Here is a 230,686-nt window from a genome sequence, read left to right as displayed (position 1 = left end):
CCATGGCCTATGCGGGATTAGAGTCTGGCGATCCTATCGTGCTCGACAACATCAAAAAAGCGATGAAGCCTGAACATGCCATTGAAGGCATGGCAATGGCTAAAGAAGCAGGCATTAAAGTACTTGCTTCGTTCATTTTCGGTTTAGGGGGCAGGTATCGCTCAACTGAGCATATTAAAGCCACCACAGATATTTTAAATATCATGCAACCAGAAGAAATCGCGCCCATGGCAATTGCGATTCAACCTGGTACTGAACTTGAAATGCAAGTACATCGCGGCGAATTTGTTATGCCAAGTCCATTACAGGTGCTTGAGGAAGAAAAGTATTTATTGGAAAACCTTGCGGATTTTGATTGTTATTACTGGGGTGACCATGGCAATAATATCTCGCCAATGCGCGGCATGTTGCCACAAGCAAGAGTGCCATTTCAGGATAGAATTGAGCACGAAATTGCTACCAACCCAGTGACTAAACAAGAAATCATTCAGACATTTTCTTGGTAAAAAATTTAGGGAAAATGGAACGGTATTAGGTCAATCGTTAATGCTATATGGATGAGTATTAGATAACAAAAGTGTTGGCTCTACTCGATTCAACACTTTGCTCGGAAATAAACGGGAATCTGTGCTTACCTTATCTAAGTTAACCGAGCAAAGGCATCAGCCTAAGTAAATTATTATTGAGCTAGCACTACTGAAATTGTGTCATTTATATGTTGAATTAGCTGTGAATCTCTATGAGTGCGTAAAAACACACTACTGATATCAAGGTATAAAAGCTCATCTCTTATTGTCGGAAGCGGCAAAGAAGATAGCTCAGGATAAAGCCGCTGAATCAAGTCACTTCCAATCATGATAGCTTGAGAATGAACCAATTGTTCACAAGCTGTTTTTAAATTGTCAGTTTTCAATTTGATAGAGGGGGTAATGCCCCGTTTAAGATACTCTATTGAAGTGATATCAGCATGTTCGTTCATTCCCATCACTAACAACTGGACGAGAGGGTATTGTGCCAAGTTATGCCAATCACTCCCAGCCTCTAACACTGCTAAAGGGTGGGTTTTATGACACATAATTCTATTTTCTATCCGCCGAAGTTTTGCGGTATAGCATTGAGATGCAAAAGGATAAGTTGAAAAGTGCAGGCCAAAGTTGATATCACCTCTGGCCATTTTTACATTTGTCTGATTATCCCAACACTCTAACTGAAAGCTTGCACATGGAAATTTGGCCATCAATGCTTGAGAAATGTCAGTACCAAAAATTTCTAGTAAAAAAGTATTCACAGCTATGGTGATTTTACCTTTGTACTCTTTATGGTTAAACCGAGTTCGATGAAAAATAACCTGCTCTAATGGAACAAGCATTGCTTCTGACGCAAGCGCTAACTCATAAGCAAATTCTGATGGTTCAATACCATGCGGCTGACGTATAAATAAGTTTTCGCCGAATTCTTCACGTAACTTATTCAGCGCTCGACTGACACTAGTGGAGGAAATGCTAAGTTGCTCAGCTGTTTTTTGAGCATTTTTAGTTTTAACTAACACCTGCAAAATACGTAATAGATTCAAGTCTAATTTGTCTAAATCAACATTCATATTCACTTTCCGATTTATTCAATTAATTTATTAAGTTACTGAGTCAGAAAAACGATATATAGATTGTAGCAAATGAATAACCATCACTTTAGTCATGGTTATTTTAACTAATTGAGCATTAATTGAATAAATGAATCATTTAGCAGTCGTTAACCGAGATTCTGACACCCATTGAGGTGTTAGACCTTCTGTTGGTTTGTCATCATATGTCGGCTGTTTGTCAGTCGCTGGGGACTGAGGTGACCAAGCCAGTAAATCAGTTCTAGCCATCCGTGTTACTACCTGCTCTTTGGTCACATTGATGACCATTAAATCTTGGGCAATAACAACGGGGCCTGAGTACGTTTCAGCCATCCCTTCAAATGCAGAATCAATAGTATCCTCATTGGTAAAGAAATGAGTACCAACCCCAAGCACTGGAGCTGCAAGTGCAAATATTTCACCTAACTCATTAGCTGAAGTATGCTTATGTACGATATTTTCAGCAACCTCAATTGGCATAGCATTTTTTTCTGAAAAAGTGGCTGCATCAATAAATAACTCATGGATAAAAACATCTACACCTTTTGCCATGTTGGCTTCATGAGTCGTAGGCTCGCTATCCCCTGTAAAAGCCATTGATAAGCCATTCCACTCTAAACGGTATCCCACTGCGCCCTGTAAAATATGATCAACTGGAAAGGCATAAATTTTCACATCATTTTTAGCATAAATCAGCTGACGAGGTTGTTCAGGACTAAATTGGGCATAATCAAACTCATGTGCCTTAATTTGCATACCTTCTCGGGCTGCAATGCCTGTTTTACTTAATACATGCCAAGCTGCAGCTTTCTCCACGTGCGTAATAAAAGCTTTCACACCTAGCTCAGGAGTATAGCCAGACGAGCCCCAAACTTGTAAAGGTGTGTTTCTTCCCCACCCCATAGAATCCCATAAATTAAAAATCCCCCCAACATGATCTAAATGAAGATGGGTAACAAAAACTTTATCTAATTCAGAATGAGGGATACCTAAACTCCAAAGTGCTGGCACTGTGCCACCGCCAATGTCGAATATAAAATTATCACCATTGCCCAGCTCCACTAGCCAACTCGTTGAAGCTTGGCCAAGTCGCACTGGCGGGTTTCCTGAACCTATTGTTGTAATCCTCATTTCATCAGCATGAATATTCTCTTCACCTGCAATAAAGTGCTCCGCATAAACTCTATGCTCACCTTCCATCTTGGCAATAACATCATGCTTGGTTAGCGGCTTACCACATAAAGGAACAGGGTAACCAGACTTCGTATAAGTGCACTCTCTAGGGAACTTATAATCTAGCGGTTGTGCCATTAAAGGTAACGGTAAGGCTAAAATGAGTACAAGCATTAGCAGCAGTTCAAAAAACGAACTGCGCATAGTCGAGTAAAGTGTTGAGATTTGTCTCATTGGTGACTCCAATTAATGTTTAACCATCCCTGTTTACTTGAATTTACTTCTAAATAAGATGGGAGGAATATTAATTGAATATCTTTAAAATAATATGGAAATCAGATCACCAGATTTGCACTATCACTTTTAGTAATGTAATTATTATTAACTATGTAATGTAGGCTGTGCCTAAGGTAGAAGGTAGAAGAATACTATTTTATCAAATCAATGGCAGCCAAAGTATTATCTGTAATTTGCATTTAGTTGATAATATCTCAGCATCCTATTTAGGATGTTTTAGCAGTATCTCGGTACTCCTTCACATTGTCAGCATAACCTACATGACACTCATGAACATCATCTTCAGTTGCACAACTTACAGCTGTACTTCCAAACATGATTATCCCGCCAATTGAAAATATGATGTTTTTAAACAATTCGTTTTTCATAATAGCTTTAGCCCAATCAGGTTCATCAAAAAGTAAATGGGCCCCATAAAGAGACTCAATTAATGCCCTGCATAAGTATCAAAGAGTAGACAACGAATGAAAGAGGACAATAAAGCTAATTAAACCCCAGCTGTGCGTTAATCCATAGTGACTTTACACTCCTTTAAAGTCATTCATATTCTGTCATAACTTACTCAGTTATGAACACGCTAGCATCATAGACAATCCGATGTAACACTGAGACAAATATCACTAAAAGAAGCAATTATGAAAGCTGAGTGACTTGCTGAATGTTAAAGGTTTCACAGTCATTAAAACGTGTGAATTGCGTCAATTGGGTGTCGAGTGCGGTCATAAAATCACTGGTATCAGTTATCCAAGCTTCAATATATAAATGGACAACATTCAATGTCGAGGTCTTTCTATCTGCTTTGCAGTCTGCCCTAGCGACCAACCTTTCACCCCATAAAATAGGTAAACAAAAATAGCCGAACTGGCGTTTTGTGGCGGGGACATAGCATTCAAGCAAGTAGTCAAAATCAAATATCGCATTGGCGCGTTTACGTTGGATCAATAAGTTATCGAACGGCGACAGTATTTTCAGTTGTTGCTTATTCACTCTGCGGTTTAGTAATGCCAAAACATCATGGCAAGCATAATACTCCACGCCGCTAATCATCACTTTATCAATCTCACCTGACTGGTAAAGCTCATCGATAGCAGCACGAGCATGGGCTTTAACGTGCTTGAGTAAATAGATGATTTCCGCCAGAGTGCCAAAGCCTTGAGCACGTAAAAATCGTAGCACTAAAAACCGGCCATGTTCCTGCGCCGAAGGCACGCTAATATCAAGGTTTTCAGGTAATACTCGCTGGGTTAAATCATAGACTTTATGAAAATTTCGCCGCTCGGTAATCATTAAATCACCTTGCATGTATAAGTTTTCTAGCGCCTGTTTTGTTGGACTGGCTCCCCAACCATTACTTTTTAAGTTTTTGGAAACAAAATCTTTTGCCATCAGCGGCCCTTCCGCCTCAATTCGGCTCATGACCTCTGCCATTAATGGTAAACTTTTACTAAACCAATGCTGCTGCTCCCCAGCTTTTAAAGCATTCTTTCTTGGTAAGCTAAAACGATAATCTTGCATCGGTAAATAAGCCGCAGCATGCGACCAATACTCAAAGACTTTTTTATCTGCGATAAGCGTATCGATATGATCGAGTTGATAATCGGGATTACGAGTCCAAAGCGTGTGATGATGCGCCCTTTGTACCACCGAAATTGTATCGATTTGCACATAACCTAAACGCTCTATCACGGCCAAAGAAGCTGAGTTAGCGGTTTTCTTTGAGGGTTTAACCGGAAAACCTTGAGACAGTAAAACTAACTTTCTAGCTTGAGTCGGGCTTAACGTTAAATTAGCTCTATCAGTCATATGGCATTACTCGAAGTTGTAGCTAAAAATAAAGATACATTCATGGCCATGCTTTAACCCCAATAAGGCTTCTGGCCAAATTGCTCAGCGAAATAATCAATAAAAGCTCTGACTTTTGGTGCTAATAAACGTGAGCTTGGGTATACAGCCCAAATAGCGGTATTCGACACTAATGGGTAATCAGCAAGTATCTGTACTAACTCGCCACGTTTAAGGTGTTGATGCACACACCAAGTTGAGCTCATTGTAATCCCCATGCCATTAACGCAGGCATCTCTCACTGCCTCGCCATTATCAGCTCGAATATTGCCACTTGGTTTAATGCTTACCTGACCGTTAGGAGTATCAAACACCCAAGTATCAATACCAGTGAGATTTAAACATTGATGTGCTGCTAATGCTTCAGGGGTTGTCGGCTCGCCACACTTCGCAAGATACTCAGGCGATGCACAAATAATGCGGTTATCGGTAGCCAGCTTTCTAGTCACTAGGCTTGAGTCATTCAGCGAAGCGTCTCGAATCGCAATATCAAAGCCACCTTCTACTAAATCTAATATCGAATCACTTAAGCGCAAATCAAGGGTTAAATCAGGGTACTGTTTCACAAATCCTTTTAATGCAGGCATTAAATGCATTCTGCCAAATGATGCAGGAGCGTTGACTCTAAGTGTGCCTCTTGGAGTGATACTGCCAACCCCAACAGAGGCTTTAGCCGCTTCAAAAGTGGCAATCACTTCTTCAGCATGAGGGAGAAAGTCTTGCCCTTCTTCGGTCAGTGACACTTTGCGTGTCGTGCGGTGAATAAGCCTAACGCCTAAAGTGTCTTCAAGCTTATTAATATGAGCGCTGGCCACTGCTGGCGATAAATCTAATGCTTTACCTGCTTGGCTAATATTGCTGGTTGTCGCCACACGGATAAATAATTTCAAGTGTTCGATATTCATTTTAAGCTCTATTTATAACTAATAAGCTCATTTAGCCAGCAATTATCAACAAAATCTATATAGCCACCATATATAGCCACAATAAAATGGGCTTACCTTTACGTTAATTGGCAATTTTTAGCTTGTTGATAGTCAGATTAAATAGCCACAAAAAGCCGCTATCTATCTAAAAACATGACGGATATCTCCTTTTGAAACTTTAAAATAAAATTGTTACGCGGATCGCATTTTTATTTTTAAACTCCTGATAAATTCCAGCTTAAGCATACACTAATGTAGTGTCATTTTTACCAATACTAAATGCTTGTAGTTTGGTCTCTATGTTTAATATTGATTGTCTTTCTTGAACATCATTAACGGCCTTAAAGGTATCGCTAAAGCAAGAAATGACGATTCGATAATGAGGATATTTTATGGCTGAAATTATTGATCTTGTACTCATGGACGCTGAAGTTGAAGCGCTTGAGAAACCATCTAACCAAAAAGCAAAAGAAGATATGCTACACAGACGCGAGGTGAAAAGACGCCTTGAGGATTACCTTGAAGCGCAGCAACTCAAGCGTGACATGGGTGGCGATGACTTTTTTGCTTAATTCCATAGCAGTATAACCTGCTAACGATTTTCATCTTTCATGCATAAGCGTACATCTCCCACTATGCTTTCCGTGCATCATTAAGCTCAGCTAAATTCATCAAAACTGAGCTTAATGAACCATAAAAACTGCAAACATTAACACTGTCAGAGTCACTTCAATTTCATTTTATTGCTTTCACTGCTAGCTATATAAGTCGTCATTTAATACCTGAACATAATGATTTCACGATTAAAGGTTTCTCAATTTCCGCCCCCAAAATGAATCTGGACGGAAACTGATTTAACTATTCCTCGATAGCCACCTTAACAATTCATTAGTTAGCTTTGTCTAAGGTAAAGTCTAATCTCACTTGTTGATTACGTTGGATTACGCCCTGACCTTTTACGGTTTTAGGCTTGTACTTCCAATTATTTATCGCTTGAAGTGCTGCACGATTAAAGGTTCTTTTAGGTTGAGCTTCCAACACCTGAGCATTAATGACCGCACCGCTACTGCTGATATCAAACATCACTATCACATAACCTTCTTTACCATCGCTCGCTGCATTCATCGGGTACTGCGGTGACACTTGCACAACAGGCATGGCATCACCTTCATTAAACCCTGGTTTAAATTTCTCTTGAATGGGTGGCGTCATTTCAGGGGAGATATCAGTAAAAGTTGTCACTGATTTTTCACTTTGGGTCGTCACCGAATCATGTTTAACAATTGGCGGGACTTTATTAGGTTTAAGTCTGATTTTTTTAATGGGCTTTGATGGCTCCGCAGGTCTCTCAAAAAAATCGATGATTGGCGTGGGTTTTACTTCATCAACAAACACGGCATCACTTTTTACCAACTGAGCCATAAACACAAATAATCCAAGTGTAATAAAGCCGCCAACAAGCATAATTGTCATATGCCCAACCAAACGAGATGAAGCAATACAATAAAAAAAGTTAACCGTATTAGTGTGGATTGCTGAGCGAGTTTGAAAGTAATTTTGATCTGAGGTCATAGACATTCCTTGTGTGATTTATTGTTAATACAGACAACTAAGCTGCCTTTTAACCTGTAGTAGCCTATTGAACACATCGCCAAATATTTTGTTACATTTAGCCAAAAGCCTTTTAAAAACACATAAATAAAACACAAAACTAACAAAACAAAAACACAGAAAGCGCTTTCTAATTAACATTCGCGTTAAACACTAATCTTCAACACTTGCATCTAATTCAAATCAATTTCTGATTCAGTTTGGATTAATCACTTAGTATTAGGCTTATTTAATCAATGTATGTATCAAGATTTGCTAACAATTATAAGATTGACCTTTTTTACTAAGTCTTAGAATATGGATTCGATTTTATATTTGTGCTCTTTAAAAAGAGTGGGTGAAAATCCAGTGGTATTGAAAATTACTGATAATTAAGATTACTGATAATTAAGATTACTGATAATTAAGATTACTGATAATTGATAGTACTGGTAATTAACACAACAAAGTTAAAAGCATAATAATAAGAGTGCACAGAATCATAGAAGAAGCTCATAAAGCAGATTGCTGATTAAGCGTTGTATTTTCTAAAGCAACAACTCAATAAAAATAAGATAAATAGCATTATAAAAACAAAAATGAACCTCATTTTTTGTAAGGAAGCAGACCACAATGAAAAAAACACTAATCGCGATTGCGTTAGCCTCAACTTTTTTGAGTGCTTGCGGCAGTTCAGATGTCAAAGTTAACGACACGACTAAAGCTGAAGCACCAGCAGCTAAAGCAGTTTCCACTCATGCTGAGTTAGGCGATTTCGGCGTAGATTTAACCGCTCGAAATGAAGCCGTAAAACCTGGCGATGACTTCTTTATGTATGCCAGCGGCACATGGTATGACAATTTTGAAATGCCAGCAGATAAAACCCGTTACGGCGCTTTCACCGCATTAGGTGAGCGCAGTGAACAACAAGTTAAAGAGATTATTGATGACATTGCCAGCCGCAGCGACCTGAACGCTGAAGAGCAACTAATTGCCGACTTTTACCAGTCTTACATGGACACGGACACCATCAATAAATTGGGTATCACCCCAATTCAAGGCACTTTAGATACCATTACCGCGGTTAAAAACACTGATGACCTAACCAAGGTGTTTGGTAACGCGTGGCTCACCGACGCTGAATCGCCTATTTCTGGCGGCATGTGGTTTAACCGTTTAGATCCAAACCAATATGAATTGTCTATTGGCGCTGGCGGTTTAGGCTTACCAGATCGTTCATACTACCTAGAAGACAGCGAACGTTTTGTAAAAATTCGCACCGCTTATGTAAGCCACATTGCTGAAATGCTCGCTTTTGCAGGCATCAAAGATGGCCAAGCACGCGCTGAAGCAATACTAGCGTTAGAGACTAAAATCGCTGAAGGTCAATGGCCGCGTGAAAAGCGCCGTAACCGTGATTTAACCCTAAATCAGGTTAAACGTGCAGACTTAAACAATGAGTACCCTAACTTCAACTGGGACTTATTCTTTGAGCAATCTGGTTACCAAATCCCACAACTTAATGTGTCTCAACCAGAGCCTATCAAAGCAATGATTGAGCTAGTGAACAACGAGCCGTTGAATGTGTGGCAAGACTACCTCACCTTCCATACCGTCAGTAATAACGCTGGCTTACTATCTGAAGATATTTACAACGCCAGTTTTGCTTTTTATGGCAAAGAACTGAGCGGCCAAGAAGAGCCAAAGCCTCGTTGGAAACGTGCCGTAGCCGAAATGTCTGGTACCCAATCTCTAGGCTTTGCTATTGGTAAAGTGTATGTAGCGCGTTACTTCCCTGAATCATCAAAACAGCAAATGGCTGACTTAGTCGAAAACCTTCGTACTGCGTTAGGTCAACGTATTGATGGTCTTGATTGGATGGGAGATGAAACTAAGGTCAATGCCCACGCTAAACTTGCAGCATTCACCCCTAAAATCGGTTACCCAGATGTATGGCAAGAATTTGATGGCTTAGCGTTAAGCAATAAAGATTTACTGAGTAATATCAAAAATCTGCGTCAGTACTTCCATGCTGATAGCGTGGCAAAAGAGTTGAAGAAAACTGACCGTAACCGTTGGGGCATGACGCCACAATTTGTCAACGCATACTACAATAGCTCGTTCAACGAAATTGTATTCCCAGCAGCTATTTTACAGCCACCGTTTTTCGATCCAAATGCTGATCCTGCTGTGAACTATGGCGGCATTGGCGCAGTGATTGGCCATGAAATGGGCCACGGCTTTGATGACCAAGGCTCTAAATCAGATGCTAATGGTATTCAACGTAACTGGTGGACAGATAGCGATCGCGCTGCATTTGAAGCAAAAGCCGATATGCTTGCAGATCAATACAGCAAGTACGAGCCATTACCTGACAACTTCGTAAATGGCCGTAACAGCTTAGGCGAAAACATTGGTGATGTGGGTGGCCTGTCAATGGCTTACCATGCTTATCAATTAAGCTTAAATGGTAAAGAAGCACCGATTATTGATGGCCTAACGGGCGATCAACGTTTCTTCTTAGCTTGGGCACAAGTGTGGAAAGAAAAACGCACCGAGCAAAGCATGTTAAGTCAGCTTCGTGCAGGTACTCATGCACCAGGAAGATACCGCGCACTTGCACCACGTAACCACGATGCTTGGTACAAAGCGTTTGATGTAAAACCAGGTGACAAGCTTTACTTGCCAGAAGATCAACGCGTTCGTATTTGGTAAGCCTTATTTGGTAAGCAGTATATTGGGGTTTAACACTCAATAAAAAAGCCAGTCAATCGACTGGCTTTTTACATTGTTTAAATCAAAACAGAATAAATTACTTTGAAAGGTCAACCACAATACGGCCACGAACCTGACCAGCCATCAACTCATTTGCCGTCTCTATCACTTCATTTAAGCCAATATCTGCAGAAATATCATCAAACATGTGTGGTTCAATAATCTCAGCTAAGCGTTGCCACGCCTCAAGTCTGTCTTCCAGTGGACGCATGACACTGTCGATTCCCGCAAGCGTTACACCGCGTAAAATAAATGGCATGACAGAAGAAGGAAAATCCATCCCTTGGGCCAAGCCACAAGCCGCTACTGTGCCGCCATATCGTGTGCTGGCGCAGATATTCGCTAAGGTGTGACTACCTACAGAGTCAATTGCTCCAGCCCAACGTTCTCTGGCTAATGGTCGACCTGGTTCTGACAAGGTATTACGGTCAATCACCTCACTTGCGCCTAATTTTTCAAGGTAAGCTGATTGATCAGCTCGGCCAGTTGATGCCACAACCTTGTAGCCAAGTTTGGCTAAAATGGCGATCGCAAAACTGCCGACACCGCCATTAGCGCCTGTCACCAAAATTTCACCTTTATCAGGAGTGACACCATTTTTCTCCAGTGCAATAACACTCAACATTGCCGTGTAACCTGCTGTGCCAATGGCCATGGCTTGTCGAGGTGTAAACGCTTTTGGTAACGGAATTAACCAATCACTTTTTAAACGCGCTTGCTCTGCTAAACCACCACAATGCACTTCACCAACGCCAAAACCATTTAACAGAACATGTTCACCAACGTTAAATTTATCACTGTCAGAGTGCTCTACCACTCCGACTAAATCGATCCCTGGCACCATTGGGAACTGCCTAACGACAGGACCTTTCCCGGTAATAGCCAACGCATCTTTATAATTAATCGTGCTATATAGCACCTTCACACTCACATCACCCTCGGGCAATACACTCTCATCAATTGCTTTTACTTCTGCGCGATAACCTTGGTCATCTTTTTCAATCAATAAACCATTAAACATGGTGTCTCCTTAATATAGACCGAGTGTCTATAAATAATTAAAAAATTTTATCGAGGTAATCCAGCGATAAAAAATTCGAGGTAATTCTGTAAAGGTTGAGTACTTTGAACCAGCTTAGCTCGGCTCACTGCGCCTTCCCAGCCAACCCAAAACTGCTCTGCTAAAAGCTCACAATTTGCTGTTGCTGCTAACTCACCTTGAGCTTTGGCTGCATTAAGGCAAATCGCTAATCTATGTTGCCAATCTAAAAATATGTCTATCAATTGCTGTCTAAAACTATCGGGCAATAAATCCACTTCTTGGCCTAAGTTACCCACTAAACAACCACGCTTAAACTCATAGCGCACCATGCCTGTTTTAGCACTTTCAACAAACTGACCAATTCGGTCTAATGGTGGATAACTGTCATCAAGTAAATGCTTATCAAGCTTGTAAGCAAAGTAAGTGGCGTAGTTTTCAATAACTGCCTGACCAAATACTTCTTTACTTGAAAAGTAATAATAGAAAGAGCCTTTCGGTACGCCGACTTTCTTTAATATCTGATCGATCCCAGATGAAGCAAAGCCATTTTCAGTGAGTTGTTCAAGACCACTGCGGATCAATTCTGCACGGGTATCTTGTGACTCTCTGGCGATCTTTGGCGGCCTACCACGTCGTGGCTTGGTCGTATTTATGCTGGTATTTTTAGTTATGGATTCTGTCATACAACAATAATAGACCGATCGTCTATTAAATTACAACAAACAATGCGATCTTTGAATTTAGTCTGCGGATCTGATCTCATTTTTCAAAGTTCTACATCCCGTATTAACCTCAACAATACACTTCAATCATCTTCATTCGATTCGAAATTGTTGATGCTAATGTTTGCACTAGCATGAGACGACAATGCACCAAGTTGAATCAAAAATGCACAATAAACGCGCTTAAACCATCTAACATCATTCTAAAGAGCGACATATCTCGCACCTCAATGGTTCACCGAACTCACTGTTACCACAGTATTTTTAATTTTATGCACCAATATCGCACTAGCTAATTCTAACATTATTCCAACATAGGAATAGTTCTTGCTTTGTTAAGTCTATGAATTTTAATAAGAGAACGGCTTTGGGGAGCTTAAATGAATAATATTAGTGACGCAGTTGGAGTCATTGCACAAAGTGCTGACACTGTATTTATCTTACTTGGTGCAATCATGGTGCTCGCCATGCACGCAGGGTTTGCATTTTTAGAAGTTGGTACGGTGAGACATAAAAACCAAGTGAACGCCTTAGTAAAAATCTTAACTGATTTTGCTTTTTCAGCTGTTGCCTATTTCGTAATTGGTTATCAGATTGCCTATGGCAGCCACTTCTTTGTTAGTGCAGATACCTTAGCTGCTAACAATGGTTATGACTTAGTGAAGTTTTTCTTCTTACTGACCTTTGCTGCTGCAATTCCAGCGATTGTCTCAGGCGGTATTGCTGAGCGTGGTAGTTTTCGCCCATTCTTATTTGCCTCAGCACTGATTGTGGCATTTGTTTACCCGCTATTTGAAGGGATGATTTGGAACGGCAATTATGGATTTCAGTCTTGGTTAGATAGCACATTTGGCGCAGAGTTTCATGATTTTGCCGGCTCAGTGGTTGTGCACGGCATGGGGGGATGGCTCGCTTTAGTGGCCGTTTACTTCTTAGGTGTCCGTGGTGGCCGTAAACCGGGCGTCGCCTTTGCACCTTCAAATATTCCTTTCTTAGCATTGGGTTCATGGATTTTAATCGTCGGCTGGTTTGGCTTTAATGTCATGTCAGCGCAAACCTTAGACGGTATTAGCGGCTTAGTGGCTCTAAACAGTTTAATGGCCATGGTTGGCGGCACGATTATCGCCTTGATTGTTGGTAAAAATGATCCAGGGTTTATCCATAATGGTCCACTCGCTGGGCTTGTTGCTGTATGTGCAGGTTCAGACTTAATGCATCCTGTGGGCGCATTTGTGGTTGGCGGCGTTGCAGGTGGATTATTTGTATTTGTATTCACTAAGCTTCAGCGCAGCACTAAAATTGATGATGTGTTAGGGGTTTGGCCTTTGCACGGATTATGCGGTGTGTGGGGCGGTATTGCTGCGGGTATTTTTGGCCAACAAAGTCTTGGTGGTCTTGGTGGTGTAAGCTTTATGTCGCAACTTGTTGGCTCATTAGTAGGCGTACTTTTTGCCATTGTTGGCGGTGTGATTGTTTACGGAATAGTCCATAAAATATCCAGCCTACGTTTAAGCCAAGAAGATGAATACATGGGCGCTGATTTAGCGATTCATAAAATTGGTTCGACTAACGCAGATAAATAACTCTATATTTTACTAGATACTAAAAACTAAAAAGCTCAAGCTATTGCTTGAGCTTTTTTACTTTATTTAAAGTTATATTTTGAAAGCTGCAGCTTATAAAGTTGTAATCACATCCGCTTCTGGTAAGCGTGCTTTTGGTAAGCCGTGGTTATAATCTTCACCGTCTTTATGATAGCCAATGGCAAGTGCAAATTCACACACATGGCCTTCAAGCTCATCTTTAAAGATGTCACCTAAAAGAGCAGGATCAACACCTTCCATCGGCGTAGAATCAATACCTAAACGCGCCAATACATGCAATGTATTACCAATAGCGATATAAGTTTGCGCTTTAGTCCAGTTACCATTAAAGCCTTTTTCATCAGTATTTAGCTCAGCAAATCCATAAGCTCCATCTAGCATGTTGTTATACATTTCAGCAGGCAGATGACCCGATGCCACTTCAGCATCAACCACTTTTCTATAAGCGTCTTTGGTATAGAAAGGGTTATGGGCAAATAAAATAATATGTGAAGCTTCTAAGGCATGCGGTTGGTTAAACTGATGCATGTTAGCAAATGAGTCATGGAAACGTTGTTTGGCAGCATCGCTCTCAAGCACTATAAATTTCCAAGGCTGTGAGTTAATTGAAGATGCAGATAAACGGATAGCTTCTTTCAATACCGACATATCTTCATCCGAGATACGTTTTGATGAATCGTATTTTTTAGCAGTGTAACGGCTATTTAAATCTTTAATGATTGGATGAGACATGATGAATTTCCTCGTTGAACAATGTCGATGGGTGAATAATAGGGATTAAGGCTAAAGAGAAAAAGAGTGAATAACTCCAATCATTATGGATAAATTTGTCCGTAATAGAATTAAGATGATCCCTCTGTATAATTTCAATAGAACAAACTTAATTAGATATGCTTCAATCTGAGTAAAAAAAACCGGACACTAAGTCCGGTTAAAAATTGCATCCGTGCATTGGTTATAAAATGCAATTAAGCATGTGCTGTTTTAAGCCAGCACAAAGTGTCAGCAAACAGAGATAACCAATAGTAAAATCCGCTATTTGAGCTCAGTAGTTCGATATTAAGGCAGCTTGCTTCCCCATGGGTGGCCTGTCTCACCTTTCTTGTAACCGTATTGGTAAAGAGCTTTCATGTATTCTGGGTCAAACATATTTTTACTGCTACTCGGGGCATTAAACTCTGATTCGACATAAGTAAAACCTAAATTTAATTGCTGTTGCTCACTGAAATACAGCATTTTGTATAAGTCACCACGGCTTTGTAATACGGTTAGGCTTTTTAAGCTTCGAGTCAGTAATGCAATGCCTTTATCTGGCATGGCTTCATATGGCATTGCGAGCATGCCATTTCTGATCACATGGATATTAGGCTTTTCAGTTAGGCCTAAACTTTGGCTGACTTTGTGGTAATCGGTATTCATCGGTTCGAAAAACATTTGCGCAGCCATGCCGCCATCCACATGCAACTCTTCATATTGCTCACCTTTATAATCCACCTTAATAAATTGTGGTGGAAATACCCCAGGGATAGAAGAGCTGGCCACCAACACTTGTTGAATTAACTCAACTTTATTACTCATATCGCTATTGGCAATACTGCCTATGTTCCATACGGTTAACTTTTCAGAATCAAATTGAGTTGTCCCAACAAATAGTCTTCTTCCAGAGCGATGTTCGCTAGCAATTTTCTCAATCATCTCAGCTGTATAAACGCTGGCAATAAACTCATACATTTTACCGCCATCAGTAAAAGCATCTTTAAAAACAGTATTGAGAAAATTACGTTTACCTATGATTGCCTTGTCATTAATACCTAACATAACGTGTTTTAAATGAGTCAGTTCGTCACCGCCGATAAAAGCAAACGGTGCGATTAATGCCCCAGCACTGACACCTGTGATAATGCTGTAATCTTCTAAACTACCATTATCATTAAGGCCATTAAGTACACCCGCACCAAAGGCACCTTTTGCACCGCCACCAGACAAAACCAGCACGTTCAACGCATCACCTTTAACGGTTAGCGGCGTGGTTTGTGTCGCTTCTGAAAATAAAAAGTCCGTACTTTCATCTGCCCAGAACCTAAATGGGTCTTCAGCAACTTGATACTCTTGCCCTACAGAAGCGTCTTTATGGATTGATTCGGTCACTCGATTATCTAGGGTATGTACAGAACTACACGCAGTAACTGATAACAGCAATATTAGGTATGCCGCTTTTTGCTTTATACATTTCATATATAACTCATTTCTCTGTTTATTAGATAGTCACGCTACCTAAAGTATCGTCAGAGCAATTAAATAAGTGCGGCCTGACAGCTAATTACGTCACTGTTTAACCCTGTTAAACCGTGCCTATATGTTTCATTGGCGCAAATTATAGGCAAAGAGTTCCTATTGTTTTACTCGCATTTGCAGGATCAAATCCTACTTATAATCAATCACCTCTTCTCACTAAATGCATGAAAAATAAACCGAGGGTTTCATCCTTCAAATGCGATTAACAAAATTTAATCCCCTTCCCTAAAATGCCCGCCATCGACATCCTTCATCAATACCAAAAGAGTCAGCGACAACAAAGATCGCAACCTTGAAGTGCGGTTTGCATGAAGTTCACAGCTAGACAAGGTGATTTAGCTGACACTAAAAATTGCTCAATACTCATAGATTTGAGGTTGGGCGTTGCAGGTATAACATGAATTTTAATAGCAATAGTTCCTCCTTAAATAAGACGTCGGGCTTAACAACAAGTTTGATATCTATCGCCTTGCTTTTTTCGGCCAACGCTGCCGCGGTTGAAGAAACAACAGAAAGAGAAGTGAGAGGCAAAGCCATTTTCGCTAAATACGGGATTTCAGATGATTTGCCTAAGCTGGGTTTGAGTTCATTAATGCAAGGACAGCATTTGGTTGAGCATGTAACTCGCTCAATTACTGTAGGTGATACTACGCGCCATTCAGAAGTGTTTTTAGTTCAAAAAACCGATGAAAAAGGCAACATTGACCTGCGCATCAAATACGACCCAGCCAAGGTTGACGAAGACGAAGATGTGATCTCAGAAATTGAGAACAACACCAAAATTGAATACCGCTTGCGTAATTATGCCCAAAGTTATGACGCAAGTTCGGTAGAAGCCACTGAGCTTGAAAATGGCCAGGTTGAAGTTGCCTTTAACTATTCTAAATATGGTTTACCGCAAGATATTGCTTACTTCCGTTTTATGCGCGTTAAATTATTGGTTGAAGATGGTAGGCCATTACAAATGGTGATCAAGAACAATAGACCATTCACCTTAGGCAACTATCGTATGGAAAAATATCGTCAAACAGTTGATTTTGACACTTTAAACAATGGTGACGCAGCCATTAAAAGCAAGGTGATCAAAATTGAAGGTTTCGATAAAAAGCAGCAAGCAGTGAGCTTACATACCACAGTTAATCCAGTGGCTTTTTATGATGGCACCGTGGACGGGGAAATCCTTGATGAGAAGCGTCTCTCTCAAGTGTCAGATCCACGTTACCGCGAAGAAAGTGTCAAATTAGACCGCGTATTCCCATTGATGTCAGACATGGTTCGCCAACAAGGGATTGATGTGCCACTGCCTTTTGGCCTTTCAATGGCATACCGCAATCAAGACATGAACTTTGGTTTCACCGATTTCGATATCATGGGGGTTAATTTAAACGATATTTTTGACCCTTTGGCATCTGTAGCGCAAGTGAATGCTGAAACCATGACTCTTCGTGGTGAGGTTAACATTTTACCGTTTTGGAATGTGTTCGGTCACTACGGAAAATTAAGTGTTGATGCCACAGTTGACGCTGAATCAACAGGGGCTATTGGTATTGAACTTCAAGATAAACTCAATAATAAACTACCGGGGTTAGGTAACTTATTTTGTGACGAACTGAGTGCCTTATGTGCTACCGGCTCCTTAAATGTGCCACTGCATTTAGAGTATGAAATAGCAGGTATAGGTACCACATTATCCGTGGGATATAGAGAGTTTTTTGCTTCTGTTACTGGTTCTTATACAAAAACTAAAATGAAAGGTGCCAGTAAATGGGGGGACGGAATTCTAACTGTGCAGCCTATGTTGGGTTATCAGTTAGCCGATTACCGTGCGCAAATTTTCGTTGGTGCAGAGTACCAAGCTTTAAACCCTTACATGGATGGCACTATTGAAGGGGTTAGCATCGGTGGCGAAGAATTTTACTACAATGTCGGAGTCGGTGTGACTAAGTGGGCATATCTAGTTGGTTTTAATAAACAAATAGGTAAAAACTACAACATCAGCGCTCTGTATAGTAAAGGTGAAACCCGCAACTCGTTTACCCTTAACTTTGGCTATCACTTCTAAGACTGTAACAGTCTGATATCCATTACAAAATCAATCAGCATCACTAAACAGAGGGTTTAATCCTACATAAGGGATTAACCCCAATTATGCTGAACAATTAATATACACCGAAACCAACAAACACAGCGAAGCATCAGCTTTAAAATTAACAATAACACGCCCCATGGCGAAATTGATGCTGCGCTTAAAAATGACATTACGATGTGCTCAAACGCTTGGCAAAACTTTGCTATCAGCAGCTAGAGACTCATCGTTAAAAACAGGACTCGATTATGACTTTATTTAAGCACTCACTGATTGCTATTTCTGTTTCACTGACTCTTGCCGCATGTGGTAGCAGTGATGAATCTAGTAGCACTAAGCCAGAAGAGCCACCAGCATTACAACCACTTCCGACTGAAACCATTAATGCCAACATTGGCGGTACAAACATCACTGCGTTAAAAGAATCTCATGTGATTACCGCTGAAGATGGCGAGCAATCTCTGTCAGCTATTGAATCTTTTAAAGGCATAACCTTTGCCACAGCAGAGCGTTTTCAGCACAGTACTGTGACTGAGTTAGCCGCTGATATTGATGCCACTGAATTTGGTTTTGCTTGCCCGCAGCTAAAAACGACAACTCAAGCACAAGCTGAAGATTGCCTTAACCTTAATATTTGGCGACCAGCAGATTTAACAGGTGAAGAATCATTACCTGTCTATGTCTTCATTCACGGTGGTGATTTCGAATACGGCGCAAACTCAGAGCCATTAATTCATGGCGATACTGTGGTTGCCCAAGGTGCTGTAGAAAATAATCAGTTTATTGCGGTCACCATTAACTACCGTTTAGGCATGCTAGGTAGCTATTGGCAGGACAAAGGCGGCGAAGATAGCCTTGGCGGCAACTTTGGCCTTGGCGATCAAAAACGCGCCCTTGAATGGGTAAACCAAAATATTGGTAATTTTGGCGGTGCAGCTGACAATGTCACCTTGGTCGGTCAAGGCGCTGGCGCTATGTCTGTGGGTATATTGCAACAAGAAGCCACTGAAGAGCCGATAGCTGGTGAGTACTTTAGACGCGCAATCATGCAAAGTAATCCATATGGATTTGACTATCGCACTTACAGCCAAGCAAAAAGCTTTGCTAGCAAAATTGAAGACACACAAGCTGACATGCCAGAGCTCAGTGAACTTAATATTGCCAACATGCCAGTTGAGCAGTTAATGGAGTTGCAAGCAAAAGTGAACTCGCCATTAGGCCGTATTGGTGATTGGACCGGCCTTAGCTGTGTCGATCTTGATAACCTCGTAGGCAGTGGTTTGTGTTTAACCAGTAAAATATCTGGCGAAGCATCACCTATGGCTAACCTTATGCCATTCGCGCCTTATGTTGAATACTATAAACCAACTTTTGGCTCTGCAATCGAAGGACACCACTTAACTGAGCAACCTGCATTAAGTCACTTTACTGTGCCTACAGTGGTTGGCGTAAACAGTGAAGAATCCAACACCCTTGCTATGCTACCAAGCTTAACGTTTTTAATTGGTGGTTTACTATCTGATCCTGAAGAAGGTGAAGAGTTATCACCTGAGGCCATTATCGAATGGTTAAGCCATGAAGAAAACCAAGCACTGGCTCAGCAAAAGTTATCTAGCATGAATGCTGATGATGTACGCGCAGAACTAGATCTTGGCGACATCACAGCATATAGCGCCATTACGACTTTCTTCTATGGCTTAGGCAATGGTGACTTAACTAGCGGACTACTTGGCCTTACTGACTACTACCCTAACTCTGAAGGCGACTTAAGCGGCGGATTAGCAAACAGAAGTCAATTTAACATGATGCTAAATGACACCTTATTCAGTGGGCCTGCTCGTATTCAAGCCCGTGATGCACAGGCAAATAACGTTGAAGCAACCTTTTACCACTTTGGCTACCAACCAAGCTTTAACGTGTGGACATACAACACTGATGGTCCTGAAGGAAATGTTGATATTGGCGATATCATTAAGTCAGTTAGCTGTATTTTCGGCGCCTGTAACGCATCAGAGCTGCCATTTGTTTTCAACAAAGCGCTAAAACTTGATGGTGAAACCGTTTCACCAAGTAAAAAAGATACTGCGTTAATGGAAAAAATGTCTCGCCTTTGGTTTAGCGACGAACTGTTTGAGCAATACCAATACACAGTTGATGGTGATGGCGTTTTAGTCTTCGACAAAGACGGTAATGAATCTTACGTGGAAGGCTGGGATCAACAGACTCAACAAGGCCTTGACCCTGCACTACGTAAAGGACGTTTAACTGGCCTTGAAAACCTTGACTTGATTAGTCCATATATCAACTAATCAACCAATATAGCCAACATTAATTCATAAAAGGCCAGCCTTGCTGGCCTTTTTATCACTCAAATTCTATCAATCAATAGTTATCAATTAATTTACTCAGCATGTCAGCAAGTACCTCACAGGTACTTGGGCTAAGTCATGCCTCAAATTGCGATAACAATACAACGAGATAACGACAATGAATTGCTTAACTCGATTCCGACAATTCCCTTTATGGGCTGTACTTATTACGCTAGTAAGTTTAGTGGGCTGCGCATCACCGAATCCAAGCGTGCCAGAAAACTTTGAAGCCAATGCAAAATCGCGTCAATACCAAGCGAAGGCCTACTTAATCCCTGCCGCTAATGAAGCTTTTGCTCGCAGAATTGAGCTAGTGCAACAGGCACAATCTAGCATCGATATGACCTACTTCTCATGGAATGGTGACACATTAGGTTTAACCCTATTAAACGAGCTGTACCTTGCTGCAGAGCGCGGCGTTAAAGTCAGACTGACCTTAGATGACTTATTGGTCTTTAACGAGAAATGGCTTGCTGATATTGATAGTCACCCCAACATTGAAATTAAAATTTTTAACCCGTTTAACTCACGTAAATCTGGTTGGATTGGCCGCGTTATAGACTTTCAGATGCATCAAAAGAACCTAGATAATCGTTTACATGAAAAGTATTTCAACGTGGACCACCAGCAGATGATTTTAGGCGGGCGAAATATTGGTGATGAATATTTTGGCTACAGTAAAAGCGCCAACTTTTTCGACCTTGATGTGCTGTTTCAAGGTGAAGTCATTGCCGCATTTGCCGACAACTATGATAAGCAGTGGCAGTCACCTTATGTCGTGGCGGTAGCTGAGTTAATTAATGTTAAGCCAACAACTGAGATGGTCGAATTTCATAAGGCACTTAAAAAGAATCAGCAAAAACATAAATCCATTGTAGCTGACATTGACCGAACGACAGCCAGCTTAACGCCGCCAAGTTTTATTGATGTCACTGTGACACCTATTTTTGACTCACTCAAAAAAATGGATGATAACTTGCCATATTTTAGAGCTCGTGCTGAACAAGCAATGAAACAGCAGCTTGCACAAACCCAGCAAGCAACGATTTCATCGCCCTATATGGTGCCAACTAATGGCCATTTTGATGTCATTGAGCAGCTGACAGCACAAGGTGCTGAAGTGCGCGTTGTTACAAACTCATCGGCTTCGAATGACTCGCTATTTATTCCTGCTTACTACCAAAAGCACCGTCAAACCTTATTGGATTTAGGCGTTGATATTTATGAGTATAAAGATAAGGCTAAAAACGAAGACCACCTGTATCATGCCGATACTTATTATCACAATAAAACGCTGATTTTAGATAATAAAGTGTCGTATGTCGGTTCATCTAACTTTGACCCACGCTCCGATTTTTTAAATGTCGAATTTGGTTTATTTGTCGACAGCGAAGCATTTGCTGCAAAGTTAAATGATTACCTGTTCAGTCAAAAACAAGCATTATATTGGCATGTGACCCAACAAGATGGACAAATAGAGTGGCGTTCAAAAGATGAAGTCCACCTTTCTAACCCCAATTATGGTGGCTGGCATAGTTTACCCGACTGGCTATTTAGGCAAATGGATGGTGAGTCCGAACTATAATATTGATGATATTAGCGTCTGTTAAACAGGCGCTTTTTTGTGCACAATAGTTTGTTATAGTAGCTTGTTGTAATAGTTTGTTGTAATGGCTTTTGGTAACAGCAGGAATACCACTTAAACACAGTGGTGATATTGTATTAGCTGCTTTGATGAGATGAGCCATTGAGCCATTGAGCCATTGAGCCATTGAGCCATTGAGCCAGTATATTGAATGAGCTCATTGAATTAGCTCATTGAATGAGTCACTGATTTAGCCCATGAATTCGTTGATAGAAAGCAAGGAGAAAGCTATTCATGCAGGTTCTATATCGATTTGCACTGATCATTGCGGTCATATTATTTAAGGTAGTATTTACCACCGTCTTTACAACAGCATTAACGACTCATAATGCTTACTCTGCCAACATAGAACCACAATTTAGCTGGCCTAATCATTATCAAGCAGCGGTGAGTTTATCCTATGATGACGCGTTAATGAGTCAGCTAGAATATGCTATCCCAGCCCTTGATAAATACAACTTTAAAGCCTCTTTTTATCTTACCTTGGCAAACCCAGGTACTGAAGCAGGACTTCAGCAGTGGCGAGCGATTGCTGCAAATGGTCATGAGTTAGGTAACCACACATTGTTCCATGCATGCAGTATAAAAGTCGACGATCGTGAATGGGTCGCACCGCACAATAACCTCGACAGCAAAACCGTGTTACAACTGCAGCAAGAAGTCATGACCGCCAACACATTTTTACGCGCCATAGACCAACAAACCCAGCGCACTTTTACTCCGCCCTGTGGTGATTTTATTACAGCTGATGGCAATTATATTGATGCTATCCGTAATAACTTTGTCGCGATAAAAGGCTACAACCCACAATACCCTCCCAAATTTGATTTACTGCTCATGCCTGACAATGTCGACGGCCAAACGTTAATTGATTTTGTAGGGATGGCGAAAGCCCAAGGCGGTGTCGCCAATATTTTATTTCATGGTATTGAAGGGGATTACTTAAGTGTCAGCAATCAAGCCCATAATGAATTATTGCAATACTTAGCAGACAATCAAGACACCCTTTGGGTCGATACCTATCTAAATATTATGCAGCATGTGCAACAACAATTTGCCACTGCGCCCGTTACAGTCAATTAAGAACTCCCTCCAATTAAACAAATCAGTTACCAAAGCTATTTCAATTTTAAGCTAGCATCTAATGACTCATGAAGATTAAATACTAGCTTAACCCTTTATCAAAAATCGCAAGCTGGGTTTGCCTGGATGGTTTCAGATGCTATTTGCCCTAGTAATTGTTGAGTAGACTCATCAACTGCAATATCAAGGATATAGGGTAATAAATCAGCCGATTGCCCTGTTATCACCTCATAAAACACTAGCGCAGTTAAAAAGCTCCCCGTTTGAGATGCATGATTACCATCACTATTATGTAGTTCCAAGCTTGGATCCGTCATCAGTACCTTATCCCAAGCCAGCCCTACTGGCGCTACACAGGCTTTTTCCACAGCAGCAATACTAGTGTGCAAATGATGAACTTGTTTAGCCTCATCCGGCCTGCCCTTCTGTGGATGCTCAGGAAATAATATCGGTGTAATTTGAGCCTGTTTTGCTGTCGCTATCCACATTCTGGTATCAGTTGTCGGATAATCTATCGTGCCAGATTGGGAATATTTTTGCCCTTGTAAAATAATGTGAGTCCATGCTTTAGAAGCGATTAAATCTAATCTTCGTTGTCGACTGCTATCATCATCTAAAAAGCCACCACTTCCATTTACTGTTTCAACTTGAGCATCACTCTTGCCAACTTCTATAAGCTTAGTAAGCAAACTTGGCAGAGTGGAAACATGACTATTGCCAAACAAGAGCACTTGAAAGTCACTGACGTCTTGATTTTGAGGTACTGGTAGATTACTTGAAAGACCTTGCTCAGCAGTTGCTAAAATAGTTTGTTCTTCAACTGAATCAGAACTGCCGCCACATGCGGTTAAGCAGGCTAATAACCCAATAAGGCTGACTTTAATAAAATGTCTTGAGACCATAATTCCTCCCTGAAATACTTTTATAGATTGGTTATTAATCAAAAATTTGTGAATGAATTCGTTAAAATTTTACTATCATTAACAGCTTTATTTGGGATTATCCAATTACATTAGCAAAAAGGCATAAACATTTTTGTCTTAGTTGGAAATCAAGATCCTGAGTCGTATTGCTTTGTGGTCAACTAACAACTTCCATTGCTCTTAAATAAGCCAAGAAGAAATTCTTATCAGTTTCTTGTCGTACCTAATCTCAATCAGAGGAAAAATAACAACGCCCTCGATTGAGGGCGTTTTTATTATGATTTAGATGGCATTTTAGTGACATCTGAAATGGGTCGTTTTGAAAGTTTAATATAGAGAAATAGCGATAAGAAAATCACACTACCACCAATCAGCTTTTGCGGCTCAAGGGTTTCCCCAAGTACTGAAAAACTTAATATCATGGTCCAAATCGGCTCTAAAATCATAATTAAGGCCGCCGTTTCCATGTTCACTGAATACTGTCCTAATGTTTGCAGTAAGTAGCGCATGGAAGTAGCAAATACAGTGGATATAACAAACCACAGTAAAATATGGCCATTAAGTTCAAAACTCGCTTGCTCGGTAATAAGCACATAAATAGCACTCACAAGTCCCACGATAAACAGCTGTAAACAAATAGAATCTAATGGTTTAATCTTAGCGCTAATGCGTTTATTTAACACAAAATGAACCGATAACAATGCAGATGCGAATAAGAAATACCATTGGCTTTCATCAATTTGCCAGCCATTGGTTAGCGTAAGCAGCATCATGCCGACAATACTCATTGGTAAAGCAAACCAAAAGGCTCGGTTGGGTTTAATTTTGAATAACAACCAAGCTGTCATCGGCGCAATGATCATCGCAAGGCTCATAATAAATGCGCCTTCAGATAAGCTTTCACTAATGGTCACTGCATGCACCCATACGAGTAATGCTAAACCTAGAAAGACGCCAACACCGCAAGCTAGTAGAATTTGCTTAGCCCTAAGTCGCCATAGGCTTTTATAACAAAACGGCAGTAATACAAGACTTGCAAGCATAAAACGCGTTGCGATAAAGGTTTCACCGGGCATTTCCATTACCACGATTTTAGAGGCTATCCAGCCAAGTGCTGCCAACAAGGTGGCGATAAATAAATAAATGGCTCCGCGCATGAAACTCTCTTACCTGATTACTGCGACCTAACGACACCACACTAATGAATGTTTAATGACATATTCACCAGCACCGAAAAGCAAAATAGCAATCTCACGCTAATGAGATTGCTATTTATAAACTCTTGCCACTGTACAATAATTGCAGCTGATTTACCTAGGTACAATGTTAATAATGCGATATAGATTAAGTCGAATTAATTATCAAATATGCCTTTTGGCATATTTCTACATCCATGCCCCATATTAAAACATCTGTGCTTAACGCTTAAGTAATAGCGATTAAATAACAGTACTTAAATAACAGTGCTTAAGCTTTATATTCTGCGTAATCAGTTAAGCCTTTTTCTGCGCCACCAAATAAAGTAGCAGGATCGTGCGCCGTTAACGGGTAGCCATGCTTAATTCTGTTAGGTAAATCAGGGTTTGATACGAACGGACGACCAAAACCAATCATGTCAGCTAAGCCATCATCAATAGCATCGCCGCCCTTTTCAGCATCATACTTACCAGCATAAATTAATACGCCTTTATAAGCCTCACGAACCGCGATTCTAAATTCGATTGGAGTTTCAGGTGCATCATCCCAGTCAACTTCGGCAATGTGCAAATATACAATCTTATGAGTTTCTAATAATGCAGCCGCCGCGGTGTAAGTCTCAACAGGAGTTGCGTCAACAGTGCCATTAAGCGAAGTAAAAGGCGCTAAACGCACACCCACTTTATCAGCGCCGATAGCATCAACCATGGCTGCAACCACTTCACTTAAAAAGCGCAGGCGGTTTTCAATCGAACCACCATATTCATCACTACGGTTATTAGCTTCAGAATCAATAAACTGATTAATCAAATAACCATTAGCTGCGTGCAGTTCAATACCATCAAAACCTGCTTCAATCGCATTTAGCGCTGCTTGACGATATTCAGCAATCACAGTTTGAATATCAGCTTTAGTCATTGCACGTGGCTCAACCACATCAACAAAACCAGGCTCATCGGTGCCATTATCGATAAACACTTTCACGTTTTCAGCTTTCATTGCTGATGATGAAATCGGTTGTTCGCCACCAATATTATCAGGGTGTGTCACACGGCCCACATGCCATAGCTGAGCGAATATCACTCCGCCTTTAGCGTGAACTGCATCGGTAGTTTTCTTCCAACCAGCAATTTGCTCGGTAGAGTAGATTCCCGGTGTCCAAGCATAACCTTGACCCATTGCTGAAATTTGGGTGCCTTCGGCGACAATCAACCCAGCTTGAGCGCGTTGTGCATAGTATTCAGCCATTATGTCATTGGCTACATTACCAGGTTGTGATGCACGAGAGCGTGTCATTGGAGGCATAACGATACGGTTATTTAGGGCGTGGTCACCTAATTGTATTGTTTGAAAAAGTGAGTCTTTCATGGGAATTCCTTAAAATCGAAAACGACAAAAATAAGCTGAATGCAAAGATGATGAATTTAATCTAATTGGATTAATTCAATCTGATAATGGTCAGGATCGGTAATAAATGCGATGTGGGTTTCACCGCCCTTAACTGGACCAGGCTCACGAGTGACCTTGCCACCTAAAGCTTTGATTTTGTCGCAAGCAGCGTAAATGTCATCAACACCCAAAGCTAAATGGCCAAAGGCATTACCCATTTCGTATGTGTCAGTATCCCAGTTGTGGGTTAGCTCGATGGTGGTTCCACCTTGCTCATAACCTACAAACACTAAGGTATAGCGATAATCAGTGTTTTCATGGCGCTCTAACACGTCCATGCCCAAAACCTTAGTGTAAAACTCAATGGATGTATCAAGATCGGCCACTCTGATCATGGTGTGTAAAAACTTCATAATATACCCTCAAAACTAACGTTATTACTGCTACTATTACTAGCGAATAAGAGTATTTTACGACTTATCATTATAAAAATATAATCATTAAAAATTCTTAAAATAATAATTTTTTGTTATGAACCATGTGTTTTAAACGATGAGTAATAAAAGTCAGTAACGAAGGTAGAAAGCCTTACATATACGTTGGTTAAGCCTTTCATAGATCTACATCCTCAACACTAAATAAATTCACTGGTTTATGGATGTTCTCATATAAAAACAGCTGCATTGAAACCAATTTCAGATACTCGGTCAGCAGATTTTTAATTAATCGATGACTGCAAGTTTTTTCAACATAAATACCGCAAAAATGAAGCTTAAATATCCAAACCAGCTTTTAGTCCCAAATAAAAAAGCCAGAACAAAGTCGTTCTGGCTTTTTGAATACATCCGAGCAATACATCTGGATAATACAGCTATCTATAAGAATTGAAATACGCTAACTGCACTGGATTTTTGAGTGCTTTGGGCCTGATTTTTTGCACTTCATTAATCACTTTATCTGCTGGCCAACCATGGGCTAATAATATCAATCCAATAACCAATCCCGTTCTACCTGTTCCACCCTTACAATGCACAGCAATCGTTCCCTGCTGTTCAACTAATGCAAGAATCGTCGCTTTATGCTTTTTCCAAGCAGCCTCAAATACTTCATTTGGCGCAGCATCATCAAGGATCGGCAGTTGAATCCAGCTAATATCATTATCAGCACAAATATTAGGTAATGCCTGCGCATTGTTTGCAGCCATCTCTTTATCAAACATGGATGTTAATAACATCTGCGTGCCCGCTTGCTTTAATGTGATTAAAGAATCCACTAAAGATGCGTCTTTAGTGCCCGGGCAAGGTGTAAAAATAAGCTTGGCGCCATTGTCTAAGATCAATACATCAAATGGGTGTAATGACATATTTATTCCCCTACTGTTTGTCTTTCGGATAACTTTGAATTAAAGCTTAACAGCTTTTACATAGCGGCTATGTTTTTCTATGATCTTGATATCCAAATCCAGCTCATTAAGAGTAATTAATTTAATTTCCAATAGGGTTTGATGATGTTCCAAACTAACTGTTGGTGCTGCCTCACAGGCTGTTCACCTAAACTTGCACTGGGACCGAACTCAAATTGAGGACTAGTGAATGACCTTTGTAACTGCTCACAAATATAAATATCTTCTTGCAAAAAGTCCGCAGAACCTAAAGGATGCCTTTGATCATAACTTGAGTTTTTAGGCTTTATTTTTTTACCCCAAAAACCAGCCGAACTGACACTTTGTTTGAAATAATCAAGTGCTCCGCAGTCTTTCATTTTAGTACGAACAATGACTCTGCTTTTGGATGGCGAAATTGGGATAATATGAAAAACAGACCAAGATGACTCCAACTCTGCTAAGCCAATTCCTGGAAATAACATGGGTACCCACACACCAATGTTTTGCTGCGATGCTTGATAAACCAATGGAGAGGCAGCATTTTGAAGCAGATTGCGTTGATACTCATCAGTCAGTGGCTCCCAAAATTTAAAATGTTTACCAACAAAACCAAACTGAGCTTTTTTGTGGTTATACATATTAAGCGTGCCTGCATGGAGCTGTGCAAGATGATAATGGTCAATATAATTTTCGACTATCACCTTCCAATTAGCATTTATCTCTTCAATGACCACACTGTCTTTAAATTCAATTAACGATTCAACTTTATGAGGCCCAAGCTCTTTTTCCATTGGCCCAAACCAATCTTGCAAAGAAATTGAATTGGGATCTGGGTGCACCCAAATCATACCTCGCCACACTCCGACATTTGCTGACTTTAAACTTAAGCAGTCTTTTCGAATATCAGGGAATTCATTTCTTGCCTTTGGTAATGCTATGAGCTCACCTGATAAGTGATATGTCCAATCATGATAAGGACACGTTATCTTTTTTAAATGCTCCCCTTTTCCAGCTAATAACGCAGTCCCCCTATGGCGGCACATATTATGGTACGCAACCAAGTCTGCATTATCATCTTTGATAATAAGCAGGTTATTCAATCCAGCTTGAACTGTTAGGTAATCTCCCGGCTTTGCTAAGTCCTCCACTAACCCAGCAAACGCCCATGTATTTGAAAATATATGCTGCTGTTCAAGCGCAAAAAAATCAGGGTCAACATATGCTTCAACAGGTAGGATATTATTTGAATTCATAGTGTTCCTGCTATTAAGCAAATGACCAATCAGGATAAATAAAACAACTTGTAGCAATGACTGCCCATATCAACATGGTGAACCAGTACATACCAGGTTGAGATTCTCTTTTATATGACTCCCAGATATAAGCTTCGCCTCTGAAGAGATCGAATAACAACCACAGGATTAACGCAAAGCCTAACCAATAGGACCAAGGTAAAGTTAACCACATATAAACACTCCCGATAAATTGATTTTCACACTGACAATTTAAAGGTTATATTAAACCCTACTTAATTGTCAAGGTGACAATTAAAATCAAAATGCTATCATGATGACTTTGGTGATTACGGAGAATAGTATGGCAAGGCCGAGCATGGCAGCACAACGTCGAGAAGAAATTTTAGATGCTCTTGAAGCGTGTATTTTGGATAAAGGTATTCAAGCAACTTCTTTAGAAAATATCGCTGAAACTGCCAGTATGAAGCGCACAATTTTAAGGCATTATATCGGTAATAGAGATGATATCATCTGTGCATTAAGTGAACGTTGGACATTAAAATACTCACAACAATGGCAAGAACTACTTACTTGGCTTCCAAAATCCAATCGAGCCCTCGCCCTTGTCGATAGCCTTTTCACCACAAGAACCAAGGACATGGTTAATAACACTATCATAGGTGAAGCAATATTCTCTGAAGCCAAAAGGTTGGAGGTTATCAAAGTACATCAACAGCAAATTATGCATGAATTCATACAACATCTAATTTCCGAGTTTTCAGGGCAATACCCAGCAGTAGAACAAGAGAAAATTGAATTAATTGCATATGGCATCTATTCTAACTACCTAATGAGTGAATCCTTATTACCCCTAGGTATGTTTGAAGAAATGTACAAGCTAAAGCAATCATCTGTTCTGTTATGTGAGCAATTAGTTTCGAAATAGTTAATTTTCACATTGACAATAAATAATTAAAAAAGTAAATTGCACTGACTATTTATTGTTTAGGTGTAATTTATGAATTTGTTCAACTCAATATTAACCTCTGTATTGATTGTGGCATTAGTTTGGGGAGGTGCGTTATTTCTTAACTCAAATGCCAATGCTATCGTTCAACAAACCACTCAAAATGTTAAACCAATTGCAGCCGAATCAACTGAAACTGCTGCAGTAACTACAGCAACTACAGCAACTACAGCAACTACAGTCACCCCACTAAATTCAGATCAAAATCAAACGGCTGCGCCTCAAGAACCTGTTAAAAATACGTTTAACAATCAGCAGATCAAAATTGCCGGAATTCAGAAGAACATTGCTTTAACAAATATTCACCAGCTATGGCTGGCATTCAATGACCAATCAAAATTACATGACTCACTAAAAGTGCAACCGACCAAAGTGTACGTCTTATACTCAGGCATTACTGATAGTTTTCAGCAAGCTGATGTCACCATTGGCTATGACATCAAAGAACTCAAACAACATAGCAATCCTTTAAATATTGATATGCAACATAGCGAAGTCATCTTGCCAGCAAAATCTTATACCGCAGCACAATTGGCAACAGCTTGGGAGAAAATTGACTATAGTAAAACGGTCAACTTTGTCCTTGAAACTCACTCTTTAGATAAATCTGGCAATACAACATCGACGACGATGCTTGTTTCATACCGATAGGAGCATTCATGGAATATTTAACGCAGTTATTTACCCTTGAAGATGTTTGGGGCTTGGAAATATGGATTGATAATTGGTTTTTTGTCCTCGCCATTGGCTTATTTATTATTGAAGTGCTTCGTTATGCGGTAAAGAAACAGTTCACTAAAAACCTATTTGGGGACAGCGTAGCCAATTTTGTCACCCTCGGACTATTTGGACTGATTATTACGCTTGTTGCTGCAACTTATGCTGGTATTTTTCTATTTTCTTATGAGCACTTTAGCCTAGTGCAACTTCCTATAACGGGATGGACAATACTGTGTTGTATATTGCTGGCTGATCTTGCTTATTATTGGGAACATCGCTTTTTGCATATGAATGGCTTTGGTTGGGCAACCCATACAGTGCATCATAGCTCACCACATTTTAATATTTCAGTTGCCTACCGACATGGCCCAATGGATTGGTTTTTTCCGTTGTTTTTTTACTTGCCGTTAGTCTTTTTAGGCTTTCATCCATTTGTGATTTTTTTAGCTGAAATCATAGTGCAAGTTTTCCAAACACTACTGCACACTGAAACGGTGAAAAAATTCCCACGACCTATTGAAGCAATATTTAACACGCCATCTCATCACCGCGTGCATCACGCAACGAATAAACAATACCTAGATAAAAACTATGCAGGTATTTTGATTATTTGGGATCGAATGTTCGGCACTTTTGCTGAAGAAAAAGAACCGGTGAAATATGGCGTTTATCCTAGGATAAACACTGTAAACCCTATCAAGGTGTTCTTTTCTGGTTACGTCACACTCATCAAGCGACTATGGCATGCCCCAAGCTGGGGTTACCGTATTAACTTACTGATAAAGTCACCGACGTGGGCTTGGCAGCAGGAACAACTCAATAAGAAATAGCAGCTTTTGCATGGCTGAATGAATCATTGAGACAGTGCAATTAAAGCAATAAAAAAGCGAACCCGAAGGTTCGCTTTTTTCTTTCAGTACGAGACTTGTTATCTAATTACTTAGCAGCCAACTTACGCGCTTGATGCAGTTTCTTATAACTTTCAATCAAGCGTAAATGTGGCTCAATGCCTTCAAGGTTCATACTGGTTTTAGTTAAACCATAAAAACGAACGCTGCCATTTACGCTGCCTACTACATTGTTCATCACTTCTTCACCGAACATACGGTTAAAGTTGTGAATGTAATGCTCAAGCTGTAAATCTTCTTCTAATTCAATCTCTAATACTGCGTTAATTGCTTGATAGAACAAGCCACGTTCAACGGTATTATCATTAAACTGCAAGAAGTCACCCACCAACTCACTGGCTTCTTCATGGGCGCCTAATGCTAAGTAAATGAGAATTTTAAGCTCCATGATGGTCAGCTGACCCCAAACGGTATTTTCATCAAATACAATACCAATCATGGTGCGAATATCAGTGTAGTTATCTTGCTGACTTTCATCTAAACGATTAACTAAATCCACTAATTCTTCATCAGATAATGAATGCAGATTGAGAATGTCTTCACGGTAATCTAATGCTTTATTAGTGTTATCCCAAATCAAATCTTCTACTGGGTATACTTCTGAAAAATCAGGGACTAGCATACGACAAGCTGAAGCGCCTAACTGATTAAATTCTGCGGTATACACCTCTTTGCCAAGCGCCTCTAAAATACCAAACAAGCCATTGGCTTCTTCTTCCGATGTGCCAGAGAAATCCCATTCACAAAAATCAAAGTCTGAGTTACTGCTAAAGAAGCGCCATGAAATAACTCCTGTTGAATCAATAAAGTGCTCAACAAAGTTTTCAGGTTCGCTAACAGCCATGCTATTAAAGGTAGGCTTGGGTACATCGTTTAAGCCTTCAAAACTGCGACCTTGCAGTAACTCGGTAAGGCTTCGCTCTAATGCCACCTCAAAACTAGGGTGTGCGCCAAATGAAGCAAAAACGCCGCCCGTTTTAGGGTTCATTAAGGTCACACACATCACAGGGAATTCACCGCCTAATGAGGCATCTTTTACCACTACCGGAAAGCCTTGCTCTTCTAAGCCTTTTATCCCAGCTAAGATGCTTGGGTACTTTTCTAATACGGCCATTGGCACGTCAGGCAAGACAATTTCTTGCTCAATGATTTGACGCTTAACGGCACGCTCAAAGATTTCAGATAAGCACTGTACTTGAGCTTCTTGCAGATTATTACCTGCGCTCATGCCGTTACTTAAGAAGAGGTTTTCGATTAAGTTCGATGGGAAGTACACCGTCTCACCGTCAGAGTGACGAGTGTAAGGAATCGTACAGATACCGCGCTCAATATTGCCTGAGTTAGTATCAATCAAATGCGAGCCATTTAGCTCTTCATCTGGATTGTAAATCTCAAGGGTGTACTCGTCTAAAATGCCTTGTGGTAAAGCATCGTCTTCTTCAAGTTCAAACCACTTTTCATTCGGGTAATGAACAAACTCGCTGTTGGCGATCTCGTTGCCAAAGAACTGATCATTATAAAAAAAGTTATTGTTCAGGCGTTCAATGAACTCGCCTAATGCTGAGCATAATGCGCTTTCTTTGGTTGCGCCTTTACCATTGGTAAAACACATTGGTGACGCGGCATCACGAATATGTAGTGACCACACGTTTGGCACAATGTTACGCCACGATGAGATTTCAATTTTCATCCCAAGATCAGCAAGCATGCCAGACATGTTTTTAATGGTTTCTTCAAGCGGTAAGTCTTTACCTAGAATGTAGGTGCTTTCATCGCTATCAGGTTGACCCATTAACATCGCATTGGCATCGCTTTCGAGACTTTCAACGGTTTCGATTTTGAATTCTGGCTGAGTTTGTACGACTTTTTTAACCGTACAACGGTCTATTGAGCGCAAAATCCCAGTGCGATCTTTCTCAGAAATATCATCCGGTAATTCAACCTGAATTTGGAAGATTTGGTTATAGCGATCTTCAGGATCAACAATATTGTTTTGCGATAAGCGAATATTGTCGGTTGAGATATCACGAGCTTTACAATAAACCTTTATAAAGTAAGCCGCACACAGGGCAGACGATGCAAGGAAATAATCAAACGGACTTGGCGCCGAACCATCGCCTTTATATCTAATAGGCTGATCAGCCGTAACAGTAAAGTCGTCAAACTTAGCTTCTAGCCTTAAGTTATCGAGAAAGTTTACTTTGATTTCCATTGCTTATACCCACAGTCTTGCGCGGCCAAACGGCCTACTTTACGAATGAGGGTGAATTATCGGTGTTTTTGGTCAATTAGTCTTGGGTTAATTACAAAAAAAGCCTATTACCAGTCACGAAATAAGCCTCATCAGCTAAGTCGTCACGCATAAATGCTTAAATTAACCCAAATCAACAACAGGCTTATCAGCTTTTGCATAGGCTAATCTTGAAAGCCGATCAGTTGAGTGATAACTGTCTAACCCGGAAACTGCAACACTTTCAATTTCAGCTATATCAATAAAGCCATCCGCATTGATGATCATTTCTGGGACTAATACTTGGATTATTTCACCAATGACCATAATCGTGTTGTTAAGTTTTATTGGCGTGATTTCGCGAACTTCAAGTGACATTTTAAGTAAGCTTTCTCCAACAAATGGGGCTGCTATTCCAGCAACATACTGGGCTGTCAGTCCCACAGCATCAAACTCGGATACATCTGCGGCATAGCGAGCTGAGGTTTGATGGGCTTGCTGATATATATTCGCTGACACGTGATTTATCGTATAAACACCCGTCTGTTTTATGTTGCTGAGGGTATCTCTTGGCACTGTATCTGGGCGAATAATCATGCCCATTAACGCTGGTGATGCGCCTAAATGAAACACTGAACTCACCATTGCGAGATTTGTCACCCCTTTAGCATCTTGACTACCTACAAGGTTGGCACTTTTAAAGCCCGATAGACTGTTAATAAAATGCGCTCGGTATCGCTGCTCAAGTGCATCAAGATCAGAAGTTGAAAACTGTTTTAAAATCATCTTTTCCCCTATTTTAAATTGTATATATTCATCTTGCTCATTGGCCTGAGCTGAAAGCCGTTACCACTGTTGAGTCAAAGGCTATCAAGTTGTTCCAATAACCCTTCTGCGTGTTGCAGGATTCGAGCTCTATCAGCCTCTGGCTTTTTAAGCCAATTGCCATATACCATGCGGTTTCGAGGGTTCGCGCTAAATGCAGCTTGATGTTTGGCCATAAAATGCCAATAGAGAGAATTAAGTGGGCAGGCATCTTCTGTATCAATCGCCTTCACTTGATAGTGACAGTCTTGGCAATAATCACTCATTTTATTGATATAATTACCGCTTGCGGCGTAGGCTTTGGAGCCTACAATGCCGCCATCAGCAAATTGACTCATGCCACGAGTATTCGGCATTTCTACCCACTCGATAGCATCGATATAAATCCCTAGATACCAGTCATCAACTTGGTCAGGATTAATTCCTGCAATCAAACAAAAATTGCCAGTGACCATTAAGCGCTGAATGTGATGCGCATAAGCATAATCAAGGGACTGCTTAATGGCGTGATGCTGACAATTCATTTTGGTATCACCGTTCCAAAACCATTGCGGTAAAGCTCTTGTGGATGCCAAATGATTTAATTGGGCGTATTCAGGCATGTTAGCCCAGTAAACTCCTCTGACAAATTCACGCCAGCCAACAATTTGCCGAACAAAGCCCTCAATTTGCGCTAATGAAATATCCCCATTTGCAGCGAAAAAATATTCCAAAGCGCTATTCACCACTTGCTGCGGGCTGAGTATTTTACTGTTTAACGCAAAAGACAGCCTTGAATGATACAAAGACCATTGACGCTGAACCAATAAACTATCAGCTTTTGAGGTCATCGCATCTTGAAATTGACCGAAGCGTGGTAAGCAATATCGACAAAAGTGCTGCAACAGTTCAGTTGATTGCTGACGCGTCACAGGCCATAGCAAATCAGAGTCTAATTTGCCGATAACATTGACTTTATGGCGCTGTAATCGCTCGATAATATCACTCACATCATTAGCAAATATCAGTGGTTCGGGAATATCATCAAAATCGCATTTCTTTAGCTTTTGTCGATTCTCAGCGTCATAATTCCACTGATTACCAAGCGGCGTATTGCCCTCCATTAATAAGGAGAAGCGCTGACGCATCTTGCGATAAAAATGCTCCATTCGATGCTTTGTTGAAGGGGTAAAGTAATCTGCTAATTCAGCATCTGATAAATAGAAGTGCTCAGTTTCATAGCTTTGAGTATCAAGCTGTAAAGCGCTGCAGTAATCCGCTAACTGTTTACGCAGACGGTATTCGTCTGGAAGCTGATACTCAAGCAGTGCGATCCCAAAACGCTCGATAAGGGAATCTAACAAAGCGGGTAAATCATCAAACTCATGGGTGTCATCTAAGGTTAGGTGCAACACTTGGTGGCCAGCTTGTTGTAACGCAATAGCAAAGCTCGCCATTGCGGCAAAAAAAGCACACACTTTTTGGCCATGATGGCGAGCATAGTCGGTTTCTTGTTTAAGCTCAGCAATGACATATATGGTGTCCTTCGACTTTTCCGCATACCAAGAATGGGAAGCATTAAGCTGATCGCCAAGAATTAACCGTAATCGACTAGGATTAATCATTTTGGCTCCTGTTGCGATTACCCGCGCAGCGTTTAGAGCAGTATTTAACGTTCGCCCAGTCTCTTTGCCATTTTTTACGCCAGTTAAACGGACGCAGACAAACTAGGCAGGTTTTCTCTGCTAATACAGTTTTAACACTACTCATGAAGCTTGCCCCTCATCGACTAATGAGTTGTTAATCTGAGTCCTGTTAATCTTAGAGCTAACCTTAGAGTTCATATCATCCGCTTTAATTGGATTATTGGCGGCGACAGGCCAATCAGCGCCATCCATTGCATCAAGCGGTGATAAAAGCTGCTCTGCGACTTCAGTCCCTATACACCACTTATTAATAAACTTACTTTGAGGATCATATAGCTGCGTTTGTTTACTGAGATTAAAAGAGCGTCCACCTCTTAGGTCTACCCCAACACCTGCAATGTATTGCCAATTGCCGTAATTTGAGGCGACATCATAATCAACCAACATATATTCAAAATATGCAGCACCATAACGCCAATCAAGGCCAAGTTCATTGACTAAACAGCTAGCGGTTATTTGCCGACCTCGGTTTGACATATACCCTGTTGCATTAAGCTCTCGCATACAGGCATTAACGAGTGGATAAGGCGTATTACCTGAGCACCATTTTTTGAAGCGTTTAGGATAAAAACTCGTTAATGGCTTGGTCGCCGCACTGCCTTGAAAGCGGAATAATTGCTGCTCACGTTGCAGTGCAAGCCAATGAAAATATTCACGCCAAAGTAGCTCAAACTTAATCCAATAGGTGGAGTCATTGGCTACAAAGTTTTGTTCATATCGATTCACCGCCGCCCATATTTGTCTTGGACTGATATTGCCTTGAGCTAAATAAGCGCTAAATTTAGTCGAGTTATCAACCCCATCCAATGCGTTTCGAGTCTCTTTGTAGCAACTGGGTAAGTCAGATTGGAAATAATCGCTAACATGGGCAAGAGCTTGCAACTCTCCACCTTTGAAAGAAGTAGGCTCTGTGCTCTGACAAAAAGAAAAATCTGCGAAAGGAGTGGCTGAAGAAGTAGCTGTAGAAGTAGTTGTGGCAGTAACTGTAGAAGTAGTTGTGAAAGTCGCTCCAGGAGCAATAGCAGGAACCAATTCATCTATCCAAGTCTGACACGGCGGTGATACGGTTAAATTGGATTTCTCAAATTGCTTTCTGAAGCGTGAAAAACTTGCTAAATCAGATCCTAAGCTATCCATTTGCTCAAGGCTAAATAAACTATTACTCCATTCACTGATAAACGCGACTTGCGGTAAAGCATGCTTTAACTGAGTGAAAAATTGTCTTTCATTCCAACCCACTGATTCAGAATAACCAATCGCATCGATACGCAACTCTTCAACGAGTTGTTGCACTTCATTAAGTGGATGCCCATGACGGACAATGAGTTCATGCCCCAATGCCTGTAATTGCTCAGATAAATCAGCTATCGACTGTTCAATAAAATGCTGTCTGTGGGGGCCTAGCGACGTATGCTGACAAAACTGCGGGGTTAATAAACCTTCATCAAAGATATAAACAAATTGGACTTGAGCGCTTTTGATTTGCCCACAGTGACGCAGTAATGCCGATAGGGCTAAGTTGTCTTGTAGCCTTAAATCTTGAGTAAATAAATAGAGTGAGCGATATGCAGACATAGTGCTTTCCAGCGCAATACATAATGTCTGTTGATACGTAAAAGAAAAGAGAAAGGTTTAATCAGACGGACTTTTATCGCAGGATGCTTTTTTGACTTGTTCGAGCTTAGCTTGCTCAAGCTGGTTTTCATGCTCAACCAACAATAGAGTTAAATACATTTTTGTTGGTAAAGACAACACCATACCAACGGCGACGCAAACAGCGCTAACAATTATGCCCTTCACTCCCATCGCTTCAACGGTTTCATTAAAATTATGTAGATAAATCCCCGTTAAAATTAGCAATAAACCACAACAAATACTGCATCTTAACAGCACTATGAGTAGCGCATTATTCATTGCATCCTCCAGTCTGATATCAGATTAAAACAGCATTACTTTCTATTGTGCAATTATCATTAGCATAGCGAATATTGTCAGTAAATTAACCTAAGCCAAGATAAAGCATCAAACAAATTGACCTACATCAATTGCAGGTCAATATACCTGTCACATTATATGAATGATGAAATATCACCGACACCAGTACTCAAGCCTTATTTGCTGTTAAACATTTTCTCGCCAGACTTATCCGTGGCGGACCAAAAGTTAATATTAAATTGAGCATCATCACTTAACTCAATTCTATGCCAATACTCTGGTGGGCTAGTTGCAAATTGGCCTGCTGGAATAACCACTTTAACTTCATGGTCAGTGGCTTCTGAATCAGCAAAGCCAAAGTAAGTCACAACACCTTCCATGACACATAACTGACCAAATACACCTGCGGCAGTATTATGGTGACTGAGTAAAGCCGCTGGTACGTTTTGTTTGGTAAAAAATGGGGTTGAGCGTTGGATAGTCCAAGAGCTCGGAATTCTTTGATGACTGTTAGCAATAGGTTCATGACTGTTATCAATTCGCTCATAGCTGTTAATAGCTTGATGGCTCATATAAATCTCCTCATAAGCAAGCTTATTGATCGCCTGCACTAGTTCAGTATTAGCGTTAAGATACTTTTCTCAATAACGAAAACGCCTGCTGCACATGGTTATTCGTGACCACAAACCCTGTCATATTGTCATTTTCATCAAAGGCTTCAGCGCTGACACTTTGCTGATTAAAGTTAACCTTCCAAGCAGAGTCAGCACTAAATTGGCCACCCACTTGAATCGGATATGAAGGTGTTTTCACTTTCACCATCATTGGCGGTAATTTAAGTTCAGACTCTTGTCCTAAAAGCTGTTTAGCGAGAACATTGGCACTAAGTACTATCGGTTGTAAGTAAGCCATAACTTTGCCATTTATCTCGGCGCAATCACCTAAAGCATAAACCTGACTATCTGAGGTCATCAATTGGCTATTGACCATAATGCCGCGATTAACATCGACTCCAGCTTGCTTAGCTAACTGAGTGTTAGGTCTAAGCCCAGCAGCAGATATCACGCAATCAACTTGAAACTGTTTACCCGCTTTAGTCACCACATTCAGTTTGTGCGAGCCAGATAGATAATCTTGTAGCTGAACACTAGTAACCGCATCATTTAACGATAATCTCACCCCACCATTTAGTAACTGCTGCTCAAGTTTGAGTGCAACAAAATCGGGGGCCACATTAGCCAATATTCTGCCATTGGGTTCAACCACAATCACTTGCTTACCACTGGCTTGTAAATCCATAGCAAGCTCAATACCAATAAGTCCTCCCCCCATAATCAACACCGCATTAGCATTGTTAATCTGCTCTTGCGAGCGTTTATATTCTGCAAGGCTATTTAGCGTCAGTACCTTTCCTGCGCCATCACCTAACACTGGTGGTACAAAAGCGCTGGCGCCTGTAGCGAAAACCAATTTCGAATATGTGTATGCTTGCCCATTAACGAAAATACTTTGTGCTTGGGTATCAATGTCATCAACCCAAGTATTAGCAAATAGACTTACCTTGTATTGCTCTGAAAATGCAGCGCCTGTTTGCAGCACTAAGGCATCTGCATCTTGCTGTTTAGTGAATACATGACTTAAATCAGGCTTGTTATATTCATCACCGCTATCACCAGTAAAAACTTGAATAGCCACTTCGCTATCTTGTCTACGAATGTTTTTAATCAATTGATAGGCAGCAAAACCACTGCCTATTATGATAATTGGAGCTGTCATTATCGTGCCCTCGACCCATTAACCCATAAATACAAATAGCGAAAATTAAGCGTTATGCTCAGCAAATACATCTTTGCCTAAGTTGCATTCAGGACAGAGGAAATAATCAGGTACATCAGCCCAACGAGTGCCCGCTTCAACACCTTGATTTGGCTCACCAATCACAGGATCATAAATCCAATTACACACAGTACAGATCATGCACTGACAATCTGCAGGATGTGCTTCAGCTTGAGTATCATTTGGGCTTTGTTGGGTATTTAATTGATTGTCAGGTTCAGTCGCTGATAGTGGCTGAAGCGCCCACTGTTTAGCGATTTGACGGCCATGTTCACGGCACTCTCGCATTGCCTTGCCATCTGGTCGCCATTTTGTTTTTAAGCTTAAAGCGGTTTCAAAACCTGCATCAGTTAAGCGTGCATGAATACGGTCTACGGCGCCGCCATTCCAGCCATAACTACCAAATGCAGCGGCTTTTTTCTCTTTAAAGCGGAGGCCGGTAATCTCTTCGAGCATGCCAGCAACTTTCGGCATCATCACGTTATTCATCGTCGACGATCCCACTAATAACCCTTTCGAGCGGAAGGTATGCGATAAGATTTCATTCTTATCATGCTTTGACACATTGAAAACTTTTACCGCTACACCTGGGTCAACATCATGGATCCCTTGGGCAATGGCATCAGCCATCATGCGAGTGTTGTTTGACATTGAATCGTAGAAAATGGTGATTTTGTCTTCTTGATAATTGTCTGCCCACTCAAGATATTGGTGAATAATTTGAGTTGGGTTATCACGCCATACAATACCGTGTGAGGTAGCAATCATATCCACTGGCACATTAAAGCTTAATACTTCATGGATTTTGGCAGTCACTAAACTGCTGAACGGAGTAAGAATGTTGGCGTAGTAACGCAAGCATTGCTCTTTAAGCTCATTTTGATCCACTTCATCATTGAATAAATGCTCGTCACAGTAATGCTGACCAAAGGCATCATTACTGAATAACACCGCATCTTCGGTCATGTAGGTCATCATGCTATCAGGCCAATGCAGCATTGGCGCTTCGATAAAGATAAGTTGTTTACCGTTACCAATATCTAAACTGTCACCGGTTTTAATAGTTTTAAAGTTCCACTCTGGGTGATGGTGATGACCCACAATGGAATCGATTGCTGCTTCAGTACAGTAAATTGGTGTATTAGGAATTTTTTCCATTAACGCAGATAGCGCGCCTGAATGATCTTCTTCAGCATGGTTAATCACAATGTAGTCAATCGTGTTTAAATCAATTTCCATTGCTAAGTTTTGGATAAATTGGTGACTAAAACGATGATCGACGGTATCGATTAATACGGTTTTTTCTTCACGAATAAGATAACTGTTATAAGAGGTACCGCGGGTCATTTTATATTCTGTGCCGTGAAAATCTTGAATTTCCCAGTCACGTTGTCCGACCCAATGAATGTTGTTTTTTACCTGAATAGTCATAATCTAATACCTAGTGCTTCAAATAGTAATCGAGTTAAATAATTGGTTACTTCGTTTCTTATTTGAGTAATTGCACTAGGCGTGCCAATTATGTAACTCATTAAAAAGTAAAGAATTGGCGAATATCAGCTCAATCATCACTGTCATAATGACAAACTTTACTTTTGTCTAAATGACACTACAATTGTCATATTGACAAACTTTCAATTAACTCGCTGGACGAAAGAGTACTGCTGATGATTTCTTTAATGGTGCAATGGCAAAATATTACCCAAGACTTAAACTCAGGGCTCACAACTCCCGATAGATTCGATCGTTTACTCGCCACCATTCGCCAAGTATTAAACTGCGATGCTTCCGCACTGCTGCTATATCAAGATCAACAATTTACTCCCTTAGCCACCAACGGGTTAGCGGATGATGTACTCGGTCGCCGCTTTGTCATCGATGACCACCCTCGCCTTGAAGCCATTGCTCGCGCTGGCGATATCGTTCGATTCCCAGCTGATAGCCATCTTGCGGATCCTTATGATGGCTTAATCTCAAACCATGATGAAAAGCTGCAAGTGCATTCATGTATTGGATTACCACTGCTGATTGACGACCGCCTCATTGGTGCGATTACCATTGATGCCTTTGACCCTGGTCAGTTCGATTTACTGCGCAACGAAGATTTACGTTTTGTCAGTGCCCTTGCTGCCAGTGGCTTGCACACGGCGTTATTAATCGAACAGTTAGAAAAACAAACCAGTGTTTCAGCCATTGAAAGCCAAACTCTGACCCCTCGCAGCAACGACAAAATAGAAATGATTGGCAAGTCAACCAATATGCAAGCGCTAAAAGAGCAAATAAATGCCGTGGCCAATACCGATTTGACTGTACTTATCATGGGGGAAACCGGTGTTGGTAAAGAGCTGGTCGCCAGTGCTATTCATCAGCAATCAAACCGTGCAAGCAATCAACTAGTGTATTTAAACTGTGCTGCTTTACCTGAATCGGTAGCAGAAAGTGAGTTATTTGGTCATGTTAAAGGCGCGTTTACTGGTGCTATCAGTAACCGCAAAGGTAAGTTTGAGCAAGCCGATGGCGGCACATTGTTCCTAGATGAAATCGGCGAGCTATCACTATCGTTGCAAGCTAAATTATTGCGGGCACTGCAATACGGCGATATTCAGCGTGTGGGTGATGACCGCCACATAACCGTTAATACCCGTATCGTTGCTGCGACTAATCGCAGCATGCACGAAGAAGTTAAAGCGGGTAGATTTAGAGCCGATTTATACCATCGTTTAAGCGTCTTCCCCATCGCAGTGCCACCGCTTCGAGAACGTGAAGGTGATGTCATTCTACTGGCAGGATTCTTTGCAGAGCGCATGTGTCGTAAGCTAAATCTCAGCAATATTCGTTTAAGTGAGTCGCTGACTCAAACCTTAAAAGACTACACTTGGCCGGGTAATATTCGCGAACTTGAGCACCTAATTAGCCGCGCAGCGGTATTAGCAAAAGCAAGTAATAAGACGCCATTAACTGCTGATAATAGACAGAATATAAAGCAAATCACCCTCGACACTGAGCATATTAATTTGCAAAGCTCGAATGATAATAGCTCAAGTGCTCATGGCTCAAATGATAGTAGCTCAGGAACCGATATCTCGGCTGGCAATAACTCTGATACCAGCGCAAACATCAGCTGTCAAAACTTCAAACAGGCCACCGAAGACTTTCAAAAACAGCTAATTCAACAAAGCTACCAGCAAAATCAACAAAACTGGTCTGCCACAGCGCGCGAACTCGGCTTAGATACAGGAAACTTACATCGACTGGCCAAAAGGTTGGGAATAAAAAAATAAGACCTAATCGACTGAAAAGGTCTTATTTGATTACTGCCATTATGTAAGCTCAAGCTTTATAAACTTCCTTTTAGAAACTGAGTAGAATTAATGATGACACTCAGCCGTTTGTAACTCTTCACTTGATTCAGACTTGTTTACAGTCGATTTTCGTTCTTGGCTGACAATAAATAGCAAGCCGACAATCGGAATAATCACAGCTGCAAATGGAATTCCTGCTGCGCCATAACTGCTATCGATAACCGCTCCACCAATAATGCCACCTAATGCATTGGCTATATTAAAGGCTGAGATATTAGCTGTTGCCGCTAACTCTGGTGCTTTTGCGCCATACTTCATTACCCGCATTTGCATTGGAGGTACATTGGCAAACGACACCACACCAAACACAAACGCTGCGGCAACAAAGGCCCAAGGACTTGAAGCGACAAACCCTAATACGATTAACGATAAAATCATTGCTGCAGGCCAGATAACTAAAGCGCGGCTCAAATTCTTATCTGCAGACTTACCACCTAAAGCATTCCCTACGACTAAACCGATACCTACCAATACTAATATCCAAGTTAAAGAAGAACGGTCAAAACCAGCAACTTGTTCTGCTATTGGCGCAATGTAGCCGTAAAATGTCATAAAACCGACCCAACCCAGCGTGGTAATCGCTAAACTTGCCAATAAGTTTTTGTCTTTAAAAGCACTTAATTGGCTTTTGACACTGGTTGGCGCGGCAGAAGCTGCCTGCTGTTTAGGTTGGATAATTAACATGATAGCTATCGCAGCCAATACACCTAAGCCTGCCACCACAATAAAGGTCACGTTCCAATTAAACGTGTTACCAATATAAGCACCAGCTGGTACGCCAAGTACATTTGCTAAGGTTAAACCGGCAAACATCTGCCCTACCGCTTGGCCTTCAAACTGTTTGGCAACCATTTGGGTGGCTACCACTGCGCCAATGCCATAAAAAGGACCTTGGGTCAGCCCTGCCAACACGCGGCTTAACAACAGTACAGAATAATCATTTGAAAATGCGGTGATAAGGTTGCCAACAATAAACAGCCCCATTAGGCCTATTAGGACTTTCTTTTTATCATAACGGGCAAGCCACAAGGTCAGAATAGGTCCACCAATCACAATCGCCATTGCATATGCGGTAATGAGGTGACCAGCTTGACCATCACTAATATTCAGTGACTCAGCCACTTGAGTCAGTATGCCTGCAATCACAAATTCAGCTGTACCTATCGCAAACGCCGACAGTGTTAATACCCATACAGCAAGGGGCATTTTATTTTTTGTAGTCATCTTAATTACCTCGGTTTTAATCACTTCTAACAACAAAAATAGTCTTTGCTTAAAAACAAAACAATTGATACAAATACTAAATAAGTATTCCGTTTTTCAGAATAGTGGGCATTATGGATAAACTTGGCGACATGGACTTATTTGTTAAAGTGATAAAAAACGGTGGCTTAGCGGCTGCTGGCCGAGCCGTGGGTTTATCGCCGGCGCGAATGACTGCGCGAATGAATGGACTAGAACAACGTTATGGCACTCGATTACTTAATCGAACTACCCGCCAAGTCACCCTAACAGAAGAAGGTCGAGCCTTTTATGAAGCCTGCGAGCGGGTTTTAGCAGAAGTAGAACAAGCCGAAACTCGCTTACAAGCGGGTAAAGCAACGTTATCTGGCCCGCTTAGGATTACCGCGCCATCGGATATTGGTCAGCAACATATCAACATTGTCATTAATCAGTTTGTCGAAGACTTCCCAAGTGTTGAGCCTTACTTGTACCTGACCGATGGCATTATGAACCTCTCTGAACAAAACTTTGATTTGGCCATTCGCTATGGCGTGCTACCTGACAGTAACTTAATCTCGAAAAGGTTATTCCACAGCCATCGTGTATTGTGCGCCTCGCCCAAATACCTTGAAAAAAAAGGCGTACCTAACACGCCCGAAGATTTAAGCCATCACGATTGCCTTGCCTTAGTTAGGGTAGTTGAGCCGTTAATTACTTGGCATTTTCAACAAGGCAAAGATAACAATCAGCAAAACTTTGCCGTTGCCATAAAGCCTGCCCGTTCAACCAATGATGGCGCACAGGTAAGGCGCTGGGCAGTTGAAGGGGCTGGTATCGCGCTGAAATCATATTGCGATGTCGCAGACGATATCAAACATCAGCGTTTGGTGGTTATCTTAGATGACTATATGCAGGACTTTCATAAACACAGCTTAATAGAAGGCGCTGATTTACATCTGGTATACCCAAGTCGAAGTTACTTACCAGAGCGAGTAAAGGTGTTCATTGAACGATTAACAGCGCACTTTCAAAAACTATAAGATGATTATCGTTGAAGGCTTATTTATTCAAGCCAACAAGTTTAACGTTTTGCCATAACCTGCCATCAATAGCCGATAACCCCAGTGCAATAAGCAACATCCCAACAAAATGTATCGCCTCTAACGATTCATTTAAAAATACTGAACCCAATAAAATAGCTGAAACAGGTACCATCAAGGTCACTAAAAGCACGTTAGTCGCGCCCGCGACTTCGAGTATTTTGAAATAAAGTACATAGGCGATAGCGGTTGAAGCAATCGATAACGCAGCCATAGCAGCCCATACATGATTGCTGACGCTTGATATATCAATCGGACCATCAACCATTAATGTAATAGGCAGTAATATCAAGCTTGATGCCGTCACTTGACCCGCCGCCGTAATGACTGGGTTTACTGCCATTGTTTTAAATCGACGGCCATAAACCCCAGCAAAAGCATAGGACAGTGCAGCTCCTATCACAGCCAGCTGTGCCAACAAACTCGCTGAACCTTCGAGTGCAGGTAAACCAATCATCACAACCACACCAATAAAACCAATGGCAACACCAAACAATTTAAGCTTTGTCGGACGTTCATCTGGCAGTAAAAATCCAGCAACCATGACCGCAAAAATAGGCGTCGCCGCATTTAAAATAGCAGCAAGCCCAGATGCAATTTGAGTCTGCCCCCATACGATAAGTGCAAAAGGAATAACGTTATTGAGTAAACCCATTCCTAAACAAGCGAGCCAAATCTTAGGGCTTTTAGGTGGTCTATGACCTAAAGCAAGTGAAATCAACCATAACGTCACGGCGGCAATAGCCACACGTAATGTCACGATAGTAAGCGGTGGTAACTCGCTAACAACAACTCCAATAAAGAAGAACGATCCACCCCATAATATGGAGAGAAAAATCAACATTGCCCAGATACGTCCACTCATCGCGTTTGAAATTGTCGTCATCACTTGTCTCGGTATATTAGTGTTACTCAATCCATACTAACCACAAGTACACCGACAACACATCTTAAATTGACTTGCATTACCAATATTACGTTTGTTATTTGAATTCAGGGACGAGCATAAAGCTTCACCGATATGTAAAAATAGAGAGTAAAGCAAAAAGATTGAATAATTAGCTAGGTTTACAAGGTGGGGTTTTACTGAGTTAAATTAGCTCACTAATGCCTTAGTGAGCTAATTGAAGGCGAACTGTTGGTGCATTAAATCTTAAACTACTTACCCCAAGGATTACTTGGGTCTTGTGACGGCGCTGGTCGATTTTTATCACTACGCTTGTTTTGTGCATAGTTATCTTGCGCTCTGGGCTTGTCTTTTCCATATTGTTTTGGGCGACTGTTATTACGCTTCATTTCTTCGTAATCGGCAGTGGCTTTCTCGCGCATTTCTGCAATCAGTTCAACGGTCAACTCTTGAGGTTTGCGAGGCACAATACCGTCAGCAAAACCACGCTCACGGGGCTTTAGTTCAAACTGCGCAGCACTGCCTTTTGGCATGCTTTTAAAACGATACAGATAAAAGCTCTCTACTCGCTCGCGCGCCCATTCGGTTTTTTTAAAAACTTAAGGCAAGACTCTAAACTTGGGTTATTGTTAAAACACTCTAAACGCAGTGCTGCGTACAAAATCTTCCAATCATAAAAGTCCACTAACTCAGACACCATGGTTTCAGACTTTAAACCATGTAGCGGATTATTTTGTTGTAATTCAATCATGAGAGATCCCAGTAACCGACTATGCGGTATTGATAATGCCAATAAGAGACGTATAAGAAAGTAATAGTAGCCAACTGAATCTGTGCCTACTCATCAAAATAAGTCTTCACAAATCTAGGCTCGTTTTGCCGATTCAGGCGTTAATTATCACTAACTTCAATTTAATATACTAATGATAGCAAGCAACCGTACAGCTTAGCTATCACAAGCCTATGTTTACACTTAAAAGCTGCATATCAATTAAAGCTAATCTTTTATGTCAATTCTACTGATAGAGCATTCCATATAGGGACTAATTACGGTATAACGGCGCAATGAAAATCCCCAAACGAATCCAACCTCTGGTTGAAGAAGGCTTAGTCGACGACGTCCTGCGCCAATTAATGAGCGGCAAGGAAGCCAGTGTCTATGTAGTGCGCTGTGGCGATGATATTCGCTGCGCAAAAGTCTATAAAGATGTCGATAAGCGCAGCTTTAAACAAGCCGTTCAATATCAAGAGGGACGTAAAGTCCGCAATAGTCGCCGTGCCAGAGCCATGGAAAAAGGCTCTAAATTCGGCCGCGACCAGCAAGAAGAAGCTTGGCAAAATGCTGAGGTCGATGCGCTATATAAACTCGCTGCTGCAGGCGTTCGTGTACCTGAACCCTATGGTTGCTTTTCGGGTGTGCTACTTATGGAGCTCGTCACCGACAGTGATGGTGTTGTAGCCCCAAGACTTAACGATGTTGTCTTTTCAAAAGAAGATGCCATTCGCGATCACGCCAGTATGATTGAATATGCAAAATTAATGCTGTGTGCAGGGTTAATCCACGGTGATTTGTCTGAGTTTAACGTGCTGGTCGATGACAAAGGCCCTGTGATCATTGACCTACCACAAGCCGTTGATGCCGCAGCAAACAACAACGCTGTGTGGATGTTTGCCCGTGATGTAAACAACATGACCAACTACTACAGTCAGTTTGCCCCAGAGCTTGCAAACACCCAATATGCCAAAGAAATGTGGGCATTATTTGAAGCTGGCGAGCTTACTCCTGAATCAGTGCTAACAGGTGAATTTGCAGAAAGCGAACACATCGCCGATGTCGATTCAGTACTTGAAGAGATTAACGCTGCCCGTGAAGAAGAACAAGAAAGGCTGCAGCGCATTGTTGATGCCAATTCTGAGGAAATATAACTCATTGAGTTAAAGAGAGATGATGACTTATCTTTAACTCAATTCACCTCTTTTTTTAACCAATCGCTTTCAATAAAACTACCTATCTCAATAAAACATCTTAAAAAGGTAAAGTAACGTAAAGTAAACCTATTTGTAATACTAATAGCCCTTACCTAAGCTTATAGTTATAACGCTTTATTCCCTCATTACTTTGAGCCTTTCCCATGGGCTGCGAGCAAATGAGAAAGTTATACAGATTAAAGTCAAAATTAAATCACAACCTTTTTAATGTTAGCTAACTTGAGAGCCTCAAATATATGAAAGCAATATCACGCTATTCTGTACTATGTATGGTAGGTGCCCTTTTACTCACTTCAGCAGTAAGCACTGCTAAAGATCTAGAAATTAGTAAATCACCTACTCATCAAACAGTTAATGATTTAGAAAGTATCAGTTTCAGTAACGATTACTTTTACAATCAACAAGGTGAGTTTTTAGAAGAAAAAGCTAAAGATGCCATTATCGCCATGCTTGAATTCCATGGTTATCCGACCTTTGAAGGCATGCGTGAGAAGATATTTGTGATGGACTATAACAGCGGTCGCTTCGCTGAAGTGGGGTTATCTGGGCTAATGTACGAGAATAACCAAACCAACTTATACATGCTGTTAGATATCTTTTTATTGCCAAATCAAATGCTAGCTGAGCATTGGCATGTTGATGGCGAAACCACTGCAGCTAAGCGTGAAGGATGGTTAGTTCGTTGGGGTAAAAGCTACATTGCCGGAATTGGTGAAGATAACATGGCACAATTCCCTGAAGTAAAAATCCCTCAAATTCATATGGATGGTGAGGTTCACGCTAAAAATATAATTGAGGCGAACCCTGGTGATTTCCATAACCTTAAAGAGGTGCTTTCAAAGCATTGGCAAATGGCTGGCCCTGAGGGAGCCATTATTACTGAAGTCGCAAACTTTGCTGATGGTGCAGCAGTTAAGCGCTCAGATCCTAAAATGAACTAACAAGTTATTCAAACGGGTTAACTTCAAATTTGGCGTTAACCCACTTTATTTATCATACTAATTAAACTTCTATTTTCGCCATTAACGCTCAATTCTAGTGTAAAGCCTGTTAAAAAAATGAAAGCAGCCTTGACCTAACACATCAAATAAATATTTCTAGCCCCACACAGTTGTTAATACCAAGTAAGTGACATTGAGCAATTAGTTTGCACGTTTTTAGCTTGTTTTTATGGACTAATTCACAAAGCAACATATTAACTCGAACTCAATGACCCAAGTTATCTCTTATAGGTATTCACTCTTTTATTAAAGTCATCTCATGAGCACTATCGAATCAATTACCTTAATGCTAGCCCTTGTCTATAGCATCAGCCTACTTTATTGGAGCAAGCAAAAATGGGGCGCTGCCATTAGTGCAGGTGTACTCACTGCAGCACTTGCGACGACCCTTCATTGGCCGTTATTTGTTGGCCTAGCAGTATCCTTAGTGGTATTGCCATTATTTAATAAATTTCAGCCTGCATTAGCTCAGGGCGGCAGCATTGTTGGTGAAAGTGCCAGAGGCAGAAATAAAGCCGATGATTTGCGAGAAATGATAAGGCATTTGCTGGCGTTATCTATGCTGTTGGTAGGCGTTCAATTTGCGATAAATGCCGCCATGCTTAAATCCGGTGTTGAACCGTTATTGGTTCGCCCCGATATTGGCGATGCCTTTTTGCCGATTGCGGGCGGAATTGAATTAAAAGCGATTATTGGTTTAGGTATATGGGATCAAAACCATCCAGCCGCTGCGGTAATGTTAGTGGTAGTGGTATTAACAGGGTTATTGTGTAAACGCGCTTTTTGCGGCTGGGCTTGCCCATTAGGCTTAGCTGGAGATTACCTTTACGCCCTCAGAAAGCGTTTTATTAAACAAGAATTTGCGCCACCAGCTTGGTTAGATTGGATACTTAGAATGCTTAAATACTTGCTAATGGCGGCGCTGATTTTATTAGTCTTCACTATGCCACTTGCAAGTATTCCACATTATCTTGATGGCTATTATCATAAAGTGGCAGATTTGAAGATGGCGGTATTTTTCTTAAATCCCACTGCAATTAGCTTAGTGTGTTTTAGTATTATCCTTGGTTTAGCGGCATGGAAAAGACAAGGCTTTTGTCGTTACATTTGCCCATACGGCGCTCTGCTAGGCTTGGTGAGTTTTTTAAGTCCGTTTAAAATTCGCCGCAGCACTGAATCATGTTTAATAGAAGGCAAAGGCATGAAGTGCGACAAGTGTACCCGCGCCTGCCCTGCTAACATTATTGTTCACACTCAAACCACCATTCGTAGTGATGAATGCCAAGCCTGTATGAGCTGTATTTCAGCTTGCCCTAAAAATGAAGCCCTGCATTTCAGCACCCGCTGGGGAACTAAGATGTCAGCCAGAGGCTTAGCTGTTCTACTATTGATGCTGTTATTTATGATCCCATTGTGGGCTTATGTGGGCGGTTTCTGGCACAGTGAAACCACCACTGAGGTTCGAATGATGTTAATTCAGCACCTTAACAGTATTGGTCACTAACCTTTTATTAGTGACGTTCATTCACTTATTTAAAGCCACAAAAAATGCCGCGAACTCGAAGGTTAGCGGCATTTTTATTTACTGTAGAGTCAGGCTGACTCTAGCTCACATTATTTTTTAGCTAGAGCAGCTTCTGCTTGGCTTGCTAAGTACTCATCAAAAGTACCATGGAAGCTCACTAACTGTTTATCTTTAACATCAATAATGTGCGTAGCCAGTGATGATACAAACTCACGGTCATGGCTAACGAAAATTAACGTGCCTTCAAACAGTTTAAGGGCATTATTTAATGCTTCAATCGCTTCCATGTCCATGTGGTTAGTCGGTTCATCCATCACTAACACGTTAACGTCTTGCATCATTAACTTGCCGTATAACAGACGGTTTTTCTCACCACCTGAACAGTTTTTCGCTTTCTTGTTTGCATCGTCTTCAGTGAATAACAAACGCCCTAACATGCCACGAACCATTAAGTCGTTATGTTTAGGAGTTCGCCACTGCGACATCCAATCAAACAAAGACAAGTCATTATCAAAGTCTTTGCTGCTATCTTGTGGGCAGTAACCAATCGCGGCATTTTCTGACCACTTAATCGTGCCGTTATTGTTAGCTAATTCATTCACTAAACAACGCAGTAATGTGGTTTTACCCACACCGTTTTCACCAATAACTGCAAGCTTAGCGCCTGCTTCTAAAATTAAGTCACCGCCTTCGAATAAGCTTTCGCCATCAAAGCCATGGCCCAGTTCTTCTAATACTAACGCTTGACGATGCATTTTCTTACTTTCGTCAAAACGCAGTGATGGTGTCATACGGCTTGACGACTTCACTTCATCTAAACTGATTTTATCGAGCTTTTTAGCACGTGAACTTGCTTGTTTCGCTTTAGATGCATTAGCACCAAAACGATTAACGAAGTCTTGTAGCTCTGCCATTTCAGCACTTTTCTTGGCGTTACCCGCTAATAACTGCTCTTGAATAAGACCCGCTGCTTCAAGGAAGTATTCGTAGTTACCCGGATAAATACGCAGCTCACCGTAATCAATGTCAGCCATATGCGTACATACAGAGTTCAAGAAATGTCTATCATGTGAAATGATAATCATGGTGCATTTACGCTTGTTAAGCTCACCCGCTAACCAAGAAATGGTATGAATATCCAAGTTGTTGGTAGGTTCATCAAGTAGCAAAATATCTGGATTTGAGAATAATGCTTGAGCCAGTAATACCCTTAGCTTCCAACCCGGAGCAACTTGCTGCATCAAACCAAAGTGGAAGCTTTCTTCAATACCGGCTTCTAACAGGATTTCACCTGCACGAGACTCAGCACTGTAACCGTCCATTTCAGCAAATTCACTTTCAAGATCGGCTACTTTCATGCCGTCTTCTTCGCTCATTTCTGGTAACGAGTAAATGCGGTCACGTTCTTGCTTCACTTCCCACAATTTTGCATCGCCCATGATCACGGTATCAACAACACTGTATTGCTCGAATGCAAACTGGTCTTGGCTCAAGGTACCGACTTTTAAGCCTGGAGTAATTGAGACATTGCCTGAGCTTGGTGCTAATGCACCACTGAGGATTTTCATGAAAGTGGATTTACCACAACCATTTGCGCCAATCAGACCGTAACGGTTACCGTGACCAAATTTAGCAGAAATGTTTTCAAACAAAGGCTCAGCGCCAAACTGCATGGTGATGTTGTTTGTACTTATGATAACGGCAATCCTCGGGGTAAATAGTCGAATAAATGAGCTTTAAAAGCAGCGCGGCAGTATACAGAGTATGCAGTTTTTTAGATAGGGGAATAATCAGTAAATATGAGCACAAAAGGAGTTTTAAAATAAACTTGGATGCATAAGCGCTGCAATAACAAATATCTTAGCCACTGTACTAATTCAGTGGCTAAGTTATTGAGGTGCTGCCAAAGTTAACGGCTGACATTGTTGCGGCTTAACCTTTAACGGTTTGGGTTGAGCGGGCTTATTGTTATCCACGGCTTTTTTAGGGGCTGATTTTGCGATATAAAATTGTTGTTTCCACCAATCAATATCTTCACAGCCATCGCCAGGCTTAATGGGTTGTTGCGGCTTACAGTCGCCACTAGATTCTGGACAAGTTAGGCGAACATGCATATGCGCACTGTGCCCCCACCATGGGCGTACTTTATGCAGCCAAGTATCATTATCACTTCGTTCATTGCACAATTGCTGTTTAATCGCCCCATTAACAAAAATTCGGGCAACACGGGGATCTTGAGCCGCTGTTTTAATCATCTCTTTATGCTGAGGTTGCCATGCTGCAGTATCAATAGCGAACTCTTGGCTATCGACAACACTGAGCGCACGGGGAGACTTTAGCTCTTTGGCATTAAGCGGCTGCGCTGTTAACCTCAGCCAAATATCAACATCTAAACCAATTTGATGGCTGGTATGGCCGTAATCAAATTGACCTCCACGAGGCATCGACATATCGCCAACAAGGATTTGTTCAACGCCCTTCTTTTGCATGCTTTGAGCAAATTGCTCTACAAAACTAACTAAATATGGGTGGCCATAATAACGTTGTCGCTGCGGCCTAATGACTTGAAAACCATCACCAGATAAAGGCAAAGCTTGGCCGCCAGATAAGCAACCATTGGCATACTCCCCAATCGCTGCTGGACTGCCCTCAAAGGGTGACTTTGCATGCTCCCAAGGATTAAAACGACCTTGTGCATTTGCGCTAACCGCAATCAGTATCACGCCTACTACTAACGAAAAGTTCACTATATTGGTTCTCTTGAATAAATAGTTAACCAGAAATGCCAGCACAAGGTTTTGCGCTAGAATTCATTCCAATTAATACAAGTGTAGAGGGGAATTTCAACAAGGTTTGAATGATTCAATGAAAACGTCTAAAACAACTGAAAACTTTGATTAAAGTCAGTGAATATCTAAAACTAACTATTCGTTACCTTAAGCCTTTTACAAAGAGCTAATACAAAAAACTATTACAAAGTGCTGTTACAAAGAGCTATTACAAAAAGCTCTTTCACCGGTACTACCAAGTATCTGCTTCAAAACGCGCAGTTCTGGCTTGCGCTTCAGTGCATTGAGTCAACTGAATAAGTTCAGCCAATGTGATACTCGGGGTTTCAGTGATTAAACGAATCAGTTTTGCTTCTAAGGGTTCTAACTTATCTGCATGACCTAAGAGCGCGGTTTCAATTTTTTGAATCAAATACCTGAACTCAGTTGAGCTTAGGGGTATTTCCGCTAATTCATCTTGGCGGTGGGTTTTGAGTTGATTATTGAATGACTGCACCTTAATCGCCTCTCCCACCAAGCTCCAATTACGTGAACGGCGCACACGCTTAAGCTCGCAGCCATGCATGGTGGCAATGGCTTTGGCTTGATTAGCAGTTTCTCTACCAATACGATGAATAAGTGAAGGTAGAGCAATCGTGATTGCCTCTTTATGCATATAAAATTACGCTAACGTCCTTATGAATCGTTTTCAGTTAAATGGCGAATCAACTTAGCAGGAGTGCCGCCGTAAAGACAGTCTCAGGCTATGGAAATGCTAAATCATTTTTCTCAAATAAAAACTAAGAAAAATACTGAGCAATAAAAATGCCAGTCGATTTACATCGACTGGCATTGGCTTTAACAGTGCAAAATTTGAACGGTGATAGTGGAGAGTCTATTTTTTCAAATCACACTGAAAATCGACTTAACTTTACTTAAGCTCTACTGGCCACTCTTTATCAACACGCTTTTCTAGGAAAATTTCTTTAGATGCTTTCATCGCTTCTAAATCAAGACCTACAAGTGGTTGAACTTTAGCTTTAGTGTCGTACTTAGTTGCATCAAACTTGTAGTCTGGAGCATACTTTTTCAGTAACGCATCAGCTTCTGTAATGGCAGCATCTAAAATCGCGTTAGATTTTTCTAACAAACGAATGGCTTCAGCTGGGTTATGAGCATGGATACCATGTGACGCTGTAGCGCTATCCCAGAACCACTGTGCATTTCTAACTTTAGTCAGTAAGCTATTCATTTCACCCGCTAAAGGCGTTTTGGTTTTTAATGCAGCTTCGTAATTACCTTTTGCTTCAGCAATGCCTTTACCTGCTTCAAGACCTTTGATGCCATTAGCTGCCCAAATAGCTTGAGCTTTAAAGTGCACTTCAGTCAAACGAGGGTCTGTACCGTCAGCTTCAAAACGTAGCTTGTTGATTTCAGCTTTACGCTCATCAAGGATTTCAGTGAAATCTTCTGCTTCATGACAGCTCTGACAGCTTGATGGCAGTGTTTCTGCTTCAAAGGTCACTTTATGGTTAGAGTACTCGCCGCCTTTTGCATTTTCAGCTTTAGGCATATGACAAGTAGTACAACCAAATTCTAAATGGCTATCCATTGCATGTTCAGTACGGTCTAACATGTTTTCAAACTCAGGATGCTGAGCTTTAATCATTGGCGCACCAGATACGGCGTTAGTCCAATCTTTAAATCCACGCTGATCAAAATAAGCGAGTTGTGCTTCAGCAGCAAAACCTTCATATAAACCGTCAGTACCTTTATAACCAACAAAATCTTTATAGTCAGTATTTACGCCTGGTACCCAGTAATCCATTGGGTATTTCACTTTCTTACTGTCAGTACCGTCGAAGTAATATTCAACGTGACACTGTGCACAAGTCTGACTTGCCTGCATTGTGGCATCTTGCTTAGTAAAGTCTTTACCAATCGCTTTCATGGCGCGGTCAGTGTAAGGACGGCTTAAGCGGATTTCTTCTTTGCCTAACTCATGACAATCAGCACAGCCGATCGTGTTAGACATTTCATGGCCCCAAGTTGAGAAGGCATTATCTGAAAACTTAGCTTCACCCACTTCGTCATACATACGAGCGACATCTGGTGTTTTACATGACCAACAGCTTGCCGCCATTGCTTCACCAACGACTTTTCCGTCATGGCCTACCATAGGGTGACCTACACGTAATGTTTTAACGATATCGGTTAACGCGTAATGATGACCACGTGCACGGTTATAGTCTTTTGCAAAACCGTAACCCGCCCATGCGCTGACTAAGTTAGGGTTGCTTGCTAATAGATCATCCAGCTCACCTGATTTTGGTGTGCTTTCTTCTGTTTCGGCCCAAGTTTTATATTGTTCTGGGAAGGTTTTTTGCCAGTTTTCACTTTTATATAAATCAACTTCGCCAGCAACACTATAACCAGTAAAAGCCGTTGACATCATCACAGCGATAGCAAGTTTTCTTAATTTCATCATCATTCCTCATTAGGACTTGTTATTATTTAATCTTGATACAACATTCATCATCACCACTTATCAAACTCACTTATTAAAAATATTTAAAACAACTTCTATCAATATTTTATAATTAATAATTTCAATAAATTGAAAACAATTATTATCACAAGCTAACTAACAGAACAGGTATTTAAAGTAGTAGTGTGACCGCAACCAAAGCAAAGGTAATTACTTGTCTCACTTCAAAATTAAACCAATAAAAGGCATACCCCTTATTGGGTACATAAAGGCGAACATATTAATTAAATACCCTAAATAAAAGCTCAACATGTATAGAGTCATGTCATAGCCTGTACACAAAACATCACCAAAAACAAAGATAAATAAAAATAAATAGAATTAAAACAGCAAGATAGGTGATTAAAAAACTTTAATTAAAAATATATTCACCAAGCTTAATTCAATAACAATTGCCGCAGATACAGATCACACTAGCTCCTAAAACCGAATTAAGTTCAAATAAATAGACCTATCACCCTCATATATTTAACGTCTTTAATTACCACCTAATAGCTAAACCTTAAACCAACCTTAATCAGCAATTAAATTTAAATTTAAATAAAAACTTCAGAATGTCACTTATATAACCAAGTAATAAACTCATGCTAAATTAGTTATTTAAAATTAATATCAAGCTAATTTAGGGCTTACATTATTACAAATTTAAAAACAAATAATTAATTGTTAAATTCAGCACTATAGAAACATAACCGTTAATTAATGATAAAAAAATAAATGAGATGTTACCCTTTTACGGTTTATTAAACTTTCGCTATACCACTCATTATTCTCAAAATAAAAGTGGCTTAATAATAAATTTAAGGAAAATCAATGTTTGATGTAATGCTTTCAATTTGGCATCAAGATTTCGAAGCCTTACTTGAAACTGTAACCATTCATCACCTTATGTTGATATTGGCACTTATTCTTTTTCTAGAGTCCAGTTTTGTCTTCTTACCTCTTCCTGGTGACGGATTAGTATTGTTTGTCGGAAGTCTTGTGGGGCTGGGTGTTGTTGAGCTCCAATATGCTTTTTTACTGTTAACTTTTGCAGCTGGTTTAGGTTCTTGTATCGCTTATATGCAGGGAAAGTGGCTTTCACACCACCCTATGGTCAATAAGATTGAAAAAGGACTACCAGATAATACTCTGGAAAGAGCATCGGGCTTACTGGAAAAGTATGGCTTTTTAGCGCTATTTTTCTCACGATTTATTCCATTTGTGAGAGTACTAACACCCATGATCATGGGGATCAGGCAACTTGGTGTTAAACGCACTATATTGATGAGTTTTACCAGCGCGATGATTTGGACCACTGTCCTGTTATTTATCGGCCAATGGATAATGAATAATCCAATTTTGAGTGATTATCAAGAAACCGTAAATAAAGCCTTTTTAGTGGTGAGTCTAAGTTTAATGTTATCGGCAACCGTTGCGATGTTGGTGCGATTTTCAAGAAAGTCTAAGCAGGAAACTAACTTTACTTCTAATCAAAAATGATAAAACTAGCGCTTTAGTTAATGGCTAAAGCGCTGGCTAACCCTATCGAAACCGCGCTTAACACACCATTTTATATCAATTCTTTACTGCGTATTTGCGCCAGAATAACGTCTGTCTTTTCTCGAAACATATCCCTTAGTAAGCGCACGGTTGGGGTTATTGACTGACGGCTAGGGCAAACTAACCATAACTCGGTAGAATTCGGCTTATAATCAGGCATAAGATTAACCACATTGCCAGCCAGTAGGTCGTTAGACATATCAAGACAAGATTTAATTGCCACCCCTTTACCTGCAACGCACCAACGTCTGACGATATCAGCATCATTTGAAGCGCGATTACCTCTTAACTTAACTTTATGCTCAGTTTTACCTTGGGTTAATAGCCATTCATCTTGCAAGATATCTTGCAGCTGATAAAGCAAACCGTTGCACTCCATCAGTGCTTGAGGATCCGCAGGCGTACCGTGAGCCTCAACATATTCAGGGCTGGCACAAATCACTCTTGGCACATCACAAATTTTAAAACCGTACATAGTGGCATCATTGGGCGAGCCATATCGCAGCGCCATATCTACCGAGTCACGATAAAAGTCGATATTACTGTCACTGATACTGCTGCGCAGCCTGACATTAGGGTACAAGTCTATAAACTCATCTAACCACGGAGTAATTAAGTTTCTGCCTAAATCAGACGATAAGGCAATGCGAATTTCGCCATCAATAATGCCTGAATCTTCACGAATATTAAGCTTGGCTTGTTCCAGAGTTTTAAGCGCTTGCTCGCACTGAGGAAGATAGCGCTCACCTGCAGTCGAAAGTCTAAGGTGACGAGTAGTCCTTACAAACAACTCTGCGCCCAACGAAGCTTCAACACGTTTAACTGCAGCACTTGCTGTGGCTGTGCGCATGTCTAAATTGGTAGCGGCGGCAGTGATACTACGAAATTCAGCGACTTTTAAAATCACCTGTAAGTCTTCAAGAAGCATAATCTGGCCATGATTATTAGAAAGTGATTCTCATCATATCCAGTAATGAATAATGCACCAAACCTTATTATCAATTTATATTTGGTAATAATCTAAAATATAAGTGCTTTCATTTAATGAACAGCCAGTCAGCCGTGATAAGCCTTTTTACTAAAATATTGAATCTTTAAGTATGCAAAGAACAGAGGCTGCAACACATTTATGCCCCACAAAACGGTGAGCCATTTTGAAAAACAACGCCGTGGCGATTTTTCAACAAATATAAGCTATATCGCAAGATTCCATCGTGCACTGGCCAAAAGGTAACTACTCCAAAGATAACTGCAAAATCAACGTCGTGGCGCTTCGCCCGCACCAGACTAAAAGGGAGTGAACTGCGACTCCCTCTTAGAACACCCCGCAGCTCCGGCGAAATTTAAACAGCAAAATTTCCAACGGAGAATCATCCAGCTTTTAACTTCATTTGTAGACTGCTTCAGACTTATTCGAAAATGCTAACGCTTTCGATGGGCCTTCCATGGCCCGAAGAAAGCTAGCCTGACGTCCTGTCAGGCTCACGCTATTTTCTTCAACGCCTTCAATTCAAATTGAGTCTTTTAGCTGATTAGATTCCTGGTCTTTGTAATTTTTATTGCCACGAATATAGCCAAATCGAAGAGACAATAAACCCAGTGTAGATGCGTTCAAGACCTTCGAAAACATGGATGTTTTCGCAGAGCCCACATGGATGTGTTTACGGCGTGTCTTGGATGCATCTGCACATAAGCCTGCGGCAGGCAATGGATTAGATTGAGGTGTTGGCCTTAAGAAAATGAGTCAATTTAATTGAAGTATAAAGTTAGTGCTCGTAACTCGTTTTTGCCCCATTCCTTGTTGAGTGAGCAATTGTTAGGCATCAGATTTGTTTGTACATGTAAGTGACCGTAGAAAAACTTTAATGCTTGAAATAGACACTGAATCATTCATTTTTGAATGATTAAAATTTAATACTGTCTATTTTTGAATCTTATTTTTTCTCTTAGAATACCGTCATCAACACGCTAACACACAAATGAAGGTTTCCTATGAGCACAACACAACTTATTCTTGAGCTAAGTCTTATCGGCAGTATGTTCCTTGTCACTGGGGGATTCCTTGTTCGTAGCTACGACAAAACCGACAGTGCTGGCACGAAGTCTCAAAAAATTATGACAGGGCTGCTCGGCGCATTTATGGTGATGGCGGGAGTGGTTAAGTTTTTCGACCCATTCACCACCATGTTTACAACGCAAATTGCATTGAGTGAGTTGCCATTTCCTACTCTTTCTCGTTGGGCAGGACAATTAGGTGAAATCTTAGCTGGTTTGCTACTTCTTATCGTAATGGTCGGTAACAAGGTACTGGCAACACCTCTACGAGATAAAGCAATGCAATTATCCACACTGCTAACAACGGCAATTATGATTGTTGCGGTATATGTTCATTTACTACCAAATGTGCCAGCAGAGGTGTTACCGCTACAGTCAAAACCTCCTGTGATGACGCTTATCATTCTCGGTTTAGCGTGGTTAAATACTTATCTGTACTTTCGTAAAAAGTAGCCTTAATAACCAATAAATCAAAAACGCCAGATTAGGTTGCCTAATCTGGCGTTTTTGATTTTACTGAACCTGCATTTAAGTGGGTTGCTTCCTGTCAGAATCTATCGAAGCAAGAAACTCTGACGATTGTCCAAAGCGATTAAAAATCATATCCCTAAAAGCGACTACGCGAGTGGCAATCAGTTTTCTGTCAGTCCAAACCAAAAATGCCTTACCTTTTGGACAATCGACCTTAGGTAATACCTCTATAAGCTCTCCTCTTTCTGCTCGCTTTTCAAACGCTGCTCTTGGCATCATACAGATCCCTGCTCCAGCCAAAGTTGCATCTATATTTAAACGCAGGCTGCTTATTGAATATCTAGGTTGATATGGGATACGAATCGATTGCCCTTCTTCTTTAAGTTCCCAATACGGAAGATTATTCCCCGATAACAGTTGGTGACTCACCAAGTCTTTTGCTTGCTTTGGTTGCCCATGCTTTTCGAGATAACTTGGTGATGCAGCGATCATCAGTGGTGATTCAAATAGCTGACGCTGTATTAAGTGACTTGCATGAGGTGGACTCGTTACGATGGCAAGGTCAATCTGCTCATCAAAAAAACGTTCCGTTCCAGCACTGAACTGGATAGTTACAGATACCTCTGGATGAATCTCCATGAACTCTATGGCCATCTTTTGCAAAAAGTTATCGGCAAAGGGCTCTGGACAAGAAACTCGTATTTCACCCGTTAATGTGGGCTGACTGTTTGAGAGTTGTGTCCACTCATTATTCAACTGCATAAAGAGAGTGGCAAAGCGCTGGTAATACTCATCTCCAGCAGTTGTTAATTGAAACCGTTTTGCATTTCGGTGTACTAGCTTCTCGCCAAGTTTTTCCTCTAAGCTTGCTACGGCTCTTGATAGGGTTGGTGCAGATACGTGAGTTTTGAGGCTTGCAGATGCAAAACCACCACATTCTACAGATTGACAAAAAAGATAAAGATTAGAGATGTCTTTTGCTTTCATATTTGTTTGCCTTTGAAGATACCCCTTAGAGTTAATCATTCAAAGATGAAAGATTCAACTTCAATGTTGTCTATTTTTGATCGGAAAGAGTAGAGCTAATATAACCACATCAGTTAGCCAAGCGGAGTCAGTCATGAAAAAGTTTCCACGTAAATTCCAATACCCTCTAATGGTTTCTATGGTTCTACCAACGATGCTTTTAAGCATGCCAGCAATCATGGTTTCCAAAACACTTCCAGAAAATGGGGTATTTTTCGATGCATGGTTAATTGCTATTTCACAAATGGTGCCATTAGCACTATTAATTTTAGCCCTTGTAGCACCCACGGTCCGTCTATTTGTAACCAAGGTTCTACTTGAGCCAGAAGTAAAATAAGCAATTTTTAATCAGTTAATAATAGAAAATAGGAAAGAAAAATGAGCGCATTTAAATTTCACACAGTAGACACTGCACCCGTTAAAAGTAAGCCAATGCTCGAAGGCGCGGTTAAGCAAATGGGAGCGGTACCAGGGTTGTACGCAGTGATGGCCGAGTCTCCTGAGACGTTGAAAGCATATCAACAGCTTCACCATCTATTTACTACGACATCATTCAGCGCAGAAGAGCTTACGGTTGTGTGGCAAACCATTAACGTAGAGCACGAGTGTCAATTTTGTGTACCTGCACATACAGCAATAGCACACTCAATGAAAGTTGACCCAGCGTTAACTGAGGCGTTACGTAATGAAGAAGCGATGCCAACGGATAAACTGCAAGCGTTACACGATTTTACCTTAGCTATGGTACGCGAACGTGGCAATGTATCAGAAGAGCAAATGGACGTATTTTTTGCAGCAGGTTATGGTCAGAAACAAGTACTTGAAGTGATCCTTGGCTTGTCTCAAAAAGTGATAAGCAACTATGTAAATCACGTTGCAAAAACACCAGCAGGCCCCATGTTTGAGCAGTTTGCTTGGACCAAGAAAGCGTAATTAAACCTGTATGTTAACAATTAAATGAAACTTGGATAGCCAGTGGGAGTATGAATTATGTCTTTTAACTTTAAACAAAAGTATGGCGGTTGGGCTTTGGTAACTGGTGCGACTTCAGGCATCGGTGAGCAAATGGCTAAACAATTGGCGGAAAAAGGAATGGATGTTGTTTTAGTCGCTCGTCGTGAACAAGAGTTAAAGGACTATGCTCAAGCACTAGCATCTCAATATTCGGTCAAGACTGATGTGATTGTGGCTGACTTAGCAACGCAAGAAGGCGTTAATAAGGTAAAACAAACTCAACACGATATCGGCTTAATTGCCTTGTCTGCTGGGTTAGAAACAAACGGTGCGTTTGAAAAGCTAGATCTTAATGGAGAGCGCCGTTTGCTTGACGTTAATGTCACCTCTACCATGGAGCTGAGTCATCATTTCAGCAACGCTATGGTAGTTAGGGGCAAAGGTGCAATTTTGCTAGTTGCAAGTATGTTTGGCCAAATGGCTTCTCCATACTTCAGTACTTACGCAGGCTCTAAAGCCTTTGTTATTGGTTTTGGTCAGTCGCTCTACGGCGAGTTGAAACCTAAGGGCGTGGATGTGAGTATTCTGTCTCCAGGACTAACCGAAACGTCAATGGCAACAAGTACTGGCGTAAATTGGGGAAAAGTACCAATGGCGGCAAAAAAACCAGAAACCGTTGCGAAAGTAGCACTAGATGGCATAGGAAAACGAGTCGTGACGGTACCTGGTGTACGCAACAATATCATGGTCTTTATGAGTGACTTGACGCCACGCAAACTGATGGCATCAATGATGAAGCGACTGTTAGACAGAGCGGTCGACCCTAAACGTCTTTAAAGCTCTATTTTTTAAAGAGTGAGCATGCCTTGGTGTACTGGGTAAGGGAATTTGGCCAGCCGCATGTGGACTGATCGTATGGTTGCAATACTAGAATTAATTAGAAAAGCCAAAATGCTCTATGGGTCGTAACTCACAATTGTCCAATTTCGAGTCATAGATGTTTACGTAGACTCACTAATGCCTCTTACGTGTTGCCCGTCTATAATTCAAAAAAACAGATATCGAATAATGGTATACACATAAAAATTCAATTCGCTTTTGGATATTTTAAAACGGGTTCAGGTTGAGGTTTTCCATGAAATTGGTTGGTATATTTATAATTCATGAATTAAGTTATTGTAAATATTATTAATTATAGATGCTAATTTTGACTAGTGTTATATGATAAATACACATGTGTGTTAGCCCCAATATGAGTGCATGCTAACTATACAAACCTTATGTGTTTAAGCTTAGTGAGAGCAATTATGACTCAAGAAAAATATTTAGGCATGCGAGCCGGTGATCTTGGTAATAAAGCCTATGCAAAATATTGGAATCCTCAAATGTCCGCTATGCAGGAACAGGCTTTACGCGCTGTTGAGCATGGCCCCGAAGCTTCTGAATTAGGTTTCCCGATTGCAGAGGCCAATCAACTCCTGAAGCAAGGTTATTTGCCTTTAGAAAATGGCTATACTCGTTTGGATAATGGGCAAATTTTTGTCAGCGTATTAACAAAAATGCCAAGAGTAACAGGCAAAATGATTGACTGGTGGTTTGGTTGGCACTATTTGGAAAGCCAACGCTACAAGCTGTGGCACCCTCGTGCTCATGTACTTAATCGAGCTGAGAAAATGTTAAGTGATACTCCCAATTTATCCGATCGTGAAAAATATCTTAATAACCCTAATTTTGTCACTGAATATATTGGAAATGAATTACAAGAAATCATCATTACTTTTTCAAATGCCTCTAATTTTTTCGATGTTAGCCAGTTTAAAGATGCGAATATTGGTACTGCAATTTGTGGCTCTGTTGGACTTCAAAAACTTCCGTTAAATGCAGGACAATTGATCCATTTAATCAGAGAAACTGAAGATGGCTGCGAAATGCGAAGTCGTTTTTGGATAGGAAAACCTGAAGTTAGAGGGGCAGCCGCTAATGGCGTTGTAAATAAAGTACTAGGGTCTAAATTTGTCGCTAAACAAGTCGCGTCAATCGAAAATGGTAAGGAATTATTAGTACATTGTGCAATGGAAATGAATCACTTAGCTAGTTTTCTTCCTGATTTATATGATGACTATCATCCCAGCACATGACAAGAGCGCGGGTTCAGCTCTAAATCGTTTATACCAAAAGCTACTTTTAGAATTTAGCTTTAAAACGTTTCTGTCCAATAATGCGTTGTAGGGTCTTAACGAAGCAAACCATGATTCTTTAGCCATATAATCGCATTATCTATCCCGTCTTCTTGAGTTAGTTGCTCTGCTATTTGCAAAGCTCGCTGCTTCATATGTTTATCAGACACCATTTGCTGAATTGCCTCAGCAAGATTATCAACTGTTAGGTGCTTTTGCTTAATCGGATTAGGCCCTAATCCCAATGCGGTAACCTTTTCTCCCCAAAAAGGCTGGTCTGCAAAAAAAGGGCAAATTAACGTTGGCTTACCAGCTTTAAGCCCTGCGGCCGTTGTTCCTGCGCCGCCATGATGAACCACGGCAGCAACTTGAGGAAATAACCAATCATGGGGCACATTGTCGGTAATTAGCACCTTATTTGGAACATCTTCAAGCTTGAGCCCACCCCAACCAGTGGCAATAATAGCTCGCACATTTGCCTTAACAACGGCATCAATCACCAATCGTGCGGTTTTGGCTGGATCTTTACCTGACATGCTACCAAAACCGATATAAATAGGCGGTTTACCATCTGCGATAAAATCAGTAATGGCCTTATCTGGTGAGAAATCATTCTGCTTTTGCAGAAACCAATAACCCGTTATTGCAGCATTTGGTGGCCAATCAAGGGGGCGAGCTACGATGTACTGACTAAATCCATGTAATGCTGGGATTGACTCACCTGTATCCATCGAAAGCACACCTGCTTTGTCGCTCAGTTTCGGTAAGTTCAAAAGCGATTGTCGAAGTAAATTAAGTTGCTTTAAATAGGGTTTAAAACCCAAACTCGCTAAACGATAGCTCAAGCGATTGGTGATACCACTTATATTAGGCAAGCCTATTAAAGGAAAGTCACTGGTTTTAACTAACATAGGTTGCAGTAATGCCATGACAGCGGGCACATTAAACTTCTCGGCAATAGAGGGCGCAACAATACACTTAGGGTGATAAATTACTAGCTCAGGTGTTGATTGAATACCTGCTTTAATACTATCTAACATCAGCTGTTCATTAATTGGTTTTGCCAGTTTCATTAACCTAATTGCGGTTTTAATGCCTTTGAATAAACTTCCCAAGCTTTCAACACTGCCGCCTTCCATTAATTTGAACAGGTCATTACTAAGGTATTGATAACTAAGTCCATGCTTTGCAACGATTGATTGAAATCGTTCATGAGTACAAACATAAACCTGATGACCTTGCGCCTTTAAGCCTGCTCCTAGCGCAATAAAAGGTTCGATATCACCACGAGAGCCTATCGTTATCAGCAAAATTTTCATCTAGATTTCCTTAGGGCTTTTTTAGATTTAGCGTCATGACTACGCCTAAACAGCATGGATAACTTAAGCAAAAACAACCTCTTTCCTGTCATTCTTAAAGTGATTGTCATCACATTAGCCACATGATTGTGCTAAGCTGAACTCGACAACAACACTGTCACAATGCGCAACAATATTTAACATAGCAAGTTGATATCTAAGCAAATGTAAGAACCAATGCAAGGTATTGGTAAAACCTAGGGCAAGTATCCCTTTTATGCAGGAGGCATTAAATGCAAGATTACGTAGATCAAATCGATATAAATCAATATCTACCACTCATTATTGATGTGGGGATCAATGTATTATTAGCAGGGCTAATTTTAATCGTTGGTCTTTATATTGCTAATAAAGCCAGCTCAATCATCAATAAAATTGGCGAAAAGTACGACAAGCTCGACAATACTTTATTCCGCTTTTTAGGCAGTGTCGCCAAGTACATTATTCTCGCTTTTGTTGCTATCGCGGTATTAAACCGTTTTGGAGTTCAAACAGCTTCTATTGTGGCACTGTTGGGTGCTGCTGGTTTAGCTGTTGGTTTAGCATTACAAGGAACATTGTCTAACCTTGCTGCTGGCGTAATGCTATTGCTATTCCGCCCTTATAAAGTGGGTGATTTTATTAGTGCAGCAGATCGCTTCGGTAATGTTCAAGAGATAGACCTGTTCACGACTATTCTAAGAACCTTCGATAATCAGCATATTATTGTACCGAACAGTCAAATTTGGGGCGCGCAAATCGTTAACCATTCATTCCATGATATTCGTGGTGTAGATATGCATTTTGGTGTGGCTTACAAAGAAAACACTGATGAAGTGCGTAAGGTGATTGATGCAGTGCTAGCTGCTCATCCACATATTTTAAAAGACCCTGCACCGTTTGTTGAAGTTGAAACCTTAAACGACAGCTCAGTAGACTTCTTAGTCCGTCCGTTCTGTCATGGGGAGCACTACTTCGATATCTTGTATTCAATCCCAGAGCAAATCAAAAAAGCACTGGATGAAGCTGGTATTGAAATTCCATTCCCGCACAGAAAACTTATCATCGAAAAAGAGTAATATCTCGATTTTTGCTGAAAACAGCGAGCAAGCGCCTTTGGCCTTGCTCGTTTTACTTTTGGCAATACAAAATACACCTCATAAATATCAAATACCTTTTCAACTCCAATCATTCCTCTAAAGACATACGGGTCGAGTTTAGTGCCAATTTAGCGTTATAATCGCTACGCAAAGTAACAGACAACGATTTAGCCCACATTTAAAGAAGTAGAATTAACCCCATGACGCCAGAACGTTTAGCCCGCATCAACGAAATGCTTGATAACCGCCAAGTCGACCTTACGGTTTGCCTTGATAAGGTTCATAAAACCAATAATATCGCGGCGACAGTGCGCACCGCCGACAGTGTTGGTGTTCATCAAATTCATGCGGTGATGCCAGAAGACTCACTATGGGTTTCAGGCAATACATCATCGGGCAGTCATCGCTGGGTCAATACCGTTAAGCATGTGACTTATCAAGAAGCCTATGAGCAATTTAAAGCCCAAGGTATGCAAGTATTAGCCACCACCTTTTCTGATACTGCGGTAGATTTTCGTGAAGTGGACTACACCAAGCCAACGGTTATCGTGCTGGGGAACGAGCGAGATGGAGTTAGCCCTGAAGCGATAGCCTCAGCTGATCAACACATCATTATTCCAATGGTCGGCATGGTGCAATCATTGAACGTGTCGGTAGCAGGCGCATTAATCCTCTATGAAGCGCAACGTCAACGCCAAGAGGCTGGCCTATATAACAACAGACGTTTAGACCATGAATATTGCCAAACCAAGTTGTTTGAACAAGGCCATCCAGTTTACGCAAAAGCGTGCCGCCGTAAGAATATTCCTTACCCTGCGATAGATGAACAGGGTCAAATTGATGCGAGCCCTGATTGGTGGGATAGAATGCGCGCGCCCGATCCTGAAGCGCTAGATACTGAAGCATTAGATACTGAAGTATTAGATTCTGAAGCTTAAGGTATCGTGGTTCAAGTCTTATCCCCTTATGTTCAGCACAGCTCACTTCGAATGCAGCTTATTTTTATATGTCGATATCTCATAAAAATAAGCTGAAGATAGCCATTGTCATAAAACCCGATTTACCCAATATTGTCATTCCTTAATCTTGTCATTAACTCAGCCTTGCTGCTGTTTTCTTCCGCTTATTCAATATCAATCCCTCCAAACAAATACAATCGAATACAAAAGCTTCATCTTAAATTATGTAATTAGCTTAGGCTTTACCGTCAGTGAGTGTTTAATGGTATCTGCAATACTCACTATGCAGATCTGCTTCTCAGTTAAATCTAGAGCGTTAAATCTAGCGCGATTCAATTTAAAGCTGGCAAATTAAAATAAGAATTAAATAACTTTAAATCAATAGCATAAGGCCAAACTTTGATTAACTTTATTTATATCTGTCTTTAATCTTCCCTGTTTATATTCTCTCAAAACCTGATTTTACGATCGCTTTGATTGTGATAATGATCAAAAAAATAGCAGCACTCATTGCTAACAATACAATTGTATTGCAAAATAACAATACAGCTGTATTGCTAATATAGAGGGCGAAAATGAAATACATTTTAATATCACTTGGGATCATCAGTTTTATCATCGCAGTATTTGGATTTAATCCATGGGCCGCCAGTAAAAAGAGTTCTAAGGTGCTATCTGATACTTATACTTCGCTGGAAACAGGTACTGAACGCAAAGCCAACGGTATTTATGAAGTTAGAGCAATAACTAGAATGCCAAATGTTAGCGCTGAAATGGTGCGTTGGTGGTTTGCTGATTACCTGCAAACAACAGAGCAATATAAGAGGTGGCACCCTAAAGCACATGTTTGGATGGATTGGGAAAATAAAGTGCCTGGAGAAGTGATTGGCGCCAGTCATTTAGTCCATGAATATCTCGGCACTACATTACACAAGTTACGTATTCAGTTTGTCGATCCTAAAGAAATACTCGATGATTATGAGCCTAAAGATGATCGTTTTGTTATTTGTGCCCGTGCAGGTTTACTTGAAGAGCCACTCAATGCGACACACATGTGTCATGTCGTGCAAAATACTGAATACGGTGCCCAAATGCGTTCAGCTTTTTGGATGGGTTATGTTGAAAAACGTGATGGCAATGACACAGTAACCTCTATTGAGAGTGTATTAGGTAACACGGCATTGGCGCGTATGTTTCTCATCAGCAAACAGGACTCAATTGATTTAATGACCCATGCCATCGAAGAAATGAATGTGCTTGCAAGCTTTCTGCCCGAGCTATATCAACAAGAAGTGCTATCAAAGCAAACAGCACCCACAAAGGAAGAATCACACTCTAATCAAGCCGAGCAATAATGTTTATCGGATAAAGTCCTAGTGACAGTTACAATGACTGTCACGGTGGCAGTGGCCATATTAGTCACAACCTCTATCAACGCCGGAGATACTTAAAAGTGACTTTTGAGATAAAACACTCAATATAGAGTTAAAGCTTGCATCAAAATCTATGTATTATTCGGCTATTCACTTACTATTAAGCACAATAGCAACTTGGTTACATGTCACTCTCAAATGATAGCCAAGCCATAGCTAATTAATAGTTAGTTAAATAATAACTGAATATTAGCCGAATAATACGTTTACCGAGGTCTATTCATTTGAAACCCAATTTAGCCAACAGCGGGCGTAAAAATGCCGAGGAAGCTGAAAAAACCCGCGGACAAATACTCGCAAGTGCTTCAGAGTTGTTCTCAACCAAAGGGTTTGATGCCACATCTTTACGTGAAATAGCCAATACTGCACAAGTCACGCACAGCACAATAACCCATCACTTCGGTGCCAAAATTGATATTTGGTATGCAATAGCACATCGCAATATCGATAGTTATCGCAAGCAACTTGAAACTAAGTTAGGCCAAGCGATACATCATGAAGTGGGTACACTTTGTATTTTTAAAACTGCCGTTGAACTGTTAATCGACACCTTATTAAAGCACCCGCAATTAGTGCGTTTAATGAGTAGGGAACACGATATGGACAATGAGAGAGCATTGTTCTTAGCGGGTAAAATGAATGAGTCACACCATTTAGTATCTGGCTTGTTTGAGGCTGCGAGAGAAAATGAGCCTTGCCTGCAAAAATATGATGCTGATACCTTTTTGGTCGTGCTGCTTGGGCTTATTTCAGCGCCTGCATTATTTCCTATTTTGCAGAAAACATTAACCCAAACAAACATCAACAGTGATGACTTTAGGACTCACTATAAAGCACTGATATTATCTACATTATTTCATTAAGCCTAAACCGTTTAACAAGAGCTACCCCTTCAAAAATATAAACACCGCAGAGCCTTACGACAAACTGCGGTGTTTAATTATCTCATCTAGCTTGTGCACCCTAACCAACACGTACGCATGAATCTTCAATAATATTTAAGGCATGGTCAATCTGTGTATTCGTCACATAAGGCGCTGCGCCCAATCGTAACTGGCTGCCTCGACTATCGCACAGCACATTATTCTTGGTTAATCGCTGCACCCACTCACCCGCATGAGGTGTCGTTAGTGATAAAAAACCGCCATTGGCAGATAACTCATGTTGAGGTAAGGCAAGGCCAACTTTATCAGTTCCAATAGCCTCAATCCCTTGCCACAAGCGAGCTATTTGAGCTTGGTTAATATCTCGAAGTACCAAATCAGTTAATTTTTTCTGCTCAAAAAAATCAAATACTGCGCATGCTCGATAATGACTGGTGGGATCATATGTTGATCCCGCGAAAGCCGATTGCCCCGGACCATAGCCCACTTTTCCGGGTACTTGGTCTAGTACATCAAACTCTGCATACCAACCTGTAATGATGGGATTACCATGATAATCTGCGGGGATACGCATCATGCAATTCCCCTCGCCTGCCTGACAATATTTATAGCCACCAGCAACGATAAAAGCTGACTCTAATTGCCAAGCAGACAAATTAAACGGCACCACATTTAGCGCATGATAAGCATCCACTAAACAAGGCACATTTAGCGATTCTGCAGCTTTAGCAACAACTCCTACGTCATGAAATATCTCACTGCTATTAAAGAACACCGCTGACAGCATCACCGCATCCGTATCGGCATCAATCTTGTCGATAACTCTTTGAGCAAGCGTTTCACTTGGCACCACAGGCACGACTTCAACAGTGCAATTCAGCTCTTGTAAGCGTTGCAACTGACGTCTTAAAGAATGAAACTCACCATCTGTGGTGACAATCTTCAATGGCCTATTTTGTGAAGTTTTAAAGTATTTGAGATCAGAGATAAAGCGTAAAATCAGCTCATGAGTTGAAGACCCAAGCGCGATTTGGCCATTGGCTTCACCCATTAAATGACGATAGAAATCTCGCACTTTATCGGCCTTAGCGAGTGCAATTCCCCACTTATCATCGATATGAAGAGCGGCATCGTTATAACAATCGATAATACCTTGCTTAGCGACATTAGGCCAAGCTTGATGAGAATGGCCTGAAAGTAATATCCGTTCACCGACATTAAAGTCGCTATAGTATTGCTGTAATTGACCCGCATCATGATTATTCATTTTTATCTCTTCAAAAATACGTTTGTTATCACTTCAAAAGTGCGTTTGTTATCTCTTTAAAAGCGCGCTTATTAGCTCAGGCTTTTATCGTCTTGGTTACAGGTGCGTTCTTAGCTCGAATAACTCTGGGAAAAAGCTAATATCTAAAGACTTTTTCAAAAAATCCACTCCTGAAGAACCGCCAGTTCCCGCTTTATTACCAATAATACGTTGCACGGTATACATATGCTTAAAGCGCCACTGCTGAAAACTATCTTCTATATCCACTAGTTTTTCTGCCAGCTCATACAGCTCAAAGTGTTGATCCGCTTGCTGGTATACATTAATCCAAGCATTTAATACCGCAGGATGGCTTTGATAAGGTTGGCTGACATCTCGACTTAATACTGACTCATCGTCCAACAAGCCTTTGTGCTGCAAAACCTTGATGCTGACATCGTATAAGCTTGGCGCATGCAATAAGCTATTTAACTCTTGATAAACCGCGGGATTGCTCTTGTGCACCTCTAGCAAGTCAGCATTTTTATTGCCTAATAAAAATTCAATTTTGCGATAGCCATAAGATTGAAAGCCCGATGAGTGTCCTAATGCATCACGAAATTTAAGGTAATCGACTGGAGTCAGCGTGGCGAGAATATTCCACGACTGAGTCAGCTGATTCAAAATCTGTTTAACTCGAGAGATGACTTTAAAAGCGTGGCCAAAATCACCAGTATTTATATTATCAATCGCACACGTTAACTCATGGCCTGCAAGCTTTAACCAAAGCTCACTGGCTTGATGAATGACAATAAAAAGCATTTCGTCATGTTGATCAGACAAAGGTTGCTGCGCCGATAATATCTTCTCAAGGTTAAGATAATCGCCATAGGACATATCATCTTTAAAGTCGGTATGAATGCTCTCTTCAAGTTCTCTGAAGTTAGCTTTGGTCTCATTATTTTTGTTGTTATCAGTCTGCGGTGCAGACTTATGACCAAGTGGGCAGCCCATGTAAAACTCCTTCGTTCAGTGGCTTAAGTTACATATCGGTTTAACATCGCTGAATTTGATTAAGATTTGCGACACAAAAATAACCTATCACGTAGATTAAAAACTGGCTAACAAGGGCTATTGCTAAGCGTCAGTTTTAATTTACATTTTAGTGCAAAAACCAAGGTTACCTATGAGTAAACTATGCATAAGTTCTTATGAATAGAGGCAGTTTGAGATATAGCCTTATGTGAAAGTAGCTTTAATTGAAAGTAGCTAGTTGAGAAAGCGCTAACAGAGAACGTGTTAACTAAGAAAGTACTTTTTAGAAAGAGAAAATATGAGAGAAAGGCTTAATGGGAATGGCAAAAAAGTTGAAGACTATTGCTAATCTTCAACCTTCAACATAGTTTTACAAAAGCTTGAATGCTAAAAAATCACTTCAACTTTTCGCCCGCCAGCTGTTGGCGTGACTTCGTATCGCCAACCATATTGTCTAACTAGCTTTTCAGTTAACTCTAAGCCTAAACCAAAGCCCAAATCGTCTGTTTCGCTATGCTCGTCAGCATCATAATTTTGATTGGTAATGGACAAATGATCATTTGATTGCTCTATGACGACCTTGCCATTAAAAGTGTGCTGAAATGCATTACGAATAAGATTAGTAATGATTATTCGGTACAAGCCTTCTGACATCGTCAACTGGGTATCATCGGTACTCAAACTAACATCAACCGTTTTACCTTGTAGTAGATAATGTAATTCAGAAGCAATTTGCTCAGCTAACTCACCGACTGCAACTTCAGTGGTTGGCAATGACTTCCCTTCTTGGCGATTAAGCCATAATAAGGTTTCGGTTAAATCAGTCATGGTTAAGCCAGCTCGTTCAATTCTGTCGAGTACCGCTAATTGTTTATCTTGGGCTAGTTGCTTAGTAATCATTTTACGTAGCAATTCAGCATTGGTGCGGCTCACAGCAATAGGTGTACGCAATTCATGGCTGGCATAACCTAAAAAACGTTTCTCTCTGTCTAAGCTATCTTGCACAGAACTTAAGCTGGTTTGAACAATATCAGCCAAGGTATTAAGCTCACTGTAATGGAAGTTTGGCCTAGGCTGAGAAAGCTTCTCTTCATCCAGAGATTTAGCCCACTCTTTAAGCTTTTCAACAGGAGAAGCTATTTTTCGCAGTACCAATAACAACACAACGGCAAACAGTATCATGGCGAAAAAGGCCACCAGCAAAATATATAAAAATTGTGGCGGTTTATTATCTCGTTTTACTTTACCTTTTTTATCTAAAATGACGCCTGCGTAACGCACCTTATTACCAGCAACCACTTTCATCGCAAAAAATGCACGCTTGGGATGATCTATTATTGGAATACCTTCAATTTCTTTAATAAGCACATTAGGCTCAAGATCATCTTTATTCAGGTTCTTTTGAATAAGAAAAGGCAATGCCTCCCAACGGGTAGCCACGGTTAACTCGCCAATGGTTACAGGATTATCTCCATCTAAGGTGATTTCTGTCGCTTGTGAACGAACAAAGTTGGTCATGGCAACATCTAAGCCCGAGAAGAAATAGCTCACAGCAACTGCAGACATACCCACGATTGTGACTGTGCCAGTCAAAAACATCGCGAGTAAAAAATAGATTTTAATACTGGGTCTTATCTTCATGATATCGGGTTCCTGAATAATTACCCTGCTGACTAATTATTAACTTATGATTCAGAAATAGATTTAAGCGAAAAACCACGACCTGTAATGGTGTGGATCAGCTTATCTTGTTCCTGACTATTACCATCAACAGCCTTGCGCAAGTTAAACATATGCACTTTTAAACTATTGCTGTCTGGCTGCTCATCACCCCATACGCTTTGGATGAGTTTTTCTCTGGAAACAACATTTGGCGTATCACGCATTAAGCATTCAAGAATTTTTATGGCAGTCGGTGAAAGCTTAAGCACCTGCTCTTTTCGAGTGGCTGTTTTACTTTGTAAATTTAATGCCAAGTCAGATACCATCAACTTACTGACTTCACCGCTCCTTCTGCGTGACAGTACTTTCGCCCGTACAATCAGCTCTTCCATAGCAAACGGTTTAATCAAATAATCATCAGCACCCTTTGAAAAACCAACCAGTTTATCATCCAAGGTGTCTCGCGCCGTTAGCATCAGTATTGGTACATCAATACCTTGAGCGCGGATGCGCTCACACACTTCAAGGCCATTCATTTTAGGCAGGTTTAAATCCAGTACCACAACATCGTATTGATTGCTCTCAATCAGATTAAGCCCCACTACGCCATTGCCCGCGTGATCGCACTGAATATCTTCAAGTTCAAGGTAATCAATGACAGCGGTTGCTAGGTCAATATCATCTTCGACCAAAAGTAACTGCAAATTATCAGACATTGTATTTCCTCATTAACTCAAATTCAGTGCGTGCATTTCAGGTATTAGATTAAAGGTTTACTATTAATCCTAATAGAACACAATCTAATGGACACAGTCTAACCTAAGCAAACTAATCATTACATTTCAATATGATATTACTGAGTTTGTATGGGTTTAGCTTGGCCAAAAACCCGATGCTTTAACTTATCAATCCCGCGACCAGCATCAGCTTGAATCATCAATAATGATGGTGTTAATACCAAGGTAATCACAGTGGCAAATAAAATACCGTAACCTAAAGCCGCCGCCGCTGGGATCAAGAACTGCGCCTGCATAGATGTCTCACTTAGTAGCGGTGCAAGACCTGCAAATGTCGTAATCGAAGTTAGCAGTACTGCACGTAAGCGACCTGTACACGCTTGTTCAATCGCCTCACCAATAGGCATTTTTTTCTCGCGCACCAATTCATTAAAACGTGACACTAACAATAAACTGTCGTTCACCACTACGCCGCTTAATGCCAAGATACCGTTAAGGGATAAAATACTGATAGTTAAATCATTCCACCAGTGCCCTAAAATCGCGCCGACAATGCCAAATGGAATCGCAATCATAATGATCACTGGCTGTACGTACGATTTAAGCGGTATCGCCAGTAAGGCAAAAATCAAAATAAGCGCAAGTACAAAGGTCGATTGCATTGAATCTGTCGATTCTTTTTGTTGCTCTGCTTCACCGGTAAAGTCGATTTTAACCGTTGGGTAATCTGCACTTAATTGCGGCACCATGGTTTGTTGTAATTGCGTCACTAACTCATTTGAAGCAATAACCTCTTTATCCACAACCGCAGTAATATAAACCGCACGCTGATTGTCGATACGAGTAATTTCTGATTGTTGATAATCTGAAAACACATTCGCTACCGAAATTAGCGGCACGACAGTACCATCAGGTGTTCTAACATTGGCTGTTGTCACGTCAGCAAAGGTTTGACGGTTCTCTTCTGGGTAACGAACTCGTACTTTGACTTCATCTTTACCACGCTGAAAACGCTGTACAATATCACCACCAAAAGCTTGCAAGACTTGCTTAGCTAAATCTGCGGTATCCATGCCTAACGCACGACCCTGAGGGGTTAACTCAAAACGATATTGAGGCTCACCTAAATCCAGGTTGTCATCGATACCACTGACACCATCAATAGTCTGTAATTCTTGCTTTAGCTTGTTAGCTGCCTCAGTTAATAGCGCATCGTCATTGGCTTTTAACTCAACTTTAAAGTTATCGACCATCTCCTTCATTGCCATCACTTTAAGCTTACTAACCCCTTCCATTTGCTCTGACATCGCAGTCCATTGATTTGCAAAGTCACGGGCTGTATAAGCTGCATCACTGTCTAATTCGATAATCACTGAACCTGATTTATCCGCGCTCGCAGTTACCTGAATGCTCGTAATATCTGATTCAGCGTCATCAGCCTCACCCACGTCAGCACGTAAGGTTTTATCCAGCGCCAGTGCGTTAGCTTCAAGTGTCATTAAATTAGTTTGTGTTTGGCCGTAACTGCTGTCGTTGTACATACGAATATCTGCAACAACGGTATCGCCAGCAATTTCAGGGAAAAAGGCAACTCGCACTCCACCAGTAAATGGCATACCAATCACTAAAAGAAACAAGGCAACAAATACCATCACCACGGCATAGCGCAATTTAAGTGCTTGCTTAATGACCTTTTTGTAAATGTTATTATTGAACCAATCAAGCCCATTATCCGCAGCTTGTTGAATGGTATTCCAGAAACCTTTTTTATCATTTCGCTGAGTATTAACGTGTGCTAAATGCGCAGGCAAAATTAACTTAGACTCTACTAATGACAACAATAAACAGATGGTCACAATCATGCCAAACTGCGCATAAATTTGGCCCAACTTACCTTCAATGGCAGCAATAGACATAAAGGCAACAACTGTGGTTAACACCCCGAAAATAGTTGGTGCGGCCACTTTATGGGTACCAATAATGGTACTTCTAATGGAGTCGCCTTCTTGCTTACGAGTGGTGTAAATACTCTCACCAATCACCACCGCATCGTCGACCACAATACCCAGCGCCATGATAAAACCAAAAGTGGTCATTTCATTTAAAGTAAAGCCGGTAAAGGTATCGGTCATGAAAAACAAGGTGCCGCTGAATACAAATGGCAAACTTGCAGCCACCCAAAATGCAACACGGATATTTAAAAACAGCGCTAAAATAATAAACACTAACGCGATACCGCTTAGGGCATTTTTAGCGAGTAAAGATAAACGCTCAGTGATCAAATCACTTTTGTCGTACCAGCTTTCAATTTCAACATTTTCAGGTAATAAGTTACTGCTACGCCATTTTTCAACCACTTGTTTAGCTTGCTCGACAATGTCGACCACATCGCTGTATTCATCCATAACCACCTGAATACCCATTGAGTTTTGCTCGTTGTAACGAGATAAACTAAAAGTGTCTTCTTCAAAGGTGTCGGTAACCACTGCAATATCAGACAGTAAAATATGGCTACCATCGGCATAGGTTAATACTGATATGTTTTTAAAATCTTCAACTTCATAGGCCTGCTCAGACACCTTTAACCGCACGGTTTTATCGGCATTACGTAAGCTGGTCACAATGCTACTTGATGATTCAGCATTAATGGCATTCGATACATCTGTCAGCGTCAGTCCATAAGCTTGTAACTTAACCTCGTTGACCTCGACTGAAATCATTGGGTCTAAGGTGGCACTAATGGATAAGTCACGTATGGCACTTTGACTTAGCAAGTCAGATTTAAGCTGCTCAGCTAAATCTTGTAAGGTTTTGCGGTCAGCATCACCGTATAGTTGCACCCAAATGGCGTGCTCTTGACGACGCGCTTTGTCAATAACAGGGTTGTCAGCCTCGCTTGGCAAGTTATTGATCGCATCGACTTTGGTTTTTACATCAGTTAGCAAAGTATCTAAGTTGTAGTTACTTTCTTTTTCAATCGACACATGACTGCCTGAAGCATCGGAAGTTGAAGTAATACGCTTTACACCGGATACGGTTTCAAGGGCTTCTTCAATCTTCATTGCGATACTTTCTTCAGCGCGAATTGGGTCGCCGCTGTCATAAGTAACCGACACAGTGACTAAGTCAGGCTCTAAACTTGGGAACGCTTCTTTACGGATATCATTGAATGAAAACAGGCCGACAATGATTACGCCCATCATCAGTAGATTTGCAGCTACTGAGTTTTGGGCAAACCACGAGATAATGCCTTTTGGTAACGGTTCTTTGTCATTGATATTGCTGTTCATTACAGTTCCTCAACCGTTGGCATAACCTTCATACCAGCTTTAAAGTTGCTTAAAGGGCGTTTAACCACCTGAACTAAAGACTCATCTTGCGTAGGCGTAACATAAATTTTATTTTGACGTTCAAACAAGGTATTTGCCGTTGACTTTTGTAATAAGCCTTCGTTATCTACCGTCCAGATTTCACCTTGTTGCGAGCGTGCTGAAGACGGTAACTCCCAAAGATAATCAATCGTGACACCTTCAATGGTGGCTTGCACAAAAGTACCTGGGTAAAGCGGTGTATCTTGTTGCAGTGGGTTTTCAACGACGAGTACCAATGAACGCTGACGCGTGTCTTGTGCCACATATTGATGGGTACGCTCAACATAAGCAGTCCATTGTTGTCTGTTATCACTATCACTGCCAGCAGATGAAATGGTTGCACTCCACTGATGAGTGCTGTTATTGCTCTCATTAAGCGTCAGTTCGTCACTTTTAGCCGCATCAACATTGATTACTGCTTGAGGCAAGTTGGCCCATTGCTTATCTGATAACGGGATTTCAATCTCGATGCGATCAACGCTATACAGCATTGCCACTTCACCACCGACATTAATAAAGCTACCTAATTGCACATTACGACTGACAATCACGCCATCGAATGGAGCAGTGATATCAGTAAAGTTAAGATCTCGCTCAGCTTTTGCTAAGGTTTTTTGTGCGTTTTCTAACGCCGCTTCCGCGCTAGCAAGTTGTGGTTCTCTTAACACAAGTGGTGAACTTGGTTCTCCAGATAATCCTGAACGTTCCCATTCGCTGCGGGCTTGCTCGCCTTGACGTTGCTCTTCTAATAACTCAAGTTGCGCTGTGGCTACATCTGCTTTTGCCTGTGACACCGCTTGCTGATAACTAGTGTCATCAAGCTTAGCCAACAAATCCCCTTGTTTAACAACGCGGCCTGACTCAAAGGTTTCCGCAAGCCATTCAATGCGACCGCTAATTTCGCTGGTGTAAGTCAGTTCGAAACGTGGCTTAGTTTCACCATAGCCTGTGACTTCTGCTTGGTAAGTCGCACTTGGGGTTGGCTGAACAGCCACTTGCGAAAGTAATGATGCTGACCCAGCCTTTTTAGCTGTTTCACTTGCCCCAAGTCTGTCTGATGGTTTATCGGCATTTTGTTCCATTTGTTGTGGGGCAACTTTGGTTGAAGCAGGCCATTTACCTTTTTCAGGCCCTGGTTCCATTTGGCTGCCGTTGTAGGCAGAAACCACAAAAATTGAACCGGCAGCAGCTAAAGTGATCGCAATCGTTAAGGCATTCTTTTTTAACTTACGGGTAATGATTTGCTTCATGCTGATACTCCCAAACCTAGTGCTAGGCCTAATTCAATACGGTTCAATAATCTTTGGTATGTGGTGTTAGTTAATTTTGCTTCAATATCGTAGGATTGCTGCTGAACAGTGAGTAAATCCAATATATCGACTAAGCCTTGGCGATACTTTTGCTCGTAACTCACGATGCTACGTTGTGAACTTAAAAAGGCATCATCAAGATGAGTTTGTTGCAGTGTTAACGAGTTTTCTTGACCAATGGCATTTTCCACTTCGTTAACTGCATTAAGTAGGGTTTCTTGGTATACCCAGAAACTTTGCTCAGTGGTCAATTGAGCAATTTCTGCTTGTGACTTTAATTTACCGCCTTGAAACAACGGCGCTGACATTTGGCCTAATACGCTCCAAAGCGGGTTAGTTAATAGTGCTTCACTTGGGGTGTCAGCAATGTCGGTTAAACTTGCTGACAAGCTAAAGGAAGGCAGCATAGCTTTGTAGGCTGCATCAGTTCGTAATGACTCTGCTTCAATACTAAAGAAGGCTTGTTGTAAATCTGGGCGCCCCGACATATTTTGCACAGGCACAGCATCTAACGGATTAATGACGTGGGGGAATTCGTTAGCAGTTTCCAGCGCTGGCAGTTCATTTTCAGGTTGCCACTGACCAGTGAGTAACATTAAGCTTCGCTCACTTTGTGCCACATTTTCTTGGTACTGAGCGACGGTTGCGCGAGTTGAAGCACTGCTGCTTTTAGCATTATCCAACTCTTCTAATGAACCAAGTCCAGCTTGATAACGCTCAAGTACTAAGGTTTCGTTTTGAGCAAGTACTGCTAAACGGCGTTGCTCAATTTCCAGTAATTGTTGATTAACACTAATTTCAAGCCAGCCACGCATAATATTGGCGGCCAAAAGATTTTTTGCAGCATCGAGACTGGCTTGAGTCGCTTCGATATCTTTACTCGCAGCTGCTGAGCTATCGGCAATTTTTTGCCAAAGATCCAACTCCCAACTCACTGTGACATCAGCGCTATAGCTTTCATCACTGTCTTCAGTATTTTGAGCATCAAAACCTGCACTCACACTCGGTAAGCGATCAGCTGAAGTGACCCCTTGCTGCGCATAAGCAATTTTTAGCGCAATGATACTTTGCTGAAGGCTTGGGCTATTTTGCATTGCAGCATCAAGATAACTATTTAACGCAGGAACGCTGACTAAGTCGGTCAGCAACAAGCTGGTGGCGCTGTCTATTTCAGCAGCATTAGTCTCAGCTTTTGTTTCTTGATTGACTTGTTCTATCAACAATTCAAGAGTTTGATTGCGATTATCATTGGCCTGAGTGGCGAAGTTTGCACTGTCATTTAAAGTGCAGCCCACTAAACTTGTTAACACTAATGCAATTATGGAATATCGAAATGTCATTGATGCTCTCCCGCTAATATTGGGTAAAGCATAACGATTGAAGGGTTAAGACAGGGTTAACGCTTGTAAAGGCCACGAATACAGCTGACAAACATTGAATATTACCGACAAACTATTTAGGATCGGTTTATCGATACTCAATCAAGAATCAGCCCATGACCACCGAGCTTTACTTTATCTACGACTCACATTGCCCTTGGAGCTATGCTGCCACTCCCATAGTGAATGCTTTACAAGAAGCTTATCCAGAAATGAAGCCTCATTTGCTACATGCTGCTCACTATGCGGGTAAAGACAGCGCGGGTGAAGAGCAAATGGAAGCTGCTGCAAGAGCCAGTGGTCTTAAGTTTGGTCGAGATTATATTCGCTATGCAAATAGTCCTAAAAGCTCAATCAAAACTGCAAACTTAATGGGTTGGATGCAAAGCAAACAAGCTGACAAACAGTTACCAGTGCTTAATGCCCTGCAAAGAGCGCACTTTATTGAAGGCAATCCATTAAATACCAAGCATGATTTCATGGATATTGTGGAGCAATTTAAGCTATCGCCATCAAATAAGATTTTCAGAGATGAACTGAGTATGGACTCAGAATATGTCCTTGAAGGTATTGCTGAAATCCAACAAATGATTGGTACAGCTAACTTCCCAGCTATGGTGATGACCGTTGGCGATAACGCTATTTTTATCGACCATTCAAAATACATTAGCAGCCCACATGCTGTGGTAGATGCTGTGAAAAAAGAGATTGCTGGGTTTAAATAACCTTTATTCAATGTTTGCGAACGTTAAAAACACGGCCAACTCGAACTCACTAGGGCCGTGTTTTTTATTGAGCTGCGAATATTTATTAATTATCTCAGCTTATTCGCTAGCACTAACGATCAATGCAAATAGTCAATATAAGACTGTCGCTACAGAGCAAGCGAAAATCGGATTTAACTCATATCTAATCGATAATATTTCCCACCGACTAAACTCGTTTAATAATAGAAAAACCTTGTTTGATATCAGACAGACTTTAGCGGCTATCTGAACGTAAACTCCCCCTCAATAACTACTGTTTAGTGCTAAGTAAATGCTGAAGTACTGACAAAGATCTTTATTAAGGATCTCTAATGTAAATTAATAAAATTTTTAATATTTTTTTTATTAATTTAAATCAGCAACTTAATCATGTTTCTTGTTTAGCTCTCTGCTAATCGTTCTAGTAACCCTCTCACTATAAATACCGCATATCACTGAATATAAAATCACACACTTCGCTTTAGAGAACAATTAACACCAGAATATAGTGAATATTTATTCAATAGTGCACAACAACAAATACAGCTCTTTTAACTATCAATAAATATTCACATAAATTTTACAATTGTAACAACTAAAGATACATTGATCGCCGCAGCTCACTCAAATAGAGTTTTACGCTGCAAAAATAATAATAAACAATTTTTTACTCTGAATAACATGGAAGATAGTTATGACTAAAAACAAAGCAACAACAGTGCTAGGACTCTCAGTCCTTGCGCTTTCGATCTCTGCCAGTCTCAATGCGGCACCTGTTTTCACACCAAATGTGAATAGTAATTCACCTCAGTTAGAACAGCACAACCCTCTACCTAAGCGCTATATCGTTAAGTTCAAAAACGCTAATGCTGCAGCAGCTGGATTTTCTACCTCTGCCGCTTCTGATGCCTTTGACGATGCTCAGTACGAGCCGAGAAGTAACGAAGTGTTCTCGCATTTTCGTGCAATGAACAGCGTTTCCGCTAAAGAAATGAAACGTATCGGCCGCAGTAATAGCTACAGTGTCAAACTCGATAATAAAAACTTACAAGCGTTGAGATACCGAGCTGATGTCGATTACGTTGAAGAAGACGTCCCACGTCGATTACTGTCAGAAACCACACCATGGGGCCAAACCTATGTAGGCGCGACGGCAATCAGTGACAGCCAAGCAGGCAATCGCACCATTTGTATTATCGATTCAGGTTACGATTTAGGTCATAACGACCTTAATGCTAACAATGTCACCGGAACCAACAACTCAGGCACCAATAATTGGTATGAGCCAGGCGCTAACAATGCCCATGGTACTCACGTTGCAGGGACCATTGCCGCTATCGCCAACAACGAAGGTGTTGTCGGTGTTATGCCAAACCAAAACGCCAATATTCACGTGATTAAAGTGTTTAATGCATCTGGCTGGGGTTACTCTTCAGACCTTGTTGCTGCAGTAGATACTTGTGTCAATAACAATGCTGATGTCGTGACCATGAGTTTAGGGGGAACAGGCTCTAGTAATACTGAAAGAAACGCCCTCGCCGCCCATGAAAATAACGGCGTATTACTGATTGCTGCAGCAGGTAATGATGGTAATGACACCTTGAGTTACCCTGCATCGTATGACTCTGTGATGTCGGTTGCCGCGGTTGATAGCAACAAAGATCATGCAGCGTTTTCGCAATACACAGCCCAAGTTGAAATATCAGGTCCTGGTGAAGCAATTTTATCAACGGTTACACGAGGCGAAGGTCGTTTAGCGGATATTACCATCAATGGTCAATCTTATTTTGACAGCGGTATTGTGCCTCATAACCGTTATGTATTATCAGGCTCAAACCATGTCAGCACGCCATTTATTGGCACTGCAACTGGCGAATTAGCAGAATGTTCGGTCACTGGTAGCAGCTTTAATTGTGGCAATATGAGCAATAAAATTTGTTTAGTTGAGCGTGTCGGTAACCAAGGCAGCAGCTACCCAGATATCGATGCAGTTAAAGCCTGTGAAGCAGCGGGCGCAAGTGCATCTATTGTTTACAGTAATACTGCATTACCTGGGCTACAAAATCCGTTTTTGGTAGACAGCAATAACGAAGCACCGATTGTATCTGTATCTGTTGATCGCGCAACTGGCTTAGCTTTGCGTAATCAAGTTGGCGCCTCTGTCACTGTAACAAATACCGATAATGAAGATTATGAATACTACAACGGCACATCAATGGCGACGCCACATGTGTCAGGTGTTGCTACGCTAGTTTGGAGTCACCACCCGCAATGTAGCGCCGCGGAAATTCGTGCAGCGCTTAATGCTACAGCTGAGGATCTGTCTATTGCAGGTCGTGATAACCAAACTGGTTACGGTTTAGTTGATGCTGAAGCGGCAAAAGCCTACCTCGATGCGTCATGTACTGGACCTACCGATCCTGGCACTGGAGTTGGCGAAGACGAGCTTGTAAATGGCGTTGCTAAATCTAATCTCAGTGGTGGAACAGGTGATGAACTATTTTACACCATTGATGTGCCAGCAGGCGCAACAGATTTAAGCTTTACCATGAGCGGCGGCAGCGGTGATGCTGACTTATACGTTCAATATGGCGCAGCACCAACCACCAGCAGTTATGATTGTCGTCCTTGGAAAGGCGGAAATGCAGAGTCTTGCCCAATTACAACGGTGCAAACAGGCATATACCATGTGATGGTTCGTGGTTACAGTGCATTTAGTGGTGTAAGTTTAGTGGCTAACTATACTGAAGCATCAGGTGGCGGTTCAGGTGGTGGTACTGGCGGCGCGGCAACTTACACCAATAACACTAGCTACAACATCCCAGATAATAGTAGCGTCGGTGTTAGCAGTACTTTATCAGCGGCTCGCACTGGCGACTCTGGTGAAATCACTGTCAGTGTCAATATTAGCCATACTTATATTGGCGACTTAAAAGTTGAGCTATACAGCCCAACAGGTCAAGTGGCGGTATTGCATGACAACAGTGGTGGCAGTGCTAACGATATTGTTAAAACCTATACTGTTGATATGACAGGTGTTGAGTCTGCAGGCGACTGGACACTAAAAGCTGTAGACAGTGCAAGACGCGACACTGGCACCATTAATAATTGGCAGCTAACGTTTCAATAACGTTAACTCTGATTAGTTATTTATAGTGTGTTCATGCCTGTCAGCTCCCCTCTGGCAGGCATTTTTACATTTCACTGCTACCCTTTTGAAAATAATCAGCTTTACACTACAGCAGAGACTAATTTAATTGTGTTTCAGATGCACAGGCTCACTTCTGCTACAATAGCGCGCAAAAATAATAACGAGAACCACGCAGTTGAATACCATCAAAGACTTCATCATCATTGGCGCAGGGCAATCTGGGCTATCTATGGCATACAATTTAGGCCAACATAATAAAGATTTTCTCATTCTCGATGCTAACGATGGTATCGGTGCTCCTTGGTTAAAACGCTGGGATTCATTAAAACTTTTTACCCCGACCGAATACAATCATCTACCAGGAATGAAGTTTCCTTTCCCTAAAGGGTATTACCCCAATAAATATGAAGTGGCTGATTACCTTAAAAGCTACGTAGACACCTTCAATATCCCAATTGAGTTCAATCAAAAAGTCACTTCTGTCACTAAAGTTAATGGTATTTTTGATATAAAAACTGCCACAAGTCAGTTTCAGGCAAAACAAGTGATTGTTGCCACAGGACCATTCCACACCCCGTATACTCCAGCTTGCCATGAAAATGTGGCAAAAGAAGTCACTCAACTGCATAGCGAAAATTATAAAAATGCGGAGCAGCTTCAAGATGGTGATTGCTTGGTCGTAGGTGCTGGTGACTCTGGGGTGCAGATTTTATCTGAAATTGCCGATACAGGCCGCACAGCATACTTTTCAGGTACCGATCAAATTAAAGCAATACCACAAACCTTTTTGGGTAAAACACTATGGTGGTGGTTTACTAAAATTGGCTTCTTATCAGTTAACCGCTATAGCCGCATTGGCAAATGGCTAAGTAATGGGGTTCAACCAGTTATTGGCACTGACGTTAAATCCTTACTCGCTAAAGATAATGTCATCCATATGGGACGCACATTATCGGCAGATGAAAGTAGCATTACCTTCCAAAAAGGTAGCGTCAGTAGTATTAAAAATATTATCTGGGCAACCGGCTTCAAACCTAACTTCTTTTGGATTGACGGTATCTCATTTGATGAAATGAATTACCCCAGCAACTACCGCGGCGTCAGTAATGATGTCGAAGGGTTATATTTTATCGGCTTGCCATGGTTATACACCCGTGGCTCAGCCACTCTTGGCGGGGTTTATAAAGATGCAGAGTACTTGATGGGTTACATTTCAAAGCAGGCTCAAGCCGCATAAGCATAAGATAAAAGTTTAAATTTAATGCGGTAATACGCTAAACATCGCAAACAAAAAAGCGCACTGAGTCGAGACTCATTGCGCTTTTTTAATTAGCTAGTAATTTAACTAAGCTTAACTGATGTTTTGTACTTGTGATGCCAACAGCCAAATCGCTAATGCGAAAAATATCACACCCATAAACTTGTTTTGGTAAGTGCGAAACTTGTCATTCTTAAGTAATGGTTTACCTAAGCAGCCAACGAGTGCCACTAACAGTAAGTTGAACAACAGTCCCATCACATTAAGCAATAACCCCAGTGCTAGCATTTGTTCACCAGAACTCGCAGAAAGTTGAGTTGACACAAATTGCGGTAAAAACAGCACGAAGAATATTAGTGCTTTCGGGTTCAGTAAGTTACTAAAAACCGCACGGCGATACAGTAATTTGGCTAAGTTATTTTGCTGCTCAATTTCTGGAGCATCCGCTGCGCTACTGCGCATACAATCCCAGCCCATTTTTAATAAGTAAGCACCACCTAAAACTCTTAGCACTTCAAGTGCCATAGGGTTCATCGCCACTAATGCCGACACGCCCATCGCCGCTAGTAAGGTTAGTATCAACCCTGAAGTTGCATTGCCAAAGCTTGCGTATACCCCTACTTTACGGCCATAACTCAAACTCGAGCTGGCAATCAAAAGCATGTCAGGTCCAGGAATTAACAGTAACGCCACGACAGTAGTTAAATAAACAGGAAGTAAAGCCAGATCGATCATGATGAATTGCATTAGTGATTAAACAAGGCGCGGATTTTACAGCTATCCAACATGAATAAAAGTCATGTTGTTTTTAAATGTGAGCTACAGTCGGCAGAGTTTGTTTACAGCTGGCATCTAAAACTTAAAAACAGCAGCTATAAACTCCTTCAAGCAGCCTTTATTAGGCTTAAACAGAGAGCTAAAGTCAGGCTTTAATTAAGCTTAACTTGAGCTAATACCTTGATCTGTTGCTTAATACTCCACTTGAGCATCATCGGCCCCACTAAGGTGGTTATCGCAATAATCACTACTAATTCAGTAAATAACTTACTATCAATAATTCCCATTTGATAACCAAGTTCAGCAAACACTAAACCCACTTCACCTCTTGGGATCATGGCGCTGCCCACCACCGCTTTGGCTTGCCATGTTTTTCCGCCAAACCAACCTGCAAGCAACTTACTTACAATAGCCAGCAGCGACAACCAAACCAACAGCATGATCCCGCCAGAGCTATAATCTAGCTGGCTTAAATCTAAGCGAATCCCCACATACACAAAAAATATCGGCGCAAACACATCGACCATAGTCTTTGTCGATATTTCCATTTTGTGAGTAAAGGGAAAAGGATTCACTAAATAGCGATTCAATGGTGAAGTAAATTGCCGGCTTAATGCTAATCCCACAGCAAAACCGCCCAATAGCGCAGGCGCGCCAAACCAATGTGCTAACCACGAAAATAGGCAAATGAGCACCATGGTAATGATCACTTCATAACCTGATTTATCGGCCAAGGGTTTGAGAGCACGAGCCAGATACAAGAAACCGCGCGTCACTGGTGGTGTTAAAATCAAAAAAAGCAGTACTTTGGCGGTCAGTATTAACGAACTGACTAAATCAAACTCCCCAAAGCTTGCGAAGTTAAACAACAGACTTAGCAAAATGACGCCTGCAATATCATCGATAACAGCAGCGCCTAAAATCACATTACCTACCGGGGTTTGTGATTGTTGAGTTTGAGCTAAAACCCTAAGCGATATACCAATACTGGTGGCGGTTAACGCGCAGCCTAAATACAGCGCGGTAAAATAGGAATCAGTCAGGTAATAGGCACTACTTATTCCAATCATAATAATAGGAATAACGATCCCCAAAACAGCGACTAGCGCAGCGCGTCCTCCCGCTTGAGATAAACGCTTAATTGAGGTTTCGCAGCCAATTGAAAACAGTAATAAAATAACGCCGAGTTCAGCAACAACGGCCAATGTGGCATCTGGGGTAACCACATTCAACAATGTCGGTCCAAGCAGTAAACCCGCTAAAATTTCACCGACGACAGCAGGTAATTGAAGTCGCTCAAATATACTCCCTAAAACCTTGCCGCAAAGCAGAATTAAGCATAACGCAATAATGAACTGCTCTACTGTCATATACGCCTCCTAACTGCTGCGCCTTTGATTAAATATTGAGCGCTTCAATGATAAAGATCAAGGAGTAAATCAGCTGTTTTGCTACATTTGACTTAGGTAATGTATAAGGAATATATCAGGAGGTTGCCATGGATAAGCTATATATTATTGCTCAAAAAAATCAGCAGCAAGCCAATGCGGTGAGTGCAGGAGTTGAGCTAGCTAAAAAAATGAATTTACAGCCTGAAATAGCAGCCTATAGCTATGAATCATTCAGCGGCGATGCCTACTATAATCCACGAATCGCCGCTGATGTACGCCAGCAAATTTTAGCTAAACAAAAACTAGAACTAGAACAACAAATCAGCGATATAGCTGCTGACATGACTACAACTGATATCCCATTCAACATCACATGGTGTAAAAATCTAGCCGAGCATGCCAGCCAACATGCTAAACCGCGGCAATACGCGATGATGATAAAAGCAATCCATGAGTCCGAGCATTTTCTGCCTGTTGATTGGCAACTGATCCGCCACACCAAAATACCACTAATGCTATTAACCCATAATCTACTTAATAAAGCAGGGGCAATTTTAATGGCGGTGGATTTAGGCAGTAACAAGCCCGCTAAAAAAGCATTGAATCAAGCAGTGATTAACCAAGCACACCGTCTAGCTGAAATAACAGGTCAGGAGATCCACCTTGGTTTTGTTATTCGGATCCCTAAGATATTACGCGATATGGATATATTAAATAGCCGGGTACTGATTAAAGAAGCTTACGATAAGCACCAACAAACCTTAGAACAAATTGGCATTGACCGAGACCATGTTCATATTTTGGCAGGTAACGCTGATATGTGTTTATTTGAACTCAGCTGTCGATTAAAGGCGGAATACTTAGTCATGGGCGCAGTGCAGCGACAAGGGATTATAGGCAGAGTGATAGGCAATACATCAGAGGCTATTTTAGCGCGAAGCCGCAGTAATATTTTATTGGTTCCTCAGCAAGCCATTGATTAATAAATTGGCAGACGAACTGATGGATTAACTGATATGACGCAAAACTATCGCACTATGATGCTAAACAAAAAAGGCTTAGCAATTGATTGCTAAGCCTTATATATGTGCAATTTTACCGTATTATTTAACGGTAAAATGCTTCAACTGTGCCTTTAATTGTCATTAATAAAGGTTGGCCGCGACGATCTAACGCCTTGCCTGCTGGCACTTTTACCCAACCTTCACTGATGCAGTACTCTTCAACATCAAAACGTTCTTTGCCATTAACTTTGATGCCAATGTCATTTTCAAAAACAGCTTCAACATGATGTGGGCTGCGTGGATTAACAGAAAGGCGATCAGGTAAAGCGGGTTGTGAAGTTGTATCGTTCATGAGCATGCTCTGTAGTAATAGAATCTAGCGCTATTGTAGGCAATACAGGCGCTTTGCTCAAGTGCAGCCATCATATACTCATTAATAAATGTAGCAGCAAGGATGTTTGATTAGCGGTGCCAGTATCACTTAACTCCCTAGTCGTCGTTTAAAACAGAACTGACCATAAAAGTAACCTTATAGCGTTGATAATTACGCGAACAAAACAATGATGAATCTGGTAGAACTTAACAAGAAAACAGATGCTTAAAAACGGATTTATAATCTTAGTTTAAAAGACACGTTAATAAGCAAATTACAGCTTATAGCGGACAGGATAAAAATTAGCACCAACAAAGGTTAACGGCGAGTTAAATTCGTTAAAAAACTTTACATCTTTTTGACTAAATGAGTATTGACACAGAAGTGCTAGATGGAGGATATTCACACCTAGAATTATTGAAGGTAAATCACACTTTATAAAAAAATAATTTGCTAAGAATAAATAATGTTTCAGTAGCGTATTGAAACAGCACTCAACTGCTGTTATCGGACAACTATAATAATAATTATTGAAATAATTTGAATTGCCGATGACGCAATATTTACTCATGTTTGGGGACAAGCACATGCTATTTGAAGGTAAGTTAATTTCTGACTGTCCAATCCGTCAAAAAATTCGCGATTTTTATCGTATAGATGAAAACATCGCCGTAGATCATATTCTCCCTCTAGCAGAAATTAACGTTAGCGCCCGAAGTAAGGCTTGGGAACGAGCACGCCAAATGGTGTTGAAAATTCGCCAAGATCAATCTGGTAATGGCGCGATTGATTCCTTACTTAATGAATACTCACTCTCAAGTGAAGAAGGCGTGGTATTGATGTGCTTGGCAGAAGCACTTTTACGCGTACCTGATAAACATACCCAAGATGTACTTATTCGCGACAAAATCTCTCAAGGCCAATGGAGTAACCATTTAGGCAGCAGTGACTCATTATTTGTGAATGCTTCTTCATGGGGCTTATTGATCACAGGCTCAGTGGTAGACTATGCAGATAAGCGCACTAAAGATCGCTTTGGATTATTAAAGAAAACCATTGGCCGATTAGGCGAGCCCGTGATTCGAACTTCAATGAACTACGCCATGAAAATCATGGGTAAGCAGTTTGTGATGGGCGAAACTATTGTCGCAGCAACGGAGCGTGCCGCCACAAAAGAACAACAAGGTTATGTATATTCCTACGACATGCTCGGCGAAGGCGCACGTACTATGGACGATGCCGACCGTTATTTAGCATCGTACCAAGACGCCATCGAAGCCATTGGTAAAGTCGCCCAAGCGTCGGGTAAAAATGACCCAAGAAAAGTCCCCGGCATTTCAGTTAAACTTTCCGCTATTCACCCTCGTTACGAATTTACCCATAAATCGCGAGTGATGAATGAAATAGTGCCAAAGCTTAAAGCACTATGTTTGCAGGCCAAAAAATATAATATCGGCTTGACCGTTGATGCTGAAGAGTCAGAGCGATTAGACATCTCACTTGATGTTATCGAAGCTGTGTTTAGTGACGATGATTTAGCTGGCTGGAATGGCTTTGGTATTGCCTTACAAGCCTATCAAAAACGTGCGATTTTTGTGGTCGATTGGCTACGTGAATTAACCGTTCGTGTTGGACGTAGAATGATGGTCCGCTTGGTAAAAGGCGCCTATTGGGATACCGAAATTAAGAATGCCCAAAAGGACGGTCATAAGCACTTCCCTGTTTTCACCCGTAAGTCATCGACCGATGTGTCATTCCATGCCTGTGCTAATAAATTATTAGGCTACAGAGACACTATTTACCCGCAATTTGCGACACATAATGCTTATACAGCAGCGACTATTGTAGAGCTTGCTGGTGATGATAAAGAAGGTTTTGAATTCCAGTGCTTACACGGCATGGGCGATTCACTTTATGATCAAATTGTCAGTGGCGAGCATATTCAATGTCGAATCTATGCGCCAGTGGGTCACCATGAAGATCTACTCGCTTATTTGGTTCGTCGTTTATTGGAAAACGGTGCTAACTCATCATTCGTTAATGCCATTGTTGATGAGTCAAAACCGGTTGAGTCACTACTTGAAGACCCAGTAGAAAAAACTCAGCGATTAAAAGAGAAATACAATCAGCAAATCCTTAAACCGATTGCATTATATTACAGTGAAGATGGCGAAAATCGTGATAACTCAAAAGGTTTAGACTTAACCAACATCAACGAGATCACGCCGCTAAAAGAGTCACTTGATAACTGGTTCACTAGCAAACAACTTAATGCCACTGATGTGCCAGAAGGTGCGGTAGCGGTGAAAAACCCAGCCAATCACAATGAAATCATTGGCTATCACCATTTCCACGATAAAGATGCAATGCTTGGGATGATCGACACTGCGCAAACCGCATTCGCTTCATGGTCACAAGTGTCTGTCATTGAACGCGCCGCGTTATTAACCCGTATCGCAGATATCCTAGAACGCCATACCGATGAGCTAATAGCTTTATGTATTAAAGAAGCTGGTAAAGTCGCCCAAGACGGTATCGATGAAGTGCGCGAAGCCGTCGATTTTTGCCGTTATTACGCTAACCGAGCAATTGAATTAGCAGAAGATGACCGCTTAGAGCCTCGCGGCGTCGTGTTATGTATTAGCCCATGGAACTTCCCGTTAGCTATCTTCTTAGGTCAAGTTGCTGCAGCCATTGCCACCGGTAATACCGTGTTAGCAAAGTCTGCTGAGCAAACCAGCTTAATTGCTCTACGTGCTATTGAGCTGATGGAGTATGTTGGCCTTCCTAATGGTGTTGTCCAAGCTGTGATCGCCCCTGGTAACTTAGTCGGTAGTGTTATCTTGCCAGATGAGCGCATTCAAACTGTGATGTTTACAGGCTCAACTGAAACTGGCACTAAAATTTCGCAAATCTTGTCTGAGCGCGGCGGCCACCAAGTGCCTTTGATTGCTGAAACAGGCGGTCAAAACTGTATGATCGTTGATTCAACCGCCTTACCTGAGCAAGTGGTGGATGATGTTATTTCATCTGGTTTCCAGTCTGCAGGCCAACGCTGCTCGGCGCTGCGGGTGTTATTTCTACAAGAAGATATAGCTGATAATGTCATTACCATGCTGAAGGGCGCACTGGCTGAATTACACGTTGGTAATCCTGAATTCCTCAGTACTGATATTGGCCCTGTTATCGATCAAAAAGCACTGAGCGCATTAAACGCCCACAGTGACTACATGAGAGACTATGGTAAGTTGCTATATCAATGCGATATATCAACTGAAGTCGCTGACAATGAACACTTCTTCTTTGCGCCGCGCCTTTATGAAATCAATGATATTAGTGTATTAAAGCGTGAAGTATTTGGTCCATGTGTCCATGTGGTTCGCTTTAAAGGCGATGACATAGAAAATGTCATCGATAGTATTAATGGTACAGGTTTTGGCTTAACCATGGGAATACACACCCGAATAGAGCACAGAGCAATCGATCTAGCCCGTTTATCGCGTGCTGGTAATGTCTATATCAACCGCAATATGATTGGTGCGATTGTCGGTGTACAACCATTTGGTGGCCGTGGTCTTTCAGGGACAGGTCCAAAAGCCGGTGGGCCAAATTATCTAACACGTTTGGTAAAAGAAAAAGCCACGCCTGATGTTGATGATTTTGACTTATTACCGCCGCAAGCCATTGAAAAAGATTGTGATGAACAATCTATATCCGAAGCAACACTGTTGATGGATAGAGCCAATGAAGTTGAAAAACAGTGGCGCTTAACCGACTTAAATACTCGTACCTCTTGTGTACGTCAATTACTAGCTAAAATTGCCCATGTTGATATTGTTGATGATTTGGCAGACGATTTAAATTACACCTTAAAGGTCTCTCGTGAACAATTAATTGATATTGAAAAGCGCTTGAAAAAGCCTAAGGTGTTGCCTGGACCAACAGGTGAATCTAATATCCTTTATTTGGAAAACCGCGGTAATATTATTTGTTTTGCCGACGAAAACGTCAGCTTCCACTTTTGGGTTCTCTCAATCGTCACCGCATTGGCAACAGGTAATACTGTTATCACTGTGGTGTCTGATTTGTACCATGATGAAGCCTTGGTATTTAGAGATAAATTAATCGCCACCGGCGCTGATAAAAATATCTTCCAAGTGGCAAGGCACCGTCATTTACCAACACTATTGGCTCACCCTAAATTATCGGGTGTGGTTATTGATGGTAATTGCGATCGCAAACATTACATCAGTGAGAAATTAGCTGAACGTCAGGGCGCAATTTTACCTGTGATCAGTTCTGAATATTTCGATAACTTGATCCAGCGTCTACTGACAGAAAAAACCGTGAGCATTGATATCACCGCATCCGGTGGTAACACTTCTCTGATGACGTTAGTTGAAGATGATTAATACTCCTTTATCAACCTAGCCTTAAACAGGTAAGTGTGCATTTGATGTAATTATAAAAAAGCGAACCACACATGGTTCGCTTTTTTTAATGCATTTAATAAAGGGCAAAAGACTGCTAAGCACTTACGCAGCGAACAGCATAAGCGGCTATATATGATTGCTAATTCACCAATCGACAGCCACATACGGTATTACTGGGCTGAAACAACACCACGGCAAAATCCTTTGCTTCATCTTGTTCGATAATCTGTACGCTAAGATTGTGCATACCGTCGCGAGTCAAATTAAGATTACTCACATATGATAAATATTGATAATGCTTTGGCGGTTGCTGGTTTTCAGCCATTGGGCTTTCTTGTTTGGTATTCACTGAAATATCATAAATCATGTTTTCAGTATCAATATGATTCACCTGCCCTTGCATCGATAGAGTTCCAGCGGAGGTGCCATCGATATTAAAGTAACGATAATGCACCTGAGCTTGTCCATCTTTAGATAACATATCAACCAATAGGTAGTGATTACTGTCTTGCTGGTCATTATTGCGATTGAACAACTCCGAGCTACAACTGAGCATAAAACTCGGAGAGGTTGAAGTTAGACTCGCTATGACCCCGATACTGCTGATCAATAAGGCCAATATGATGATATTAATCGCCCAGCGCCATGTTCTAGTCATTGTTAACCTCCCTGCACTGAATTTGTTGAATTAACCACATATCTCAACTCCTTTTAACCACTCCTGACTGACAAAGCTTTTCGGCTGCCTTAAATCACTGATTTTGAGATTACGAATAACAGATTGGCCGAAATGCTCACCACGCAAGGTCACGTTTAAAACCTGCTTGTCATGGGATAGTGATAAATAAACACTTTTCCAGGAGGTGTTAGTGCATTGCGAAAGACTTTGCTGAAGCTGCATGCCTTGGGCTTGCAATAAGGCATTATTGGTTTTGGTTCGAGAGTATAAAATCACATCGACAGTTTGGCCCGATGTTAACTTCACCGTGCTAATGCTTGCTGGCATAACAGGTAAAGAGTTCGGTTTTGAAAAGTTCATCAACACAATGCCACTAACCAGTAATGACAAAATAAAAATGATGGCTATGATAATCAATCGTTTAAATTTACCTGAAAACCACATTTGATCTTTTTTACGGCTACGGTGATGTTTTAATAAATACCCCTGCCCTTTGACCGTCTCAATGAGTGTTTCATATTGAGGCCCTAAAAAGCCCCGCAATGTAAAAATAGCATGAGCGACTGAAGCATCACTTAGCGGCTGCTCTTTGCCATCACCTGTTTTTAGCAATGGCTTGGCCACAACCTTGCCTTGGTAATCAATCAATAGACTCAGTACTTGTAACTCAGCACGTGGAAGACGCCAAGTTTCACCACTGTCGCTATTAACTAATTCACCCTTCGCTTCATCAAATCTGCAATGGCCTAATTGCATGGTTACATCCCAAGAGTTACTTAATATTATCAGTCTAAATCAACCATCAAAAAATTCTGTGATCCTGCGTAATTTCGCTCTGCTCAGTTGCACTTTTGAGGCAGATAACCATGCTACAACAACAAATTGAGACTTAAATCACACAAATTAATAAACTAAATGCAACTTTAGAATCATTAAAACTGACTTTAATCTTTATTAATCTCATTAATAGCGTGATTTAGGCCTCACTTTTAGCTAACTCAGCTAAAAATCCACCTTTAGTTCTTCTTAATTGTTGAAGTTTTATTAGCCAACTTTCCCTTATTTCAACCACTGTATTTCTCTGCTTTACATCACACTATTAATTCTCCCATTGCTTACATTAGACCCATCGAGCAGCGCTGAGTGATTCAAATAAGAAACCTGCAGACTCGAAGATATGAATACAAGTACGACTTAAAACAAAACAAGCACTCAAGCTTGTAGTTAATACATAAGTACTTAGACACAAGAACTTAGACATAAAAACTTAGCAGTAACATTAGAAATAGGGTGATTATTATGAGCATAAATAGACGTCAGGCATTAACCCAAATTATTGGTATCAGCACAGTTGCAGCTGGAGCAACCTTAGTAGGTACTTCGGCATTCGCGGCCACAGATGAAAATGGCAATTTCCGTTTAGAACTGGGTGATAAATTAAAATATGTACCATTAGATGCAATGGCAACAGCCAAACTAGCCTATGAAACAGGTGGCGGTTGTATGCATCAAGTTTTCCATTCAATCGTTACGAAACTATCCGAATCTTCAAGTGCTGATGCAGCAAACTTTGCGTCAATCCCTACAGCGTTAGCTGGCTACGGTTGGGCTGGGATTGTGGGACAAGGTACTATTTGCGGTAACTTAAACGCCGCGGGTATGTTAATTAATATTCTTGATGATATTAACGACCAAAATTCTGCGATTATTGCTGCGTCATTCCGTTACTACGAAAGAACAGACTTACCATTATCTTCTGATGAGTTTGTTGCTGGTATTGGCTCTACAGCTGAAAAAAGTGAGCTTGTAGGCAAAACTTCAGTGGCTAACAGCCCATTATGTCATTCATCTATCAGTAACTGGTCTGCCATTAATGGTGGTAAACCTTTCGTTGAAAAAGGTGAACGCTGTAAACGTCTGTCTGCCAGCATGGCTTACTACATTGTCGACCTACTTAACCGCGCTTATGCAGCTGAAGATATCTCAATTTTACCTGAAGCAATGGCATCAGAAGAGACTCAAGCTTGTCAAACTTGTCACGGCACAACTGAAACTATGGGCAGTGCAGCCAGTGTTAAAGGCGACTTAGAGTGTCAAACATGTCATACTGGTCATTTTAATTAAGGAGCCCATTATGAATCTTAAATTATTGAGCGTCTTGCTGGCCAGTTCGCTGCTTTTGATGGGTTGTAATGATGATGACGATACTAGCACTGATCCAGTCGACCCACCGGTCGTTGAGCCACCAGTAACAGATCCAGTCGACCCACCTGCAACTGAAGTCATTACTATTAATGATGCAGACACGGTTGTTTTAACAGTGGACGAGTACGATGCGAGTTCTGGCGCATTAACTTTTAGCCTAGATAATGGTGATGAAAAAGCGATCACTGACGCAACTAACTACAGCATTATGTATTTTGGTTACCCAGATCCTGCGGCGTCATCATCAAATGCCAAAGCATGGAAGCGCTGGCATGTCAGTCAAACGTTTAATTGCGATACCAGCAGTGAAGACGCTTGCGCAGGAGTACTGACTGAAACAGAAACTGAAGGACAATATACCTTTAATGCCGTTGACCTTGATCTTGAAAGCAAAGCAGCTGCAGGTGCTGTAGAAGTATTTAAAGTTGCTATTCAAATTCATGGTGAGAAAGCATCTAATGAATTCGAGCTAATTCCCGCAGGAGAATAGCCATCACCCGGCCTGATACCGTCCCCGTAAAAGGCATTAGGCATTCACAGCCGTAGCGGTTTGCTACGGCTTTTTTTGTTTTTATTAGAGCATTAATTAAATGTGGACGGTAAAGATAATGAATAATTCCCAGTCAACTTAAGCAATAGTGGGCTTTTGTTCTTTAGCCGTCTTTTTTGGCATTTTGAGCTTATTTATTTTGATTTGTGCATGTTTAAGTTGGTACATGTTTTTATCTGCTACTTGAAATAGCTCACTAACAGAATGGTCTTTACCTTCAGCTACAACATGGCCCCATGCAAAGGCTAGCTGAAAACTGATATTTTGATATTTTATGGTGCAACAATTATCTTCAATGCGATTAATAAAGCGTTTTACATCAAAGTCTTTTTTAGGTACTGAAAATACTAATACAAATTCATCACCACCGACTCTTGAAATGATATCAGCGCTGCGAAACTCTTTGGCTAAATTTAATGAGAATTGCGCCAAAATATGATCGCCAGCAAGGTGTCCATGGCTGTCATTAATTTGTTTAAAGTTATTCAAATCGATATAAATGAAACAGAATTTGCTATTGGTTTCATTTTTATCATTACGTAAATCGCGGAGTTTTTTCTCTAACCCGTAACGGTTTGATAATTTGGTTAAATGATCTTGTTGAGACTTATCAAAAAAATGCATTCGTGAAACAGTCAGTGCGGTTTGCTCTGTGATGATGTCGAAGTAATTGAGCTCAAGCGGTGATAGTTTTACGATTTTCTCACCAAAGCTGCCAAACGCCATTACGCCTAAGGCTTTAGCGTCCACAAACAAGGGATAATTCACCACAGTGCGTAAATTAAGTTTTGGGGTGACATCGTGATCAGCTTGAGGTTCAACCAATAGATCTTCGGTGTAAAAGATTTTTCGTTGACCAAGCATCATTTTAAAAATGGGATCAGTATTACAATTAATACGAGGAACATTTCCGGACATGACATCAGCATTTGGGCCAACGCCAGCCACATGATTAATCCAGCCCTTATGTTTAGCATCGACGATATATATCCATACATCAGTCAGCCGGAACAATTTATCGGTTTCAATTTGTAAAAAAGCGGCCATTTCCTGAAGAGAACTGACTTTATTTAACCCTTTACTTACCCGCACTAAGGAGTCAAAAAGCTCCGCATAGCGCTCGTTAGATGTCACACTCATTACTTGTTTCATAGGCTTTCGATGCTTCAAATAACTTTAGAAAATACTACAACCACTTCCATGGGCCTTTTCTTTCAGTAATAGTTAAACACTTGCTAATGTTGGTAGTAGGTTCCTTCCAATCTATTTAGTTCATCAAGTTTAACTAATCATTAATTTTATCCTATTAAAAATACCAGGAAACAGCTACAAATTTATGAAAGTTATAGAAAAATCGAGAGTTTAATCAAACTTTTATAAAACTAATTACTTGTCCAGTTTGGCCTTATAAACTCTTAAATAAAATCATTTAACGAGGTTAACTTTCCGTCTATATTAAGCGTCTATTGAAGTGCTATTTAGCCCTATAATGAAACAATAAATTTGATAAAATACAGTAAACGTTATTACCATCCTTTTTAATTGCGCTAATAAGTAACAAATTTACGACAAGAAGAAAGTAACTAGTGTATGACGAGAAGTAAGTAACAATAGAATTAACCAATATTTCATTTAAAGTGCTATGACCGAAAAAGAATTCTTACTGCAAAATTTATTAGCTATCTTAACTGCTCAACGTCAAACAGCACTCGCGGCTGCAGAAGATGCTCATAATGACGCCACTAATGAGCAAAGTGTTGCTGAAACACAATACGACACTATTGGATTAGAAGCGGCGTATTTAGCCCATGGACAATCGCAACGGGTGGCTGATATTGATGTAATGCTCAAACGCTTAAACGCTATGGTGCTTAAAGGTTTCAATGAAGAAGATGAAATCGCCTTAGGTGCTATCGTCACCTTACAAGGCGGCATGACCTGTTGGTTAATGCCTGTCTGCGGTGGCATAAAACTCAATGACGGTAAGATTGTCGTTATTACTCCGCAATCCCCACTAGGACAAAAGCTGGATAGCGCAGAAGTGGGTGAAAAGCTTGATGACGGCAGGTTAATTCTAGCTGTGCGGTAACCTTTTATTAGCTGATTAACAATGCAAGCTATCCAGTTATGCTCAAACGACACCTCATTTGATTCATTCCGTTACCCCTCAAAATAACCTTGAGCATTTATCACTGTGAAATATCGCCTTTATATCCAATATTTAATACTGATTCGGCACAACATTTGAACTTTAACCTTAATCAAACTCCATAATACAACTTACTTACACTTCATCTTCCTAACACGACCTCTTCGTAACACTACCTCATCAAAATGCTAGTTAACTAAAATTCTGAACTTAAGCTGAACGAATAAGAAATAAAAGTTAATAATTACAATTAATTAATATTGCATCAAGCTTCTATTAGGGTATCAACATTGATAATGGTTTACCGGTTAATTCAACCGTTAATAGATCATATAAATCTATTTGACTAGCGAGTTAGCCTCAATTAATTAGTCCAGTTTTTAAATGTAACCCAGCAGAGGAAAAACAATGGAGCCACAGTTAGTCGAAGTTAAAGACTTCGTGTCATTCACCCTAGCAATTATTACCTTATTTATAGGTAAGGGGATTATCTCGCAGTATGAAATATTACGTAAGTACAGCATTCCTGAGCCTGTTGTGGGCGGGTTTGCCTGCGCGATCATCGTCGGTGTGCTCTATTATGCCTTTGGATTACAAATAGAATTTAACCTTGATGTCAGAGATGTGCTTTTACTATATTTTTTCGCAGGCATTGGATTAAAAGCCGATTTCGCAACCCTAATTAAAGGTGGTAAGCCTTTACTTATTTTATTAGTGCTATCTAGCACCTTCATCATTTTACAAAATGTTATGGGAGTGAGTGTTGCGACCTTATTTGGCTTAGACCCTAAAGCTGGCTTAATGTCAGGTTCTATTTCTCTCATAGGTGGTGTTGGCACAGCCATGGCATGGACTCCTACCTTTGTTGAGGAGTTAGGAATTACTAATGCCAGCGAGTTAGGCATAGCATCTAATACCTTAGGCCTTATCGCAGCTTGCGTAATTGGTGGCCCTATTGCAGCATATTTAATGAAGCGGCATAAAGTAAAACCCAACTTAAATGATGAGCTAGATATTGGTGCTAGCCATCAAGAGAATAGCAAGTCAATTAAAGTCGATTATTTTGGGGTATTACGCGCTTGGTTATGGCTCAATGTCACGTTAATCATGGGTTACTTTCTTGACTTAGGATTACAAGGTGCAGGCCTGAAACTGCCGATGTTTGTAGCATGTTTACTTGCCGGTATTATTATCGGCAACATAGGGCGCGTCATACTCAACCGTAATAAGGATAAAGACCAAACCTACATTGAAGATGCCTCCAGAGGATTAACCTTAATCCAAGATATCTGCTTAGGTATGTTTTTAACCATGGCGTTAATGAGCTTAAAAATATGGGAACTTGAAGGCAGTTTAGCTTACATCTCAGTGGTGATGACTTTACAAGTGATTCTTTCCATTGTATTCACCATTTTCGTGGTCTTTAGAATGATGGGCAAAGACTATGAAGCTGCGGTGATATGTTCTGGTTTTGGTGGGGTAACTTTAGGGTCAACTGCAACAGCTATCGTCAACATGACGGCGGTTTCTCAGCAATATGGCGCAGCCCACAGAGCCTTTATTATTGTGCCTTTAGTGTGCGGATTCTTTATTGATATCATCAACGCAATGATTATTAATATGTTCGTGAGCTTTTAATCACTCAATTTTAACGGCCAACAATATCAAAAAGGCGAACTAAGTTAGGTTCGCCTTTTCATTTTAAAGCTGCTGCAAACTCTTAACTCAGAGTTAATCCACCAGCATATCTGTTCGAACAAGCTTAGCGAGTAATGCTGCAACAGGACTATTTAATCCATTGTCGATGGGCTTTGACAGTCACCCAAGTGACTATCAACAAATACTATCAACAATTGGCTAATGTAATGACAAAACAGCGATTGATACACATAAATAAACCCTCACTAATCTGTGAATGTATGATCTCAGGCAAATTAATGATTACTAATACTTGCTAGGATCGCCGCAAATTTTAGTGGGTAATAAACATGCAATTAGATTTAAATGGTATGACACCAAAACAGTTTCTTGAGCAATACTGGCAAAAGAAACCATTGGTGATCCGTCAAGGCTTTAAAAACTTTGAAGATCTTCTATCACCTGAAGAAATGGCAGGGCTTGCTTGCGAAGACGTGGTTGAATCACGCCGCGTATTTAAAGCAAACGATGAATGGCAAGCAGAATTTGGCCCATTTGAATCCTATGAAGAATTAGGTGAAACAGACTGGACCTTAATTGTTCAAGCATTGAATAACTGGGTACCTGAAGCTGAAAACCTACTCAAGTGTTTTGATTTTATCCCGCGCTGGCGCTTAGATGACGTTATGGTGAGTTACGCCACACCAGGCGGCGGAGTCGGCCCACATATCGACTTATATGACGTATTCATTTGCCAAGGTTCAGGCAGACGACGTTGGCGAGTGGGCGATCTTGGGCCGCACAAAGAATTTGCAGCCCACCCTGCACTGCTGCATACCGAAGCATTTGATCCGATTATCGATGTAGAATTGCTCCCTGGTGATATCTTATACCTACCACCGGGCTACCCTCATGACGGCGTAACACTTGAGCCTTCAATGAGTTTCTCTGTGGGATATAGAACCGCATCAGCTAAAGATATGGTCAGTGCATTAGCCGACCACATCATCGACAAAGACCTATGTAACGAGCAGATTGCCGATCCTGATCGCAGCTTAAGCAACAATTCAGGCATTGTGAATAACAGTGATTTAGAGCGTATCAAACAACAACTGTTTGCGACTTTAGATGACAAACTCGTCAGTGAATTTAGCGGACGCTTCTTAACTCAATCTAAGTGTGAATTGGATTTACCCGATGAATGTTTAGGTTTCCAAGCTTTAGATATTACTGAGCAATTAAAGCAGCAACCACTAGTTAAATTAGGCGGTTTACGCACATTGTACTTTGAAACAAGCATTGCTGATGGTGTGCTTTATATCAATGGCGAGCAATTTACCCTTACAGCAGATATAACAGCCAATCGCGAAGCTTTCATTGCATTGTTATGTGATACCCAAGAGCTTACCGTTGAAGAACTCAGTCCATTTTTAAATGATGAGCTACTCGTTGCGCAGCTAACTGCTTGGGTTAATGCAGGTTACTGGTACTTTGAAGAAATAGAGTAATTCATACTTAAAATCTAACTTAAGATCGAACTTAAGATTAAGTTAGTTATAGGATTAGATACCTAGCACTATTCAAAACAGAGTTTAAAAGAAACGCTTTAAAAAATGGTTCAACGGCACACGTCGCTGAACCATTTTTTTCATAATCCCAAAATATGCTAATGAAAAAAACTTAAGCCAAACCAATCTACAACTACCTTCAATCAGTTAATTTCATCAATTTTGCTCATCTAGACATAAATTAGTCTTGTTCAGTCTTAACAACAGTCCAAAATTAAGTCACAATGAACCTAATATCCATCTAGACGGCTAAAACATGAGAAAATCATTAAAGCAGCGTTCGTCCGATCACCACCGTGGAATTTATTTTATTGGTACGACGCCACCCAAGATAGACACCGACTTTGAGTCGGTAAGCACTATTGCCGATAAGCTATTAGCCCGCCTTGATGAAATTAGCTTTGATGGATTGATCATCTATGACATTCAAGATGAAACCAGTCGTATTGACACCCCAAGACCTTTTCCATTTAAGGCCACCCATGACTCTGGCACATATGCGCAACTGATTAATCAGAAATCAGGCAAGCCTGTGATCGCGTATAAAAGTGTCGCGGGGCTTGATGAGCAGAAGTTTACTGAGTGGTTATCACGTGCTTGGTATCAAAATAATGTCAAAGATCTCGTCTTAGTGGGCTCTCCATCTGCCCAAGCAACAAGCTCGTTATCTTTAAAAGATGCATACAGCACGTTGGCGGCTCACTCGAAAGATTTTTATCTTGGCGGCGTAGCCATTGCCGAGCGCCATTTAAGTAAAAAGAATGAACATATTCGTCTAATTAATAAGTCTAATCAGGGCTGTGAATATTACATCACTCAAGCGGTGTATAACGCCGAGGCGACAATTGATATGCTGACGAGCTATGCAGAAGAGTGCGAGCAAAATAATGTAAAACCTAATCGCGTCATTCTGACATTCTCCCCCTGCGGCAGCGCTAAAACCCTTGAGTTTATCAATTGGTTAGGCGTCTCTGTTCCTGAGGCCACCAGCAAACGAATTTTATCAGCAGCTGATCCACTATATGAATCAATTAAGGTTAACCATAGTAATCTACTGACAATCTTGGAAGCCGTGCTTCCCCTCAATATCCCATTGGGGCTTAATATTGAAAGCTTAACGAATCGTAAAACAGAAATTGACGCGTCAATTTTGATGTATAAGCTACTGAAAGGCACCATGGATCAGGCTTTAGCTCAAAATCAAATTAATCAATTTGTTCAACATAAAAGCTAATCTTCAGTAATAATAAACAGCCTGCCCTATGATGAGCCCTCATCATAGGGCTTACAGCCAATGCTTATTTTCAAATGCTTAAGTTCAAGTGTTCTAATCGAAATATAGTAAACCTCTATTTACCGCTCGCTATAGCTAAACCACTCGCTATCACTAAGCCATTTACTGTTTAAACAGCAATGTTCGACTTAAAAACTTGAATGATTTCAAAGTTCACTTCAGTATGAAACTGTATTTAAAAGTGGATAAACCGAATGGCACACAAATTTGACCTAAACCTGTTACGTATTTTTTCTGCCGCTTACGAGTCGCAGTCAGTGACACGGGCTGCAGAACATTTAGATTTAACTCAATCAGCCATCAGTAATGCACTTAATCGATTAAAAGCCAATGTAAACCAAGAGTTGTTTACTCGCACAGGTCGCGGTATTAAACCCACACAGTTTTCTGATGATTTATATCAACGCCTACAAAACCCGCTACTCGAGATCGAGAGTATGCTAGAAGGGATTGAGCAATTTGATCCCCTCACATCGACCAAAAGATTCACCATTTATTGTCACGAAGCCATGTTCCATCCACTTAGAAAAAACCTTGATATTAGCCTCAAGGACTTTGCGCCCTCAGTGACCTTAATGGAATTGCCTTCAAATGAACAAAGGATCTATGATGATTTACGCGATGAAAAGGTCGATTTAGTGATTGATGTTGGTGAGCCAGAAAGCCGTTTATTTCATTCAGAGCTTATCTTTAAGCAGCGGTTAAACTGTATCACTAGGCAAGACCACCCTCGAATTTCGCCGACTACCATTAGCAAAGAAAGCTACTTATTAGAACAACATGCCACCTATGATGTCACCCGAGTAAATCTTAAGTTTGTAGATTGGATAACTGACGAAGTTTTACCGCAGCGAACCATATATAGCCAACATAAATCACTGCTAGGTATGATTGCAGCGGTATCCTACAGTGATGCTATTGGTGTTGTGCCAGAGTCTCTTGCTCAGCAATATCAACAAGCTTTTAATCTGCAACTGCTTGAATTTCCTTTTGCTACTAAAGACTTCAATTCATACATGATTTCATTATCAAAAATGCAGAATAATCAAGCCACACTCTGGTTAAGAAGCATCATATTATCCACCATTCAGATATCACCATAAATGATATCTGCTATTAGTTAATACTGTTTTTAAAAATATGTAGTTTAGTAAAGTATACCCATATCGCGACTACGGACGAAGTCGCAACATGATTCAGGGATGGTAATGAGTCAGGGTAATACTATGAAAAAATCTATCATTGCAGTTTCAATTTTATCAATCATCTCTACTGGCGCTATTGCACATAATCACGATGAACATGCTGGCCACGCCCATGAACACGTTACAGCAGGAGCCCTTGCAACAGGTAAAGGTAAACCTGCATCGCAACATACAATTGCTGCCAACAAAGCACTCGCTGAAACACTCAATTTCGAAGATACCCGCGTGTTTGCAGACAACGATCGCGGACTCATTACTCCATTAGATGAAAAAACCAGTACACATCTACGGGATCGCTTCAAAGGCTTACACTCAGGTTTAGAAGCCCATGATTCATCACCAGATTCAGTCAACCCTTCTTTATGGCGTCAAGGCCAAGCTAACTTTTCAGCTGACGGTTTATACCAAGTAACAGAAGGTATTTATCAAGTTCGCGGTACTGACTTATCTTCAACCACTTTCATCAAATCAGATTCCGGCTGGATTGTTTATGATGTGTTGATGCACGACAAATCAATGGAAAGTTCATTAGACTTTTTCTTGAAAAATGTGCCTGAAGGTGGCGATGAGCCAGTCATTGCGATGATTTATTCACACTCTCATGCCGATCATTTTGGCGGCTCACGTGCAGTACAAAACCGTTTCCCTGATGTGAAAGTGTATGCACCGCATAACTTTGTAAAAGAAGTCGTCGATGAAAACGTGTTAGCTGGTAATGCTATGTCTCGACGCGCCGCTTTCCAATATGGCGCAACCTTAGGCGCTGCGTCACAAACAGGTATTGTTGATGCAGCACTGTCTAACGGTTGGTCGCAGGGCCTTGATCACAATATTACGCTCGTAGCGCCAGATGTCACCTTCCCATCAGGTGATGATCAAAAGTTCTATGAGTACAAAATTGACGGCGTGCCGTTCGTCTTTATGGACACTGCTGGCACAGAAGCGCCTTCAGGACATGTCGCTTACCTGCCAAAGCACAACACCATCTGGACTGGTGAAATGATTTACCAAGGTATGCACAATATTTATACCTTACGCGGAGCAAAAGTACGTGATTCACTTAAGTGGTCTAAAGATATCAACTTGATGATCAATGCTTGGGGCGGAGACATTGAAGTATTAATGGGCTCACACTCAGCGCCGCTTTGGGGCAATAGCAATATCGTTAGTTTTATGAAAGAGCAGCGTGACAACTATGGCTTTGTTCACAATCAAACACTGCGTTTAGCAAACGAAGGAATGGGTATTCAAGATATCGGTGCAACCATCGATAGCGAACTACCTGAATCATTAAGACAGCTTTGGCACACCAATGGTTATCACGGTACTTACAGTCACAATGCTCGCGCAGTTTACAACATGTACTTGGGTTACTTTGACATGAACCCAGCTAACTTAAACCGCTTAACCGTGAATGAAGAAGCGAAGCATTTTACTCAAGCATATGGCGGCTGTGAGGCGGGTTATACAACGGCTAAAGCGCAATTTGACGATGGTAATTACCGCTTTGCTGGTGTCATGCTGGACCATATTGTTCGTGCATGTGATGACTATACCGATGCACGTAAATTATTGGCAGATAACTGGGAGCAACAAGGTTATCAAGCAGAAGGTGCCGGCTGGAGAAATGTATTTTTAACTGGCGCACAAGAAGTGCGAGTGGGGACATTACCAGGCACACCTAAAACGCTATCTGCCGACGTTCTTTCTGAAATGACCGTCGAAAACCTACTTGATTTTATGGCTGTTAAAGTGGTCGCGAAAAAAGCAGAAGGTTTAGATTTTACTTTGAATATCAATGTGCCAGATATCGGTGAAAAGTTCTTTGTTGAACTATCAAATGGTAATTTGAATAACGTGCAGGTTAACGAATTTAAAACTGCCGATACCACACTTGAGATTAACAAAGCTGACATCAACCAAGTATTACTCGGTCAAACCACTCTAGCCGATTTAATCAAAGCAAATAAAGCGACGATAAAAGGTAATACCGAAGTAATGCAAACACTTGCTGACATCTCAGTTGAATTTGACGGCGCATTTGAAATCGTCCCTCGTCCAGCGAAAGGACAACAGGTCGATGCGGGCATCTATCAATAACCGCTATTGCATCTATCAATAACCGCTATTGCATGAAAGTCTAATTAACGATTTTTAAAGGCTTATAAAATGGTTCAACGACATCAGTCGCTGAACCATTTTTATATCTGTAAAACTCTACTAAATAATCGCTCAAAACGTATTCTTAAACCACTCCACAAATCTATTCCCCTATTGCTATACACGCTTATTTTGATTGAAGTCATTTCAAGTTACAGGCAATCCACATTTGAACACTGTTCAATAATCAACCACAAACTATTGATTTTATTTATGTTAATTTTTTGTGTTATACGACTAATGTCTGAGACTCAAATCGCTTTTAATGTTAGCTCTGCCAACTTGGTTCAGATAAGCTGGCTCTAAATTAGTCGACAACGCGCTTTTAGTGAGTGAACAACAGGAATGATATGAGCAGTAATTCTGAAGCAGTGCATGAACAAAAAAGTGCCGAGTTAAACGATCAGAGTCAACAGCAGACTTACCAGCAACAGCATAAATCCAGCTCTGAGTTTGAAAGTAGAGAACAATATTTAGAAAATGAACTGAAAATTATGGCGCCGAAACGCTGGCGTCCTAATTTACCAGTCAAAGATTATCGATTCGAACCAGAAGACTCTATTGCAGCTATGGCGGCAACTATCGGTAAGGTCGTGATGGTGGGCGCTATTGCGACTACTTTTGCGACTTCTCTTGGTCTTAATGAAAGCTTTATTTTAGAAAATGTGCGTTATGAGCTGATCATTGCCGCCTTCTTTATCGTCATTTTTTCAGGCTTTTTACTCCCAACGGCAAACCTTGCAGGAACCCATGGCCCACTTATCCCAATGATCCCCATTGTGGTCGCTGCAGGTGGTCACCCAATGGCATTTGGTCTGCTTATTGGTGCACTTGGCTTGATACTCGCCATCAGTAAAGGTGGCAGTATGCTAGCAAACCTCACCAGTAAAGGGGTTTGTGGAGGACTGCTGCTGTATCTCGGATTTGTCGGCACAGCGTCGCAAGTGAATAAACTCATTGCTTGGGCAAATGATATTGGTATGTCTCATATCGCTTTCATTGTGATTTTCTGCACCATCATATTGTATGCATTACTAGAGCATTGGCGTAAGCGCTGGTTAGCGGTGCCGCTAAGTTGTCTACTGGGTGGCACACTGGCATTTGCTTTAGGTGCGCCATTTGAATTTCACACCGAACCAGGTTTGCCTAACATGAACCCGATGTATTGGTGGGGTGAAGATACAGGCTGGATGCTGGGTTTACCGACATTAGAAAGCTTTATGGTCGTACTGCCATTTGCCATTTTAGCCGTAGCCATGTGGTCGCCTGACTTTTTAGGTCATCAAGTTTTTCAAAAGATTAATTACCCAGAACGTACTGAAAAAGTACATATGAACATTGATGACACCATGACCACGGCATCAATTCGTCAAACCATCGGCTCAATTATGGGCGGGGCAAATTTCACCTCATCTTGGGGCACATATATTGTGCCAGCGGCCATTGCAAAGCGCCCTATACCTGCAGGTGCATTACTGACTGCGCTGTTTTGCGTTATCGCCGCACTTTGGGGCTACCCGATGGATTTAGCCATATGGGAGCCGGTACTGTGTGTTGCATTAGTGGTTGGGGTATTTATCCCTTTACTTGAAGCAGGCATGGAAATGACCCGTGAAGGTAAAACCACTCAATCGGCAGCCATTGTGGTGTTTTCATCGGTATTGGTAAACCCTGCATTTGGCTGGTCACTGACTATGTTACTAGATAACCTTGGCTTAATTGGCTGTAAAGAGCGTAGCTCCAAATTAACCAAGATGAACCGCTGGATAGTGCCGAGCATTATGTTTGTAGTGTTAACAGGGGTCATGGCAGCAGTAGGGATTTTACCGGGAATACCGCCACTGATTTCGGGATTGAAATGATGACGATGAATCTCTATTAGCACTATAAAGCTAAAGTTAGTCATAATATTTTGCAGTTCTAACTCTATAAGCAAATACAAAAATGGTTCAGCGATATTATTCGTTGAACCATTTTTTATAGCTAGTGTAACTAGCTCAAATTTTCACTTCTAAACAAAGTGACGGTAAGCATAGTGAATATAACCCCAATGACTTTAACCAAAGTGGCTATAAAAAAGTGAGTTTAATCAAAGTGACTATAAACAAAGTGAGTTTAACCAAAGTGACTATAACCCCTATGACTAAAACCAAAGCCTATTAACTGCAGACTGTGATTTAAAAGGAATATTACGTTTAATTATGCTTTAACAGTAATCGCTGACACAGTTTGACAAAATCTGATGAGGTGACAATCCCTAGTACTTTATTTTGCTCATCAACCACAGGTAAGCAGCCTAACTTATTATCAATAAAGTACTGCACCACAATCGTTAACGGCTCATCTAAACCTAACTTTTGCACTTGGGTTTCCATGATATCGGCAATAGGTGTGTAACGCTCTTTTCTGTCTAATGCCCCTTGGCCGTATTTATTGAGCATAGTTAGCACACTGGCAATCATTTTTTTATGGGTCAACATTCCGATCAGTTGACCATCAGTTTCAGAAATAACAGGGAGGTGACGAACATTGCGGCTTTGCATTAATTGGTGGGCATCTTTCAAGCTTGCTTCATCGCTAATGCAAACGGGGTTTTGAGTCATAATATCGTGCACTTTCATCTTAATATTCCTTTATTAATCATTCATCCACATTAGCCAAACTCTGGATGAATGGCTAGCAATTTAACGAGCGGTTCATTAAAAGCTAACCAACAAAAAAGCCCTAATTGTGATGATTAGGGCTTTAGTGTTTTGGGCAATTTAAACAATACTATGATGCTTATATCAACTAGCTTTGGCTTTTATTAACTCGCTTTGGATTGGATTCTATAAGCATGTAGTAAAGGCTCGGTATAGCCAGATGGCTGAGCTTTACCTTTAAAAATTAAATCACACGCAGCTTTAAAGGCTATGCCGTCAAAGTTAGGTGCCATATTAATGTATTCAGCATCCCCTGCGTTTTGAGTATCGACCACAGCAGCCATCTTTTTCAGCGCGGCTAATACTTCTTCTTCGCTACATAAACCATGCTCTAGCCAGTTGGTGAGATATTGCGACGAAATCCGCAATGTGGCTCGGTCTTCCATCAAACCGACATTATTAATATCGGGTACTTTCGAACAGCCAACGCCTTGGTCAATCCAGCGCACCACATAACCTAAAATACCTTGGGCGTTATTTTCTAACTCAAAGGTGATTTGTTCTTTAGTGAGTGTGGTCGCTTCATCAAGTAACGGAATGGTCAGTAAGTCATCAATGCTGGCGCGCTGACGTTGCTTAATCTGTTGCTGAACTTCAACCACATTAATTTGATGATAATGAGTCGAATGCAAGACTGCACCATTTGGTGAAGGTACCCATGCAGTATTGGCCCCCGCTTTAGGATGAGCCATTTTTTGCTCTAGCATTGCAGCCATCTCATCAGGCATCGGCCACATACCTTTACCGATTTGCGAGCGGCCTTGTAAACCACATTCGAGTCCAATATCGACATTCCAGTCTTCGTAAGCGGTAATCCACTTTTGCTGTTTCATTACCGACTTTGGCACAAAGGCGCCAGCTAACATTGAGGTATGCAGTTCATCGCCAGTGCGGTCAAGAAAACCAGTATTGATAAATACCACACGTTCTTTGGCAACTCTGATGCACTCTTTAAGATTCAGTGTGGTTCGCCTCTCCTCATCCATAATGCCCACTTTAATGGTATTACGCGGCAAGTTGAGCACATCCTCTATCTTAGTGAATAAGTCACAGGTAAATTGCACTTCTTCTGGGCCATGCATTTTCGGTTTTACAATATTTATCGAACCTTTGCGACTATTACTACGGCCATTATTATTGCCATTGAGATCATGCATCGCCGCGAGCACAGTGATCATGCCATCAAGTATCCCTTCTGGCACTTCACAACCGTCTTTATCTAATACAGCATTAATCGTCATCAAGTGACCGACATTACGTACAAACAGTAAACTTCGACCGGGTAAAATCACCGGTTTATCAGCACTATTCGGTGCACAGTAAACACGATCGTCATTTAATTCTCTGACGATCTGTTTGCCACCTTTACTCAGTGAAGCCGATAAGTTGCCTTGCATTAAGCCTAACCAGTTACGGTAAACTTCTACTTTATCTTCCGCATCAACAGCTGCAACGGAATCTTCGCAGTCCATAATAGTAGTAACAGCTGCTTCAACTAATAGGTCTTTTATACCTGCTTTATCAGTGCTACCAATGACACTGCTAGGATCGATTTGCACCTCAATATGTAGAGCATTATTTTCTAGTAATACAGCGCTTGGCGCATCAGCATTGCCTTGATAGCCAACAAACTTGTCAGCTTGCGCTAAAGTTGTGTTTTCACCATTGGCTAGCTGCATTGTTAATTCGCCAGCTTCGATAAAGTAGCGCTTCACATCAACATGGCTGCCGGTAACTAACGGAGCGGCATTATCCAAATGTTGCTTAGCAAACGCGATGACTTTAGCGCCACGAACTGGGTTATATTGTTTAGTGAGCTCAGCGCCGCCCTCTTCTGATATTGCATCGGTGCCATAAAGTGCATCGTATAAACTGCCCCAACGTGCATTGGCAGCGTTAAGTGCAAAACGAGCGTTTTTGACTGGCACCACAAGTTGAGGCCCAGCTTGCGAGGCGATTTCATGATCAACATTTTCGGTGCTAACTTCAAAGGGATCGCCTTCAGGAACGAGGTAACCTATTTCGGTAAGAAATGCTTTGTATTGGGTCGCATCAAAATCTTTAGCAGGATGGTCAATATGCCATTGGTCAATTTGCTGTTGTAGGCGTTCTCTTTTTTGTAGCAGCTTGATATTGAGTGGAGAAAATTCGCTAACAATATCCTCAAATTTAGCCCAGAGCTCTGCTGAATCAATCCCTGTTTTGGGGCAAATTTCATTGTCCACCAATTGCCACAATTCTTCAGCTATTTGTAAGCCACCTACTTTAATACGTGCTGTCATTTAATATCCCTACCCTTAATTCCAGTGCGTTAACCGTAATATCAAGACCCAATTACAGGCCTAAACCCTTTCACTGTTTGCATCTAACTAATAACAGTTAACTCGCAGCAAGACTTTACTCTATATCAAACCAAGTTCATTTATCCAATTTATAGTTATTATCACCACTATTCACCAAAGATATGGACAAACGGCGTTTTTTGGTTAATTTACTACATATAAGTAACTAGAAATCAAAATATCGATAACCTTAAACTCCACCTCGATTGATCTCATCAGCCGTTTTAGTGATCAACTGACGCATCCATTTATGGGCAGGATTATGCTGTAGCAAAGGGCTCCAAGCCATTGTGAGTGCAATAGGTTGAATGATAAATGGCGGCGGAACGATACTGACACGATCATTATTTTCATGCTGACGAGCCATCTTACTTGGTATGGTTGCGATCAAATCTTGTTGCTCAGCCAACAAACAAGCCGCTTGGTAGTGGCGAGTAAAAATGGTGATTTGGCGTTTTACACCAATGCGAGTTAACGCCTCATCAACCCAACCTAAACGCTGCACATCATCAGGGTCCATTCCCACACCAACGCCCATACCTGTTTTACTCACCCACACGTGCTTAGCTTGTAAATAACTGTCTAGTGAAAACTTATCTAAAACAGGATTAGTCTTACTAATCAAACAACTAAAATCATCACTCCACAATACTTTTTGATGAAATGACTGCGGAATACTGTCGAAACGGTTAATAACCATATCGACTCTTCCTTGTTCTACATCAGGGAAACTGACGTCACTTGGGGTCATGATATCTAAAATGATGTTTGGCGCTTCAGTACGAAGCTTTGCAATTAGCGGTGGAATTAACGTCGCTTCAGCATAATCACTTGCCATGACACGGAAGACTTGTTCACTTTCTACCGCATTAAATTTGGCGCGTGGCTGTACGGCTTTTTCTAATCCAATAATCAACTCACTGATCGTGGGTTGTAATTCTTGCGCGCGTTCTGTCGGCGTCATCCCCTGGCTGGTTCTGATCAGTAACGGATCATCAAACAAAGTTCTTAAGCGTTTTAGGCCATTACTCATTGCAGGTTGGCTGATCCCGAGTTGGTCAGCAGCCTTAGTGACATTTCTTTCACGAAGTAAAACATCTAAATAAACAAGGAGGTTCAAGTCGATACGAGATACATTCATATGGTGAATACCGAAAATAGTAACTATAAATTAGACTTATTTAACCAAATCTAACTATTATTTTCAACGTAATCAATCGCCGCTAATCTATTTGTTAAAGGGATATACACATGACTAACTACAGAAGTAATATCGATGAAGCTGCTACCTTGATTAACTCAGAAGGTAGTGCATGGAATGCCATCAACCCAGAATCAGTAGCTCGCATGCGTCTACAGAATCGCTTTCAGACTGGGTTAGACATCGCAAAGTACACTGCTAAGATTATGCGTGAAGACATGGATAACTACGACAAAGACTCGTCGCAGTACACTCAGTCTCTAGGTTGCTGGCATGGTTTTATCGGCCAACAAAAAATGATCTCTATTAAGAAGCACCTGTTAACGACCAAACGTCGTTACCTCTACCTTTCAGGTTGGATGGTTGCCGCACTGCGCAGTGAGTTTGGCCCATTACCTGACCAATCAATGCATGAAAAGACCTCTGTCGCTTCACTGATTAAAGAGCTATACACTTTCCTTCGTCAAGCTGATGCCCGTGAACTAGGTGGCTTATTCCGCGAGTTAGACAATGCAACTGAAGCTGAAAAATCAGCAATTCAAGATAAGATTGATAACTTCGAAACCCACGTTGTACCGATTATTGCCGATATCGATGCAGGTTTTGGTAACGAAGAAGCCACTTATTTGATGGCGAAACAAATGATTGAAGCAGGTGCTTGTTGTATTCAATTAGAAAACCAAGTATCTGACGTTAAACAGTGTGGACACCAAGACGGTAAAGTCACCGTGCCACATGTTGAATTTTTAGCAAAAATCAATGCTGTTCGTTACGCATTCTTAGAACTAGGCATTGATGATGGTGTGATTGTTGCCCGTACCGATTCATTAGGTGCAGGTCTTACTCAAAAAATCGCTGTAACGAATGAAGCTGGCGATTTAGGTGAGCAGTACAACTCATTCTTAGAAGTTGAAGCAGTTGATACCGCTAAACTAAATAACGGTGACGTGGTATTCCAGCAAGACGGACAACTTGTTAAACCAGCTCGTCTTCCAAATGGTCTATTTAAGTTCCGTGCAGGTACAGGTGAAGAGCGTTGTGTACTTGATTGTATTACTTCATTGCAAAATGGCGCTGATTTATTGTGGATTGAAACAGAAAAACCACATGTTTCTCAAATTGGCGGCATGGTGAACGAAATCCGTAAAGTTATCCCAAATGCCAAGCTTGTTTACAACAACTCGCCATCGTTTAACTGGACACTTAACTTCCGTCAGCAAGTATTTGATGCAATGCAAGAAGCAGGACAAGACGTATCAGCTTATAACCGTGACCAGCTAATGAGCGTTGATTACGATAATACTGACCTTGCTGTACAAGCTGACGAAAAAATCCGTACCTTCCAAGCTGATGCAGCGCGTGAAGCGGGTATTTTCCATCACCTTATTACATTGCCGACTTACCATACTGCTGCCCTATCAACTGATAACTTGGCTAAAGAGTACTTCGGTGACCAAGGTATGTTGGGTTATGTTGCTAATGTACAACGTAAGGAAATCCGTCAAGGTATCGCCTGTGTTAAACATCAAAACATGGCTGGTTCTGACATGGGTGATGCACATAAAGAGTACTTCTCTGGTGACCAAGCTCTGAAAGCATCTGGTAAAGACAACACAATGAACCAGTTTTAAAAACGTTCATAGCGACAGTTGTTTGCGGCTAAGCCAGTTGCTAGGCCAGTTGCTAAGCGCTATCACTTGAGATGATATAACTGTAAAACAAACGCCTGAAGTCATTCTTCAGGCGTTTTCATATATTTGAAAAGCTCATACTTGCTAAGCTTATATTCTTTTGAATCCAAGTAAGCTTAGAGCCTTTCCCCTTCAAATTAACCCTCTATTCTTATCAGGCCTGCACATCCCTTGCGCTATGTTTATGAGTTTTTCAACAAAAAACCTACGTTCTTGCAGTCAAAATCAGCCTCTGAATTTTACTTCTGAAGGAATGATAAAATTAGATATGTGACACCTTACATCGTGCAAAATTGAATTTCTGAAAACCATAGGCTCCCACGTAACTTAACAGTAGGTTCGCCGGCGAAAAATAAAGTAACCAAAGTCAGACAGAAATATGAAGCCTCAAGCTTTACTCTAGCAAATCTTGAAGATTGCTATGTGCTAATGACAGCTTCCTGACTTATTTTGGTAATCAAACTGAGGTATCGACCAACGATATCTAATAGCTAACATTCTAAAGCAAAAACCAAAGATAACGGCAATAGAAAGGCTTACCCATTCAATCCCCCCGTTTAACTTCATCACCACATACAAAGCAGCTGTAGCTAAAGAGACTAATGCGTAAAGTTCTTTCTTAAACACAAGTGGCACCTGATTACACAAAATGTCACGAATAACCCCACCAAACACACCTGTAACGACTCCCATGACAATTGATATCTCGGCACTAAAACCTAACATTAAGGTTTTTTGAGCACCTACAATTGAAAAAACCGCTAACCCGATGGCATCAATAGCCAAGAATAACCTCGATAGATAGCGCATCAACGGTGCAATCATCACTGTAAGCAGTGATGCTGCGGCTATTGCTAGCAAATAATGGACGTTCTCTATCCATATAATGGGATAATTGCCGAGTAGCATATCCCGTAAAGTCCCACCACCAATCGCTGTGACACAGCCAATGATCACCACACCGAAAAGATCCATTTGTTTCTTACCCGCCGCCAAAGCTCCTGTCATTGCCTCTGCTAGGATACCAATGAACCACAAAGCACTAATTACTTTAACTTCTAACATAAAAATCTTAGCTAATAAAAAGAAACAAATTCTGCCTGCAACCGCCCTGAAAATACAGATATAAATTCTCAATAATCACATTAGATATTCTAATGATACAAAATCAGAAGACAGCATTAAACAGAACAATAACACTATCATTAGAACAGTTATTTTAATGAGCTAAAAGTAAAAGTGAACATGAAATCAATAACTGATAAAAATACTCTGGTATGCGATTTATAGTATTATTAATAGATTTACGTATCGTAAATGTGATTAATTATCTCAAACAAAAAACGACCCTAAGGTCGCTTCTAAAATTTATAAGTCACTAAACTTCAATGACGCTCAACGCACCATAATTGCGTCGCTGGCTATTATCGAATAGGCCCAAGTAGCGTTACTGCCGATAGTAAGACAAAAAAGCCGCTGCTTTTTGCCACGGAGTTGACTGTTGTCAAACTCCTTATTTCGATCCATGTAAAAAGTAACGGCTGATGCAGTATTACTGAGGTTAAATTGCAGCTAAACCATAATTGCGTCGCTGGCTATTATCGAATTGGCCAAGTTGCGTTACTGACGATAGTAAGACAAAAAACGACCCTAAGGTCGCTTCTAAAATTTATAAGTCACTAAACTTCAATAACGCTCAACGCACCATAATTGCGTCGCTGGCGAAGATAAGACAATGAAGTTTGAGGTTTTCGCCGCGGAGTTGACTGGTGTCAATGAGCAGCGAAAACCTTAAACTGAGGCCGTATTATCAAGCCTAAGCAGCAATTAACCGACAAGTTAGAATTGGTACTTAACACTCGCAGTAAAATTAAGCGGCTCACCCGGCATAGTCCACAGCTTATGATACGAGCTTTCAAAATACTGCTCATCAAATAAGTTATTCACATCAAACATTACACTGAATTTACTGGTGAGATTTACCGCTGCTGATAAGTTCACTAACGTATATGCTGGCAAAATATAATCAGGATCGGTTGTCTCACCTAAACGATCGCCAACGTAATTAACAGTGGCGCCGAAGTAAGCTTCTTTACCCATGATGTCAGTGTAATGTCTTAAGGCGATATGACCCACATGCTCTGCGACGTTAATTAAGCGCGAACCTTTAGGAATTGGCACCCCCCAATCATTATCAATCAAGTCTTTTGCGGTTCTTGCATCAGTATAAGCGTAAGCTAAGTCGATACTCGTATCAGCCGTTAGCTGAGTACTTAGCTGAAATTCAACACCCTGACTTTCAACTTCGCCTAAGGTAGCTGATAGCCCAGTATCCGGCTCTGCAGTTAACATATTAGTTTTACTAGCATCATAAAGCGCAAGACTACCCGAGAACCTATCAGCAACATTTTGCCATTTAAGACCGATTTCGAATGATTTAGTGGTCTCTGGATCAAATGCATTTCTGTCTGAATCGAGTCCTGGATTAGGCCTGAAACCTTCTGCATAGCTGGTGTACGCATTGATGTTGTCAGCTAATTCATAAACTAAACCAAAACGAGAAGATACCTCGGTATGCTCTTGCTCTTGTGACTCATTATCAAGTTTATTTAATATTTTTTGATTAAATTGATCGACTCTAAAACCCACTAATAATTTGGTTCTATCAGTTAATTCAATCAAGTCTTGTGCATATAAACCAAGCCCTTCTTGCTCCTCAGAGGTTAACGTCGTTGGCTCAGTTTCAGGCTGATCCATGGTGTAATCAGGGTTATTAGGATCAATTGCATAAGTTGTATCACCTGACCCCCATGCCGTTCTCCATACCCTGTAATCTGTGTCTAATTGGTAGTTATAGTAATCTACCCCGACCAATAGATTATTTTTAAAGCCACCGAGTGTTACATCACCACTGATTTCAAAACGTGCAGACAAGTCTTGCGCCTGATAATCACGCTCTCTTCGTTGTCTTGATAACAAATCAGGATCTGTATAAATCAGCTGACGGCCATCAGATAGCTCAGCATCTGAAGACTGGCCTTTAAAAGACGAGTCTCTATAAGCTAAGCCCGTTAATAAGTGCCAATGATCATTTAACTGGTGATTTAGAACTAATTGATGGCCTAGTGCCTCAACGGTGTGCGCCCCGTCTCGGGGATCACCATAGAAAGCAGAAGTATCGACTGAATCGAAGTCGTTATCTAATACGTATACACCACGATCTAATGGTTTTTTCTGATTAAGAATTTCCATTTCGTAGCTTAAACTCGTCGTATTAGAAATATTCCATAATAAAGATGGGCTTAGATTAAGGCTTTCAACATCAACATGGTCGCGAAATGTATCAGAATCCTCATAGAAGCCGTTGATACGGTAAGCAACATTGTCAGTCAGCCCTTTAGTGTGGTCAAACTCGACTTGTTTGGTATCGAAGTTACCTAAAGTGCCCTGAATATAACCTTGCTCTTCAAACTGCGGCTTTTTAGTGATGATATTAACTGTACCGCCCGGCTCACCTTGTCCATACAGTGCCGAACCCGGTCCTTTCATCACTTCAATCGTTTCAATATTGGCCGTGTTGCGATTACCGTTATAACCGCGAGAATTAAAGCCGTTAACTAAGTAACCAGTTGGGTTATTTTCGTCCCCTGAAAAACCGCGAATAGCAAAGCTATCAAACATACCGCCTGAGTTATTTTGTCTTACGATACTCGGCGAATAATCCAAGGCATCCATAAAACGCGTAATACCTTCATTTTTAATGGTATCTGCATTAATACGATCAACAGCTTGCGGAGTATCAATCAACGGCACATTGCCACGGTATGGCTGCCAATGCCTGTTTACCTCAATGCGCTCAATATCATCATTAATTTCAGACGGTTGCTCAATAATATCTTGTGCCAATGCGCCATTAGAAATGACAATTAATGAACATAAAAGGTGCTTTTTCACGTACTTTTCTCTTATATAGGGAACAAATTTTGCGCTATGTTACAACATATCATTTATTGCAGTCAAAGATAGATTAATGACTCAAACGCTGTGACTTAATGGCTCAAATTAAAAAAGCGCTTTGCCTGCATTCGAGCAACCTACCCAGTCTATTGCTAATCCACTTTCTAAAACCAATAATTGAGCCAGAAAAAAATCATCGCTTTGTGGCGCTTTGAGCATAATTAAAGATACATAAACAAAGACAGGAATCAAAAACTTTTACTTAATTAAAACAACAGCTTGAAACCATTAAAACCAGAGACCGACATATTTTTAAAACATAGAATTGAATTTATTCTTCTACTTAATCTAACCTTCCTTAATCATTTCTAGTTATTTTCAATGGTTAATATTCAGGCCATTACTTTGTACTCTCCTATTATTTCAGGATAATTTTTTGTTGATTTTTTATCCCGCTAATTACTATAGTAAATAGCGATGTAACCGCTTTCATTTTAATGATAAGTAGAAAATATGAAATTTCTCTTTGTTTTATTTTTAGCCTTATTCTCCTTGGCAGCTTGTCAAAGTCCAAGCCAAATTTCTGCTACTAATAAAAAGCAAAAATCGATGACTCATTCGGCCGTGTCTGTTGATAAAACCAAGAAAATATCTAGAGAAAGCTATGCTGATAAGCTTTATGGTTTTTGGCTAGGGCAGTCTATTGCCAATTGGACAGGCCTAGTGACTGAAATGGACAAGATTGGTGATATTGGCGAGCTAAAAACAGGTGATTTTTACACCCGTGATGATTGGGGTACGCCAGATCAACCAAGTATTTGGGGACAAGGAGTTCCCAGCGACTTATCAACAAACATTGATTTTGTTTTCCGAAATCCAGGAGAAGTATGGGGCTCTGATGACGATACTGACATCGAGTATATGTATCAATATCTACTAGCAACCCATAACACAAGCATGCTCACTCCTGAACAAATCCGAGATGGTTGGTTAAAACATATTAGGCATGATGAAGAAAATTACTTATGGGTTTCAAACCAACGAGCTTTTGATCTGATGAATCAAGGTATGTTGCCACCGGAAACAGGGAAGCCTAGCAATAATGAACACTTTGACATGATAGATGCTCAGCTAACCACTGAAATTTTTGGACTTTTCGCCCCAACTAGACCAGACATAGCACTAAAAATAGCTGATTTACCTATCAAAACAACAGCAAGTAAAGATGCTGAATACATAGCTAAATTTTATGTCGTGATGCACTCATTGGCATCATCTGTAGACCACACTATGCCAATTAAGGAACAAATGACATGGATGGCAACTCAAGCTCGACAAGTGTTGCCTAATGCTACCTATGCAGCAGCTATGTACGATTACGTCACCCAATTACATAACTCCGGTATCCCTTGGGAACAAGCAAGAGATTTAATATATCAGCGTTACCAAGTTAATCAGCAAGATGGCTATGATATGACGTCCCGAAAGCTCTATTGTAATGGCTGTTTTGCTGCTGGAATAAACTTTGCTGCCAGTATCATCAGTTTGCATTATGGAGAAGGAGATATAAAAGAGACCATTAAAATTGGCTCATTAGCAGGCTGGGATTCAGATAACCCTACTGCAACATGGGGAGGGCTAATCGGTTTTATGGTAGGTAAAGCTGGGGTAGAAAAGGCTTTTGATAGGAAATTTGCAAATCAGTTTAATATCCACCGCACTCGGCAAAACTTTCCCAATGAAGGCATTGATACTTTTGAAAACATGGCAGATACAGGCCTTCAAGTCGTCGATAATGTAGTCATTGAAATGATGGGAGGCACTATTGAAAATAATATGTGGATCATTCCAGTAACTGAATGATGTTAGCCGTTACTTTGATAAATTAATAAATTAATAAATTAATAAATTAATAAATTAATAAATTAATAAATTAATAAATAGATAACAGGTAAGCCACTGTAAAACTTACTATTATCGAAGTCCCAATAGATTATTCTGAAGTCAAAAAATTAAGGGCTGGTTCTAATCACTCATCAGAACTATAGAACGATATAAAAATGATATTTCCAACTTATCTTGGTTATTCATTATTTTTAAGGAGACTTTTAAAGTTTAAGAAGAACTATTTTACAAATAGTCTTTTGGCGTCATTCCAGTAGCTGATTTAAAAAAACGGTTAAAGCTAGATGGACAAGAAAACCCTAATCTAGCCACAATATCATTGATAGAATTTTTTTCTGATAAGAGCTGTTTAGCAAGCTCTGCTTTTTCTTCTGTCATGACTTGTCTAAAGGAAGTATTTTTATTCTTCATCAATCGCTGTAATGATCGAGTAGAGATATGACACTTTTTAGCAAGAGATACTACATTCCAGTTTTTATTTTCTATATTTTGACGACAATAACGACGTATCTTATCCATATTTGTTAGGTTTAACACGACATTAGTTGATGGGGCTTGTATCCAATAAATCGGAAAATTAATAGAAAAACTACTAGCTTGATGATCTGTTCTGCGAATTACGCAATGACTTTCAGGGAGCTTCAACGAAACTGTCGTTTGAACAATAACCTCTTCCGGATTGAAGCTTTCACCAGAAGAAACCCTTATCAATTCCAAGATATAACCACTTTTTATTTCATTAATAAATGAAGGATTCCCTTTAAATTTTCGGCTAACTTCTGCTCTACAAATAATTCTATCTCGGACCATATCTAGATGAAAACTTGTAAAATTTGATGTCCTAACTAGAGCACCAAAACAGTTCACGACTTCCTGTAAAAAGTTAACTTGGTTAGTATTATTAGCAATATCCTCATTCGCTAATTGCTGCCCAATCTCAAATCCATTAAAGCTACCTGATAAATATTTTTCAACTGATTCAAAATAGCTATACATTCTTTCTGCAAGAACTGGGGTTGAATCTAACGAGGGAATTAGCTTTACAGTTTGCTTTAACTGCTTTTCAGACAGCTTACTTTGCAATGCTTTTAGAACTCTTTCGTTATATGAATTATGTGAATAAAAAAGCATTGCCATTTAAATACCTCATTAGTTTCCAAAATCAAATTACAAATTGCTTATTTGAACCAAATTTATACAGAAATTCATCTAAGAAAACATCACAACCGAACCGATTGCGCCGCATAAAAACTCTACTGTCGTAAAGTGTTAATTGGCATTGTTCATCATTTTTGCCCTACATATACTGCGAAAAAATATAACTTTCAATAAAAATTAATCGCTTTTTTCGCTGAAATACTTTTATTCGGGGAGCATGAATCCTCCCGAATGGTGAAACAGACGACCTTAGTAAATTATTTTGTTGTATTTAAATTTATGTATATGTCAGTACGAATATTCAAAATAAAGGACTACTTAAATGAGATGGATTCACGTTAATAAAAATAGGTAATGTAAATAATGAAAAAGCTAATTATAGCTTCTTTAATAGCGACAGCTATGTTCGGATGTAGCAACGATGATAATGATGCGCCAATTGTCAATGTGGACCCTGTTATTAATCCAGAAAATATCATTGGTACTTCAGAGATTCAAATCAATCGAGATGGTACGGTTTCGTATCGAGTAATTGAACCAGTGAGTAATATTGATTCTCGAGAGTTAACTAAAGGCAATCCTGTTGGAGCCTATATTCCTGCCGATGAACTCAAGTCTGTTCAGCTAAAACATTTACATAAACCAATTATTGAAATTGCAAATGAAGATGGCTCTGAAAAAAATTATGATTGGAATGTCCACATTATTATGAAAAGTGGTGCTCAATTAGTTGTTAACGCGATTGGGTCATACGAGTTCAGCGAAATGGGCGTTACAACCGTATACGGCGATTGGGAAGATGTAATCTTGCATCATGGTAACGAAATCATGATGAGCGATTATGCATTAAATACTGGTGAAGTTGGAGTAGCCTATATAGGCAACTATTTTTATATCTCTAACCCTGAAGGAGACTTGGTAGGAACTGTCGAAACTATTCGTGAATTTACACCATATATTCCTCACGATGTAATTCTTCCTCCATTACCAGGAGAAGGTTCACCAATTACTGACCCATCACCAATTCCGTGCGATGAAAATGAATTCTGTAACCCAGTAACAGATCCTGAAGATGAGCATGAGATAACATTGCCGCCTAATGAAGGAACACCAATTACAGATCCATCACCAATTCCTTGTGATGAAAATGAATTTTGTAACCCAGTAACAGATCCTGAAGATGAACATGAGATTTCACTGCCGCCTAATGAAGGGACACCAATTACAGATCCTTCACCAATTGAACCTTGTGATGAATTGGTATTTTGTAAGCCTATACAGGACCCTGATGAAGAGGCAGGCTTATTACCACCCGTGACTATTCCTGTGCACGATATTAGATTAGTGCATGATGCGGAAAAAGTTGAAGTAAATACAGACGGCTCTTTACTTATTTCAGTAAAAGAAGACCAACGATTTACTCTTTATACACCAGTGAATTCTTTAGAAAAAAATGCAACATTAGCTTACTACGCCGAACCTATTGTTGATATTAAAGCTATCAATCAACCTGATGTATGGTTCATTAATGTGTATTTAGAAAAAGAAGGTAAGAAAACTACGTTGACTTATAACGCTGACGGAAGCGTCAAGCATAATGGGGTTTCATATACTAGCTGGAATGAAGCTCTCTCAGTATTAAGTGACTATGTTGTTCGCACAGATTATCGTGAAACTACTGGTATTAGCTCACTACGCTTAGGTAACTTTATGTTCCGCTCTTCATCAACTAATCAAGTAGTAGAAGATAGTTATACTATTTCACAATACAACGTGGCAGATGAGTATCAAAAACCAAAACATTACGGCTATGCTTTAAACAAAGTAGAGTTTATTGGTGATATTATTGAAGTGACCACTGGTGATAAAGTCGACTTTCGATCTAAGTACCCTGCATTAGCATTTAATGTTGAAAAACCTGTGACGCCATCGGTTTCTGATGGTTGGATCAATGTATATACCACAGTAAATACACTGGCCATCAACATTGATGGTCGAGTGCAAGACAACGAAACTAAATTAGTTTACGACTCAGTTGAAGATTATTTAGAACAAGAAGAAGCAGAGTTACGTCCAACATACCCTTGGGCAGCCTCCCCATTTAAAACATCTTATGTTTGGCGCTTGGCAACAGAAGCTTCTGAGCCACTATTCAACTCGAAAGCGACTTTGACAATTGAGCAATAATTAATTCAAATTCGTGATTAAAACTATCATTAAAAACCACTCTTCGGAGTGGTTTTTTATAAACTTGATCTCTACTTTTCCAATGAAGCATTGATACTTTTGAAAACATGGCAGATACCGGCCTTCAAGTCGTCGATAATGTAGTCATTGAAATGATGGGAGGCACTATTGAAAATAATATGTGGATCATTCCAGTAACTGAATGATGTTAGCCGTTACTTTGATAAATTAATAAATAGATAACAGGTAAATCATCCCTGTCGAGCCCTATCTGTTTAAGGAGAGCTCAATAATTTAAAGAGAAGGTCGACTTAATACGGGGCAACTAAAGACAACCGATACTGCTAACTTTGATTAAAATTGCAGTACATAATAACCAATAAATTTAAATGTCCATCATAAAATCTGGCACAAACCTCAGCCAACCAGAATTTACCAATCCCAAAATAACACTTCAACACCTTGACTATAAAGCCAAAAATTATCAAACAGAATTATCAAAATAACTAGCTCAGTCGCTACGCTTGAATCATTAATCAAACACTCCTTCAAACTACACATTAGAGTTTATGCACGAAACTTGAATAACGTCGTCAAATCAAAAAAAATTCAGTTTACTCTCAGTTAGTATTTTAATTTAAACGAATTGTGTTATAAATGAACTACAAAGTTAACAAAAACAGCTTAATGTTAATTAAATGCAACACTTACACATTCCCGAGGTTAGTTGATGTGGCTCCAATAAATGGCCAAGTACAGTATGAATTTTGAAGCCTCTTTGTGAACTAAAAATAGCGTTAACAAGCTAAACCCGGGTCCTAAAGATTACTGCGCCATTAGATTTCAGTAAGTGAGTTTGCAATAAGAAAAATTATAAAAAAGGAGTTTATATGAAGATTATCCAACTATTAGCGCTATCAATATTCACTCTCACTTTTTCACAGTCTGCCGCCTCTCAAAATGCTAAAGACCAAGAACAGTTCGTTTTATCTTCTTGCATGACACTACATAACCAATCGAAAATCACATCAACTGAACCATGTGCGTACTACATACAAGGTTTTCTTGCAGGAACCTTAAACACCACTCAACAATACGAGCTTAGAAAAAATTCTGAGGGGTTTTCAGAAAGGGCTTATCGAACTCGAGTCGGTAATAAAACATCAAAAATTATCCCTACAGAAGTCTGCATACAAGCTAATGAAACTCGCAAACAGCTAGTTGATAGAATCGTCGATGAAACAATAAACCACTTGTCACCATCCACTGACTCTTTGCAAGGATTGCACAACCAAATTTATCAGGCATTGGCCAAAGAGTCGTCTTGCCAACAGGATGATTAGCCAATCAATCAAATCACAATTCAGAGTGATAACACTCACCTAGGTTTAAGTAGCAGTTAACTAACACAAAGCAATAATCAATATGAAACAAGAAAATAAAAGCAGCGTTGTTCCGAGCCACCGGCTTATTCTGATATTAACACTCGCACTATTTTGGTGGATTAACTCAAATTACAGTAATCCACTTTTATTATCGCTGGGTGCAGGTTCAATCATGCTTGTGCTTTACATCACTCAAAAAATGGATGTGATCGATCAAGAAACTCACCTTGTTCGTCTCAATGCCAATATGTTGCGTTACATGCTGTGGTTAGTAAAAGAGGTCATTTTATCTAACATCAGTGTGGTTAAACATATCTGGATGGGTAACAAGAGTATCTCACCAACCCTGAGCACCATCGACACTCGCCAGTGCTCAGATATCAATAAAGTGACCTACGCCAACTCCATCACCCTAACCCCAGGGACGGTAGCGATTGACTTAATTGATGACCAAATAACCGTTCATGCCCTACATGAATCAGACATCGAAACACTAAAAGCCGGAGAGATGGATCGCCGGGTAAGGGAGCTTGAAAACTAATGTTAGCTGCTGCCACAATCGCCATTCTTGTTGTTATGTTACTTGCGATCATTCGCTGTATCGTCGGCCCTACTTTGTACGATCGCATATTAGCCTTCAACTTTTTTGGCACTAAAGCCATTCTGTTGATTGCAGTTTTAGGCTTTTTAATGGGACGTCCAGAGTTTCTCGACATTGCCCTTGTTTATGCCCTGATTAACTTTATTAGTGTCATTGGGGTGTTGCGCTATTCAGACTCTGCCGAGTTTAAAGTTGCTCCTTATAAACCCCGAACAACCAAGGAGGGTGAAGAATGAACCTCGCGCTAGAAATAATCAGTGGTTTATGCCTGCTCATTGGTAGTTTTCTTTGCTTTTCAGGTGGAATTGGGATTATCCGTTTTCCTGATTTTTACACCCGTATGCATGCTGTAAGCGTTACCGACACCTTAGGTGCAAGCTTAGTCTTGATAGGCTTAATGCTGCAAAGTCCCAATGGTTTAGTTCTTATTAAACTCATTTTGATCCTCGTATGTACGCTATTTATTAACCCATCTGCCAGTCATGCATTAGCTAAAGCTGCACTGCAAAATGGCCTGTTACCGCTACAGGGCAAACCTGACGAACAGGGAGGGAACAAGCCATCGAAGCCTTAGTAGATATAATACTATTAGTATTTTTAGTGGTCATTGCCATTGCAATTGTGCGCACCAAGAACCTGTTAGCTGTCGTGATGTTAAGTGGCATTTATGGCTTATTGTCAGCCTGTTTCTTTGTGGTGCTTGATGCTGTTGACGTGGCCTTTACCGAAGCGGCTGTTGGAGCAGGTATTTCCGGTTTACTCATGCTGGCGGCCATTACGATTACCGGTCGAAAAGAAGCACCTAAACGCCATAGACCGCTTATTTCGCTATTTGTTGTATTCGTCACTGGTGGCATGCTGATTTATGGCACCATGGATATGCCGTATTTTGGCGCTGTTGATGCGCCAGTGCACCAACATGTTGCTCCTCGTTATATTCAGCAATCAATGGACGAAGTCGGCATTCCGAATATCGTCACGTCAGTTTTAGGCAGCTACCGTGCGTTTGATACCCTAGGCGAAGTTGCGGTTATTTTCACAGCTGGTATTGGTGTACTTTCTTTGCTTTCACTGCCTCGACGCCGTAAAAAAGCTGAATCAGAAGACCCTACTGAAGAGCAAATGCATGAGCGTCATATGGTGGTGCGTATTGTCAGTAAAGCACTCATCCCTTTCATCTTACTGTTCGCGCTCTATGTTCAATTCCATGGCGACTTCGGCCCTGGCGGTGGCTTCCAAGCAGGGGTAATTTTCGCTGCTGCAATTATTCTCTATACCATGCTATTTGGCTTAGATACCGCGCAAAAAGTGTTTAATCCATCAATCATTCAACTGCTAGCGGCTGTAGGACTTTTACTGTACGCCTCTGTTGGGGTTGTTTCGATGCTCAATGGAGCGAACTTCTTAGACTATAACGTGTTAGCGGATGACCCTTTAACAGGTCAACATATTGGCATACTCGTGATTGAATTAGGCGTAGGTATCACTGTTGCCTCAGTCATGCTGAGTATTTTCTTCAACTTTGATGCCCGCAGACAAGCCATTCAAGACCGTAACAAACAAATCCAAGACAATAACAAACAAAAAGGGGAGCAAGATGTTTCTCGGACTTTATAATTATTGGATCGTTGTCCTGCTAATGATGATTGGTTTTTATATCGTTATCGCCCATGGCAACCTCGTTAAAAAATTAGTTGGCCTAACGATTTTCCAAACCTCTGTGTTTATCTTTTATATCAGCGTAGGCATGGTTGAGCGTGGCAGCGCTCCCATCCTAGCTGAAGGGATCAGCGACTACTCTAACCCACTTCCACATGTGTTAATTCTTACCGCGATTGTGGTGGGTATTGCAACCACTGCACTTGGACTTGCCCTCGTCATTAGAATCAAAGAATCCTATGGCTGCGTCGAAGAAGATGAGATCCAAAAACTAGATCAGCTAAACGAGGAAAATTCATAGTGTTAGCTCACCTGCCTATTTTACAAGTCGTGATACCGCTAATGGCAGCGCCATTATGCTGGTTCTTAAACCGTTCAAAACTGGTGTGGATTTTTGCTTTGTTGGTTTGCTCTGCAACCTTTATCAACAGCGTACTGTTACTGATGGAAGTGATGAAATCAGGCACCATCATCTATGAACTCGGAGGATGGGAAGCACCTTGGGGAATTGAATATCGCATAGATAAACTCAATGCCTTCTTACTGCTCATTATCTCAAGCATAGCTACTGTGGTGATATTTGCTGCTAACACCAGCATTCAAAAAGAATTAAGCGAAGATCGCCACACCCTGTTTTACAGCCTTTACCTGTTATCTCTAACGGGCATGTTCGGCATTGTAGCCACAGGCGATGCATTTAATGTGTTCGTATTTTTAGAGATTTCCTCACTGTCTGCTTACGCCTTAATTGCTTTAGGTAAAGATAGACGTGCACTGTGGGCGGCGTTTCAATACCTGATTATGGGTACCATTGGTGCTACCTTTATCTTGATTGGTATTGGCATGCTTTACCAAATGACCGGCACGCTCAACATGAGCGATCTCGCCGAACGCTTAGTTGACGTCGGCCACACCCGTACAGTGTTTGCTGCATTCGCCTTCTTAATTGTTGGGATTTGTTTAAAGCTGGCACTATTCCCACTGCATCTGTGGTTGCCTAATGCATATGCCTACGCACCTTCAATCGTCACAGCGTTTTTAGCCGCAACCTCTACTAAGGTTGCTGTTTACCTGCTAATCCGCTTTACCTTTACTGTATTTGGCATCTCGTTCTCGTTCACTAGCCTGCCCTTACAAGACATTTTAATGGTGCTTGGACTAGTGGGTGTTTTTGTGGCTTCTGCCACTGCGATATATCAGCAAAATGTTAAACATATCCTAGCCTACTCAAGTATCGCTCAAGTCGGTTACATGATTATTGGTTATTCGATTAATACCAGCACAGGCGTAATGGCTACACTACTGCACCTGTTTAACCATGCCTTAATGAAAGGTGCCCTCTTTTTAGCATTAGGCGCGGTAATGTACCGTATTGGCAGCGTACAACTGAGTCAATTCCAAGGACTAGGTCGCCAAATGCCATTGACCATGTCAGCCATTGTCATCGGTGGATTAAGTTTGATTGGTGTGCCATTAACCGTAGGCTTCGTCAGTAAATGGTATCTGCTTATTGCCAGTGTTGAAGCAGGGATGTGGCCAGTTGCTGTGCTTCTCCTATTAGGTTCATTACTTGCTGTTGTGTATATCTGGCGGATTGTCGAAATGGCCTATTTCAGACCACCACTAGCTGGGCGCGACACGGTTAAAGAGGCACCTTGGACATTCCTTGCCCCTATTTGGACCCTAGTGATCGCTAATATCTATTTCGGTATCGATACTCGCCTAAGTGTGCAAGTTGCACAGGCGGCTTCTCAAAGCTTGTTTGGAATAAACCCATGAATCCATCTTTGGCGCTGATGTTACAGCTAACTATCCTATTGCCTTTGCTAGCAACCTTTGCAATCGCAATCACAGGAAAGAAACCTAATCTTCGTGAGGCGGTCACCATAAGTATTAGTCTTGTGGTGCTTTACTGCGTGGTCAATCTCTATCAAGCACTCAAAGCAGGAGCAAGTATTGAGGTCTCGTGGTGGGAGCTTATGCCGGGCTTAGAAATAAGCTTTGTCGTAGAACCACTAGGCATGTTATTCGCCCTAATTGCCAGCTTCCTTTGGTTAATCACCACCATTTATGCTATCGGTTATATGCGTGGTCACGGTGAAGAAAACCAAACCCGTTTTTATATCTGCTTTGCGTTAGCCATTAGTGCAGTAATGGGGCTCGCCTTTTCAGCGAATCTATTTACTCTATTTGTGTTCTATGAAGTGCTTACTCTTTCAACCTATCCGTTGGTGACCCATGCAGGCACAGAGAAAGCCAAGCAAGGTGGCCGCGTCTATTTGGGTATTTTGCTCGGCACCTCAATCGCCTTCTTCCTGTTAGCTATTATTTTAACTTGGTTCATCACAGGCACTCTTGAGTTCACCGCTGGCGGTGTGTTTGACGCCGATGTAGATACCACCATTGCAGGCGCAATCTTAGTGCTATTTATATTTGGTGTTGGTAAAGCTGCGATGATGCCGTTTCATCGCTGGTTACCTGCGGCGATGGTCGCCCCTACTCCCGTCAGTGCCCTGTTACATGCTGTGGCAGTGGTAAAAGCTGGGGTATTTACAGTACTTAAGATTTGTATTTTTATTTTTGGACTCGACCTACTACCAAAGCTACCCACGACTGAGTTTTTACTGCACTTGGCGGCACTTTCAGTGTTACTGGCTTCAATTGTTGCCATGCGACAAGACAATTTAAAAGCCAGACTGGCCTACTCTACAGTGAGTCAATTAGGCTACATCACTATCGGCGCACTGCTTGCTACCCAATCTGGTGTTATCGGCAGTTCAATGCATATTGCCTCCCACGCCTTTGGCAAAATCACCTTATTCTTTTGTGCCGGTGCAATTTTAGTGGCCAGTCATAAATCTAAGGTCAGCGAAATGCGCGGCTTAGGCTATACCATGCCAATCACTATGGCGGCATTTTTCATTGCTAGCCTAAGTATTATTGGCGTTCCACCAGCAGGGGGAACATGGAGTAAATGGTTCCTGTTAATGGGTACGATAGAAACAGGTTACTGGTTAGTCATGGCGACGTTGATGCTCAGCTCGTTACTGAATATTGCTTATCTATTGCCTATCCCTTACCACGCATTTTTCCCCGGTAAGGACGAGGCACCAACCAATCGCACTATCAAAGAAGCGCCACTACCCTCTTTGATTGCATTAATTATCACTACATTAGGCTGCCTGATCATGTTCATCCATCCTCAGCCCTTTTATGAATTAGCGAAAGCTATCTTGACTGTATCTGGAGTGAATCATGGATAACGAGAAGCAGTACCTCTTTGATAACCCCAAAAATATCCAACGGGTTTTATACCTGCTATACGCCTGCTGCGGAATTTTGGTGATACTTGATTTTGTCATTCATCGTCATGTTTACCATAGCTGGGAAAACTTACCGATTTTCTACCCTATCTATGGTTTTGTAGGCTGTGTCATCTTGGTGTTAATCGCCAGTTGGATGCGAACCTTTTTGATGCGTTCAGAAGATTACTATGGACCCGTTGAAGAACTTGATGACAGCAAGATTGAAATAGTCGACGTCAGCGATGGCCACGCCCACGAAGCTAACAATAACAATAAAGGTGATCGCAATGTGGATGCTTGAGTTACCGCCGTTTGTGCTGTTTTTAATAGGCGGATTAATTGCTGCGACAACCCGTGGAAAACTCCGCGGCGCATTGATGATAGCGATTCCGGTTTTAGGTGGACTGCATTTGTGGACAGTACCAGAAGGTATTCATCTGCAAATGATGTTTTTGGACTATGAATTAGTCCCTTACCGCGCAGATAAACTAAGCCTGATGTTTGGCTATATTTTCCATATCGCCGCGTTTATTGCCATCATCTACTCATTGCACGTTAAAGACACAGTGCAGCAAGTGGCAGCCATGCTGTATGCAGGCAGCGCCATTGGCGCCGTGTTTGCGGGTGACTTGCTTACCTTGTTTGTGTTTTGGGAGCTATTGGCTTTCACTTCAGTATTTCTGATTTGGGCTCGCCGCACCCCTGCCGCCTATAGTGCTGGTATGCGCTACCTCATCATGCAGGTGCTTTCTGGGGTTATTCTGCTCATTGGTGCGCTGTTTTATATCAACGAGACAGGCAGTGCCGCCTTTGACTTTATCGGTTTAGACAGCATAGCGGGTTGGCTTATCTTTATTGCCTTTGGCATTAAGTGTGCGTTCCCTTTTGCGCACACTTGGCTTACCGACGCATACCCTGAAGCCACCCCAACAGGCACGGTATTACTTAGCGCCTTCACCACGAAGGTAGCGGTTTATGCACTAGCTCGAGCTTACCCTGGTACCGAGCTGCTAGTGTATATTGGCGCGGCAATGACCTGCTTCCCAATCTTCTTTGCGGTAATTGAAAACGACCTTCGCCGCGTACTTGCCTATAGCTTGATTAACCAAGTGGGCTTTATGGTGGTTGGTATCGGTATCGGTACTTCACTTGCCTTAAACGGCGCGGTCTCTCACGCCTTTAACGATGTGATCTTTAAAGGCTTACTATTTATGAGCATGGGCGCTGTACTGCATATGACAGGACGAATAAACGGCTCCGATCTCGGCGGCCTTTATAAAACCATGCCTAAAACCACCATACTCTGTATTGTGGGCGCTGCCTCTATTTCGGCCTTCCCACTGTTTAGCGGCTTTGTCAGTAAATCTATGGTGATGACAGCGGCAATGGAAACAGGACATGACTGGGTTTGGTTAATGTTATTGTTTGCCTCAGCAGGTGTATTCCACCATGCAGGCATCAAGATTCCTTACTTTGCTTTCTTCGCCCATGACTCGGGCATTAGAGCAAACGACCCGCCAACCAACATGTTATTGGCTATGTTTATTGCAGCTTGTCTATGTATCGGTATTGGTATTTACCCTGCGGCGCTTTACTCGCTGCTGCCATACGACACGGGCTATAACCCATATGATGCGACTCACGTACTTGCCCAGACACAGCTGTTGTTATTCTCAGCGCTGGCCTTTGTGTGGCTCAACCTTAAAGGGAAATACCCACCAGAACTACGCTCAACTCACCTTGACGTAGATTGGGTTTACAGACGCTTTGTGCCAAATGTCTTGCAACGTATGTTTGCGGTTATTTGGAAAGTGGATGGTGCAATACGTCAATCAGTTCGTGGCAAGCTAGACCAATGCCAAGCGTTTTTAGCCCGCCAATATAAAGAAGGTGGCAGCTTTATTTCAAGCGACTACCCATCAGGTAACATGGTGCTTTGGGTCGCAGTGATCCTAGCAACTTACCTGTTTATTGGCTTTGTGAGTTAGAAGGCTCAACCAGAAAGGAAGTATCAAGATACAAGCTAGCCCGTTTGCTAATGACTTTTAGCAAACGGGCTAGCTTTTTTGTTTGTGGCTTTTAATTAATGGCTTTTAGTGAATAGTTTTTAGCTAATGGCTTTTAATTAATGGCTAATGGCTAATGGCTAATGGCTAATGAATAAAATAGATGCAGACGCAGATTCAGTAAAGTTAGTGCTTGTATCTAAAGGTATTACTGTCATCTAGGATTTCAATCTTGATTGGAACAATCCCTTGATTAGTACTGGCTATTTGTTGAAACGACTTTTGAGAAAGGTCAATCACACGCCCTTTTACAAACGGGCCACGATCGTTAATTTTTACATCGACACTTTTGTTATTTGCCGTATTCGTTGCTCTTACTATTGTTCCAAAAGGCAAGGTTTTATGCGCCGCAGTATAGGATCGCATATTGTACTTCTCACCACTGGCAGTGAGCCTGCCATGAAATGGTTTACCATACCAAGAAGCTTGCCCTACTAGAGCATGAGACTTTGAGTATTGTGTCGTTTTAGATGCATCTATGGGTAAATTTGATGTAGATGAACACCCTGCTAACGTGGCAATAAGTAAAGTGGTAACGGTTAGCTTAAATTTCATCATTCTATCTATTATTCGCTTATTTGAGTGAGGCTACGTCCTGTTGACCACCCTAGAGCACTGACAAATGCACTAAAGCAGTTAACTAGGCTTAACACGCAGTCTAGATGAGAACATATTCCCTGTCACCCAGCACACTGCGATAGCTAGCGCCTAATCACACAAACCTGAGTCAGGTTAGTTTGATTAAGTGGGGTCATGGATTAAGTGGGATTAAGTGGGGTCAGAGTAAACTTAAATTACTCAACTATACTCTGGGATTAAGTGGGGTCAGAGTAAACTTAAATTACTCAACTATACTCTGTAGCTTATTCGCCTTTGCAAATGGAACTTGCACATGCCTAGAAAACTTAGAGTTAGTCCAATCGGAACCCCTCAACATGTCATTCAACGTGGTAATAATCGCCAAGCTTGTTTCATATCAGAACAGGATTTCAATGCATATACTGGTTGGTTAAAAGATTATGCTAAAAAATTTCATGTAGAAATACACGCTTGGGTATTCATGACTAATCATGTGCATCTGTTATGTACCCCACTTCACCCAAACTCCATAAGTCAGATGATGCAAGCACTCGGCAGACAGTACGTTCGATACTTCAATCACACGTATAAACGTACAGGCACCCTTTGGGAAGGAAGGTTTAAATCCTGCTTGGTTCAAAGTGAGGATTACTTAATTCAACTCTACCGCTATATAGAACTCAACCCTGTTAGAGCAAATATGGTGACAGACCCTGCTGAATACCCTTGGTCAAGCTACCAAATCAACGCACTTGGTAAAACTTCACCGCTTTGCACCCCACATCAGGTTTATCTATCAATTCATCTAGAACCAGAGAAAAGACTATCGAGTTACCGCGCATTGTTTAAGCATCACCTAGATAGCAAACTCATAGAGGATATTCGCCAAGCAACCAACAAAGGCATGGCGATTGGGAATGATAAATTTAAAGATGAGATAGAAAAATTAACAGGAAACACCATGAAACCAAAGAAAATGGGACGACCCTACAAAGCAAAAAATTAAGTTTACTCTGACCCCACTTATTTGATCGTACCGAATGAAGTAGAAATCATTACGGCTATCGAAAAAAAGAGAATCAATCTTGCACAAAAATATTCAAAATTTCATATTAATAATTTGTTAGTAGAACAACTAGATTTTATCTCAGATATTAGTTCTGATGGACGTTTTAGTCTTGATAATTCAGAGCAATACAACTTATTGCTCATAAAAGAAAAAGATGAAGTAAATCAAAGGGCTAAAGTAAATGTTATCCGCCTTGCTGAATATGCAGAAGATACCGTTGCCACAATCGAAACAAAGCATTCGATTGATTTAGAGGATTTAATGAGCTTCAAGCTTTAAGCTTAGTTTTTAGAGGGCACTCAAAGTGCCCTTTTTACATCTAAAAGAAACCCCATGTACGAGTATAAATTAGCAGTAGTGCAACTAAAATACTGTTTTTAAATGATTTAATTTTAAAATTTCGGGCAAAACAGTGCGCTAATCCATTGCAATTGATTAAAAAATTGGCGTATTGTAGAGCCAACACAAACAAACGCAGGCCAAGCTCTTAATCCAATAAGAGAACGCCTTTCAAAGATGAAGAGGACAATCATTAGCTTGTAAAAGCCAGTTCATTTGAACCACACAGGCACAAATTGAAGAGTTTACTCTGCTCCTGTCGGATCCCCACTTAATTGCGTACTTTTTTGAAAAATAGTTGGTAAATATCTATGATTAGTTATTTTAAGAGATTAATTGCTCTTGGTGGACTTTTCTGTTGTTCACTACAAGCTCTCGAGTTCGACCACAACCACAAATTTATTTCTGTAGATATCCTACCGTTATGTACAGATAAAGGGCAAATTATACTCGAATATACAAATACGTCAGATCAGGATTTACTTGTTGACCCAAGATTTTTGGATAGTGAGCTATTTGATGCTCATAATGCGGGTATATCCATTGGCTACTATGATGGGAAGTCAATAAGAACAAAACGCTTAAAACCAGAACATTATTATGGTTCTGATTGGTTCCCACTTTCAGTTGGACAATCAGTTAGGCATGAAATTGATTTCAGAGATTATGCCAAAGATTCTATTGATTATAGAAAGCTTGTTTATCCTATTTATAGTGGTTCCAACATCAAAATAATTACAGTTGAAGAAGGTCAAGAAGTTTACCTAACTGTAAACACTTATGATGATTATGAAAATGATGCTATTGAGCCAGAGTGCTTTTTAGTCAAATGATGCAATTTTTAGACAGGGCAATATCTAAGGCTCTGTAACTACTCACTCATACAATAGCACTAATACCTCAGATTTGATTAAGTGGGGTCAGATTAAGTGAGATTAAGTGGGGGTCAGAGTAAACTTAAACTCACCAATAAAAAAGCGACCCTAAGGTCGCTTTTTTTGTTTTGGTAACTAACCAAACCTCAACAGAAGCCAGCTACCATCATAATTGCGTCGCTTGCGAAGCTACTGGCTGTGAGCCGAAGCCTCTAACGCGGAGTTGACTGGTTTCAGTAAACACTCATGTTACTACTGTAAGCAACCCACACCAAATAGCGTTACTGCCGATAGTAAGACAAAAAAGCCGCTGCTTTTTGCCACGGAGTTGACTGTTGTCAATGAGTAGCAAAAAGTAGCGGCTGATGCCGTATTACTGAGGTTAAGTAGCTATTTACTCGTAATCAGAAATTGGTACGCAACTACACATTAGATTACGATCACCATAAACATCATCAATACGATTAACCGTTGGCCAGAACTTATTCGCTCTCGCTGCTGCACTTGGGAACACGGCTTCTTCACGGCTGTAAGGACGTGAATCAAACGCTGGGTCCATAATGTCGGCCATAGTATGTGGCGCATTGTGCAGTGGGTTGTTGTCCGCTGGCCACTCGCCTGCTTCAACTTTAGCGATTTCGCTGCGAATTGAGATCATCGCTTCGACAAAACGGTCTAGCTCAACTTTTGATTCAGATTCTGTTGGCTCAATCATCAGCGTGCCCGCTACAGGGAAGCTCATGGTTGGTGCGTGGAATCCGTAATCGTTTAGACGCTTTGCAATGTCCATTTCAGTTACGCCTGAAGACTCTTTAAGCGGACGCAGGTCGATAATACATTCGTGCGCGACGCGCTCATTTCGGCCAGTGAATAATACTGGGTAGTGACCTGATAATTTCTTCATCACGTAGTTAGCGTTTAACAGTGCCATTTGGGTTGACTGCTTAACACCTTCGGTGCCCAGTAACTTAATGTACATCCAGCTAATAGGTAGGATGCTGGCACTGCCGTATGGTGCAGCAGAAACCGCGCCATTATTGTCGCTTTCGCGGCCTGGTTTAACGATTTGATGACCTGCTACAAACGGCGCTAAATGCTTTTTGATACCGATTGGGCCCATACCTGGTCCACCGCCGCCATGTGGAATAGCAAAGGTTTTATGTAGGTTAAGGTGTGATACGTCTGCGCCGATAAAGCCTGGTGACGTTAAGCCCACTTGTGCGTTCATGTTGGCGCCATCAAGGTAAACTTGGCCGCCAAACTCATGGACGATTTCACAGATTTCGGCGATTGATTCTTCATACACACCGTGAGTCGATGGGTAAGTGATCATGATGCACGATAAGCTGTCTGCAAGTTCTGCCGCTTTTGAGCGTAAGTCTTCAACGTCGACGTTACCTTCTTTATCACATGCAGTAACCACCACTTTCATGCCTGCAAGCTGGGCAGAAGCTGGGTTAGTACCGTGAGCAGATTGTGGGATTAAACAGATGTCTCTGTGCCCTTCTCCGCGTGACTCGTGGTACTTTTTAATCGCAAGCAAACCAGCGTATTCGCCTTGTGCGCCTGAGTTAGGTTGGATACATACTGCATCGTAACCTGTGATGTTGACTAAGAAGTCAGATAGCTCGTTGATTAGCTGAGTGTAACCCTCGGCTTGGTCAAGCGGACAGAATGGGTGCATGTTGGCAAATTCTGGCCAGCTTACTGGTAGCATTTCAACGGCTGCATTGAGCTTCATAGTACATGAGCCAAGCGAAATCATTGAATGGTTAAGGGCTAAATCTTTGTTTTCTAGACGCTTGATGTAACGCATCATTTCAGTTTCGCTTTGGTAGCGATTGAATGTTGGGTGACTCAAGATAGCATCTTTACGCTCAAGTTCTGCTGGGATTGAGCTTGAACCGTTAGCGACGATATTAGCATCGATTGCTGCAACGTCTAGACCATGACCTGCACCAATAATCACATCAAATAACTGGGCGATATCTTCACGTGTGGTGGTTTCATCGATACTGATACCGACAATGCCGTCTGCATCAATACGTAGGTTGAGCTCAGCTTTAACTGCGCGAGCTGTTACTGCGGCTACGTCTAAGCCTTTAACACTGATGGTGTCGAACCAAGTGCTGTTAACTAACTCAACGCCGTTAGCCGTTAAGCCATTAGCTAGAATGTCAGTTAAACGGTTAATACGGCTAGCAATGGTTTTAAGACCTTGTGGGCCGTGGAATACCGCGTAGAACGATGCCATATTCGCTAGTAAGATTTGTGCAGTACAAATGTTTGAGTTGGCTTTTTCGCGGCGAATGTGTTGCTCGCGCGTTTGCATTGCCATACGCAGTGCTTGGTTACCACGGGTATCTTTTGATACACCTATGATACGACCCGGCATTGAACGCTTGTGTGCGTCACGGGCAACAAAGAAGGCAGCGTGTGGTCCGCCGTATCCCATTGGTACGCCAAAACGCTGTGCACTACCAAATACGATGTCGGCGCCCATTGAACCTGGCGACTTAAGTAATACCAGTGACATGATGTCAGCGGCGACGGTCACAATGGCTTTCTTTTCAGCAAGCTTGGCAAACAACTCAGTGTTGTCGGTGATTTCACCATGGCGGTTGGTGTACTGGAATAACGCGCCAAATAATTCGTAGTTTGCAGCATCTGCCGCTGGGCCAACAATCACTTCAAAACCAAAACATTCTGCGCGAGTTTGTACTACGTCTAATGTTTGTGGGAATACGTCATCGGCGACGAAGAAGATGTTGGCTTTTTTGGCTTTAGAAACACGCTTGGCCATGGCCATTGCTTCTGCAGCAGCGGTAGCTTCATCAAGTAGTGATGCCGATGCAAGGTCAAGACCGGTTAAGTCCATAGACACTTGTTGGAAGTTTAGAATTGACTCTAAACGGCCTTGGGCGATTTCTGGCTGGTATGGGGTGTACGCTGTGTACCAACCCGGATTTTCAAACACGTTACGTAAAATGACGTTAGGTACATCAGTACCGTAGTAGCCCATGCCGATGTAGCTTTTGAATACTTTGTTTTTATCAGCAATGGTGCGGATGTAGGCTGTGCCTTCCGCTTCGCCACATGAATCACCAATGGTCAATTCTTGCGGTAAACGAATTGAACCCGGCACGGTTTGTGCGGTTAAGTCTTCAAGCGACTCTGCGCCAACAAAGTTCAACATTTCTTGCTGTTGCGCTTGGTCTGGGCCTATGTGTCGGCTTAAAAATAATTCGTGTTGCTCTAATTGAGTTAGGGTTTGCTTAGTCATGAGAAGTCGTGTTCCAAATCTGCCAGAATGTCACTGTAGGGTTATAAACTGGTCTAGGGAAAAATGTTGTTGTGCAATACTTTAATGACAGGCGTAAGGATCGCTTATGTCATTAAAAAAATTTTAAAAGGCAAAACAAAAAGAAGCTCCCAAGGGAGCTTCTATTAGCGTCGACGATTATTCTTCGTCAATCACTTCTTGGTAACCGTCAGCGTCTAACAAGTTAGCCACTTCAGCTTCGTCAGATGGCTTAACGCGGAAGAACCAACCTTCGCCAAATGCTTCGCTGTTTACTAATTCTGGTGAATCTTCTAGTGCTTCGTTTACTGCAACAACGTCACCTGAGATTGGTGCGTAGATGTCAGATGCTGCTTTAACTGATTCAGCTACTGCGCAATCTTCACCAGCAGTAACTGTGTCGCCTACTTCTGGTAATTCTACGAATACCATGTCACCTAATAGCTCTTGTGCATGCTCAGTGATACCCACTGTGTAAGTTCCGTCTTCTTCTTTACGGATCCACTCATGTGATGAAGCATATTTAAGTTCAGCTGGAATGTTGCTCATTGTCATAATTCCTATATCTATAAAATTAAAGCGCAATTTTTATTGTTAATGGGATAAGTACTTAATCATCAACTCTTTGACTATTGACTGATACTATCTAAATAAGTCCGTTTCCCAAAATATGTTAGTAGCAAAATGTGCTGTGAAATCACAATTTTGCTTACTCACATCAGAATGCTTGTTTACCGTTACGTACAAAACTTGGTGCGATAACTTTTACCGCAACGCGTTTCTTACGCATTTCAACTTCTGCAGTATCGCTAATACCCTTAGGTACGCGTGCCATGGCAATAGAATAGCCTAAAGTTGGCGAGAAAGTCCCGCTGGTGATCGAACCTTCATGTTCAACGCCGTCTGCGTCAGTGAAAAACACTGGCATGCCATGACGAAGGACACCTTTTTGTTCCATCACTAGGCCGACTAATTTGTCAGGACCTGCTGCTTTTATCGCAGTTAATGCTTCACGACCGATAAAGTCACGATCTTCTGGCTCCCACGCAATAGTCCAGCCCATGTTGGCGGCTAGCGGGTTAATGGTTTCATCCATATCTAAACCGTATAGGTTCATGCCTGCTTCTAAACGTAGGGTGTCACGTGCACCGAGTCCACATGGCTTAACGCCTGCTTCTAGTAGTGCTTGCCATAGGCTTTCAGCTTCTGCTTCTGGAACGATAATTTCGTAACCCGCTTCACCTGTGTAACCTGTGGTGGCAATGAATAATGATTCAGACTGAACACCGAAGAACATTTTCATGCCTTCAACCGCTGCGTTTTGCTCAGCTGAGAATACTTCAGCCGCTTTCGCTTTAGCGTTAGGGCCTTGAACCGCAATCATTGCAAGCTCAGGACGCTCAGTGATAGTCACATCAAAACTTGCTGACTGCTTGTCCATCCACGCTAAGTCTTTAACACGAGTGGCTGAGTTAACGACTACGCGGTAGTGGGTGTCAGTAAGGTAGTAAGTGATAAGGTCGTCGATAACGCCAGCGTTGTCGTCTAGCATGCCGCTATATAGCGCTTTGCCTGCAACTTTAAGCTTAGCAATATCGTTTGCTAATAATTTACGAAGGAATGCACAAGCATCGGTACCAGTCACATCAACAACTGTCATGTGTGATACATCGAACATACCAGCGTCTTGACGCACGGCGTTATGTTCTTCGATTTGTGAACCGTAGTTAAGTGGCATATCCCAACCGTGGAAATCTACCATCTTGCCGTTTGATTCTAAGTGCTTGTTAAAGAGTACAGTTTTATTAGCCATTATAATCTCTTTTTATGAGCCTTCTGAGGGTAAAACGAATGAAGGCATTTATATTCCGCAAACATACTGAATGTACATATCTGATGGACATAGGAAATGTTCACGGCTATGAATGGGGCAAAATTATACCCATAGGGTGAATTTTGTATAGTAGGAAATTTTCTAATCCGAGTCTGTTAACATTAGTTTTACTAATGCGTTACCTGTAATTTTTTTACAAGAATTTCATCTACTTCGGCCGATCCCCTGATATATAAGCGTTTTTGGGCCGAAGTGATGGCAAATTTTACTCACGGCAAAGTTTGGGAAGTTTGAGTTTATTGCCTATAGCCTGTTTGATGAACACTGTTTTCAGTCCAGCAACATTATCAATCAGGGTTAACCCCAGATCGCGAAAGGCTTTTTTGAATGGATTGCTACCTGCAAAGAGTCGTTTAAAGCCTTCCATTGCGCTGATCATTTCAATGGCATCGGCTTTGCGCCAACGCTCTAGAGCGCGAAGATTGGCATAATCGCCAATATCTTTGCCAGCTTCATTTAACTCGCTAATTGTTTCAATAATACTGGCGGCGTCTAAAAAGCCTAAATTAACCCCTTGGCCTGCCAACGGATGAATAGTGTGGGCAGCGTCGCCTGCGAGTATCAAACGGTGGCGAGCGAAATGACGGGCATAGCGCATACGCAGAGGATGCGATTGACGCTCACTGACTAATTCACACATCCCTAGGCGGCCATCAGATGCTGCGGTTAACGCTTTAGAGAACTCTTCACTTGATAGTGCTTTTAATCGTTCGGCTTCTGCTGGTGATACCGACCACACGATAGAACATAAGTTATCTTCATACAGTGGTAGTAAAGCTAATGGCCCATCTGCTAAAAACACCTGACGCGCGGTATCTTCATGTGGCTCTGCAGTGCGAATGGTAGCGACAATAGCGTGGTGGCCGTAATCCCAAAAGGTCAGTGGAATTTGGCATTGGCTGCGCACCCAAGAGTTGGCACCATCGGCGGCAACAACTAATGCGGCGCTTAAGTTGTCGCCATTGTCTAGGGTTAACCATGACTCACGTTCACCAAAAGCGATACGTTCTAAGCGCTGGCCTTCAAGGTGAGTGATGTTATTTAGCTCGCTAGTGCGTTTTGCTAACGCATAGCTAATTGATTGATTTTCGATTATTGCGCCAAGGGATGGTTGGCTAATGCTGGCGGCATCAAAGGCAATTTTGCCTAAGCCGTCTTTATCCCATACGGCCATTTTTTGATACGGCGCAGTTCGGTCATGGTCAATGTATTGCCATGCACCTAAGTTTGTTAGTAATCGCTCACTGGCTTTGTTTATCGCACTCACTCTAAGTCGTGGCTCACCTGATACCGCCTCTGTTTGGCCTGCATCAATCACCACTACGTTTAAGTTTGCTTCGGCTAAACCGATTGCTGTTGCCAAGCCAACCATACCACCGCCAACAATGGCTACATCATAGGTTTGAGTTTGAAACATGTTAATCCTTAATCTTCAATCGGTTTGCAGAGGATAATTAAATCTGCTCTATCCATAAGAGCCGCTGAAGGCTCTATTTATAAAAAGCCGCCGAAGGCTCTGACAGTTAAGCCGTTTTCCAGCCCATGGCTTTGTGAGCTATAGGGGCTTTAAGCGGCGGGCACCAAGACAATAATCTTAACCCTAAACTACGCCCAGCCACTAATGGCCAGTGCTGATTTGAGAAGCCGCGCACTAAAAATTCTACATTATTGATGGTGCTATTTCTGTCTTGCTCGCGCAGCTTAAGGTAATGATGGATAAGCGCGTTTTGGCCGCAATCTAACTCTTGAGAGTCAGAAGCATTAAGTTCTTTAAAGCTAGCTTCAATGGCGTCAATTAACCCTACGACATCCCGTAAACCTAGGTTAAAACCTTGGCCTGCAATCGGATGTAAGGTTTGCGCAGCATTACCAATAAAGACGGTGCGATGGTAAATCGGTCTTGGCATGTAGGATAACGTAAGCGGGTAACTGACTCGCTCCCCCACATCAGTAAAGCGCCCTGCTCGATTGCCAAATGCGCGTTGCAATGCCGATAGAAACTCAGTTTTAGGCGCCGCTTTAAGTGTTTGTGCTTGTTGGTTATCAAGCGCCCACACTAATGACACACGCGGCTTGCCATCAACCGCTGACATAGGCAATAACGCTAGCGGCCCAGTGTCCGTGAAGCGCTCATACGCCCAGCCATCATGAAGTTTATCGGTTTGCACATTGGCGACTAATGCCACTTGGTCAAACTCAACTTTTTCAATATCTTGCTTAAGTGCTTGGCGCACTTTCGAATTGGCACCATCAGCGGCAACTAACAGTTTGGTGCGAATTTGTTGGCCGTTATCTAAGGTTAAGGTATGGCCGTTTGCGTCAGTATTTAACTCAGCTAATTGCGCGGGGCAATAGAGTTTAACCGCTTGTTGAGTCACTTTACCGAGTTTGAGTTCATCAAATAACACCTTACCGACTTTAGCAAGCTCTACCACTTGTCCCATTGCAGACAATGAAAACTGCTCGGCGTTAAGTTCGGTCATGCCGAAATGGCCGCGATCGGAAATATGAATATTATTGATTTCAGTGCCAAGGCTGGCAAGCTTTGGCCAAATACCTAAACGGGTTAATTCAAAAACTGAGCCATGGGCGATAGCAATGGAGCGGGCATCAAAGCCTGGGTGATTATCATCAGGTTTCACTGCTTCAATCACGGCGATTGAGAGAGGTCTGCCTAACTGCTGTTGATACTTATCAGATAATTGGGCTAAACCAAGGGCTAAACTCGCACCAGCCATTGCGCCGCCAACAATGGTGATATCCACTTGTTCAATTGTTTTTTCTGAATGAGTTGGCTTTTCTGAATTAATTGGCTGTGTCATCGCGCGAGCTCTTTTTATTATTGATTTAACCTGTGCACACTCAAGTAAAATTAAGTGCGCATCAGCAAATTTGTCATGCCGTTTTAGTACTCGTATTTAGGACTAAAATTTAAGGCTAAAATTTAGGGCTAAAATTTAGGGCTAAAATTTAGGGCTAAAATTTAGGGCTAAAATTTAGGGCTTTTTTCAGGACTAAGTATTAGTGCAGTGGCGCTGCAGGTTCGCTGTCATCTAATGGGATTTCAGGACCGAACTCTGAGTAACACAATACCGCAGCCATACGAACAAATTCGTGTAGTTCAATAAATGCGCCTTCAGATTCATCGTCATCGCTAACATCAAATTCAACTTGAGCAATCGCGCCTAAGTCTTGAATGATTTCGCGCACATCTGATGATGCGCCGTTAAGTTTAGGTTGGATCAATGCAATAGCGGTAAGGTAGCTTTGTACCCACAAGGCTAGGCATTCTAAGCGGGTGCTTAGTGGCTCTTCTTCTTCAGGTAATAATGGCGAGAACCCGAATTCGGCATCGCTTAAGCGCGTGGCTGTGTCTTTAAATAAATCAGTGATTAACTGCTGTAATTCATTGGTCAATGGCTGGCCGTCATTCATCAGTTCAAGTAATGGTTTTAACCAAGCTGTATTAGCTTGCTCAACCCCACCACAAATTAACCCAACTAACGCGCCATGCACTTCGACTGGATGTTGACCAATCTCGGCAGAATCTAAGGCTTTTTTCAGTTTTTCAATACATAAAGAAGGAGGCGTTGCCATGGTATTTTTCCATTAAATAATCAATCTGCTGCAATGCTAGCAGAGTTAATAACTGCTACCAAATTCTGCAAGACAAGTTGCTAAAATATTTCATCAATCTGTTAAGTATAAAGCACCTTAGGTCAATTAGCGTAATCATAGCGTGGGCAGAATGTGCAATTGTTAGCTCATAGACTATTTATTACTGGCTTGATAAATCAAAAGCTAATATTAACGGCATCGAATATAACTCGATGAACTAAACGATTTGCAATAAACAACGTATCCTTAGAGATGTCTAAAACAAATGCGCAGTGAGCTTTAAAAACGATGAAAAAGCCGAAATGCTCATTCATCAAGCAAATAGCCTTAAAGGCGGTAAGTTACCTTGCACTTTTAATATGGGCGCTATATAGTCCGCAAACAAGCTAGTTCCTCTGCTGATGTTGTAAAATGATTGTAAATCAACGCTGATACTCGCATTCATGCTAAAGCGTTACAGTCAGATGGAACGGTAAACTGCTACAATTTTTATTTTAGACGAATAAGGATCCTCAGCGAATTATGAGTAACAGTGCTATTGATATCTCCCTTTTAGGGCGCACCTACTCTATCGCTTGCCCGAAAGGACAAGAGGATGCATTGCGTTCGATCGCTAAAGGTGTTGAGCAACAGCTGACTAACCTGAAAGCACGTACTAATAATTTGAGCCGCGAAGAATTAGCCATTATGGCCGCGCTGAATATTGGTTACGAGTTACACGAAGAACAGCAAAAGAATAAGCAGTACATGGCGCAAATGGATGAGCGTATTTCGTTATTACAGTCGACGTTAGAAAACTCGCTGATTGAACGAACCAGCAAGGACGACTAAACAAATTTTGATTTGTGTTGAGCACTAAGTTCGACATGATTCACACTGGTTTTGCTCCCTGGGATATGCGCTTGTAGGTTATGTCCCTGTGCCGATATTTACAAACCCAGGGTGAATGTTTTCATTGACATTGTGTATGCTCGGCTCGTACCGAGAAACCTTAGGAGATGAACATTTTCCCGCCTTGAACCTACGGTTCAAGGGCTACACCGACGGTCGGTATTCTGGGGAGCATTCTAAATTGCTAAGCTAAACAAAAAAGCAAATAAAAAAGCCACCTTTTTAGGTGGCTTTTTTATTGTTTTCAATTTTAAAAATCAAACATGCCATACCTCGCCCTACTATTCAGTTCAGCTAAGCTAAGCTCAGTATCACATAGCTAAAAAATGAAATATTTAAGCAAATTTTGTAACTGAAAGCAGTCGAAAAAAAGGCCAACATTGTCTAAGTTAACATTCGTTAATAATTACACTTGTGAAGATTATGGTTATTATTGTTTTGTTCTGAACATTAAGGTATAAAGTCCGCAATATTAATAACTTGTAATTAGGGATTATGACAAGTCGCCCTTTCCTATTAGCGAGCTACATTGTAGTTACAATGGCATCGCTGTTGATTCTTTCTGGTTGTAAATCTACCCCAGAACCTGTTACTCCAACTTACATAGTTCCGGCTGCTTTAGCTCACTTACCTGTCGATGCTGCCACGCAAGGTTTAGATATTATCGATATCCAATTAACCTTGGGCGACCGCAACTTGTACTTAGCTGCCAATGGCAACATTAAGATGTTATCAACCGCGCAATGTGCATTAGATATCTCAGCTCACCGCGGCGACTTTCGCCAACCTGAAAGTAGTTATAACGCGATTGCTTCGGCGTTAAATGATAATTTTAATAGCGTCGAAATAGATGTCATGCTGCTAAAAGATGGCACTTGGGTTAATCACCATGATAGTCAGACCGGTCGCGCTACCGTGCACTACACGGGTGAGCGTTACAAACTTGAACGCATGAACCGTAAAGAGTTTGGTCAATTGAAGCTGCGTGATAAAGACACCAACGCCTTACTCAATGAGCGCCCAATTACCGCAGCAGAAGCCTTTAAGGTATTTGCAGGCTACCGAATGCCGAGTCAGAAGCTGAATGTGGAAATCAAATCAGACGCTAATGGCCAAGAGTTAGTTGAGCTCGACAATATGCTCAAAAAATACATTGGTAATGGCGGCTTTTATTACTCAGCGGCAGATCAAGACACCTTGTATAAACTACGTGGGATTAACCCATACGTTTACTTAGGCTTTGTCCAAGGCGGACACCCTACCAGTGTTGAAAAGTTAACTGCTGATATGCGTAAAGGCGTTAACAATGACGCTTATTATCTAGAGAACCAGAATAATATTGAACTCGCTGGACGCTATGGCACCAAGCGTTATCGTTCGCGTTATAAGGACTACACCAGTTCAAATGCGCTGGCGAAGTTACATAGTAAGCTTGGCAGTCATTCGGGGATCCACCTCGATATTCGCAGTTTTATGCAAAACAGAAGTGTTAAAAGCCACGCTGAACGTTTAGACATGAAGGTTTATACCTACTCTCTCAACGGCACTGATTATCATCAATCACAACTATTGAAGCTGAACAAAAAATCTTTGCCTCACGGGGTAATTGTGGATGAAACGCCGTACAAAATTTGTCAGCGATTATTCAACGCAGCCGTGCCAGCAAAACGCTACCAACCTCTAAGCAATGTAGGTCGTTATATTGCGTCATTGCCTCAAGATGCGAACTTTGATCGCTTTGAAGAAATGCTGGGGTATCAGCAAGAAGGTTATTACTTATCACTGGCATCAGGTCTTAAGTCAATTAAGGGCAATCAAGCTAAACAGGCCGTGAATAACACTCCAACACCTTTGCTTGAGCATGGTTTTCCGACGATTACCGATGAAAAAATCGATACTCAAACTGGCGACACCATCATTTTAACCTTGCCAAGTAACAGTAAATAAGCGCCATTAATCACAATCGATAATAAGAAAAGCCTTTGAATCACTATGACTGAAAATAAACAAAGCCCATTTGCAACCAACTTGCTGAATAAAACCCCAACACAGCAAAAGATGCAGTCGGCAGAAAAAGAGCTAAAGAAAGTTCAGCAAAAACAAAAGTCAGAAGCCGTTAAAACCGAAAAAGCGCAAGCCGTTGAAGCGCAAATCACCAAAATGGGTAAACCGTTTTGGTGGATGTTGCTGATGTTTATCTGCTCGGTAGTGTACTTATTTCCTGAGGCTGTCTTTAATGCTGCGCTAACTGATGTCGCTGGCGGCAGAAATTCAAGTGAAGAAGACTTACGTGCAGTCGAGCTATTTGGCCGCACAATTAGTGGTATTGGTGTCACTTTATTATTGGCCGATTTATTACTTAAAGGCCGCAGAGTTGCCAAAGTTGGCCGCGCATTCGCTTACTTTGGCTTAATTGCCTTGATTGTTTGGCCGACAGTGTTTTTTGGACAGAAATGGCTAGTTGATCATTTCATTATTGATGCCTCATCACCTGAGGAGCGTCAACAAGCGTACTTATCACAAGTATTACGCAGCGCATTGATTGAAAACTCGATCCAATTTGAAGGCATTGATTACGATCCTAATCGTGAACATAACTCCACTGAAAAAACCTTTTTGTCTGTCTTTGGCGGCTTAGTGTATGCCGACGATAAATTGGTTGATGATTTGAAACAAAAAAAACGCATGATCATGGAGAAGTTTGTCCGCGATCGCGCCATGTCTAACTTTGATCAACACTACGGCGATTACGATGATTTTCGCCAGACCTTACGCGGTAAATATACCGAATATGCTGAAGGCTCAAATAAATACAACAAAGCACTAGCAAGCTCACCGCAACGCTCAGATGAATACTGGTTAGATACTCAAAATCAGGTTAAACAAGGCTGGGAGAAATACCAAAAAGGCGTTACCGCTTATGAAGCTAGAGTAGAATCTCGCGCCCAAAAAATTGCCCCTAAAATGTATGACTTCTTTGAACGTCGTAATAAATGCGCTGATATGAAAAAAGGCAGCAGCAAGAATCGCTGTTTTGAGCGCCTGCAAACCGGTTACGACAAAGAAATTGCCAAGTACAGCATCCCTTATATTCCACCAGATGACTGGTTAATCCGCGAAGAGATCTCAACCTCTGAAAACGTCGGTAATTCAATTATTACTGGCATTATGACCTTTGGTTTATTTACTGCCATGCAAGCGGCTGACGCAGCAACGGGTGGCGATGCTGGCTTTAAAGATCATCGTATGGTGTATACCAATGATGTGAACCATTATAAGAATGTGTTGATGGTGAAAATGGAGCCTGATTTTATAAAAGAGTCAGGCGGTTATCCTTTAGGCATTCAATATATTCATGACTTTAGAGTTCATGAAATCACTAGCGTGAAAGTGAATAAAAAGCTTAAACAGAAAGGCTTAAACTTACCCGCCTCTTGGTCGCTCACTGACCGGAACAGCTTTGATAATGCTGTGGCTAAAAAAGTGCGCCAACAAGCCGATGCTCAATGGCGTTCTGCGATGAAAAAGCAAGGTAATGACATGCCACCTAATCTTAGCTGGCAGCAATTCCAACAAGAAGGCGATGTGCAAAAACGCATTCAACGCCAAATGAAAGAGTTATATATTAGCCCTACATTAGCCGATTGGAATAACCGAGAGTTTAAACAAAAAATCATTGAGCCCAATATTGCCCGTAAGACCACGGAATATCTCAATGTACTTGAAGCGCAGCAAACTGAATTTGCTGATGGTGGCGCATTCGAATCTACTGGTAAATCGGCATTACGAGCCACAATTGTCCCACCGATATCCATGTCTATCAGCTTAGCTTTGGTGTTATTAACTGTATTGAAACTGCCTATGAAAGCTGTTGAATTAGTACAAGTTAAGCGCGCAGCTAATGATACTGAAGCCCCTAAAACCAAAGGCTACATTAAAGCCAGTATTTCTGGGGTGATGCTACTGGCTATTTTTGTGGTGCCATTAACCATGGGCAGTAACCAATACACCATGAAAGACTCGGCGCTTCATTACTTTTTTGAGCAAATGGAAAAGAATGATTCGGCCAGTATTTCCTATGCACTGAAATGGCTATTAGTGACTCAACCTATCGTGCAACCTATTGGAACTGGTATCGATCAACGCTTGTTTATCACCAAAGGTTTTGACGCCATCAGTGAGCCAATTAATCAGTTCGACTTAACCTTGATGCCAGAACATGACACCAGCGTTAAGTCAACGAGCCATCAACAAGCGCAAGTGTTATTGCCATTAACCATTAATACCAATGTGACTGATGCCAAAATCGCCGTAATGAACATCAAACCGAAATATCGAGCAGGGATGATGTTACCCGCAGGCGGCTATGATGTAAAAGTATCAGCACAAGGTCATGAGCCAGTAAGAAAGTGGGTGTATTTAAAGGTAGATAACACCGACTTTACGATTAAGCTTTAGAACAGCTAAGCAAATTAACTAAATAGATTAACCAAAATTATCACGCATTGATTTATAGGAAGTATTACGTGAGTAAATTAGTACAATTTCAGGATTTTATCCGCAGTAATGGTAAAGACCTCACTGGCGTTGATGTGCCAGTTGTTTTGAGTAATGAAGAGGCAAAACTACCCGAGCTTAACTTTACCTTTGGCTGGACAATTGAGATTGGTGTTAGCGAGCATGAACATGGCGGGTACTGCCCTGCTGGAATAAAATCAGGCAGTGCCTCAAATGCTTGTGACTGCGCTAACGATAAAGCAAAAGAGTATGTCAGCGGCCAAAATTCGTTATTTAACGATCGTTTTATCAAAATTCTCGGCCCAGATATCGCTGAAAACTTTTTAATTAAAGACCGTGGTTTAAAGTCTGCACCTGAAACCTACGTGGGTAGCAAGGTTTGTTATAACTGCGGTGGCTCAGGTAAACAAAGCTGCGGCAGCTGTCATGGTCGTGGCAGTACTTCTTGTAGTAGCTGTAGTGGTAGTGGCCGAAACCATGTGACCCGCTACGAGAATAACCGCACGGTACATACTACAGAGTCCTGTTCATCTTGTGGCGGCAGTGGTCGTAACACCTGCTATAACTGCGGTGGTTCAGGCAAGGTGACATGCTGCACCTGTGATGGTGGCGGTTACCTCTATTTCAGCTACTCCATTGACGGTGAAGCCAAAAGAAGTACTAGGTGGGAATATAACACTAGCGATTACCATGAGTGGACCTCTGATTATGTCAAAAAGACAGGGCTTAAATTAGTCCACAACTTAGACGATATCACAGAGGTTGATGTAAAAGGCGCATTGGGAGGTTGTACCTTTATTTATGCCTTTAAGGCCAACTTAACGACGCTACAATTTACTGCCAATATCGATAAAGTCGATACCACCATGTGTTTTGCGGGTAACAAAAATAGTACCCATAATGCTGGCGGTGTATATGATCCTGCGGTATGGAGTGTGGCGCAAAAGCTTGCTGGCGGTAGTAAATCAGATGATAAAGTGGCATTAGCCACTCCTGCAATTAAAGATATTGTTGAATCAAACGAAACCAAAACAACGATTGCGCTATTAGATGAAAACTGGGTTTCAAGTGATATTAAAGATGCGGTGATATCAAATTATCAAACCTTAGTGGCTCAACTTAAAAAGCAAAGTGTGAAAGGCATTGGGCCTAAAATGATAGGCAGTTTATTTAAGTTCGCATTTTTATTCCTAACCTTAGGGATTTTGTTTGCGGCTATGTACCCTACATTTGCACAAGAGACAGCATATCGCATGAGTGTTACCCAGATCCCTGAATGGATGTTGGCGGTATTGACCATGAAATTTGGCTTATTTGGCTTACCTGAATGGTGTAACTACCTGTTCGTTATTGGCTTGTTCTGGCTATGCTTTCAAGGCATTAAAAAGTGGTACTGGAAGAACATTGGCCCTGGAAAAGTATGGTTACTGGCACTCAGTTTAACCTTGCTAATACCTCACATTTGCTTCAGTTTGTACTATAACGGGATAACAGTGGTTCAACACACACTTGAAGTTGCCAATGCATTGATGGCAGCATCAATAATGGTAGGCTTATACTTCATGGTTATAGGCACAAAACTGCCGAATAAATGGTACACCAAAATCCTTGGGTTTATTGCAGGTATAGGGGCTTACTGCGGTTTTCATTATGGTTTGTATTTATTAAATGCCCGAGTTGGTTTTATCGAAAACCATGGAAGATACCCATCTGAGTTATTGGAAACATTGCAACCTGGTATGCAATTTATGGCTGAAAACCTAGTTGAGTGGGTCATGTTAACCGTGATATTGGCCTATTTCTTAACTCGCCGTCAATTCTGGCTAAAAGCCAAAACAGCAGTGGCAGACTACGATAGCCCTGTGTTACTTAAATCGATGAACATGGAAAAGTAGCCTTACATCGATAATATAAAAATGAGCGCCGATGGTATTCGTATCATCGGCGTTTTTTTATCATATGGCAGATGGATTTTTAGCCATATAAGCAAATGCTGGTTAATCAGTACATTATCTTCTTTGAGTTTTTCACATATCAGGCTAACCTGCAGTTAGTTACATATTTTATTCATAACGCTATTTTATTTTTCATTTGTATGTAGATGGAGTATTTCCTACCTATGAGCATGACGCGTTTTATGACTGGTTCACCCCAATACCAGTCGGCTAATCAGACCTATATCACCCATTTTTCTTCAGCTAGCTCTGCCTCCGATGAAGCCACGGCAAATACAGATAAATTGTACCGACATTCATTTAATAGCCCACATGATGCAGAGCCATTATTCGATAGCCGAAATATGAGCCGTGACAGTATTCGTCGTCACATTCGCCAAGAGCGCAACGCAATTCCTCAAGCAGATCAGAATCAACTGGCATTAATTGCTAGTCGCCATTTGTTGTCTGAAATCCAACGAATTTCAGCCAAGCGAGTCGCGCTATATTTAGGTTTTGATGGAGAACTCGCCACCAGCAAGTTGATTGAAGCGCTGTGGAAACTCGATGTGGAAGTTTACTTACCTCGCCTGCATCCTTTCGCTAAAGGCCATTTATTATTCATGCGTTATAGCGCCGATACTGAGATGGTTAAAAATCGCTATGATATTGCTGAACCTAAATTGGATATTCGCCACATGGTGACCGTTGAAAACCTCGATATGATTGTTACACCGCTAGTGGCTTTTGATGATCAAGGTAATCGAATGGGCATGGGGGGCGGCTTTTACGATCGCACTCTAGCGCAAGTTAAAGAAGGTAAACCGTTAGCAGTAGGCTATGCTCACGATTGTCAGCAAGTGAGTTTTTTACCCGTTGAGTACTGGGATATTCCTCTACCTGTGATTATCACTCCTACAAGGCGAATTGCCTCAGCCAGCTTAACCTGAGCAAGGGTTATTAGTTAGACTAATATAAATCAATAAAGCCGTTAATCTACTGGGATTAACGGCTTTTTAATTGGCTGAGCAAGGTTAAAGGACACCTTAAGGTAAAGGTTAACTGGTCGCTTTATCTAGCGCTTGGCTCACGTCGGCAATGATATCGTCAATGTGTTCAATACCCACTGAAATACGGACTAAGTCTTCTGATACCCCCGCTTTAGCTAACTCGTTTGCATCAAGCTGACGATGCGTCGTACTAGCTGGATGACACGCCAGTGATTTCGCATCACCGATATTGACTAGACGTAAAATCATTTGCAGTGCATCAATGAACTGACCACCAGCAACTTTGCCTGCTGCAGGATTTGCTGATTTGATACCGAAACTAATAATGCCTGAGGCTTTCCCTGCGGTGATTTTTTGGCAGCGTTCATGCTGTGGGCTATCTGGCAGGGCGGCATAATTAACCCAACTGACAGATGGATGCGCTTGTAAATACTCAGCTAACGCTAATGCATTACTGCAATGACGCTCCATTCTTAAACTTAGGGTTTCTAAACCTTGTAGTAGCAAAAAGGCGCTTTGTGGTGATAACGCCGCACCAGTATTTCGCAGCGGCACAACTCTACAACGACCAATGAATGCTGCTGGCCCGAAGGCTTCGGTGTATACTACACCGTGATAGGACGGATCTGGCTCGTTTAATAACGCAAATCGTTGTTTGTTCGCCACCCAATCAAACTTACCTGAGTCGATGATAACGCCACCAATTGTGGTGCCATGGCCACCAATGTATTTAGTCAGTGAATGGATAACAATATCTGCGCCGTGATCGATAGCGCGGCATAACACCGGAGTAGCAACGGTATTATCCACCACCAAAGGTACACCATGTTTATGAGCAATATCTGCTAAGCGCTGTAAATCAACCACGTTACCAGCTGGGTTACCAATAGATTCACAAAATAGCGCTTTGGTGTTGTCATCTATCAGCGCTTCAAGCCCTACATAATCATCATATGCCGCCATGCGCACATCAATACCTTGGCGCGGCAAAGTATGGGCAAATAAGTTGTAAGTACCACCGTATAGCTGACTGGTGCTAACGATGTTGTCGCCCACTTGCGTTAACGCTTGAATGGCATAAGTGATCGCCGCCATACCAGATGCGACAGCTAAAGCTGCAATACCGCCTTCAATGGCTGCAAGGCGCTGCTCGAGCACATCGGTTGTGGGATTCATAATGCGGGTATAGATATTACCAGGTACTTTTAAATCGAATAAATCAGCACCATGCTGAGTATCATCAAAAGTATAAGAAGTAGTTTGATATATCGGCACTGCAGCGGCTTTAGTCGTCGCCTCTGATTGGTAACCATGGTGTAACGCCAATGATTCCAGCTTCATCTGTTTTGAAGTATTTTCCGCTGTCATAGTGCCTTCCTTTAATGAGTAATCACAATAATGAGAGATTCATTTAATGAATCTCCACACTAGCAATTAGACATCTAGAAGTCTAAAACTTTTTTACTTGATGTTGATTTTTATACTCAACAAGCTATTTAAGCTGCCTGCCACCATCAACTGCGTAGCTTCTTCCTGTCACATATTGGCTCGACAATAAGTAGTCTACTAATTCGATAATTTCACTGTTACCTGCTTCTTTAGGCAATATCGCTTTAGCTAACGCTTTGACTTTATAAGCGTCATCATCGCCTTCATTAAATAAAATCATTGCAGGAGCAATGGAGTTTACTTTGACTGCAGGAGCTAATTTGGCGGCAAATGACAAGGTCATATTATGTAAAGCAGCTTTACTGGCCGCATAGGCAATATGCTTCTGACTGCCCTTTTCAGCGACATAATCAGTAATGTGAATGATATTACTGCCACCAACACTGTCACCCGCTGAGGCTATTAACAGGTCCGCTAACGCTAAATTTATTTGATAGGGTGCACTGACATGAATGTTCATCATTCGCGCCATAATATCGGCAGAAGTAATCTCTGCACTGGTTTTATCATTATGCCAATCAGATGCGTTATGAATGATGCAGTTTACCTGTGTATGCTGAGCTTTAATCCGACTTAGCATGTCATTGATTTCATCAGCTTGGCATAAATCGCACTGGTATAAATCTGCGCCTAGTTCGAGTAATTCATCTATCGATGGGTAATGACTTCTAAACGTGCCTATAACGTTAAAATCTTGGGCTAAAAAATGCTTCGCAAGTGCATATCCTATGCGTTTACCTACACCTGTTATCAATATGGTTTTGTTCATTTGAATTCTCTTTTAATGATGACAGAAAAGCACAAAGGCCATTAGCGCTAACTAATGGCCTACTGACTATCATTCATGACTTATATAAGTTAATCAACTGTGTATGCACTAACTTCTTGAGAAAAACTCAGCTCTTGAAGCAGGGTTATTTTTAAAACAACCGCCTAAAGCAGAGGTTGTGGTATGGGATTGCGTGTCTGTTACTCCACGTGACTTTACACAGTAGTGAGTTGCGTTAATGCTGATGGCCACATCATCGGTTTCAAGTAACGTCTGCAATGCCACTAACACTTGTTGAGTCAGTCGCTCCTGCACTTGAGGTCGCTGGGCAAAAAATCGCACCAAGCGATTAATTTTAGACAGCCCGATAATTTTCTTTTTCGGAATGTAAGCCACATCGGCTACACCGTCGATAGTAATGAAGTGATGTTCACAGGTGCTGACCACACTGATATCACTGACTTTAACCATTTCCTCGACACCCATCTTATTATCGATTTGAGTGACTTTAGGGAACTGGTGGTAATCCAGGCCGGAGAAGATTTCATTGACATACATTTTAGCGATTCGATGAGGTGTTTCGCATAAACTGTCGTCGGTTAAGTCTAACCCTAAAGTTGACACAACCTCTGTCATTAACCCTTGGATACGTTCTATTTTTTGTTCATTGGTCATGTCATTTTCGACCAATGGCGTTTCGAGACCTCGTTCAATAAGAACTTGCTGCACTTTACGTGCTTCTTCTGAAATCATGTGTTTTCCTTATGGCAACCCGTGCCAAATAAAAACCACACCGTTACGTGAAAGCTTACTAGGCTTTCGCTTATTTGCGCTGCTCTAAAGACAGTGAAACAGAGTCGGCAAAACGTAAAGCATGAGGTTTATCAATCGTTACTCGAGACATGGTAATTGATGGGTGCTCGCTGCATATCGCCAGTACATCTGCGACGAGTTTTTCTAGCAATAAAAAACGCCCTTCTTCCACATGTTGAATAACTTTTTTAGTGATAACTTTGTAGTTTAGTGCATCGGCAACATCATCTGTTTGAAACGACTTGTCCGCGGGATATTGGATTTCAATATTAATCACAACATCTTGCTGCTTTTCACGTTCGTCTGGATTAAAACCAATGAAGGTGCGTAAACGAAGATTAGTAACTTTAATAATAGCTTGGCTAATAGACATAGTGAGCCTCTTGTGAATACATAAACGTGATACGTGAGAATGAGCAAGTTAGATCACATAAAAAAGAGCCAACGTTTTTACCGTTGACTCTTATAGTTATAGCGATAAATCGCCAATTTTGCTAACTAAAACTCTTTATAGTTTCGATACTTAACTTTAAAGAAGATAATATAGAACACTGGCACAATGATCAGAGTCAACATGGTGGCGACACCTAAACCAAACATTACCACTGCCGCTAACGACTCGAAGAACGCATCTGTCAGTAGCGGTAACACCCCTAAGATAGTCGTCACTGCAGCCATACAAACAGGCCTTACACGGCTGACTGTGGAGTTAAATACTGCTTCGAAAGTTTCAATACCCTCATTGATATCTGTATTAATTTGATCAAGTAATACAATGCCATTTTTAAGCAACATGCCCGATAAACTGAGCATCCCCAGCAGCGCCATAAAGCTAAATGGCTTATCAAGAATAAGCAGCCCAGATGTAATACCAATAATCGCCAACGGTACACATGCCCATATGACTAGGGGTTTTCTTACTGAGTTAAACAAGAATACGGTAATCAAAAACATGAACAAGAAACCTAATGGTAATGTCGCAAATAGTGACTCTTGTGCATCGGTTGATGACTCGTATTCACCGCCCCATTGCAGCTCATAACCTACCGGCAATTCAAGTGCTTCAACCTGAGGTTTTATTTGGGTAAATAACTCAGCAGGCAAGATATCATATTCAAAATCAGTATCAGCAAAGACGGTTAACGTCCGTTTGCGATCGCGGCGCTGAATAATCGGATCTTCAAATTTAACTTCAAAACCATCCACCACTTGTTGCAGCGGCACGAATGCACTTAACGCAGGACTCCAAATACGAATACTTTCCATTGATTCAATATCAATACGTTCGTCTTCAGGTAAGCGTCCGATAATCGGCAACAGCGTTGTCCCTTCACGGTACACACCAATTTGCATACCTGTGAAAGAGAATTTAAGGGCATCGTCAACTTCACTTTTAACAATACCTAATCGACGTGCTTGGGTTTCATTAAAGCGCGGTGCAATGTATTTAACTCGTTCACGCCAATCATGGCGAACGTTAACAGTGGCTGGTGTGGCGTTAAAAATCTCCATCACTTGAGCAGCAATAGTACGCAGTACATCAGGATCTGCCCCACTAATACGGGCTTCAATTTTCGCATCTGTCGATGGACCAATCTCTAGACGCTTAAACTTAAGTTGCGCTTGTGGATAGCTTTGCTCCACGTCTTTTCTAAACTTCACCATCACATCGGTTAAGGTTTCAAAGTCAGCAGTACGAATCGAAATTTGTGCGTAGGATGCGTAGTTTTTCTCAGGTGAATAGGTCAGCAAGAAACGCGGAAAACCTTTACCTATGGTCGAAGCCACATACTCAACATTATCCAATTCAACCGCGATCGCCTCCATTCCTTCAACCACTGTTTGGGTTTCACGAATATCAGTGCCTTCTGGCATCCATACATCCACTAAGAATATCGGTGTTGTCGATGGCGGGAAAAACGATTGCTTAACAAAGGCAAAGCCGTAAATGGACACACAAAAGGCTATGACTACCGCAATGACACTGACCCAGCGAAAACGCATACATAGATCTAGCAACACTTTGTAGTAAGTGAAGAATGCGCCGCCATAAGGATCTTTTGGCTCACCTTCTGTTTTTTGAGCTTCTGAGCCGAAGAATAGTTGCGCGAAAAATGGCGTGATCGTAATCGCGGTAATCCAAGATAAAAACAGTGAAAACAGTAATACCCAGAATAATGACCCCGCAAACTCACCGGTTGAATCCGGCGATAAACCAATCGGCGCGAACGCAGTAATAGCAATTACCGTTGCCCCAAGTAGTGGCCACATGGTTTGCTTAACAATTCCTTGTGCAGCCTCTAAGGTAGTTTGCCCTCGCTGCCTACCAATGAGTATGCCTTCGACAATCACAATGGCATTATCCACCAGCATCCCCAGTGCAATAATCAGTGCCCCTAATGAAATCCGCTGTAGCTCAATTTCAGCTTGCAGCATCAACATAAAGGTACCTAAACAGGTTAAAAATAAGATTAACCCGATTAAGACTCCTGACTTAAAGCCCATGAAGACTAATAAGACACCTACAACAATGACAACTGCAGCAATCAAGTTCCATACAAAGCTGCCTACCGATGCATCCACCTCGTTAGGCTGGTTATACATGGTTTCAATCACCATCCCCGCAGGACGGACACTTTCAATACTAGCAAGCTTGGCATCAATGGCTTTACCCACTTCAACTACATTCACTCCAGTTGAAAATGAAATACCAATATTAATGGCATCATGTTGATCAAACTTAAGTAAGTTGGTGGGAATATTTTGAAAGCCGCGGGAGACTGTGGCGACATCTTTTAAATAAATGAGTTTGTCACCCTGAGTCCCTGGAATAATGAGCTCTTCAAGCTCACTGACAGACTTAAACCCACCACTGGTACGGATTTTTAAGTTATCAGCAGACACCCGAATATTACCCGCATCTGAGACCATATTTTGCGAGTTAAGTAGATTTTGGATCAACGCAGGATCAATGTTGGAGCTCGCCGCTTTGTTAAGCGACATTTCAACAAACACTTGTTCTTGCTGATTACCCGCAAGTGAGACTTTACCCACGCCCGGAACTAATTCTAGCTCGCGTTTAACATAGTCAACATAATCAAGAATATCACGGTAGCTATAATCGGTACCGCTCACCATCAACATGATGCCGTACACGTCACCAAAGTCATCATTAACAATTGGTGTTTGCACCCCTGGCGGTAAACTGGCAGACATGTCATTGACTTTACGGCGCAGCTCATCCCAAATTTGTGGTAATTCTTCTGGGCCATAAACGTTTTTCATAGTCACTGTAATTTGCGACATTCCAGACGTACTCAGCGAGCGTATATAGTCCACGTAAGGCAGAGCTTGAATCGCTTTTTCAATCGGGTAAGTAACTTCTTCTTCAACCTCAGTTGATGTCGCCCCAGGGTATAAGGTCACGACCACAGCATCTTTAATGGTAAATGGTGGGTCTTCTAACTGACCAAGCCCAGTGAACGCCATCAAGCCGCCAATCAGTAATATCAGGGTAAACATCCAACTGATAACGGTATTTTTTACAAAGTAGCCTGCTATATTCATTACACACATTCCCTTGTATCGGCTGAGCTGTTAGCGGTGATTAAGCTGTGTTGACGAATAACGCTAATTTGATTGTTATGACTCATCACTAGCCCTCCTGCAGCAATTGCACTTGCTGACCTTTTACTAACCGAGCAGCGCCTGTGGTAATGATGGTTTGACCATCTTCAAGTCCACTGGTGACTTCAATTTCATCACCGACAATCACCCCTAAAGTCACTGGCTGGTACTGAATAGAATTGTCGCTGGCGTTATAGAGCCACACACCACTTTTTTGCGAGTCAATATCACTGCCGTCTTGCATAACAACGGCTTCTATTGGCACTAAGAATTCGCGGTGATATGTGTAAGTCATGTCGCTTAAGTTAACCTTTACTTTGGCAGGCATGCCTTCAAGCACTTTGTATTTAGGGTCTAAATCTACTGCGATTGTCGCAATATAAGTGGATGTGGTTGGGTCTTTTTCAGTGTTAACTTCCAATAACCGCCCTTTAAAAGTGGTGTGCGGAAAAGCTTCAAAGCTCACGCTTAATAATCCAGGTTTCTGCCTGTCCTCTTGCTTTTTCGATACCGCAATTAACATATCAGGGATTTGCACATCGACTTCAATACGTTCAACTTTTTGGATGCTCAGTACAGACACCCCAGGCTGCACGTTCTCAAATGACTCTAGGAATACATCACTGACAATGCCTGAGAAAGGCGCTCGAAGCTCGGTATATTGCAGATTTAACTGCGCTTGACGCTCCTCAGCTTTAGCCACTAAATATTGGGCGTTCATTTGATCGTATTCAGATTGAGCCATCAACTTGCTTTCAACCAACTGTTTGCCACGCTGAGCCTGTTTAAGACTGACTTCCATTCGAGCTTGGCGATCGCTTAAAGCAATGGTGTAATCACGCTTTTCAAGTACGGCTAACAAGTCACCTTTTTGGACAACTCCGCCCTTTGTTGCAGGGATACGCTCTATTCGACCTTCAACACGAAAGGATAAATTGGTTAAATCTTGTGCCCTAGCAACACCATTAAACTCACGCATAACGTCATTGTTTGTATGGGGTAAAGTGTAAGTTTTCACTAAGGTTTTAGTCGGCTCGATATTCACGGTTCGATCGCATGCGGATAAGCTCAAAAGCCCTATCCCCACCAGCGCAATGCTATTGAATCTAGAATGCGGAATTCCTTTCATTTTATAGCCCTCGCTCTTTAATCCATTTAACTGCAGCTTGGCCATCTTTAAGCTCAGAAGCACCCGCAACCACTAACCAATCGCCATCATTTAACCCAGACATCATCCGAGTTCCCTGCAGCTTAACAGGCACCTTACTCACTCGTTGTTGTGACGGTGACCAAGTAAATACATAAGCTTGCTGGTTTTCTACCACTACTGCACCATCAGGGATTCTAGGATGCGCATCGGCGGTTCTAGCTGGGAGTTTGACTTTTACTCTAGCGGACATTCCAGGCAGGACATTCAGTTCTTCTGGCATAGGGAGCGTTAAGATAATGGTGTAACTACTAGTAGTGGGGTCGGCTACAGTATTGAGCTCTTTTAAACGTGCAGGGTACCAATGGTCGCGGCTATCAAATTTAACTTCGATGTTATCAATATCTTCTATACTTTTATCTGATTTTTGTAAAAAACCAATAAATTGCTCGGGTAACTGAAAGCTGATATCAGCAGCGGAGTCAGTACGTATTCCCATGACTTCTTCTTGAGCTTGAACAAATTCAAATTCACGCTTACTACGTTTAGATATCACCCCTTGATAGGGTGCTCTAAGCTTAGTATAAGTGACATCGGCTCTGGCTTTATCTAATGCTGCTTGTGCAATAGTGTAATCACTTTTAGCTTGGTCATAATCATTACGAGATACCACGCCCTGCTCAACCAGTGACTCATTTCGCTCAAATAACACTTTAGCCAACTCATACTGAGCTTCAGCGACTGCAAGTTGTTGCTGGTAAATGTCACTGTCTAAAATAGCTAAAATATCGCCCGGTTCAACAGGATCACCAGGCCTCACTAATATCTGTGCAATCTCACCCGCCACTCTAAAAGATAATGCTGCCTTTTCAGATGCTTTCACTTCGCCGGGCAAGAAACGCTCACGGTATTCGGTACCAACATCAACTTGAATAACTTTAACTGGTCGTGGGATCACAGTATCGGATACTTCGTTGCTATCTTCGGCAACGGCAGTATTGAGAAAAAGGCTAGAAATGACAGCGGAAATTAACACTAAAAAGAAGTAAACTGGCTGAGTTTCTTCATATTTTGTTCCATCAAAAAGTGAGCAATTAATTTGATACTAACACTCAATCACCCCTCATAATAGGTGCGGCACTACACAAAAAAGATCCAATCTGCGACATTCAACGTAATAATTCCTAACCGAAACAAGTTGAGGCAGTACTATGGAATTACGTATTTTTTATGATAGCGCTTGTCCATTGTGTAGCAACGAGATGCAGCAACTTAAAAAGCACGATCGTTTGCACAAAATTGAGCTTGCTGATTTAAACCAAGAAGGCTTCGAGCAAAAATATCCTCATATTGACCTCACCGTTGCCAATTCTATTTTGCACGCTGAAACTAATACCGGAGAGATTTTACGGGGCCTTGATGTCACTGCCAAAGCATGGGCACTAACAGGAAAACATAAATGGATACAACTGCTGAGGCTACCTTGTGTTAAACCTTTTGCCGATGTGGCATATCGTGGTTTTGCCAAAAACCGTTATAAAATATCTTACTTGTTAACCGGTCAACAACGCTGTGAAACAGGCAGTTGTAACCTCAAATAATCATGAGTAACTATAATAAGTATGAATAATCCCGTGCTAAAGCCCGTTACTTCTGCCGTTATCATTGGTTCATCTTCAGGCATTGCCAGTGCCATCCTTGATGAACTGATTCAGGATGGGCATATCGAGCAGATCATAACAGTGAGCCAAAATGAGAACTGCAAACTCAGCATAAATCACCTCGATGACATAAATCACATACATCTGCTGTCGGATTATTCAGCGCAAAGCATTGCCAGTATTTGCCAAGATTTATCATCAATTAAAGGCCATCTGGTCAAAGTGTTTATTTGTAATGGCAGGCTGCATTCTTTAAATAGAGCAGATGAAACTGCAATAAGCCCAGAAAAACGCTTAGAAGAAATTACCCCTGAATCCATGCAAGCTTTGTTTCACTCAAACACCATAGTGCCCATGCAGTGGTTGCAGCAGATAACGACTGTGGTTAATAGCAAGCAAGCTTGTATTATCAGTGTATTGAGCGCCAGAGTCGGCAGTATCAGTGATAACCAGTTAGGTGGCTGGTATAGCTATCGCGCCTCAAAAGCCGCTTTGAATATGTTGCTTAAAACCACAGCGATTGAATATGCTCGCAGAGCCAAAAACGTCAAACTGATTGCCTTTCATCCTGGTACTACCGATACCGAGCTTTCTAAACCTTTTCAAGCAAACGTACCAAAAGGGAAACTGTTTACAGCGGAGTTTGTTGCTAAAAAATTACTGATTATTCATCAACAATTAGTCTTCGATGGCAAAGCGGAGTTTTTAGATTGGCAAGGAAAAACCATTGAGTGGTAATTTGGCCAATGGATAATTGAGTAGATTGCTTAATTACAGGCACAAAAAAGCGAAGCTCAAGGCTTCGCTTTTAAAGTGAATAAACCAAGTGGCTTATTTAACGAATTCAACACCTAGGTTGATATCGCCTTTTAACGTATCAAGCATTGCATCGCGAGCATTTGCTTCAAATGCACTTACTTCGCCGTAAGCTAATACTTTTTCTACGCCGTTTTTACCTAATACTACAGGCTGCGCGAAGAATTCAGCATGTTCGCTGCCGCCATCTACGTATGCACATTCAACCACGTTCGCTTCACCTTGAAGGCCACGAACTAAAGAAAGGCCGAAACGACATGCCGCTTGACCCATTGAAAGTGTCGCACTACCGCCACCGGCTTTAGCTTCAACAACTTCAGTACCAGCATTTTGGATACGAGTTGTTAATGCAGCAACTTCTTCATCAGTAAAGCTTACGCCTTCAACTTGAGAAAGTAGTGGAAGAATCGTTACACCACTGTGGCCGCCGATAACATTGATGTTCACGTCAGCTACGTTTAAGCCTTTAAGATCAGCAATAAAGGTTTCAGAACGGATAACATCCAGTGTAGTCACACCGAATAAACGGTTCTTATCGTAAACACCTGCTTTTTTAAGAACTTCAGCAGCAATAGCAACCGTTGTGTTCACTGGGTTTGTGATCACACCGATTAATGCTTTAGGACAAGTTGCCGCTACTTTTTCAATTAGGTTACGTACGATACCAGCGTTGATGTTGAATAGATCTGAACGATCCATACCAGGCTTACGCGCAACACCTGCAGAAATAAGAACAACATCAGCGTCAACTAGCGCAGGAGTTGGATCTTCACCTGCGAAACCAGCAACTTCAACGTCTGTTGGGATGTGGCTTAAATCGACAGCGACACCTGGAGTAACAGGAGCAATGTCATAAAGAGACAACTTTGAGCCTGCTGGAAGTTGAGTTTTTAATAGTAAAGCTAGGGCCTGGCCAATACCGCCAGCAGCACCAAGTACAGCTACTTTCATAATTATCTCCGATAACGTTCTAGTGTTTGACTTCTAAATGTATGATTCGCAGTTTGTGACATAGATCATATTTATTGTGGCGTCACATTACTGCATCAGCGACATAATTTCAATTATCCCTTAGTGGAGTACGGCAATTTACTTATTCTAAGATATGTATATAAATAATCACTGATTTAAGCACTTACACTGTAAAGTGAATTTTTATTCAACAAAACAGCTTATTTCTTGACTTGTGTTGTTTATATATTCAAAATGAACCCGTTTTGTGAATATATTGTATTCATTTTAAAAATTACTAATAAGACGAAGAAAATATGCCAGCGACCAAGAATCAGGATGAACTCGTTAGAACGTTTAAGTCGATACTAAAGGAAGAGCGCTTTGGGAGCCAAAGTGAAATCGTAAACGCGCTGCAAGCGGAAGGTTTTGGCAATATCAACCAGTCAAAAGTTTCGCGTATGTTGAGTAAGTTCGGGGCTGTACGTACCCGAAATGCGAAACAAGAGATGGTGTACTGTTTACCTGCTGAATTAGGTGTTCCAACCGCAGGAAGCCCGGTCAAAAACTTAGTACTCGACGTTGACCATAACCAAGCAATGATTGTGGTTCGAACAAGCCCAGGTGCTGCACAGCTTATCGCGCGCTTGTTAGACTCAATAGGTAAACCTGAAGGAATTTTAGGTACCATTGCTGGGGATGATACGATTTTTATCTGCCCATCTAGCATTAAGACTATTGATGATACGCTTGAAACGGTTAAGTCACTGTTTAACTTTAGCGAATAGCTGTTGTAAATAATCACAGCAAGCAATACCAAGATGTTTGCGAGTATTATCCAATAAAAAAGCAATGCTTAAGCATTGCTTTTTTATGTCTCAAATTTGAGTAATGACTTGTGCCATTACAATGAGATTAGTCGTTAGCAAACTGCGCTAAAAAGTCTAACGAAGGCGCAAAGAATGATGACCCCGTTAATGCTTTAGTAAACTGCATTAAGTGATCATGATTTCCGTGACCATCGCCATGCACCATGCTGCGAAGCATTTCTTCAAAATGAGTCGGCTTGTTACAAGTAGAGATAAACATCAAACCTTGCTCTCTGAGTGAGCCAAACGGCATACTTTGACGTAAGATTTCCATTGAATTGCCATCAGCATCTTTCAAGTTAACGCGCTTGATATGGCTGGTTAAAGGCTTATCTTCTGATGCGTATTCAATATCATCTTGCTTAGTACGGCCGATAATATCTTCTTGCTTTTTCTGCGGCAGACGGTTCCATTTACTTAAGTTATGGGCATATTTTTGTACATGCACGTAACTGCCACCTTTGAATTGAATATCTTCATCAGCGACTAAAGCAACTTCTTGTCGGCTGCGCCCTTTCGGGTTTTCAGTACCGTCAACAAATCCAGTTAAGTCACGGCTATCCATAAAGCGGAAACCACGCTCTTCTTCAATCAGTTCAACCAAACCTTCGAACATTTGGCTAATTTCATTAGCAACCAAGTGCAGAATATCGTAACGGTCACAGCGAATATGCATGAATAAATCATACTCTATAGCTGGCGCGTCACGGTTGCCTTCTTGCATTGCTGGGAATGGACGTAATTGAGCTGGACGTTGCTCACCGTAAATGGTGTCCCAGTAGTTAGCACCAATTGCCACAAAGCCATTAAAAGCACTGTCGGCGTATTGATCTGATAACTCGTAAATATATTGAGCAACATTGGCTAAACAAGGGCGCAGTTGAGTTTCAACGCCGTCATTTGCATTAAACATCAAGTAGACGCTATGCAGATTCCCTTCAGCACAAACTCCTAACTGTTCACGAGGCATATTCTGTGTTTCCATGTTGGAATCAACCACCTTTAACAATAATAAGATTAAAATAGTGTAAGGTAATTGAGCAATTTAATCCTTATGCTCTATCTCAATTTTCAGTCAATTTAGACTTAGGTCACTAAAAAACCACTAACGGGTGTGCCGATATTGATAAATTGACTTTCTGACCTAAGGTCAGCGTGGTTAACTGACTTCTAACTTCGAGCGTTTGTAACCCTACTTTAACCCAATAATGACAAATTGTACCTAGAAAACGGCGTTCTAAAATTTCGCCATGTCCTTGAGCAGCAGGTTGTAAATCAATTTGTTGCGGTCTTAATAGTAACTCGCCTTGGCTATTAAGAGGATGACTAAGCTCATTTGTACTTTCAATTAAGCCTAATATTGAAGATACCTGAGTCGCACTCTTAATCGTCACGGTTATATAGTTACCCTCACCTAAAAATTCAGCCACATAACGTTCGTTAGGCTCACCATATAACTCTTCAGCTAAGCCATGTTGTACAATGCCGCCTTGTTTGAATAATGCCAATTTATCGGCAAATACAAAGGCTTCATCTTTACTGTGGGTTACAAATACTGCACTAACATTACGTTGCTTTAGGATTTGTCTGATTTCTAACATCATTTCACTGCGCACTTGCGAATCAATATTAGAAAAAGGCTCATCGAGCAATAATAATTCCGGTTGATAAGCTAACGCTCGAGCGATGGATACTCTTTGTTGCTGCCCGCCAGATAACTCATGTGGGTAACGTTGACCAAGTCCTTCAAGCTTAACTAATTGCAGCATGTCATCAAGACGTTCACTGCGCTCTTTTGCCGTTAAATCTTTAACGCCAAATAATATATTGTCACTAACGGTTAAATGCGGAAACAAAGCATAGTCTTGAAAAATCATCCCTATGCCACGCTTTTCACTTGGTATAAACACATCATCAGCACTAAGCGATTGGCCATTAATCGCTATGCTGCCTTCGCTGATCGCTTGTAGACCAGCGATTGCACGGAGCAATGTGGTTTTGCCACAACCACTAGGGCCTAAAAGAGCTACGATTTCACCCTGCTCTAATGTCAGATTTAAGCCATTGAGAATCACCTGTCCTTGGTAGTCACTTTTTACATTTTTAATGGTCAATGTGGACATATTAGCTCTCTTGCTCCAACGAACGGTTAAGGTAAATCAACGGGATAAGTCCAACAAGAACAATCACAATAGCTGCCAATGCGCCGTGCTCTAGTTGCTCATCTGAAACGAATTGAAAGACATGAGTTGCAAGGTTTTCAAAACCAATTGGGCGTAATAATAGTGCTGCTGGCAGCTCTTTCATACTTTCAATAAACACTAACAGCGCACCAGCAAAAATACCTTTGCGTAATAAAGGTAAATGCACTCTCCATAATAACTGTCTTGGCTTTTGCCCCATGGTAATGCTCGCCATATCTAATGAAGGCGAAATACGCTTATAACTGTTTTCAATGCTGCCAATTGAAATCGCCACAAAGCGAACACAAAAAGCAAAAATCAACGCAAAGACACTACCAGTAAATAGTAAGCCTGGGCCACGAGCATCAAAATAGTCATAAATATCGTTAATAGCAAAATCCAGATAGGTTAATGGTACTAACACCCCAATGGCTAAGACGGTACCAGGTATTGCGTAACCAGTACTACTCAACCTTGAAGGTAATATGTCACTTTTGCGCGGGCTAACACGCCTGATAAACATCATCACTAACGCAAGCACGACACAAATAAAACTCACCACTGCTGCAATGTATAAGCTATTAAAGCTGTATTGCCAGAAGCGGCTATTCCAACTCTCGTCGAAGTAATCGATGGCATAACCGGCAAGCACGGTAAACGGCAATAAAAAAGCTAACACGATGAGCAAGCTACAATAACCAAATGATAGCCATGCTTTAAAGCCTGATAAATGATAACGGTCAGACTCGGTTAAACGTGATTGCTTTTGAAATAGCTCTTGTTTACGGCGGGCGAAGCGCTCGAACCCAACCATAGCGAAAATCACTAATAACATGATGGCTGACAATTTAGCTGCAGCTGACAAACTGCCATATCCAAGCCATGTGTCATATACAGCCGTAGTTAACGTCGGCACAGCAAAGTAACTTACGGTAGCAAAGTCTGCCGCAGTTTCCATTGCCACCAAAGCCATACCTACCGCCAAAGCCGGCCTTGCCATTGGCAAGCCTAAACGCCAAAAACTTTGCCAAGGACTACAGCCCATAATACGTGAGGCATGCAATAAGCTTGAGGATTGCTCCATAAAAGCAGTACGGGCCAGCAAATAAATATAAGGGAATAACACCAAGGACAGCATGACCGCTGCGCCGCTTAAGCTACGAATATCAGGGAAATAGTAATCTTGAGGGGAAGTCCAACTAAATGCTTGTCTTAAAAATCGCTGTATAGGACCAGCATAATCAAGCATGTCGGTATACACATACGCCACAATATAGGCTGGCATAGCAAGGGGCAGCAGTAATGCCCACTGAAAATAGCGACGGCCAGGAAAGTCACACCTTGCCACCAGCCATGCTGCAGGTACGGCAATGACTAAAGAACCGAGGCACACCTTCAGCATCAGCAACAAGCTGTTACTGATATAGGTAGGTAAAACGGTATCCATTAGATGACTAAAAACAGCTTCGTCAGGTAGTGTAGCTTGTACTAAAAGTGCAAAAAGCGGCAATATTAATATTACCGCAATCGCATAACCAGCGAGCGACCAGCTTCTGGTTAAGCCTAAGATCATAAATACTTTCCAGTCAGTGCCCCATGATTAACATGGGGCGAGATAAAGCATCCTTACAGATCAAATTTTACTTCATCAAGTAGCTTCACTGCTGCTTGATGGTTTTCTGCTAGCTTGAAGATTGGCAGACTATCAGCTTTGAAGTCTCCCCATGAAGCTACCATGTCAGAAGGTGTTACATCCGCTTTCACTGGATATTCCATGTTAACTTCTGCGTAAGATTTTTGAGCTACATCAGACGATAAAAATTCCATTAATTTTATCGCATTATCTTTGTTTGGTGCAAACTTAGCTAGTGCCATTCCAGAAACATTGATGTGAGAGCCACGATCTTTCTGGTTAGGGAAGTTAATGTATACCGCTTCAGCCCAGCTTTTTTGCTTAGGATCTGTCATCATTTTACCGAAGTAGTAGCTGTTACCAATAGCAACATCACATAGACCTTCTTTAACCGCTTTAACTTGAGCACGGTCATTACCTTGTGGCTTGCGTGCTAAATTAGCTTTTACACCTTCAAGCCATGTTTTCGTTTCAGCTTCACCATGGTGAGCAATCATTGAGGCAACTAATGCGATGTTATATGGGTGTTTGAAACTACGTGTACAAATCTTACCTTTATACTCTTCTGACGCTAAATCTTCATAGCTTAAGTCAAGCTTACCAACACGATCTTTAGAAGAGTAAACATTACGAACACGCATAGTCAGTGCATACCAATCGTTTTCAGGCGAACGATATTGCTCAGGAATATTACTATTAAGAGTGTCGCTATCAACATCAACAACAAGGTTTTTATCAACCAGTTCCATTAAGCGAGAAAAATCTGATGTGAGAACCACATCTGCTGGAGAAAGACGGCCTTCACGAGCAATACGTTCTGCTATACCATCTTTGGCAAATACCACATTGACTTTGATGCCAGTATCTTTAGTAAATTGCTCTAAAATCGGTTCAACAAGAAAAGCTTGTCGGTATGAATAAACAGTAAGATCATCAGCAGCTGTTGCAGCGATTGAACTCATTGATGACACAGCAGCTAAACCTAACAACGCTAAACTTTTAAACGATTTCATTCCAAATTCTCCTTGGCTTGGCAATACTTAATAATGTTGAAAAGATTGCTTAAGTAATTGCTTATGGAAATGATAATAATTATCAATTGCGGAAAGGATAATAGATCAGTGCATAAGGAGCAAGTGTTGTTTATGTCTGAATTGAAGGATAATTAATAAGGCTTTAAGAGTTTAAGTATATTAAAAGCTGTACAAATTCGATTCTATACAGCTTTTAAATGATGGTTACCAATACTTCTCTACCGTAATTTGCCCTGGAGCACGGCGTAAGTTTTTAACTAGCCCTTTTTCTGTGAGTGCAGTTTGCGCATCGGTAATCATCCCAGGATTACCACAAATCATGACTTGTGAGTTTTCTTGATTTAAAGCAACTCCAGCTCTTTGTTCGAGAGCACCACTTTGCAGTCCATCTGGTATACGGCACGATAGCCCATCAGGATATGTTTCACGAGTCACTGAAGGAATGAATACAAATTGAGTGGGATATTGTTCTTGTAATGCGGTTAATTGTGGTAAATAAGCTAAATCTTCAATTAATCTAACCCCGTATACCAACACGACTTTCTCAAATCGCTGCCATGGCTCCTCGGTTTCCATCATTGAGATAAAAGGTCCGACTGCTGTCCCAGTGGCTAGAAACCATAAATGTGGCCCTTGTAGCGCCCCTGTAGGAATTTCATCTAATGTCATAAAACCTGCAGCTTTTGTACTGACTTCGATATTATCGCCAATGTTAAGCGCTTGCAGATCTGGCGATAACTGACCATCTTCTACAGCCACAGCTAACACTTCTACATAATCTTTACCCGGTGGATTAACAACAGAGTAGGCGCGCGCAATACGCTTTTCATCTCGGATTTGGCTCAGTTTAATAAACTGCCCAGCAATAAATGGTTCAACATCAGCTTTGATGCGCAGCGAGAATAACTTCTCATTCCATTCAATACGTTCAATGACGGTACCCGTTGTCCACATAAGCTATTCCTTCGATCTTAAATGCATAAATTCACAGTGCTCAGTCTGCTTGCGGCGGAGTGGTATTTTCTTTAAAGGCTTCCAATCCAGTCTGAATTAAACTATAGGTTTGCTCAACTCCTGCTGCAATGTCTCCTTCTAGCACCTTCAACCCTGATAGTATCTCGGTTGCTTCTTTAAAGCCTTGATCTATCGCACCTGAAATCTTCTCCATAAAGCTATCTAATTGCTCAGTAAATTCCATTTGGCTATTTTGCTGCTGATGTACTGAAAAAAAGTTAGTCGCAAAACTGACTATACGCTCTGCCGTTGCTTCTGGCGAATAATCCACATCACTCTCAGCTGCTTTCTGTATGGCGTTTTCACCCATTGAAGGCGCAAGTTCAACATTTATTGCATCTATGGCTGCACGATATAATAACGCCATAGATTGATCGCCTGCAGCAATACTGACTTGTTCTTGTGCCGCTAAAATACTGCTATTTTTAAGCTCTCTGCTCACTTGGCTAATTGAAACCTTATCAGTTTGCTGGGATGAAGCACTTTTATCAGCAGAGGTATCATCAGTTGCTTGTTGACGATTATTTGCTTTGGCATGTAATTGCGTTGGGTTATATAACTCCATCATCAGCTCCGGTTAAAGTATGTACAATTAAGGATAACTTAGTTATCGACCATAATCTTCAGACCTAAAGTTAAACCCTAAATTTAAAGCATAAAGTTTAGGTCGAATATATTTGCGCACATTACACATGCTTTAAATGACCTAGAACAAGCGCATAGGTTCATCCATAATAATGATAGTCAAGAAGTAAACAATTTAGCTACTATCAATCACTAATAAATACGGGTTGCGATAAAGGCCCAAGGAACATTTTTAAGGAACAAAAATGCAGCCACATTGGTTTATTGTCGGTTTAGAAATTTTTACTGGATTATTCTTAGCCTGTATTGCGTTCGGCGTCATTGCAGTTATTTATATGTATATCGCCGATAAGCTTCAAACTAAGCAAGCAATTCGTCATAACTACCCTGTGATTGGTCGTTTTCGATACCTGTTTGAAAAACAAGGCGAGTTTTTTAGACAATACTTTTTTGCTCAAGACAGAGAAGAACTGCCCTTTAATCGCGCTGAACGTAGCTGGATATATCGCGCCGCTAAAAATATCGATCGGACTATTTCTTTCGGCTCAACTCAAACACATGACAAAACTGGCACTGTGATGTTTTTGAATGCGGCCTTTCCAAAGTACGATTCAGATCAACATAACGACAAAACTGTCACTATCGGTGCAGAGTGCAAAACCCCATATCAAACATCAACTGTTTGCCATATTTCAGCCATGAGCTTTGGCGCTTTATCTCGTCCTGCTGTCACCGCCTTGTCGCACGGCGCTGCGCAAGCGGGCTGTTGGCTAAACACGGGTGAAGGTGGATTAAGTGAACATCACTTAAAAGGCAATTGTGATTTAGTATTTCAAATTGGTACTGCTAAATATGGTGTTCGAGATGAGAATGGCAAATTAGACGATGAAAAATTAAAAACAATTGCGGCTCATGACAATGTAAAAATGTTTGAAATAAAGCTAAGCCAAGGTGCTAAACCCGGTAAAGGAGGTATTTTACCTGGGGTCAAAGTAACAGAAGAGATTGCTGCGATCCGCGGTATTCCAGTTGGGCAAGATTCTATTAGTCCTAATGGTCATGCTGAGTTTAACAATGTGGCAGATATCCTCGATATGATAAACCATGTCCGAGAAGTAACAGGAAAACCCACTGGAATAAAAGCTGTATTGGGTGACGAGCAATGGTTAATCGATTTATGTGAAGAGATTAATCAGCGCGGAATTGAGCATGCTCCAGACTTTTTTACCCTAGATAGTGCTGAAGGCGGTACTGGCGCTGCGCCACAAGCCTTGATGGATCATGTGGGCTTACCAATTAAAGAAAGCTTACCCATCGTCATTAATTTACTGAAACAAAAAGCTTTAAAACAAAGAATCAAAGTGATTGCTAGCGGCAAGATGGTTTTACCTTCTCAAGTCGCATGGGCATTAGCCACAGGTGCTGACTTTATCGCATCAGCCCGCGGGAATATGTTTGCTCTAGGCTGTATTCAAGCACTTCAATGCAATAAAGATACCTGCCCTACTGGCATTACGACTCATAACAAACAACTTCAGCAGGGGTTAAACCCGCGTAATAAATCAGCAAGAGTCGCCAACTATAATCGTTCACTGCATCATGATTTAAAAATTATTGCTCATTCGTGCGGTGTTAGTGAACCAAGGCAATTAACTCGCCATCACGCAAGAATTGTTACAGAAAGTGGGATTTCGATTTCGCTAGATAAGTTCTATCGACAGTATTAATGAGCAAAATAAGCCACTTACAGGTAACATTAACTTTAGAACAAATACTTAAATCAGCAAAAACTATTAGACCAATTGCTAATATATTGACAAGCGATTACTTTGGACTATTTTTATAATAGGTGTAAAATTGTGACATAGAGCACACTTAGGGGCTTACTTTGAAAACTGAAAATTCGATTATGACATCCAATGGGAGTCATAAGTCAATGTCACTAACCTGCAGTAATTGTGAAAAACTTTCTGAGATTGAAGGTGAAAAGGTGTGCTTTGAGCAAGGAAAAATCACCCGATTAACTGAGGCTGTTACTAGCACTTCGTTGATTACAATGGTCTGCCATAGCTGGTCTAAAAATAGATGAATTCGAGATAAATATTTTCTAAAAATAATTTTAAAGATACGGTAAGTGTTATCAATACGATTTTAGACAACAAAAAAGCAATCATATGATTGCTTTTTTTATGTGTCTTTTGAATCACATTTGTATCTTTGGATAAACCCGCCCAACATCAGACTGATTCACCCGAATAGAATTACACCAAAATATCTGCCGCGCTATCGTCTGCTTTCAATAAACTGTCTTCGCTTTCGTTATCGTTTATTTTTGCCAGTGTTAGCCCACGGGTAGTTACAATCAAACCTGCGCATAATTCATCATAGACAGACTGCAGTTCATCTTGATTCATTTCTCGCTTCTCAAGCGTAGCCATAATCGCAAACCAATCCGTGGTCACTTTATGTTGTGTACCCTCTAAGGCTGCTATTAAAGAAATGTTTTGCACTAACGACCTCCATATTTAGGCTTAATTACCTGATAATTTCCTATTTACCTAAACGATCTCAATCCTTTCCAGGCAATTAAAGCTAATTATACACAAAAACTGCACTATCAAAGAGAGAAAACATCTTCAAGCAACATATCAAAGTGTGATTGTTTGCTCATTTTGGATTCGCCACAGTTTTGCATAGACGCCATTTTGTTCTAATAACCCCTGATGCGTACCTTGTTCTGCAATTTTTCCTTGGCTCAAGACCACAATTTTATCAGCATCAATAATGGTCGATAAACGGTGTGCAACCACTAAACTGGTATGCCCTTTTTCCGCTTCTTTTAAAGCTGTTAAAATGGCTTGTTCCGATTTACTGTCTAATGATGACGTCGCTTCATCAAATACTAAAATGGGTGCTGACTTTAAAATGGCCCTCGCAATCGATACTCGTTGTTTCTCACCACCAGATAACTTTAACCCACGCTCACCGACTTTGGTCTCCCATTGATTAGGTAAAGATTCGATAAAGTCAGTTAAGTTGGCCAGTTTCACAGCTTCTTTAAGTTCTTCAGCACTTGCTGAAGGTCTGCCATAGAGAATATTGTTATAAATGGTGTCGTTAAATAACACAGTATCTTGGGGTACGATTGCAATTGATTGTCTTAACGCTTGCTGAGTCAGCTGTTTGATATCTTTTCCGTCAATCGTTACCGCGCCGCTGCCGACATCATAAAACCGAAACAGCAATTTAATTAAGGTGGATTTACCTGCACCACTTTCACCTACAACAGCTACTTTTTGGCCAGCAGGAATGGTAAAACTCACATCTTTTAATATTGGCCTTTCATCATAATTAAAACAGACTCCATTAAAAGATAACTCGCCTTTTGTTGGCACCACATCTGATGCTTGCGGCGTATCTTGTATGGCTGGCACTTTATCCAATAAACCAAACATGCGCTCAATATTAGCTAAAGCGCTGCGAATTTCACGATAAACAAAACCTAGGAAGTTAAGCGGAATAAACAACTGCATCATAAACGCATTAATCAGTACAAAGTCACCTAAGGTCATATTGCCTGCTGTAACCTCATAGGCCGCTAGCCACATCATGGACGTCATCGCTATGGCAATAATCAAGGCTTGTCCCGCATTTAATGCAAATAAAGACAGGCGATTTTTGCGTTTAGCCACTTCCCATTGATCAAGTGCTGAGTCATAACGCTCAGACTCATAGCGTTCATTATTAAAATATTTAACTGTCTCGTAGTTCAGTAAGCTGTCCACTGCACGTGTATTTGATAAAGAGTCTGCATTGGCTGCATCACGTACAAAACCAGTTCGCCACTCTGTAGCCACTATCGAATAGCCAATGTAAGCCACGACAGCCACAAGCGTAATAAGCGCAAAGCCGATACCGTAATTAAAAAAGAAAATAATAATGACTAAACTGATTTCAAGTAATGTTGGTACGATATTGAACACCATAAAGCGCATCAGAAAGCTGATGCCACTGGTGCCACGTTCAATGTCTCTTGATAAGCCACCAGTTCTGCGGTCTAAATGAAAGTCGAGATCTAAGCGATGTAGATGCTCAAACACAGCTAAACCTAATCGCCTTATTGCACGTTCAGTTACGCGCCCAAAAAGCGTATCTCTTATTTCGCCAATAATGACATTCAAAAATCTGACTGAGCCATAGGCGATAACTAATGCAACTGGAACCACAACTAATGCAGCCGTCTTTTGTCCATCTAAGCTATCGACTAAATCCTTTAAGATAAAGGGCAAACCTACACTAGCAAGCTTGGCGACAATAAGGCATAACATGGCCAAAAATATACGACCTTTGAACTCAAATAGGTAAGGCCACAATAATCTCACGACTTTCCAGTTCAATTTACCTACTGGTCCATCAAAATACGCCGACGGTCTCATTTACTACCACCAATTAAGTTTCAATACGCTTAAACAACACAATGGCCTAGCAGGCTTGATTTACAATCATCATATCAACATTAAGTTAACACTGTTTCACCGGAGAGATATTTATTTAATATCAATAAACGTCGATTAATATCGACCCTAATTACATTATTTTTAATGTAATTTGATAATGCACGGAGCCAAAAGTAATACTTTAAGGCTAGTTATTGGTAATTTAAGTAGTTATAAAGGCTAGTTTTAATAAATTAATTCATTAAATAAGCAAATATTCGCTTGTTTCTAGTTCAGCAACCAAAGAGAATTTGATACTCTTTATTCGATACTTTTTGGCGAATTATACTAGCCATTAACATTTTCCCCGTCCAAAGGAAGCAACATGTTAGACGCAGCAAAAGTTCAGCACCCACCATTACAACTAATACAAACATGGGTGTGGATGATGATCGAATCAGGTAACCCTGAACTACAAGATAAAGGAAGAAACAATCTAATTTCGGCATTTGGAAGCCTAGCTAAAGCCAATGAATATTTAGCCAATACCAACAAATAAATAAGGCGCTAAATAGCGCCTTATTTTTTGCAACTGAATCAGAGTATTAGTGAGCCTATCAAATTAATGATTAGCCGCGTCTTTTAAGTACGCTATCACTCAATGTAGCAAGTAGCTTTTCAGTGTCACTCCAACCGATACATGCATCAGTGATGCTTTGGCCGTAGCAAAGCTCTTTTCCAACAACAAGGTCCTGTCTACCCTCTTCAATGTTACTCTCAACCATCACACCAAATATATTTTGATTACCAGCACTAATTTGTCCTGCTACATCTTCAGCAACAAGCATCTGCTTTTTATAATCTTTACTGCTATTAGCATGACTAAAATCTATCATAATATTCTTTGGTAGCTTGGCCTTATCTAACTGAGCTTCAATGTCAGTTACGTCAGCTTCGCTGTAGTTTGGCGACTTACCACCACGTAAAATGATATGGCAATCAGGATTACCTTTAGTCGACACAATCGCTGAATGACCAAATTTGGTCACTGATAAGAAGTGATGCGGTGCACTGGCTGCGCCAATAGCATCGATAGCGACTTTAATTGTTCCGTCGGTACCATTTTTAAACCCAACAGGACTTGATAAACCCGACGCAAGCTCACGATGCACTTGTGACTCAGTGGTTCGAGCGCCAATTGCTCCCCAACACATCATATCGGCAACATATTGCGGTGTGATCATATCGAGAAACTCACCCGCAGTCGGAATACCTGATTCATTCAAATCAACCAGTAACTTACGCGCTGTTCTTAAACCATCATTTAGCTTAAAGCTATTATCCATATATGGATCGTTGATTAAGCCTTTCCAACCCACTGTAGTGCGTGGCTTTTCAAAATAAACGCGCATAACAATTTCAAGTTGGTCTTTATACTGTTCACGCAAGGCAATTAAGCGCTTACCATAATCTAAAGCAGCTACAGGATCGTGAATTGAGCAAGGGCCAATCACAACCAACAAACGATCATCTTGGCGATTCAAGATACGATGAATACCATCACGAGCATTAAACACGGTTGCTGATGCCGTTTCTGACGCCGGAAATCGCTCTAAAATAGCGATAGGAGGCAATAGTTCTTTTATCTCATCAATTCTAACGTCATCATTTTGGTAATACATATTTTATACAGCTCCAGCAAACAGTTTATTTATGCCAAACTTCAAGCTTGGCAGTAAAGCATAACGCACAGCTTTATAATTCAAACAGTACCATACAATAATTCACTCAATCTATGGTTTTGTCTAATTTATGAGTATAAATCACTGTTAATAAATAACTTTAAATTTAACATTTTAAAATATCTAATAAATTCATTTATTTCGGTGAATCGAAACACTTTGAGGTGGGTTTATCTGTGCTTTTGAGAAGAAAATAAAAAACCATTTTCAGTGGTATCTGAAAATGGTTTAAGCAACATTGAACTGTTCGCTAGTAAAATCTATGTTTTAATGCCGCATCATGGCTTGAAGCTTCCCTTTGTACCGTTCTTGATTCGTCGAATCAATGCTCAAGTCGAGCGCTTTTTCCATACTCTTCTTTGCTCGTCTTTCATCACCAGTTGCCCAATAGGCACGTGATAATCCAAAATAAAACTCATGGCGGTAATCAGCTCTGTCCACAGCTCGTTTATACCAAACTAACGCCTCTTGATATTGTTTTTCAAAGTAAGCTTGTTGAGCCATATCAAAATAATAAAATGGATTATTAATACGCGCGAGCTCCAGCACTTTATGAACTCGTTGCCACTCTTCTAACCTATCTTGCTCGCCTAGGATGATGGCTAAGTTATTTAAAGTGGTAATATTTTTAGGCTCTAACTGCAGTACATGGCGATAAGCTTTTTCGGCTAACTCATCCATGCCTTTATGGCGATAAATCACAGCCAGAGTATTAATGCTATTAACATAATAGGGATCGAGTTCAATTGCCCTTTTTGCCAAGGCATAAGCAAGATCGTATTGATTCTTAACCAGTGCTTCTGCAGCGACATTATTAAAATACATTCCAGCTAAAGTCTGCTTGTTAATCTGTTTTACTCTATAAGCTCTGACGGATCTTTCAGGTAAAAAGTCTACTAATATCTCTGAACCTCTCATGCTGAACGTATTCAGTTGGTCTCGATGAAGTAGTTTCATGTTCACGTGACCATTCACTAGATAAAAGCCACCTCGTCTATCCCAGATAGGCTCAACATCAATATCTTGATATTTAACAGGTACATCAAGCACATCAGCGATAGCTGTCGATAACACTACCAACGACATACAATTTCCCGCACGCTCCTGCGCGGTTACGCTAGCCATTCTGGTGTAATGATCGCGATATTCAAAACCACCGTTTTGAGCATTGATATACTCAGCTAACCATTTATTGACTGGCATTTTCTCAGCAGTGATCCCTGCGGATCGCGCATACTGCCTCCTTATGTCATTCACCATTTCTTCGGGGAGTTCAAATATGGCATCTGTTTCTGGAATGGCGACTGCATTAAAGTCATTGTCGCTAAAAAGTAAACTGGCTTTCGATGTAATTTTTGCTTCTGGTGTGCTGCTACAGCCTGAAATGATGGAAAAAGATAATGAGAAAAGTAACAAATAAAAGCCATGGATCAATAACCTAGCGAGCGCTGAAGACCCGCTAAAAATAAATATCATATTTTCATTTTTCTGTAACATTTTTATGCTCCAGCTAATGCCTTTATTAAGCATAGATGCAAGTACAAAAAATGAGACACTTAAACGTTACAAAACTTATCTAGCAAACAGGTTCAATTATCACTGTTTTCTAAAAAATGAAGATGACATTTCTATTTTTTATAGCAGAAATTATTGAGCCGGCTTTACCTTAGGCTGGATATTTACAGGCTGATTAGGGTTATTAGTTGAATGATGCTTAGAGTTATTTAGCGGTTGATCAATTTGAATAAATACCTCTTTGCCCTGATAAGGATAAGGTCGGTAAGCATTACCAGAACAGTTAAAGTAATGGTAAGGAACAGCTATCGGTAAGCAGCCAACAGGTAGTGCCTGTAGTATTTGAATTTGCTGCTGCATACGGAGCATTTCTTGCCATTGATGATCTCGCTGAACTTGATCTCTTACCGCAAATGCATCAAATGGCTCAGAAGCTTTACGCACAACCACTTTACCCGCCTGTGCATTGTCAACAGACATACTCCAAAGCAATACTGATATGCTAATAACTGTAACGAGTTTAGCTAGCTTGTTCATATCACAGCCCAATTGAATACTTACAATAGTTTGAGTATAACAAAAAAGCAGAGCACTAAGGCTCTGCTTTTAATTTAACTATTTCAAACTAAATCATTTATTAACCAGCTGATTTAATTGAAACAAACTCAGGATATGCATCAACACCACAATCTGAAGCATCCATACCGTTATACTCTTCTTCTTCAGTAACGCGAATACCTACAGTCGCTTTTAGTACAAACCAAACAGCGAAAGAAGCAGCGAATACCCAAGCAAAGATAACAGCAGCGCCATATAACTGAGCACCAAAGTTAGCATCAGCATTTGAAAGCGGTACTAACATTAGACCTAGGAAACCACATACACCATGAACCGAGATAGCACCTACTGGATCATCAATTTTGATACGGTCAAAGCCAACAATTGAGAAGATAACCACACCACCAGCAACAATACCTGTCACTGCAGCCATTAATAATGAAGGTGATAATGGGTCAGCTGTAATAGCCACTAGACCCGCTAAAGCACCATTAAGAATCATGGTTAAATCAGCTTTACCCCAAACTATCTTACAAACGATTAGCGCTGATACTGCGCCAAATGCTGCAGCAGAGTTAGTATTAACAAAGATTTTTGCTACTGCTGAAGCATTTTCTGCATCAGAAACTAATAACTGAGAACCACCGTTAAAGCCAAACCAACCCATCCATAAAATAAACATACCTAACGTAGCCATAGGTAAATTTGAACCTGGAATTGGGTTAACTGAACCGTTTGCGCTATATTTTCCTTTACGAGCGCCAAGTAACAATACACCAGCAATTGCCGCTGCTGCACCTGCCATATGCACAATACCACTACCAGCAAAGTCAACGAAACCAGCAGCAGATAAGAAACCACCACCCCATGTCCAGTAACCTTCAATTGGGTAAATAACGGCTGTCAGTACTACAGAGAAAAGTAGGAAAGACCAAAGCTTCATACGCTCAGCAACTGCGCCAGATACAATCGACATTGCTGTTGCAACGAAGACAACTTGGAAAAAGAAATCAGACTCAAGCGCATGATCTGCACCGTCTGCTTGTGAACCGATTAGCGAACCAAATGATGGTAACCAACCTGCTTCAACATTATCGACATACATGATGTTGTAACCCACTAATAGGTACATCACACAGGCAATTGAATATAAACATACGTTTTTGGTTAAAATTTCAGTGGTGTTTTTTGAGCGAACTAAACCCGCTTCAAGCATGGCAAAACCTGCTGCCATCCACATGACTAATGCACCTGAGATTAGAAAATAAAACGTATCTAATGCGAAACGTAACTCAGTGACTGTTGTTCCTAACGCTGCTAACTCTTCCATTTCAGCCCCCTTATAGTGCTTCGTTATCAAGCTCACCCGTACGAATACGGATTGCTTGTTCAAGATCAGTTACAAAAATTTTGCCATCACCAATCTTGCCTGTATGAGCTGCAGTCGTAATTGCTTCAAGTAATACTTCTAAATTTTCTGCTTTAGTAGCAATTTCTAGTTTAACTTTAGGAAGAAAATCGACTTGATATTCTGCGCCACGATAAAGCTCAGTGTGTCCTTTTTGACGACCAAAACCTTTAACTTCAGTTACAGTCATTCCTTCAATGCCCATTCCAGCAATAGCTTCTCGGACATCATCCAATTTAAACGGCTTGATGATAGCGCTGACGAGTTTCATCTCGACCTCCAAAAGTGTGATTGTTATATATTTGTTTACAATTACAATTCAATCATCAGGCCAAAATCATAAGCTCATGTTTTAAAACAAATAAAACAAAAACAGCCAGAAATAAAAGCATAAAAATGCACCAATAAAGTGCAGCTCTATTTCAGTGCGCACAAGATTAGCGCAGCAGAGTTTGCAAGGTTTGAAATTCAAAATAGGTTTCAAGCTCACGTAAAAATAGCCCCTTATAACCCATAGAAGTCAGCAATAATTTTTGGCATATGGTCAGCATTGAGCGTTAATAAAGCTGTGTATTGAGCGTTAATAAATCTGTGCATTGAGAATAATGACATTACTAAAGAGTGGTATTCATAAGGAATCAAGTTAAAAAGAAGTGGCGGTAAATTTAGGGCAGAACTAAAAACGTGGATAGCTAATTAGTCACTAAACACTGTCATGACAAAGTGTAAAATTGAAAAATAATAGTCAATAAAAAAGGCCCTCATATGAGGACCTTTAAGATGTGAGTATTTTCTAAATATCAACAATATACATTGCCGATTTAGATAACTAACTCTATTGGCTAAAGATTACCAGTTGAAGTTTCTTCAACTGCATCTGTAGGCTCTACAAGCTCTGTACGCTCTTCTGCAAGTAAGTCAGCTAACAGACTATCAACTTTAGTTTTATCAACAACATCAGCTTCAGTCGCGTCTTCAGAAGCTGCAATCAGTTCATCAGCATCTGCAGCAATATCTGCCCCTAGATCAGCACTAGTTTCGTCAAGCTCTGCTAATATTGCTTCTTGCTCAGTTACTGCGGCATCAACTACATCATTCGTTACAGATTCAATGCCTGAACTCGCATCTGTTCCTGCGGCATCTAATTGCGCTAACGCTGTTTCTGCATCAACCGCTTCAGCGGTAACCGGTGCTACTACTTCAGCCACTTCTTCAACGATAACGTCTTTAACTGCTGGTTCAGATGTTTCGCTTTGCGATGACGAATGATTAAATTGAGCCATTAAATCTTCGGTCAATTCAGGCTTCATAACAACAACGCCAGCTGCTGCAGCTAATACAACTCCTGCAACGACAAACTTAGTACCAGAACCTGATTTTTTCTCTTGTGCTTTTTCAGCTGCTGCTTTAGCCGCTAACTGCGCTTGAGGGTTTGGTTGAGGCTTAATTTCAAGTTTCGATTTTGGCTTTGGTGCTGTTTCAGCTTCAGTATTTTGCACAGGAGCCGCTTTTCGCTCTGGCGATGGTGCTGCTTTTGGCTCAGCTTTGATAACAGGTTCACTCATTTGAATGTCTGCTTCTAAATTATCCCTGATATCAGAGATCGGCTCTGGCTTTACTTCTGGTTTAATCTCAGTTTTTACCTGAGGAGTGTCAACAGCAACGTTAGTAATAGGCTCAGCCATTACATTAACATTACTCACTTTTGCAGCCTGAGCTATCGGCGCCTCTGCAATAGGCGCTTCAGCCTTTGGGGAGGCGTATGCTGGCTCTTCGTTAAATGGTGCGCTATAGGCAGCAACAGATTGTTCATCTGCAGCTAACTCAGGTAAAACACCTTGCTCAGGGCCTTTGGTTCTAGCACCTAAGAATTGTCCACCATCATAGATTTCCATCTTATGACTTGAAACATCACCTTCAACGACACCAGAGCTTACGATGACGAGACTGTTACAGTGCAAAGAACCTTTAAACACACCACAAACTCGCAATTCTTGACAGTAAAGCTCACCATCAATTTCGCCACCTACTTCAATTTTAACTTGGTCTGTTGAACGAATAACACCTTTGACTTGACCAGCGATCAAAGCAGGCCCTTTTACTGTCATTTCCCCGTCCAGTGAAGTTTCGGGACCAATAAAAGTCACCCCGTTTCCTTTGTTATTCATACCCAGCAGTATCCTTTTTATTATAAATTTTCGACTTATAGTAAACTAACTTAATAAAAACAACAATAACATTACATTTACAAGTCATTCACTTATCAAACACCCCATTTCAGCTAATCCATTAATAACTTCAGTGTTTTCTGATTATATGTAATAATCCTAATCTGCTAGTATCAGCAGGCTATTGTTAAGGACTTCAATAGTTGATAGTTATAAACAAGGACGTAAGATGATTTTATCGGATATATTCTTAGGTGATATTCCTGAGCCTTTGACCCAGCAACTGTGTCAAATTACTGAGCTACTCAAATGTAATACCATCAGCCATGATCCGCTCGACTTTTATTGGCAACAAGCTGATCAGCACAAAAAAATACTGCTGCATTTCATTGATGACCCTAAACAGCATATTCCTAATTTATCTATCGAGCTCATCTCCGAAGGTAAACATTTGGCTTTTTGCACTAAGTTAAATTCAGATACCGAAACTTTATTGATTGCTAATGGATTTCATGGCGGTTTAGCTGTAAGCGCATCGATTATCGAAATAATAGAAGCGTTAAAGAGTATCGATAATAATAAGCTCTATTTCAGTCATGATGCTATGTCGCATTATATTCAATCTCGTAAACGCCAACCCATCACTCAACGTCAAACAGAGCTTCTTTCGTTAACAACCAAAAAAGAACAACAAGTGTTATCGTTAATTTGTCAGGGATTGTCGAACGAGCAAATAGCTGCAAACTTAAGTATCTCAATCAATACCGTTAAAATGCATATTCAGAATATTTTCAAAAAAACCAATGTTTCAAGCCGAGGTCAGTTATCTTATGTATTTACTCAGGTGTAATGTTCAGTAGGGAGGTAAAATCAATTGCCACTTTAAGCTAAATTAATTACTGATATACTTTAATACTAATCCAACAGTAAGTTATTGAGTGGCTGTAGCGTGACGACTGATTTATTACACTTATATCGCGCTAAAATAGTGCAATCACAATCCACAGAGTTAACTTCAACTAGCCAAGTGATCCTTGATGATCCCGCTCAAACTCAAGCACTCACAGCACTTAACCAACTATTCATCCAACTCAATCAACAACAAGATACTGAGCCACTATCGAAAACAGAACAATCAGCTAATCATTCACCACAAGCATTAGGGATTTATCTTTGGGGAGATGTTGGCCGCGGTAAGACCTTCTTGATGGACATGTTTTATAGCCACCTCAATACCAGTCGCAAATTACGATTGCATTTTCACCGGTTTATGGCTGAAGTTCATCAGCAACTTAATACAGTTAAAGGTATAAATGATCCTTTAGTGCATATCGCACATTTATACGCAGATAAATACCAAGTAATTTGTTTCGATGAGTTTTTTGTCTCTGATATTGGCGACGCCATTATCTTAGGGCGCTTATTCGAACATTTATTTAACCAAGGGGTTATTTTAGTCGCCACTTCAAATGTCGAAATCAAGCGACTTTATGCAAGCGGGTTGCAACGCGAGCGTTTCTTACCTTTTATTGAACTCTTAACAAAAAAAGTTCATCAAATTGAGCTTAAAGGATTAACTGATCATCGTATAACTCAGCAATCCATTAAACCACTTTCAACACAACTTTCTCTGCAACCAATAATGGAGCAGCAAAGCTTCATTGAATTAGCAGGCAGGTATTATCCCCACGAAGCTGCTGTTTGCACCACGCACGACACTATCATTATTTGTAACCGACCGATTAAATATCAAGCTCGCGTGAATAAGCTAATTTGGTTTAACTTCGAAGATTTATGTGACGGGCCTAGATCTCAGTTAGACTACATCGAAATCGCCAGCTTATTTGAACATGTTGTCATTGATGAAGTGCCGCAGCTGGGCGGTGAAGTGAGAACCTGGATTAAAGCCCGCGGAACAGAAGATGCGGCTGTGGGCAATAAAACGGGCGAACGTCAGCTCAGTTATGCCACTAATGATGATCCTGCAAGACGCTTTATTAGCCTAGTAGACGAGCTTTACGATCAGAAAGTATCTCTGACTGTTTGCTCAAGCTTTAATATCAATCAGCTGTACTCTGGCGGTGCACTGTCATTTGAGTTTCGCAGAACCATAAGTCGCTTAGTAGAAATGAAGCGCTGGAACGAGGCGTTAAAATAAATTCGCCCAATAGCAAAGTCTGCGGTAAACACTTGCTCCGCAGACTTTAGCTAAAAATGCTCATTATAAAAGTCGCCAATACCGAATATCTAATACCTATTCACAAACACTTCAAACTAGTCTATTGGACAGTATGCTTAATCACTTCACTGAAGCGACGCATAAAGTTTTCAAAGGCTTCATTATCAGGGTAGTCAAATTGGTATTTATTATGAAAATAGATATTGAGCGAAGTGCGCCCATCACTTAGTGTAATCGTATATCCATCATAACCCGTTTCAGCATGTAAACCGCAAAGTTGATACGTTGAGTTATAGCCGCTTTCACTAGAGTGTTTTTCACCAAACTCAGTTATTTTATTAAACACTTTAAGTGCTTGATAAATATCTATGGCATTTTTCATGGGACGACTCCTGACTGATTGCTAACAAATGAAAGCTTATGTGATTAATCAGATAATTTAGTAACCCTAACTTACGTCCAAAGGGGCTTATAGGATCACATAATTATAGTACATTGAGTCTAGGTGAGCGGTAAAAGATAACAGTGATAAAGCGCCAATAATTGCCAACAAAAAGCTCAGAATATGTATCAATTTGCTTCAGCGAGCGTCGTGGTGTCTCGCTTTCACTTGGTACATTTCTTGATCTGCTAATTCTAAATATTGAGTTACATCGAGCTTTTGTCTCGCTTTTCTAGATGCGACTCCGACACTATAGGCCAGCTCAAAAGGTTCATTGCTGGCATCATTGTGTTTTTTAAGCGCTCGTTTAAACCGTTCAAGTGCAAAAGTAACGTGACCATCATTACATTCACAAAATAGCACTAGGAATTCATCGCCGCCAAAACGGGCAATAACATCAGAATCTCTAAACTCTTGAGTCAATAGATTAGCGAACGCCTTTAACGCTCTATCTCCAGCCTCATGGCCATGGTTATCATTAATTTCTTTAAAATAATCCAAATCAAAGAAAACCAAACAACTACCCACGTTATTTCGATCCCAAGTTGCCATCGCTTGATTGGCTAGCGCTTCAAAACCACGTCGATTAGAAATACCTGTCAATTGATCTAAAGTGGTTTGCTGTATAGACACGAGCTCAGAGACCACCATTTCGGCAAGATCTTGTAGTGCAATTCTATCGTCTTGGCTAAATTCACGAGGCTTATCATCAATGATACATAAGGTCCCAACTCGCATACCGTTTGGCATAGTCAAAGGGTGACCAGTATAAAAACGAATATGAGGCGCTTCTGTCACTAATGGATTATCCGAAAACCGTTCATCTTTGGATGCATCATTAATGACAAAAGGTCCTTCATGATGAATTGCATGACCACAAAAAGAAATATCACGCGGGGTTTCACTTGCTACTAGACCTTGGCAAGACTTAAACCATTGGCGATTTTCATCAACCAAACTCACAAGGCAAATTGATACTGAAAATAGACGCTTTGCTAAACGAGTAATACGATCAAAGCGTTCTTCTGCAGCGGTATCTAATACATTTAAATTTCGTAGGGTTTGTAAGCGCGCTTCTTCATTATCGTGTATTGGTGCAGTTAACATATTTCCAGCCCAAAGTTACTAAAGATCATTTTCTATTTTTATTATTAACAATAACTTATAGAAATATCAATTGTATAAGTTATTGATTATCATTCAGCGTAGCAGTTTTATATTAACTCTGCTGACAATGTCTGCATTTATCTTTAAAAATAATTTGACTGCCTAAGTAGCGATTAGGACGTTTGAACACGAAGCGCTAATTGGAAAACTTACCGCCTCATGTAAATCATAATCCAGCCCTAAAGCACTCAATTAGACTCAACACCTAAAATATGCTGATAAATATCGATAACCTGTGACACATTTTTATCAGCGATATCGGCATCTATCACACCTTTCAACTGCTGCAAGGTCAGTCGATGATTCTCATCTCTTAACCAACAATAAGTTTGAGTTAAATGTTGTGCTGTCATCATAGGTAAGATTTCTAGCTCTGCTAGAACTTGAAAAATGCGCACATTATCAGACCAGATAGCCAGCTCTTTATACTCATTTGCATTAGCTAGCACCAAGTACTGCGCCATGAACTCAATATCAGCAATGCCTCCGACACTCTGTTTTAAGTCAAATTTATCACCACTGACTTTGAGTAAGTGATCGCGCATTTTTACTCGCATATCTCTGACTAATTTTGCCAACTCAGGTAAATCACGAGGTTGCGACAGTACTTCCGTTCTAATTTCACTAAAGCGAGCAGCAAGCTGATTGTCACCATAAACAAAACGAGAACGCACCAGAGCTTGATGCTCCCAGTTCCACGCTTCTGTTTGTAAATATTCCTTAAACTGCTCTACTTCCGTGACCAATAATCCTGATGCGCCAGAAGGTCTAAGGCGCATATCCACTTCATATAGTTCGCCCGATGTGGTTCGGGTTGCAAACAAATGCACAATTCGCTGTGCAAGTTTTAGATAAAAGTGGCCAATCCCAATCGGTCTTTTACCATTGGTCTCACCGGTATTTAGGCTATTTCTCAAGAACACTAAATCTAAATCTGAACCATAACCTAATTCAATCCCGCCTAATTTGCCGTAACCGATAATGGCAAAGCCCATTTTGTCAGGACTGGTTCCCTCAGGAACGCCATGACGAGCCGCCACTTGATGCCATGCTTGCAATACAACTTGTTCAATTATCGCTTCAGCCAAGAAGGTAAGATGATCGCTGACCTCCATAACAGGTAAAACACCAGTGACATCGGCAGCGGCGATTTTTAGCTGCTGTGACAATTTAAACTGACGTAATGCTTCCATTTGCATTTCCATGTCATCTTCTGGCACGCGCAATAAATACTGTCTTAATTCACTTGGGTAATCATCAACCGAGGTGGTGTCATAAAGCTGTGATGGGTCGATAAGCTCATCAAGCAGCATCGGGAAGTTAGCTAACTCTTGCGCAATCCAAGGACTTGCACAACATAAGCTAATTAATTGTTGGCGTGCGCCTGGGTTTTCACATAAAAGTTCAAGATAAGTTGTTCGTGTTAAAATTTGTTCTAATACACCAGACACGGCTTTAAGTGCCACGCTTGGAACGGGTTGTTCTAGTAATTCTGACAATAATCTTGGCATGAGCTTTTCGAGGGTTTCACGTCCTCTCGGACCAATTGACCGTTTAGTGGTAGTTGAGCGCCACTCGATTAACGTCGGCCAGAAATTCACATCATCCACTAAATGTTCATCCAATAATGCTCCTGCGTTATCAGGATCTTCAATCACCCATAGCTGACTCGTCCAATGTTCGCTTTGATCATGCTCACCTTCCCCGCCCACAGTTTCTTTAAAGTGACTATGAATACGAGCCATAGCATTAGAAACTTTGGCTCGAAGAGCCGTTTCATCTTCAACTCCCATCGCAACACACAACCTTTGCCAATCAGTAGAGTTATCTGGCAATGTTTGCGTCTGTTTATCATCAATGGCTTGTAGCAGGTTTTCAACGCGGCGTAATAAAATGTAGCTGTGTTTTAATTCATCTACAGCAAGGTACTCAAGTTGACCAAGGTTATATAAAGTATCAATCGCACCAAATAAACTTTGCTGACGCAGCGAAGGCTCTCGTCCACCGCGTATTAGCTGAAAACTTTGCACCACAAACTCAACTTCGCGAATGCCACCCGCACCGAGCTTAATATTATCGGTCAATTGACGGCGGCGAACTTCTTGGGCAATCAATTGCTTCATTTTCCTTAATGAATCAATCGCCGAGAAATCAATATATCTGCGATAGACAAAAGGTCTTAATAAGTCATGCAAATCATCACTGAACTGCGTCCATGGCCCAAGCACTCGGGCTTTCACCATGGCATAACGCTCCCAGTCACGACCTTGTTCTTGATAGTAATCTTCAAGGCCACTAAAGCTAACCACAAGCGGACCGCTTTCGCCGTAAGGACGTAGGCGCATATCAACCCGAAATACAAAACCATCAACGGTCACTTGATCTAGCAAGTTAACTAAACGCTGCCCCATTCTAATAAAAAACTGCTGGTTAGCTTGAGCGCGTCGGCCACCAATGGTTTCGCCATGCTCAGGGAAAGTAAAAATTAAATCGATATCTGAAGAGAAATTGAGTTCACGGCCACCTAGTTTGCCCATACCTAGAATAAGTAGAGGTTGCGGATTACCTTCCTCATCTGATGGCGTGCCTAATTGCTGGCACATTTCTTTATATAGCCAGTCTCGGGCGGCTATAACTAAAGCTTCAGCAAGGGCGGATAAATCTAATAATGAAGATTCGACATCGGAATAATTGGCAAAATCACGCCAAGCTAAACGCACCATTTGTAGGTTACGATATTGACGTAAAACAGATTTAGCTGCGTCTTCAGAGCTGATTGCAGATAATTCAGCGTTTAATTCTGTAGCAAAACTTTGCCTATCTACATCATCAAGTAAGCCATTAAACAGCCTTTCAATCCATTGTGGATTTCGACATAACTGTTCGCCAATGTAATCACTCAATCCAAAGACTGACTTTAACTTCTGCTGTTGTTCTTGATTTAGTTTGGCCGCTATTTCAGGCCACTCATCGGATAGCCTTAACCAGTAACGTTCTGCAATGTCAGATAATTCGGCAGATAAGGCGTTGTTACTCAGGTTTTGCATTTTTATTCGATCCCTTCAGCAATTTACACACAGCGTAACACTTTATAATCGACATAATATGTCAAATTGTGCTATACCATTCATAACAAAAGTTTAATGTAAGTCTTAATTGAATATGCCATTAAGATTACTATAACCTGTATACTAGTTATACCTAACCGTATAAATATTTGGTCTTTATTGAACACATATTTATGCGGTTTGTTATTATATCTATAGATGAAATTCTTACCATTTGGAGAAAACATGGCTGGCATGCTTCCCCGTGTCCTCGCAGTATTTTCAACGATAATATTGTGCTTTACATTAACAGGCTGTGGCGATGACAGACCTGAAAAAATTGCTCAGTATCAGCAACTATCTCAGCAACGTTTGGGACAGTTAAACTCGATGCTCAACGCTGGTGAATTACGCAACGCAACTTTGCTGAACCAATACGCTAATTTACTTAAACAAAGCAAACCTGATTTAGTACCGCTTTTAGATGAATTAGCTAAAGATGCTGGCACTTCAGGGCCTATGTTTCAGTCTTTACAACGACGCGTGAGTGAATTATCTAGCGCAGATAATTTTGTCGACTTAGATCAGCAGCTAGAAGAAGCGCAGAACATATACCACGCAGCAGATCCTAGCCTCTATAACGATATGCTTTCGGATCCAGTCAATGTCGTGGCTGATTTATCGGGTGGTCAATTAGCCCGAGTTAACTCAATCAGTCGTGAAGCGGCTGCATTAGCCAATGGCAATGAAGACTTCGGCGCAGGTAGTCAGTTAGTCGGTAACCCGTCATACGGCAACTGGCAGACTAACTCCAGTGGCATGTCTTTTTGGGCTTGGTATGGCATGTACTCGATGTTTTCTAACGTGATGAACCCAGTTCGTTACGATCGCTGGTCAAATAATCGTGGTTACAGTTACTACAATGACGTGGGCCGTTCGCGATACACTTCGCCAAAACAAGCGACAGCGCAAAACCGTACCTATGAGAACACCAAGAAAGCCTTTAATTCTCAAGGTCGACAGTTTAATAGTCCCTATGCGAAATCTCGTACAGGTTCTACTGGTTTATCAAGACAAAGTACTTCTACGCCCAAAGCCAGCACGACTGGAACTAGAAGTGCAAGCGCAAGTAAGTTCCGTTCGACCTATTCTAAAGACAGCAGTTTCCGTAATTCATCAAGCCGCACTACTCGCGGTGTACGCCGAGGCAAATAAGGAAAAATCATGACATTTTTAACTGACTTCGGGCTCACCCTAGATCTCGCTATCATTTTAGCAATCGATATTACTATCGCCGTCATTTTGTTAGCGCTAATGCGTTACTTGCAAGGTTGGAGCGTAAGAGTAAACAGCCGAGCTGAACTTGCTGAACGCGATAACTTTGCTTTTGGTGTCAGTACTGCAGGCGCTGTTTTAGCGTTAGGTATTGTCCTCAGCGGTGCAATTACTGGGGAAGCGGCTAACTCCTATGTAATGGAAGCAATAGGGATGACAATCTATGGTGTATTTGGTTTAGTGCTGATTAAATTTGGCCGCTTCTTACACGATAAAGTTGCACTGAATGAAATTGATAAAAATAGCCAAATCGTTAATGGCAATATGTCTGTTGCCATCGTTGATGCCGCTGCAGCTATCGCCACCGCGATTATCATTCGCTCAGTGTTAATGTGGGCTGAAGATATAACTATCGATACCTTTATCGCAATATTCACAGCCTTTTTAATCTCGCAACTTATGCTAGTGGTATTAACTCGATTCCGTGAGCACCAATATGCTAAACGTAATCAAGGCGATTCTATGCAAAAAGCCTTAGAGCAAGGCCAGGTGGCAATTGCTGTTCGTCATAGTGGATATATGATTGCGATGGCATTTACCTTTAATGCTGCGAGTCATTTCATTATTTTTGATCCTACGGCTTACATGGTTAATATCATCGGCTGGTTAACCTTTTCAATCATCATGTTAATTGCACTTTCGGTACTGTTAGCAATCGTGAAAAAGTTAGTATTAGCACAAATTAATTTAACTGAAGAAGTTGAAAAGCAGCATAACGTTGGTGTTGCAGCTGTTGAACTTGCTATCAGTATTGCTATTGCACTAATTCTTGCGGCGTTAATGGCGTAAATTGATGAATAATACTTTGCTTGAAAATGGCCAGGAGGGCAGCAACAAGCAAAACAGCCCTTCTAAACGCAGCTTAGCTTGGTTCGACGATGCCCTTTTATTGGGCATCATGGCGCTCCTTGCTGGCTGCGGTCTTATCTATGAATACCTTTTATCTCACTATGCCGGTCGTATTCTAGGCGCCCTTGAAGCCGCAATTTATACGATGATCGGTATTATGATTGTATCTATGGGTATAGGCGCTTTTGCCGCTCGTAAAATACGCTGTGCGTTTACCGGTTTTGCGTTACTTGAACTGACCGTGGCTTTTTGTGGCTCTCTCGCTATTTTAATTACCGCTGCAGTGATTGGCTTCGGCCAACAACTTCCGTTGATTATTGCCAACACATTAGGGCTTCCGCCTGATCATATGCCAGATGGTGGCTTTATTGGCACCTTACAAAACCTAAGTGAATACTTACCTTATGTATGGGGGGTCATTTTAGGATTGATGATCGGTATGGAGATTCCGCTCATTGCTCGCGTACGCCAATCATTGTCTGAAGAGCACTTACTGCATAACGCAGGTACTATTTATGGCGCTGACTACATTGGCGCGGGTGCCGGCGCTGCTATCTGGGTTTTGTTCATGCTCTCGCTGGATATCCAATTAGCTGCAGCGTTAACTGCTAGCGTTAACTTATTAGCTGGGTTTGTTTTTATTTGGCGTTTTTGGCAACAAATTCGTTGGGCAAAATTAATTCTTATTGGCCACTTTGTTGCCAGTGGTGTACTGGTACTATTAGCGATGCACGGCCCAAGTTGGGAACAAAACTTTAATAATCTGCTTTATAAAGACAAAGTTGTTTATTCAGAGGCCACACGTTTCCAGCAGCTAACCTTTACCGAAAGATTACGTGGCAGCGGTCAAGCGCCTGTTTACTCATTGTATATTAATGGTCGTTTACAGTTTTCCAGTATTGATGAACATATCTACCACAGCTTCTTAGTGCACCCGACAATGGCGGCAAGCGCGAGACAAGATAATGTATTGATTATTGGTGGCGGTGATGGTCTTGGCTTAAAGCAAGTCTTTAAGTGGCAACCAAAGTCAGTCACCTTGATGGATTTAGATGAAAAGCTAGTTGATTTATTTCGCGAGCCACACATCAATATGCCAACATATGTGAGTAACGCCATGCTCGAATTAAATGGCGATGCACTCAATGATCCTAGAGTAAACCTAGTTTATGACGATGCATTTAACGGTGTCGATAAGCTCATTAAAGATAATCAAAAATTTGATGTGATTATTGTCGACCTTCCCGATCCGAGTCACCCCGATTTAAATAAACTCTACTCTGATTTATTTTATCGAAAGTTAGCTGAGCTATTGAGCGCTGATGGTGCAATGACAGTGCAGTCAACCTCGCCTTATCATGCGCAACAAGCTTTTATCTCAGTAGGTAAAACTATTGAATCAGCGGGCTTCGCTGTGCAGCAATATCATCATAATGTGCCGAGCTTCGGTGAATGGGGCTGGACAATAGCCACCCGCTCAGGTCAAGACGCCAAATCACGCCTTGCCCATGGTCAATCATTACCAATCGAAGAAGATTGGCTAACCCCAGGTCTGATACAAGGCTCATTTGAGTTCCCAGGCAATTTTTACGATGACAAAGATAACATTGAGATCAATAGAATTGGATCACTACAGCTTTACCATTATCACTTAGCGTCCTGGTCAGAGAATCAAGGGATGAATCTTTTTTAATCTACCAAAAATAGCCTTGACATAATATGTCTAAGTGCTATCTTTGAAACCTAAGACATAATATGTCAACAAGGACAAATATGAATATCCATAAGATTGCTAACCACTTAACTGAACTCGGTGACGAAAGTCATACCGGTTTAAAGTTTGATTGTTTCCCAATGGACGGCGAAGTCGAAGTATTACAAGTCAACGTTGCAGGTCGTGAAGAACTACCCGTATTCGTGTCTGTAACTGACAATCAAATTTTGTGTATCAGTTACTTATGGGATGAGAGCGAAGTGAAAGAAGAGACTCGCACCCAAATGTTTGAAACCATGCTTGAACTGAATATCCCAATGCCACTGTCATCGTTTGCAAAGATTGACGATAAATATGTGGTTTACGGCGCACTATCAGTGACCTCAAGCATGGAAGAGATTGAGCAGGAATTATCAGTGTTGTCTGATAACTGTTTAGAAGTTATCGACGAACTTGTCGAATTTTTGAAGTAAGGAGCCATATCATGGGCATTTTAAATAAAATTTTAACGGCGTTTCGTGGCGGAGCAAATGAAGTCGGCCAAAACATTGTCGATGCAAACTCTACCCGTATTTTTGAACAAGAAATCCGTGATGCAGAAAAGCATCTAACCAAAGCTAAACGTGAACTTACTGACGTTATGGCGAAAGAAATGCAAGCAAGCCGCGAAGTTGATCGCCTAAAGCGTAGCATTACAGAGCACGAAGGTTATGCCACTCAAGCACTTGAAAAAGACAACGAAGCATTAGCTATTGAAGTAGCTGAAAAGATTGCTCAACTTGATCAAGAACTTGCTGACCAAGAAACCGCTAACGCGAGCTTCTCTGCTCACGCGGTACGCTTGAAAGACTTAGTCAAGAAAACTGAACGTCAGTTAACTGATTATCAGCGTCAACTAAGTATGGTAAAGACCACTGAAAGTGTTCAAAAAGCCACAGCAACTATCACTGACTCATTCGCTTCAAGCAATTCGAAGCTGATGAATGCTAAAGACTCTTTAGAGCGCATTAAGGCACGTCAGCAATCATTTGATGACCGCCTACAAGCATCTGAAGCCTTAGCTGAAGAAAACAGCGACAAGTCTCTACATGCTAAATTAGCTGAAGCTGGCATCGGTGAGCAAAAATCTAGTGCCAATGCTGTATTAGATCGCCTAAAAGCGAAAAAAGGTTAATTAAGTTATGGGATTTCTAAGTGGCCTTTTCGGCAAGAAAGAAGCCCCTAAACGTCAGCTTGATCATGTGAATAAGCTACTCAAGGGAGATATGATCTCCCTTGATGATAGCTTTGCTTTACCTGAGCAACTGCGTGGGCAGCAACTTAAAGTTGAAGAAGTACATACCTATGAGTATGAACGTTCTCAGCAATGTGAGTGGTTACTTAGAGGCCATAGTGGAACTGCTATTTACCTCTCGTATCATCAAGAAGATGAAGCGTATTTAAGTTTTTCAATCAAGGTCAACCGAGCCGTTGTAGAACAGCTATTTGACTTAGACCAGTTTGGTCAAATTTTTGAAGAGCCCGGTAATGCAGAACTCACTACGCTTTCATTATCAAATGAATTAGATAGCGAATACGGGCGTTGGCTTGCTAGCGCATATCATCAAGTTGAGTTTGGCTGTTTTGGCTACTTCCACCGTGAAGATTATCGCGGTCAAAAACCGCCTCAAGATGATAGCAGTCAGCACCGTGGAAATGCTTTTGAAAGCTATTCATTAATTAATAATGAAGAATCCCAAGCCGTCGATATTGAGGTTTACGAAGGTGGCGATACAGATGTGATGTTGACACTTTATCGTCCAGTAACTGATATTCGCGAGTTTTGGCCAGCGAGTTAACATTCGCAAAATAAGGAGTAACACCTGTCATGAGTAAAGGTAAAAAATTACCAGATACATGGATTAAAAATCAGCAAGCAGCAAAAGCGACCCAAGTGGCTTTTGATCTCGATGAAAAGTTTCAATACTCAATTCGAAAAGCGGCGCTTGATGCAGGTGTTAGCCCTTCAGATCAAATTCGTTCAATCTTAGGTTTAGAAGTAACTAAACGCCCTAAACGACCAAGATTGACTGTGTCGCTAAGCCAAGATGATTACTCCATTTTAGCCAAACGATATGGACTTGAATCTGATGCACAGCTCGAAATAAAAAAGCGTGTATTAGATGATTTAGTCCAATTTGTTGATGTGTAGCTTATTGGTGCTTGTTTACTGACGTAATAACTTGATGATGTTTACTATGCTAATGCCTAGTTTGTTAACCATCACTTACAATTGCTATTAAATGAGTATCACATTGTTATCCACCGAACATTAAACACGCTTTCAAGCGTGTTTTTTTATGCCTTGAGATTGTGTCACTAGAGTTACATTGATAGCATTATTGCAGAGAATTTTGTAAAAACGGATTTTAAAATGATTGATAAAAAACGCTGGTCACTTAAAAGCTTAAATGGTCCTAGCCCATTTGATTTAGCCATGATGGTGTTATCTCTTTTTTCAGTCATCGTGGTGTTAATCCTGACCTTTGGCAATGTTGATGCTGAAACTCGAAGACTATTGCTGTTTATCGACCTCAGTATTTGCATAATTTTTATGTCACGATTCTTTTATGGTCTGGTAAAAGCGAGCAACAAAAAGTTTTATCTTCAGCACCATTGGATTGACTTTGTCGCCAGCATTCCAGCCATTGAAGCATTGCGTATCGCCCGTGTATTTCAAATTCTGCGAGTTATCCGCTTAATCAGAGTCAGTCGTACCCTGATCATGCCGCTGATTAAACAACGTAAACAAACCACGTTAGCCAGTTTGCTTCTTGCCATGGTGTTTATTCTAACCACTGCATCTATTGTGATTTTATTAGTTGAAGCGGGTGTAGAAGGTGCCAATATTGAAACCGCCGAACAAGCTATTTGGTGGACCTTAGTGACGATTTCAACTGTGGGATATGGTGATTACTACCCTGTAAGTACCGTCGGCCATGTTATTGGCGCACTTGTTATTATGAGTGGCGTAAGCTTTTTTGGTGTAATTTCAGGTTATATGGCTTCAGTTTTTGTTGCACCTGATGATAATGAGCGCAGTGAAAACAATAAAAAAGAAATCAAATTCGAACTTGAAAAGGTCATTACACGAATGGAACAGAATCAAGTTCAAATGGAAAAGAATCAACAACTGATGCTGGAAGAGATTTCCCGCCTACGAAAAGAAATCAATGATAAATAGCCGGCATAAAAAAACCTATCACCTTGATAGGTTTTCTTTTATTAGCAACTAGGTTGTTAACTATTAAATGACCAAATTAGTTTGTCATTACCAATAAGGTTGATTATTAAGCGCACTCTTACGCGAGTGTTCCATCGCAAATAATAAACTTTGCTCTTTATCCTCTAACCAGCCAGAAATATCCACCTCACTACCTTGGGTCAATTTGGCTAATAATTGATAACAACCTAAGGTTTGAATACCTAATGCTAAGTCTTGCCAAGGCGCACGAAACGCTTCTCTATCTTCTTCTTGATAAAGTTCACCATATGCAAAGCCAACCAAAATACTCTCATCTAATGCTTGAGCCACTTTTTGATAATCTAAACTATCCATCGCGGCACTGACAGGCATTGCATCAACAATTCTTTGCCATGAATCTTGTTGTAAGTGATTGGCAAACAAACCCAGTTCAGGGTAGTCGACCAGTTGATGACCACCATTAGTCGTTTTTAATAATAAATCTACTAACGATAATTGCAGTTGCCCGTATTCAGGCACTTGCCAAAGGTGAGCAAGCTTATGAGCCGAAACTAACTCAGTGACACTTTTTAATACCAATCCAGTTATGGCGGTTTTATTGACTCGTTTACCAAGTAGCTTTTTCTGTTCATCTAAAATGAGACTCAAACTCTGTAAAGGCTCAATGAACTGCATTTGCTGTTCTATTAATTCGAAATATTGCAGCACTTGTTTACTAAGCAAACCAAACTGACTCAAGGTCAATCTCAATAACCTGACACATGCTCGAAGCTGCATCCAAAGTTTAGCTTGGTGCGGTATATCCTGTGTTTCCAGCAATAAAGACTCGATGGTTTGCCAGCGCTCGATACCGGTTTCAAGTAAAACCTTAAGGGTTTTCAATAAACTCTTGTCTGTCGGCAAGCAAATATATTCAATATTTTCTAGCGGGGCTGAATGTTGATGACCCGATAATTGATAGCCTCGCTGCGCTTTACTCGCCTTACCTAAGCGAACAGGGATCAGTCGCGCAACTTCAATGGCCAAGTGTAATAAGGCTGAAGCTTCCCCTGCAAGTAGTTCAAACTCAATTTCACAAATCGATTCAGTCTGACCATCAGCAATCACATCACCTAAATCAAAAGCGACCTCTACTAAGCTGCCTTCTATATAAATATGCCAAGCCTGACGGGTAAAATTAGTTTCAAAAACACAGTGCAAGTCATCTTGTAGTGCATCAATATCGGCCTCATTCGGCCAAATTTCTTTAGGAAATAAATCAAGTGAAGGAGTATTTTGCTCGATAGTAATATTGTATTCAGGACGAGTGTGAATTCCACCTATCACCGAGCCTGCTGTTTTAATGGTTTGTTCAGTGAAGTTTTCACTATTTCTGACCCGTAAACCCATTTTCCAACGACGTATTTGTAATGTGGCTGTATCAAAATATTTATTTGATAAATGACGGGTTTCTTGCCGTGTTGATTTACTCATCCCATTGAGCAAACATATTAATAAATCATGATGTTGCGACTGCATAAACAGCTTAAGTTCTATCTCAGCGTCCATTGACTTCTTACTCGCCTTGTCATTAAATCTTCATAAATGCGTCATGATAAGTTCATAATGTCACATTTCTGTAATAAAAATCCCTTAGGATTGCGCAACTCAGTTCTATATACTGAGCGATAATAACTGTAGATTAAATTAAAAACACAGTTTCAATATGCGGACGCTTGAGGTAACATGCGCCCGTTTTTCCAACTTTGGAATCATTAAATAGGTTAACCGCAATGCCAGTAAACTCTATTTTAGGAGTGTTTGCAAAATCACCCCTTAAACCATTAGAACAGCATATAGATAAAGTACACGAATGTGCATCTTTACTAATTCCATTCTTTGAAGCTACAACTTCAGGTGACTGGGATGAGGCTGTGAATGTACGTAAGAAAATTAGCTTATTAGAAAATGACGCTGACGCGCTAAAGCGTGAAATTCGTCTTACCCTTCCTAGTGGGTTGTTTATGCCTGTAGAGCGTACTGACTTGCTTGAGTTATTAACTCAACAAGACAAAATCGCCAACAAAGCTAAAGACATCTCAGGCCGAATTATTGGTCGCCAATTAGTTTTCCCTCAACCAGTTCAAGCACCGTTTAACGCTTACCTCAAACGTTGTTTAGATGCTGTCTCTCTTGCTAAGCAAGCAATTAACGAACTCGATGACCTTCTAGAAACAGGTTTCCGTGGTCGTGAAGTCGAATTAGTCGCTAAGATGATCAATGAATTAGATCTGATTGAAGCTGATTCTGATGATTTGCAGATCCAAGTACGTCGTTTACTACTAAGCTTGGAAGCAGATTTGAATCCTGTCGATGTGATGTTTATGTACAAGATCATCGAATGGGTTGGAGGCTTGGCTGATTTAGCTGAGCGTGTAGGCTCTCGCCTAGAGTTAATGTTAGCTCGCAGTTCATAACTAAAAAGTTATCAAGGAAACAACATGGTTGATGTATTAGTCACCAATGGTCCAATACTAATTGGTATTGCGGCTGTATTTGGATTTCTGATGGCATGGGGTATTGGCGCAAATGACGTTGCTAATGCTATGGGTACCTCAGTAGGTTCCAACGCTATCACAATCAAACAAGCAATTATTATTGCTATGATTTTCGAGTTTGCCGGTGCTTATTTAGCAGGTGGCGAAGTCACAAGTACCATTCGTAAAGGTATTATTGACGCAAGCTTCTTCGTCGATTCACCTGAATTGTTGGTATACGGCATGATCGGCGCTTTATTAGCAGCTGGTTTGTGGTTAATCGCAGCGTCAGCTTTAGGCTGGCCAGTATCTACTACTCACTCTATCATTGGCGCCATCGTAGGTTTCGCTGCTGTAGGTGTAGGGACTGAAGCGGTTGAATGGGGTAAAGTTGTTGGCATTATCGGCTCATGGGTGGTGACACCTGCGATTTCCGGGTTTATTGCTTTCATGCTATTCCAAAGTGTTCAAAAGTTAATTTTCAACACTGATGACCCGTTAGCAAACGCAAAACGTTATGTGCCTTTTTACATGGGACTTGCAGGCTTTATCATGTCGCTTGTGACTATCACAAAAGGACTTAAGCACGTTGGTCTTCACTTCTCAACCGTTGAAGCTTATGGCTTAGCACTCGCTGTTGCTATTGGTGTAGGGATTTTTGGTAAGGTAGCAATTGGTCGTTTAAACATGCCAACCAATGTTAACCGTCAAGCAGAATATGCCAACGTAGAAAAAGTCTTTGCTATCTTAATGGTCGTAACAGCTTGTTGTATGGCGTTCGCCCATGGCTCAAATGACGTTGCTAACGCAATTGGCCCATTAGCAGCAGTTGTTTCTGTTGTTAACAGTGGCGGTGAAATTGAGTCGAAAGCTGCTTTAGCATGGTGGATCCTTCCTTTAGGTGCTGTTGGTATCGTAATGGGTCTAGCTATCTTTGGTAAGCGTGTAATGAAAACCATTGGTAAAAACATTACTCACCTAACGCCAAGCCGTGGTTTTGCTGCTGAATTAGCTGCAGCGTCTACCGTTGTTATTGCTTCTGGTACTGGTCTTCCTATCTCAACAACACAAACACTTGTTGGTGCTGTTTTAGGTGTGGGAATGGCACGTGGTATCGCAGCGATTAATATCGGTGTAGTCCGTAACATTGTCATCTCTTGGGTTGTTACTCTCCCAGCAGGTGCTGCATTATCTATCTTATTCTTCTTCACCATTAAAGGTGTATTTAGCTAAGATAGCTAATTGCTAAAATGCTATAAAAGCCGGTCATGAAAATGCCCGGCTTTTTTGTATCTGTCGATTAACAGCCAAGAGTTATTCTGCCTAACCTTATTTTTACCGCTTTTTTAGCTAAAAAATCACGTTTACATCAGTAATCCCGCTTATTTAAATAAGACTTTGACGTTCTTCCTTGCAATCAAGACGCTAAATAAATAGCATGACGGATAGTTCTAATGGTATGGAAAAATAACGTGTTCAGAATGCTTACAATAGTAGCCTTGCTACTTCTCTCTAAAGGTTTAATGGCTCAAACGCATTACATTACTGACGATGTGTTTATTTACATCCACGGTGGTCCAGGTACTCAGTATCGTATTTTAGGCAGCATTGAAGCCGGCCAAACAATTACGTTATTAAACGAGACTCAAAATGATTACAGTAAAATTCGTGATCATAAAGATCGTGAAGGTTGGGTAAAATCTGACTTAATTGAAACTGGTTCTAGTTTACGAACTCGCTTACCTATTGTTGAAGCTGAACTCGCGCAGACCAAAGCAACCTTAGCGCAATTAGATCAAAGTTCAGAATCAGTTGCTCGTGAGCTGACATCGTCAAATAATCAAATTTCTTCTTTGCAATCTGAGTTAGCAAAAGTCACCAATGAACGTGATACCGCCAATCAACAGCTGCAATCGATTAAAGACAATGCCCAATCAAAAATGTGGCAACAAGGTGCTCTAATTGCTGGTTTAGGGGCATTAATTGGTATTATCTTGGTTTACCTACCAAGACCTCAGCGCAAGCAGAAAAGTCGCTGGATGTAAGCTCTATAGATTTTCTAATATTAAAAGCCAATGCAATGCATTGGCTTTTTTGTTTATGTGCTGATTCCAAAGCTAACTCAAAACCCAAAACCCCAAGCTTAAGTTTTAAGCTATTTCAAATCTGCTTTGTTCACCTTAGATATTTCCAATCGACCAATACACCAGCATAGATATCGGCAGCTAACTGAACAAATAGTAAACTAACTGGTTTATGAACACTTTACTCTAATGCCAGACTTGCTCAGTATTCCCTCTCACACAACACTTTTTAATCGCAAATGTTAATTTAACAAAACAAAATATAGTGCACTTTGTAAAAGTTAACCCAGAAGCAAAGAAGTCTAGACGTCTAGATTGACACTAATTTGCAGATCTCCTATGCTTGCCAGACCTTAAGAAGTCATCATAATACTACTTATTAATAAAGATTTTGCTAAAGTAGTTGATTACATCAAAAGACGCTTAACCCGTTTTACTAAAATTAATAAGATTGAAATCAATAAGACAATAAGAGAGACGACCTTGACGACACAAAACACCACCACGACGAGCCCAGCCTCCTTTATCGCTTTATTGCCGCTATTCGCCTTCTTAGCCCTATTTATTGGCGCTGGCGTATACTTCCAAAGCCAAGGGGTAGATTTTGCTTTCTATCAGCTACCAAGTGTTATTGCTATTTTACCAGCGATCATTTTGGCCTTGCTTTTATCTAAGCAGAAATTAAATCAATCTATCGATACTTTTATTGCTGGTATCGGACACAGCAACATCATCGCGATGTGTTTAATTTATTTACTTGCTGGTGCATTTGCTTCGGTCGCAAAAGCAACTGGCGGTGTTGATGCAACTGTGGCATTGGGTCTATCAATGATCCCGTCAAGCATGTTGCTACCTGGCTTCTTCGTTATTGCAGCCTTTATTGCCACAGCAATGGGAACGTCAATGGGTACCATCGCTGCTGTAGCACCAATCGCATTAGGTGTGGCTGATCAGGCACAGATTGACTATGCATTAATGGCTGGCGCTGTTATGTCTGGTGCATTATTCGGTGATAACTTATCAATTATTTCTGATACTACGATTGCGGCCACTCGTACCCAAGGGTGCGAAATGAAAGATAAGTTCCGTGAGAACTTAATCTTCGCCCTACCAGCATCACTTATTACTTTGGTTTTATTTGCTTTCGCAGGTCAAGGCCAAGCTGAAGTGGCAGCGCAAGAAATTGATATCATCAATGTCATCCCTTACTTAACGATTCTGTTTTTAGCCGTTGCAGGTGTAAACGTATTTGTAGTCCTAACCGTAGGTATTTTACTCGCCGGCGCAACAGGATTGTTTGTTGCTGATTACGGCGTGATTCAATTTGGGCAAGATATTTATGCAGGTTTCACTAACATGCAAGAAATCTTCATTCTTTCTATGTTAGTTGGTGGTTTAGCCGCATTAATGCAGCAACAAGGTGGATTGAAGTTTGTTAGCGAGAAAATTGAATCACTGATTAAACGTTTCTCTAAAGCCAAAGGTGGCACTTCAACTCGTGCAGCTGAATTAGGTATGGCAAGCATTGTTGCAGCAACCAATACCTGTGTAGCAAACAATACGGTATCGATTGTTGTCGCTGGTGACATTGCTAAAGATTTAGCTCAAAAACATGGTGTTGAGCCAAAGCGTGCAGCAAGTGTATTGGATATATTTGCATGTATCGTTCAAGGTCTCATTCCTCATGGTGCACAGGCTTTATTAATTGCTTCAACTTTTGCAATAAGCCCAATCGCTGCGATATCGAATGCTTGGTATTGCATGATATTAGCAGTTGTTGCTATCGCCATCGTTATTCTACGTAAGCGTCACTAAGCAACGCGCTAGCACAAATTTTACCCCATTATTAAACCTGATATTGATTTGCCATATGGCAGTTAATATCAGGTTTTTACGTATTTCAGTTAATGAAATATGTAATTTAATGATAATCTGTCTTTACGATTAGGCTAATAAAAGCTGGTAAATCCTGCTCATGTCCCAGACTATTGAAGTAAATAAACATTACGATTTACATTTAATGATTATTTTCATGTCTTTAGCGACGGCGCTAATTAGCGGGTTAGGTATAGGGACAGCTTTAATTGCTGAAGTTTCTCGTTTAGGCGTCAGCCCTCTCAGCATCCGAGCTGATACTTTAGGTGATTATTTGACCTCGCCATTGGCCATTGTTTACAACATGGGCCTTGTCATTGGCGGAGCTTGTTTAATGCTATCAATGCTTGCGCGTTATTTCGTTTTTGAAGATTTTTATAGTCGAACCATTACTATCACGGGGGCTACTTTAGGGGTATTGATCGTATTAATCGGTATTTTCCCAATTAACTTCCTCGAACAACATCGCTTCTTTTCTACGGGTTATCTCATTTGTACCTTCATGCTCCACAGTTTTTGTTTTATTGATTACTTCAGAAAAAATAGCTCTCTTAGCACATCTTTATTTGGCTTTAACATTGTTGGGTTAATTTTTTCAGTCGCATTAATGTACTTACTTAACTGGTCAATATTAGATTTTGATCCCTGTACTCACAAACTCAATGATATCTGCTGGGTATCATTAGTCATGTGGGTGCTAACCCAAGCCAATATCCTATGGTGTGTGGTACTGGGGTTAAATATGAAAAAGATGATAAAATCCCAACAAAATCAGCTTTCGACTCTAACATTTGCGAGCCATTAGCCTTGCCTGTCAAAATGCGTTTAGAGCAGTACCTCGCCCATTGTGGTGTCAGTTCAAGACGCCAAGCACAGCGCCTCATTGCCGCTGGTCGAGTCAGCTTTAACGGCCAACTCGCCACAGCATTAGACAGGGTTAGCGAGTCCGCGGTTAACCCTAATATTTTATTGGATGGGGCGCCAATTGCGCCAATTGAGAGTAAGCAGTATTGGCTGTATCACAAACCTGTTGGTATTGATTGCCGCTTATTGCCTGACCTTCCTTCAAGTCTCATTCACCTATTGCCTCCAGCACCAAGACTTTACCCCGCAGGAAGATTAGACAAGGATTCTCGTGGGCTGTTACTGCTCACTAATGATGGTGAGTTAACACATAGATTAATGCACCCAGATTTTGGCCATGAAAAAGTCTACCTAGTGACTGTTGATCGCAACTTCACTGGGGATTTCATTACCCAAATGAGTCAAGGAGTAAGTTACCGTGACGTCACCACTAAGCCTTGTAAAGTCGTCGCAATAAGTGACAATCAATTTGAAATAACTCTAACTCAAGGGTTAAACAGACAGATCCGCAGAATGGCTAAAGCACTGGGATTTAACGTAGTTGATTTAGTCCGTCTGAGTATGATGAATTGCGAGTTATCAGCTCTAGCAGAAACAAAAATGCGGCCCCTAGAGGCCGCAGAGATTTCAATTTTAAGGCACTTACTTAAACTCTAGGTGCCGCTTTCTTGAATTTTAAAATTACTTAACGATTTCCATCTCTTCAAGCAAGTTGTCAGCATTATCTAAATACTTCATTACCCACAACATATAACGGCTGTCTACTTGAATAGAACGGTTAGTTTCAGGATCGTAACCCCAATCACCAATAATACTTTCGTAAACACCATCAAATAGCAGACCGACAAGTTCAGCGCGGCCATTTAAGGTCGGTGAACCAGAGTTACCACCGGTTGTATCAAGGGTAGATAAAAAGTTAACCGGAACAGAATCAAGCGACTTCACATAGTAATCGCCGTATTGTTTCTGGTTAATCAACTCAAGTTGTTTAGCTGGTGCATCAAATGGGTCAGCGCCAGTATCTTTTGCAACAATACCTTCTAAGCGTGTGAATGGTACAGCCACTAAACCATCTTGTGGGCTGTAGCCTTTCACATTACCCACAGTCACTCGTAAGCTAGAGTTTGCATCGGCATATACAGGCTTATCTAGTTCGCGGTTATAAGCGATAATAGCGTCCATGTATTGAGGACGTACTTTCATCAAGTCACCAGCAAGTTGCTTCTTGTCGAGCTCACGCTTCATTCTTTCATCATAAGTACTGACGGCATACTGAATGAATGGATCCTTCGATTTTTTAAACTCTGCGACAGATTTGTCCATCCACGCTAAGCGGGCTTCTTTGTCCGATAATGTCGTTTTAGCGTACATTTTATCGAGATTCTTGGTGAACTTAGCTTCATCAAACTTTTTACCAATAGCGAATGCTTTATCAAATGCTGGTAAACGCTGCTCAGTTGGCAACGCGGCATAACGTTTGATTAAATCCGCAAGCATGGCTTTATCAACACTAGCAGCATAACGACGTTCAATACGCTCCATACCAGAAGTAAAGTTAGTCATATCACGTTCTTGATAACCCGGCTCGCGTTCCATATCTGGTAACGCTTTTTCGTTAGCAAGTCGATATAAACGGCTCGCTGTGCTCATCATGGTGCTATAGCCCATGTAACTTAACAGTAAATCGCGCTCTTGATCTTGTTGACTCTTGGCAATCAACTTATCTAATTCAGCCAGTGTTTCGCCATATTGCGATTGACGCTTTTTATCGGCTTGTATCCATTTAGCCAGTTTTTGCTCAAGACCTTTACGTTCTTCAAGCATCGGTGACTTACCGTAAAACTCAATCATAGAGGTAAAGTTTTTGGCGTAGTTAGCTAAACCTGCGATAGAGCTTTCATATTTAATTCGCTCGTCACTGCCTTCTGGTGCGGTTTCTTTAATGATTTCGATCAATCGCTCGCGTAAAATCTTACCTTCTGGATATGCCCATTCAAACTGGTTTTCTACTTCGTTTGCTGTGCGGTAACGGTTTGTGCGACCAGGGTAGCCGGCAACCATAACAAAATCGCCATCACTCACACCTTTAGCCGATACTTTTAAAAAGCTTTTTGGCTCGTAAGGTACATTGTCTTTGCTGAAATCAGCAGGTTTACCGTCTTTACCAACATAAGCTCGGTAAAAAGAGAAGTCACCGGTATGACGTGGCCACATCCAGTTATCGATATCGCCACCATATTTACCCACACTACCCGCTGGGTTATAAGTTAAGCGTACATCACGAATTTCCATTTGTTTAACTAAGTAATATTCAAGTCCGCCGTGAAAGCTGTATACCTTACAGCGGTAACCGTCTTCGGCTTCACACTCAGCAACAAGGGCTTTCTCTTTTTGCTCAATCCCTTTATAAAAGTCGTTACCCACTTTATTCATTTCGCCAGATTTTACTTGCTCAGTCACATCGGTAACTTCTTCAGTCACAAAGATGCGAGAACCTGGCGTTGCCGGTAATTCATCAGCATAGGTTTTTGCTAAAAAACCGTCTTTTAATAAGTTTTTCTCTGGCGTTGAGTTGTACTGGATTGAGCCATAAGCACAGTGATGGTTAGTAACCACTAAGCCCTTAGGTGAAACAAATGATGCCGTACAGCCACCAAGACTGATCACTGCATTCATAGGATATTCAGTCAATTTAGAAATTGAGTTAACGTCAATTTCCAACCCTTTCGATTTTAATTCATCAGCCATTGCAGGTAACTGATAAGGCTGCCACATTCCTTCATCTGCTTGAGAGGCAAATGATGCCAATATTGCAGCGCTTAATAACCATGTTTTCATTGTAATAATTCCATTTTTTAAGTTAGTACACATTGTGACTTATTATTCTTTTACGCCGATTACTTAAAGCCTATTGCAGAGAAAATGACTGTAAAATCATCATTTAGGTCTAAGTCAGGTTAAACACTCAGTATGTTTGACCCACAAAAAAGTCAGGCATATAGCCTGACTTTATCATATAGGAACAAATTAAAAATAGCGGTTGTAAAACTCCGTTACATTCTTATTGCTATCATCTAACCTAAACTGTTCATTTTTTGTGTCAGTTTAGCCTAAAGCGACCATCAACTGAGCCAGAACAATTAATACACCCAGTAAACCTGTAATACCTAAAGCGAGATTACCGCCGCTAACTTGGTAGCCTTCCATTTGTGCTTTACGTTGCTTAAGTGCCATCGCTATCGGTAAGAATATAATCATTACAACTAATGGAATTGCAGCAAAACCAAGTACCTGGAAGAACCCATCAGGATAGTAAAGCGCACAAAGTAATGGTGGTACAAAGGTAATTAACCATGTTTTAGCACGACCTGCGGTGTCATCTTTTGCACGCGTAAGTTCTGCAACATAGTCGAATAAACTCATGGTCACACCCAAAAATGACGTCACTAAGGCAAGGTTGGCAAATAAATCAATAAACTGGCTGACAATGGCCGACTGAGCAACACCTTGCAACGCCGTTACTAACTCAGGTAATGAACCAGCAAATCCATGAACAGTCTCACCGCCCAATGTTCCTAGCGTCACAAGTATCCACAAGATGTAGCAAAATAGCGGAATTGTAGAACCAATTAATAAGATTTTTCGCAGTGACATCGCATCGCCATCAAGGTAGCGCACGATAGTTGCAATACACACATGAAAACCAAACGATGTAAACACAACAGGGATAGCGGCAAGCCATAACTGGTCAAGCTTGTCACCTTCAGCAACGTTGGCAGAAAAGTTAGTCAATGAAGCAACAATGTTCACTTCAGGTAATAAGAAAGCCACCACTAACACCAACAAGACGATCATCGAAGTAAATAAAACTCGGGAAATTTTATCAATCCATTTTACGCCAACAGCAATTACACCACCAAAAACCAGAGTAAATAATAGCACTGACACTTGATTGTTTAAGTCAACACCAAGTAAAGGCTCTAAACGGGATTCAAGTAATGAAGAACCGCCCATTAGATACACCATGGTGAGAGCAAATAACAAGCTTAGAAAAGAAGCCCCCTGAATTAACTGGCCAACTTTACCTAGAGTTTTACCGGTAATGCCGTGTACGTTGTCACCGACACCTGCACGTAAATTAATTTCTAGCATCAGTAATGAGGTATACGCTGATAATCCCCAAATCACTACCAGCAATAAAATTGCCGGCATAATACCTAATGCTGCTGTAGCAAGGGGTAAAGCTAACATGCCCCCACCAATCGCAGTTCCAGCCACAATGGCTATTGAGCCAAGCATTTTTAAATTCAAAACATGAGTCCCATTTAATTTTATTTATTGGTCGTTATAGTGCGCAGCTGAAGTCTTATTGATGATCCATACTACGAATTCGACATTATCAGATGCTTCTTGTAACAAGCAATAGGTATAGACAGATAAAGGCTTACAAGCGCGTTAATAAACAATTACGCAACAAACCATTAAAAACTTTAACGCAACAATTTTGCAATGGCGTAGCATTACAACACTACATTAATTATTACCGTAGAAATGAATGAAGATGACAAGAAACGAGATGTGGGGTGTAGAAGATATTTTAGCCTAATATCTCATTGAGACTTAACCTTAGACAACTGCTGTAGGCTAACAGGTTATTACCTTTAAACAAGCATAAAAAAGCTGAAACCATGGTTTCAGCTTTTTAAATAACTATCGATGTTTCTGCTAACTTCGTAGTGAGTTTCTAAAACTAATCACCGAAATCATCGAGTAGAATATTTTCTTCTTCAACACCTAAGCTTTCTAGCATGCTGATAACTGAAGAGTTCATGATTGGAGGGCCACACATGTAGAACTCGCAATCTTCTGGTGCTTTATGGTCTTTGAGATAGTTCTCAAGTAACACGGTATGAATAAAGCCTGTATATCCCTGCCAATTATCCTCTGGTAAAGGATCTGACAGCGCTACGTGCCACTCAAAATTATCATTTTCAGCCGCTAACATATCGAAATCTTCTTGATAGAAAATCTCTCTCGCTGAACGCGCACCATACCAAAATGTCATTTTGCGTTTGGTTTGCTTACTCTTTAATTGATCAAAGATATGCGAACGCATTGGTGCCATACCTGCACCACCACCAACAAATACCATTTCAGCATCAGTCTCTTTTACAAAGAATTCACCGAATGGGCCTGAGATAATGACTTTATCACCTGCTTTAAGGTTAAAGATGTATGATGACATTTGACCTGGTGGTAAATCATTATTCGGCGGTGTTGCAATACGTACATTCAGCATAATTCGCCCTTGCTCATCAGGGTAATTTGCCATTGAATAAGCACGTAACACATCTTCATCAACCGTAGACACTAAGTTAAATAACTCAAAGCGCTCCCAGTCATCACGGTACTGCTCAGGAATATCAAAGTCGGCATATTTCACTTCATGGGCTGGTGCTTCAATCTGAATATAGCCACCCGCTTTGAAATGAACCTCTTCGCCCTCTGGCACTTTAAGCAATAACTCTTTAATGAATGTCGCTTGGTTATTATTGGAAATAACCTCACACTGCCACTTTTTAACACCAAAGATTTCTTCGTCGACTTCTAATTCCATATCAGTACGTACTGCTACCTGACAGGCTAAACGACAGCCTTCTTTCGCTTCTTTCTTGGTGATATGGTCAAGCTCTGTCGCTAAAATATCGCCACCACCTGATTTAACGGTTACGCGGCACTGTCCACAAGTACCACCACCGCCACATGCAGATGGAATAAAGATATTTTTACCCGCCAAAGCTCCCAGCAGTTTATCTCCCGCGGGAGTGCGCACACTTTTGTCGGCTTCACCATTGATCCCAATAGTGACATCACCAGTATTCACCAATTTACTTTTGGCGAATAAAATTACGATCACTAGCAAACTTACCACTATGGTAAACATGCCTATGCCAATTGCCATTTCCATTAAATGTACCTTCTCAACAATTTGTCATCACTCAGAGAATTCATATTCGATTGCATTGTCATTTCTAAGCACCACACTATAAGGTAATTCCTGCGAAAGACATGAAACCCAGCGCCATTAAACCTGTGGTAATAAAGGTGATACCGATACCTTGTAACCCTAGCGGTATAGCATGAAACTTCATTCGCTCACGAAGACCAGCTAACAAGATAATCGCCATTGCCCAGCCCACAGCGCTACCACCTGCAAACACCATAGACTCAACCAAGTTGTAATCACGGTTTGCCATAAAGATAACTCCTGCAAAAATCGCACAGTTAACGGTTAGCAGTGGTAAGAAAATACCTAGGGATTGATACAAGGTTGGAATATAACGTTCAAGGAACATTTCCAAAATTTGTACCAAGGCTGCAATCACCCCAATAAAGGTAATAAGCTGCAAATAGCTTAGATTTAACTCAGGAAAACCAGCCCAAGCAAGTGCTCCAGGCGCGAGTACATTTACGTAGATAACTTGGTTCAAAGGCACAGCGAGCATCATCACAACGATAACAGCAATACCTAAGCCAAAAGACGTTGATACCTTTTTAGATACCGCAAGGAACGTACACATACCTAAGAAAAATGACAGCGCCATGTTGTCGATAAACGCGGCTTGAATAAATAAATTAATATAATGTTCCATCGCCATTATCCTCTCTTACGCTGCACAACATTGATCGCCCAAATCATCACGCCGATCAAAAAGAATGCACTTGGTGGCAAGGTAAACATTTCATTTGCGAGATACCAACCACCGTTTTCAATTGTGGTAAATATCTCATGACCAAATAATGTTCCGCGTCCAAGAAGCTCACGTACAAACGCGACCCCAAGTAGTATCACGCCATAACCCATGGCATTACCTAACGCATCGACTAATGCCAAATGCGGTGGGTATTTCATCGCGAAAGCTTCTGCACGACCCATGATGATACAGTTAGTGATAATCAAACTCACGAACACCGATAACTGCTTTGAAAGCTCATAAGCAACATCTTGCAGCACCATATCAACAATAATTACCAAAGAAGCAATTACGGTCATTTGGGCAATAATACGTACACTATTAGGGATGAAGTTACGAATGGTCGAAATGATTAAGTTCGACATCACCAATACAAAGGTTACCGCCAGTGTCATCACCAATGCCGTTTGCATTGAGTTACTGACAGCCAGCGCTGAACAGACCCCAAGCACTTGCATCGCGACTGGATTGTTAGCAAATATTGGCGAGGTTAAAATCTGCTTTGTAGATATTGAACTACTCATTATTTAGCCTCCGTCGTAGCAAACTGCTTGAGGAAAGTTTGATAGCCTTCAACGCCAAACCAAAACTCAACAGCACGTTGAATACCAACACCGGTTCTGGTTGCACCACTTACGCCATCAACGCCATGAATGTCGCCTTCTTTAGCTCCACCCTTAACAACTTTAATCGACATTTTGCCGCTCTCATCGAATAGTTGCTTACCTTTCCATAAGTCAGTCCATTCTGAATCAGTGACAAAATCGGCAATGCCTGGCGTTTCACCATGTTCGTAAAAAATAATGTTTTCTACTGTGTTTAAGTCAGGTTTTACAGCTAAATAACCATAAATCATTGACCATAAACCTTTGCCGTAAATCGGCATCACTAAGCTAGAGAGTTCACCGCTTTCATTTCGCACTTCAAAAATACGGATATTGTCAGCGCGAGTTTTAATCTTAGCGGTATCTTTTTTAGGTTTAGATGAGGTTTCAGGATTAATTGCCGCCATACGCTCATCTAAATCCAGTAAGTTCTCTTGCGCAACAAACTCTCCAGACTCTAGATTCACTAATTTTGGCGTAACGCGTTCGCTAAACAATTCACGAAAATCGCCCGCGCTGATATCAACATTGGCTGCACGTAATACAAATTGCTGCACTTCATCACGTTTTTTAACCAGTTTACGTTCTTTAAGAATTTCAACGGTACCCGTGATCATAAACGAACAAACTAAACTCAGGCTGATGATAAAGATCATCGTGCCTGCGACAGTATCTTTCTTAAAGGCCATGACGTTTTAGTCTCCGTTTAATGTTGGCGCGAGCCACCAGATAATCGAATAGCGGAGCCCATAAATTAGCAAATAGAATTGCCAACATTATGCCCTCAGGTAACTTCACGTTGAGTACTCGAATTAATACCGTCATAAAGCCAATCAAAGCGCCATAAGCATATTTAGCATTACGAGTATATGAGGCGGTTACAGGATCTGTTGCCATAAACATCATACCCAAGGCAAAACCACCAGTAACTAGATGCCAAGTCCACGGCATAGCTGCGATTGAGTTCTTTGCAGGGCCAAATAGATTGAACAAAATAGCAGTGGCTATCATGCCTAATAATACGCCAGCAACGACTCGCCAATCAGCAACTCGAGTTAACAACAACACGCCGCCGCCAATTAAAATTGCTAAAGTGCTGGTTTCACCAATCGAACCCGGAGTGAAACCTAAAAATGCATCCATCCACTTAGGATCTGACAACGCGCCTAACCAGCTCACATCGGCATATAGATTAGCGCGACTTGCAGCAGCTTCTGTTAGCGTTGTTGCACCAGCGAAGCCATCAACAGCAACAAACTGGCTAATTGCAGCCACTTCTGTTGGATAAGCAAAGTAAATAAAGGCGTAACCTGCAAGCGCAGGATTTAGGAAGTTATATCCCATGCCGCCAAACATTTCTTTGGCAACAATCACCCCGAAACTCACACCGACGGCGATAATCCAAAGCGGCGTCGATACAGGAACAATTATCGAGAATAATAAAGCGGTAATGAAAAAGCCTTCGTGCAACTCTTGCTTGCGCATTTTGGCAAAAACAACTTCCCAAAATAAACACACGACTAATGTGGCCAGATAAATCGGCACATAATAACTTGCGCCGTAAGCAAACAAACTTATCAAACCTGATTGCTCTGTCAGTTGACCAAACAATGCTGCGAATATAACTAATTGCCAGCTTTCTGGCTGGGTAGCACCTGAGGCAATAGCCACTTGTGCTTGTAAACCTAGGTTATACATTCCGAAAAACAATACGGGTAATAAACACATACCCACAATGTGCATGGTGCGTTTTACATCAATCGCGTCACGAACATGCACTTTACCTTTAGTGCTGCGGCCACGAGCGATCCATAAAGAGCGCAAATAGCTTTTCATCGAGTGACCATGAGCGTAATAACGCTCTTGCTTACCCGGTTTGTTCTGTTGCTGACTCATTAACCTTCCCTCTCGATGATATCTAGGCAAGCACGTAACTCTTTACCAAAGTCATATTTACCAGGGCAAACAAAAGTACATAAAGCTAAATCTTCTTCATCTAACTCTAATGCACCAAGTAATTGCGCTTCATCGGTATCTCTCACCACTAAATCTCTTACCAATAAAGTAGGCAAAATATCTAACGGCATTACGCGAGCCAATTGGCCAAATGCCATCATGGCGCGCGGGGAGCCACCAGCATGCGTGGTGAAATCAAATAATTTTTTAGTGCGACTAAAGCCCGACATCATGATGCCAGTTAAAGAGAACTTTTCTTTGTTGCGTTTAACCCAAGGTAAAAGCTCATGACGAGCATTTTCAGTTAATACACACACTTGAGAGTGATAACGGCCAAGGTAGTTATAAACACCGATTGCGGTATGCCCTGAAAGCACAGAACCTGACACCACTCGTGAGTGGACGTCTTTAATTTCGTTATCAACCAATTCACTTAAATCACTACCAAGTTGAGTACGAAGTAATCGCGGCTTTAATACGTTCGGGCCAGCTAAAGCAACGACCCTTTCATTAAACAGCTCACCAGTTTGGAATAGCTTGCCAAAAGCAATCACATCTTGGTAGCCAATATGCCAAACCACATTTTCAATATTAACTGGGTGTAATAAATGTATATGAGTACCTACAAGGCCTGCAGGGTGAACACCACCAAACTGATGAGATTCAACTTGCTCAATGTCATTTCCAGGTAAAGCTTCACCTTCGTCATGACATAACATCACTTTGCCGTCGGTTAAGCGAGTTAACGCCTGCATACCGACATTAAATGCTTGTTGATGTTCAGCAATGATAATCCGAGGGTCTGCAGCTAAAGGGTTGGTATCCATCGCTGTAACGAAAATTGCAGTAGGTTCAGTTTCAATCGCAGGAATACGAGAAAAAGGACGAGTTCGAAGTGCAGTCCATAAGCCACTTTTTACTAAGTTAGCTTTTACAGCTTCTCGAGATAAAGACAACACATTATCTGTTGATTCAAAGCTGACAGACTCATCACCTTCACAGCGAATCACCACCGATAATAATACACGCTTTTCGCCGCGGTTTATTGCGATGACTTCACCACTAGCGGGAGCTGTGAATATGACTCCAGGTGTTTTTTTATCTTCAAAAAGGGCTTGGCCTTTTTTAACCATGTCCCCTTCCTCAACAAGCATTGTCGGTTTAAGGCCGACATATTCTTCACCAAGGATAGCGACACGCGTCGTTTGTTTTTTCGATTCAATGATTTGTTGCGGTTGACCCGCAATAGGCACATCGAGGCCTCGTTTAATTGTTATAACCTGATTTGAGGATCCAGCCATTACTTGTAACCTTTAAAATTCAGATACCACATAATAAATAATTTTGTGAGCTAAATCCGCTATTAAAGTCACACCTTTTAAAAAAAATGTGAAATAAATGTACAGATAAAATAGCTTCACGCTTGAAAAGTTGATCTTGATCCGATATTTAATTTCAATTTCGGAAGTTTAAAACACCAAAAAAGAGAAAGAATTCAACGAAAGTCGCTCACGTAGCATAAGACACTATCAAACAACATAGACTGAGATCACAGTAAACTCAATAATATATGAATGACAATTACATGAAAAATAAATGAGGTTGTTACAGAAGAGGTTCGGTTTACCCGTTATTGTTAAATAATAAGCGTATAACGCAATAAATAGGTAAAAAAAGACTGATATGATTATTCAGTCTTTCTGGATGCTGGTGAAAAAATAAAATATTTAACCTTATAAACTCACATTGTTTGGTAGTTTGATGTCGGTCTCTTCAGCAGGATTAAACCAGTTCAATGTATCTGCTAATTGAACCACTTCACCGATAATCATCAATGCTGGCATTTTCAAAGCTGGATCGGCTGCCAATTGCCGTAATTCACTCAACTTGCCGATAAAACGTTGCTGTGATGAGGTTGTCGCCTTTGAAACGATTGCTACAGGCGTATCGGGGCTTCGGCCATGACTCATTAACCCTTCACTAATAATATTGGCATTCAAAATCCCCATATAAACTACCAAGGTATTGTTAGTATTAGCATAACCTTGCCAATCCATTGGGCGACTTTCTAATTGACAATGCCCTGTAATAAACGAAACACCTTGGGCATAGTCACGATGTGTTAACGGGATCCCTGCATAGGCTGAAGTACCACTTGCAGCAGTTATGCCTGGCACAACCTCAAAGCTCACGTCGCTCTCAACTAAAGTTTGTAGTTCTTCGCCACCACGACCAAATATAAACGGGTCACCACCTTTTAAACGCACTACATTTTTGCGGGTATAAGCTTTAGTGACGAGTAATTGATTGATTTCATCTTGAGCTGCACTGTGTTTACCAGCACGCTTTCCAACAGCAATTTTCTCTGCATGTTGTGGGATTAAATCGAGGATATCTTGGCTTACTAGGGCGTCATATAACACAGCATCAGCTTGTTTGAGCACTCTATAGGCTTTCAATGTCAGTAATTCAACATCACCTGGGCCTGCACCAACTAACCAGACTTTTCCTTTGGCCTCTTGACCTGATATTGAAACTAACGCCATTACCAATAACTCTTGATTATTTATTTGAGGTTAAATATAACCGTTTACATATTCCATATATAATAGATAAAACTTAGCTTTTATTCTTTTTAGTTATATATCTATTAAACAACTTACTGCACTACTGTCACTACTAACGCTTGGTTACCGCAAGAATGCTTTACATTGCATCTACAATCGAAACCATTTAAATCGTATATTTTGTTTCGCCTTTGTTATCACAATGATAACCTGTCAAAAATAACAAAGATAAAGGGACTTCGATGAAAAAAGCGCTCAGTTTATCGCTCATCTTTTGCTTACTCGCCTCTGCAAACGTCAATGCCGATGATAATGATTCTTTAGTTGATGAAAGAATAAAAAGTGAAGTTGAAACCTCAGAGAAACGTTTTGTCATTACACCGCATAAAGTCAATTATATTTTGCCGTATACCTATAATGACTCGCCTAATTCAGATCCTTATGTTGACTTTAAAACCGGTAACGAAGGAGCTGATGAAGAAGTTGATAATGCTGAAGCAAAGTTTCAAATAAGTTTTAAGTTCCCTTTATGGCACAATGTATTTGGTGATAATGGTCATCTATTTTTCGCCTATACCAACCAATCCTATTGGCAGGTATATAACAAAGATATTTCCTCACCTTTTAGGGAAACTAATCACGAACCTGAAATTTTTATGTTGTTCAACAATGATTGGGAAGTCGCCGGTCTTAGAAACTCCTTTTGGGGATTTGGTGCAGTACATCAGTCAAATGGCAAGTCGGGTAGTCTATCACGCAGCTGGAATCGAATTTATGGCGAAATGATATTCGATCGTGGACCGTTTGCTTTAGGTTTTAAAGCTTGGTATCGCATACCAGAAGATGAGAAAGAAACACCGACATCGCCAGATGGAGACGATAACCCTGATATTGAAGACTACATGGGGAATTTTGAAATCAAAGCCGTATATGGCCTTGATGAACACCTATTTACGTTAACAGGTCGCAACAATTTGGACAGCCCCAATAAAGGCGCTTTGGAAGCCACATGGAGTTACCCTATCCTTGGGAACTTAAGAGTCTACGCCCAGTACTTTAATGGCTACGGCGAAAGCTTGATTGATTACAATCATCACAATCAACGTATTGGTATCGGGGTTTCAATCAACGATATTTTGTAAACTGACTCTTGAGTAGGCGCTAGAACCATAAATCATTACAGTTTTTAAGCAAAAAAAAGGTGAACTGCAAAGTTCACCTTTTTATTTAAACACTGTCAGATTAATTTGCCGTGCTATTCGCTTTTGTCGAAATAGAAATGCCTTTGGCAGTTACATCAAGCGTTAACTGCAAGCGCATATCGTAATCTTTAAGCATCGCTAATTCATCTGGTATTGGCTCGCCACTTTCTTCAATAAGCGTAAACACTGGTTTAAGTAGCTTTTGGTAGTCTAAAGCCATGCTAGTTAATCCGTTCGCTTCTAATGATTCAGTGGCTAACGTATCCGCTAACGCTTCACCTTTATCACCGCTGAAAATCACCAAGTGATTATCTTTCATAGCTATTTTTGCTGTTACACCCATTTCTGGTGGCAACATTAAGTAAGGTGTCACATCTATCGCATCACCATTTTTTTCTAACTGGATATTGGCTAATTGTGGAACAAAAGGTCGCACCATATTAAGTAGCATTTCAGGATCATCTGCAGATAAGCTAATAAGCGCATCTAAATGCTTAAAGCCAGGCTCACCATTTTCATCAGTTAATGAAAAATCAACAATGGTTGTACTGATACCCTTAACGCCATTAGCCATACCTGTCATCATGCCCAGCATTGCAGGGTTTTGTTCACTAATCCCGTATTGCATTTGCGCTAATGCTTCACATTGATAACTTGGTGTTTGTAAGTCTTTCCAAATTTCAGATAATGCAGGAGCTAGTTTCACCACATCTAAACCAAATGCCATAGAGGCAACATTGTCATTGATGTTTTGACTAAAACTTGGAATAAAGCCGCGCATCTTAGTTAATGCACCCAAAATAACTTGGTTATTTGACTCAATAACCACTTCAGCATCAAAGTTAGTTTCTTTTCTGTTGACGGAGAATGACTTAAGTCCCATCACAGTTCGTGGCCAATTTGCCGCGATTGCATTGAATTCAGCCTTACATTCAGGTGTTTTGAATTCAGCGAAAGGATCCTCATTAGAGCCTTCCATTTGAACTAACTTAGTCAATTGCTTAGCAAGCATATTACCGTCATCAGACGTCAAACCATTTACTAATTCCACATGGTTAACAAAGCTAATACTGTCTTTTAAGAAGCCATGGGTCGATACAATTTCATCGAGCATGCCTGATTCACTGATAGGGTTATCAACCTTAGTTAATCCCAATGCCGTTTCAAGCAGTTCTGGTTTATTAAATGAGGTATTGAGTGTAACCGTTAACCAACCGTCTTTTTGGGCAAACACCATATCGATAGATTCATCTTCATCGATAAGCGGATAAGCACGATACTCTTGACCTTTTACTGACTCAGCTTTGTGAACTAAGCCGCTTTCTTCTGAAGCTTTATCAAGTAATGCCCAAATCGCTTTTTCATCTTCAACTTGAATTTTAAATACTGGCAAAGCACCCAAAGTGTATGTGTAAGACTCAATGTTTGCAGGCAAACCAAATGTCTTTAAAAATACTTCAGGGTTTTCAAAGCTGATTAAATAGCTTTTATATAAACTCACAAAAAAGCGCTCTTGCTCGCTACCGTAAGGGCCCGCTTGTTCAATTTGCTCTAAAGATACCTTGCTGTTCACTCCCATTGGCTTAGAGTACAAATAATCTTCTATCGGAAATGGGGTTAATTGTCCTGAAAACAGTAAGGTATCAGCTGGGATATATTCAAGTATTTCGTTATCAGCAATAGTGCTACTGTCTTTGCCAGATAGAATATATGCACCTGCACCAACAGCAATAACTGCCGCAGCGATTGCGAGTTTTTTCATTTTTTATAGCTCCATAAATCACATGTAGATTAAAACAAGTCACTCTTCCCTGAGAGTTATTGGATTAAATATTAGCTTTGATCAACGCATTCGATTAAGAACACATCAATTTTAATAAGTGTCGCAATAACTTAGCATTTTTTTATTAGCGGATCATATAAAAAGCACAATATGATAGTTATTTATAAGGCGTTATTCAGCTGTGGTTAAGATGAAAGTCAATGCAAGCTAACATCGAAAGTAACTAACATTGAAAGTAACTTGGTGGGAAATCAAACTTGGTTAGACTTGAAAGAAGGAAAGGCAACAGAATAAGGAGGTAACTTCTCGGTTGGTCACCGAAAGTAACCAACCGAGAAGTTCAAAGGATTATGCTCACGCTAGCAAGCCAATCACAAGGACGCTCGATTGAACGAGCAAGGCTTTTGGAGGTACTTGGCTTGCAATCACAAACCTAAAGTGTCGACAAAAACCATCTACGGGAACCTCTTAATCTAGACTATAAAATTAACTTGTGCATAATTTTGTGGATAAAATGTTCATTAAAAATCTTCTAGAGCAAAATATCAGTCATTAGTCTTAATGGAGTATCAATATACCCCAAACTTTTAGATTGATGTTCAACATAAACAAAACTTAACTCATCTTCATAATACGCTTTCACTGATTCAAAATATCAACTTCGAGTGGCGGTTATATACTTCTTAAGCAAAGGCTTTTAAAGGTTCATAAACCTTGTTTGAACAGCGCGAGCTATCTATTTATACCGTTTGTTAGTTTGGTTAATTTGAGCAAAAAAATATCAGCCAACAGGCTGATATTTAATAGTTGACATATTATGTCTAATACTGACTAAATCTCATAATGCAAACCACATTCTCGCTTTAAGCCATTAAAACGGGTTTCTTCTTCTGTCATTCCAAGCTCTAAAGGTTTACTAGAATGGGTATCACCAACAGAGACATAACCTTGATCCCACAGAGGGTGATAAGGTAAATCGTTTTCTGTCAGGTATTGGTGTACGTCTTTATTACTCCACTCAATAATAGGTAGTAATTTAAATCGCTCACCGTGTATCGCTAAAATAGGTAAGGCTTCACGCGTGCTGGCTTGACTGCGACGTAAGCCCGCAAACCAAGTGCCGACATTCAATTCAGCAAGCGCTCGTTGCATAGGCTCTACTTTATTAATACGATTATACCTTTCTAACCCATCAAGCCCTTGCTCCCAAAGTTTACCAAAGCTAGCTTGTTGCCAGGCTGATGATTTGGCGGCTTTAAAAACCTGAAGGTTTAAATCAAGTCGTTCAGTTAACTGATCAATAAACTGATAGGTTTCAGGAAACAAATAACCTGTATCGGTCAAAATCACCGGTATATCTGATTGCGCTTGACTCACTAAATGCAGCATAACAGCAGCCTGAATACCAAAACTTGAAGATAGTGCATGCTCGCCAGGTAAATAAGCCAGACCCCACGCTACCCTTTCTTGTGCGGTTAATCCCGACAAAAATTGGTTTACTTGTTCTAGCACAATACTTTGCTCTGATTTAGGAGCGGTTAACAATGCTAATAATTCGTTTTGATTAATCATAATCTTACCCTCGATGGCAAAGCGCTTGTTAACAGCGTTCTAACCATGAAAATCTACAGCGGCATCATTCACTGCTTTAACAATGCCATGACGCACAGTGAAGTTACCAAAAGTCTCACCCGCATCACGTTCTTGTACGTACAAACCAAACAAGTTATCTAATTCAGCAAGAATTTCAGCTTCTTGAATATTTTCTTTGTACATTTTATTTAAACGTGTGCCTTCGAAGCTCGCGCCTAAATACAAGTTGTAACGCCCAGGCGCTTTACCTACCAAGCCGATTTCCGCGGCAAATGGTCTAGCACAGCCATTTGGGCAACCTGTCATGCGAACCACTATCGCTTGCTCGCTAATACCATGCTTAGTTTGTAGTGCATCAATGTGATCAATAAACTCTGGGAAGTAACGCTCAGCTTCAGCCATCGCCAATGGACACGTAGGCAGAGCAACACAGGCAATTGAGTGACCACGTGTCTGGCTGATTAGCTTGCCAAAGAATCCATGCTGACGAGCAAGATCTTCAATTGCCGCTTTATCTTCTTCTGCCACACCTGCAATAATCATATTTTGATTAGAGGTCATTCTGAAATCGCCTTTATGAATTTTGGCTATTTCACGAAGACCGGTTTGCAATGTTTGGCCTTGTTCATCTTTAATACGACCACTTTCAATAAATAACGTTAGGTGCCAGTTATTATCGACACCTTTTACCCAACCATATCGGTCGCCGCGGTCGCCAATAACAGCGTCACGTTTGGGCTCGAAATTAACCCCAGCGCGTTTCTCAACTTCAGCCTTAAATTCAGCAACACCGTGGTCAACAATGGTGTACTTCAAGCGCGAACGTTTACGATTAACTCGGTTACCCCAATCACGTTGCACTGTCATCACAGCTTCAGCAAACTTGATCACATCAGCAGTTTTGATAAAGCCAAAGTCATCAGCTAAACGTGGAAAAGTTTCAACTTCACCATGAGTAGACCCCATGCCTCCGCCAGCAACCAAGTTAAAACCAATAAGCTCGCCAGCCTCTTCAATCGCTACAAAACCCAAGTCATTGGTATAAACATCAACGTCATTATCCGGTGGTACAGCTACCGCCATCTTAAACTTACGTGGCAAGTAAGTTTTGCCATATACAGGTTCGTTCGTTTCAGTATCTAATAGCTTTTCTTCATCTAACCAAATCTCCGCATAGGCACGAGTATGTGGCAATAAATGATCTGATAACTCTTTTGCCACCGCATACGCTTGCTGATGTAATTTAGACTCAACAGGGTTTGGATTACACATCACGTTACGGTTAACGTCACCACATGCTGCAATCGAATCAAGTGCAGCTCTATCTAAACCTTGAATCAAGGTTTTAAGATTACGTTTTGGAATACCATGGTATTGGAACGTTTGACGAGTGGTTAAACGAATACTATTCGACGTAGTTAATGTTGAAGAAATCTTATCAACATCAAGCCATTGTTCAGGAGAACAAATACCACCAGGAACACGAGCACGAAGCATAAAGCTATATAGAGGCTCTAATTTTTGCTCTTTACGTTCATTACGTAAGTCACGATCGTCTTGCTGGTAAAAACCATGGAATTTGATCAATTGCTGATCGCCATCGCTAAACGAACCTGTAACTTGGGTATCTAACCCTTCTTTAATCGAGCCGCGCAGATAATCACTGTCGGTTTTTAAATATTCGTTTACGGCTAACTTTTGCTCACTCATCATGTGGCCTCTTTAATACTTGCTGCGCTGGTTGCTCAAATTGACCAACGAAGCTTTATTCTTATTGTCGCAATGAAGGCTGCGATTCTTTATGTCTAGTAATTTAGTAAACGTCTTTTTGGTAACGTTTAGCACTGCGTAGGTCTTCTAAATAGCTCTCTGCCCCAGCCTCATCTAGTCCGCCAAACTCAATTGCAACATTGATAAGTGCTTGGTGAACATCTTTCGCCATACGATCTGCATCGCCACAAATATAAAAATGAGCACCGCTTTGTAGCCACTTCCAGATTGACTCACCTTGTTCAGCAATGCGATGTTGGACATACACTTTATGTTCTTGGTCACGTGAGAAAGCCACATCTAAACGAGATAAATCACCTGATTTAAGGTATTGCTGCCACTCAACTTGATATAAAAAATCTTGCTCAAAATGTGGGTTGCCGAAGAATAACCAGCTATCACTATTCACACCATCAGCAGCGCGTTGCTGCATGAACGCTCTAAATGGAGCAACGCCTGTACCTGGACCAACCATAATGACCGGCGTGTCATTATTTTCAGGTAAACGGAAGTGCTTATTAGGTTCAACATACACCTTAACTAATTGGCCTTCTTCAGCGGATGCTAAGAAATGTGAAGCACCGCCAAAGCGTGCTTGACCTGCTCGTTCATCTTCAACGAGTGCAACAGTTAAATGCACTTCGTTTTCAACTTCAGCTTGGCTTGATGCAATTGAATATAAACGTGGTGTGAGTGGTCTCAGTAACTCAACTAATTTAGCTGCATCAATTACAACAGGATATAAAGTAATTAAGTCAGCTAATTGGTGACCTAAAACAAATTGGCGAGTTTGCTCCTTATCTGCAGCAATAGCTGTTAGTTCTTTATTACCTGCAAGCTCTGCCCATGTAGTTACAAGACCTGGATAAAGTTGAGTCAGTTCTTTCTTCTCAGTTAATGCTTGCTCAAGAGTCAGTGTTTGCTTACTCACAATGACTTCTGATGCTGCATCAAGTGATAGTCCGTTGATGACCTCTTTCACTAATGCATCATTGTTAGTAAACCAAATGCCTAATGCATCACCGACTTGATAACTTATTCCAGATTCACCTAAATCGATTTCCACATGGCGAACATCCCGATCTGAATCTCGACCTGTTAGCTTTTGGCTCAGTAAAATTTCAGCTTCAAATGGTTGTTGTTTAGTAAACTCGCTTTCAGTCACTGACTTTGCACTGTCTATTGAAACAACGCTTGCACCACTTGCCTGAATTAACGGCTCAACGACTTCAAGTACTTGTTGCTGCCACTGTTCAGCAGCTTCTTCATAATCCACGTCACATTCAGCAATCGGTAATAATTCTTTCGCACCAAGCGCTGTTAAACGTTCGCTAAAGTCTTTACCTGTCTGACAGAAAAACTCGTAACTGGTATCGCCAAGTGCCAATACAGAGAAATTAAGTTGCTCAAGCTTAGGGGCACGTTTTGAAGCAAGGAACTTATGTAATTCAATAGCATCGTCTGGCGCTTCACCTTCACCGTGGGTACTAACCACCGCGATTAATATTGTTTCTTGCTTTAACTGGCGCACATTGTAATCGGCCATCGATGCCAAATTGACAGTAAAACCTTTGGCTGTTGCTTGCGCAGCTAGGTCTTTAGCGATGGCTTTACCGTTACCAGTTTGGCTACCAAATAAAATCGTTACTGTTTGTGCTGCAGCTGTTTCTGGCGCAGCCGCAACTTGGCCTTGATTTGAGGTCGCAGCTAAATAGCCACTAACCCAAGCTAATTGAGTAGCAGATAACTCTGAAGTGAGCTGTTTTAGCTTATCGACTTGTCCTTGAGACAATGGCGAAGCGAATGAAGAAAGTTCTTTTAACAACATTAGATGGCCTTATAACAGTTTAATGTCATCAGATTACTCCTAATGCTTAAAACCAAAAAATAATAAAAATTGCTTTTTTATTCCATTAAGGAATATGCAAAGGTGATTTTTTAAGCTACAAAAGTGTGGTGTAGCGCAAACTTTTAGGTAAGACCACGACAAAAATGCGGTTTTATGCATTCTTTACTTGTTTCATATCTAGGAATTGCCAGAATGATGCACTTTAAAAAATTGGTACTAAAGTTGTCTGTTAAAGTAAACGTCAGCAATGGCAACTTTTCGACTTGTGAAGTACTTAAACGACCCGACCCTTCCCTACATATAACTAAGAGGTTGTCCTTTTGAAATTAGGTCTACCGAAAGAGAGTCACTCAGGTGAGCAACGCGTTGCGCTAATCCCTGCGAATGTGACCATTTTAATGAAAAAACAGCTACAAGTGATCGTAGAATCAGGCGCTGGATTACAAGCAGGTTTCACCGATGACGATTACGTCAAGGTTGGAGCCACTATAGCTTCTTCTCGTGAAGCTCTACTCACTGAAGCCGATATCATTACAGTGGTAAACTGTAAGGGTGAACAATTTGATGAAATTCAAGCTATTTTGAAGCCACATCAATTGGTTATAGGGATGATGGATCCATTAGTTAATCCTCAAAATGCCCAGGCAATCGCCAAAACAGGTGGCAGTGCAATCGCGCTTGAATTAATCCCGCGTATTACACGTGCTCAAAGCATGGATGTGTTGTCTTCAATGGCAACTATTTCAGGCTACAAAGCCGTGTTACTTGCAGCCCATAAAGCGCCGCGTTTATTCCCAATGATGATGACAGCAGCTGGTACATTAAAACCAACCCGCGCATTTATTATGGGTGTAGGTGTTGCAGGTCTTCAGGCTTGTGCAACCGCTAAACGCTTAGGGGCAGTAGTCGAAGCATACGACATCCGCCCTGCAGCCCGTGAGCAAATCATTTCAGTGGGGGCAAAACCTGTTGAGCTTGATATTGAAGCGGAAAACACTGAAACAAAAGGTGGTTACGCTACCGAGCAAAGTGATGACTTTTTAAAACGTCAGCAACAAGCTATGGCTAACGTACTTGCGCAACAAGATATCGTTATTACGACCGCTGCTATTCCAGGTCGTAAAGCCCCTGTGCTTATCACCAAAGAAATGGTTGATGGCATGAAAAGCGGTACCATCATTGTTGATTTAGCCGCTGAAAGTGGCGGTAACTGTGAGTTAACTCAAGTTGATGAAATCATCATGCATAATGGCGTCATGATTTTAGGTCCTTCCAATGTACCAAGCACAGCAGCAAATCATGCTAGCCAAATGTACGGTAAAAATGTTGAGAACTTACTTAACTTGCTTATCAATAAAGAAGGCGAGCTAGTCCTAGATTTTGAAGATGAAATTGTACGCGATACTGTCGTTGCTCATGGCAATGACGTCAGCAGTGCACGTCTTCGTGACTTACTGGGTTTAGCCCCTATAGCACCACCTGAAGCCCCATCAGAGGAGACAACCTAATGGATATGACCCTGTTATTATTACTAACACTGTTTGTGGTTGCTGTATTTTTAGGTGTTGAACTTATTACTAAAGTACCGCCTACACTCCATACGCCATTGATGTCTGGATCAAATGCGATTTCAGGTATTTCACTGGTTGGCGCATTACTATCTGCAGGTTCTGGCGCAGGTATCATGGTCAATGTACTTGGCTTTATTGCTGTTGTATTAGCCACCATTAATGTGGTGGGCGGTTACATGGTAACTAACCGCATGCTAGCCATGTTCAAAAGGAAATAGACTCAATGACAACATTTATTTATTTAGCTTACCTTGTTGCCGCAGTCTTATTTATTCTTGGTATTAAAGGGCTAACCAAACCGCGTACAGCAGTTCGTGGTAATCAACTATCGGCAATGGGTATGTTCATTGCGGTAGTCGTCACCTTATTTGATCAAAGCATTCTAAGTTATGAATGGATCATCGCTGGTGTATTACTCGGTGGCACAATTGGTGCGGTTATGGCGACTAAAATTAAAGTCACCGATATGCCGCAAATGGTCGCCCTGCTGAATGGTTTTGGTGGCGGTGCTTCACTTGCAATTGCAGCAGCAAGCTTTCTTGACCCTGCCGCTGCAACCAATACTGTTGCGCTAATTTCTATTGGTGCGACCATCATTATTGGTTCAGTGACCTTGTCTGGCTCGTTTGTGGCTTTCGCTAAATTGCAGGAACTTATTTCGGGTAATCCGATTAAAGTCCCAGGTAATAAGCCATTAAATGCCATATTGCTTATTAGTGCGATCGCACTCGCTATCGCAATTGTAATGGACCCAACCAACACTAACTTAATGTATGCATTAGTTGCAGTAGCTGTCGTATTAGGTGTGTTATTAGTTGTGCCGATTGGCGGCGCTGATATGCCAGTAGTTATTGCGTTACTTAACTCATACTCAGGTATTGCAGCTGCGACAACGGGTTTCATCACAGGTAACACAGTCCTGATTGTTTCAGGCTCTTTGGTTGGCGCATCAGGTATTATCTTGACGCAAATCATGTGTAAAGCGATGAACCGCTCACTGTTCAATGTCTTGTTCGGTGTGATGGCAGAAGGCGGCGAGAAGGTTGATGCTGATGAAGTTTACGCTGGTAAAGTGAAATCAACATCACCAGATGAAATCGCCATGATGCTTGAAACAGCAGAGCGCGTTGTTATCGTACCTGGTTATGGTTTAGCTATGGCGCAAGCACAACACGCTGTTCGTGAACTAGCCAATGTTTTACAAGCCCGTGGCACAGATGTTAAGTATGCTATTCACCCTGTTGCTGGTCGTATGCCAGGTCACATGAATGTGCTACTTGCTGAAGCAGAAGTGCCATATGATCAGTTAATCGAAATGGACGAAATCAATCCACAATTCGAACAAACTGACGTGGCTATTGTCATTGGTGCTAACGATGTCACCAACCCTATGGCCCGTGAAGATAAAGGCAGTCCAATTTATGGCATGCCTATTCTTAACGTCGATAAAGCCAGAACAGTGGTAGTGATTAAGCGCTCGTTGAGCCCAGGTTTTGCTGGTTTGCCTAACCCACTATTTGCTATGGATAACGCACTAATGTTATTTGGCGATGGTAAAAAAGGCATAGTTGAACTGACTCAAAGCTTGAAAGAAGCTGAGTAATAGTAAATTAATACTCAGCTAAGTATTAATTAGACAAAAATAAAGGCCGCTATGCGGCCTTTATTTTTACTCACAACCTAGAGGCTGGTTATCTTTTCAGCAAAAGTAAGCTGAAAAGTTTTCATGTACCAAGACTAGCTAGTGTTAAATTTTTATCTAGAAGCTATTTACGCTTCTTAGTTTTAAACAATTCAATCAAACTCATCAAACACAAAGCCCCCACAATGATATTGAGGGCTATTAGTACCGCTACAGTCATTACTTCAACTCATTTTCCAGGAAAGCAGCCAATGACTTGTAGAGATGATTTCTTACCTTCTCGCCGCGCATTGAATGTTTCGAACCAGGATAATCCATCATCTGAAATAACTTACCTTCATCCTGCAAAGCTTTGTAGACTCGAGTACTGTTCTCAAAAAGTACATTGTCGTCTGCCATGCCGTGATACATCATCAATCCAGATTGATAATTTTTCACATAAGGTAAAACACTACTCGCATCATACCCTGATTTATTTTTCTCAGGGTGACCCATGTAGCGTTCTGTGTAATGCGTATCATATAAACGCCAATCGGTAACCGGTGCTCCTGATATCGCAGCTTTAAAGTAGTCAGGCGCTTTAAATTGAGTCATCAACGCCATATAGCCACCGTAACTGTGACCATAAATACCGATATTATCGCCGTCAACATAAGGCAAGCTACGTAAATAATCCACGCCGACTTTTTGATCGTTAACTTCTGCATCGCCCATATTTTGGTAAATTACATACTCAAAATCGGTACCTCGATGAGCAGAGCCACGGTTGTCTAGCTGAAATACTGCAAAGCCTTGCTGCAACAAATACTGAGTGAAATAGTCTGCTTCGCTCCAGCTATTAACCACTAATTGAGCATGCGGCCCGCCATAAACGCGAACCACGACAGGATACTTTTTACTGCTATCAAATGGCACAGGCTTAAATAAGCGATACTGCAGTGCCTGGCCATCTTCAGCTTTAAGCTGACCAAATTCAGGCATTTGCCACAAACCAGCAAAATCATATAGAGGATGGTTTTTAGTGACTTCGTTTTGTTCAACCCAAGCTAATTGTTTACCTGTTTCATCATGTAAACTCACCTGTGGTGGCTGACTTAAGCTATTAAAGTAATCTAAGTACACGGGCTTATTGTCTGCAAACACTGCTGAATGCATGCCACTACGAGATGATATTTTCTCTATCTTGCCACCAGCTAACGGCACTCGGTATAAATGACGCTCAACCACCCTATCTTTACGGCCAGTAAAGTAAACCCAACCGGCTTTTTCATCTACCAGTTCTAGCGCATCCACCACCCAGTCACCTTGGGTTAATTGTTTAAGTATCTTGCCGTTTAAATCGAACAAATATAGGTGGTTAAAACCATCGCGCTCAGATGCCCAAATAAAGGACGTTTGCTGCTTTAAAAACTGCAAGTCATCATTTAAATTTATCCACGCTTTGCTGCGCTCGGCGACAATCGTT

186 protein-coding genes, 1 other RNA gene and 1 pseudogene (2 of these 188 cut by a window edge) are annotated in these 230,686 nt (G+C 41.1%); 87 read left to right on the top strand and 101 right to left on the bottom strand.

Translation table 11 applies throughout. From position 1 onward, the window contains the following. On the top strand, positions 1–506 hold the 3' portion of the coding sequence (locus AC0L4E_RS03475) for a radical SAM protein (RefSeq protein WP_473678026.1). Its footprint begins 370 nt before the window's first position; the window shows 506 of its 876 coding nt (coding positions 371–876); the start codon falls outside the window, past its left edge; its stop codon occupies positions 504–506. Between the two features lie 173 nt (positions 507–679). Here the strand turns inward: AC0L4E_RS03475 and AC0L4E_RS03470 are convergent, their stop codons facing one another. The 4 genes from AC0L4E_RS03470 to AC0L4E_RS03455 form a co-directional block, all read right to left on the bottom strand. Continuing rightward, entirely contained in the window at positions 680–1,600 is a 921-nt protein-coding gene (locus AC0L4E_RS03470; RefSeq protein WP_473678025.1) for a LysR family transcriptional regulator, read from the bottom strand. Positions 1,601–1,735: 135 nt separating this feature from the next. Then, positions 1,736–3,028, bottom strand: a complete 1,293-nt coding sequence (gene gntH, locus AC0L4E_RS03465) for a guanitoxin biosynthesis MBL fold metallo-hydrolase GntH (protein WP_473678024.1) — start codon at positions 3,026–3,028, stop codon at positions 1,736–1,738. Positions 3,029–3,724: 696 nt separating this feature from the next. Beyond that, positions 3,725–4,894, bottom strand: a complete 1,170-nt coding sequence (locus AC0L4E_RS03460; protein WP_473678023.1) for a winged helix-turn-helix domain-containing protein — start codon at positions 4,892–4,894, stop codon at positions 3,725–3,727. Between the two features lie 53 nt (positions 4,895–4,947). After that, positions 4,948–5,838 (bottom strand): LysR family transcriptional regulator, encoded by an 891-nt coding sequence (locus AC0L4E_RS03455; protein ID WP_473678021.1) that lies wholly within the window; start codon positions 5,836–5,838, stop codon positions 4,948–4,950. 413 nt (positions 5,839–6,251) lie between these two features. Here AC0L4E_RS03455 and AC0L4E_RS03450 point away from each other — a divergent pair, with 413 nt between their 5' ends. After that, a complete protein-coding gene (locus AC0L4E_RS03450) occupies positions 6,252–6,431 on the top strand; it encodes a PA3496 family putative envelope integrity protein (protein ID WP_220753167.1) in 180 nt (59 codons plus the stop codon). A 316-nt stretch (positions 6,432–6,747) separates the two neighbouring features. On the opposite strand, the gene AC0L4E_RS03445 is transcribed toward AC0L4E_RS03450, so the two are convergent. Beyond that, a complete protein-coding gene (locus tag AC0L4E_RS03445) occupies positions 6,748–7,431 on the bottom strand; it encodes an energy transducer TonB (RefSeq protein WP_473678020.1) in 684 nt (227 codons plus the stop codon). A gap of 651 nt (positions 7,432–8,082) precedes the next feature. On the opposite strand from AC0L4E_RS03445, the gene AC0L4E_RS03440 reads away from it, so the two are divergent. Beyond that, positions 8,083–10,164, top strand: coding sequence for a M13 family metallopeptidase (locus tag AC0L4E_RS03440; RefSeq protein ID WP_473678019.1), 2,082 nt, complete (start codon positions 8,083–8,085; stop codon positions 10,162–10,164). A gap of 97 nt (positions 10,165–10,261) precedes the next feature. On the opposite strand, the gene acuI is transcribed toward AC0L4E_RS03440, so the two are convergent. Both acuI and acuR read right to left on the bottom strand, forming a co-directional pair. After that, positions 10,262–11,245 carry an acrylyl-CoA reductase (NADPH) gene (acuI, locus tag AC0L4E_RS03435; protein WP_473678018.1) on the bottom strand — a complete coding sequence of 328 codons (984 nt, stop codon included), beginning with the start codon at positions 11,243–11,245 and terminating at the stop codon, positions 10,262–10,264. Positions 11,246–11,292: 47 nt separating this feature from the next. Further along, positions 11,293–11,949, bottom strand: coding sequence for an acrylate utilization transcriptional regulator AcuR (acuR, locus tag AC0L4E_RS03430; RefSeq protein ID WP_473678017.1), 657 nt, complete (start codon positions 11,947–11,949; stop codon positions 11,293–11,295). 419 nt (positions 11,950–12,368) lie between these two features. Here acuR and AC0L4E_RS03425 point away from each other — a divergent pair, with 419 nt between their 5' ends. Next, positions 12,369–13,571 carry an ammonium transporter gene (locus AC0L4E_RS03425; RefSeq protein ID WP_473678016.1) on the top strand — a complete coding sequence of 401 codons (1,203 nt, stop codon included), beginning with the start codon at positions 12,369–12,371 and terminating at the stop codon, positions 13,569–13,571. Positions 13,572–13,664: 93 nt separating this feature from the next. Here the strand turns inward: AC0L4E_RS03425 and AC0L4E_RS03420 are convergent, their stop codons facing one another. Both AC0L4E_RS03420 and AC0L4E_RS03415 read right to left on the bottom strand, forming a co-directional pair. Then, a complete protein-coding gene (locus tag AC0L4E_RS03420) occupies positions 13,665–14,324 on the bottom strand; it encodes a nitroreductase family protein (protein WP_473678015.1) in 660 nt (219 codons plus the stop codon). A 327-nt stretch (positions 14,325–14,651) separates the two neighbouring features. Continuing rightward, entirely contained in the window at positions 14,652–15,827 is a 1,176-nt protein-coding gene (locus AC0L4E_RS03415) for a patatin-like phospholipase family protein (protein ID WP_473678014.1), read from the bottom strand. Positions 15,828–16,284: 457 nt separating this feature from the next. Here AC0L4E_RS03415 and AC0L4E_RS03410 point away from each other — a divergent pair, with 457 nt between their 5' ends. The 4 genes from AC0L4E_RS03410 to AC0L4E_RS03395 all read left to right on the top strand — a co-directional run bounded on the left by AC0L4E_RS03410 (position 16,285) and on the right by AC0L4E_RS03395 (position 23,070). Continuing rightward, positions 16,285–17,949: a hypothetical protein gene (locus AC0L4E_RS03410; RefSeq protein ID WP_473678013.1), complete on the top strand. Its 1,665-nt coding sequence runs from the start codon at positions 16,285–16,287 to the stop codon at positions 17,947–17,949. Between the two features lie 272 nt (positions 17,950–18,221). Beyond that, on the top strand, positions 18,222–20,282 hold the full coding sequence (locus AC0L4E_RS03405) for a carboxylesterase family protein (protein ID WP_473678012.1): 2,061 nt from the start codon (positions 18,222–18,224) through the stop codon (positions 20,280–20,282). Between the two features lie 178 nt (positions 20,283–20,460). Next, a complete protein-coding gene (locus AC0L4E_RS03400; protein WP_473678011.1) occupies positions 20,461–21,927 on the top strand; it encodes a phospholipase D family protein in 1,467 nt (488 codons plus the stop codon). 294 nt (positions 21,928–22,221) lie between these two features. Next, the gene (locus AC0L4E_RS03395) at positions 22,222–23,070 is read left to right on the top strand and encodes a polysaccharide deacetylase family protein (protein ID WP_473678010.1); all 849 of its coding nucleotides are present in this window, start codon (positions 22,222–22,224) and stop codon (positions 23,068–23,070) included. 98 nt (positions 23,071–23,168) lie between these two features. Here the strand turns inward: AC0L4E_RS03395 and AC0L4E_RS03390 are convergent, their stop codons facing one another. The 7 genes from AC0L4E_RS03390 to AC0L4E_RS03360 form a co-directional block, all read right to left on the bottom strand. After that, positions 23,169–23,972 carry a hypothetical protein gene (locus AC0L4E_RS03390; protein ID WP_473678009.1) on the bottom strand — a complete coding sequence of 268 codons (804 nt, stop codon included), beginning with the start codon at positions 23,970–23,972 and terminating at the stop codon, positions 23,169–23,171. A 296-nt stretch (positions 23,973–24,268) separates the two neighbouring features. Next, positions 24,269–25,150 (bottom strand): DMT family transporter, encoded by an 882-nt coding sequence (locus AC0L4E_RS03385; protein WP_473678008.1) that lies wholly within the window; start codon positions 25,148–25,150, stop codon positions 24,269–24,271. Positions 25,151–25,460: 310 nt separating this feature from the next. Further along, the gene (locus AC0L4E_RS03380; RefSeq protein WP_473678007.1) at positions 25,461–26,558 is read right to left on the bottom strand and encodes an alkene reductase; all 1,098 of its coding nucleotides are present in this window, start codon (positions 26,556–26,558) and stop codon (positions 25,461–25,463) included. Positions 26,559–26,614: 56 nt separating this feature from the next. Then, positions 26,615–26,992, bottom strand: a complete 378-nt coding sequence (gene gloA / locus AC0L4E_RS03375) for a lactoylglutathione lyase (protein WP_473678006.1) — start codon at positions 26,990–26,992, stop codon at positions 26,615–26,617. Positions 26,993–27,450: 458 nt separating this feature from the next. Continuing rightward, the gene (locus AC0L4E_RS03370) at positions 27,451–27,942 is read right to left on the bottom strand and encodes a phosphatase domain-containing protein (protein WP_473678005.1); all 492 of its coding nucleotides are present in this window, start codon (positions 27,940–27,942) and stop codon (positions 27,451–27,453) included. 116 nt (positions 27,943–28,058) lie between these two features. Further along, complete coding sequence (locus AC0L4E_RS03365) at positions 28,059–29,216, bottom strand: aromatic ring-hydroxylating oxygenase subunit alpha (protein WP_473678004.1); 1,158 nt, start codon at positions 29,214–29,216, stop codon at positions 28,059–28,061. Positions 29,217–29,229: 13 nt separating this feature from the next. After that, the gene (locus tag AC0L4E_RS03360) at positions 29,230–29,430 is read right to left on the bottom strand and encodes a hypothetical protein (RefSeq protein ID WP_473678003.1); all 201 of its coding nucleotides are present in this window, start codon (positions 29,428–29,430) and stop codon (positions 29,230–29,232) included. A 129-nt stretch (positions 29,431–29,559) separates the two neighbouring features. On the opposite strand from AC0L4E_RS03360, the gene AC0L4E_RS03355 reads away from it, so the two are divergent. The 3 genes from AC0L4E_RS03355 (at position 29,560) to AC0L4E_RS03345 (ending at position 31,775) form a co-directional block, all read left to right on the top strand. After that, complete coding sequence (locus AC0L4E_RS03355; RefSeq protein WP_473678002.1) at positions 29,560–30,144, top strand: TetR/AcrR family transcriptional regulator; 585 nt, start codon at positions 29,560–29,562, stop codon at positions 30,142–30,144. Between the two features lie 72 nt (positions 30,145–30,216). Next, positions 30,217–30,876: a hypothetical protein gene (locus tag AC0L4E_RS03350; protein WP_473678001.1), complete on the top strand. Its 660-nt coding sequence runs from the start codon at positions 30,217–30,219 to the stop codon at positions 30,874–30,876. An 8-nt stretch (positions 30,877–30,884) separates the two neighbouring features. Beyond that, complete coding sequence (locus tag AC0L4E_RS03345) at positions 30,885–31,775, top strand: sterol desaturase family protein (RefSeq protein WP_473678000.1); 891 nt, start codon at positions 30,885–30,887, stop codon at positions 31,773–31,775. A gap of 106 nt (positions 31,776–31,881) precedes the next feature. On the opposite strand, the gene AC0L4E_RS03340 is transcribed toward AC0L4E_RS03345, so the two are convergent. The 9 genes from AC0L4E_RS03340 to norV form a co-directional block, all read right to left on the bottom strand. Further along, positions 31,882–34,065: an OsmC domain/YcaO domain-containing protein gene (locus AC0L4E_RS03340; protein ID WP_473677999.1), complete on the bottom strand. Its 2,184-nt coding sequence runs from the start codon at positions 34,063–34,065 to the stop codon at positions 31,882–31,884. A 162-nt stretch (positions 34,066–34,227) separates the two neighbouring features. After that, the gene (locus AC0L4E_RS03335) at positions 34,228–34,869 is read right to left on the bottom strand and encodes a flavin reductase family protein (protein ID WP_473677998.1); all 642 of its coding nucleotides are present in this window, start codon (positions 34,867–34,869) and stop codon (positions 34,228–34,230) included. Between the two features lie 74 nt (positions 34,870–34,943). After that, positions 34,944–36,512: a cryptochrome/photolyase family protein gene (locus tag AC0L4E_RS03330; protein ID WP_473677997.1), complete on the bottom strand. Its 1,569-nt coding sequence runs from the start codon at positions 36,510–36,512 to the stop codon at positions 34,944–34,946. Further along, on the bottom strand, positions 36,505–36,657 hold the full coding sequence (locus AC0L4E_RS03325; RefSeq protein WP_473677996.1) for a DUF2256 domain-containing protein: 153 nt from the start codon (positions 36,655–36,657) through the stop codon (positions 36,505–36,507). The genes AC0L4E_RS03330 and AC0L4E_RS03325 overlap by 8 nt, the downstream gene beginning before the upstream one ends. Next, positions 36,654–38,168 (bottom strand): DASH family cryptochrome, encoded by a 1,515-nt coding sequence (locus tag AC0L4E_RS03320; protein WP_473677995.1) that lies wholly within the window; start codon positions 38,166–38,168, stop codon positions 36,654–36,656. Before AC0L4E_RS03320 ends, AC0L4E_RS03325 begins: the two co-directional genes overlap by 4 nt. 57 nt (positions 38,169–38,225) lie before the next feature. Continuing rightward, on the bottom strand, positions 38,226–38,507 hold the full coding sequence (locus tag AC0L4E_RS03315; protein ID WP_473677994.1) for a hypothetical protein: 282 nt from the start codon (positions 38,505–38,507) through the stop codon (positions 38,226–38,228). A 197-nt stretch (positions 38,508–38,704) separates the two neighbouring features. Beyond that, positions 38,705–39,100: a TehB family protein gene (locus AC0L4E_RS03310; protein WP_473677993.1), complete on the bottom strand. Its 396-nt coding sequence runs from the start codon at positions 39,098–39,100 to the stop codon at positions 38,705–38,707. A gap of 55 nt (positions 39,101–39,155) precedes the next feature. Next, on the bottom strand, positions 39,156–40,304 hold the full coding sequence (norW, locus tag AC0L4E_RS03305) for an NADH:flavorubredoxin reductase NorW (protein WP_473677992.1): 1,149 nt from the start codon (positions 40,302–40,304) through the stop codon (positions 39,156–39,158). Between the two features lie 45 nt (positions 40,305–40,349). Then, on the bottom strand, positions 40,350–41,795 hold the full coding sequence (gene norV, locus AC0L4E_RS03300; protein ID WP_473677991.1) for an anaerobic nitric oxide reductase flavorubredoxin: 1,446 nt from the start codon (positions 41,793–41,795) through the stop codon (positions 40,350–40,352). Between the two features lie 236 nt (positions 41,796–42,031). Here norV and norR point away from each other — a divergent pair, with 236 nt between their 5' ends. After that, positions 42,032–43,645: a nitric oxide reductase transcriptional regulator NorR gene (gene norR / locus AC0L4E_RS03295; protein WP_473677990.1), complete on the top strand. Its 1,614-nt coding sequence runs from the start codon at positions 42,032–42,034 to the stop codon at positions 43,643–43,645. 87 nt (positions 43,646–43,732) lie between these two features. Here the strand turns inward: norR and AC0L4E_RS03290 are convergent, their stop codons facing one another. Further along, the gene (locus AC0L4E_RS03290) at positions 43,733–44,950 is read right to left on the bottom strand and encodes an MFS transporter (RefSeq protein WP_473677989.1); all 1,218 of its coding nucleotides are present in this window, start codon (positions 44,948–44,950) and stop codon (positions 43,733–43,735) included. A gap of 113 nt (positions 44,951–45,063) precedes the next feature. On the opposite strand from AC0L4E_RS03290, the gene AC0L4E_RS03285 reads away from it, so the two are divergent. Then, entirely contained in the window at positions 45,064–45,990 is a 927-nt protein-coding gene (locus AC0L4E_RS03285) for a LysR family transcriptional regulator (RefSeq protein ID WP_473677988.1), read from the top strand. 19 nt (positions 45,991–46,009) lie between these two features. Here the strand turns inward: AC0L4E_RS03285 and AC0L4E_RS03280 are convergent, their stop codons facing one another. Continuing rightward, on the bottom strand, positions 46,010–46,936 hold the full coding sequence (locus AC0L4E_RS03280) for a DMT family transporter (RefSeq protein ID WP_473677987.1): 927 nt from the start codon (positions 46,934–46,936) through the stop codon (positions 46,010–46,012). Between the two features lie 272 nt (positions 46,937–47,208). Then, positions 47,209–47,708: pseudogene (locus AC0L4E_RS03275) on the bottom strand (VF530 family protein). Positions 47,709–48,022: 314 nt separating this feature from the next. Here AC0L4E_RS03275 and AC0L4E_RS03270 point away from each other — a divergent pair. From AC0L4E_RS03270 to AC0L4E_RS03260, 3 genes are all read left to right on the top strand, one after another. Continuing rightward, the gene (locus tag AC0L4E_RS03270; protein WP_473677986.1) at positions 48,023–48,883 is read left to right on the top strand and encodes a PA4780 family RIO1-like protein kinase; all 861 of its coding nucleotides are present in this window, start codon (positions 48,023–48,025) and stop codon (positions 48,881–48,883) included. Between the two features lie 299 nt (positions 48,884–49,182). Further along, positions 49,183–49,887, top strand: a complete 705-nt coding sequence (locus AC0L4E_RS03265) for a cupin domain-containing protein (protein ID WP_473677985.1) — start codon at positions 49,183–49,185, stop codon at positions 49,885–49,887. 319 nt (positions 49,888–50,206) lie between these two features. Further along, positions 50,207–51,451: a 4Fe-4S binding protein gene (locus tag AC0L4E_RS03260; RefSeq protein ID WP_473677984.1), complete on the top strand. Its 1,245-nt coding sequence runs from the start codon at positions 50,207–50,209 to the stop codon at positions 51,449–51,451. Positions 51,452–51,561: 110 nt separating this feature from the next. Here the strand turns inward: AC0L4E_RS03260 and AC0L4E_RS03255 are convergent, their stop codons facing one another. The 4 genes from AC0L4E_RS03255 to AC0L4E_RS03240 form a co-directional block, all read right to left on the bottom strand. Continuing rightward, complete coding sequence (locus AC0L4E_RS03255; protein ID WP_473681490.1) at positions 51,562–53,169, bottom strand: ABC-F family ATPase; 1,608 nt, start codon at positions 53,167–53,169, stop codon at positions 51,562–51,564. 192 nt (positions 53,170–53,361) lie between these two features. After that, positions 53,362–54,219, bottom strand: a complete 858-nt coding sequence (gene mepA, locus AC0L4E_RS03250) for a penicillin-insensitive murein endopeptidase (RefSeq protein WP_473677983.1) — start codon at positions 54,217–54,219, stop codon at positions 53,362–53,364. 274 nt (positions 54,220–54,493) lie between these two features. Beyond that, complete coding sequence (locus AC0L4E_RS03245; protein WP_473677982.1) at positions 54,494–54,916, bottom strand: ribosome recycling factor family protein; 423 nt, start codon at positions 54,914–54,916, stop codon at positions 54,494–54,496. Between the two features lie 255 nt (positions 54,917–55,171). Then, positions 55,172–56,725: an ammonia-forming cytochrome c nitrite reductase subunit c552 gene (locus AC0L4E_RS03240; protein ID WP_473677981.1), complete on the bottom strand. Its 1,554-nt coding sequence runs from the start codon at positions 56,723–56,725 to the stop codon at positions 55,172–55,174. 876 nt (positions 56,726–57,601) lie between these two features. Between AC0L4E_RS03240 and AC0L4E_RS03235 the strand changes: the two genes are divergently transcribed. Continuing rightward, the gene (locus AC0L4E_RS03235; RefSeq protein WP_473677980.1) at positions 57,602–58,270 is read left to right on the top strand and encodes a DedA family protein; all 669 of its coding nucleotides are present in this window, start codon (positions 57,602–57,604) and stop codon (positions 58,268–58,270) included. Between the two features lie 70 nt (positions 58,271–58,340). Here the strand turns inward: AC0L4E_RS03235 and AC0L4E_RS03230 are convergent, their stop codons facing one another. Continuing rightward, positions 58,341–59,258, bottom strand: a complete 918-nt coding sequence (locus AC0L4E_RS03230; RefSeq protein WP_473677979.1) for a LysR family transcriptional regulator — start codon at positions 59,256–59,258, stop codon at positions 58,341–58,343. 1,064 nt (positions 59,259–60,322) lie between these two features. On the opposite strand from AC0L4E_RS03230, the gene AC0L4E_RS03225 reads away from it, so the two are divergent. Next, positions 60,323–60,838, top strand: a complete 516-nt coding sequence (locus AC0L4E_RS03225; RefSeq protein ID WP_473677978.1) for a hypothetical protein — start codon at positions 60,323–60,325, stop codon at positions 60,836–60,838. 75 nt (positions 60,839–60,913) lie between these two features. On the opposite strand, the gene AC0L4E_RS03220 is transcribed toward AC0L4E_RS03225, so the two are convergent. Then, positions 60,914–61,843 (bottom strand): LysR family transcriptional regulator, encoded by a 930-nt coding sequence (locus AC0L4E_RS03220; protein WP_473677977.1) that lies wholly within the window; start codon positions 61,841–61,843, stop codon positions 60,914–60,916. A gap of 133 nt (positions 61,844–61,976) precedes the next feature. On the opposite strand from AC0L4E_RS03220, the gene AC0L4E_RS03215 reads away from it, so the two are divergent. The 4 genes from AC0L4E_RS03215 to AC0L4E_RS03200 all read left to right on the top strand — a co-directional run bounded on the left by AC0L4E_RS03215 (position 61,977) and on the right by AC0L4E_RS03200 (position 64,974). Continuing rightward, positions 61,977–62,219 carry a DUF2798 domain-containing protein gene (locus tag AC0L4E_RS03215; protein ID WP_473677976.1) on the top strand — a complete coding sequence of 81 codons (243 nt, stop codon included), beginning with the start codon at positions 61,977–61,979 and terminating at the stop codon, positions 62,217–62,219. A 41-nt stretch (positions 62,220–62,260) separates the two neighbouring features. Next, positions 62,261–62,815 (top strand): carboxymuconolactone decarboxylase family protein, encoded by a 555-nt coding sequence (locus AC0L4E_RS03210; protein WP_473677975.1) that lies wholly within the window; start codon positions 62,261–62,263, stop codon positions 62,813–62,815. Positions 62,816–62,872: 57 nt separating this feature from the next. Beyond that, entirely contained in the window at positions 62,873–63,673 is an 801-nt protein-coding gene (locus AC0L4E_RS03205) for an SDR family NAD(P)-dependent oxidoreductase (RefSeq protein WP_473677974.1), read from the top strand. A gap of 470 nt (positions 63,674–64,143) precedes the next feature. After that, positions 64,144–64,974, top strand: a complete 831-nt coding sequence (locus AC0L4E_RS03200; protein ID WP_473677973.1) for a DAPG hydrolase family protein — start codon at positions 64,144–64,146, stop codon at positions 64,972–64,974. Between the two features lie 95 nt (positions 64,975–65,069). Here AC0L4E_RS03200 and AC0L4E_RS03195 read toward each other — a convergent pair whose 3' ends face one another. Next, the gene (locus tag AC0L4E_RS03195) at positions 65,070–66,332 is read right to left on the bottom strand and encodes a glycosyltransferase (RefSeq protein ID WP_473677972.1); all 1,263 of its coding nucleotides are present in this window, start codon (positions 66,330–66,332) and stop codon (positions 65,070–65,072) included. A 272-nt stretch (positions 66,333–66,604) separates the two neighbouring features. On the opposite strand from AC0L4E_RS03195, the gene AC0L4E_RS03190 reads away from it, so the two are divergent. The 4 genes from AC0L4E_RS03190 (at position 66,605) to AC0L4E_RS03175 (ending at position 70,705) form a co-directional block, all read left to right on the top strand. Next, entirely contained in the window at positions 66,605–67,429 is an 825-nt protein-coding gene (locus AC0L4E_RS03190; RefSeq protein WP_473677971.1) for a mechanosensitive ion channel family protein, read from the top strand. A gap of 221 nt (positions 67,430–67,650) precedes the next feature. Further along, entirely contained in the window at positions 67,651–68,388 is a 738-nt protein-coding gene (gene trmH, locus AC0L4E_RS03185; protein WP_473677970.1) for a tRNA (guanosine(18)-2'-O)-methyltransferase TrmH, read from the top strand. Between the two features lie 596 nt (positions 68,389–68,984). Beyond that, a complete protein-coding gene (locus AC0L4E_RS03180; RefSeq protein WP_473677969.1) occupies positions 68,985–69,764 on the top strand; it encodes a DAPG hydrolase family protein in 780 nt (259 codons plus the stop codon). Positions 69,765–70,066: 302 nt separating this feature from the next. Beyond that, entirely contained in the window at positions 70,067–70,705 is a 639-nt protein-coding gene (locus tag AC0L4E_RS03175; protein ID WP_473677968.1) for a TetR/AcrR family transcriptional regulator, read from the top strand. A gap of 100 nt (positions 70,706–70,805) precedes the next feature. Here the strand turns inward: AC0L4E_RS03175 and AC0L4E_RS03170 are convergent, their stop codons facing one another. The 7 genes from AC0L4E_RS03170 to AC0L4E_RS03140 all read right to left on the bottom strand — a co-directional run bounded on the left by AC0L4E_RS03170 (position 70,806) and on the right by AC0L4E_RS03140 (position 81,427). After that, the gene (locus AC0L4E_RS03170; RefSeq protein WP_473677967.1) at positions 70,806–71,993 is read right to left on the bottom strand and encodes a kynureninase; all 1,188 of its coding nucleotides are present in this window, start codon (positions 71,991–71,993) and stop codon (positions 70,806–70,808) included. 96 nt (positions 71,994–72,089) lie between these two features. After that, positions 72,090–72,986: a tryptophan 2,3-dioxygenase gene (gene kynA, locus AC0L4E_RS03165; protein WP_473677966.1), complete on the bottom strand. Its 897-nt coding sequence runs from the start codon at positions 72,984–72,986 to the stop codon at positions 72,090–72,092. 408 nt (positions 72,987–73,394) lie between these two features. Further along, a complete protein-coding gene (locus tag AC0L4E_RS03160) occupies positions 73,395–74,648 on the bottom strand; it encodes a sensor histidine kinase (protein ID WP_473677965.1) in 1,254 nt (417 codons plus the stop codon). Between the two features lie 44 nt (positions 74,649–74,692). Continuing rightward, on the bottom strand, positions 74,693–75,385 hold the full coding sequence (locus tag AC0L4E_RS03155; RefSeq protein WP_473677964.1) for a response regulator transcription factor: 693 nt from the start codon (positions 75,383–75,385) through the stop codon (positions 74,693–74,695). A 137-nt stretch (positions 75,386–75,522) separates the two neighbouring features. Next, on the bottom strand, positions 75,523–78,696 hold the full coding sequence (locus AC0L4E_RS03150; RefSeq protein WP_473677963.1) for an efflux RND transporter permease subunit: 3,174 nt from the start codon (positions 78,694–78,696) through the stop codon (positions 75,523–75,525). After that, positions 78,696–80,027, bottom strand: coding sequence for an efflux RND transporter periplasmic adaptor subunit (locus AC0L4E_RS03145; RefSeq protein ID WP_473677962.1), 1,332 nt, complete (start codon positions 80,025–80,027; stop codon positions 78,696–78,698). The genes AC0L4E_RS03150 and AC0L4E_RS03145 overlap by 1 nt, the downstream gene beginning before the upstream one ends. Then, positions 80,024–81,427 (bottom strand): TolC family protein, encoded by a 1,404-nt coding sequence (locus tag AC0L4E_RS03140; protein ID WP_473677961.1) that lies wholly within the window; start codon positions 81,425–81,427, stop codon positions 80,024–80,026. The genes AC0L4E_RS03145 and AC0L4E_RS03140 overlap by 4 nt, the downstream gene beginning before the upstream one ends. Before the next feature lie 155 nt (positions 81,428–81,582). Between AC0L4E_RS03140 and AC0L4E_RS03135 the strand changes: the two genes are divergently transcribed. The 3 genes from AC0L4E_RS03135 (at position 81,583) to AC0L4E_RS03125 (ending at position 86,600) form a co-directional block, all read left to right on the top strand. Beyond that, positions 81,583–82,191 carry a protein-disulfide isomerase gene (locus tag AC0L4E_RS03135; RefSeq protein WP_473677960.1) on the top strand — a complete coding sequence of 203 codons (609 nt, stop codon included), beginning with the start codon at positions 81,583–81,585 and terminating at the stop codon, positions 82,189–82,191. 715 nt (positions 82,192–82,906) lie between these two features. After that, entirely contained in the window at positions 82,907–85,342 is a 2,436-nt protein-coding gene (locus AC0L4E_RS03130; protein WP_473677959.1) for a S8 family serine peptidase, read from the top strand. Positions 85,343–85,538: 196 nt separating this feature from the next. Then, a complete protein-coding gene (locus AC0L4E_RS03125; RefSeq protein ID WP_473677958.1) occupies positions 85,539–86,600 on the top strand; it encodes a flavin-containing monooxygenase in 1,062 nt (353 codons plus the stop codon). A gap of 114 nt (positions 86,601–86,714) precedes the next feature. Here AC0L4E_RS03125 and AC0L4E_RS03120 read toward each other — a convergent pair whose 3' ends face one another. After that, positions 86,715–87,356, bottom strand: a complete 642-nt coding sequence (locus AC0L4E_RS03120; RefSeq protein ID WP_473677957.1) for a LysE family translocator — start codon at positions 87,354–87,356, stop codon at positions 86,715–86,717. A 194-nt stretch (positions 87,357–87,550) separates the two neighbouring features. Beyond that, a complete protein-coding gene (locus AC0L4E_RS03115) occupies positions 87,551–88,768 on the bottom strand; it encodes a cation:proton antiporter (protein WP_473677956.1) in 1,218 nt (405 codons plus the stop codon). A 128-nt stretch (positions 88,769–88,896) separates the two neighbouring features. Here AC0L4E_RS03115 and AC0L4E_RS03110 point away from each other — a divergent pair, with 128 nt between their 5' ends. Next, positions 88,897–89,772: a universal stress protein gene (locus AC0L4E_RS03110; RefSeq protein WP_473677955.1), complete on the top strand. Its 876-nt coding sequence runs from the start codon at positions 88,897–88,899 to the stop codon at positions 89,770–89,772. A gap of 124 nt (positions 89,773–89,896) precedes the next feature. Here AC0L4E_RS03110 and AC0L4E_RS03105 read toward each other — a convergent pair whose 3' ends face one another. Further along, entirely contained in the window at positions 89,897–90,145 is a 249-nt protein-coding gene (locus AC0L4E_RS03105; protein ID WP_153913974.1) for a DUF3297 family protein, read from the bottom strand. 608 nt (positions 90,146–90,753) lie between these two features. Between AC0L4E_RS03105 and putA the strand changes: the two genes are divergently transcribed. Then, positions 90,754–94,578: a bifunctional proline dehydrogenase/L-glutamate gamma-semialdehyde dehydrogenase PutA gene (gene putA / locus AC0L4E_RS03100; RefSeq protein WP_473681488.1), complete on the top strand. Its 3,825-nt coding sequence runs from the start codon at positions 90,754–90,756 to the stop codon at positions 94,576–94,578. Positions 94,579–94,738: 160 nt separating this feature from the next. On the opposite strand, the gene AC0L4E_RS03095 is transcribed toward putA, so the two are convergent. After that, on the bottom strand, positions 94,739–95,257 hold the full coding sequence (locus AC0L4E_RS03095) for a hypothetical protein (protein ID WP_473677954.1): 519 nt from the start codon (positions 95,255–95,257) through the stop codon (positions 94,739–94,741). A gap of 30 nt (positions 95,258–95,287) precedes the next feature. Then, complete coding sequence (locus AC0L4E_RS03090) at positions 95,288–96,034, bottom strand: winged helix-turn-helix domain-containing protein (RefSeq protein WP_473677953.1); 747 nt, start codon at positions 96,032–96,034, stop codon at positions 95,288–95,290. 543 nt (positions 96,035–96,577) lie between these two features. Between AC0L4E_RS03090 and AC0L4E_RS03085 the strand changes: the two genes are divergently transcribed. Both AC0L4E_RS03085 and AC0L4E_RS03080 read left to right on the top strand, forming a co-directional pair. Next, a complete protein-coding gene (locus AC0L4E_RS03085; RefSeq protein WP_473677952.1) occupies positions 96,578–97,402 on the top strand; it encodes a cytochrome c3 family protein in 825 nt (274 codons plus the stop codon). 10 nt (positions 97,403–97,412) lie between these two features. After that, entirely contained in the window at positions 97,413–97,973 is a 561-nt protein-coding gene (locus AC0L4E_RS03080; protein ID WP_473677951.1) for a hypothetical protein, read from the top strand. Between the two features lie 138 nt (positions 97,974–98,111). Here the strand turns inward: AC0L4E_RS03080 and AC0L4E_RS03075 are convergent, their stop codons facing one another. Continuing rightward, positions 98,112–99,185, bottom strand: coding sequence for a sensor domain-containing diguanylate cyclase (locus AC0L4E_RS03075; RefSeq protein ID WP_473677950.1), 1,074 nt, complete (start codon positions 99,183–99,185; stop codon positions 98,112–98,114). 490 nt (positions 99,186–99,675) lie between these two features. Between AC0L4E_RS03075 and AC0L4E_RS03070 the strand changes: the two genes are divergently transcribed. From AC0L4E_RS03070 to AC0L4E_RS03040, 7 genes are all read left to right on the top strand, one after another. Next, positions 99,676–100,122, top strand: coding sequence for a hypothetical protein (locus AC0L4E_RS03070; RefSeq protein WP_473677949.1), 447 nt, complete (start codon positions 99,676–99,678; stop codon positions 100,120–100,122). Positions 100,123–100,590: 468 nt separating this feature from the next. Continuing rightward, positions 100,591–101,820: a sodium/glutamate symporter gene (gene gltS / locus AC0L4E_RS03065; RefSeq protein ID WP_473677948.1), complete on the top strand. Its 1,230-nt coding sequence runs from the start codon at positions 100,591–100,593 to the stop codon at positions 101,818–101,820. Positions 101,821–102,170: 350 nt separating this feature from the next. Further along, complete coding sequence (locus AC0L4E_RS03060) at positions 102,171–103,328, top strand: JmjC domain-containing protein (RefSeq protein WP_473677947.1); 1,158 nt, start codon at positions 102,171–102,173, stop codon at positions 103,326–103,328. Between the two features lie 316 nt (positions 103,329–103,644). Further along, positions 103,645–104,622 (top strand): methylenetetrahydrofolate reductase, encoded by a 978-nt coding sequence (locus AC0L4E_RS03055; protein ID WP_473677946.1) that lies wholly within the window; start codon positions 103,645–103,647, stop codon positions 104,620–104,622. A 254-nt stretch (positions 104,623–104,876) separates the two neighbouring features. Further along, positions 104,877–105,785: a LysR family transcriptional regulator gene (locus AC0L4E_RS03050; protein ID WP_473677945.1), complete on the top strand. Its 909-nt coding sequence runs from the start codon at positions 104,877–104,879 to the stop codon at positions 105,783–105,785. Between the two features lie 123 nt (positions 105,786–105,908). Beyond that, on the top strand, positions 105,909–107,987 hold the full coding sequence (locus AC0L4E_RS03045; RefSeq protein WP_473677944.1) for an alkyl/aryl-sulfatase: 2,079 nt from the start codon (positions 105,909–105,911) through the stop codon (positions 107,985–107,987). Between the two features lie 410 nt (positions 107,988–108,397). Then, positions 108,398–109,909 carry a DUF3360 family protein gene (locus AC0L4E_RS03040; RefSeq protein ID WP_473677943.1) on the top strand — a complete coding sequence of 504 codons (1,512 nt, stop codon included), beginning with the start codon at positions 108,398–108,400 and terminating at the stop codon, positions 109,907–109,909. Positions 109,910–110,242: 333 nt separating this feature from the next. Here AC0L4E_RS03040 and AC0L4E_RS03035 read toward each other — a convergent pair whose 3' ends face one another. From AC0L4E_RS03035 to AC0L4E_RS03025, 3 genes are all read right to left on the bottom strand, one after another. Then, complete coding sequence (locus AC0L4E_RS03035) at positions 110,243–110,668, bottom strand: CBS domain-containing protein (protein ID WP_220753500.1); 426 nt, start codon at positions 110,666–110,668, stop codon at positions 110,243–110,245. A gap of 185 nt (positions 110,669–110,853) precedes the next feature. Continuing rightward, positions 110,854–113,031 (bottom strand): malate synthase G, encoded by a 2,178-nt coding sequence (locus AC0L4E_RS03030; protein ID WP_473677942.1) that lies wholly within the window; start codon positions 113,029–113,031, stop codon positions 110,854–110,856. Between the two features lie 250 nt (positions 113,032–113,281). Further along, positions 113,282–114,232, bottom strand: coding sequence for a LysR family transcriptional regulator (locus tag AC0L4E_RS03025; RefSeq protein WP_473677940.1), 951 nt, complete (start codon positions 114,230–114,232; stop codon positions 113,282–113,284). 110 nt (positions 114,233–114,342) lie between these two features. Here AC0L4E_RS03025 and AC0L4E_RS03020 point away from each other — a divergent pair, with 110 nt between their 5' ends. Continuing rightward, the gene (locus AC0L4E_RS03020; RefSeq protein ID WP_473677939.1) at positions 114,343–115,923 is read left to right on the top strand and encodes an isocitrate lyase; all 1,581 of its coding nucleotides are present in this window, start codon (positions 114,343–114,345) and stop codon (positions 115,921–115,923) included. Between the two features lie 486 nt (positions 115,924–116,409). On the opposite strand, the gene AC0L4E_RS03015 is transcribed toward AC0L4E_RS03020, so the two are convergent. Both AC0L4E_RS03015 and AC0L4E_RS03010 read right to left on the bottom strand, forming a co-directional pair. Then, positions 116,410–117,048 carry a trimeric intracellular cation channel family protein gene (locus AC0L4E_RS03015; protein WP_473677938.1) on the bottom strand — a complete coding sequence of 213 codons (639 nt, stop codon included), beginning with the start codon at positions 117,046–117,048 and terminating at the stop codon, positions 116,410–116,412. 774 nt (positions 117,049–117,822) lie between these two features. After that, positions 117,823–119,937, bottom strand: a complete 2,115-nt coding sequence (locus AC0L4E_RS03010) for a TonB-dependent siderophore receptor (protein WP_473677937.1) — start codon at positions 119,935–119,937, stop codon at positions 117,823–117,825. Between the two features lie 612 nt (positions 119,938–120,549). On the opposite strand from AC0L4E_RS03010, the gene AC0L4E_RS03005 reads away from it, so the two are divergent. Next, on the top strand, positions 120,550–121,803 hold the full coding sequence (locus tag AC0L4E_RS03005) for an ADP-ribosylglycohydrolase family protein (RefSeq protein ID WP_473677936.1): 1,254 nt from the start codon (positions 120,550–120,552) through the stop codon (positions 121,801–121,803). A gap of 267 nt (positions 121,804–122,070) precedes the next feature. On the opposite strand, the gene AC0L4E_RS03000 is transcribed toward AC0L4E_RS03005, so the two are convergent. After that, positions 122,071–122,982 carry a helix-turn-helix transcriptional regulator gene (locus AC0L4E_RS03000; protein ID WP_473677935.1) on the bottom strand — a complete coding sequence of 304 codons (912 nt, stop codon included), beginning with the start codon at positions 122,980–122,982 and terminating at the stop codon, positions 122,071–122,073. Between the two features lie 423 nt (positions 122,983–123,405). Between AC0L4E_RS03000 and AC0L4E_RS02995 the strand changes: the two genes are divergently transcribed. From AC0L4E_RS02995 to AC0L4E_RS02945, 11 genes are all read left to right on the top strand, one after another. Continuing rightward, positions 123,406–125,190: a hypothetical protein gene (locus AC0L4E_RS02995; protein ID WP_473677934.1), complete on the top strand. Its 1,785-nt coding sequence runs from the start codon at positions 123,406–123,408 to the stop codon at positions 125,188–125,190. Positions 125,191–126,080: 890 nt separating this feature from the next. Continuing rightward, positions 126,081–126,533: a hypothetical protein gene (locus tag AC0L4E_RS02990; protein ID WP_473677933.1), complete on the top strand. Its 453-nt coding sequence runs from the start codon at positions 126,081–126,083 to the stop codon at positions 126,531–126,533. A gap of 82 nt (positions 126,534–126,615) precedes the next feature. Next, on the top strand, positions 126,616–127,116 hold the full coding sequence (locus AC0L4E_RS02985) for a Na+/H+ antiporter subunit E (protein WP_473677932.1): 501 nt from the start codon (positions 126,616–126,618) through the stop codon (positions 127,114–127,116). After that, positions 127,116–127,412 (top strand): MrpF/PhaF family protein, encoded by a 297-nt coding sequence (locus AC0L4E_RS02980; RefSeq protein WP_473677931.1) that lies wholly within the window; start codon positions 127,116–127,118, stop codon positions 127,410–127,412. Before AC0L4E_RS02985 ends, AC0L4E_RS02980 begins: the two co-directional genes overlap by 1 nt. Then, on the top strand, positions 127,409–127,750 hold the full coding sequence (gene mnhG / locus AC0L4E_RS02975; protein WP_473677930.1) for a monovalent cation/H(+) antiporter subunit G: 342 nt from the start codon (positions 127,409–127,411) through the stop codon (positions 127,748–127,750). The genes AC0L4E_RS02980 and mnhG overlap by 4 nt, the downstream gene beginning before the upstream one ends. A gap of 26 nt (positions 127,751–127,776) precedes the next feature. Next, positions 127,777–128,793 carry a Na(+)/H(+) antiporter subunit B gene (locus AC0L4E_RS02970; RefSeq protein ID WP_473677929.1) on the top strand — a complete coding sequence of 339 codons (1,017 nt, stop codon included), beginning with the start codon at positions 127,777–127,779 and terminating at the stop codon, positions 128,791–128,793. After that, on the top strand, positions 128,774–129,136 hold the full coding sequence (locus AC0L4E_RS02965; protein WP_473677928.1) for a cation:proton antiporter subunit C: 363 nt from the start codon (positions 128,774–128,776) through the stop codon (positions 129,134–129,136). Before AC0L4E_RS02970 ends, AC0L4E_RS02965 begins: the two co-directional genes overlap by 20 nt. Further along, positions 129,136–130,614 carry a monovalent cation/H+ antiporter subunit D family protein gene (locus AC0L4E_RS02960; protein WP_473677927.1) on the top strand — a complete coding sequence of 493 codons (1,479 nt, stop codon included), beginning with the start codon at positions 129,136–129,138 and terminating at the stop codon, positions 130,612–130,614. Before AC0L4E_RS02965 ends, AC0L4E_RS02960 begins: the two co-directional genes overlap by 1 nt. Beyond that, positions 130,611–132,098 (top strand): monovalent cation/H+ antiporter subunit D family protein, encoded by a 1,488-nt coding sequence (locus tag AC0L4E_RS02955; protein WP_473677926.1) that lies wholly within the window; start codon positions 130,611–130,613, stop codon positions 132,096–132,098. Before AC0L4E_RS02960 ends, AC0L4E_RS02955 begins: the two co-directional genes overlap by 4 nt. Further along, entirely contained in the window at positions 132,091–132,441 is a 351-nt protein-coding gene (locus tag AC0L4E_RS02950) for a hypothetical protein (protein ID WP_473677925.1), read from the top strand. Before AC0L4E_RS02955 ends, AC0L4E_RS02950 begins: the two co-directional genes overlap by 8 nt. Beyond that, positions 132,428–134,128 (top strand): Na(+)/H(+) antiporter subunit D, encoded by a 1,701-nt coding sequence (locus AC0L4E_RS02945; RefSeq protein ID WP_473677924.1) that lies wholly within the window; start codon positions 132,428–132,430, stop codon positions 134,126–134,128. Before AC0L4E_RS02950 ends, AC0L4E_RS02945 begins: the two co-directional genes overlap by 14 nt. A 204-nt stretch (positions 134,129–134,332) precedes the next feature. Here the strand turns inward: AC0L4E_RS02945 and AC0L4E_RS02940 are convergent, their stop codons facing one another. Then, positions 134,333–134,761, bottom strand: coding sequence for a septal ring lytic transglycosylase RlpA family protein (locus AC0L4E_RS02940; protein ID WP_473677923.1), 429 nt, complete (start codon positions 134,759–134,761; stop codon positions 134,333–134,335). Between the two features lie 337 nt (positions 134,762–135,098). On the opposite strand from AC0L4E_RS02940, the gene AC0L4E_RS02935 reads away from it, so the two are divergent. The 3 genes from AC0L4E_RS02935 to AC0L4E_RS02925 all read left to right on the top strand — a co-directional run bounded on the left by AC0L4E_RS02935 (position 135,099) and on the right by AC0L4E_RS02925 (position 137,026). Further along, positions 135,099–135,791, top strand: coding sequence for a transposase (locus AC0L4E_RS02935; RefSeq protein ID WP_473677922.1), 693 nt, complete (start codon positions 135,099–135,101; stop codon positions 135,789–135,791). Positions 135,792–135,812: 21 nt separating this feature from the next. After that, positions 135,813–136,133: a hypothetical protein gene (locus AC0L4E_RS02930; protein ID WP_473677921.1), complete on the top strand. Its 321-nt coding sequence runs from the start codon at positions 135,813–135,815 to the stop codon at positions 136,131–136,133. Positions 136,134–136,504: 371 nt separating this feature from the next. After that, positions 136,505–137,026: a hypothetical protein gene (locus tag AC0L4E_RS02925; protein ID WP_473677920.1), complete on the top strand. Its 522-nt coding sequence runs from the start codon at positions 136,505–136,507 to the stop codon at positions 137,024–137,026. Positions 137,027–137,462: 436 nt separating this feature from the next. Here AC0L4E_RS02925 and gcvP read toward each other — a convergent pair whose 3' ends face one another. The 6 genes from gcvP to AC0L4E_RS02895 form a co-directional block, all read right to left on the bottom strand. Continuing rightward, the gene (gene gcvP / locus AC0L4E_RS02920) at positions 137,463–140,351 is read right to left on the bottom strand and encodes an aminomethyl-transferring glycine dehydrogenase (protein WP_473677919.1); all 2,889 of its coding nucleotides are present in this window, start codon (positions 140,349–140,351) and stop codon (positions 137,463–137,465) included. Positions 140,352–140,528: 177 nt separating this feature from the next. After that, complete coding sequence (gene gcvH, locus AC0L4E_RS02915) at positions 140,529–140,918, bottom strand: glycine cleavage system protein GcvH (RefSeq protein WP_102528280.1); 390 nt, start codon at positions 140,916–140,918, stop codon at positions 140,529–140,531. Between the two features lie 169 nt (positions 140,919–141,087). Further along, the gene (gene gcvT, locus AC0L4E_RS02910; protein ID WP_473677918.1) at positions 141,088–142,182 is read right to left on the bottom strand and encodes a glycine cleavage system aminomethyltransferase GcvT; all 1,095 of its coding nucleotides are present in this window, start codon (positions 142,180–142,182) and stop codon (positions 141,088–141,090) included. A gap of 286 nt (positions 142,183–142,468) precedes the next feature. Continuing rightward, positions 142,469–143,680, bottom strand: coding sequence for an FAD-dependent oxidoreductase (locus tag AC0L4E_RS02905; protein WP_473677917.1), 1,212 nt, complete (start codon positions 143,678–143,680; stop codon positions 142,469–142,471). Positions 143,681–143,786: 106 nt separating this feature from the next. Continuing rightward, positions 143,787–145,085, bottom strand: a complete 1,299-nt coding sequence (gene ubiH, locus AC0L4E_RS02900) for a 2-octaprenyl-6-methoxyphenyl hydroxylase (protein WP_473677916.1) — start codon at positions 145,083–145,085, stop codon at positions 143,787–143,789. A 199-nt stretch (positions 145,086–145,284) separates the two neighbouring features. Then, positions 145,285–145,860 (bottom strand): UPF0149 family protein, encoded by a 576-nt coding sequence (locus AC0L4E_RS02895; RefSeq protein ID WP_473677915.1) that lies wholly within the window; start codon positions 145,858–145,860, stop codon positions 145,285–145,287. 543 nt (positions 145,861–146,403) lie between these two features. Here AC0L4E_RS02895 and AC0L4E_RS02890 point away from each other — a divergent pair. The 6 genes from AC0L4E_RS02890 (at position 146,404) to AC0L4E_RS02865 (ending at position 154,174) form a co-directional block, all read left to right on the top strand. Beyond that, the gene (locus AC0L4E_RS02890) at positions 146,404–146,712 is read left to right on the top strand and encodes a cell division protein ZapA (RefSeq protein ID WP_102528275.1); all 309 of its coding nucleotides are present in this window, start codon (positions 146,404–146,406) and stop codon (positions 146,710–146,712) included. A gap of 52 nt (positions 146,713–146,764) precedes the next feature. Further along, positions 146,765–146,947: non-coding RNA, 6S RNA (gene ssrS, locus AC0L4E_RS02885), on the top strand. Positions 146,948–147,312: 365 nt separating this feature from the next. Continuing rightward, on the top strand, positions 147,313–148,719 hold the full coding sequence (locus AC0L4E_RS02880) for a glycerophosphodiester phosphodiesterase (RefSeq protein ID WP_473677914.1): 1,407 nt from the start codon (positions 147,313–147,315) through the stop codon (positions 148,717–148,719). Between the two features lie 45 nt (positions 148,720–148,764). Then, positions 148,765–151,230: a hypothetical protein gene (locus AC0L4E_RS02875; RefSeq protein ID WP_473677913.1), complete on the top strand. Its 2,466-nt coding sequence runs from the start codon at positions 148,765–148,767 to the stop codon at positions 151,228–151,230. Between the two features lie 68 nt (positions 151,231–151,298). Beyond that, complete coding sequence (locus AC0L4E_RS02870) at positions 151,299–153,185, top strand: hypothetical protein (RefSeq protein WP_473677912.1); 1,887 nt, start codon at positions 151,299–151,301, stop codon at positions 153,183–153,185. Positions 153,186–153,409: 224 nt separating this feature from the next. Continuing rightward, a complete protein-coding gene (locus AC0L4E_RS02865; RefSeq protein ID WP_473677911.1) occupies positions 153,410–154,174 on the top strand; it encodes a 5-formyltetrahydrofolate cyclo-ligase in 765 nt (254 codons plus the stop codon). A 108-nt stretch (positions 154,175–154,282) separates the two neighbouring features. Here AC0L4E_RS02865 and AC0L4E_RS02860 read toward each other — a convergent pair whose 3' ends face one another. The 7 genes from AC0L4E_RS02860 to AC0L4E_RS02830 all read right to left on the bottom strand — a co-directional run bounded on the left by AC0L4E_RS02860 (position 154,283) and on the right by AC0L4E_RS02830 (position 163,075). Beyond that, entirely contained in the window at positions 154,283–155,575 is a 1,293-nt protein-coding gene (locus AC0L4E_RS02860) for an O-acetylhomoserine aminocarboxypropyltransferase/cysteine synthase family protein (protein WP_473681486.1), read from the bottom strand. Between the two features lie 151 nt (positions 155,576–155,726). After that, complete coding sequence (folM, locus tag AC0L4E_RS02855; RefSeq protein WP_473677910.1) at positions 155,727–156,452, bottom strand: dihydromonapterin reductase; 726 nt, start codon at positions 156,450–156,452, stop codon at positions 155,727–155,729. 108 nt (positions 156,453–156,560) lie between these two features. Then, a complete protein-coding gene (folE, locus tag AC0L4E_RS02850) occupies positions 156,561–157,205 on the bottom strand; it encodes a GTP cyclohydrolase I FolE (RefSeq protein WP_473677909.1) in 645 nt (214 codons plus the stop codon). 70 nt (positions 157,206–157,275) lie between these two features. After that, the gene (gene folX / locus AC0L4E_RS02845) at positions 157,276–157,632 is read right to left on the bottom strand and encodes a dihydroneopterin triphosphate 2'-epimerase (protein ID WP_153912748.1); all 357 of its coding nucleotides are present in this window, start codon (positions 157,630–157,632) and stop codon (positions 157,276–157,278) included. Between the two features lie 131 nt (positions 157,633–157,763). Beyond that, on the bottom strand, positions 157,764–160,832 hold the full coding sequence (locus AC0L4E_RS02840; protein WP_473677908.1) for an efflux RND transporter permease subunit: 3,069 nt from the start codon (positions 160,830–160,832) through the stop codon (positions 157,764–157,766). A gap of 88 nt (positions 160,833–160,920) precedes the next feature. After that, the gene (locus AC0L4E_RS02835; RefSeq protein WP_473677907.1) at positions 160,921–162,021 is read right to left on the bottom strand and encodes an efflux RND transporter periplasmic adaptor subunit; all 1,101 of its coding nucleotides are present in this window, start codon (positions 162,019–162,021) and stop codon (positions 160,921–160,923) included. Position 162,022: 1 nt separating this feature from the next. Then, entirely contained in the window at positions 162,023–163,075 is a 1,053-nt protein-coding gene (locus tag AC0L4E_RS02830) for an efflux RND transporter periplasmic adaptor subunit (protein ID WP_473677906.1), read from the bottom strand. A gap of 175 nt (positions 163,076–163,250) precedes the next feature. Between AC0L4E_RS02830 and AC0L4E_RS02825 the strand changes: the two genes are divergently transcribed. Then, positions 163,251–163,640, top strand: coding sequence for a thiol-disulfide oxidoreductase DCC family protein (locus AC0L4E_RS02825; protein ID WP_473677905.1), 390 nt, complete (start codon positions 163,251–163,253; stop codon positions 163,638–163,640). Between the two features lie 33 nt (positions 163,641–163,673). Then, a complete protein-coding gene (locus AC0L4E_RS02820; RefSeq protein WP_473677904.1) occupies positions 163,674–164,438 on the top strand; it encodes an SDR family NAD(P)-dependent oxidoreductase in 765 nt (254 codons plus the stop codon). Positions 164,439–164,531: 93 nt separating this feature from the next. On the opposite strand, the gene mdh is transcribed toward AC0L4E_RS02820, so the two are convergent. Next, positions 164,532–165,467 (bottom strand): malate dehydrogenase, encoded by a 936-nt coding sequence (gene mdh, locus AC0L4E_RS02815; RefSeq protein WP_220753464.1) that lies wholly within the window; start codon positions 165,465–165,467, stop codon positions 164,532–164,534. Positions 165,468–165,784: 317 nt separating this feature from the next. Here mdh and argR point away from each other — a divergent pair, with 317 nt between their 5' ends. Next, a complete protein-coding gene (gene argR / locus AC0L4E_RS02810) occupies positions 165,785–166,255 on the top strand; it encodes a transcriptional regulator ArgR (protein ID WP_473677903.1) in 471 nt (156 codons plus the stop codon). Between the two features lie 127 nt (positions 166,256–166,382). On the opposite strand, the gene AC0L4E_RS02805 is transcribed toward argR, so the two are convergent. The 6 genes from AC0L4E_RS02805 to AC0L4E_RS02780 form a co-directional block, all read right to left on the bottom strand. Next, positions 166,383–167,321, bottom strand: coding sequence for a Dyp-type peroxidase (locus AC0L4E_RS02805; RefSeq protein ID WP_473677902.1), 939 nt, complete (start codon positions 167,319–167,321; stop codon positions 166,383–166,385). A gap of 109 nt (positions 167,322–167,430) precedes the next feature. After that, the gene (locus AC0L4E_RS02800) at positions 167,431–168,459 is read right to left on the bottom strand and encodes an ABC transporter ATP-binding protein (RefSeq protein WP_473677901.1); all 1,029 of its coding nucleotides are present in this window, start codon (positions 168,457–168,459) and stop codon (positions 167,431–167,433) included. A gap of 1 nt (position 168,460) precedes the next feature. Then, positions 168,461–170,092 carry an ABC transporter permease gene (locus tag AC0L4E_RS02795; protein WP_473677900.1) on the bottom strand — a complete coding sequence of 544 codons (1,632 nt, stop codon included), beginning with the start codon at positions 170,090–170,092 and terminating at the stop codon, positions 168,461–168,463. 53 nt (positions 170,093–170,145) lie between these two features. After that, on the bottom strand, positions 170,146–171,165 hold the full coding sequence (locus AC0L4E_RS02790) for a Fe(3+) ABC transporter substrate-binding protein (protein WP_473677899.1): 1,020 nt from the start codon (positions 171,163–171,165) through the stop codon (positions 170,146–170,148). Positions 171,166–171,390: 225 nt separating this feature from the next. Further along, entirely contained in the window at positions 171,391–172,140 is a 750-nt protein-coding gene (locus AC0L4E_RS02785; RefSeq protein ID WP_473677898.1) for a ferredoxin--NADP reductase, read from the bottom strand. 40 nt (positions 172,141–172,180) lie between these two features. Further along, a complete protein-coding gene (locus AC0L4E_RS02780; RefSeq protein WP_473681484.1) occupies positions 172,181–172,765 on the bottom strand; it encodes a DUF5610 domain-containing protein in 585 nt (194 codons plus the stop codon). Between the two features lie 265 nt (positions 172,766–173,030). Between AC0L4E_RS02780 and AC0L4E_RS02775 the strand changes: the two genes are divergently transcribed. Continuing rightward, positions 173,031–174,512, top strand: coding sequence for an FMN-binding glutamate synthase family protein (locus AC0L4E_RS02775; protein ID WP_473677897.1), 1,482 nt, complete (start codon positions 173,031–173,033; stop codon positions 174,510–174,512). 534 nt (positions 174,513–175,046) lie between these two features. On the opposite strand, the gene AC0L4E_RS02770 is transcribed toward AC0L4E_RS02775, so the two are convergent. Together AC0L4E_RS02770 and AC0L4E_RS02765 are read right to left on the bottom strand one after the other, a co-directional pair. Continuing rightward, positions 175,047–175,295, bottom strand: coding sequence for a hypothetical protein (locus AC0L4E_RS02770; protein WP_153912714.1), 249 nt, complete (start codon positions 175,293–175,295; stop codon positions 175,047–175,049). Between the two features lie 138 nt (positions 175,296–175,433). Next, positions 175,434–177,221 (bottom strand): ABCB family ABC transporter ATP-binding protein/permease, encoded by a 1,788-nt coding sequence (locus AC0L4E_RS02765; protein ID WP_473677896.1) that lies wholly within the window; start codon positions 177,219–177,221, stop codon positions 175,434–175,436. Positions 177,222–177,606: 385 nt separating this feature from the next. Between AC0L4E_RS02765 and AC0L4E_RS02760 the strand changes: the two genes are divergently transcribed. Then, complete coding sequence (locus AC0L4E_RS02760; RefSeq protein WP_102528249.1) at positions 177,607–177,780, top strand: hypothetical protein; 174 nt, start codon at positions 177,607–177,609, stop codon at positions 177,778–177,780. A gap of 70 nt (positions 177,781–177,850) precedes the next feature. On the opposite strand, the gene aroG is transcribed toward AC0L4E_RS02760, so the two are convergent. The 6 genes from aroG to AC0L4E_RS02730 form a co-directional block, all read right to left on the bottom strand. Beyond that, positions 177,851–178,903: a 3-deoxy-7-phosphoheptulonate synthase AroG gene (gene aroG / locus AC0L4E_RS02755; protein ID WP_473677895.1), complete on the bottom strand. Its 1,053-nt coding sequence runs from the start codon at positions 178,901–178,903 to the stop codon at positions 177,851–177,853. A 327-nt stretch (positions 178,904–179,230) separates the two neighbouring features. Next, positions 179,231–180,460, bottom strand: a complete 1,230-nt coding sequence (locus AC0L4E_RS02750) for a tetratricopeptide repeat protein (RefSeq protein ID WP_473677894.1) — start codon at positions 180,458–180,460, stop codon at positions 179,231–179,233. Positions 180,461–180,610: 150 nt separating this feature from the next. After that, a complete protein-coding gene (locus tag AC0L4E_RS02745) occupies positions 180,611–180,958 on the bottom strand; it encodes a hypothetical protein (RefSeq protein ID WP_473681482.1) in 348 nt (115 codons plus the stop codon). 157 nt (positions 180,959–181,115) lie between these two features. After that, positions 181,116–182,366, bottom strand: coding sequence for an ammonium transporter (locus tag AC0L4E_RS02740; protein ID WP_220753453.1), 1,251 nt, complete (start codon positions 182,364–182,366; stop codon positions 181,116–181,118). Between the two features lie 10 nt (positions 182,367–182,376). Further along, positions 182,377–182,715 (bottom strand): P-II family nitrogen regulator, encoded by a 339-nt coding sequence (locus AC0L4E_RS02735; RefSeq protein WP_220753452.1) that lies wholly within the window; start codon positions 182,713–182,715, stop codon positions 182,377–182,379. A 571-nt stretch (positions 182,716–183,286) separates the two neighbouring features. After that, complete coding sequence (locus tag AC0L4E_RS02730) at positions 183,287–184,612, bottom strand: polymer-forming cytoskeletal protein (protein ID WP_473677893.1); 1,326 nt, start codon at positions 184,610–184,612, stop codon at positions 183,287–183,289. 229 nt (positions 184,613–184,841) lie between these two features. Here AC0L4E_RS02730 and AC0L4E_RS02725 point away from each other — a divergent pair, with 229 nt between their 5' ends. Together AC0L4E_RS02725 and zapE are read left to right on the top strand one after the other, a co-directional pair. Then, positions 184,842–185,462, top strand: a complete 621-nt coding sequence (locus tag AC0L4E_RS02725) for a helix-turn-helix transcriptional regulator (RefSeq protein WP_473677892.1) — start codon at positions 184,842–184,844, stop codon at positions 185,460–185,462. 99 nt (positions 185,463–185,561) lie between these two features. Further along, positions 185,562–186,770: a cell division protein ZapE gene (gene zapE, locus AC0L4E_RS02720; RefSeq protein WP_473677891.1), complete on the top strand. Its 1,209-nt coding sequence runs from the start codon at positions 185,562–185,564 to the stop codon at positions 186,768–186,770. Between the two features lie 121 nt (positions 186,771–186,891). Here zapE and AC0L4E_RS02715 read toward each other — a convergent pair whose 3' ends face one another. The 3 genes from AC0L4E_RS02715 to glnE all read right to left on the bottom strand — a co-directional run bounded on the left by AC0L4E_RS02715 (position 186,892) and on the right by glnE (position 191,453). Beyond that, positions 186,892–187,173, bottom strand: a complete 282-nt coding sequence (locus AC0L4E_RS02715) for a DUF3081 family protein (RefSeq protein ID WP_220753449.1) — start codon at positions 187,171–187,173, stop codon at positions 186,892–186,894. 198 nt (positions 187,174–187,371) lie between these two features. Next, positions 187,372–188,340, bottom strand: coding sequence for a sensor domain-containing diguanylate cyclase (locus tag AC0L4E_RS02710; RefSeq protein WP_473677890.1), 969 nt, complete (start codon positions 188,338–188,340; stop codon positions 187,372–187,374). 248 nt (positions 188,341–188,588) lie between these two features. After that, on the bottom strand, positions 188,589–191,453 hold the full coding sequence (glnE, locus tag AC0L4E_RS02705; RefSeq protein ID WP_473681480.1) for a bifunctional [glutamate--ammonia ligase]-adenylyl-L-tyrosine phosphorylase/[glutamate--ammonia-ligase] adenylyltransferase: 2,865 nt from the start codon (positions 191,451–191,453) through the stop codon (positions 188,589–188,591). Positions 191,454–191,693: 240 nt separating this feature from the next. Here glnE and AC0L4E_RS02700 point away from each other — a divergent pair, with 240 nt between their 5' ends. From AC0L4E_RS02700 to AC0L4E_RS02665, 8 genes are all read left to right on the top strand, one after another. After that, entirely contained in the window at positions 191,694–192,662 is a 969-nt protein-coding gene (locus AC0L4E_RS02700) for a hypothetical protein (RefSeq protein ID WP_473677889.1), read from the top strand. A 9-nt stretch (positions 192,663–192,671) separates the two neighbouring features. Continuing rightward, positions 192,672–193,571 carry a DUF350 domain-containing protein gene (locus tag AC0L4E_RS02695; protein WP_473677888.1) on the top strand — a complete coding sequence of 300 codons (900 nt, stop codon included), beginning with the start codon at positions 192,672–192,674 and terminating at the stop codon, positions 193,569–193,571. A gap of 4 nt (positions 193,572–193,575) precedes the next feature. Then, positions 193,576–195,324 (top strand): polyamine aminopropyltransferase, encoded by a 1,749-nt coding sequence (locus tag AC0L4E_RS02690; RefSeq protein WP_473677887.1) that lies wholly within the window; start codon positions 193,576–193,578, stop codon positions 195,322–195,324. An 80-nt stretch (positions 195,325–195,404) separates the two neighbouring features. Continuing rightward, on the top strand, positions 195,405–195,818 hold the full coding sequence (locus tag AC0L4E_RS02685) for a YjfI family protein (protein WP_473677886.1): 414 nt from the start codon (positions 195,405–195,407) through the stop codon (positions 195,816–195,818). An 11-nt stretch (positions 195,819–195,829) separates the two neighbouring features. Beyond that, on the top strand, positions 195,830–196,519 hold the full coding sequence (locus AC0L4E_RS02680) for a PspA/IM30 family protein (protein WP_473677885.1): 690 nt from the start codon (positions 195,830–195,832) through the stop codon (positions 196,517–196,519). Between the two features lie 7 nt (positions 196,520–196,526). Beyond that, positions 196,527–197,183: a hypothetical protein gene (locus AC0L4E_RS02675; RefSeq protein ID WP_220753442.1), complete on the top strand. Its 657-nt coding sequence runs from the start codon at positions 196,527–196,529 to the stop codon at positions 197,181–197,183. A 29-nt stretch (positions 197,184–197,212) separates the two neighbouring features. Next, entirely contained in the window at positions 197,213–197,536 is a 324-nt protein-coding gene (locus AC0L4E_RS02670) for a hypothetical protein (protein ID WP_220753441.1), read from the top strand. A gap of 222 nt (positions 197,537–197,758) precedes the next feature. Then, entirely contained in the window at positions 197,759–198,568 is an 810-nt protein-coding gene (locus AC0L4E_RS02665; RefSeq protein WP_473677884.1) for an ion transporter, read from the top strand. A gap of 87 nt (positions 198,569–198,655) precedes the next feature. On the opposite strand, the gene AC0L4E_RS02660 is transcribed toward AC0L4E_RS02665, so the two are convergent. Next, a complete protein-coding gene (locus tag AC0L4E_RS02660; protein ID WP_473677883.1) occupies positions 198,656–200,137 on the bottom strand; it encodes a CYTH domain-containing protein in 1,482 nt (493 codons plus the stop codon). A gap of 224 nt (positions 200,138–200,361) precedes the next feature. Here AC0L4E_RS02660 and AC0L4E_RS02655 point away from each other — a divergent pair, with 224 nt between their 5' ends. The 6 genes from AC0L4E_RS02655 to AC0L4E_RS02630 all read left to right on the top strand — a co-directional run bounded on the left by AC0L4E_RS02655 (position 200,362) and on the right by AC0L4E_RS02630 (position 206,585). Further along, positions 200,362–201,045, top strand: coding sequence for a TIGR00153 family protein (locus AC0L4E_RS02655; RefSeq protein ID WP_473677882.1), 684 nt, complete (start codon positions 200,362–200,364; stop codon positions 201,043–201,045). A 24-nt stretch (positions 201,046–201,069) separates the two neighbouring features. Next, positions 201,070–202,338: an inorganic phosphate transporter gene (locus AC0L4E_RS02650; RefSeq protein WP_473677881.1), complete on the top strand. Its 1,269-nt coding sequence runs from the start codon at positions 201,070–201,072 to the stop codon at positions 202,336–202,338. Between the two features lie 248 nt (positions 202,339–202,586). Then, positions 202,587–203,150, top strand: a complete 564-nt coding sequence (locus AC0L4E_RS02645) for a TIGR04211 family SH3 domain-containing protein (protein ID WP_473677880.1) — start codon at positions 202,587–202,589, stop codon at positions 203,148–203,150. Positions 203,151–203,645: 495 nt separating this feature from the next. Further along, complete coding sequence (locus AC0L4E_RS02640) at positions 203,646–205,004, top strand: Na+/H+ antiporter NhaC family protein (RefSeq protein ID WP_473681478.1); 1,359 nt, start codon at positions 203,646–203,648, stop codon at positions 205,002–205,004. Positions 205,005–205,164: 160 nt separating this feature from the next. Further along, positions 205,165–205,869 (top strand): DUF998 domain-containing protein, encoded by a 705-nt coding sequence (locus tag AC0L4E_RS02635; RefSeq protein WP_473677879.1) that lies wholly within the window; start codon positions 205,165–205,167, stop codon positions 205,867–205,869. A 14-nt stretch (positions 205,870–205,883) separates the two neighbouring features. Beyond that, a complete protein-coding gene (locus tag AC0L4E_RS02630) occupies positions 205,884–206,585 on the top strand; it encodes an RNA pseudouridine synthase (protein ID WP_473681476.1) in 702 nt (233 codons plus the stop codon). A 24-nt stretch (positions 206,586–206,609) separates the two neighbouring features. Here the strand turns inward: AC0L4E_RS02630 and AC0L4E_RS02625 are convergent, their stop codons facing one another. From AC0L4E_RS02625 to cobA, 9 genes are all read right to left on the bottom strand, one after another. Then, on the bottom strand, positions 206,610–208,766 hold the full coding sequence (locus AC0L4E_RS02625; RefSeq protein ID WP_473677878.1) for a S46 family peptidase: 2,157 nt from the start codon (positions 208,764–208,766) through the stop codon (positions 206,610–206,612). A gap of 267 nt (positions 208,767–209,033) precedes the next feature. After that, a complete protein-coding gene (locus AC0L4E_RS02620; protein ID WP_285164291.1) occupies positions 209,034–210,239 on the bottom strand; it encodes an amino acid permease in 1,206 nt (401 codons plus the stop codon). Positions 210,240–210,678: 439 nt separating this feature from the next. Further along, complete coding sequence (nqrF, locus tag AC0L4E_RS02615) at positions 210,679–211,896, bottom strand: NADH:ubiquinone reductase (Na(+)-transporting) subunit F (RefSeq protein WP_473677877.1); 1,218 nt, start codon at positions 211,894–211,896, stop codon at positions 210,679–210,681. A gap of 76 nt (positions 211,897–211,972) precedes the next feature. Then, a complete protein-coding gene (nqrE, locus tag AC0L4E_RS02610) occupies positions 211,973–212,581 on the bottom strand; it encodes an NADH:ubiquinone reductase (Na(+)-transporting) subunit E (RefSeq protein WP_055025195.1) in 609 nt (202 codons plus the stop codon). Between the two features lie 5 nt (positions 212,582–212,586). Beyond that, positions 212,587–213,207 (bottom strand): NADH:ubiquinone reductase (Na(+)-transporting) subunit D, encoded by a 621-nt coding sequence (locus tag AC0L4E_RS02605; RefSeq protein ID WP_473677876.1) that lies wholly within the window; start codon positions 213,205–213,207, stop codon positions 212,587–212,589. Further along, positions 213,207–213,977: a Na(+)-translocating NADH-quinone reductase subunit C gene (locus tag AC0L4E_RS02600; protein WP_473677875.1), complete on the bottom strand. Its 771-nt coding sequence runs from the start codon at positions 213,975–213,977 to the stop codon at positions 213,207–213,209. Before AC0L4E_RS02600 ends, AC0L4E_RS02605 begins: the two co-directional genes overlap by 1 nt. Next, a complete protein-coding gene (locus AC0L4E_RS02595) occupies positions 213,967–215,184 on the bottom strand; it encodes an NADH:ubiquinone reductase (Na(+)-transporting) subunit B (protein ID WP_473677874.1) in 1,218 nt (405 codons plus the stop codon). The genes AC0L4E_RS02600 and AC0L4E_RS02595 overlap by 11 nt, the downstream gene beginning before the upstream one ends. Then, positions 215,184–216,545 carry a Na(+)-translocating NADH-quinone reductase subunit A gene (locus tag AC0L4E_RS02590; protein ID WP_473677873.1) on the bottom strand — a complete coding sequence of 454 codons (1,362 nt, stop codon included), beginning with the start codon at positions 216,543–216,545 and terminating at the stop codon, positions 215,184–215,186. The genes AC0L4E_RS02595 and AC0L4E_RS02590 overlap by 1 nt, the downstream gene beginning before the upstream one ends. A gap of 432 nt (positions 216,546–216,977) precedes the next feature. Then, positions 216,978–217,790 (bottom strand): uroporphyrinogen-III C-methyltransferase, encoded by an 813-nt coding sequence (cobA, locus tag AC0L4E_RS02585; RefSeq protein ID WP_473677872.1) that lies wholly within the window; start codon positions 217,788–217,790, stop codon positions 216,978–216,980. A gap of 263 nt (positions 217,791–218,053) precedes the next feature. On the opposite strand from cobA, the gene AC0L4E_RS02580 reads away from it, so the two are divergent. After that, positions 218,054–218,953 (top strand): phospholipase A, encoded by a 900-nt coding sequence (locus tag AC0L4E_RS02580; protein ID WP_473677871.1) that lies wholly within the window; start codon positions 218,054–218,056, stop codon positions 218,951–218,953. Between the two features lie 100 nt (positions 218,954–219,053). On the opposite strand, the gene AC0L4E_RS02575 is transcribed toward AC0L4E_RS02580, so the two are convergent. From AC0L4E_RS02575 to AC0L4E_RS02560, 4 genes are all read right to left on the bottom strand, one after another. Then, entirely contained in the window at positions 219,054–220,775 is a 1,722-nt protein-coding gene (locus AC0L4E_RS02575) for a hypothetical protein (protein ID WP_473677870.1), read from the bottom strand. Between the two features lie 852 nt (positions 220,776–221,627). Next, a complete protein-coding gene (locus AC0L4E_RS02570; RefSeq protein ID WP_473677869.1) occupies positions 221,628–222,368 on the bottom strand; it encodes a phosphoadenylyl-sulfate reductase in 741 nt (246 codons plus the stop codon). Positions 222,369–222,407: 39 nt separating this feature from the next. After that, a complete protein-coding gene (gene cysI / locus AC0L4E_RS02565) occupies positions 222,408–224,099 on the bottom strand; it encodes an assimilatory sulfite reductase (NADPH) hemoprotein subunit (protein WP_473681474.1) in 1,692 nt (563 codons plus the stop codon). A gap of 103 nt (positions 224,100–224,202) precedes the next feature. Continuing rightward, a complete protein-coding gene (locus AC0L4E_RS02560; protein ID WP_473677868.1) occupies positions 224,203–225,987 on the bottom strand; it encodes an assimilatory sulfite reductase (NADPH) flavoprotein subunit in 1,785 nt (594 codons plus the stop codon). Between the two features lie 341 nt (positions 225,988–226,328). On the opposite strand from AC0L4E_RS02560, the gene AC0L4E_RS02555 reads away from it, so the two are divergent. The 3 genes from AC0L4E_RS02555 to AC0L4E_RS02545 are packed head-to-tail and all read left to right on the top strand — an operon-like array spanning position 226,329 to position 229,182. After that, positions 226,329–227,516, top strand: a complete 1,188-nt coding sequence (locus AC0L4E_RS02555) for a Re/Si-specific NAD(P)(+) transhydrogenase subunit alpha (RefSeq protein ID WP_473677867.1) — start codon at positions 226,329–226,331, stop codon at positions 227,514–227,516. A gap of 5 nt (positions 227,517–227,521) precedes the next feature. Continuing rightward, a complete protein-coding gene (locus tag AC0L4E_RS02550) occupies positions 227,522–227,797 on the top strand; it encodes an NAD(P) transhydrogenase subunit alpha part 2 (RefSeq protein WP_055025191.1) in 276 nt (91 codons plus the stop codon). A 5-nt stretch (positions 227,798–227,802) separates the two neighbouring features. Continuing rightward, positions 227,803–229,182, top strand: coding sequence for an NAD(P)(+) transhydrogenase (Re/Si-specific) subunit beta (locus AC0L4E_RS02545; protein WP_473677866.1), 1,380 nt, complete (start codon positions 227,803–227,805; stop codon positions 229,180–229,182). Positions 229,183–229,440: 258 nt separating this feature from the next. Here the strand turns inward: AC0L4E_RS02545 and AC0L4E_RS02540 are convergent, their stop codons facing one another. Beyond that, on the bottom strand, positions 229,441–230,686 hold the 3' portion of the coding sequence (locus AC0L4E_RS02540; RefSeq protein ID WP_473677865.1) for a S9 family peptidase. The gene runs 1,031 nt beyond the window's last position; the window shows 1,246 of its 2,277 coding nt (coding positions 1,032–2,277); the start codon falls outside the window, past its right edge — the gene reads right to left on this strand; the stop codon is at positions 229,441–229,443.

This window comes from Shewanella sp. GJ50-10, assembly GCF_055808815.1.
The sequence above is the reverse complement of the archived record's forward strand: the minus strand, read 5'-3'. Positions and strand labels throughout refer to the sequence as shown.

Bases quoted from the DNA above. Each gene is read 5' to 3' on its own strand.
- AC0L4E_RS03200 (WP_473677973.1), top strand. From the start codon at position 64,144: ATGACTCAAGAAAAATATTTAGGCATGCGAGCCGGTGATCTTGGTAAT.
- AC0L4E_RS02665 (WP_473677884.1), top strand. From the start codon at position 197,759: ATGATTGATAAAAAACGCTGGTCACTTAAAAGCTTAAATGGTCCTAGC.
- AC0L4E_RS02590 (WP_473677873.1), bottom strand. From the start codon at position 216,545: ATGGCTGGATCCTCAAATCAGGTTATAACAATTAAACGAGGCCTCGAT.
- AC0L4E_RS02985 (WP_473677932.1), top strand. From the start codon at position 126,616: ATGAAACAAGAAAATAAAAGCAGCGTTGTTCCGAGCCACCGGCTTATT.
- AC0L4E_RS02605 (WP_473677876.1), bottom strand. From the start codon at position 213,207: ATGAGTAGTTCAATATCTACAAAGCAGATTTTAACCTCGCCAATATTT.
- AC0L4E_RS02695 (WP_473677888.1), top strand. From the start codon at position 192,672: ATGACATTTTTAACTGACTTCGGGCTCACCCTAGATCTCGCTATCATT.
- AC0L4E_RS03425 (WP_473678016.1), top strand. From the start codon at position 12,369: ATGAATAATATTAGTGACGCAGTTGGAGTCATTGCACAAAGTGCTGAC.
- AC0L4E_RS03440 (WP_473678019.1), top strand. From the start codon at position 8,083: ATGAAAAAAACACTAATCGCGATTGCGTTAGCCTCAACTTTTTTGAGT.
- argR (WP_473677903.1), top strand. From the start codon at position 165,785: ATGCCAGCGACCAAGAATCAGGATGAACTCGTTAGAACGTTTAAGTCG.
- AC0L4E_RS02685 (WP_473677886.1), top strand. From the start codon at position 195,405: ATGAATATCCATAAGATTGCTAACCACTTAACTGAACTCGGTGACGAA.
- AC0L4E_RS03000 (WP_473677935.1), bottom strand. From the start codon at position 122,982: ATGGCAATGCTTTTTTATTCACATAATTCATATAACGAAAGAGTTCTA.
- AC0L4E_RS02955 (WP_473677926.1), top strand. From the start codon at position 130,611: ATGAATCCATCTTTGGCGCTGATGTTACAGCTAACTATCCTATTGCCT.
- AC0L4E_RS03370 (WP_473678005.1), bottom strand. From the start codon at position 27,942: ATGTCATTACACCCATTTGATGTATTGATCTTAGACAATGGCGCCAAG.
- gcvP (WP_473677919.1), bottom strand. From the start codon at position 140,351: ATGACTAAGCAAACCCTAACTCAATTAGAGCAACACGAATTATTTTTA.
- AC0L4E_RS02775 (WP_473677897.1), top strand. From the start codon at position 173,031: ATGCAGCCACATTGGTTTATTGTCGGTTTAGAAATTTTTACTGGATTA.
- AC0L4E_RS02950 (WP_473677925.1), top strand. From the start codon at position 132,091: ATGGATAACGAGAAGCAGTACCTCTTTGATAACCCCAAAAATATCCAA.
- AC0L4E_RS02545 (WP_473677866.1), top strand. From the start codon at position 227,803: ATGACAACATTTATTTATTTAGCTTACCTTGTTGCCGCAGTCTTATTT.
- AC0L4E_RS03110 (WP_473677955.1), top strand. From the start codon at position 88,897: ATGGATAAGCTATATATTATTGCTCAAAAAAATCAGCAGCAAGCCAAT.
- AC0L4E_RS02730 (WP_473677893.1), bottom strand. From the start codon at position 184,612: ATGAATAACAAAGGAAACGGGGTGACTTTTATTGGTCCCGAAACTTCA.
- AC0L4E_RS03080 (WP_473677951.1), top strand. From the start codon at position 97,413: ATGAATCTTAAATTATTGAGCGTCTTGCTGGCCAGTTCGCTGCTTTTG.
- AC0L4E_RS03260 (WP_473677984.1), top strand. From the start codon at position 50,207: ATGAGCACTATCGAATCAATTACCTTAATGCTAGCCCTTGTCTATAGC.
- AC0L4E_RS03315 (WP_473677994.1), bottom strand. From the start codon at position 38,507: ATGAATAATGCGCTACTCATAGTGCTGTTAAGATGCAGTATTTGTTGT.
- AC0L4E_RS02580 (WP_473677871.1), top strand. From the start codon at position 218,054: ATGAAAAAAGCGCTCAGTTTATCGCTCATCTTTTGCTTACTCGCCTCT.
- AC0L4E_RS03335 (WP_473677998.1), bottom strand. From the start codon at position 34,869: ATGATTTTAAAACAGTTTTCAACTTCTGATCTTGATGCACTTGAGCAG.
- gloA (WP_473678006.1), bottom strand. From the start codon at position 26,992: ATGAAGTTTTTACACACCATGATCAGAGTGGCCGATCTTGATACATCC.
- AC0L4E_RS03140 (WP_473677961.1), bottom strand. From the start codon at position 81,427: ATGACATTTCGATATTCCATAATTGCATTAGTGTTAACAAGTTTAGTG.
- cobA (WP_473677872.1), bottom strand. From the start codon at position 217,790: ATGGCGTTAGTTTCAATATCAGGTCAAGAGGCCAAAGGAAAAGTCTGG.
- AC0L4E_RS03265 (WP_473677985.1), top strand. From the start codon at position 49,183: ATGAAAGCAATATCACGCTATTCTGTACTATGTATGGTAGGTGCCCTT.
- AC0L4E_RS03040 (WP_473677943.1), top strand. From the start codon at position 108,398: ATGAGCAGTAATTCTGAAGCAGTGCATGAACAAAAAAGTGCCGAGTTA.
- AC0L4E_RS03455 (WP_473678021.1), bottom strand. From the start codon at position 5,838: ATGAATATCGAACACTTGAAATTATTTATCCGTGTGGCGACAACCAGC.
- AC0L4E_RS03075 (WP_473677950.1), bottom strand. From the start codon at position 99,185: ATGAAACAAGTAATGAGTGTGACATCTAACGAGCGCTATGCGGAGCTT.
- AC0L4E_RS03035 (WP_220753500.1), bottom strand. From the start codon at position 110,668: ATGAAAGTGCACGATATTATGACTCAAAACCCCGTTTGCATTAGCGAT.
- gntH (WP_473678024.1), bottom strand. From the start codon at position 3,028: ATGAGACAAATCTCAACACTTTACTCGACTATGCGCAGTTCGTTTTTT.
- AC0L4E_RS02905 (WP_473677917.1), bottom strand. From the start codon at position 143,680: ATGTTTCAAACTCAAACCTATGATGTAGCCATTGTTGGCGGTGGTATG.
- AC0L4E_RS02725 (WP_473677892.1), top strand. From the start codon at position 184,842: ATGATTTTATCGGATATATTCTTAGGTGATATTCCTGAGCCTTTGACC.
- AC0L4E_RS02935 (WP_473677922.1), top strand. From the start codon at position 135,099: ATGCCTAGAAAACTTAGAGTTAGTCCAATCGGAACCCCTCAACATGTC.
- AC0L4E_RS02825 (WP_473677905.1), top strand. From the start codon at position 163,251: ATGGAATTACGTATTTTTTATGATAGCGCTTGTCCATTGTGTAGCAAC.
- AC0L4E_RS02890 (WP_102528275.1), top strand. From the start codon at position 146,404: ATGAGTAACAGTGCTATTGATATCTCCCTTTTAGGGCGCACCTACTCT.
- AC0L4E_RS03290 (WP_473677989.1), bottom strand. From the start codon at position 44,950: ATGACTACAAAAAATAAAATGCCCCTTGCTGTATGGGTATTAACACTG.
- AC0L4E_RS03320 (WP_473677995.1), bottom strand. From the start codon at position 38,168: ATGTCTGCATATCGCTCACTCTATTTATTTACTCAAGATTTAAGGCTA.
- AC0L4E_RS03415 (WP_473678014.1), bottom strand. From the start codon at position 15,827: ATGAAATGTATAAAGCAAAAAGCGGCATACCTAATATTGCTGTTATCA.
- AC0L4E_RS03390 (WP_473678009.1), bottom strand. From the start codon at position 23,972: ATGGTCTCAAGACATTTTATTAAAGTCAGCCTTATTGGGTTATTAGCC.
- gltS (WP_473677948.1), top strand. From the start codon at position 100,591: ATGGAGCCACAGTTAGTCGAAGTTAAAGACTTCGTGTCATTCACCCTA.
- AC0L4E_RS02925 (WP_473677920.1), top strand. From the start codon at position 136,505: ATGATTAGTTATTTTAAGAGATTAATTGCTCTTGGTGGACTTTTCTGT.
- AC0L4E_RS02875 (WP_473677913.1), top strand. From the start codon at position 148,765: ATGACTGAAAATAAACAAAGCCCATTTGCAACCAACTTGCTGAATAAA.
- AC0L4E_RS02575 (WP_473677870.1), bottom strand. From the start codon at position 220,775: ATGAAAAAACTCGCAATCGCTGCGGCAGTTATTGCTGTTGGTGCAGGT.
- AC0L4E_RS03385 (WP_473678008.1), bottom strand. From the start codon at position 25,150: ATGCGCGGAGCCATTTATTTATTTATCGCCACCTTGTTGGCAGCACTT.
- AC0L4E_RS03360 (WP_473678003.1), bottom strand. From the start codon at position 29,430: ATGTGGTTAACTTTACCTTGGTCCTATTGGTTAGGCTTTGCGTTAATC.
- cysI (WP_473681474.1), bottom strand. From the start codon at position 224,099: ATGAGTGAGCAAAAGTTAGCCGTAAACGAATATTTAAAAACCGACAGT.
- AC0L4E_RS02595 (WP_473677874.1), bottom strand. From the start codon at position 215,184: ATGAGTCAGCAACAGAACAAACCGGGTAAGCAAGAGCGTTATTACGCT.
- AC0L4E_RS03340 (WP_473677999.1), bottom strand. From the start codon at position 34,065: ATGGAAATCAAAGTAAACTTTCTCGATAACTTAAGGCTAGAAGCTAAG.
- AC0L4E_RS02995 (WP_473677934.1), top strand. From the start codon at position 123,406: ATGTTCGGATGTAGCAACGATGATAATGATGCGCCAATTGTCAATGTG.
- AC0L4E_RS02650 (WP_473677881.1), top strand. From the start codon at position 201,070: ATGGTTGATGTATTAGTCACCAATGGTCCAATACTAATTGGTATTGCG.
- AC0L4E_RS02680 (WP_473677885.1), top strand. From the start codon at position 195,830: ATGGGCATTTTAAATAAAATTTTAACGGCGTTTCGTGGCGGAGCAAAT.
- AC0L4E_RS03280 (WP_473677987.1), bottom strand. From the start codon at position 46,936: ATGACGACAATTTCAAACGCGATGAGTGGACGTATCTGGGCAATGTTG.
- AC0L4E_RS03325 (WP_473677996.1), bottom strand. From the start codon at position 36,657: ATGAGTAGTGTTAAAACTGTATTAGCAGAGAAAACCTGCCTAGTTTGT.
- AC0L4E_RS03135 (WP_473677960.1), top strand. From the start codon at position 81,583: ATGACCACCGAGCTTTACTTTATCTACGACTCACATTGCCCTTGGAGC.
- AC0L4E_RS02550 (WP_055025191.1), top strand. From the start codon at position 227,522: ATGACCCTGTTATTATTACTAACACTGTTTGTGGTTGCTGTATTTTTA.
- nqrE (WP_055025195.1), bottom strand. From the start codon at position 212,581: ATGGAACATTATATTAATTTATTTATTCAAGCCGCGTTTATCGACAAC.
- mdh (WP_220753464.1), bottom strand. From the start codon at position 165,467: ATGAAAGTAGCTGTACTTGGTGCTGCTGGCGGTATTGGCCAGGCCCTA.
- AC0L4E_RS02655 (WP_473677882.1), top strand. From the start codon at position 200,362: ATGCCAGTAAACTCTATTTTAGGAGTGTTTGCAAAATCACCCCTTAAA.
- AC0L4E_RS03225 (WP_473677978.1), top strand. From the start codon at position 60,323: ATGAGCACAACACAACTTATTCTTGAGCTAAGTCTTATCGGCAGTATG.
- AC0L4E_RS02790 (WP_473677899.1), bottom strand. From the start codon at position 171,165: ATGAAATCGTTTAAAAGTTTAGCGTTGTTAGGTTTAGCTGCTGTGTCA.
- AC0L4E_RS02560 (WP_473677868.1), bottom strand. From the start codon at position 225,987: ATGTTGTTAAAAGAACTTTCTTCATTCGCTTCGCCATTGTCTCAAGGA.
- AC0L4E_RS02710 (WP_473677890.1), bottom strand. From the start codon at position 188,340: ATGTTAACTGCACCAATACACGATAATGAAGAAGCGCGCTTACAAACC.
- AC0L4E_RS03020 (WP_473677939.1), top strand. From the start codon at position 114,343: ATGACTAACTACAGAAGTAATATCGATGAAGCTGCTACCTTGATTAAC.
- AC0L4E_RS03025 (WP_473677940.1), bottom strand. From the start codon at position 114,232: ATGAATGTATCTCGTATCGACTTGAACCTCCTTGTTTATTTAGATGTT.
- AC0L4E_RS02895 (WP_473677915.1), bottom strand. From the start codon at position 145,860: ATGGCAACGCCTCCTTCTTTATGTATTGAAAAACTGAAAAAAGCCTTA.
- AC0L4E_RS03180 (WP_473677969.1), top strand. From the start codon at position 68,985: ATGAAATACATTTTAATATCACTTGGGATCATCAGTTTTATCATCGCA.
- AC0L4E_RS03030 (WP_473677942.1), bottom strand. From the start codon at position 113,031: ATGACAGCACGTATTAAAGTAGGTGGCTTACAAATAGCTGAAGAATTG.
- acuR (WP_473678017.1), bottom strand. From the start codon at position 11,949: ATGACAGAATCCATAACTAAAAATACCAGCATAAATACGACCAAGCCA.
- AC0L4E_RS03235 (WP_473677980.1), top strand. From the start codon at position 57,602: ATGTTTGATGTAATGCTTTCAATTTGGCATCAAGATTTCGAAGCCTTA.
- AC0L4E_RS03470 (WP_473678025.1), bottom strand. From the start codon at position 1,600: ATGAATGTTGATTTAGACAAATTAGACTTGAATCTATTACGTATTTTG.
- AC0L4E_RS03210 (WP_473677975.1), top strand. From the start codon at position 62,261: ATGAGCGCATTTAAATTTCACACAGTAGACACTGCACCCGTTAAAAGT.
- norR (WP_473677990.1), top strand. From the start codon at position 42,032: ATGATTTCTTTAATGGTGCAATGGCAAAATATTACCCAAGACTTAAAC.
- AC0L4E_RS02865 (WP_473677911.1), top strand. From the start codon at position 153,410: ATGAGCATGACGCGTTTTATGACTGGTTCACCCCAATACCAGTCGGCT.
- AC0L4E_RS02940 (WP_473677923.1), bottom strand. From the start codon at position 134,761: ATGAAATTTAAGCTAACCGTTACCACTTTACTTATTGCCACGTTAGCA.
- AC0L4E_RS02740 (WP_220753453.1), bottom strand. From the start codon at position 182,366: ATGGAAGAGTTAGCAGCGTTAGGAACAACAGTCACTGAGTTACGTTTC.
- mnhG (WP_473677930.1), top strand. From the start codon at position 127,409: ATGAACCTCGCGCTAGAAATAATCAGTGGTTTATGCCTGCTCATTGGT.
- AC0L4E_RS03285 (WP_473677988.1), top strand. From the start codon at position 45,064: ATGGATAAACTTGGCGACATGGACTTATTTGTTAAAGTGATAAAAAAC.
- AC0L4E_RS03400 (WP_473678011.1), top strand. From the start codon at position 20,461: ATGAATTGCTTAACTCGATTCCGACAATTCCCTTTATGGGCTGTACTT.
- ubiH (WP_473677916.1), bottom strand. From the start codon at position 145,085: ATGACACAGCCAATTAATTCAGAAAAGCCAACTCATTCAGAAAAAACA.
- AC0L4E_RS02670 (WP_220753441.1), top strand. From the start codon at position 197,213: ATGAGTAAAGGTAAAAAATTACCAGATACATGGATTAAAAATCAGCAA.
- folM (WP_473677910.1), bottom strand. From the start codon at position 156,452: ATGAACAAAACCATATTGATAACAGGTGTAGGTAAACGCATAGGATAT.
- AC0L4E_RS02785 (WP_473677898.1), bottom strand. From the start codon at position 172,140: ATGTGGACAACGGGTACCGTCATTGAACGTATTGAATGGAATGAGAAG.
- AC0L4E_RS03005 (WP_473677936.1), top strand. From the start codon at position 120,550: ATGACTCATTCGGCCGTGTCTGTTGATAAAACCAAGAAAATATCTAGA.
- AC0L4E_RS03445 (WP_473678020.1), bottom strand. From the start codon at position 7,431: ATGACCTCAGATCAAAATTACTTTCAAACTCGCTCAGCAATCCACACT.
- AC0L4E_RS03420 (WP_473678015.1), bottom strand. From the start codon at position 14,324: ATGTCTCATCCAATCATTAAAGATTTAAATAGCCGTTACACTGCTAAA.
- AC0L4E_RS02700 (WP_473677889.1), top strand. From the start codon at position 191,694: ATGGCTGGCATGCTTCCCCGTGTCCTCGCAGTATTTTCAACGATAATA.
- AC0L4E_RS03365 (WP_473678004.1), bottom strand. From the start codon at position 29,216: ATGAATTCAAATAATATCCTACCTGTTGAAGCATATGTTGACCCTGAT.
- AC0L4E_RS03230 (WP_473677979.1), bottom strand. From the start codon at position 59,258: ATGCTTCTTGAAGACTTACAGGTGATTTTAAAAGTCGCTGAATTTCGT.
- nqrF (WP_473677877.1), bottom strand. From the start codon at position 211,896: ATGGAAATGGCAATTGGCATAGGCATGTTTACCATAGTGGTAAGTTTG.
- trmH (WP_473677970.1), top strand. From the start codon at position 67,651: ATGACGCCAGAACGTTTAGCCCGCATCAACGAAATGCTTGATAACCGC.
- AC0L4E_RS02660 (WP_473677883.1), bottom strand. From the start codon at position 200,137: ATGGACGCTGAGATAGAACTTAAGCTGTTTATGCAGTCGCAACATCAT.
- AC0L4E_RS02675 (WP_220753442.1), top strand. From the start codon at position 196,527: ATGGGATTTCTAAGTGGCCTTTTCGGCAAGAAAGAAGCCCCTAAACGT.
- AC0L4E_RS03215 (WP_473677976.1), top strand. From the start codon at position 61,977: ATGAAAAAGTTTCCACGTAAATTCCAATACCCTCTAATGGTTTCTATG.
- AC0L4E_RS03405 (WP_473678012.1), top strand. From the start codon at position 18,222: ATGACTTTATTTAAGCACTCACTGATTGCTATTTCTGTTTCACTGACT.
- AC0L4E_RS03170 (WP_473677967.1), bottom strand. From the start codon at position 71,993: ATGAATAATCATGATGCGGGTCAATTACAGCAATACTATAGCGACTTT.
- AC0L4E_RS02805 (WP_473677902.1), bottom strand. From the start codon at position 167,321: ATGGAAACACAGAATATGCCTCGTGAACAGTTAGGAGTTTGTGCTGAA.
- AC0L4E_RS02645 (WP_473677880.1), top strand. From the start codon at position 202,587: ATGCTTACAATAGTAGCCTTGCTACTTCTCTCTAAAGGTTTAATGGCT.
- AC0L4E_RS02625 (WP_473677878.1), bottom strand. From the start codon at position 208,766: ATGAAAACATGGTTATTAAGCGCTGCAATATTGGCATCATTTGCCTCT.
- AC0L4E_RS03460 (WP_473678023.1), bottom strand. From the start codon at position 4,894: ATGACTGATAGAGCTAATTTAACGTTAAGCCCGACTCAAGCTAGAAAG.
- AC0L4E_RS02690 (WP_473677887.1), top strand. From the start codon at position 193,576: ATGAATAATACTTTGCTTGAAAATGGCCAGGAGGGCAGCAACAAGCAA.
- AC0L4E_RS02795 (WP_473677900.1), bottom strand. From the start codon at position 170,092: ATGATCTTAGGCTTAACCAGAAGCTGGTCGCTCGCTGGTTATGCGATT.
- norV (WP_473677991.1), bottom strand. From the start codon at position 41,795: ATGACTATTCAGGTAAAAAACAACATTCATTGGGTCGGACAACGTGAC.
- AC0L4E_RS03220 (WP_473677977.1), bottom strand. From the start codon at position 61,843: ATGAAAGCAAAAGACATCTCTAATCTTTATCTTTTTTGTCAATCTGTA.
- aroG (WP_473677895.1), bottom strand. From the start codon at position 178,903: ATGTATTACCAAAATGATGACGTTAGAATTGATGAGATAAAAGAACTA.
- AC0L4E_RS03130 (WP_473677959.1), top strand. From the start codon at position 82,907: ATGACTAAAAACAAAGCAACAACAGTGCTAGGACTCTCAGTCCTTGCG.
- AC0L4E_RS02965 (WP_473677928.1), top strand. From the start codon at position 128,774: ATGTTTCTCGGACTTTATAATTATTGGATCGTTGTCCTGCTAATGATG.
- AC0L4E_RS02630 (WP_473681476.1), top strand. From the start codon at position 205,884: ATGCGTTTAGAGCAGTACCTCGCCCATTGTGGTGTCAGTTCAAGACGC.
- AC0L4E_RS03050 (WP_473677945.1), top strand. From the start codon at position 104,877: ATGGCACACAAATTTGACCTAAACCTGTTACGTATTTTTTCTGCCGCT.
- AC0L4E_RS02765 (WP_473677896.1), bottom strand. From the start codon at position 177,221: ATGAGACCGTCGGCGTATTTTGATGGACCAGTAGGTAAATTGAACTGG.
- AC0L4E_RS03345 (WP_473678000.1), top strand. From the start codon at position 30,885: ATGGAATATTTAACGCAGTTATTTACCCTTGAAGATGTTTGGGGCTTG.
- acuI (WP_473678018.1), bottom strand. From the start codon at position 11,245: ATGTTTAATGGTTTATTGATTGAAAAAGATGACCAAGGTTATCGCGCA.
- AC0L4E_RS02760 (WP_102528249.1), top strand. From the start codon at position 177,607: ATGTTAGACGCAGCAAAAGTTCAGCACCCACCATTACAACTAATACAA.
- AC0L4E_RS03115 (WP_473677956.1), bottom strand. From the start codon at position 88,768: ATGACAGTAGAGCAGTTCATTATTGCGTTATGCTTAATTCTGCTTTGC.
- AC0L4E_RS03145 (WP_473677962.1), bottom strand. From the start codon at position 80,027: ATGAAGCAAATCATTACCCGTAAGTTAAAAAAGAATGCCTTAACGATT.
- AC0L4E_RS03095 (WP_473677954.1), bottom strand. From the start codon at position 95,257: ATGACTAGAACATGGCGCTGGGCGATTAATATCATCATATTGGCCTTA.
- gcvT (WP_473677918.1), bottom strand. From the start codon at position 142,182: ATGGCTAATAAAACTGTACTCTTTAACAAGCACTTAGAATCAAACGGC.
- folE (WP_473677909.1), bottom strand. From the start codon at position 157,205: ATGATTTCAGAAGAAGCACGTAAAGTGCAGCAAGTTCTTATTGAACGA.
- norW (WP_473677992.1), bottom strand. From the start codon at position 40,304: ATGACAGCTCCAATTATCATAATAGGCAGTGGTTTTGCTGCCTATCAA.
- AC0L4E_RS03160 (WP_473677965.1), bottom strand. From the start codon at position 74,648: ATGAAGATAAGACCCAGTATTAAAATCTATTTTTTACTCGCGATGTTT.
- AC0L4E_RS02750 (WP_473677894.1), bottom strand. From the start codon at position 180,460: ATGTTACAGAAAAATGAAAATATGATATTTATTTTTAGCGGGTCTTCA.
- AC0L4E_RS03395 (WP_473678010.1), top strand. From the start codon at position 22,222: ATGCAGGTTCTATATCGATTTGCACTGATCATTGCGGTCATATTATTT.
- AC0L4E_RS02745 (WP_473681482.1), bottom strand. From the start codon at position 180,958: ATGTCTGTTGACAATGCACAGGCGGGTAAAGTGGTTGTGCGTAAAGCT.
- AC0L4E_RS02635 (WP_473677879.1), top strand. From the start codon at position 205,165: ATGTCCCAGACTATTGAAGTAAATAAACATTACGATTTACATTTAATG.
- AC0L4E_RS03055 (WP_473677946.1), top strand. From the start codon at position 103,645: ATGAGAAAATCATTAAAGCAGCGTTCGTCCGATCACCACCGTGGAATT.
- AC0L4E_RS03310 (WP_473677993.1), bottom strand. From the start codon at position 39,100: ATGAGCCATCAAGCTATTAACAGCTATGAGCGAATTGATAACAGTCAT.
- AC0L4E_RS02840 (WP_473677908.1), bottom strand. From the start codon at position 160,832: ATGAATATAGCAGGCTACTTTGTAAAAAATACCGTTATCAGTTGGATG.
- AC0L4E_RS03330 (WP_473677997.1), bottom strand. From the start codon at position 36,512: ATGATTAATCCTAGTCGATTACGGTTAATTCTTGGCGATCAGCTTAAT.
- AC0L4E_RS02570 (WP_473677869.1), bottom strand. From the start codon at position 222,368: ATGATTAATCAAAACGAATTATTAGCATTGTTAACCGCTCCTAAATCA.
- AC0L4E_RS03090 (WP_473677953.1), bottom strand. From the start codon at position 96,034: ATGCAATTAGGCCATTGCAGATTTGATGAAGCGAAGGGTGAATTAGTT.
- AC0L4E_RS02800 (WP_473677901.1), bottom strand. From the start codon at position 168,459: ATGTCCACATTGACCATTAAAAATGTAAAAAGTGACTACCAAGGACAG.
- AC0L4E_RS02835 (WP_473677907.1), bottom strand. From the start codon at position 162,021: ATGAAAGGAATTCCGCATTCTAGATTCAATAGCATTGCGCTGGTGGGG.
- AC0L4E_RS03240 (WP_473677981.1), bottom strand. From the start codon at position 56,725: ATGAAATTAAGAAAACTTGCTATCGCTGTGATGATGTCAACGGCTTTT.
- AC0L4E_RS03060 (WP_473677947.1), top strand. From the start codon at position 102,171: ATGCAATTAGATTTAAATGGTATGACACCAAAACAGTTTCTTGAGCAA.
- AC0L4E_RS02880 (WP_473677914.1), top strand. From the start codon at position 147,313: ATGGCATCGCTGTTGATTCTTTCTGGTTGTAAATCTACCCCAGAACCT.
- AC0L4E_RS03015 (WP_473677938.1), bottom strand. From the start codon at position 117,048: ATGTTAGAAGTTAAAGTAATTAGTGCTTTGTGGTTCATTGGTATCCTA.
- kynA (WP_473677966.1), bottom strand. From the start codon at position 72,986: ATGGGCTGCCCACTTGGTCATAAGTCTGCACCGCAGACTGATAACAAC.
- AC0L4E_RS03380 (WP_473678007.1), bottom strand. From the start codon at position 26,558: ATGAAAGACTCACTTTTTCAAACAATACAATTAGGTGACCACGCCCTA.
- AC0L4E_RS03355 (WP_473678002.1), top strand. From the start codon at position 29,560: ATGGCAAGGCCGAGCATGGCAGCACAACGTCGAGAAGAAATTTTAGAT.
- AC0L4E_RS03410 (WP_473678013.1), top strand. From the start codon at position 16,285: ATGAATTTTAATAGCAATAGTTCCTCCTTAAATAAGACGTCGGGCTTA.
- AC0L4E_RS03205 (WP_473677974.1), top strand. From the start codon at position 62,873: ATGTCTTTTAACTTTAAACAAAAGTATGGCGGTTGGGCTTTGGTAACT.
- AC0L4E_RS03045 (WP_473677944.1), top strand. From the start codon at position 105,909: ATGAAAAAATCTATCATTGCAGTTTCAATTTTATCAATCATCTCTACT.
- AC0L4E_RS03450 (WP_220753167.1), top strand. From the start codon at position 6,252: ATGGCTGAAATTATTGATCTTGTACTCATGGACGCTGAAGTTGAAGCG.
- AC0L4E_RS03155 (WP_473677964.1), bottom strand. From the start codon at position 75,385: ATGTCTGATAATTTGCAGTTACTTTTGGTCGAAGATGATATTGACCTA.
- AC0L4E_RS02715 (WP_220753449.1), bottom strand. From the start codon at position 187,173: ATGAAAAATGCCATAGATATTTATCAAGCACTTAAAGTGTTTAATAAA.
- AC0L4E_RS02945 (WP_473677924.1), top strand. From the start codon at position 132,428: ATGTGGATGCTTGAGTTACCGCCGTTTGTGCTGTTTTTAATAGGCGGA.
- AC0L4E_RS02860 (WP_473681486.1), bottom strand. From the start codon at position 155,575: ATGAAGCTGGAATCATTGGCGTTACACCATGGTTACCAATCAGAGGCG.
- AC0L4E_RS03085 (WP_473677952.1), top strand. From the start codon at position 96,578: ATGAGCATAAATAGACGTCAGGCATTAACCCAAATTATTGGTATCAGC.
- gcvH (WP_102528280.1), bottom strand. From the start codon at position 140,918: ATGAGCAACATTCCAGCTGAACTTAAATATGCTTCATCACATGAGTGG.
- AC0L4E_RS03150 (WP_473677963.1), bottom strand. From the start codon at position 78,696: ATGAACAGCAATATCAATGACAAAGAACCGTTACCAAAAGGCATTATC.
- AC0L4E_RS03120 (WP_473677957.1), bottom strand. From the start codon at position 87,356: ATGATCGATCTGGCTTTACTTCCTGTTTATTTAACTACTGTCGTGGCG.
- putA (WP_473681488.1), top strand. From the start codon at position 90,754: ATGCTATTTGAAGGTAAGTTAATTTCTGACTGTCCAATCCGTCAAAAA.
- AC0L4E_RS03195 (WP_473677972.1), bottom strand. From the start codon at position 66,332: ATGAAAATTTTGCTGATAACGATAGGCTCTCGTGGTGATATCGAACCT.
- AC0L4E_RS02780 (WP_473681484.1), bottom strand. From the start codon at position 172,765: ATGGAGTTATATAACCCAACGCAATTACATGCCAAAGCAAATAATCGT.
- AC0L4E_RS02600 (WP_473677875.1), bottom strand. From the start codon at position 213,977: ATGGCCTTTAAGAAAGATACTGTCGCAGGCACGATGATCTTTATCATC.
- AC0L4E_RS03270 (WP_473677986.1), top strand. From the start codon at position 48,023: ATGAAAATCCCCAAACGAATCCAACCTCTGGTTGAAGAAGGCTTAGTC.
- AC0L4E_RS03105 (WP_153913974.1), bottom strand. From the start codon at position 90,145: ATGAACGATACAACTTCACAACCCGCTTTACCTGATCGCCTTTCTGTT.
- AC0L4E_RS02980 (WP_473677931.1), top strand. From the start codon at position 127,116: ATGTTAGCTGCTGCCACAATCGCCATTCTTGTTGTTATGTTACTTGCG.
- AC0L4E_RS02735 (WP_220753452.1), bottom strand. From the start codon at position 182,715: ATGAAACTCGTCAGCGCTATCATCAAGCCGTTTAAATTGGATGATGTC.
- AC0L4E_RS02990 (WP_473677933.1), top strand. From the start codon at position 126,081: ATGAAGATTATCCAACTATTAGCGCTATCAATATTCACTCTCACTTTT.
- AC0L4E_RS03190 (WP_473677971.1), top strand. From the start codon at position 66,605: ATGCAAGATTACGTAGATCAAATCGATATAAATCAATATCTACCACTC.
- AC0L4E_RS03245 (WP_473677982.1), bottom strand. From the start codon at position 54,916: ATGCATAAAGAGGCAATCACGATTGCTCTACCTTCACTTATTCATCGT.
- AC0L4E_RS03350 (WP_473678001.1), top strand. From the start codon at position 30,217: ATGAATTTGTTCAACTCAATATTAACCTCTGTATTGATTGTGGCATTA.
- AC0L4E_RS03070 (WP_473677949.1), top strand. From the start codon at position 99,676: ATGACCGAAAAAGAATTCTTACTGCAAAATTTATTAGCTATCTTAACT.